Here is a 227,269-nt window from a genome sequence, read left to right on the forward strand (position 1 = left end):
ACCTCCTGCCCCGGCTCCCCCACGACAGTACCGACCGCATCCCAGCCCTCGGCCCGCTCGGCGGGCCACAGGTTCTCGAGAGCGGCGACAACTTCAGAAAGACAAGGCAACGACACGGGAAAAGGCTACCTGGCGCTTCGGGGGGCTGTATCGCGCGGCTGGTTCGGCGGCAGGGGAACCCCGGCCGCAGCCCACCCCGGAAGGACACGAGGCGCAGCCCCAGGGGGCTGGGGCGGAACCCCGGGGGGCTGGGGCGGAACCCCGGGGGGCTAGGGCAGACCCCAGGGGGCTGAGGCCAAAGCCCCAGGGCGGGGGGTCTGGGGCGGAGCCCCAGGGTTGGGTGCCCTCCCAGCCGACCGAGTCGGGCGGGGTGGGTGGGCGCGCCGGGGCGGAGCCCCGGGGTGGTTCGGGGCGGAGCCCGGGGGGTCTGGGGCGGAGCCCCAGGGTGGGGGGCCTTCCAGCCGACCGAGTCGGGCGGGTGGGTGGGCGAGAACGCCTAGACAACACCCAGCACACCCACCCCAACCGCCGGAGGCGAATCGCTTCTGCACCACTCATTAGAGCGAAGCCCCCCACCCCCCGACCCCCACCCCCGCGCCCGAAAACTAGCTTCGTCGCCGGAGGTGACCGAAAAATGACGGCCTGTGCGACCGAACCCACCGCGGAGGACGAGGACGACGACGACCGTACGCCGCACGCGGACTGCGTGATCACGGCGGACGGCGCCTACGCGGCCCGCCTCGCCCGCGACGCCGGGTCCGCGTGCTGGTTCCCCGAGCGCTGGACGCTGGACGGCCACGAGCCGTACGCCGTCCCGCTGCCCGGCGACCAGCCGGAGGAGCCCGGCACGGAGGTGCAGCCGCTCGCCGACGGACGCGTCCTCATCCACCGCGTCGCCCGGGGACGGCACGCCTTCTCCCTGCTGTACCCGACCGGCCCCGGCACGGGCGAACTCCCGCTGGGCGCGGTGGAGTGCCCGGACGACGGCGTCCGGCTGCGCCTGCTGCCGCCGGCGCCGTGCGGCGGACGCGCGTACGCCCTCGCCGTCGGCCCGCGTTCGACCGCGCTGTGGCTGGTGGCGGGCGGCGCCTTCGGCCCGGAGCACGTCGCCGAGATCGCCGGCCGCTGCTCGGGCGGGGTCTGGCTGGACCGGACGGGCCGCATGCTGGCGCTGGACCGGAGGATCGGCGGCCGTACGAAGGCGATCGTGGTGGACCTGGAGCGCGGCGGCGAGGTGTCTCCGCTGCTCCAGATCGCCGCCGACAGCGACGACCGCGTCCTGCTCGCGGCCCCCGACAGCGGGCTGCTGCTCGTCAGCTCGGACGCGCCCTCGCCCGGCGCGGCCCGCCTCGGCTGGGGGGTGCTGGGCAGCATGCTCCCGGTGCGTTTCCCGGAGTCGCTGCGGCTGCCGGACTGCACGGTGACGCCGTTCGCGATCCAGCCGGGCCAGGTCCTGACGCCGGAGAGCTGTGCGGTGGCGCTGCGGATGGAGGGACCGTTCGGCAGCTGGGTCGGGGTGTGGCGGCCCGCCGAACGACGGCTCCATCAGCTCGCGCCGCCGGCCGGCTGGCTGGCGGGCGCCGGCCTGTGGACGGAGGACGGCGTGCTGCGCCTGCCGTACGCGACGGAGACGGAGCCCTGCGGGGTGGCGCTACTGACCCCGCCGCCCCCCAGCGCGCCCTCGCTCCCCGCACCCCCCGCACTCGACCCGCACCCCGAATCCCCCTCACTCGACCCGCTCACTTCACCCCCTTCACTCCTCTCCCCCACCAGCCCCCTCGCCCCCCGCCCGGTGCCCCTTCAACAGGCCCCGCTCGACCGGCTTGTAACGAAGTAGCAGCGGTTCGCGTGGCCGCCTGGATCCGCCCGGAGGGGTGCTGGATAAACTCACCCGGCTGTAAAAGATCATGTTGACGGGGTGAACTCTTCCGATGAGCGACGCAAGCACCACGCAGCCGCGGCAGCCGCAGGAGCAGCCGCTGTCCGCCGACTCCTCCGAGTCCGCCGGTCACGGCCGGCACCGGGGCCCGGTCTCGTCCCACGAGAGCGGGTCCACTCCCAGCGGCCGGCACCGCAAGCCGGCCGCGGAGAGGGCCGACGCGACTGTCTGACACGCGCGCCTGACATGCCTGTCCGACGGCACGCCGAGGGGCTCCGTCCGTCCACCCGACGGCCGGAGCCCCTCCGCACATCCACCGCCGACCGCACCTCCGCCTATCCACCGCCGAGCGCCCGGCCCTGCGGCCCGCTACTGCCCTCCCCGCCGCAGCCCCAGCACCTCCGCCGCCCCGAACGTCTCCCCCTCCGGCCGCTCCCCGTAGTGCGCGCCGAGGACGGAGTCCAACTCCTCGTAGGTGAAGGCCTCCTGCTTGCTGTCGAACTTCGCCCGCACCCGCGGCCGTTCGACGACGGCGACCATCCCGCCGTGCACGACGAGCAGCTGTCCGTTGATCCCGCCGGCGGCCGGTGAGGCCAAGTAGCCGACGAGTGGGGCGACATGCTCGGGGGCGAGCGGGTCGAGCCCCTCCTCGGGGCGGACGAGTCCGGCGAAGACGTCCTCGGTCATCCGGGTGCGGGCGCGCGGGCAGATGACGTTCGCGGTGACGCCGTACTTGGCGAGGGCGAGCGCGGTGGACGTCGTCAGGCCGACGATCCCGCCCTTCGCCGCCGCGTAGTTGGGCTGTCCGGCGGAGCCCGCGAGGAACGCCTCCGACGAGGTGTTCACGATCCGCCCGTACACCGGCCCGCCCGCCGCCTTGGACCGTGCGCGCCAGTGCTCGGCGGCGAATCGGGTGGTGTTGAAGTGTCCCTTGAGGTGGACCCGGATCACCGAGTCCCATTCCTCCTCCGTCATGGAGAAGACCATCCGGTCGCGCAGGATGCCCGCGTTGTTGACGACGATGTCCAGCTTCCCGTACTCGCCGATCGCCGACTCGACCAGTTCCCGCGCGGCTCGGAAGTCGGAGACGTCCCCGGTTTGCGCGAGCGCGACGCCGCCGGCCGAGCGGATCTCGGCCGCCACCTCCTCGGCGGGGCCGGCCGACGCCTCGCCGGAGCCGTCGCGGCCGGGCCGGCCGTAGTCGTTGACGACGACGGCCGCGCCCAGCCGGGCCAGTTCGAGCGCCTCGGCCCGGCCGAGTCCGCGTCCGGCGCCGGTGACGATCGCGGAGAGCCCTTCGAGCGGAAGAGACATGATCCGCCCCGCTCTCAGATCTCGATGCAGGTGCGCAGGGCGGTCCCGGTGCGCATCTGGTCGAGCGCCTCGTTGATCTCCGCGAGCGGCACCCGGTGCGTGATCAGGCCCGCGAGGTCGAGACGGCCGGCCCGCCACAGGGCGATGGTCCGCTCGTAGGAGCGCAGCACGTCGCCGCCGCCGTACATCGAGGGCAGGATGCGCTTCTCGTCGAAGAACAGCTCGAACATGTTGAGTTGGAGGTGGTCGTCCATGGCCCCGGCACCGACGACGACGAGGGTGCCGCCGCGCCGGGTGGCCTCGTAGGCGGTGCGGGCGGTGGCGGAGCGGCCGACGACCTCGAAGACGTAGTCGAATCCCTCGCCCGCGGTGACCTGTTGCTTGGCGTCGCCCAGCTCCTCGGGCGAAACGGCGCGCGTGGCACCGAACTTGAGCGCCGCCTCCCGGCGTGAGGCGACCGGGTCGACGGCGACGATCTCGGCGGCGCCCTTCAGCCGCGCGCCCTGGATCGCGGACACCCCCACCCCTCCGCAGCCGATGACGGCGACGGACGAACCGGCTTCCACGTCGGCCGTGTTGAGCGCGGCGCCCAGGCCGGTCGTCACCCCGCACCCGATGAGCGCGGCGATGTCGAAGGGCACGTCGTCGGGGATGGGGACGGCGCAGCCGGCGTCGACCACGACCTCCTCGGCGAAGGTGCCGGTCCCGGCGAACCCGAAGACGTCCGAACCGCCTTCGGCGCGACGGAAGTTGGGGGTGCCCGCGTTCATGAACCCGGCCAGGCACAGTTCGGTCTGCCCGCGCTTGCAGGCGGGGCAGGCGCCGCAGGCCGGCAGCCAGCACACCACCACCCGGTCGCCGGGCTTGACCCGGGTGACGCCTTCCCCGACCTCCAGGATCTCGCCCGCGCCCTCGTGGCCGGGCACGAACGGCGCGGGCTGCGGCAGCACACCGCCCATCGCGGACAGGTCGGAGTGGCACAGCCCCGTGGCGCGCACCCTGATCCTGACCCTGCCGGGGCCGAAGCCCACCGCCTCGACGTCGTCGAGGACCTCCAGCTTGTCCTGGCCGATCTCGTGCAGTACCGCTGCGCGCATGGTGCGGCTCCCCTCGACGGTTCGAAGCAGTCGGGCTCAGGTGTGTTCGACGACGGTGTCGGCGAGGACGGGCGCGTCGTCCCGTTCGACGGCGCTCACCGCGACCCGGACGGACCCGACGTCCTGCGCCGTCCCGCGCCACATCCGCACGCGCAGGGTCTCGCCGGGGTAGACGACTCCGGCGAAGCGCGTGGTGTACGCCCGGACCCGGGTCACGTCCCCGTCGAGCAGCGTGTCGACGACCGCCTTCAGGGTGATCCCGTAGGTGCACAGCCCGTGCAGGATGGGCCGCTCGAAGCCGGCGAGCTTTGCGAACTCGGGGTCGGCGTGCAGGGGGTTCCAGTCGCCGGAGAGGCGGTAGAGCAGGGCCTGGTCCTCACGCAGCCGTCGTTCGACGGTCTTGTCGGGTTCACCGGCGGGCGGGTCGAGCCGGGCAGAGGGGCCACGGTCGCCGCCCCAGCCACCCTCGCCGCGGACGAAGATCTGGGAGTCGTTGGTCCACAACGGGCCCTCGGAATCGGCGACTTCGGTGCGCATGATGAGGACGGCGGCCTTGCCCTTGTCGTACACGGCGGCGATCCGGGCGGTGGTGGTCGCGGAGCCCTCGGCGGGGAGGGGCCGGTGCAGGGTGAGGGTCTGGCCGCCGTGCAGGACGCGGGAGAGGTCGACGTCGATGCCGGGCAGGGACAGTCCGCTGATCACGCCGGGCGCGCCGGAGCCCGCGACGGTGGCGAAGCTCGGCAGGACATGCAGCCTGGACTCCAGGGTGTACCGCAGTTCGTCGGGGTCGGTGGCGGGGACGCCCGCGCCGATGCCGAGGTGGTAGAGCAGGACGTCCTTGCGGTCCCAGGAGATCTCGCCGGGCCGGGGTTCGGCGGCGAGCGCCTTGGCTGCGTCGATGGGCATGGCACTCCTGACGGTGACGGCGGCGAGCGGCGGCGCTACGGTGCGATGCGGCGTTGGGTCGGCGGGGTAAGACCCCGATACGGCCGTCCGCACCGTCGGCCGCACCGAGGTCGTCACAGGGCCGCGGAACCTCGCCCGTTCTAGAACGCGTTCCAGTGCGGCGTCCTCTGTATAGCCCAGGCCCCGATACTTGTGAAGACTCCTGACGGCGAGTCAGATCGTGCGCCGAAGGCCCGGCGTCCCGTCCCTCCGCACCCCGGTCACCCCGCGGACAGCGAGCCGCCCGCCGTCGCGAGGGCGGTCGTACCGAACCCGGCGGAGCCCGGCCGCGATGTCGGCCACGGTCGCGCCGTCCGCCGACGCCTTGCTCTGAGCTCCGTTGAGCTCCCGTGAGTCCCGTCGAGTTCCGCCGCCCGCTTTAGACGTCGGCGACGAGCCCCGCCAACCGGTAGCCGGCGCCGTAGCGGACGAGGCCGCGGAGCATGTCGAGCGGGTCGCAGGGGTGGGCCTGGCGTCGGTGGGGCTGGTGGGTGAAGGGGATGCCGGACCAGGGGTTGTCGGCGTGGTGGTGGCTGCCGCGCGGGGCGTCGGGCTCGATCGCCCAGTGGACCCAAGTGCTGTCGTGGTGCAGGCAGATGACTTGTCCCAGGTACCAGACGGCACCCTGGAGGAACGGGCCCTCTCGGTCCGCGTCGAAGTCGGCGAGGGTGCGGTACCGCTCGCGCACCTGTCGTTCCAGCGCGTCGAGGCTGTCCGGGGAGAAGTCCCATTCCCGGGCCTCCCCGGCCCCGGCCATGGACACGGCCCCGACCCCGGACAGCCGCCGTGCCCAGTCGGGGTGGGCGGCCTGCCGGTCGGCCAGCCACCCCTGGAGCCATTCGTCCACGGGCTGGGGGCCGATCGGGTCCAGGGGGGAGCGTTCCTTGACCGGCTCCCGGCCGGGCGCGCTCCGGCGCAGACCGGCCACGGCGTCGGCGAGCTGTTCGAGCTCGCGGGTGAACACTTCGCCGGAGCGTTCGGCGAGAGCGACGTCGATGAGGACGGCGACGGACAGCGGGGGCAGACCGAGGGCGGGGTCGGGGCGGACGAACGGTTCGCCGTCCTCGCCTCCCGTGTCGGGGTCGACGTCCCACCGGCCGCCGCAGATGTCCATGAGGACCTCCCCGGCGTAGACGGTCGCGGCCCGGCGGAAGGCGTCGTCCGGCTCCTCGTCGAGCAGCGCCTCTTCCAGCGCGGCCAGCGAGGCAGGCGTGTAGTCGAAGGGGAAGTCGCCCGGGAGATGCACCTGTTGGAGCCGTGCGGCCAGCACCTGGAGATCGTCCAGCCAGCGTTCGAGGAGCTGCTCATGGGCGGGCCGGTGCGCGTTGGCGGTCATGGCCCGCAAGGGTAGGCCGCGGACCTGCGACGGGGCCAAGTGCCGTTCGCGAAGGTGTGGTTGTTGTGCGGCACGCCTGTGTAACTCCTGTGTTCGACGGGTCGACAGACGCTAGGGTGCCGGGCAGGCGGTGGCATCAACGGGGGCCATGCACCGCCCGGTTGTCCTTCCTCGCCCTGCGCACAGGGGTTCAGCTCCGCCCCCACGAGGGACTCACACATGCATTCTGCGATACGCGTACGCGGCTGGTTCAGGCTGCGGGCGGCGCTCGTCGCGATCGGTGCGACCGTGCTGGTGGCCGGTCCGCTGCCCGGCGTCCACGACAGCGCCGACGCCGCGCCGCCGAAGCCGATGCTGGGCCGCTGCATGGACAAGTACGGCACGAGCGCGACCCCGCCGCCGGCGCACAGACTGCCCGGCTACAAACCCGCCGGTGCGAACCAGTGGAAGACCCCGAACGCCGAGGACCGCTTCTACGGCTACGACCACCTCGCCAAGGGCTTCGAGGCGCTCGCCGACCCGGCTCTGATCGCCCTGCCGGACGGGAACGACCCGAAGAAGTACGCGTGGGGCACGCCGGAGAACGCGGTCACGACCTGGCGGCAGAACCAGGCCGGCGCCAAGCCCTACGCGGGCACCTTCAACGAGTGGCTGAACAACGTCTACTCCCGCAACGAGGGCAACAACAAGCGCGGCAACGCCTTCGAGTCCGAGGTCGTGAAGTACTTCGACCTCGGCGGCGTGGACTGGATCTGCCAGAAGAACCTCCGCGACCTCAACCCGAACCTCTACAAGGAACTCGAGCGGACCCTCGGCAAGGACGTGATGAGGGACGGCCGGGTCTTCGACGCGGTCAACCAGCGCACCCGAACCGTCTACGAGATCAAGTCCGGAATCGGCTACGACGCACGGCAGTTGAAGATCGACGCCGAGCTCGTCCGCCGGGGCTGGAGGGTCGTCTACATCAACGGGCAGGAGCCCGACGCGAAGACGATCGAGAAGTACCGGGCCGCCGGTGTGCAGCACTACCGGCACGCGGCCACGCCGAATCCGCGGTTCGCCGTCGGCAAGTACACGCCCAACAGCAACCAGTTGATGACGCCGGACCCGAACCGGCCCTCCTTCGGCTCGGGCGGCGAGATGGCCCGCCGGTCCGCGGCCACGCCCGAGGACGCCCGCCGTCAGATCGAGCGGGCGCGGGGCCTGGTCCAGCAGCCCGGCAACAGCCTCCGCAGTCCGGGCGGCGTCGACTTCTCCACCCTCGACATCTCCTACATCGGGCAGACGAAGACCGGGAACCTCTCCTACTCCTTCAGCGCGAAGAACGCCGACGAGGAGACCGCACCGGGCTACGGCGGCGCGGAGAAGGCCCAGCTCATCTCGGACGCCTTCTTCACCTGGCTCGCGCTGACGCCCGAGCACTTCTGGGTCAACCTCAACCCGGACGACCCGGGCACGATCATGAAGGCGCCGTTCGACAAGACCGACGCCGGTCGCGTCCTCCTCGAGGCCGACATGGAGATGAAGCGGGACTTCGGCCGCGCCGAGGATCCGAAGACCGACGCCGGCAAACGGTTCTGGGACGGGATCGCCAAGGTCGACGGCAAGCCCTGCATGGGCTCGACCCGCAACTGGATCGTCCCGAAGAAGGCCGAGGTCCGCATCGAGGACGACGGCGCGTACATCCTCAGCGCCCCGCTCGAGGTGAAGACCGTCGCCCAGGACTACAACACCCCCGGCCCCGGCGGCGGGATGCCCTGCACCCTGACCAAGGAGCAGACCGCCCACAACATGGAGGTCTACGGGCGGACGATCCTGCCGGTGGTCCAGAAGCAGGTCAACGAGGACGCCAAGTACGCCGACCTGCGCCGCGTCTACAAGGCCCGGATCGCCGCCGAGTACGTCCGTGAGACCGTCGCCCGGGACAAGAAGGCCTTCGGCGGCTCCTTCGCCGGCATCATCGACAGCAACCAGGTGAAGCGCTGGCCGCTGCGCGGCAAGAACGCCGACTGGGACAAGATGACCGTCTGGAAGGAGATGAAACGCTCCTACACCGAGGGGGACTTCAAGTACGAGATCCCCGTCGGCGGCGAGGTCTGGATCTACACGGTCGGCGGCGTCGACCTGACCCAGCAGCCCCAGGAGAAGGTCACCAAGGCCCGTTTCCAGGCGGAGAAGCCCAACCTGCCCTCCGTCACGAAGGGTTCGCGTCAGGAGGCCCTCGGCTACCAGGAGACCGGCACCACGGTGATGGGCGGCGACAACAGCGGCCGGCCCGACGGCGGCACGCCGGGCCCCGGCCCGTCGCCCAGCCCGAGCGGGAAGCCCACCGGCAAGCCGACCGGCACGCCCACCGGATCGCCGGCCCCCTCCCACACCCCGGCGCCGGCTCCGTCCGGCAACGGCGGCCAGACGCCCCTGCCGACCGGAGGGACCGGAGGAGGTGACACGGGCGGCGGCGGCCTGGCCGACACCGGCGCCCAGGTCCTGACGATCGCCGGGATCGCCGCGGCTCTCCTGGCCGCGGGTGCGGCCCTCGTCTGGATCAAGCGCAGGCGTGGCACCGGCGGTTAGGCCCGGTCCGACACCGCGCGCGTGAACGCGAACGGCCCCCGCATTTTCGTACCACCGGGATGCGGGGGCCTTCGCGTACGCCTACGCCTACGCCTACGGAGACGCGTACGCCGTCGCGTGCTCGGTCAGATCCCGGCGCCCGTGCGCCGCAGCACCCGCAGCGAACCGGTGTCGGAGACCTCCGTGAAGGCGCCGGACTCCAGGGCGCGCAGATAGACGCGGTAGGGGGCCTGGCCGGTGAACTCGTCCTCGGGGTGCGGGAAGACGTCGTGGACGACGAGGAGGCCGCCGTCGGCGACCCGGGGCGCCCAGCCCTCGTAGTCGGCGTTCGCGTGCTCGTCGGTGTGGCCGCCGTCGACGAAGACGAGGCCCAGGGGCGAGTTCCAGAGCGCGGCGATCTGCGGCGAGCGGCCGACCAGCGCCACGACGTGATCCTCCAGGCCGGCCCGGTGCAGGGTGCGGCGGAAGGACGGCAGCGTGTCCATCAGGCCGAGTTCGGGGTCGACGGTCTGCGGGTCGTGGTAGTCCCAGCCTGGCTGCTGCTCCTCGCTGCCCCGGTGGTGGTCGACGGTGAGCGCGGTGACCCCGGCCCGGCGGGCGGCGCCGGCGAGCAGGATCGTGGAGCGCCCGCAGTAGGTGCCGACCTCGAGCAACGGCAGCCCGAGCCCACCCGCCGCCACAGCAGCCGCGTACAGCGCCAGCCCCTCGTCGAGGGGCATGAACCCCTTGGCACCTTCGAACGCGGCGAGGATCTCGGGCTCGGGCGTCGCGCTCATGGGGGGTTCCTTTTCGATCGCACGTACGTCTGAGCCCCCATGCTGCCGCACCCCCGACCAGCACTTCGACCGGGGGCGCGGAGAGCGCCCCTAAGGGGCCGTGGAAATGCTCTCAGGGGCGCGGCAACGCCCTGAGGGGCGCGGGGCTGTATTCATTTGCGGCTCCGCCGCGTGGGCGCGACCAGCCACAACGCTGCCGCACCCGCCGAACGCCCCCAGCGAGGCACCCCCCTGGGCGCTAAGCAGTCACCGTCTCGCCGGGAAGAGACAGATCCAGGTCCACCGCCCCCTCATCCCCCGCGTGCGTCACCGCAGAGGCAAGCGGCCCATGACCGGACGCCTTCGCGGCAAGGACGTACGCCCCCTGCGCCGGGACCGCGAGGACGTACCCACCGTCGTCACCGGACAGCGTCGCCCCGGCCCGCCGACCGCGCGGGTCGATGAGGGTGACCCGGGCACGGGCGACGGGAGCACCACCGGCATCCAGCACCCGCCCACGGAACCCGCGCAGCGCCTCCTCGGCGCGCTCCAGGTTGGCGTCCTCCTCGCTGCTGGCGCGCAGCTGCGGCTTCGCCGCCGGGGTGCGGCCGGGCAGGAAGAGGGCGAGGACCAGGCCGACGGCGACCGCGGCGGTGGCGATGATGAAGGACACGCGGAAGCCGTGCAGCGTGGGGATCTCGACGCCGCCCACGGTGTTCGCGGTGTTGGCCAGCACCATGCCGACGACGGCGCTCGACACCGACGTGCCGATGGACCGCATCAGCGTGTTGAGGCCGTTGGCCGCGCCGGTCTCGGAGGCGGGGACCGCGCCGACGATCAGCGCGGGCAGCGAGGAGTAGGCGAGGCCGATTCCCGCGCCGAGGACGACCGCGATGACGAGGCTCTGCCAGGCGGCGCTCATCAGGCCGAGGCCGGCGCCGTAGCCGATCGCGATGATCAGCATGCCGAGGATCAGGGTGACCTTGGGGCCGTACTTGGCGGAGAGACGGGCGTAGACGGGCGCGGTGAACATCATCGTCAGGCCGAGCGGCGCGACCAGCAGGCCGGCGACGACCATCGACTGGCCGAGGCCGTAGCCGGTGCTCTTCGGCAGCTGGAGCAGCTGCGGCAGGACGAGGGAGACGACGTAGAAGCTGACGCCGACCATGATCGAGGCGAGGTTGGTGAAGAGCACGGCGGGCCGGGCGGTGGTGCGCAGGTCCACCAGCGGGGCGGCGAGCCGCAGTTCCATCACGCCCCACAGGACGAGGACGACGGCGGAGGCGGCGAACAGGCCGAGCGTGGTGGCGGAGGTCCAGCCCCAGTCGCTGCCCTTGGTGATGGGCAGCAGGAAGAGGACGAGTCCGGCGGAGAGGCCGAGCGCGCCGGGCAGGTCGAAGGAGCCGGCGGCGCGGGTCGGGGACTCGGGGACGACGAGCAGGGTGAGGGCGATGGCGAGGACGCCGAGGCCGGCCGCGCCGTAGAAGAGGGCGTGCCAGTCGGCGTGCTGGGCGACGAGGGCCGCGGCGGGCAGGGCGAGGCCGCCGCCGACGCCGATGGAGGAGCTCATCAGGGCCATGGCCGAGCCGAGCCGCTCGCGGGGCAGCATGTCGCGCATGAGGCCGATGCCGAGCGGGATCGCGCCCATCGCGAAGCCCTGGAGGGTGCGGCCGACGATCATCGTGAGCAGATCGCTGGTGAGGGCGCTGACCAGCGCGCCGACGACCATGACGGCGAGGCTGAGGACGAGCATGCGGCGCTTGCCGTACAGGTCGCCGAGGCGGCCCATGATCGGGGTGGCGACGGCGCCGGACAGAAGGGTCGAGGTGAGGACCCAGGTGGCGTTGCTCGGTTCGGTGTCCAGCAGTTGCGGCAGGTCCTTGATGACCGGGACGAGCAGGGTCTGCATCACCGCGACGACGATGCCCGCGAAGGCGAGCACCGGCACGAGGGCGCCGCTCGCTGCGCGTGGGGGCCGGTCGGTCGGTGTGTGCGTCATGGAGCGGGGCCTCCGGGCCTTGGGGGTGTGCGGCGGATGCGGTACCCGCGTGCGGCGGGCGTGCGGCTGATGGGGCTGCGGGTCTGCGGGTCTGCGGGTCTGCGGCGGATACGTGCAGGGTGAACCCCGTATGCGCGGGCAACTATTCCGATGCTTCGACACACTAACGAAAACTTGACCTTCTCTTGACGGAGAGGGGTGCCGGTTGGGCCTGTCCGGCGAATCAGGTCGCAGGAAACCGACGGTGGCTCCTCAGCACCGGTGAGCGGGGCTTGGTGCGTTCGACGGGCGTGCCAGGCCCCGCGTCTGCGGCATGATCCGCCGGGCAGGCCCTAGGGTGTCAGGCGTGTCTTACGCAGGCTCGGACCTCGATTCCCCGCACCCCCGTCGTTCTCCCCGGCGCAGGGCGCTGACCGTGGCGCTCGCCGTGGTCGTGCCCGGTGCGCTGCTGGGGTGGGCGGCGTACGAGACGCTGGGCGGGACGGGGGACGGCGGGCCCGACCGGGTGGAGGGCGCGGCGTCGAGCGGCTCCTCCTCGGCGGGCGCGGGCGGCGGCGACCAGAAGGCGAGCGGCACCCCCTCGGCGAGCGCCGGCATCAGCGCTGGCACCGGCACCGGCACCGGCACCGGCACCGGCCCGGGTTCGGACTCCACCTCCCTCAAGGGCAAGGTCGTCGTCATCGACCCCGGTCACAACCCCTCCAACTTCCAGCACACCGCGGAGATCAACCGCAAGGTGGACATCGGCACCAACCGCAAGGAGTGCGACACCACCGGCACCTCCACCAACTCCGGTTACAGCGAGGCCGCGTTCACGCTCGACGTGGCGCACCGGCTGCGCACCCTGCTCCAACAGCGCGGCGTGACGGTGAAGCTGACGCAGGACGCGGACCGCCCGTACGGGCCGTGCGTGGACGAGCGGGCCCGGATCGGGAACGCGGCGCACGCCGACGCGGTCGTCTCCCTCCACGCCGACGGCTCCGGGAGCGGCAACCGCGGCTACCACGTGATCCTGCCGGGCGAGGTGCGGGCGGGCGACGCCGACACCCGCGCCATCGTGGCCCCTTCACGCGAACTCGGCCGGCTCGTGGCCGACGACTTCGGCCGGGCGACCGGCACCGCGCCCTCCAACTACGTCGGCGGCGGCAGCGGCATCGTCACGCGTAAGGACCTGGGCGGTCTCAATCTGTCAACAGTTCCCAAGGTGTTCATCGAGTGCGGCAACATGCGCGATACCAAGGACGCGGCGCTGCTGACCAGCGGCGTCTGGCGGCAGAAAGCGGCGCAGGGCATCTCCGAGGGAATCGTGAGCTTCCTGCGCGGGTAGTGGTCAGCGGACTGATCCCTGCGGACAGTCCGATCGTGCGGACGATAGTGTCGTCCCCACGATGAGGGGCCACCCCCGCGCTTCCCACGAGAACCTGACGGCGACATGGTGACAGCGACGCCTCTACCGGGCCAGTATCGATGACGAGACGACTGACGAAGGACCTGAAGTGAATATCCGCTCCCTCACTAGAGGCGACGGCGTGGTGATCGGAGCAGCGGTATTGCTGTTCATCGCGTCTTTCCTCGACAACTACTCGTACGACGACGTACCAGACAGCGTCGACCTGCCGAACCTCTGGTCGAGCGGACCGGTCCTCCTCAGTGTCGTCCTGGCGGGCCTCATCGGCGCCGCCCTCGTCGTCGTCGCCCGAGGCCTGCCGCAGCCCCGCAAGGTCGCCGGTCTGGAACTCGGCCCGTTCGGCGTCGCCTTCGCGGTGTTCGCCGCGTGGAGCGCCCTCGGCAACGTCATCGACCCGGTCGGCGGCCTCGACAACATCGGCAACGGCTCCAGCTCGGGCGCGCCCGACGCGGGCACCGGCCTGATCATCGCCCTCGTCGCCACGCTGCTGATGGCCGGCGCGGCCATCGCCACGCCGCTCGTCCCCGCCCTCCAGGCCGGTCTGATCCCGGCCCCGAAGCCGCCGGCCCCGCAGCCCTACGGCGCGCAGCCGCCCGGCGGTTACGGCTACCCGGGTGCGCAGCAGTCGCCGTTCGGCGGTCAGCCGCCGCAGCAGGGCCAGCAGCCGGCCCAGTCGCCGTTCGGCGGCCAGCCGGGTCCGGCGCAGCCGCCGGCGGCGGAGTTCTCGCCGTTCTGGTTCGCCGTGCCGGTGCCGCGTCCGCTGTACGCGGAGGACGGCGCGCAGACGCCGATCGCCGAACTCGCGCCGGGCACCTGGTACCTGGCCGTCGAGCAGGGCTCGCAGGGCCTGGTCGCGCAGACCCAGGACGGCCGCCGCGGCGTGCTGCGGGACACCTCGGGCATCCAGCGCGGCTGACCGCGGCCGACGCCCGCGCACCGCGTTCCACGGCCCCTCGCCCTTCCGGGCGGGGGGCCGTTGCCGTACAGTCGCCCTCTCCCCCGTCGTCTGACGGTTCGTCAGGAGGCAGTGATGCGGCTCGGCCTGGCGCTCGGCTACTGGGGGCGCGGCCCCTCCCCCGGCCATGTGGAGCTGGCGCTGGAGGCGGAGCGGCTCGGCTACGCCTCCGTGTGGACGGCCGAGTCGTGGGGGTCGGACGCCTTCACCCCGCTCACCTGGATCGCGGCCCGCACGTCAAGGATCGGGCTGGGTACGGCCGTTGCGCAGATGGCGGCCCGTTCGCCGACGACGACGGCGATGCACGCGCTCACCCTGGACCACCTCTCCGGCGGACGGATGCTGCTCGGGCTCGGCCTGTCCGGCCCGCAGGTCGTCGAGGGCTGGTACGGCCGCCCGTTCCCGAGGTCGCCGCTGACCGCGACCCGGGAGTACGTCGACGTCGTACGGCAGGTCCTCGCGCGGGAGGGGCCGGTGGAGGTGGCCGGGCGGTTCCACTCCCACCCCTACCGGGGCCCGGACGGGACCGGGCTGGGCAAGCCACTGAAGCCCATCACCCACCCGCTGCGCGCCGATCTGCCCGTGCTGCTGGGCGCGGAGGGGCCGAAGAACGTGGCCCAGACGATCCGGATCGCCGACGGCTGGCTGCCGCTGTACTGGTCGCCGAACCGCCCCGACGCGTACGGGCCCGCGCTGGCGGAGCTGCCGGCGGGTTTCCGGGTCGCGCCCCTGGCCCAGGCACGGGTCTGCGACGACGTCGCCGAGGGGCTGCTGCCCGTCAAGGCGATGCTCGGCTTCTACATCGGCGGCATGGGGCACGCCACCCGCAACTTCCACGCCGACCTGATGGCCCGCATGGGCTACGGGGAAGAGGCCCGGCGCATCCAGGAGTTGTTCCTCGCCGGACGCCGGGAGGAGGCCGTCCTGACCGTCCCGGACTCCTTCGCCGACGAGATCTCCCTGATCGGCTCGCGCGAACGGATCGCCGAGCGGCTGGACCTGTGGCGCAAGGGCCCGGTGACGGACCTGCTGGTGGTGACGCCGGACCCGCACACGCTGAGGGTGCTGGCCGAACTCAATTCCTAGGCCGCTGGTTTCATGCCGATGCGGGCGGCAAACCGGAGTACATGTCCCCTCGATATCGCAACGGCGCCAACCAGGCCAGCACGGTCATCGCCGTCGTGGCCGACGTGATGGCCCTCATCCTGGGCCTGTGGATCCTCATGTACCTGCTGGGGGCCAACCAGGGCAACGAGTTCGTGCAGTTCGTGCACGACGTGGCCCGCTGGCTGGCGGGCTGGTCCCATGACCTGTTCACCTTCGACGAGGCGTGGGCGCGGGTGGTGGCGGGCTACGGCCTGGCAGCGGTCGTGTACCTGTTCGTGGGCCACGCGATAGCCAACCGGGTCCAGCGCCACTGAGGACGGCCGGCGGCTATCCGCAGCAGTCGGGATCCAGCCCCGCCGGCAGGCGCTCCCCGCCGAACACCGCGCAGGTGGCCTCGTGGCCGCCCAGCGCGGCGACCGCCAGCAGCAGCGATCCCGCCGTCCACGTGGTCAGCTCCTGAGGCCAGACGGCCCGGTCCTCGAAGACGAGCCCGGTCCAGTACAGCCCCGACTCCGCGTCGCGCAGATGCTGGATCGACTGGAGGATCTCCAGCGCCCGGTCGGACTCGCCCATTGCCCAGAGCGCGAGGGCGAGTTCGGCCGACTCGCCGCCCGTCACCCACGGGTTGGGCACGACGCAGCGCACGCCGAGTCCGGGCACGACGAACCTGTCCCAGTCCGCCTCGATACGGGACTTGGCCTCCGCGCCGGTCAACGCGCCGCCCAGCACCGGGTAGTACCAGTCCATCGAATAACGGCCCTTGTCCAGGAACCGTTCCGGGTGCCGCCGGATGGCATGCCGCAGCGCGCCCGCCGCCAACTCCCAGTCGGGCTGCGGCTCTTCGCGCTGCTCGGCGATGGCGAGCGCACAGCGCAGCGCGTGGTGGATCGACGACGACCCGGTCAGCAGGGCGTCGGCGACGGGAGTGCCGTCGTCGTCGCGCCGCCAGCCGATCTGTCCGCCCGGCTGCTGGAGCCGCAGCACGTACTCGACGGCCGCGTAGACGGCCGGCCACATGCGGTCCAGGAACGTGTCGTCGCCGGTGGACAGGTAGTGGTGCCACACCCCGACGGCTATGTAGGCGACGAAGTTCGTCTCCCGGCCGCGGTCGGTGACGTCGGCGAAGTCGCCGTCGGCGTAGGCGGCGTACCAGGAGCCGTCCTCGTTCTGGTGCCGGGCGAGCCAGTCGTAGGCCCGCTCGGCGGCCTCGTGCTCACCGGCGGCGTCGAGGGCCATCGCGGCCTCGGTGTGGTCCCAGGGGTCGAGGTGGTGGCCCCGGAACCACGGGATCGCGCCGTCCTCCCGCTGCTCCGCGAGGATGCCGCGGACGGTCGCGGCGGCCTGCTCGGCGGTGAGGACCCCGGGCAGGACCAGGTGTTCCGTCCGGGGAGTGGTCACCGCGCGTCCACCGCGGGGAGGTGGGGCTTGGTGGCGTAGGCCACGAAGCTCTTGCCGATGAGCGGGTTCAGCGCCTGCTCGGCGACCCGGGTGGCCAGCGGTTTCTTCATGATGTCCCAGACCAGCAGCTTGTGGTACGCGCGCACCGGCAGCGCCTTGTCGTTGTCGACGCCGAACGCGCACTTCAGCCACCAGTACGGGGAGTGCAGCGCGTGCGCGTGGTGGGTGCCGTACGGCGTGAGTCCCGCCTCGCGGATCTTGGCGAGCAGTTCGTCGGCCTTGTAGATGCGGATGTGGCCGCCCTCGACCTCGTGGTAGGCGTCGGACAGCGTCCAGCAGACCTTCTCGGGGCCGTAGCGCGGGACGGTGATCGCGATCCGGCCGCCGGGCTTGAGGACCCGGACCATCTCGGCGAGGACACCCTTGTCGTCGGGGATGTGCTCCATCACCTCGGAGATGATGACGACGTCGAAGGACTCGTCCGGGAACGGCAGCGCGAGCGCGTCGCCCTCCATGGCGGTGGCGGTGGCCCCCTCGGGGGCCTCACCCGCCTCCTTCATCGCCGCGAACCACTTGGCGACCTCGCGGATCTCGTCGGCGTTCTGGTCCAGGGCCACGACCTGCGCGCCGCGCCGGTAGCACTCGAAGGCGTGCCGGCCGGCCCCGCAGCCGAGGTCCAGGACACGGTCGCCCGGGGCGAGCGGGAACCGGGAGAAGTCGACGGTCAGCACGTGGCCCTGCTTTCGCGATCGGATACATCGGATACAACGTCGTCGCCGGGGACTTGGGGCTTCGCGGGGGCGGCAGGGGTCGCGGTGGCCGAGGGCTCCGCTGAGGCCGGGGCGGCGCCCTGGACGGAGACCCGTCCGCCGTTCGCCCGTCGGCTGCCCGCCGGTCCGCCGCCCGCCCGTCCGCTCCCCGCCCGTTCGATGGCCTCGCGGTAGCGGGACACGGTGCCCTCGGCCGCGCGGGCCCAGGTGAACCGTTCCAGCACGCGTGCGCGGCCGGCCACGCCGAGGCGGGCGCGCAGCGCGGCGTCGCCGAGGAGGCGGCTCAGGGCGGCGGCCAGCGCGCCGGAGTCGCCCGGCGCGACCGCCAGGCAGGTCTCCCCGTCGCGTCCGGCGACCTCGGGGATCGCGCCGCCGGTGGTGGCGACGAGCGGCGTCCCGGTCGCCATGGCCTCGGCGGCCGGCAGCGAGAAGCCCTCGTACAGCGACGGCACGCAGGCGACCTCCGCCGAGCGGACCAGGTCGACGAGCTCCGCGTCGGAGATGCCCTTGACGAACTCGACGGCCCCTTCGAGGCCGTAGCGCTCCACGGCCTGGGCGACCGGCCCCTCCTGCGGGCGCTTGCCCACGACGACGAGATGGGCGCCGGGGTGCTCGGCGCGGATCTTCGCCAGCGCCTCGACGAGGAAGACCAGGCCCTTGAGCGGCACGTCCGCGCTGGAGGTGGTCACGATCCGGCCGGGGACGACGGGCACCGAGGCGTCGGGGGAGAACAGGTCGGTGTCGGCGCCGATGTGGACGACGTGGATGCGGTCGTCGCGGACGCCGAGGTGGTCGGCTATCTCCTGGCGGGAGGTGCCGGAGACGGTGAGCACGGACGGCAGCCGGCGCGCGACGCGCTTCTGCATCCGGGTGAACGCGTACCAGCGGCGCACGGACAGCCGCCGCTGCAAGCCCTCGGCGGCGTCGAGCTCCAACTGCCGGTCGACGGTGATGGGATGGTGGATCGTCGTGACGAGCGGCGCGCCGACGTCGCCCAACAGCCCGTATCCGAGGGTCTGGTTGTCGTGCACGACGTCGAACTCGCCGCGCCGGGCCCGCAGATGGCGGCGGGCGCGCAGCGAGAAGGTCAGCGGCTCGGGGAAGCCGCCGGTCCACATGGTGGCGACCTCCAGCGCGTCGATCCAGTCGCGGTACTCGTCGCGCTTCGGGGTGCGGAAGGGGTCGGGCTGGCGGTAGAGGTCGAGGCTCGGCAGCTCGGTCAGGGAGAGCCGGCCGGCGTGCTCCTCGCCGAGGACGTCGAGGGCGTCGAGCACGGGGTAGGGCTGGGAGCCGATGACCTCGACGCGGTGGCCGAGGCGGACCAGTTCGCGCGAGAGGTGGCGGACGTAGACCCCCTGACCGCCGCAGAACGGGTTCCCTTTATAGGTGAGGAGCGCGATGTCGAGCGGTCGCCCGCCGTCCGCGGCGAGGGCCGGTCCGGGCCCCGCCTGACTGGCCTCAGCGGTCACTCCGGGGCCCCCTTCTGCCTGCATTGTCCCGCGAGACTACGACGGGACGCTAATCTAGAACAAGTTTCAGACTTGATCGTTCGGGAGGCTCTGAATCTACCGGCAGGTAAGGACACTGGGAGCAGTGGATCGGGTGATTCACACCACGACCGGAGGCCCTGGTTCTGCTGTGTGATCACAGCCCTCACCGACTGTCACGGAACGGGACCAGCACCCATGCCCGCGGAAGCCAGCACCCGACGCACCTCCCCCGCCCCCGCCCCCGGCTCCGCTCGCCCGGCCGAGCCCCCCTCCCCGCCGCTCACCGAACGGCAGGAGGCCCGCCGTCGCCGCATCCTGCACGCGAGCGCGCAACTGGCCAGCCGGGGCGGGTTCGACGCGGTGCAGATGCGGGAGGTCGCCGAGTCGTCCCAGGTCGCCCTGGGCACCCTCTACCGCTACTTCCCCTCCAAGGTGCACCTGCTGGTCGCCACCATGCAGGACCAGCTGGAGCGCATGCACGGCACCCTGCGCAAGAAGCCCCCGTCGGGCGACACCCCGGCCGAACGGGTCGCGGAGACCCTGATGCGCGCCTTCCGCGCGCTCCAGCGCGAACCCCACCTGGCCGACGCGATGGTCCGCGCCCTCACCTTCGCCGACCGCAGCGTCTCCCCCGAGGTCGACCAGGTCTCCCGCCAGACGACGGCGATCATCCTCGACGCGATGGGCCTCGCGGACCCCGCCCCCGAACAGCTCTCCGCGGTCCGCGTCATCGAACACACCTGGCACTCGGCCCTGATCACCTGGCTCTCGGGCCGCGCCTCCATCGCCCAGGTACGGATCGACATCGAAACGGTGTGCCGCCTGATCGACGCGCCGAGCGCGGAGCGCGCATAACAGCGCGCGGACACAGAGAGAACCTACGAGACGGGTTCCCTTCGCCGGTATTGCCCGGATCAGGTGTTGGGGGTCGCCGTCCGGCCCAGTCGCTGCCCTTCGGCCTCTCAGCCCGACCGTCGATGTCGGCCCCAGCGGATGCCGAAGCGTCTCGCCAAAGTCGGCTACTCCGGTCGGACTCCCTCACTCGTCCCGTAGGCCAATAACAGAATAGAACGCCCAGGGGAATATGAAACCCCCCAAATGGGATTTTTTACTCTTCGGGCGGGAACACCGCCTCCCCGCTCCCCACCAGCGTGATCGCGATGGCCTCCACCGGGCAGCTCTCCGCCGCCTCCAGCACCCGTTCGTTCGCGTCGGTGTCCGGATCGACGGGGTGGGACTGCCGGGCGGTGTCCAGGCGGAAGCCGCCCGGCGCGTGGTGGAGGCACTGCGCGGAGCCGATGCACAGGGCGCGGTCGACCTCGACGTGCCAGCGATCCCCCATGGCGGGCCTCAGCCCTCCCAGCCGGCCGGCAGATGGATCATCTTGTGCTCCAGGTACTCGCCGTACCCCTCGGGCCCGAACTCCCGGCCCAGCCCGGAGTTCTTGTAGCCGCCGAACGGGCCGAGCATGTCCAGGCTGAAGGTGTTCACCGAGTAGGTGCCGGTGCGGACCTGGCGCGCGACCTCGACGCCGTGGGCGACGTCCGCCGTCCACACGCTGCCGCTGAGGCCGTAGTCGGAGTCGTTGGCGATCTTCAGGGCCTCGGACTCGTCCCCGTAGGGGAGGAGGCAGATCACCGGGCCGAAGATCTCCTCGCGGGCGATCCGCATCGAGTTGTCGACGTCGCCGAAGAGGGTGGGCTCGACGTACCAGCCGCGGTCCAGGCCGGGCGGGCGTCCGCCGCCGGTGAGGATCTTCGCGCCCTCCTCCTGGCCGATGCGGATGTAGTCGAGGTTGCGCTGCTGCTGGCGGCGCGCGACCAGCGGGCCGACCTGGGTCGCCGGGTCGAGCGGGTCGCCGACGACGAGGGCGCTCGCGGCCGAGGCGAAGGCGTCCGCGAACTCGTCGTAGCGCGAGCGCGGGAGGAGGATGCGGGTCTGGGCGACGCAGGCCTGCCCGTTGTTCATCCAGGCGGCCGAGACGATCCCGGGGACGGCGGCGCCGAGGTCCGCGTCGGGCAGGACGACCGCCGCCGACTTCCCGCCCAGCTCCAGCGTCACACGCGTGAGATTCCTGGACGCCACCTCCATCACGCGCCGGCCGGCCGCCACGGATCCAGTGAAGGAGACCTTGTCGACGCCGGGGTGCCCGACCAGGTACTCGCTCACCTCGCGGTCCGCCGGGAGGATCGACAGCACGCCCTCCGGCAGCCCGGCCTCCCGCGTGATCTCCGCCAGCAGATAGGCGTCCAGCGGCGATTCGGGCGACGGCTTCAGCACCGCCGTGCAGCCGGCGAGCAGCGCGGGCGCGAGCTTGGCGGCGGCCACGAACTGCGGGACGTTCCAGGGGGCGACGGCCGCGACGACCCCCACCGGCTCCCGCCGCACGAGGATCTTCCCCAGCACGCCGTCGCGCCGCTCCTCGTACGGGAAGTCCCGGGCGACGGTGATCGCCGCGTCCCACACCATCATCGCGCCGAGGGCCTGCGCGAGGACGCTCCAGGAGTACGGGGAGCCGTTCTCGGAGGAGATCATGCGGGCCATCTCGTCGTGGCGGGCCGCGATCCCGTCCTTGACGCGGGTGACGACCGCGATCCGCTCGTCGAGGGACATCCGGGGCCAGGGCCCCTCGTCGAAGGCCTGGCGCGCCGCCGCGACCGCCCGGTCCACGTCGGCCCGCGAGGCATGCGGGACACGCCCGATGACCTCCTCCGTGTGCGGCGAGATCACCTCGATGACGTCCTTGCCGAGGGGGTCGGTCAACTCCCCGCCGATGAACAGCTGTCGGTGTTCCAGGAACTCGGCCATGGCGACTGCCTTCGTTTCTGACGGTGTTTCAGAAACTGATACCAGTTCTAGTTATAGTGGGCAATGGCCGTGGGACGGAGGGCGCATGAGCAGCAGCCAGGACGGTCGGGGCCGGGGGGCGGCGCGCGGTGCCGTGCCGGGGGTGCGCGATCACGGCGGGGGTGTGCGTTCCCTTCAAGTGCCCATTCCTGACAACCCGTTGGGGCACACCCTCGTGTACGTCGTCGACACCGACCGGGGGCCGGTGCTGGTCGACACCGGCTGGGACGATCCGGCCTCCTGGGACGCGCTCGCCGCCGGTCTCGCCTCCTGCGGCACCTCCGTCGGCGAGCTGTACGGCGTCGTCATCACCCACCATCACCCCGACCACCACGGTCTGTCCGGGCGGGTGCGGGAGGCCTCCGGGGCGTGGGTGGCGATGCATGCCGCGGACGCCTCCATCGTGCGCCGGACCCGTTCGACCCGCCCCGAGCGCTGGTTCACGTACATGACGGAGAAGCTGGTCGCCGCCGGGGCGCCCGAAGAGCACGTGACGCCCCTGCGCACGGCCCGCCGGCGCACCCTGCCCGGCCTCTCCCCCGCGCTGCCCGACCGGGAGATCGTCCCCGGCGAACTCCTCGACCTGCCCGGCCGCCGCCTGCGCGCGATCTGGACGCCGGGCCACACCCCCGGCCATGTCTGCCTGCACCTGGAGGAGGAGCACCCGGCACAACTCCCGGGCCGCGGGCGGCTGTTCTCCGGCGATCACCTGCTCCCCGAGATCACCCCGCACATCGGCCTGTACGAGGACCCCGACGACGCCACCGTCACCGATCCCCTCGGCGACTACCTCGCCTCCCTCGAACGCGTCGGCCGCCTCGCCCCCGCCGAGATCCTCCCCGCCCACCAGCACGCCTTCACCGACGCGCCCTCCCGCGTACGGGAGTTGCTGACCCACCACGGGGACCGCCTCACCGGCCTGCTGACCCTCCTCGCCGAACCCCTCACCCCCTGGCAGCTCGCCGAGCGCATGGAGTGGAACCGGCCCTGGGAGCAGATCCCCTACGGATCACGGAACATCGCCGTCTCGGAGGCCGAGGCCCATCTGCGGAGGCTGGTGAAGCAGGGACGGGCGGAGGCGGTCACCGGCAGCGATCCGGTGACCTACGTGGCAGTGTGAGGGGAGCCCCAGGAGACGCCAGGGGACACCTAAGGGACACCCAGGGAACACCTCAAAGACGCCGGGGGCACCTAAGGGACGCCCGCAGGAAGCCCGCACCCGGGCCGACGCCCCCCGCCCGCACAGCCAGCCCTCAGGCGCGTTGTTACGGGCGAGTACAGTAGCCGGGTCGCCATCACACCCGTACGGGGTAAAGCCGGTGCGAATCCGGCGCTGACCCGCAACCGTGAGCTGCCCCGCGGGGCAGGTGAGCCGGACTGTCCCGGCGGGAGAGTGGGGCTCGCGTGCGCCGGCAGCCCGCCGTCGCACGGCACCGTCGAGGTTCACGGGGCCGAGCCGCCGGGGGGTCCCGCGCTGCCCGGCTCCCCGCAGGGAGAGGCACCCGCCGATCATGAACGTCCGCCGCAGCGCCGCGGTCCTGACCGCCACCGCCGCCACCGCACTGATCGGCGCCGCCACGCCCGCCGTCGCCGCGTCCCCCTCGCCGTCCCCGACGGCGGTGATCCCGGCCGGCCTGTACGGCACCGCCGACCCGACCTACGACGGCGTCTGGCGTCAGTCGCTCGCGCTGCTCGCCCAGGACACGGTGGGCGTGCGGCCCGCTGACCAGGCCGTGAAGTGGCTGACCGGCCAGCAGTGCGCCACCGGCGCCTTCGCCGCGTTCCGCGCGGACCCCGCCAAACCCTGCGACGCCAAGCTCATGGTCGACAGCAACAGCACGGCCGCCGCCGTCCAGGCCCTCGCAGCGCTCGGCGGTCAGCGTGCGGCGACGGACAAGGCCGTCGGCTGGCTGAAGTCGGTGCAGAACGCCGACGGCGGCTGGGGGTACGCCCCCGGCGGCGCCAGCGACGCCAACTCCACCTCCGTCGTCATCGGCGCGCTGACCGCGGCCGGCGCGAAGCCGGACCAGGTCCTCAAGGGCGGCAAGTCCCCGTACGACGCCCTGGTCGAGCTCGCGCTCCCCTGCGACGCGGGCGGCGCCTTCGCCTACCAGCCCGACAAGCAGGGCAAGCTGGCCGCCAACGCGGACGCGACGGCCGCGGGCGTCCTCGGCGCACTCGGCCTGGGCCTGGCCCCCGAAGCCGGCAAGAAGGCGGACGCCGTCTGCGCCGGAACCGGCAGCCCGACCCCGCAGCAGGCCGCCGCGAACGGGGCCGCCTACCTGGCGAAGGCCGTCGCCAAGGACAGCCACCTGATGTCCGTACTGCCCGGCGCGGAGAACCAGCCGGACTACGGCAACACCGCCGACGCCGTGGTCGCCCTCGCCGCGCAGGGCGGCGCCGAGCAGGCCGAGAAGCCCCTCGGCTGGCTCGAGAAGAACGCCGGCGCCTGGGCGAAGCAGGGCGGCCCCGCCGCCTACGCCCAGCTGATCTTCGCCGCCCACGCCACGGGCTCGGACCCGCGCGCCTTCGGCGGCACGGACCTCGTCGCCGCCCTCAACGCGACCGGTCCGACACCGCAGGCGAGCGGGGAAGCAGCCACGGAGAAGCCGGGCGATGAGGACACGAGGGACGACAAGGACGAAAAGGACAACAAGGGCGACTCCGATGACGGCTTCGGCGTCTGGTGGACCGTCGGCGTCTTCCTCGTCGCCGGCATCGGCATCGGCTTCCTGATCAGCGGACGCCGGAAGCAGCAGCCGTGACCCACCGCCGCCGCGCCGGGCTCGTCCTCACCGCGCTGCTCCTGGTCCTGGCCGGTTCCGGCGGCCAGGCCCAGGCGGCCGGCTACCGCTACTGGTCCTTCTGGGACCGCGCGGGCGACCGCTGGACGTACGCCACCCAGGGCCCCTCCACCGCCCGTCCCGCCGACGGCGACGTCCAGGGCTTCCGCTTCGCCGTCAGCGCGGACTCCGCGGACGCGTCCCAGCCGCGCGGGACGACGTCGTTCGCGGCGATCTGCGCGAAGACGCCCGCGCAGGACGGCAGGAAGCGGATCGCCTTGGTGATCGACTTCGGCACGGCGGCGGACGCCCCCTCCGGGGAAACCCCGCCGACACCCCGGACGGCCTGCGCCCGCGTCCCCGAGGACGCGACGACGGCGGAGGCCCTCGCGGCGGTCGCCAAGCCCCTCCGCTACGACACCAACGCCCTCCTCTGCGCGATCGCCGGCTACCCGAGAACGGGCTGCGGCGAGCAGGTCGCCACGGACGGGACCCCGGACAGAACCACGGGCGACACCCCCACGACCACCGAGCCCGCCCCCGAGGAAGACCAGGGCCCGTCCCTGAGCCTCTACGCAGGGGGAGCCCTGATCGCGGCCCTGGCGGGAGCAGCGATCTGGCAGGCCCGACGGCGCAGGCATGACAGGCATGACTAGAAGCAAGACCGAGCCCGCCCCCACCCCCCGATACCGGCCCGCCCCCCGACACCGGCCCCCCGCGCGACTCCATCCCGGCGCGTGGTGGCTCTGGGCCCTGGCCCTGGGCACCGCCGCCACCCGCACCACCAACCCTCTCCTCCTCGCGCTCCTCCTCACCACCTCCGCCTACGTCGTCCTCACCTGCCGCCCGGACACCCCCTGGTCCCGCAGCTACTCGGCGTTCCTCCACCTCGCCCTCGCCGTCCTCCTCATCCGCCTCCTCTTCGTCGTCGCCCTCGGCTCCCCCGTCCCCGGCACGCACGTGATCCTCACCCTCCCCGAAGTCCCCCTCCCCGACTGGGCCCAGGGCATCCGCCTCGGCGGCAAGGTCACCGCCGAGGGCGTCCTCTTCGCGCTCTACGACGGTCTCCGCCTCGCTACCCTCCTCGTCTGCGTGGGCGCGGCGAACGCCCTCGCCAGCCCCTCCCGCCTGCTGAAATCCCTCCCCGGCGCGCTGTACGAGGCCGGGGTCGCCGCCGTCGTGGCGCTGACCTTCGCCCCGCATCTCATCGCCGACGTCCAGCGTCTGCGAGCCGCCCGCCGTCTCCGGGGTCGCCCTGACAGGGGCCTGCGCGGTCTGCTCCAAGTGGCGCTCCCGGTCCTGGAGGGCGCGCTCGAACGCTCCATCGCCCTCGCCGCCGCGATGGACGCCCGCGGCTACGGCCGTACCGCCGACGTCCCCGCCCCCGTCCGCCGTACGACCGCCGCCCTCACCCTGGGCGGGCTGCTCGGCGTGTGCGCGGGAACGTACGGGCTGCTCACCGCCGTGGGCGGGGCGTACGGTCTGCCGGTGCTTCTCGCCGGCCTCGCCGCCGCCCTCGCCGGGCTCCGCCTCGGCGGTCGCCGCTCCCCCCGCACCCGTTACCGCCCCGACCGCTGGACCCCGCGCGCGTGCCTGGTCGCCGGGTCCGGCATCGCCGTCGCCGCGCTCCTCTTCGCGGCGGCCTCCACCGACCCGGCGGCCCTGCGTCCTGGGGTGATCCCGCTGACCGCGCCCACCCTGCCGCTCTGGCCGACGGCGGCGATCCTCGTCGGCCTCCTCCCCGCCTTCCTCGCCCCCGCCTCCCTCGCCCGCGCGGCCCGCCGGAAGGAACCGTCGTGATCCGCTTCGAGAACGTCTCCGTGACGTACGACGCCGCCCCCGAACCCACCCTGCGGGGCGTCGACTTCACCGTCCCCGAGGGTGAACTCGTCCTGCTGGCAGGCCCGTCCGGCGTCGGCAAGTCGACGCTGCTGGGCACGGTCAGCGGCCTGGTCCCGCACTTCACCGGCGGCACCCTGCGCGGCCGGGTCACGGTCGACGGGCGCGACACCCGCACCCACAAGCCACGTGAACTCTCCGACGTCGTAGGGACGGTGGGGCAGGATCCGCTCGCCCACTTCGTGACCGACACCGTCGAGGAGGAACTCGCCTACGGCATGGAGTCGTTGGGCCTGCCGCCGGCCGTGATGCGCCGCCGCGTCGAGGAGACCCTCGACCTCCTCGGCCTGGCCGCCCTGCGCGACCGCCCGCTGGGCACGCTCTCGGGCGGCCAGCAGCAACGCGTCGCGATCGGCTCGGTCCTCACCCCGCACCCGAGCGTCCTCGTCCTGGACGAGCCGACCTCCGCGCTCGACCCGGCCGCCGCCGAGGAGGTCCTCGCCGTCCTCCTGCGCCTCGTCCACGATCTCGGTACGACGGTGCTGCTGGCGGAACACCGCCTGGAACGCGTCCTCCAGTACGCCGACCAGGTCGCCCTGCTGCCCGCTCCCGGCGCGGCCCCGGTCCTGGGCGCGCCGACGGAGATCATGGCCGTGTCCCCGGTGTTCCCGCCGGTGGTGGGCCTGGGCCGGCTGGCGGGGTGGTCCCCGCTCCCCCTCACGGTCCGAGACGCCCGCCGCCGCGCCACCGACCTGCGGGAACGCCTGGCGGACCACGAACCGGGGCACACATCGCCACCCCCTGCCGAGCCGGAACCGACGGTTCCCGAGCCGCCCCGGCCGACTCCGGCACCGACCCAGCCGACTCCGGTGCCGCCCCAGCCGGCTCCCGTGCCGCCCCGGTCGGCTCCGGTGCCGCCCCGGTCGGCTCCCGTGCCGTCCCGGCCGACTCCCGTGCCGTCCCGGCCGGCTCCCGTGCCGTCCCGGTCGGCTCCGGCGTCGTCCCGGCCCGCTTCGACTCCGTCCCGCCCCTCCTCGGTGCCGTCCCGTTGGCGCCGACGCCGGTCCACACCCGCAGAACCCGCGGAGCGCCTCGCGGAGCAGTCCGCTGAGCGGCCCGCTGAGGTCACCTCCCTCGCCGTCCGCCGCGCCCGCGTCCAAGCGCTTCGCGGCGTCGACCTCACCATCGCCCCCGGCGAGACCATCGCCCTCATGGGCCGCAACGGGGCCGGCAAGTCCACGTTGCTCAACACCCTCGTCGGGCTGGTCGAGCCGTCCGCCGGGTCGGTCCTGGTCGGCGGGCTGGTCCCGCGTCGGACCGCGCCCCGCGATCTCGTCCGCCGCGTCGGCCTGGTCCCGCAGGAGCCCCGGGACCTCCTCTACGCCGAGACGGTCGCCGCCGAGTGCGCGGCGGCCGACCGGGACGCGCAGGCCGCCCCCGGCACCTGCCGCGCCCTGGTCTCCGGTCTGCTGCCGGACATCGCGGACGACACGCACCCGCGTGACCTCTCCGAGGGCCAGCGCCTCACGCTCGCGCTCGCGGTCGTGCTGACCGCCCGCCCGCCCCTGCTCCTCCTCGACGAGCCGACCCGCGGCCTGGACTACGCGGCCAAGGCCCGCCTGGTCGCCGTACTGCGCGAGCTGGCGGCGGCCGGGCACGCGATCGTCCTGGCCACGCACGACGTGGAACTCGCCGCCGAGCTGGCACACCGGGTGGTGCTGCTGGCGGAGGGCGAGGTGATCGCGGACGGTCCGACCGCGGAGGTGGTCGTCTCCTCGCCGTCGTTCGCCCCGCAGGTGACGAAGGTGCTGGCCCCGCAGCCGTGGCTCACGGTGGCGCAGGTGAGGGAGGCGCTGCGATGACCCGGCAGGCGCGGGCGGTCCGTCTGGGCCCGCGGTCCCTCGCCGCGCTCGTACTCGTCAGCGCCGTGGGCGTCGTCGCCTTCACCTGGCCGTTCCTCGCCCCGCCGCACTCGACGCTGAACGCCCACGCCCAGGACGCCCCCTGGCTGTTCGCGGGTCTGCTGGTGCTGCTGGTGGCGGTGGTGGCGGCGACGATCTCGGAGTCGGGGCTCGGCGCGAAGGCCGTGGCGATGCTGGGCGTGCTGGCGGCGACCGGCGCGGCGCTGCGCCCGATCGGGGCGGGCACCGCGGGGATCGAGCCGATGTTCTTCCTGATGGTGCTGAGCGGCCGGGTCCTCGGGCCGGGCTTCGGGTTCGTCCTCGGCAGTCTGACGATGTTCGCGTCCGCGCTGCTCACGGGCGGGGTGGGGCCGTGGATGCCGTTCCAGATGCTGGCGATGGGCTGGTTCACGATGGGCGCGGGCCTGCTCCCGGGCCAGGACGGGCTGCGGGGCCGCCCGGAGCTCGCGCTGCTCGCCGGTTACGGCTTCCTGGCCGCGTTCGCGTACGGCACGGCGATGAACATGCAGGGCTGGCCGTTCCTGGGCGCGGGCACCACGACGATCGCCTTCGACCCGACGGCCGCCGTCGCCGAGAACCTGGCCTCCTTCGTGGCCTACTGCCTGGCGACGTCCCTCGGCTGGGACCTCGGCCGGGCGGTCGTCACCGTCGTCCTGACGGTCACCCTCGGTCCGGCGGTGCTCAGGGCGCTACGGAGGGCGACCCGGCGGGCGGCGTTCGAGACCGCGGTCACGTTCGAGGACCGCTGACCGGTGAAGCGTCCCACATGACCCACATCACCTACGATCCTCCTTAGTCGGACATTTCGGATGCCATGTTCACGCAGAGACCGCGTCCGACCTGCACCCGAAGGGCCGCACCACACCCGGGATGGTTCACCCACATGCGGCCACAACTAGTAAAAGGGGTCATTGCGGGCACCTTCCGGGCCTGTTTCTCTGGATGACGTCGCACGGCGCCGACGAGCCCCCGGGCCTCGGCGTCGACGCGTGCCGGGCGCCGCTCACCCACGGTCGTGCCGCCCGCCGCGACATCACCGTCCCCGAAGAAAAAGGTTCTCCGTGTCCGTCTCCGTCCTCCGCCGCCTCGCCTCCCCGAAGAAGACCTTCACCGCCGTCGCCGTGGCCGCCGCCACCGCCGGCATGGCCCTGACCGCGGCGCCCGCCCAGGCGGCCCCCTCCGCGGCCTCCGCCTCCGAGGCCAAGGCGATCGCGCAGACGATGATCCCGGACGCCGCGCAGTTCGACGCGTTCAGCAAGATCGTCCAGCACGAGAGCAACTGGGACGTCGACGCGACCAACGCCTCCTCCGGCGCGTACGGCCTCGTCCAGGCGCTGCCCGGCTCCAAGATGGCCTCGGCCGGTTCTGACTGGAAGACCAACGCCAAGACCCAGATCAAGTGGGGTCTGGACTACATGAACTCCCGCTACGGCAGCCCGACCGGCGCCTGGTCCTTCTGGCAGGCCAACGGCTGGTACTGAGCCGGCCCGACGGAGACCGGTGCCGCGGCACCGCGACACCGCGGCACGACCGGAAGCGGTGCGCGCACAGCGCACGCACCTGCGGCTGGCCCGCAGCGCACGCACGGCACGCCTACGGCACCCGCGCGGCGCCTGAACCGCCCTTGAGCGGCCCCTGAGCGGCGGCGGCCCCCTGATCCCCGGGGCCGCCGCCTTCCGCGTCGGATCGCCCTCAGGGGTTTTCGCAGCCCCGCGCCGCCGCTTTCGCCGTTCTGGGCCGCCTCAGCGGTTGAGGTCGAGCACGGGCACACCGCGCCCTTCATACGCCTTCGGATGCACCGTGGCGACGAGCGCGTCCGCGTCCCACTCGGGCAGATGGCCGGCGGCGTGAATCGCCGCCGCGATGCCCGGAGGCACGCCGTCGCGATGCATCCGGGCCACGGCGAGCGCCGCCGAGTAGTCGAGGTCGACGGTGTGCAGAACCTCCAACTGCCCGACGTGCTCAGCGATCCCGAGGTGCTCGCGATCGGCCTCCAGAACCGACAGCGTCGGCACCCACAGGCGGGACTCGGTCTCGAAGTAGGCCCGGTGGACCAACGCCGACACCTGTCGGTTACCGGACAGCGCCACCAACGTCGGCGTGTCCAGGATCAGATGGTGAAGGATCACGCGGCGTCGCCCTGCTGCCGGGCGAAGGCCTCCCGGAGCTTGCGCCCCATCGCGGCGCTCTCTTCGTCGGTCACCTCGACCCCGAAATGCTCGGCCAGATACGCACGGGCCCGCTCTGCCCGCTCACGCCGCTCCTCCTCTGTCAACGTCGACTCCGCGAAGTCCTGCACCAAGGACCGAATCGATGTCCCCCGCGACTCCGCTATCACCGCCAGGCGGTCCCGAACCTCGGCGGGCACTCGAATCATCGCATCACCCATGAGTGGAGTATACGCCCGCGTATACTCCACCCACCCCTACGCCCGTCACTCCGTAGCGACCCGCAGCTCCTTCACCCCGTTGATCCACGCGGATCGCAGTCGTCGTGGGTCTCCGACCAGCCGTAACCCCGGCATGGCGTCGGCGATGGCGTTGAAGATCAGGTCGATCTCCAGCACGGCGAGCGACTTGCCCAGGCAGAAGTGCGGGCCGCCCCCGCCGAAGCCGAGGTGGGGATTGGGATCCCGGGTGACGACGAACTCGTCGGGCCGGTCGAACACGTCGGGGTCGTGGTTGGCGGAGGCGTAGAAGAGCCCCACCCGGTCCCCCTTCTTGATCAACTGCCCGCCGAGTTCGGTGTCCTGGGTGGCGGTGCGCTGGAAGGCGAAGACGGGCGTCGCCCACCGCACGATCTCCTCGGCGGCGGTCGAGGGCCGCTCCCGCTTGTACAGCTCCCACTGCTCGGGGTGCGTGAGGAACGCGTGCATCCCGTGCGTGATCGCGTTGCGCGTGGTCTCGTTGCCGGCGACGGCGAGCATCAGCACGAAGAAGCCGAACTCGTCGGAGTTGAGGTTGCCCTCGTTCTCGGCGGCCACCAGGGTGCTGACGATGTCCCGTGCCGGGCACTGCTTGCGCTCGGCGGCCATGTTCATCGCGTACGCGATGAGTTCGGCGGCGGACTGCGCGCCGACCTCCGCGGTGATGGCGTACTCGGGGTCGTCGTAGGCGATCATCTTGTTGGACCAGTCGAAGATCTTGATCCGGTCGTCCTGGGGGATGCCGATCAGCTCCGCGATGGCCTGGAGGGGCAGTTCGCAGGCGACGGAGGCGACGAAGTCGAAGGGCCCGTCGAGTTCACGCGCCTCGGAGACGATGGCGGTCGCCCGGTCCCGCAGCCGCTCCTCCAGCGCGCGGATCGACCGCGGGGTGAACCCGCGCTGCACGATCTGCCGCACCCGCGTGTGCTCGGGCGGGTCCATGTTCAGCAGGATCAGCCGCTGCGCGTCGATGGAGTCACGTTCGATGTGCTCGTTGAAACGGATGATGGCGGTGTTGACGGTGGAGGAGAACAGCTCAGGGTGGGTGGAGACGTACCTGACGTCGGCATGGCGGGTCACCGCCCAGTAGCCCTCGTCCTGGAAGCCGGCCACGTTCCCCGACTGGGGGATCCAGCGGACCGGTTCGACCCGGCGCAGCTCGGCCAATTCAGGCAGGGGCACACGGTGTTGCAGCAGGTCGGGGTCGGTGAAGTCGAACCCCTCGGGAAGCGCTGGACAGTGCATGGGCAGCTCCAGCCATCGGACTTTCCGTCTGACGGTTCATCAGAAACAGGGTGCGGTGAAGGTAGTTCAGGGCCCTGAAGCTTGCAAGACCCTTGCGGTGACGCACGTCACGTCCGCAGACTGCACACAGCAGAACAGAACTAGAACACGTACTAGTTCCTGGAGGATCCGCACCCATGGCTGCCGAACCCGTGATCGTGGAAGCCGTCCGCACCCCCATCGGCAAGCGCGGCGGCGCGCTCGCCAACCTGCACCCCGCCTACCTCCTCGGCGAGACCTACCGCGAACTCCTCGGCCGCACCGGCATCCCCGCCGACGCCGTGGAGCAGATCGTCGGCGGCACCGTGACCCACGCCGGCGAGCAGTCCATGAACCCGGCCCGCACGGCCTGGCTGACCATGGGCCTGCCCTACGAGACGGCCGCGACGACGGTCGACTGCCAGTGCGGCTCCTCGCAGCAGGCCTCGCACATGACCGCCAACATGATCGCGGCGGGCGTCATCGACGTCGGCATCTCCTGCGGCGTGGAGGCGATGTCCCGCGTGCCGCTCGGCTCGGGCTCGAAGCACGGTCCGGGCAAACCGTTCCCGGACGAGTGGAACGTCGACCTGCCGAACCAGTTCGAGGCGGCGGAACGCATCGCCCGGCACCGGGGGTTGAGCCGCGAGGACGTCGACGCCCTGGGCCTGCTCTCCCAGACGCGAGCCGCGAACGCCTGGTCGGAGGAGCGCTTCAAGCGCGAGACCTTCTCGGTCCAGGTCCCCACGACGGAGGAGGAACAGGCCGCAGGCCAGGGCATGTGGCGCCTCGTCGACCGCGACGAGGGCCTGCGCGACACCTCGCCCGAGGCCCTGGCCCGGCTGAAGCCGATCATGCCGACGGCGGTGCACACGGCCGGCAACTCCTCGCAGATCTCCGACGGCGCGGCGGCGATCATGTGGGCGTCGAAACGGATGGCCCGCGCCCTGAAACTGAAGCCCAGGGCGCGGATCGTCGCCCAGGCGCTGGTCGGCGCGGACCCTCACTTCCACCTGGACGGCCCCGTCGACGCCACCCGGGCGGTCCTCGGCAAGGCCGGCATGTCCCTCAAGGACATCGACGTCGTCGAGATCAACGAGGCTTTCGCATCGGTGGTGTTGAGCTGGACGAAGGTCTTCGACCAGGACCTGTCGAAGGTCAACGTCAACGGCGGCGCAATAGCCCTCGGCCACCCCGTCGGATCGACGGGCGCCCGCCTCATCATCACCGCCCTCCACGAACTGGAGCGCGCGGACAAGGAGTTCGCGCTCATCACGATGTGCGCGGGGGGCGGCCTGGCCACCGGGACGATCATCCAGCGGCTGTAGCCCCGCCCCCACTCCAGGAAACGAACGCGGCGAACGCGGCGGGCCGAAGCGTGAGGGTTGGGCCCGCCGGGTGCTTGGAGTCGCGTACGGATACGGCGACGGGCATCTCGGCGACCTCGACGCACTCTCCACCCTGGTCGCCGCTGTAGCTGGACTTACGCCACTGGATCCCCGCCGGAAGGTTCTTCTCCATAGCGTTCCTCCATCACTCGCCGGATCAGCTCCGCCGAATCCTTGAGGGAGAGAGCGGCGGCCCGGAGATGATCGTAACGGAGCGAACAGTCCGCGACCGTGTCCGGGTTCGCGGTCGGATGCCCGCTGCCGTACCCCTCTGTGTAGACGATGGCTGGGTCACTCTCGAAGCGGAAGAGGGTGAACGAGCCTTGCGATCCGGCGTGCGCTCCGGCGGTGAACGGCAGCACCTGGACGTTGATGCGCGGGTTACGCTCGAAGGACAACAAGTGGGCCAGTTGGCCCCGCATGACGGCCGGGCCGCCGATCTCCTGATGGAGCGCGGCCTCGCTGATGATCACCCAGAGGATCGGCGGCTCGTCCTTCTCGAAGATGCGCTGGCGTGCGAGTCGGACGGCGGTGCGATCGTCGAGGTCGGTCTCGTCCAGCACGCCGAGCACGGAGCTGACGTAGGCCGGGGTTTGCAGCAGGCCGTGGACCATGTGGGTCTGGAAGGTGCAGATCTCGGTGGCCCTGGCCTCCAGCTCGGCGACCTCCCTGAACCACGACGGCAGTTGGCTGCGAAGCACGAGGCCCACCAGTCGCGACAGCAGACCGCCCGTCACCAGAGCCGCATCCGCCCGCTCGCTGAACTCGACCGTCGGGACCTTCCTCGCGGTCTCGATCTGGCCGACCAACGACCCGGTGTAGTTGAGGATGTCGCCGAGTTGCCGCTGTGTGAGCCCGGCGGCCTCCCTCAGTCTGCGCAGCTCGAAGCCGTAGTAGTCGAGCGGCGAGGCACCCGGATCCAGGACATTGACGTGGGTCACGCACAACCCCTCTCGCACACGCTGAACACGCCCCGCCCACAGCGGAACGCGTTGTATTCACGATGTAGCCCAGAGTAGTCGCGACACGTCACGCTCGTCCTGTGAACGGATACCTTCCCTCGCTTCTCGCGGCCCCCACGGCCCCCCAGTACCGCATGACGCTCAGGGTGGGCGAACACTCGGCGCACCACATCCGCAACATCGCCCGCTCATGCCTGGAGGAGTGGGAGATGGCGGAGCTGTCGGACGCGGTGGAGCTGGCGGTGACGGAACTGGTCGCGAACGTACTGCGCCACGTCCCGGACCGCCGCTGCACGCTGTTCTTCCTGAAGCAACGGGATGGAATCCGAACGGAGGTGAGAGACACCTCCGACGAACTCCCGTCCCCGACAACGACCTTGAACCCGGAGTCGGAGACCGGCCGGGGCCTCTTCCTCCTGGCCGCGGTGGTGGACAGGTGGGGAGTGACGCCGGTGTCAGGGGGCGGGAAGACGGTGTGGTTCGAGTGCCTCACTGGCTGCCGAGCGCCTTGTCGCGCTCCTTCTTGACCTGCGCGGTGAGGTCACCGGTGTCGGCAGCGGGTGGCGCCGTGATCGTCTTGGTGGCACCGAACTTCAGGAAGTCCACGGTGGTGGTCATGCCGCCGCCGCCCTGCTTCAGGCGCACGGGCAGGTCTTCGCCGTCCACCCAGATGTCGAACGTGATCTTCCCGCCGCCCGCGGACACGGCCCTCAGGGCGGCCTTCTTCTCGGCGTCGGTGAGCTTCGAGTTGTTGATCGCCTCCGGGCCTACGCTGCCCTGATAGTGGGTCGCCTTCTTACCGAGGACTGTCTCCTCGCCGAGGTCCTGCACCTTCGCGGAGGCGCCGATGTAGCGCAGGCCTGCCGTGGGGTCGGCGTTGTCCGCGATGCTGGCCGCCCCTGCCTCTCCGGCCACGGCGGAGACGTCGATGCGCATCCAGTGCTTGCCCTTGAGGGGGCCGCTCGGCTGGGGGTCGATTTCGTAGTAGTAGGCGCCGTCGACCATCTTGAGCTGGGTCGTGGGGTCATCCTGGAGGCTGCTCAACTGGGCCGCGGAGGTGTCCATCTCGACGTCCATGGCGGCCCCGTCACCCCAGGAGTACGTGCCGCTCATGGATATCGGCCGGCCTCCGGCGGCATCCACCACAGTCGTCGTCTCGACCTCGGCGGAGCTGAGCTCCCGCGTCCTGTCCGACGCACGCGTCAGCGCCGCCCGGGCCTGCTGCGTGCTGTCGGCCACCTTGGTGGCCTTCTTCGCAGCGTCCGCCACCGGATCCTCGCTGCACGCTGTCATACCCGCCATCGCCAACGCCGTGCAAGCCACCCAGGCAGCGGTGTACCGCAACCTCATCCGTCCCCACCCCTTGCTGTCCTTGCTGTTGATCGTGACAGGATGCCACGCGGCGCGCCGGCCCCCTACGAATCATCAGTTGATCGCAGATACCGGAGACGGTCGTTCCGCGCGGCGCGATCTGGGTCACAGCGCGAACGGAACCGGCGCCCCGGCCGTACCGTCGTAGCGACCACCGGTGGCGACCTGACCAGTGACGGGACCAGTGACGGAGGGCTTCGGGGTATGGCGCTGCGGCGAGTGCGGTTCTTCGAGGTGTCGGGGTTGCCTCGGTTACGGACGCTGTCGCGGGCCTCGCGGGCCTTCGGTCGGCGGCGCGGGCGGCTCGCGGTGCTTCTGCTCGCGCTGCTGGCGCTCCAGCTCGGGTCGCTCGTCGCCCCGGCGCACGCCTGCGGCTGCGGCGCGCTCGTCGCCGGCGATCAGCGGCGGGTCGCGGTCGGGCGGGAGGTGTCCGTCGTGCGCTGGGACGGCGCGCGGGAGCAGATCGTGATGAGCCTGACGGTGGACGGCGACGCCGACCGGGCCGCCTGGATCATGCCGGTGCCGAGCCGGGCGACCGTCGACCTCGGCGACCCGGAGCTCTTCGACCGACTGGCCGACGTCACGGCCCCCGTGCAGCGCACCCGCCATCACTTCTGGCCCCGGGACGGCGACTGGCCGCTGACCACCGGGGGCGGCCTGGCGGGCGGCCCGCCCGGACCTCCCGGGGCGGGGGCCGGCGTGGACGTCGTCGGGCGGGAGCGGCTCGGGCCGTTCGATGTCGCCCGGCTCACCGCCACCGACCCGGCCGCGCTGGGCGGCTGGCTCGACGACAACGGGTTCGCGCTGCCGTCCCGGCTGGAGGCGGCGCTCCAGCCGTACGTCGCCGACCGCTGGGAGTACGTGGCGGTACGGCTGACCCCGGAGACCCCCGGCGCCCCACTGCGCGGCGAGCTCGAACCGCTCCGCCTCACCTTCGCCAGCGACACCCTCGTCTACCCGATGCGGCTGTCACGGCTCGCGACCCTTCCGCAGTCGCTCGGCCTGTACGTCCTGGCCGAGCACCGCATGGAACCGGTCTCCCCGATCGGCGGGGAACGGCCCCGGGTCACCTTCGCGGGGCGGCTTGACGACGCGACGGGCGCGCTGGGGCGACTGGCGGCCGGAACGCCCTTCCTGACGGCCGTCGCCCAGGAGTTCCCGACCCCCTCGTCGATCTCGGCGGACCACGAACTGCGCCGCGCGGCGCGGGACACCCCGTTCCAACAGGTGATCTACGAGGACCGGCTCCTCACGCTGGCGGGCGTCCCCCTGTGGCTGCTCACCCTCCTGACCACCGCCGCCGCGCTGGCGACGGGGGCGGTGGCACTGGGCGTACGCCGCGCCTCCGGCCGACCGCCGGTACCGACTCCGCTTCCGCTTCCGCCTCCGCCATCTGCACCGCCTGTAGCGTTCGCACCGCCTGCACCGCCTGCACCGCCGGCACCGCCCGCACCGCCAGCTCCCCCGGCCCCACCCCGCTCTCCCGCTCCCCCTGCTCCTCCCACTCCTCCCGTTCCTCCCGCCTCAGCGCCGCAGGCCGATGCGGCTTCGGGGGCGCGGCCGAACGGCTGAATTCCGTCGGTCGGGGGTGCGGGCGCGGGGAACTCCGTTGCGGTGTGGGGCGTTGACGTGGGTAGTTAGTGTTCCTAACTAGATGTGCCGGGCCCACACGAGAGCACGACAGCACGAGAGGCAGAGCAGCGCATGAGCGAGTCGCAGGTATGGGACGCCGTCGACGCCTACTTCACCGCCCACCTCGCCCCGGACGACGAGGTGACCGCCGCCGCGCTGCGTGACAGCGACGCCGCCGAGCTTCCTCCGATCAGCGTCACGGCCGCGCAGGGCAAGCTGCTCCAGCTGCTCGCCGAGGTCCAGGGGGCCCGCGCGATCCTGGAGATCGGCACCCTCGGCGGGTACAGCACGATCTGGCTGGCCCGCGCGCTCCCGGCGGACGGCCGGCTGATCTCCCTGGAGTACAGCCCGAAGCACGCCGAGGTCGCCACCCGCAACATCGCCCGCGCGGGCCTCGACAAGCAGGTCGAGGTGCGGGTGGGCGCGGCCCTGGAGTCGCTGCCCCTGCTCGCCGACGAGAACCCGCCCCCGTTCGACCTGGTCTTCATCGACGCCGACAAGGTCAACAACCCTCACTACCTCGAGTGGGCGCTGAAGTTGACGCGCGCGGGCAGCCTGATCGTCCTCGACAACGTCGTGCGCGGCGGCCGGGTCGTCGACGCGGACAGCGACGCGGACGACGTCCGGGGGACCCGCGCCGCGATCGAACTCATCGGCTCGCACCCGCGGTTGAGCGGCACGGCGGTGCAGACGGTGGGGGCGAAGGGCTACGACGGGTTCGCGCTGGCACGCGTGCTCGCGTAGCCCTGCCGAGGGCGCCGCCGAAGGCGCTGCCGATGCCCGCTACCGAAGGCTCGCTACCGAAGGGCTCGCTACGCCTCGTGGTAGAAGCCGACGTTGACGCTGCGCGGCCCGGTGCGGTCCACGACCACGATCTCGCCGGCGCCGCCCCGCGGCAGCTGCACGGTGCCGCCGTAGGCGATGGTCTGGGCGTACTCGCCGACCACCAGCCGGACTTCGGAGGAGGGGTCCGGCTGGGAGCCGCGCAGCCAGCTGACCTGCCAGACGCCCTCGGGGCCGCACAGGAACTCCAGATGGACGCGGGAGACGAACAGCCAGTCCTCGGGCGTCACGAGGCGGCAGACGGACTTGTCCCGGCCCACCCGCAGCACGGCCCCCGGCTCGCTGGGCGCGTCGGCCATGAGCATGCCGGCCGTGGCACCCTCTTCCGTCCCCGAGACGGTGGCCATGGTGAGTTCGAGCACGTGCGCTCCTCGTGAGGTGTCCGACAGTGGCTTGAGATGACCTTGTGCAGCGGGCGCATACTAAATCGCCCGGCCCCGCCGCGTCCGGCACAATGGACGCATGACCGAGCGAAAGCCACCCGGTGTTCCGTTCGACTCCTGGATCGACAAGCAGATCCGGGACGCGCAACTGCGGGGTGAGTTCGATCAACTCCCGGGCGCGGGAAAGCCGTTGGATGCCGGCGCCGACACATCGTACGACGAGCTGTGGTGGATCCGGCGCAAGATGGCGCGCGAGGGGCTCTCGGTGCTCCCGCCCACGCTCGCACTGCGCAAGGAGGCGGAGGACGCCCTCATGGCGGCCTACGCGGCCCCGTCGGAGCGGATCGTCCGGAAGATCATCACGGACGTCAACGTCAAGCTCCGGGACATGATGTTCAAGCCGCCGCCCGGCCCCCCGCTCGGGATGAAGCCCTACGACGTCGAAGCGGTCGTCAGGGAGTGGCGGGAGCGCCGGGCGGCGACAGAGAACAGTTGACGCACCTGTACGTGCGTTGACGCACCTATACGTGCAGCAGCCGCTCTGTGAGTTCGCGGTAGTCGCGCAGGGCCAGGCGGAGCTGCTCGGTGTCGGCGGTCGTGGCGGTGTCGCCCTTCCTGCCCTCCGCCTTGCCCTCCGCGGCCTGCCACGCGCCGCGCAGGGTGCGGCGGCGGGTGTTCACGGCGTCGGTGAAGCGGGCGGCCAGCTCCTCCAGGACGTGGTCCGCCTCCTCGACGGCGTCCCGCGGCCGGTCGACGAACCCGGCGACCGCGTGCTGCATGCGCGAGGCGAGCTGGTCGCACTCGTCGTTGGGCAGCAGCGGGGAGCCCTGCGGGCGGCCGACCCCGTTGGAACCGTTGGACCCGTTGGACCCGACGTGCGTCCCACCGGCCGACGGGGCGGTGCGCGGGTCCGCGGAGGTACCCGCAAGGGGTTCATCCCTACGGAGTTCCTCCCTACGGGGTTCCTCCGTACGGGATTCCGTACCGGCGCCCTCACCCTTACGGGTGCCGATCCCCGTGCCCGGGAGGGTGTCCCGGCCGCTCTTGGGTTCGGCGGGGCGCGCGGGCGCGCCCGTGGCGGCCGTGTCGGGGGTCGTGTCCTTGTGGACGGGGTCCACGGGGCTCACGGGATTCGCGGGGTTCACCCGGGTCTCGTGAGCCTGCTCCGGCATCGTCCGCCGGTTCCTGTCCTCGCCGCTCGATGTCACGTCTGGCATTCCTCTCAGCCCTCCTTCGTCTGGTGCCGGTGGAAGCCTCGCGGCAGGTGGAGGCCGGAGCGGCCCTCGCCTCGGGCGTGGGTGTCCCGGCCCTGCGTCGCCCCGGTCACCGCGCGGTGACGACCGGACTCGTGCCGGCCCTCCTTCACGAGGTCGTCGAAGAGGGCGCGGGCCTCGACCATGGCGGACCGCAGGTCCTCGGTGCCGGGGGCCTGGCCGTTGCGCGCGCCGCCGTCGGTGTGGAAGCGCGCGGCGTGGTGCACGTGCCGGTAGCCGTTCACATGCCGCGCGTGGTGCACGGAGAGCGCGGCGACCTGTTCGTCGTACTGCGAGCCGTCCGGGAAGCCCCGGGCGCCGGCCACCTCGGCGACCAGCCGGTCGGCCTCGGCGACCGCCTCGCGGGGCGAGTCGACGAACCGCTCCTGCGCGGCCGTCCAGCGGGCCTCGAACCGCTCGCGCTCGGCGGGCTCCAGCGGACGTTCGTTCAGTCCGCCGTGCCGCTCCACGAGCGCGCCGAGTTCCCGCTCGGCCGCCTTGACGTCTCCGTCGTGCCGGGCCACGGCACGGTCGTACTCGGGCCCGAAGCGCTGCTTCAGGCTGCGTCCCCCGTGCGGCCCTCGGGACCGCACGGCCAGGACGGCCGCGACGGCGATGACGGCCGCCACGATCACGATCAGAGCGATGATCACGCCTGTGGACATGGTTGCCTTCCGATGTGTCGGCCCCGCGGGCCGGTTCACGATCCGGGTTGCCCGGAAGCCGTCGTACAAACAGCAAGCAAACCCGGCAGCCAGAGGGCACGAGGCCCCGGCCGTCCGCGCGCGGTACGCCAGGGCGAAGCTCTCGGCCCCCTCCAGGCAGACCTCGACCTCCGCACCGGCACGTGCTCGTCACCACCCCGGACAGACCTCTCGGCCGACCGACCCTGGACACGCAAACCACACCAGCAGAAAACGCTGCCGGATGCGGCCAGATACCGATCTCGACGGAGTGGGCGAGGCTCGCATCCAGCCGCGATGTAACGACGGCACCTCCGCGGACTTCTCGACCGGGCCGGGATACGCCGCATCCGCTGGGCGGGCTGGAAGGACGCCGATCTCGTCTTCACAACAACGGCGGGAGGCCCCACCGAACAGCCAATTCGGTGGGGCCTCCATATGCCGAACAGGGGCCGCTCGGCTCGCCTCTGTCAAGTTCGCCGGGCCTTGACGTGAATCTAATCGTCTACCTCATCGAGAAGTTCAGAAGCGTCAGTGCCCAGCTCTTCCACATGTCACGGACCCGCATCATCCGAATCTGCGAACGCCAGGGCGTCCCGATCGTCGCCGACCGCACCTACATCGGCGCCGCTCCTGGACGCCCAGGCCCGCGCTCCTGTCGAACGAGGCGTCGCCCGCCTGAAGTCCTGGCGGATCTTCCGTCGGAGCCGCTGCAGCCCGAACCGCATGACTGGCATCGCCGCCCCGGTCCTCCCTGGAGAGGCAACGCTGAGAAGGCTCATTGACCGCTCGGATCCCCGCGGCAGTGATCGCGATCAGCTCCTTGTCGAGCAGCGCCCAGAACACGATCCGCTACCCGAGGCAGGACATCCGAGCTACTGTGGATGTCATGACGACGGCCTACGAGGAAGTGCCCTTCAGCGAGCTGCTCCACCACCCCGCTGCCACCGCCCGGCGTCTGGACGCGGTCCGCGCACTGCGCCTGCGCCGACGCGACGCGGGCGACCTGGCGCTCATTCGTGCCGACCAGCTGGAGCAGGACTCCACCGTGGTCGACTTCACCGCGCGCCTGCTCGCAGGGCTGGTCCGCACCGAGAACACCGCCGCACTGCGCCAGGCCCTGCCTGATGCCCTGCCCTGGTCGGTCTTCCTCCCGGAGGACGACGTCGAGGCGATGCTCGGCGAGCTCGTGGACACTGCCCGCGGGGCTGCTGCGCTGGAGAACTTGACTCCCATCGCGCTGCTGCTGGCCCAGTGGCGGCACAGTGCCGAGATCTACGCTGACCCAGCCCTGTATGCCTTCCTCACCCGCGAGCCCGACGGCGACCTCGGCACTGTCCCCGTACCCGAGGGCGAGACCGCCGAGTGAGCCCCAAGCGCGGTGACCGCGCGGCCCCACCCCCGATCGGCGACGAATTCGACCTGCGCTTCGCCAACAGCGAGGCGGCCAACGGCTGGGACCACCTCTCCCGCCACGCCGCAGGCAACCTCCGTCGCGCCTTCGACAAGATCCGATCCGCCCCGCGGGCCGCCGATGACCCCGAGCGCCACCACCGCCTCAAGGGCAAGCTCGGCTCTACGGTCTGGAAGGGGCAGACGCTGGAGCGCTGGCAGTACGAGGTCACCGGCGGCGGCCGTATCTGGTACCTGGTCGACGACGCCGACCGCACCGCCTGGATCACCTACGCAGGCACCGGACACCCCAAACCCACCGACTGATCGCCCTTCACCTCCTGTCCACCTGCCGCAGCCGCGATTCCCGTGAGCATTGGTGCCGCCTTGGGCCGGTGGCCTGCCCGACCTCGGACCCCGACCCGGGCAGATGGGCGGTCCGGGGGCACTCAGCGGCTCGGCGCTCACATACCGGGGTGGCCCTCGGGGTGGCGTCGCATGTAGATGTTGCAGTCGGCCACGGTCGCCATGTACGTCCACGTCCGACTCCGCCTCCGGCGTGACGCCATCGACACCCTCAGCTCCGCACTTGGCGGCCCGGCCACCCCAGGAACGACCAACTGCGACGGCGACGAACCACCACCCTGCGCTGCCTTCGTCCGCTGACGCAGGTTCGAGAACCCGCAGCGCTCCTGGTACGCGGAGCCGGGCACATGGTGACGGCACAGGGGTAACGCACCAGCACGCCGGTGACAGACAGCCGCCGGGCACCCGCTCACGGGTGCCCGGCGGTCGCACATCCGGCTTATTCGGTTGCGGCCCCCGCACGTCCGCTTCCGACAATGCACGGCATGAACACCGTGGACAACATGAACCCCGTGAGCACCTTGAACGGCTGGAAGATCGCTCAGGAACCCGTGGGCTCCCCCGTCGCCGCGGCCCTGTGGCGGGCCTACTACACGGAGGTCAGCGACCGGTGGTATCTGCTGCACGAGGGGCGGCGGACCGATCCCGTCGAGTTGGAGCGGGAGATCGCCGCCGGGGCGGAGGCCCTACTGGCTCCGCCGGAGGGGCGGCTGCTGGTCGCCCGGTACGAGGGTGCGCCGGTCGGCAGCGCGGGGGTTCGGCTGCTGGACCCGGCGACGGCCGAGCTGAAGCGGGTGTTCCTGCTACCGGAGGCACGGGGCAGGGGCGGCGCGGCGCTGCTCGTCGCCGCCGCCGAGGACGCCGCCCGCGCGCTCGGCGCGGCCCGGATGGTCCTGGACACCCGCGGCGACCTGATCGAGGCCCGCACCCTGTACGCCCGCCTCGGCTACACGGAGACCGCCCCGCACAACGACGCCCCGTACGCCGACCACTGGTTCGCGAAGGACCTCGGCTGAGCCGGCCGCGGGTCCCGTCTCACGGCCGCCGCGTCACCGGGCGTTCGTCGTGCGGCTGTTCGCGGTTCGAGCCGCAGAGTTCGTCGTTGAGCTCCCGCACCAGGTGGGCCAGGTCGGTGGGGCGGTCCGGGCCCCACCAGTCGCCGAGCAGTTCCGCGAGGGACTCCTCGCGGGCCTGGGCCAGCCGGGCGGCGACCTCGCGGCCCTCGGGGGTGAGCACCAGGTCGAGGCCCTCGCGCAGCACCAGCCGGCGTTCCTCGATCTGGCGGGCCCCGTCGAGGATCACGGCGAGCGGGACGGCGCTGCGCTCGGCCAGCACCGCCGGTTCGACGGTGCCGTACCGCCGGACGCGCAGCAGCATCCAGCTGGCGACCGGGAGGAGGTCGTAGCCGGCGCGGGCGGTGATCGTGCGGTAGATCTCGCGGCGGCCCTCCCGGGTGCCGAGCACGGACAGCGCCCGGCAGACCTCGTCGTAGGACGACCGTTCGACCGGGTTGCTGGCGAGGGTCTCCGTCACGTCCGGGGCGGTGACCGAGCCGCGCAGCGGGTCCTCCCGCAGGAACCAGGCTAGGACGAAGCCGAGGAGCGCGACGGGCGCCGCGTACAGGAAGACGTCCGTGATGGAGGACGCGTACGCGTGCAGGACGGGCGGGCGCAGGGCGGCCGGCAGTTCGGCGATGACCCGGGGGTCGGCCTCCAGCGTGTCGGCGGAGACGCCGGCCGGGAGGTCGACGCCCCGGAAGGCGTCGGCGAGCTTGTCGCCGAGGCGGCCCGCGAACACCGTGCCGAAGATGGCCACGCCGAAGGACGCGCCGATGGACCGGAAGAAGGTCGCGCCGGAGGTGGCGACGCCGAGATCCTCGTAGGAGACCGCGTTCTGCACGATGAGGACGAGGACCTGCATCACCAGGCCGAGACCGAGGCCGAAGACGAAGAAGTAGGCGCTCATCTCGGCCGTGGGGCTGTTCTCGTCCAGCTGGTGGAGGAGGAGCAGGCCGAGGGTGGTGACGGCGGTGCCCGCAACCGGGAACACCTTCCACCGGCCGGTGCGGCTGACGATCTGGCCGGACGCCGTCGAGGCCAGCAGCATGCCGACCACCATGGGCAGCATGTGCACGCCGGACAGGGTGGGCGAGACGCCCTGGACTACCTGGAGGAAGGTCGGCAGGTACGTCATCGCCCCGAACATGGCGAAGCCGACGATGAAGCTGATCACCGCGGAGAGGGTGAAGGTGCGGATGCGGAACAGCTTGAGGGGGAGGACGGGTTCGGCGGCCCGCCGCTCCACGGCCACGAACGCGACGGCGAGCAGGACGCCCAGCACGGCGAGCCCGACGATCTGCGGCGAGCCCCAGCTCCAGGTGGTGCCGCCGAGGGAGGCCACGAGGACCAGGCAGGTGGCGACGGCGGCGATGAGGAAGGTGCCGAGGTAGTCGATGACGTGCTTCGTCGCCTTGCGCGGGATGCGCAGCACGCCCGCGATGACGGCGAGGGCGACGACGCCGACGGGCAGGTTGACGTAGAAGACCCAGCGCCAGCTGAGGTGTTCGGTGAACAGTCCACCGAGGAGCGGGCCGAGGACGCTGGTGGCGCCGAAGACCGCGCCGAACAGCCCCTGGTAGCGGCCGCGGTCCCGGGGCGCGACGATGTCGCCGACGATCGCCATCGACAGCACCATCAGCCCGCCGCCGCCGAGTCCCTGGAGCGCGCGGAAGCCGATGAGCTGGGCCATGTCCTGCGCCATCCCGCACAGCGCCGAGCCCACCAGGAAGATCACGATCGCGATCTGGAACAGCCGCTTGCGGCCGTACTGGTCGCCCAGCTTGCCCCAGAGCGGGGTCGCGGCCGTCGACGCCAGGAGGTACGCCGTGACCACCCAGGACAGGTGCTCCATGCCGCCGAGGTCGCTGACGATGGTGGGCAGCGCGGTCGACACGATCGTCTGGTCGAGGGCGGCGAGCAGCATGCCGAGCAGCAGGGCGCCGATCGAGACGAGGACGCCGCCGGGAACGTGCTCCTGCCGCGGGTCGCCCGTCCTGGCGTGTGCGTCCAGGGCCATGGATGCCTCCCGGGGCTCTCGTGAACACCTTCCATCGTGATCGGTGTGTCCCGTTATGGCCTCTTGAGTCCTTTCCAGTCCCGGGCTCGGTGGCGTTCATAGGGTTTTCCCGGGGGTGTCGGGCGGGTGGCCGTGTGGAGGTTCTGGGTAGTCTCTGGAGTTCACATGGGGAGGGACGAACAGGTGAACGAACCGACGGGGCGGCAGGGTCGACCGGGACAGCACGGACTGCCGTGCCCCGAGTGCGGTGCGCTCCGCGCGGCGGACAACACCCCGTCCTGCGCCTGCGCCCAGCGCGCGTCCGAAGCCCTGCGCGACACGCGCGAGGCGGAGGCGGCCGCGGCGGAGGACTTCGATCCGCTGCGCATACGGCCGTACGTGGAGCTGGATCCGGACGGGATGCCCGCTCCGACGCACGGGGCGTCCTCCCAGGCGCACGAGGCGTCCTCCGCGGCCGACGTGACCATGCCGCTGCGCGCAGTTCCCCCGTCGGATCCGGACGCGCACACGACAGCGCTCCCCGTCACGGCCGCCCCCGCCTCCTCCTCTCCTCCTCTCTACGGCGACGACGACGACGAGCCGCGCGGCCGGCGCCGGCGCCCCCTGCTGATCGCGGGCGCCGCGGCGGCCGTGGCCGTCGTCGCGGCGGTCGGCTTCGCCGGCGGGCTGTTCACCTATGAGAAGCCGACCCGGGACAGCGCCGCCGCCGAGGACGTCCGGGCGGCCGTGCCGGACACCTCGCCCAGCGTGGCGTCCGAGACGCCGTCGGCGACGCGCTCGGCGTCCCCGTCGGCCTCCCCGAGCTCCTCGCCGTCGCCCTCGGAGAGCGAGAGCCCGTCCCCGTCCGCCTCGGCGTCGAGCGCGTCGCCGTCGGCCTCCCGTTCGGCGGTGACGAGTCCGTCGCCCACCGTGGAGGACTCCACCCCGCCCCTCGCCCCGGGGAACGGGGCCGACGGCGCGGACCAGAGCAGCCCCGTGGCGACGGTCCTGCGCCCCGGCGACCGGGGGGCCGAGGTGACGGAACTCCAGCTGCGTCTGGGGCAGTTGTTGCTCTATAACGACGAGGCGAACGGCGTCTTCACCAGCCGGGTGGAAGAGGCGCTGCGCAACTACCAGTGGTCGCGGGGCATCCAGGACGACGAGGAACTCGGCGTGTACGGGCAGACGACGCGGACGCGCCTGGAGTCGGAGACGAAAGAGCCCTGAGTCGCCACTCGGAGTGACGACTTTCGCCGTACTTCACTGAACGTTCCACGAGGTGGCGTGCGTCGCGCCGGCCGGGCAGCCGCATGAGCGCTCGCTTCGGCGTCACCCGCGGGAAGGTTCTCGCGGTCACGGCAGTGGCCGCGATCGCCGCCTCGGTACTCACCGGACCGGTGTCCGCCGTCGCGGACGGAGACCGGTCGCAGCCGGACCGCTGGGGCGTGATCACCCGCAACCCGGCACCCGGCCCGGCCGGAAAACCCGCACCTCACCCCACGTGCAGCCGCACACCCTCCGCGAAGACCTCCACCCGCACCCGCCGCAGGTCCGGCACCACCACGTCCGGGCCGTGCGCCGCCGCCCGCGCGCCGACGCCCACGACCCGCATCCCGGCCGCCCGCCCCGCGGCGATCCCCGCCCCGGAGTCCTCGAAGACCACGCACTCCGCCGGAGCGACGCCCAGCTCCGCCGCCCCCTTCAGGAAGCCCTCGGGGTCCGGCTTGCTCGCGCCCACCGACTCCGCGGTGACGCGCACCTCCGGCAGCTCCAGTCCCGCCGCCGCCATCCGCGCCGTGGACAGCGGGGCGTCCGCCGAGGTGACCAGCGCGTGCGGCACGCCCCGCAGCGAGGCGAGGAACTCCGGCGCACCCGGGACGGGGACGACGCCGTCCATGTCGGCGGTCTCCTCGGCCAGCATCCGCGCGTTGTCCGCGTGGTTGAGCTCCATCGGCCGGTCGGGCAGCAGCACGGCCATGGAAGCGTGGCCCTGACGGCCGTGGACGACCTTCATGACCTCGTCGCCGTCGAGTCCGTGCTGTTCGGCCCAGCGCCGCCAGACCCGTTCCACGACGGCGTCGGAGTTGACCAGGGTGCCGTCCATGTCGAGCAGGAGGGCGCGGGCGGTCAGGACGGTGGTGGCGGACACGGCGGCCGGCATCGGCGACTCCCAGCACAGTCGAAGAAACAAGGCGGCCCCGCCCGCCGGTCAGGGAAAACGAGCGGGAGCCACTTTGTTTCCTCACGGTACAAAACAAACGGGGGCACACGCCACCCCGGGCGGAAAGCGTTCACCTTCCCTTCAGCCCACCGCCCGCGCGGCCCGCCTCACCCGGCGACCGCCTCCCACAGGCTCCACACGCCCAGCGCCAGCATCAGCACCGCCGCGACCTGCGTGATCAGCCGCAGCGGCACCCGCTTCATCAGGGCCTTCCCGCCGACGATGCCGAGCCCGGCCACCGCCCACAGGGCCAGCACCGCGCCGAGGCCGACGGAGAGCGGATCGTCGTAGCGGGCGGCGAGGTTCGCCGTCATGATCTGGGTCAGATCGCCGAACTCGGCGACGAGGATCAGCATGAAGCCGGCCCCGGAGACCTTCCAGAAGGACTGGTCCTCGGGCCTGCGGACCTCCGCGTCGCCGTCGGCTCCGCCCTTCGACAGCAGCAGCACGGCCGCGCCGCCGAGGAAGAGCACGCCGGTGAGCGCGTGCACGATCTGCTGCGGCAGCAGCGTCAGCACGCTGCCCGCCGCGACGGCGAGCACGACGTGCACCGCGAAGGCCGCGGCGACCCCGGCGAAGACGTACGAGGCGCGGTAGCGGGTGCCGAGGACGAGGCCGGCTAGGGCGGTCTTGTCGGGCAGTTCGGCGAGGAAGACGACGCCGAAGACGAGCGCCGTCACGGTAACGCTGATCAAGGTTCCTCAATCGGTCGGGCTGCCCCACCGAGAACGGGGCCTGTCGGCCCTGCGAAGACGCCTCGGCACGGCAGCGCACACGGCGCCCGTGCCGGAGGGCACGGGCGTGCACTGCTTGCCGAAGGTCTCGCTGGCGGATCCGCGTGGCGGATCGGCCTCCGGGCGCCGGCCCGGGATCCGTCACGAGGACGGGCCCGAGCAGTGTGTCGACGGTCCGGCGAAGAGCTACTCCCCTTCTGCGCCGTCCATGGTACGTGACGGCTACACCCGTCTCACGCCGGCCCGGGACCGCCCGTCCCGCGACCCGCCCGGCCGCCCCGTCGCGCGAAACCTTCACACCGAATGGCTTGTCGTGTCATGCGCACGTCATTAGCTTCTTACCGCGCGCACACCTCCCCGCAACGCGGCCCCGCGAGCATTCCCTCGCTCGCACCGCAACGCCCCCACCCCTCAAGGGAGTTCGCATGTCCAGCAGCTCTAGGTTCTACGCGCGTCAACGGGTCAGCATACTCGCGGCGCTCACCGGACTGATAGCCTCCGTCGCCCTCTTCAACGGCCCGACGGCGTCCGCCGCCCTCCCCACCCCGGTCAGCGCGGCCACCGCCCGTACCTATCTCGCCTCGCTCACCGTGGCCGCCGAGGACCGCACCGGCTACGACCGCGACCTGTTCAACCACTGGATCACCATCAGCGGCGCGTGCAACACCCGCGAGACGGTCCTCAAGCGCGACGGCTCCAACGTCGTCGTCAACTCCGCCTGCACCGCCACCAGCGGCAGCTGGTACTCCCCCTACGACGGCGCCACCTGGACCGCCGCCTCCGACCTGGACATCGACCACCTCGTGCCGCTCGCCGAGGCCTGGGACTCCGGCGCGGACGGCTGGACCAGCGCCAAGCGCCAGAACTTCGCCAACGACCTGACCCGCCCGCAGCTCATCGCCGTCACCGACAACGTCAACCAGGCCAAGGGCGACCAGGACCCGGCCACCTGGATGCCGTCGGTCTCCTCCTACCGCTGCACCTACGTCCGCGCCTGGGTCCAGGTGAAGTACTACTACGGCCTGTCGGTCGACTCCGCCGAGAAGAGCGCCCTGACGAGCTACCTCTCCGGCTGCTGACGGCCGCGTCCGGGCCCGGTTCACCCGGGCACGCGGGAACCGGCCGCGGATTCCTGGCGCGGAACCTCCCCACCGCGCCCCGTCGCTGCGTACCGTACAGGCGACGGAGGAGGCGATCACGTGGCCGGACTGCGGCTGGGACCCCTGCTGAGATACGCCGACAGCACGTCCGCGACCGTATGGGTCGAGGCGAGCCGTCCGTGCGACGCCGAAGTGCGCTGCCCGGACGGCTCCGGCGGCGCCGCCCGCACCTTCCAGGTGGCCGGCCACCACTATGCGCTGATCCCGGTGACCGGCCTCACCCCGGGCGCCTCCACGCCGTACGAGGTGTTCCTCGACGGCGCGCGCGTGTGGCCGCTGCCCGCCGCGCCCTTCTCGGCGTTCCCGCCCTCCGTCATCCACAGCCCTGCCGGGGAGGACGACGCCGTGCGGGTGGCGTTCGGCTCCTGCCGGTGGGCGGCGCCCGCGGCCGACGCCCACGACCCGGTCGGCCCCGACGCCCTCGACAGCCTCGCCGCGCGCATCGCGGGCGATCCCGAGGGCGAGCGGCCCGACGTCCTGCTGCTGCTCGGCGACCAGGTCTACGCCGACGAGACCTCCGACGCGACGCAGCGCTGGCTGGCCGCCCGCCGCGACCTGCGGGAGCCGCCGGGCACCGGGGTCGCGGACTACGAGGAGTACACCCACCTCTACTACGAGTCCTGGCTCGACCCGGAGATCCGCTGGCTGCTGTCCACCGTGCCCAGCTGCATGATCTTCGACGACCACGACGTCATCGACGACTGGAACACCTCGGCCTCCTGGCTGGCCGACATGCGGACCACCCACTGGTGGCGCGAGCGGCTGCTGAGCGGGCTGATGTCGTACTGGGTGTACCAGCACCTGGGCAACCTCTCCCCCGCCGAGCTGGCCGCCGACCCGCTCTACGCGGCCGTGCGCGCCACGCCCGACGGCACCGACGTGCTGCGCGAGTTCGCGTGCCGCGCCGACGCCGACTCGGCGTCCGTGCGCTGGAGTTACCGGCGCGACTTCGGCCGGGTGCGGCTGGTGATGGTGGACTCGCGGGCCGCGCGGGTGCTGGAGGAGGGCGCGCGCTCGATGCTCGACCCGGGCGAGGCCGAGTGGCTGCGCGCCCAGGTGCTGGACGCGCCCGGCTCGTACGACCATCTCCTGGTCGGCACCTCCCTGCCCTGGCTGCTGCCGCATCTGGTGCACGACGTGGAGGGCTGGAGCTCGGCCCTGTGCCGGGGCGAACGGGGCGCGCGCTGGGCGAAGTTCGGGGAGCGGCTGCGGCGCGGGGCGGACCTGGAGCACTGGGCGGCGTTCCCGTCGTCCTTCGCCGGACTGGCCGACCTGTTCGCGGAGGTCGGCACGGGGCCGCAGGCGCCGGCGACGGTGCTCGTGCTCTCCGGGGACGTGCACCACGCGTACGTGGCCGAGCCGCGGTGGCGGGACGGCGGGCCCGACACGCGCGTGCTGCAACTGACGTGCTCGCCCGTCCACAACTCGGTGCCGAGGTCGATCCGGGTGGGGTTCCGGTTCGGGTGGAGCGCGGTGGCGCGGGCGCTCGGCCGCCGCTTCCGCCGGCACGGGCGCTGCGCGCGACCGGCCGTCAGCTGGCGCAAGAAGGGCGGGCCCTGGTTCGGCAACCAGCTCATGACGCTGACGCTGCAAGGGCGTTCGGCCCGGCTGCGGCTGGAACGGGCGCGGGCGGCGCGGCAGGGCGGGCGCTCCCGCCTGGAGACGGTGACGGAGTCGTCGCTGAGCGGCTCCTGAGGCGGACGGTGGGTGTGGATTCGGTCACGCCGCCGGGATCGCGCGCCGGGACGGAAAGCGCTTGACGTGCTGGGGTAACACATCGGAAATCCCCAGCGGACGCAAAGCCGTGGCCAAATGTTGAACTTGCAAGCATCGTTGAGGTCCCCCTAACGTGGGTCGCTGATTCGGTACCGCCGCCCCCACCGCCGGTCCGTCCCCAGGACCGGTCGCATGACCGACACCGAAGGAGCACCCCCCACATGTCCGCTCGTCTCGACAGCGCACAGCCGTACGCGATCGGCCTGTTCCGCATCGTCGTAGGCCTGCTCTTCGCCTGCCACGGCGCCGCCTCGCTCTTCGGTGTCCTCGGCGGAGCCGTCGGCACCGACGGGGGCACCGTCGACGCCGGCGCCTGGCCCGGCTGGTACGCGGCCGTGATCCAGCTGGTCGGCGGCAGCCTCGTGCTGCTCGGCCTGGGCACGCGCGCCGCCGCGTTCATCGCCTCGGGTTCCATGGCGTACGCCTACTTCAAGGTCCACCAGCCGGAGGCGCTGTGGCCGATGGAGAACGGCGGCGAGGCCTCGGCGATGTTCTGCTGGGCCTTCCTGCTGCTGATCTTCACGGGGTCCGGCGCGTTCGGGCTGGACCAGCTGTTCGGCAAGCGCACGGCGCGTGAGCGGGCGCAGGAGCCGACGTCGCGCAAGGCGACCGTCTCGGCCTGACCCCGCGACTTCGAGGCGCCCTTCCCGTCCGTACGGGGAGGGCGCTTTCCGTCGCGTACGGGGAGCGCGCTCTCCGTTCCTGCGGGGAGGGCGCTTTCCGTCGCCCGGCGCTCGACGGTCATCCACGGCTCCGCGCAAGGCTCTTGGCGCGGGCCGGGCGTATATACGTTGCCGAACACACGAGCACCCTGTGACCCTTCTGTCACATCATCGGCGTACGCTGTATGGCTGACATGGCCGCACCTGCCGCTCCCCCGCGACACCGCGGCGAGGCCGGCCGCGACGGGGGAGACACGGGGAGTCCGGGGTGTTCGAGAGTGTGGGGGCGTGGGCGTTGATCGGCGCCCCGTGGATCTATGCGCTGGTGGCGCTGTCGGTCCTGCTCGACGTGTTTCTGCCGGTGCTGCCGAGCGGGGTGCTCGTCATCGCCGCGGCGACGGCGGCCGCCGCCGGCTCGGGCGCGGCGACCGGCCGGCTGCCGCACGAGGTGCCGGACATCCTGGCGCTGATCCTGTGCGCCGCGACCGCCTCGGTCCTGGGCGACCTGGCCGCGTACCGTCTCGCCCGGCGCGGGGGCGCGCGGCTGGACCGCGCGATCTCCCGCTCACGGCGGCTCACCACCGCGCGGGAACGTCTCGGCGGGGCGCTCGCGCGGGGCGGCGGGGCGCTGTTCGTCCTGGCCCGGTTCGCGCCCGCCGGCCGCTCGGTCGTCTCCCTCGTCGCCGGCTCCGCGCACCGGCGCGCCCGCGACTTCCTGCCCTGGTCGGCCCTGGCGGGCCTGTCCTGGGCGGTCTACAGCGTCGCGCTCGGGTACTTCGGCGCGCAGTGGCTGGGAGCGACGTGGCTGGCGACGGCGGTGTCGGTGCTGGCGTTGTTCGGGGCGGGGGCGGGGGCCGCGTTCGTCATGCGGCGACAGCCGGCGTGACGAACGCCGCCTGGGGGCTGCCGCCCCAGGCCCCCGCTTCGGCCCTTGAGGGGCCTCGTCCTCAATCGCCGGACGGGCTGGTTCTACTTCGGTGAGTCATGGAGCCGCGTACCTCCAAACCGTCCAGCAGGTCCGCTGTCGCCTGGGTGATCGTGTCCACCGCTCTGTCGAACACCTCCTGGTTGTGCGCCGCCGGTGCGCGGAAGCCGGACACCTTGCGCACGTACTGGAGGGCCGCAGCCCTGATCTCGTCCTCCGTGGCCTCCTCGGGCAGCACGGGCGGACGCAGAGTCTTGATGCTTCGGCACATGTCCCCAGTGTCACCGTTCGCCGTCGAGGTCGACGTACCAGTCGTTGGACGTGATCCAGTGGCCCTTCGGATACTCGAAGTCGGCCTGACCGAGCAGCGTGAAGCCCGCCTTGCGGCACACCCCGTTGGACGCGGCGTGCCCGACGCCGGGAAAGGCGTGCAGGGCCGCGTGGCCGCCGCCGGCGCGCCGCAGGGAGCGCACGGTCTCGACGAGCGCCTGTGCCGCGCTCGCGGCGAGGCCTCTGCCCTGGAACTCGGGGAGGATCGCCCACCCCGTCTCCCACACCGTCCCGCCCCGCCACTCGCGCTCCCAGTAGCCGATCGACCCGACGGTCTCCCCGCTCCGCGCCGACACGACCCGGAACATGCGCCCGGTCGTCAGCTCGACGTACCGCCGATGCCGCTCCGCGAGCTTGTCCTCCGGCTCCGGCCCGCCCAGGTGGGCCGTCATCTCCGGCGAGTTGGCCCGCCGCAGCAGCCAGAAGTCGCCCTCCGCCCAGGGCGTCAGCCGCACCGGTTCCACGCCGGTCCCCTCGGCGCCCTCCGCCGCGCCCGCCTCCATCGCGCCCACCCCCTCCTGCGCACCCGTCCCGTCCATGCCGCCACGGTAGGACACGGCACTGACAGTCCCGTGAGCGAGCGATCGGCCCGTCCGTCCAACTTCTATCAACTCGGCGGACCGGCAAGCCAGTTGGCGTCACGGCGGTCGGCCCTGAGTGGAAGCGCCCCTTTCGCGGGTGTTAGATGGAAGGCGTCACGACCGTGGAGACGTGCCCGCGACGACGGGCGGCCGGCGGTCCGCGATCCCCCGGCCCGTGTCCGCCCCGGCCAAGTCCATGCCGAAGCCTCGCGTGAGGAGTACTGCCATGCCCGCTGCCAGCCAGGTCGTCCTCGAGCCCGCGGCACGAGACGTCGCCGAGGGGTTCTCGAATCCGCCGTTCCTGTACGAGATGGCGCCGGCCGACGCCCGGCAGGTCCTCGCGGACGCGCAGGCCGCCCCCGTCGGCAAGCTCCCGGTCGACGAGGAGTGGATCACCGTTCCCGCCCAGGTGGGGGACGTCCGCGTGCGCATCGTCAAGCCGCGGGGCGCCACCGGCATGCTGCCGGTCATCGTGTACATGCACGGGGGCGGCTGGATCCTCGGCGACGCCGCGACCCACGACCGGCTCGTGCGCGAACTCGCCGTCGGGGCCGGCGCGGCGCTCGCGTTCGTGGAGTACGCGAACTCGCCGGAAGCCCACTACCCGACCGCGATCGAGCAGGGCTACGCCACCGCCCAGTGGATCACCCGGCACGGGGCGTCCAAGGGCCTCGACGCCTCCCGGATGGCGGTGGCCGGCGAGTCGGTGGGCGGCAACATGACGGCCGCGCTGGCGCTGATGGCCAAGGAACGCGGCGACGTCACCTTCGTCCAGCAGTCGATGTACTACCCGGTCACCGACGCGGCGATGGACACCGAGTCGTACGACAGGTTCGCCACCGGCTACTACCTCACCCGCCAGGCGATGGAATGGTTCTGGGACGCCTACACCACCGACCCGGCACAGCGCGCCGAGATCACGGCGTCGCCGAACCGCGCGAGCACCGAGCAGGTCGCCGGCCTGCCGCCCGCGTACATGTGCGTCGACGAGGCCGATGTGCTGCGCGACGAGGGAGAGGCCTACGCCGCCAAGCTCCGCTCGGCCGGCGTCCCCGTGACGACCGTGCGCTACGACGGCACCATCCACGACTTCATGCTGCTCAACGCGCTCAGCGAGACCCGCGCCACGCGAGCCGCCATCGACCAGGCCACCGCCTTCCTGCGCACCGGGCTCGGCACCGACTGACGCACCCCGCCGCCACGATTCTCATCGTTCGAACACATGAACCACCCGAGAGAACTCGCCACCCAAAATCGAACAGGCGTACCATTGCCGTGTGGCGAGTTCCTTTGACTTCCCCAGCGATCTGCGCGCCGGTCAGGAGGAGCTGCATCAAGTGCGGGCCGAGCTGTCGGTCCTGCTGAAGCGGCTCCCCTGGTCGGTCGAGCCGCTGGACGGTTTCAGCGACGTCGGCGGCTGGCGCAAGGTGGAGCGCCCCGCCTCTCCCGGCTGGACGGCCGACGAACAGGCCGAGGTGGAGAAGCTCCGGCAGCGGGAGCACGAACTCGCCGTGTTCGTCAGCTGCCACCGGTTCTGGGCCGAGGTCGCCGCCGGGGAGCGCGTGGACGCCCGTATGCGGCTCAAGCACGCGCACGGGGCCCCGCCGGAGCAGGAGGACCCCGCCGAGGGGTCCTAGGAACACGCGAGAGGGCCCCCGGAACTCTCCGGGGGCCCTCTCGCATCTCCTGGTGGGCGCGGACGGTTTCGAACCGCCGACATCCTGCTTGTAAGGCAGGCGCTCTACCCCTGAGCTACGCACCCAGGACGAGTCGACAGCCTACATGGCCGGGGGCACTGCCCCGCAAACGTGTATCGCGTCGCCCACGCGGGCCGCCCACGCGGGCCGACCACGCGAGGGAGGGGGATAACCCCACCTTCGATCCGGGAGCGCACCGGATCGTCCGGCCGGGCCCGGCTCCCTAGTGTCGGAGACGTCAAGAACAGCGACGTCGACGCGGGCCGGGGCCCGCCCAGGGGGAACCACCATGAGCCGCACCGCCCGCACCGCCCGCGCCCTCCTCCTCACCGGTCTGGTCGCCGTCCTCGCCGCGACCGGCACCGCCTGTTCCTCCGCCTCGGACGACGCGGACCCGGAGCAGCGGTCGTTCGCGCTCCAGGGCCGCACCCTCACCGTCGACTCCGACGACTCCACGCTGGAGATCGTCGCCTCGGACGCGCACAAGGCGGGCAGCGTCCAGGTCACCCGCTGGTTCGACGCGTCGGTGGTGTTCGGCGACGAGCCGGAGGTGACCTGGTCGATGAAGGACGACCGGCTGACGCTGCGGACGAAGTGCTCCGGCGTGGTCGCCGACTGCTCGGCCAAGCACCGCATCGAGGTGCCGCGCGGCATCGCCGTCAAGGTCGACGAGGACGACGGCAGCGTCCGCGCGCGGGGGTTCGCGGACGCCCTCAGCATCCACACGAAGGACGGGTCCGTGCACGTCACCGACTCCAGCGGGCCGCTGGAGCTGAGCAGCGACGACGGTTCGGTGCGCGCGGAGGTCGCCTCGCGGCGGGTGAGCGCGCGGACCGAGGACGGCTCGGTGCGCATCGACCTGAGCGCCGTACCGGACCGGGTGGAGTCGTTCAGCGACGACGGTTCGGTGAGCATCGTGCTGCCGCCGGCCACGTACCGGGTGACGGCCGAGTCCGACGACGGCGGGCGGAAGATCTCCGTGCCGCAGGACCCGTCCAGCGCGCACGTGGTCTCGGCGCGGACCCGCGACGGTGAAATCACCGTGCGGAACGCGAACTGACCGGCCCGTGTGTTCGTCCTTATCCGGTGGGAGAATGACACCGGGCAGGGCGAATCACAGCACGGGAGAGGGATGTGACGGCGACACCAGCGCAGCCGTACTCGCCGTCGGAGCCGCGCGCACGCCGGCCCGCACACCGGCTCACGCGCCGGTCCGCACACCGCTCAGCGCATCGCTCAGCGCTGCGGGACGCGGTCGTCCTCGCCGCGCTTCCACTCGTCGCCGCGCTCGCGCTGCCGGCCGCGTTCGCGGGCGGCGGCACCCGGCGCTGGTTCGGCGGGCGGGCGGAGGGGCAGCGGGCCGAGGCGCAGGCCGCGAAGGACGCCGCCGCCGCCGCGTTCTACGAACTGGACACCGCCCAGCGGGATCTGCGGATCTCGATCGAGACCATCACCGCCGTGGACGACTCCCCGGCGGCCCGGCGCGCCGTCGCCGACTTCGAGGCGATCGGGCGGCGCGTCGACGAGGCCAGCCGCCAGTACATCCAGGCCGTCGACGCCCATGACCTCGACCGTGACGACCTGGAGGCCTCGGCGGCCACCCGCGCGCGGGGCGAACTGACCCGCGCCAAGGAGGAACTGGGGCGGGTCAAGCAGGAACTGGACCGGTTCACGGACGGGCTGGGGCCGCTGCTGGGGAAGGCCGAGACGCAGTTGGCGCGGCTCGCGCCCGCCGTGGAGCGGGCCCGGCAGGCGCTGCTCGCGGCGTCGAACGCGCTGGACGCCGCGCGGGGCACGGGGCTGCGGGCCGACGACCTGGCGGCCCGGCTGGCGACGCTGGCGCCCGAGCTGACCCGGCTCAACCAGGGCGCCGGGCAGCACGGCGTGCCGCAGACGCTGGAGCGGGCCGAGCGGGTCTCCCGGGAGGCCGAGGCGGTCCGGGCCGAGGCCGAGCGGCTGCCGGAGAAGGCCGCCGAGATCGACCACCGCCTGGTGTCGCTGCGGACCCGCGCGCAGGCGCTGACGACCCGGGCCGGGCAGGTCGAGCCGGTGCTGAGCGAGCTGCGGCGGCGGTTCACGGCGGCCTGCTGGCAGGACCTCCAGCAGGTCCCGCACCAGGCCGTGGAGCACGTACGGCAGGCCGAGGCGAGGCTCGCCGAGGCGCGGGCCGCGCGGGAGGAGCAGCGCTGGCCGGACGCCACCGCGCTGCTGTCGACGGCGCGGGCGCTGCTGAACGCCACCGACGAGGCCGTCTCGGCCGCGGGCGACCGTCTCTCCCGGCTCAACGCCGTGCAGAAGGACCCCCGGCGCGAGATAGAGCGGACCCGGTTCGCGATCCGCGACGCCCAGCGGCTCGCCATGGCCGGCCGCAACACCCCCGACCCGCGCCACGCCCGGCCCCTGGACGAGTCCGTGGCCCGCCTGGACCGGGCGATCACCACGCTGGACGGCCACCACCCCGACTACTGGCACTTCCTGACCGAGACCGAGGCGGTCCGCCACACGGTGTCCGAGGTGGTGGCCCACATCCGCGAGGAGCGCGGCTCCGCGGCCGGCCACTGACCCCGCGCCCCCGTCTCCCCACCCCCGCGCGCGCCTTCGCGCCCGTCCGCCGGCTGCCGTTGCCGCCTGTGTCCGGCGGGCGGATATTGGAGGGGCGTACCGGGTCCGCCGGGGTGTCTACGGTTCGAGGAGGCGGCGATGGCCACTCACGCGATGCGCTCCGAGGGGCGGCGGCGTATTCGGCTCGACGATCATCTGCCCGTCGATCACCGGCTGAACCGGGTCTACCGGATCGGGGCGGGGCTGATGGGGCTCGGGCTGCTGGTGTTCGGGATCTTCGGGATCATGAGCCGGATCGGCTTCTTCGACACCGGCGGGGACACCGTCTGGGCGCTGAACACCAACGGCGCGCTCAGCTGGCTGTCGGTCGCCGTCGGGCTGCTGCTGCTGGCCGGCATGGTGATCGGCGGGAACTTCGCCTCCACGCTGAACCTGACCCTCGGCGTGCTGTTCATCCTGAGCGGCTTTTTGAACATGGCCCTGCTGGAGACCGAGTTCAACTTCCTGGCGTTCGAGATCCAGAACTGCATGCTCAGTTTCGTGATCGGGATCCTGCTGCTGGTCTTCGGGATGTACGGCAGGGTCGGTTCGGCCCTGCCGCACGACAACCCCTACTACCGGGCCCGCCACCCCGACCTGGCGGAAGAGCGGGACCGGAACCGCGAACGCCGGGAGGAGTTCCCGGCCTGATCGGTGCGAGCGGCGCCGGTCAGGTGCGGCGAGCGCTGATCAGGTGCGGTACGCGTAGTAGTTCGCGTTCGGGTACGAGGCGATGATGCTCTGCACCGACCGGCTGTACGTGTTGGTCGAGTGGTACGTCAGGTACGGCACGCCACGGCTCTTCGAGGTGACGATCATCGTGTGGTCCTTCGAGCCGTCGCGGTCGAAGTCCACCTGGAGCACGTCGCCGACGTCCATCTGGTAGACGTTGGCGAGGCTGGTCGTCCGCTTGGAGTTCTGGGCGAACCAGGACCACTCGTTGACGCCGACGAACGAGTGCGACTGGATCTCGGCGTTGCCGAACCACCTGGTGTAGTCGTACACGTAGCCGGGGACGTGCTTCCAGCCGCCCGCCTTCAGGGACTGGCTGACGAAGTTGGTGCAGTCACCGCCCGCGCCCTGGCCGTTGAAGTTGGGGTAGGCCGTGTTGTAGTTCGACCAGTACTTCTTGGCGTACGCGGCCATCGCGTTGTAGTCCAGGCCACTGGCGGTGAAGTTCTTCGCCTTGGCCGGGCCGGGGTACGTGGTGGACGCCTTGGGCGCGGCGGGGGTGGTGCTGGTGGTCTTGGCGACCCGGGGGGCGACGGCGGGCTTGTCCGTCTGGTTCACCGCGACGCCCTCGTCGGTGTCACGGATGCCGGTGAGCTGCCAGTTGCCGCTCTTGTCGGCGGTGAACGTCAGCTCGTGGCGGGCCTGGAAACCGGTGGCCTTCGGCTCGTCGCCGCGGACCTTCGCGTAGGTGAGCGTGGTGGTCTCGGTGACCGCGACCTTGGCCGTGCGGCCCGTCACGCGGGTGGCGTCCAGGGTGACGGTGGTGTTGCCGCCGCTGTACTTCTCGCCGAGCTTGGCGAGCTGGTCCTTGCGCTGGTCCAGCGAGGACAGGGCGGAGTCCTCGGTGCGGGCCAGCCCGGAGGACAGCTTGACCTTCCCGCTGAAGCCGTCGGTCAGCGGCTTCTTGCGGTCGCTCTGCTTGTCGTCGACCAGGGCCTCCGTACGGTCGGTGAAGACCGCGTCCGCCAGCCGCTGGAAGGTCGCCTTGGTCTTCGCGTCCACCTTGGGGTCGTCGACGACAGCGGCGCCGGCGCTCCAGTTGGGGATCAGCGCCACTCCGGCGACGACCGAAGTGGCGGCCGCGCCGAGTATGGTGGCGCGGCGCCGCGTACGGCTCAATTTCCTTGACTTCACTAGTGTTTTCCCCTCTTGCCCCGGCGGGAGGGATGCCGGGACCGGAATCTTCGCACGCCATGTGTATCTGTTGTGAAGAGGGGTACGGCCGGGAAAGCCAGGGAGTTATACGACTGTCACTGGGGCGGCCGCGACACGTGTCAGCGTGCGGCCGCAACGTTACTTCACGACTGTCGACCAGTCGGGGCTCTGCGCCGGATCCAGGGTGCGCAGCCGCTCCAGCGTCGCCGGCTTCTGGACGTCCATCCAGTCGGCGAGCTCCTTGAAGGACACGCACTTGACGTCCTTCTTGGTGCACACGGTCTTGATGACCTCGTCGACGGCGTCCATGTAGATGCCGCCGTTCCACTCCTCGAAGTGGTTGCCGATGAACAGCGGGGCGCGGCTGCCGTAGTAGACGCGGTTGAAGCCGGCCATGTAGGTGCCGACGGTCTCCTGCTCCCACTGCGGGTACTTCGCCGGGTCGCCCTGGGTCTGGCCGTCGGACTGGTTGTAGAGGAAGTTGAAGTCCATGGACAGGCCCTGGTACTTGCCGCCCTCGTAGGGGAGCATCTGGAGCGGGAAGTCCCAGATGCCGTTCTTCTTCGCCGGCCAGATCTGGAAGTCGCCCTTGGAACTGGCGTCGTAGCGCCAGCCGTAGCTCTTGGCGGCCTTCAGCAGGTTCGCCTGGCCCTCCAGGCAGGGGGCGCGGCCGCCGGCGACCTCTTTCTTGAAGTCGAAGGGCAGCGGGTCCATGTCGGTGTAGCCGGTGTTCGTCTTCCACTTCTCGGCGAAGGTGAAGAACTGGTCGATCTCGCTCTTCCACTCCTCGACGCTCCAGTCGTCGCCGCCCTTGGCGCCGCAGAAGTGGCCGTTGAAGTGGGTGCCGATCTCGTTCCCCTCCTCCCACGCCTTGCCGAGCTGCTCGATCGTGGTGCGGATGTGGTCGTCGGTGGGGAAGCTGATCGCCGCCGAGCCCTTGGGGTGCTGCGGCGGGCTGTAGAGGTCCTTCTTGCTCTTCGGCAGCAGATAGATGCCGGTGAGGAAGAAGGTCATGTGGGCGTTGTACTCCTTCGCCATCTCCCGGTAGTGCTCGAAGAGTTCGTCCTCGCCGGCCAGCGCTCCGTCCTAGGAGAAGACGACGAACTGGGGCGGTTTCTCACCGGGCTTGAGCGGCTCGGCCTTCAGGCCGCCCTTCTGCGGGCCGGTGTACGAGGTGGAGCCGTCCCCCAGGACCTTGGTCTTGCCGTCCCATTTCGGCTCCTCGGTGGCCGTCGCGGTCTTCCTCTGTTCCCCCGAGGACGCGGTCGGCGCGGTGTTCGCCGTGCGGTTCAGCACCAGGTACCCCGCCGTCAGGGAGGCGACGACGAGGAAGGCCGCCAGGCTCAGGAAGCCGGGGCGGGCGGCGGGGCGGCGCGGTGCCGGGGCCTTGCGGCGGCGGCCCGACGGTGACTTCATGTGCGGCTCATTCTCCAAGCGGTCGGTGACAGCGGTACCCGTCGGTGGTCAGCCGAGCGGGCTCATGGCCCGGGACCAGATGTCGTAGGGGGCTCCGCCGTCGTCGGTGTCGCCGGCGACGCCCTCCAGCGGCAGTGGTTCGAGGCTCTTGGCCAGGTCGATGCGGTAGACGACGACCGCCGTGGACACGGACTTGTGCGTGCCGACGTACCAGGCGGCGGTGTCGTTCTGGGTGGTCCCGGCCTTCCCGGCCACCTCGGCGCCGGCGGACGCGGCGGAGGGGTGAGCGGTGCGGAAGGAGTCCTCCAGGGCCGAGGTGACCTCTTCGGCCACGTCGGCGCCCACCGCGCGGCGCGGCGCGGGGAGGTCCAGGGCGACCTTGGTGCCGTTGTGGGTGATCTGCCGCACCGAGTAGGGCTCGGTGTGCTTGCCGGCCGCGGCGAAGGTCGAGTAGCCGCTGGCCATGCGGATCGCGCTGGGCGTGGCGCTGCCCATGGACAGCGCGGGCACCTGGGCCCCGATGCTGGAGGAGAGCAGTCCGGAGGCCTCGGCGGTCGCGCGCACCTTGTCCAGGCCGGTGTCCATGCCGAGCTGCATGAACGGCGTGTTCACCGACAGCTCCAGCGCCCGGTGCAGGGAGATCCGCCCGTAGGACCGGTCGCCGTCGTTGCTGGCGGACACCTTCTTGCCGCTGCGGTCCCAGTAGGGGCCCTCGGGGGTGGTCACCGGCACGTCGTCGTCGCCGTCGTAGAGGGAGTCCCCGGTGACCTCCGAGGCCTCGCCGTCGCGGGACTTGAGGACGCCGTGCTCCAGGCCGGCCGCGTACACGAACGGCAGGAACGCCGAACCGGCGGGGACGGTGGTGGCGTTGGACTCGTTGTAGCCCTGCGTACGGTGGTCGGGGCCGCCGTAGACGGCGAGGATCCGGCCGTCGGCGGTCACCGAGGCGGCGCCGTAGTGGGCGTTCTTCGCGCCCTTCGGGTCGTCCTTGAGGGCCTTGGCGCGGGCCTTGGTGACGGCGTCGGTGAGCTGCGCCTCACGCTTCTTGTCGAAGGTCGTGTAGATCTGGTAGCCGCCGAGGTCGAAGTCCTTGTCGGAGATCTTCCCGGCTTTCTTGGCGTACTGGGAGGCGAGTTCGACGAGGTAGTCGCTCTGCTCACCGGTGTCGTACAGCGGGTTGCTCTTCAGCGGGTCGGGGAACTTCGTGTACGTCGCCCGCTCCGCCTTGGACAGTTCGCCGATGTCGACCATCCGGTCGAGGGTCCAGGTCCAGCGCTCCACGGCCCGCGCGCGGTTGGCGGCGCTCAGCGTCGGGTCGTAGAGACCCGCGCCCTTGAGCAGGGAGGCGAGGAACGCGGCCTCGCTGGCGTTGAGTTCGCTGACGTCCTTGCCGTAGTAGGCCTGGGCGGCGCGCTGGATGCCGTAGGTGCCGCGGCCGAACCAGCTGGTGTTGAGGTAGCCCTCCAGGATGTCGTCCTTGCTCATCTGGTTGTCCAGCTTGAGGGAGATCATCGCTTCGGTGAACTTGCGGCGCAGCGTCTGGTTCTGGTTCAGGTAGACGTTCTTGACGTACTGCTGGGTGATCGTGGAGCCGCCCTGGGTGTCGCCCTGGCCGAGGGTGCGGAACAGGGCGCGGCTGATGCCCTTGAAGGAGATGCCGGGGTCGCTGTAGAAACTCGCGTTCTCGGCGGCGAGCACGGCCCAGCGGACGTCCTCGGGGATGTCCTTGAGCGGCATCGCCTGGCGCTGCACCCAGCCGGTGCGGGCCATGGGCGTCCCGTCGGCCCAGAAGTACACGTTGTCCTGCTGGGTGGCGTAGGTGTTGAGGTTCTCCGGGACGTCGGTGACGGCGTAGGCGGTGACCAGGAGGAGGGTGCTCAGGCCCATCGCGCCGAGGAGGCCGCCGAGCCACTGCCGCCAGGAGGGCACCCAGCGGCGCCAGCCCTCACGGCCGGGGCGCGGGTACTGCGGACGCATCCGGCGGACGTAGGGCGTCGCGCGGGCGATCAGCGGGGCGAGGAGGGCGGTCAGCCGGGGGCCGAGCACGGCGGATATTCGGGCGTACAGCCGGGCGAAAAGCGAAGGGCGCGGGGCTTTGCGGCTCTTGCGCCGGTTTCCGGGGTTCGCCGAAGCCGACGGTGTTTCCTGGCCGCCGTCGGGTATCCCCCCTTCCGGCACGCGCAGTTGCATGGTCTCGTCCGCCCGGAAAGAGGCGGGAACCTTCAACTGCATGGTCACGTCCGGCTTCTGGGGCTCCTCCCCCTGCCCCCTCTGGGTCACGCTGTCTCCCTCCGCACTCGGTGTTGCTCGCGTGGGCAGACGTACAGACGTACGAGGGTCTGACATGGTTGCCGTGCGATCGGCTGCAAACCCTGAATCCCCCGACCTCGCGGTTCATCGCGGCGCTCTCAAATTACCAGCGCTCTTCGCAAGTTCTCCACATAAGAAATCGACAGAAGCAAACACAGTCGACAACGCGAGACTTACATCGGAACAGGCCTGGCCAATTCTAGACTTTCGCGCCACTTCGCACGAAGAGGGGGGCGCCGGCGGTCCGGCACCCCCCTTCTATGTCCCGGATGTCCTGCTCTACTTGCGGTAACACTCTGTTCGCGGTGGACGGCCCGCTTCCGGCGGACCGCTTTCGGCGGCCCGAAGCGGGCGGGCCTACCTCAGATAAACGATTCCGTCCGTGACGATCGAGGGGCGCCTCGGGGTGCCCGCCACTTCGATCCTGACCGTGTGCTGTCCGCTGGTCGGCCAGCTCCGCGTCCAGACGGCGTTCCCGTTGACCACCTTGGACAGCCTCAGGTCCATGGTCGCCGCCTTCTCGCCGTCGACGTAGACGTGCGCCTGGCCCGCGACGGCGGACCGCGAGACCACCCAGGCGACCGAGCGGCCGGTGAAGGTCCACGTCAGCGACGCCCCCTTGTCGCGGCCGGCGAGGGACCCGCCGCCCAGGTAGCCCCGGGACGACTTGGCCGTCCAGTTCCCCGTCCGCACGGCCTCGGTCTCCTGGAGGACCACCGGCGCGCCCGTGACCGAGGCCGCGGCGGTGTTCCCGGCCATGTCGTACGCGTTCAGCGACCACGTGGTCGTCGTGCCGAGGCCGGCGGTGAACCGGGCTTCGGTCGCGGACGGCCCGTAGGTCACGGCGGCCGGGGAGGTCTGGCGCACCTCCTTCAGGGCGGCGTCGGCCGCCTTCCAGCGGAGCGCCAGCGGTACGGCGTCGGCGCTCACCGTGCCCACACGCAGGGCCAGGCTCGGCGCGACGGGGAAGGTGGGCGGGGCGGAGTCCGCGACCACGGCGACGGGCTCGGTGACCGAGGTCCGCCCCGACTGGTGGACGGCCCTCACCCGCAGCTGGCGGTCGCCGTCGGTCAGCGTCACCCGCGCGGAGGTCGCGCCGCCGTCGGCGGTGGCCGCCGGCTCCCCGTCGACCAGCACCTCGTACCGGGAGATCAGCGCTGCCGGGGTCGTGGCCGACCAGGTCACCGTGACGGGGCCGTCGGTGTAGGGGGTCGAGCCGACGGCTCCCGTGCCGGTGACGGAGGTGAGCGCGAGTCCGGCGACGGGACCGGCGGCGAGGGCGCGGACGGCGCCGAGGTGCGCGTAGAACGCGTCTCCCGGGCACAGGGTGTTGTAGCCGTCGCGGTGCCCGTGGATCGCCGGGAGGTTCAGCGTCTCGCCCGGTCCCCAGGTCTTCCCGGCGAGGGTGCGGCCGTCGACCGCGGTGGTGAGGGCGACCGTCGAGTCCGGCTCGACGCCGTACTGGCCGAGCTTCCACGCGGCGACCCTGGCCACGGAGACCGTCGCGGCCTGCGAGGGGACGGAGTCGGTGTAGGTGCCGAGGACCGCGATGCCGGTGGTCTGGGAGTTGAAGCCGTAGGCGTGCGCGCCGACGACCGGCTGGTCGACGCCGCCCTTGCGGCCCTCGTACACCGTGCCGCACTTGTCGACGACGAAGTTGTAGCCGAGGTCCTTCCAGCCGAGCGTCCGCACGTCGTACGTGTAGATGGCGTTGATGATGGAGGGGGCCTCGGCGCAGGTGTAGTCGTTGCTCTGGGCGGTGTGGTGCACCACCACGGCCTTGATCCTGCCGCCGGGCAGATAGGCCGGCTCCTCCGGGCTCAGCGACTCGTCCGCGCCCCACCCCGAGCGCGGGGTGATCGGCGGCTGCGGGACGGTGGACGGCGGCGCGGGAGGCGTGGCCGGCGCGGACGGGGACGGGGACGCCGAGCCGGACCCGCTCGGCGAGGCGCTCGCCGAGGGGCTCGGCGTGACGCTCTCCGAGGGCGACGCGGAGGGCGACTCCGACGGGGACTCCGAAGGCGATCCCGACGGGGACTCCGAGGGGGACTCCGTAGGGGACCCTGACTCCGTGGTCGACGGCTCCGTGGGCTGCGGGGCCGTCTCGGTCCCCGGGGCGGTGGGATCGTCGCTGCCCTCGGCGACGAAGGCGGCGGGCTCGATGCCCCCGCCGCCGCCCGAGCCGCCACCCGAGCCGCCGTCAGAGCCGCCGTCAGAGCCGCCGTCAGAGCCGCCGCCGGAGTCCTCCCCGGTGCCGATCATGTCCAGGCGGAGCCCCTGTGGGAGGCGGGCCGCCGCTTGCCCGTTCACCCGCACCTCGACGCCGTCGGACGGCCCCACCCACGCGGGTTCGGTGCCGCCCCGGGCGGCGGTGCCGCTCTCCTCCCGGCCGCCGTCGGCGTCCAGGGTCAGCCAGTGCGACCACGCGCCCGAGCGGGCCGACCGCGTCCGCACCTCGACCGTGCCGGGCGCGGCGGCGGAAGGGTCCCGCCAGGTGACGCCCAGCATGCTGAAGGTCTCGGTGTCCCGCCGGCCCAGCGTGGCCGAGCCCCCGTCACCGCTCACCGTCAGCGCGGCCGTCCGGACCGCGTGGCGGACCGGTCCGCGCTCACCGTCGTCCCCTCCTCCGCTCCCGGCCGGCCCCCCGGTCAGCGTCTGCACCACCAACGTCCCGCACACGCCCGCCGCGACGACCGCGCCCGTCCCCCACCAACGACGCCTCATACAGAACCGCACACCCTTCCCCCGAGTGCCTCCCCCAGGAGGGGGAGCCGCCGCGATGTTTCAAGATGGGATGACTGTACCCGCCATGTTCCGGTCACCCGATTCCGGCCACCCCCTGTCGGCGCCCCGGCTCACGACGGCGCGGGGCGCGCGAAGTTAACCTGTCCGCATGCCTCGCTACGAGTACCGCTGCCGGACGTGCGGCGACACGTTCGAACTGAGCCGCCCGATGGCGGAGTCCTCCGCCCCCGCCGACTGCCCCGCCGGCCACGACGACACGGTCAAGCTGCTGTCCACGGTGGCCGTGGGCGGCACGACGTCCGCCCCCGCGCCCAAGTCGGGCGGCGGGGGCGGCGGTTGCTGCGGCGGAGGGGGCTGCTGCTGACGGCGGCTATCTCTCGCGGGTCCCCTTCAGGAACTCCCGCAGGATCCGCTCCCCCGCCAGGACGCCCCGCTCGGGCAGCGCCGTGATCTGCGGCGCCGTCCAGGCGGCCTCGGCCAGTTCGCCGTGGCCCGGCCGCCAGCCGCGGTCCGCGGCCAGCAGCAGGTCGGCGTCGAGGAGCGAGTCGCCCGCCCCCAGCGTCAGTTCGGCGCCGGTGCGGCGGGCCACCTCGCGCACGGCCGCGCTCTTGGTGAGCGGCTTCGGGACGGCGTAGATCTTGCGGCCCTGGAGGGACACCGTCCAGCCGCGGTTCTCCGCCCAGACCGCCAGCTCCTTCACCCACTCCTCCGGCAGCAGCTCGCGCTCCACGACGAGGTAGGCGAACAGGTCCTCCGCGATGCGCTGCTTGCGCAGCCACAGCGGGTCGGCGAAGGCCGCCAGGTGCGCCTGCACCTCCGCGAGCGGCGCGCACTCGTCGGCCAGCCGCGCGGTCACCACCGCGTGCCAGTCCGGGTCCGACACCCCGTCGACCAGCAGGTGGCCGCCGTTGGCGCAGATCGCGTACTTGGGCGGCGGGCCCGGCAGGTTGATGCGCAGGTACTGCTTGCGCGTCCGGGTGGTCGTCGGCATGAACAGCGCCGCGTCCCCGAGTTCGGTGAGCAGCTGGGCCGACGTCTCCGTCATGAACGACAGCGGTCTGCTCTCGTGCACCTCCACGCAGAGCAGCCGGGGCGCCCGCGCGTCCGGCATGGTCAGCGCGAGGGCCGCCGCGGAGTAGATGAGCGTACGGTCGAGGTCGCTCGCCACCAGCACCGGCATCAGACCGTCACCGCCTTGCCGTCGGCGCCGGTCGCGCCCCGCGTGTACCGCGGGTGGATCAACCCGACACAGGTGTACGGCAGTTCGCCGACCTCCTCCACCGGTACCCCTCTCTGCCCGGCCAGCAGCCGGACGTGCTCCAGATCGGCGCCCGCCCCGGCCCGGGCCAGGATCTTCCAGGGGACCCGGCGCAGCAGCACCCGGGTGGTCTCGCCGACGCCGGGCTTGACCAGGTTCACGTCGTGGATGCCGTACTCCTCGCTGATGCGCTCCACCGCGGCCCAGCCTTCCCAGGTCGGCGTGCGGTCACTCGCGAGCAGTTCCTTCACCGTGCCGTCCACCGCGTCCGCGACCTCGGGGAAGCGGGCGGAGACGGCGTCCAGGAAGGCGTTCGACAGGTCCGCTCCGGCCAGTTCGCGGTAGAACTTCGCGCCGTGGAAGTCGTCCGGGCCGACCAGGTCGGCGCGCAGCACCGTCCGCGATATCAGGCCCGACACCGTGGAGTTGAGGCAGGCGGAGGGGATGAGGAAGTCCTCACGGGTGCCGTACGTGCGCACGCACGAGCCCGGGTCGGCGAGCACCGCGATCTCCGGGTCGAAGCCGGGCGCGCCGCCCTTCGCCTCGAACTCCTCGATCGCCGCGGCCAGTTCACGGGTGATCGCGCCCTTGCCGGTCCAGCCGTCGACGAACACGACGTCCCGCGGGTCGTGGTGCTCGGCCAGCCAGCGCAGCGCGTTGGCGTCGATGCCGCGCCCGCGCACGATGGAGACCGCGTAGTGCGGCAGGTCCAGGCCGTGCCGGAACCGGGCCCAGCGGCGCATCAGGACGCCGACGGGCGTCCCGGCGCGGGCGAGGGAGACCAGGACGGGGCTCGGGGACCGCTCGGCGATCACGATCTCCGTCACCGCGCCGACCGCCCGCGCGAGCCGCGCGGCGGAGGTGTCGAGCGCCGCGTGGAACAGCTCCTGGTACTGCTCGCTGGGCTGGTACTCCACCGGCAGCGACTCGGCGTAGTGCGCGCCGCCGGACTGGATGGCCTCCTCGCGCTCCTCGGTCGGCGCCTCCAGCGTGACGTCCGAGAGGTCCTGGAGCAGCCAGCCGACCTCCTCGGGCGCGTACGAGGAGAAGGCGGGACCACGGAGTGGCTCGGGCAGCATGGCGGTTCCTTCTGCGGGCAGGGCGTCGGCGTACAACGGCTCGGGCACGTACGAGGGGACGACCGCGAGCACCACGTGCGGGGTGTGCGCGGCGAGCTGGGCCAGCAGGCCGTCGGGGGCGTGCAGTTCCTCGGTGTCGGCCACGGAGTCCACGACGGCGACGACGGCGTCGAAGCCCGCGCCGGCGACGTTGTAGGCGTAGCGCTCGCCGGGGCCGTCGGCGGGGTCGTCGTGGGCGGGGAAGACGATACGGCTGCGTATCGCGTAGCCGGGGTCGTCCACGGCGAGGACGGGTGAGCGGGTGGTGGTGGAGTAGCGGACCTCGGCGGTACCGCCGCGCTCCAGCTCGCAGGCCAGTCTGAGGGGGGTGTACATCAGCTCCTCGAAGCCGAGGACGTGCACGCGGCGGGCGTCTTCGGGGAGTGCCTTCGCCAGGCGGGCGGCCATGCCGGGGAGGGCGGCGTCGAGTTGTGCGCGGTGAGCGGGGGTGAAGCCGTGTCGACCCCCGTCGGGGAGGCCGGGGGGCCAGCGCAGGTCTACGCGGGTGATGCGGGGGGCGGTTCGGTTGTCGCCCGACTGCGAGCCGGTGGGGGCTGGTCGCGCAGTTCCCCGCGCCCCTAGGGGGTGGTCGTGCACGTCGGCTGCAATGTGCTGCGCGCGAGCGACCGTCGCTTCCTCGGACTCGGCCACCGCAGCGCCCGCCTTCAGGGGCGCGGGACTGTGTCGATTTGCGGCTCCGCCGCGGGGCGCGACCAGCCCCGACGGCGCCGCAGACGGCACACGACCCCGCGCGGCATTCTCCGCCTCGTACCGCGCAACCAGCTCCCGCCCCTTCTCCAGCACCCCCTCCGGCAGGAGCACCGTGCCCGAGGCCGCCGCCACAAGATCGACGCGCGCCCCGATCTCGCGGGCGAACTCCTCCAGCCGCCCCGCGTCCACCGCCGACCGCATGTCCACCAGCGCCACCACGACATACCTCCGCCGCGGATACCGCGAATGAAGATCCCGAACGGTGTTCAGCACCGTGTTCCCCGTGGAGAACTCGTCGTCGACGAGGACCAGCGGGCCGTCGCCGACCAGCAGCGCCGGGTCCTCCGGCAGCAGCAGGTGGGACGTGGCGTGCGAGTGGGACTCCTCGAAGCCGCCGGCCGCCGCCACACCCGCGACGGGTCGGCGGGTGGAGTGCAGGTAGGGCGCCGAGCCGATGCCGTCGGCGACGGAGTGGCCGAGGCCGGTGGCCGTCTCCGCGTAGCCGAGGACGACCGCGGAAGCGGCCTCCTCGCCCAGCAGCTCCCGCACCCGGCGGCCGAGGGCGAGGCCATGGCCGTGGACCACGGACGGCGACTGCGGGACGTGCTTGCCCAGCACGTTGGAGACGAGCAGATGCGCCCGCTTGGGGTTGCGGCGCAGCGCCAGCCCCAGCAGGTCCTTCAGGCCGTCGTCGCCGACGAGAGCGACCCCGAGCCGCTCGGCGACCCAGGTCCCGGACCAGACCGCGTCGTCCGCCGCGTCGTGCGCCGCGTTGTTCACTGAGTTGTTCATGCGTCCCTATGTCGTGGAGCGAGGGGTGAGGCGGGCTCAGCCGGGGATTCCGGCGGCGAGCAGGTCGACGAAGCTCACGTCCTCGTGGGCGACGCCGAAGACCTCCGCGCGCAGCATGGTCCGCTCGGCCCAGGCGCGGTGCGGCTTCACCTCGTTCATCTTGTTCGTGTACGCCGACCTCAGCACTCCCCCACCGCCGCGCTCCGGCCGCAGGATGTCCGCCGCGTCGCTGTACTCCTCGTGACTGACCACGGACAGCGCGTGCACGGCCGGTACGTGCGAAGGGTGGATGCAGGTCTTGCCGAGCAGGCCGTTGGCGTGGTCGAGCGAGATCTCGCGCAGCAGCCCGTCCATCGCGTGCTCGATCAGCTTCTCACGCAGGTCCACGGCCTGTCCCAACAGGAAGGGGCTGTGCCGCAGCATCGGCTTGAACATGCGCTCCGGGACCCGGAAGTACTCCCACACCGGCCCGGTCACCGTGAAGCCGGTGCCGTCGGCCCGCCCCAGCATGTTCACCACGTCGGCGATGACGGAGGCGACGATCTGGACGTCGTAGGCGGTCATGTCGGGGGAGCGGCGCAGCCCGTAGGAGGAGCAGAAGTCGGTCACGCCGAGGCGCAGGGCGAGGACCCGGCTGCGGTACTTCTCGACGGCGCGGGCGATGCCCTCCAGGGCCTCCACCCGGGACTCGCGGTACATCAGCTCCGGCGTCTCCAGCACCGGCATGGCGAACAGCCGCCGCCCGCTCGACACCTCGGCGCCGGTCAGGGCCTCCAGGAAGGGGATGCCGCGCTCCTCGGTGAACTTCGGGAACACGAACCCGCTGAGCAGCCGCACCGCCGGGCCGAGCCGCCGCACCAGGTCGGGGATCTGCTCGGGGGTGCGGACCCGGATGAACAGCAGCGGCAGATCGCCGCCGGGCCGGGCGGCGAGCTCCGTGAACTGGCGGACGAGGTTCTCCTCGCCCTCCACCACGTCCTCGTCGCCGATGGAATCCTCCAGGCACAGCACCATGGACACCACCCCGCGCCCGGCCTGTTTGACGATGTCGTCGGCCAGCCGGGGACGGGTGGCCGGACTGTAGAGCGTGGCGCCCAGGGCGGCCGAGAGCAGCCGGCCCGGGGAGTCGGCGTCGAACCCGCACGGCTCCCGGTGGAAGAGGCGCTGCCGCACCTCAGGGGCGAGGTGCCCGAAATGACGCATGGATCTCCCCCGTGGAGCAAGGTAGGCCGGTGGATTTCGGCGAAGGGTGGCCGGTAATAGTACGTAGGGGCCGATGTCTGGGGTTCCCACCGGCCATGAATTTCAGGTAACGCGGAACGGCCGAGTACCCCGCGTTGTCGTGAGCAGAACCGAAAGGGCAGGATGACCGCATGACGCACGCCATGCTGAAGGGGTCGAACGTCCCGTTGAAGGCCACCACGGTGCGCGCCGTGCTGCGCTGGTCGCCCGGACGGGGGGTGCCGGCCGTCGACGCCTCCGCGCTGCTCCTCGGCCCCGACGGTCGTGTGCGCTCCGACGAGGACTTCGTCTTCTACAACCAGCCCCGGCACCCCTCCGGGAAGGTGTGGCGGCTCGGCGCCAAGCGGGTCACCGAGGGCCTCACCGATACGATCCAGACGGATCTGGCCGGTGTCGAGTCCGACGTCAGTCAGATTCTCCTGGTCGCTTCGGCGGACGGCGTCACCTTCGACCACGTACGGGCACTCAGCATCCTGCTGTACGACGCGGCCGTCGACGGCGACCCCCTGGCCACGTTCGACATCCGCCCGGAGACGGGCGAGGAGACCGCGCTGATCTGCGGCGAGCTGTACCGCCGCGGGGACGGCTGGAAGTTCCGCGCGCTGGGCGAGGGCTACACCAACGGCCTCAAGGGGCTGGCGACCGACTACGGCATCTCGGTGGACGAGTCGGCGGAGCAGGGTGACTCCCAGGCGGCCCCCGACTCCACTCCGAGCCTGTCCCAGCCGCTCCCCCCGGAACAGCCCACGGTGACCACCCCCCAGCAGCCCCCCGCCACCTACGGCTACCCCCAGAACCTCCCCACCTACGGCTACGGCTACCCGGACGCCCCCCAGCCGGCCCCGGCGGCGGCTCAGACCCAGGAGTTCAGGATGCCGCCGCAGGGGCCCCAGTTCATCGGGCGCTAGGGCGGTCGCGTCACTTCTCTGCCTTGGCCTTGTACCCGCGGCCCCACTGCAATCCCCACCCGTACAGCCGGTCCAGCTCCGCCTGAAAGCCGTAGACGAAGCGCACCTCCCGCCGTACCACCAGCTCGCCCTTCACGTTCTCGATCATCACCACCGCGCACGACCGGGCCTGCGGGTGCCGTTCGTCGAGGCCTATCTCGATGCGCGGGCCGTTGCTCGGGTAGAGCGTGACGATGGCGTGCGTACGGTCGAACGCCGGGGTCTGGTCGTATATGTAGACGAAGACCAGCAGCCGCTTGATGGCGTCGCGGTGGTCGAGGTTGACGTACATCGTCTCCCCGGACCCCGACCCGAACCGGTCGTCGCCGGTGAGCTTCACATAGGGCGGCGCGTTGACGTCCCCGAGCAGTCCGCCGAGGGGCTGTACGACCCCCTTGGAGCCGTCGGCCAGCTCGTAGAGGCAGCCCAGGTCGAGGTCGACGTTGACCATGCTCTGGCTGTGGCCCATGACCTCCGGCGGGCGCAGCGCCTTGAAGGGGTGGCGCAGCAGGCTCTCCCGGTGCGCGCCGCCGATGTCGGAGGTGCGCATGCGCCAGGTGAGGTTGACGCGCAGGTGCCCGGTGGCGGCGTCCTGCTTGGTGAGCGAGACCTGGCTGTGCCGTTTGGTCAGCTCGATCGCGTTGGTCGCCGCGTTGCCCGAGTCGAAGTCGGCGGCCCGGCCGGGCCGCAGTCCGTCGAAGAAGCCCATTCCCGCCCCCAGGTGTACTGAAATAGACCGGCGGGGCGGCCCGAGGACTCGTCCTCGACGGCCGCCCCGCACAGAGCGTTCCTCACGCGGAAGCTGATCACACCCCGGACGAGACCTCGGTCTTCTCGTCCGAGCCGGCGTCGCCCTCGGCCGCCGCAAGCGCGCGGTTGCGGCGGACGGAGGACCAGAAGGACCAGGCGATCAGCACGACGCCGATCAGGCCCGTGATGATCTCGGAGATCTGGTACTGGATGGTGACGAGCAGGATGACGGCCAGGGCGCCGATCGCGTAGTGGGCGCCGTGCTCCAGGTAGACGTAGTCGTCGAGGGTGCCCTGGCGGACCAGGTACACGGTGAGCGACCGGACGTACATGGCGCCGATGCCGAGGCCGAGGGCCATCAGGACGATGTCGTTGGTGATGGCGAAGGCGCCGATCACGCCGTCGAAGGAGAAGGACGCGTCCAGGACCTCGAGGTAGAGGAACATGAAGAAGGCGGCCTTGCCCGCGAGGAGGACGGCGGACTGCTGCTTGCCGCTGCGCTTGGCCTCTTCCTCGGCCTCGTGCTCGCGCTCCTCCTCTTCCTCGAGCTTGTCCTCGAAGTAGCTGGAGAGACCGCCGACGACGAGATACGTGATGAGGCCGGCGACACCGGAGAGCAGGACCGTTTCGGCCTTGTCGGCGTGCCCGGCGTGCAGGTGGGCCTTGGTGGCGAAGGTCATCGAGGTGATCAGCAGGACGATCAGGGCGATGCAGACCGACAGCATGTCGACCTTGCCCAGCTTGGCGAGCGGGCGCTCCAGCCAGCCGAGCCACTTGATGTCCCGGTCCTCGAAGATGAAGTCGAGGAAGATCATCAGCAGGAACATGCCGCCGAAGGCCGCGATGGAGGGGTGCGCGTCGGTGACGAGCTCCTGGTAGCGGTCCTTGTCGGTGAGGGCGAGGTCGACCGCTTCGATCGGCCCGAGCTGGGCGCTGACCGCGACGATGACGACGGGGAAGACGAGCCGCATGCCGAAGACGGCGATGAGGATGCCGATCGTGAGGAAGATGCGCTGCCAGAAGGCGTTCATCTTCTTCAGGATTCCGGCGTTGACGACTGCGTTGTCGAAGGACAGCGAGATCTCGAGGACGGACAGGATCGCCACGACGCCGAAAGCGGTCCACCCCCCGTAGAACACCGCCGCGACGAGGCCGAGCGCGGTCACCGCGAACGACCACCCGAAGGTTTTCAGAACCACTGGCTACCCAATCCTTGTGTACGGGTGTCCCCCGCGCCGTACGCGGTTTTACGAAACATTGACCCCGAAGTCTAGAGCGATGCCCCGCAGCCCTGACGCGTACCCCTGCCCTACCGCCCGGAACTTCCATTCGCCCTGGTAGCGATAGAGCTCGCCGAAGATCATGGCGGTCTCGGTGGAGGCGTCCTCGCTGAGGTCGTAGCGGGCGAGTTCCTGGCCGTCGGCCTGGTTGACGACGCGGATGAAGGCGTTGCTCACCTGGCCGAAGGTCTGGCCGCGCTCGTCGGCCATGTGGATGGAGACGGGGAAGACGATCTTGTCGCACTGGGTCGGCACCTTGCCGAGGTCGACGAGCAGTGACTCGTCGTCCCCGTCGCCCTCGCCGGTGAGGTTGTCGCCGGTGTGCTCCACGGAGCCGTCGGGGCTCTTGAGCTGGTTGTAGAAGACGAACCACTCGTCCCCCATGACCCGTCCGCCGGTGCACAGCAGTGCGCTGGCGTCGAGGTCGAAGGGTGCTCCGGTGGTGGAGCGCGCGTCCCAGCCGAGGCCGACCATCACCTGAGTGAGGTTCGGCGCGACCTTGGACAGGGAGACGTTGCCCCCCTTGGCGAGCGTGACACCCATGCTGGTCCTCCCCTTAGGCCTGTCCGGTCTCGCTTCTTCGGTTGTCCTGTCTTCGGTTGTCCTGCGCGTCCGGCGCCGCCCGTAAACGGTGCGGCGCCGGACGGTGAACGAGTCGGCTCAGACGTTGACGCCGAAGTCCTGCGCGATACCGCGCAGACCCGACGCGTAGCCCTGGCCGATGGCGCGGAACTTCCACTCCGCGCCGTGCCGGTAGAGCTCGCCGAAGACCATCGCGGTCTCCGTCGAGGCGTCCTCCGAGAGGTCGTAGCGGGCGATCTCCGCCTCGCCGGCCTGGTTCACCACGCGGATGAACGCGTTGCGGACCTGGCCGAAGGACTGCTGGCGGTTCTCGGCGTCGTAGATCGAGACCGGGAAGACGATCTTTTCCACCTCGGCGGGCACGGCCGCGAGGTTGACCTTGATCTGCTCGTCGTCGCCCTCGCCCTCACCGGTGATGTTGTCGCCGGTGTGCTCGACCGAGCCGTCGGGGCTCTTGAGGTTGTTGAAGAAGACGAAGTTGGCGTCGCTGGCGACCTTGCCCGAGTTGTTCAGCAGCAGCGCGCTGGCGTCCAGGTCGAAGTCGGTGCCGGTCGTGGTGCGCACGTCCCACCCCAGACCGACGATGACCGCGGTCAGGCCCGGGGCCTCCTTGGTCAGCGAAACGTTGCCGCCCTTGCTGAGGCTGACTCCCACGAGTCCTCCATTGGTGTCCAGGGGCGGGGAGCCCCGTCGTGCGTCGGATATCGGATCAACGAGTCGATCCTAGTGACGGGTTCCCGGCCCTCGCAGGCCCTGGGGCCGAAGAATCACAGGGTGTCGAGGGCCGAGACGTACTGGCCCAGATCGCGGGCGTCGGGCAGCGCGTTGACGACGGACCAGCGCACCACGCCCTCCTTGTCGATGACGAAGGTGCCGCGCACCGCGCAGCCCTTGTCCTCGGCGAACACGCCGTAGGCGCGGGAGACCTCGCCGTGCGGCCAGAAGTCGCTGAGCAGCGGGTATTCCAGGTCCTCCTGCTCGGCGAAGACGCGCAGGGTGTGGATGGAGTCGTTGGAGACGGCGAGCACCTGGGTGTCACGGTCGGCGAACCGCGGCAGGTTGTCGCGCACCTCGCACAGCTCGCCCGTGCACACGCCGGTGAAGGCGAAGGGGTAGAAGATCAGGACGACATTCCTGGCACCGCGGAAGTCGGACAGCCGCACCGTCCTGCCGTGGTTGTCCTTGAGCTCGAAATCGGGGGCCTTGTCGCCGACCTGGATCGCCATCTCGGGGCTGTCCCTTCGTGAGGCTGTCTGAGGCTGTCTGGGCGGCCCCCAGCCTACGCAGCCGGTCACGGGGAGCTGACGGACGGGCTGAGCTCGCTCAGCCCGTCCGCGGCGATGGGACCGGGTTACCTCGTCGAGGTCACTTCTTGGACTTGGCGGCCTTGGGCGTCACCAGCCGGCTGCCGCTCCAGTCCTTGCCCACGCTGACGCTCTTGCTGGCCGACAGACCCGCCGTCGTCGAGGCTTCAGAGATGTCGCTCGGCTCCACGTACCCCGTACGGCCGGTCTTCGGCGTCAGGAGGAGGATCGAGCCGCCTTCTTCGATGTACGTGGTGGCGTCCACCAGCGCATCCGTCAGGTCGCCGTCCTCGTCGCGGAACCACAGCACCACGGCGTCGGCAACGTCGTCGTAGTCCTCGTCCACCAGGTCGCTGCCGATGACTTCCTCGATGGACTCGCGGAGCTCCTGATCGACGTCGTCGTCGTAGCCGATCTCCTGGACCACCTGCTCGGGCTGGAAACCCAGCCTGACGGCAGGGCTCGTCCGCTCCTCCGCGTGGTCCGCGGTCGCGCTCACGGGTTGCCTCCTGATCATGTTTCGGGAATAACTCAGCCACGCGCGTGCGCGAAGCATTGGCCGTAGTCCACACGGGCGGGACGGATCGCGCAAGTACCCGGCGGTTCAGACCGCCGAAACGGTGACGATCCTGGCCGTGTCGCCGCAACTTCAGGCACACCACCCGGGCCTTTCGGTGACACACACCACACCTATCTGCCCTCTTTGCGCGTTTGAGAACCATCCATGGGTACGAGATTCGAACGGGTACTGGTTACCTCTGGGTAGAGATGACGTTTGCGGCCCCGAGGTACACGATGGGGGCGGTGCAGATACTGGAGAACAGCGAGAGTAAGGAACAGCGTGGCTTCCGGATCCGATCGCAACCCGATCATCATTGGCGGCCTTCCGAGTCAGGTTCCTGACTTCGATCCCGAGGAGACCCAGGAGTGGCTCGACTCCCTCGACGCCGCGATCGACGAGCGCGGCCGTGAGCGGGCCCGCTATCTGATGCTGCGCCTGATCGAGCGGGCCCGCGAGAAGCGCGTGGCCGTGCCCGAGATGCGCAGCACGGACTACGTCAACACCATCCCCACGCGGGCCGAGCCGTTCTTCCCGGGCAACGAGGAGATCGAGCGGAAGATCCTCAACGCGACCCGCTGGAACGCGGCCGTGATGGTCTCGCGCGCCCAGCGTCCGGGCATCGGCGTGGGCGGCCACATCGCCACCTTCGCCTCCTCCGCGTCGCTGTACGACGTCGGCTTCAACCACTTCTTCCGCGGCAAGGACGAGGGCGACGGCGGCGACCAGGTCTTCTTCCAGGGGCACGCCTCCCCGGGCATCTACGCGCGCGCGTTCCTGCTCGACCGGCTCAGCGAAGAGAACCTGGACGCGTTCCGCCAGGAGAAGTCGAAGACGCCGCACGGCCTGTCCTCGTACCCGCACCCGCGGCTGATGCCGGACTTCTGGGAGTTCCCGACGGTGTCGATGGGCCTCGGTCCAATCGGCGCGATCTACCAGGCGCGGATGAACCGCTACATGCACGCGCGCGGGATCGCCGACACCTCGAAGTCGCACGTGTGGGCCTTCCTCGGGGACGGCGAGATGGACGAGCCGGAGTCGCTCGGCCAGCTGACCATCGCCGCCCGTGAGGGCCTGGACAACCTGACCTTCGTCGTCAACTGCAACCTCCAGCGGCTCGACGGCCCGGTGCGCGGCAACGGCAAGGTCATCCAGGAGCTGGAGTCGGTGTTCCGCGGCGCCGGCTGGAACGTGATCAAGCTGATCTGGGACCGCACCTGGGACCCGCTGCTCGCCCAGGACCGCGACGGCATCCTCGTCAACAGGATGAACACGACGCCGGACGGCCAGTTCCAGACGTACGCCACCGAGCCCGGCTCGTACATCCGCGAGCACTTCTTCGGCGACGACCAGCGGCTGCGGGCGATGGTCGAGGGCATGACCGACGACCAGATCCTGCACCTGGGGCGCGGCGGCCACGACCACAAGAAGATCTACGCGGCGTTCAAGGCGGCCGTGGAGCACACGGGCCAGCCGACGGTCATCCTCGCCAAGACCGTCAAGGGCTGGACGCTGGGCCCGAACTTCGAGGGCCGCAATGCCACGCACCAGATGAAGAAGCTGACGGTCGCCGATCTCAAGGGCTTCCGCGACCGGCTGCACCTGCCGATCTCCGACAAGGAGCTGGAGGGCGGCGTCCCGCCGTACTACCACCCGGGGCGCGACTCCGAGGAGCTCCAGTACATGCACGACCGGCGCAAGGGGCTCGGCGGGTACGTCCCGACGCGTGTCGTGCGCGCCAAGCCGCTCGCGCTGCCGGACGACAAGACGTACGCGACCGTGAAGAAGGGTTCCGGTCAGCAGTCGATCGCCACGACCATGGCGTTCGTCAGGCTGTTGAAGGACCTCATGCGGGACAAGGAGATCGGCAAGCGGTTCGTGCTGATCGCGCCGGACGAGTACCGCACGTTCGGCATGGACTCGTTCTTCCCGAGTGCGAAGATCTACAACCCGCTGGGGCAGCAGTACGAGTCCGTCGACCGTGAGCTGCTGCTCGCGTACAAGGAGTCGCCGACGGGGCAGATGCTGCACGACGGCATCTCCGAGGCGGGCTGCACGGCCTCCCTGATCGCGGCCGGCTCGGCCTACGCCACGCACGGCGAGCCGCTCGTCCCGGTCTACGTCTTCTACTCGATGTTCGGTTTCCAGCGCACGGGCGACCAGTTCTGGCAGATGGCCGACCAGCTGGCGCGCGGTTTCGTCCTGGGCGCGACCGCCGGGCGCACGACCCTGACCGGTGAGGGCCTCCAGCACGCGGACGGCCACTCGCAGCTGCTCGCCTCCACCAACCCCGGCTGTGTGGCGTACGACCCCGCGTTCGGCTTCGAGATCGCGCACATCGTCAAGGACGGCCTGCGCCGGATGTACGGCGAGACCGCGGACGGCAAGCCGGGCGAGGACGTCTTCTACTACCTCACCGTCTACAACGAGCCCATCCAGCACCCGGCCGAGCCGGAGAACGTGGACGTCGAGGGCATCCTCAAGGGCGTCCACCGCTTCAGCGAGGGCGCCTCGGGCTCGATCCCCGCGCAGATCCTCGCCTCCGGCGTCGCCGTGCCGTGGGCGGTCGAGGCGCAGAAGATCCTCGCCGAGGAGTGGAACGTGAAGGCCGACGTCTGGTCGGCGACCTCCTGGAACGAGCTGCGCCGCGAGGCCGTCGACGTGGAGCGGCACAACCTGCTGCACCCCGAGGAGGAGCAGCGCGTCCCGTACGTGACGCGGAAGCTGTCCGGGGCCGAGGGGCCGTTCGTGGCCGTCTCCGACTGGATGCGCGCGGTGCCGGACCAGATCGCGCGCTGGGTGCCGGGGACGTACCAGTCGCTGGGCGCGGACGGCTTCGGCTTCGCGGACACGCGGGGCGCGGCCCGGCGGTACTTCCACATCGACGCGCAGTCGATCGTGGTGGCGGTGCTGACCGAGCTGGCCAAGGAGGGCAAGGTCGACCGGTCGGCGCTGAAGCAGGCCGTCGACCGGTACCAGCTGCTGGACGTCGCGGCGGCGGACCCGGGCGCGGCGGGCGGCGACGCGTGACGGCGCGCTGAGCGGGTGAGCGGGTGAGCGAAGGGCGGTGAGGTTCGGCCTCGCCGCCCCTTCGCGTATACGCGTTCTTTACGATGCGGGGCATGCGGGAAGAAACGGCGCAGGCGCGGTGGGAAGAGCGGACACAACGGCCCTTGCTGGCCCTCGCCGTGGTGTTCGCCGTGGCGTACGCCCTGCCGATCGTCGACACCTCGGCGGGGAAGTCGCTGACGGTCGCGTGCACGGCGGTCGAGTGGGCGGTGTGGGCGGCGTTCGCCGGGGACTACGGGGTGCGGCTGGCGCTGACCGAGGACCGGCGGGAGTTCGTCCGCACGCGCTGGCTGGACCTGGCGGCGGTCCTGCTGCCGCTGATCCAGCCGCTGAAGCTGCTGCGGCTGGTGTCGACGCTGCTGCTGGTGGGGCAGCGGGCGCGGATGGCCTCGCAGATACGGGTGACGACGTACGTCGCGGGGGCGGTCGTCGGGCTGCTGATGTTCGGGTCGCTCGCCGTGCTGTCGGTCGAGCGGGACTCGCCGGACGGGAACATCCGCACACTGGGTGACGCCCTGTGGTGGTCCTTCACGACGATGACGACCGTGGGATACGGCGACCACGCGCCGACCACGGGGCTCGGGCGGATGATCGCGGTGGGCCTGATGCTGTCCGGGATCGCACTGCTGGGTGTCGTGACCGCGAACATCGCGGCGTGGTTCATCGAGCGGTTCGAGAAGGACGACGTGGAGGAACGCCAGCAGACGGAGGCGATCCTGGCGCTGACGGAGGAGGTACGGGCGCTGCGCGCGGAGGTGGCGGCGTTGCAGTCCCGCACCGGCGGCAGCTGACCCCCTCGGGCGCTCCGCCCCCGAACCCCCGGCCTACGCCCACCCACCACCCGACTCGGTGGGACAAGAGGTCACCCTCTCGCCCCACCGAGTCTCTCGACCTACCGAGTCGGGTGGTGGGTGGGCAAAGGTGGGGGGTCCGGGGGGCGCAGCCCCCGGGGACGGGACGGGTAGGGGCGGCGGGGGCGACGAAAACCCACCCGGTCGACTCACCGCACGGTCCGGCCCGTTCCGTAACCCCTTCCGGCCACGTGAGCGGGGGTACACGCGCGTTCCTTCCAGAACACGGGTACCCCGCCCACAGCAGCTATGCCCGGCCGGACGGCACCGTCAGATGTGACCGACGCCCGCCCCCGCCTCCGCGTTGACCCCCCGCTTGGTGAACAGCGCGACGAACACGGCCACCGCGGCCACCCCCGCCGCGACGAGCGACGCGAGGCTCATCCCGGAGATGAAGGTGTCGTGCGCGACACCGGCGATCTTGGCGGCGACCGCCTCCGGGGTGCCCGGGGCGACCGGCGGCACGCCGACCTGGACCGCCTCGGAGGCCTGGTCCAGCTGGGCCGGGGTGAGCTCGGGCAGACCGGCGTCCTTCCAGTTGGCGGGCAGGTCGCTGTCCACCTTGGAGGCCATCACGGCGCCCAGCACGGCCGTGCCGAGGCTGCCGCCGATCTGCATGGCGGCCTGCTGGAGCCCGCCGGCCACGCCGGACAGCTCCAGCGGGGCGTTGCCGACGATGACCTCGGTCGCGCCGACCATGACGGGCGCGAGCCCGAGGCCGAGCAGGGCGAACCAGAGGGACATCACCCCGCTGCCGGTGTCCGTCTCCAGCGTGGACATGCCGTACATGGCGATCGCGGTGGCCGCCATGCCGCCGGCCAGCGGGATGCGCGGACCCCACTTGGTGATCATCGCGCCGGCGAGCGGCGAGCCGACGATCATCATGCCGGTGAGCGGCAGCAGGTGCAGACCGGCGTCGATGGGGCTCATGCCGTGGACGTTCTGGAGGTAGAACGTCACGAAGAACAGCCCGCCCATGAAGGCGATGGCCATCAGGACCATCAGCACCACGCCCGCGGACAGCGGCACGGAGCGGAACAGCGCCAGCGGGATCAGCGGCTCGCGGACCTTCGTCTCCCAGAAGGCGAAGAGCACGAAGCCCGCCAGCGAGGCGAAAACGAACGCCCAGGTCTTGCCGTCGCCCCAGCCCCACTCGGGGGCCTTGATCAGGGCCCAGACGAGGCAGAACATCGCCGCCGACAGCAGGGCGATGCCGAGCACGTCGAAGGAGCGCGGGGCGTTCTCGGCGCGGTGGTCGCGCAGGATCAGCCCGCCCAGCACGAGGGCGAGGACGCCGACCGGCACGTTGATGAAGAACACCGACTGCCAGTTGACATGCTCGACGAGGACGCCGCCGAGGATGGGACCGCCGGCGGTGGAGGCGCCGATGACCATGCCCCACAGGCCGATGGCCATGTTCAGCTTCTCGGCCGGGAAGGTCGCGCGCAGCAGGCCGAGCGCGGCCGGCATCAGCAGCGCGCCGAACAGCCCCTGGAAGACGCGGAAGGTGACGACCAGCGCGATGCTGTCGGACAGGCCGATCGCGCCGGAGGCGGCGGCGAAGCCGACGACGCCTATCAGGAAGGTCTGGCGGTGACCGAAGCGGTCACCGAGCTTGCCCGCGGTGATCAGGGAGACCGCGAGGGCGAGGAAGTAGGCGTTGGTGATCCACTGCACCTCGGCGAAGGTGGCGCCCAGGTCGCTGGCGATCGCCGGGTTGGCGATGGCGACGATGGTGCCGTCGAGGGCCACCATCATCACGCCGACGGCGACGGTGATGAGCGTGAACCACGGGTGGCCGCGCAGCCCCTTGGCCGGTGGCTGGTCCGACGGGTCGAGGGGCGCCCCGTCCCCCGGTCCCGTCTTGTCGACGGTGGTCTGACTAGTCATGCGTTCGAGGCTAGTGACAGTCGCTGACAATTGACAAACCAATTCACAAGTCGGTAACTGACACATATGGAAACTCTGCGTGAGCGCAAGAAGCAGCGCACCCGGGACGCGCTGCTGCGCTCGGCGCTCGAACTGTTCACCACCCAGGGGTACGAGCGGACGACCGTCGACGAGATCGCCGAGGCGGTCGACGTCTCGCAGCGCACCTTCTTCCGCTACTTCGCCGGCAAGGAGGAGGCAGCCCTCGCGGTCGCGGACATGACGGTGGCCCGTTTCGTGGAGGCGGTGCGCGCGCGCCCGTCGCACGAGACGCCGCTGGAGGCGCTGCGCCAGGCCGTCCTGGACGGCTGGACCTCGCTGCACGAGGTGGTGGAGTGCGTCGTGCCGGTGGAGCTGTATCTGCGCATGTACCGGGTGATCGAGTCGACGCCGGTGCTGCTCGCCGCGCATCTGCGGCACTCGGTCGAGGCCGAGGAGGCGATCGCGCGGGTGCTCGCCGAGCGCGAGGGGCTCGACGTGGAGGCCGATCCCCGGCCGCGGCTCGCGGTGGCGGTCTTCGGCGGTGTGATGCGGCTGACGGAACGGCAGTGGAGCACCGGCGGGGACTTCAGCCTGGAGGGGATGCGCGCGCTCACGTCGCGCTACCTGGATCAGGTGGGGCCGGCGCTCATGGGAGACTGGCGCTCGGCCGGAAGCGCGCACAGGGCCTGAGAGATCTCATGACCATCATCACGGTTATCGAAACGTGATCCCTGTCACTCAGGCCTCCCGAGACCATCCCGTTCTCCTAGTGTGTCCTTCCAGTGACTTCCTTCGACTCCTCCCCGCCACTCAACATGGGGCGATTGCTGCTCGCCCTGGCCGTGGTCTTCGTGATGCTGGCGACCACCGGCTGGACCGCCGTACGCCACCAGCGGGAGAGCACCGCTCTGCGCGCGTCGCTCACCGCCTGGGAAGAGGGCCGCGTCGACGGGCGCAGGCTGCCGGACCCGGACGCCGCCCCGGCCCGGCTGGCCCGGTTCTTCGCCTCCCTCAGCGCAGCCCAGCGCACGGCGCTCGCGCACCGCTACCCGCTCGCCGTCGGCAACATGAACGGCGCTCCGGCCGAGCTGCGCTACCGCGCCAACCGTGTCGCGCTGCGCGAGCAGGTCCGGATCGAGCGGGCGCGGCTGCACGACGGGCGGCTCTCGGCCGCGGGCCAGCACGAGGCGGGCCGTCGGATGCAGCGCTACGAGTCGATGAGCGACGGCCGGCGCCAGATCCTCGCCTTCGATCCGGACGGCGCGGGCCGCGCCGCCGAGGTCTTCGGCGACGTCGACCGGGCCGAGCGGATCTCCGTCGTCGTCCCCGGCGTCGACACCGCGCTGCTGACCTTCCAGCGCACCTACCGCAAGTACTCGGCGCCCGTCGGCATGGCCCAGGCCCTATACGCGGCCGAGCGCGAGGTGAGCCCGAGGACCCGCACCGCCGTGATCGCCTGGGCCGACTACACCTCCCCCGCCGGTCTCGGCATCGACTCGGCGACCGCGATGCGCGCCGGGTACGGGGCCGTCCGGCTGAACGCCCTGGTGCGGGCCCTGCCCGGCAGCGCGCCCGTCTCGCTGTTCTGCCACAGCTACGGCTCCGTGGTGTGCGGGGTCGCCGCGCGCACGCTGCCGGAGCGGGTGACCGACATAGCGGTGGCCGGCAGCCCCGGCATGCGGGTGGAGAAGGCCGCGCAGCTGGGCACCTCCGCCCGGGTGTGGGCGATGCGGGACGCCGACGACTGGGTGCAGGACGTGCCCTATCTGGAGCTCGGCGGCCTCGGCCACGGCGAGGACCCGGTGTCGTCCGCGTTCGGCGCGCGGGTGCTGTCCGCGCGGGAGGCCAGGGGCCACGCCGGCTACTTCGAGCCCGGCACGGACAGCCTGCGCAACTTCGCCGGCATCGGCACCGGCGCGTACGACTCGGTGAGCTGCGCCGTGGACGATGACGGCTGCCGGGAGGATTTGTCCGACACGACGACGGCCGGACGCGCGTAGAGGCGCAGGAATTGCGGCGTGCGCGAGGAGGGGACGGAGAAGCGAGTGCCGCATACGATGAGCCGCATGGGTGACGTACTGGCCGGATTTCATGCCGCCTGGGAGTTCGAGTCCGACTCCGTCCTCATCCGCTACGAACGGGGGATCCGCACTCCCAAGCTGCTGTCGGCGCTCGGTGAGCGCCGGATCCCGCTGGCGGCGATCGAGGGCGTGTCGCTGGAGCCGGGCCGGCGCGGGACCGTGGTGCTGCGGATCGAGCCGCGCGCCGGGGCCGATCCGCTGATCGAGGCGGCGGCGGGACAGCTGAAGGAGGCGTGCGACCCGTACCGGTTGGTGCTGTCGGCGGAGCGGGACGCCCTCGCCGAGTACTACGCCGACGAGCTGCGGGCACGGCTGACGGAGTCCGGACCGGCCCAGCGGTTCCTGGTGGCGGCCCCCGAGGCCCCGCTGTCGTTCAAGGCCTACGACGCGAAGGCGTCCTTCGACGGGCGGACCGTGCGGTTCCGGTGGTTCTGGACGGGCGCGTCGTCGGCGAAGTGGAAGGCGGGCGACCAGAGCTTCCCGGTGTCCGAGCTGAGCGGCGTGGAGTGGCGGTCGCCCGAGGTCCTGGAGGGCTATCTGCGGCTGCGCCGCGGCGCGGCCGAAGCCGGGAACGGTCCGCCCGCGCCGGCGCGGGCGGACCAGGACCCCGGGGCCGTGGTGTTCGGGCTGGGCTACGGGGCAGTGCACGAGTCCCTGCCGCTGGCGGCGGCGGTGCTCGCGGCGGTCCGCTCGCGCGGGGCCGCGACGGCGGTCCCGGCGGCGGTCCCCGCGGTGGCCGCGCCGCGCCGGGCCCCCGCGGACGTGGCCGAACGGATCCGGCATCTCGGGGAGCTGCACCGGGCCGGGCTGGTCACCGACGAGGAGTTCTCCGCGAAGAAGGCCGAGCTGCTGTCCGAGCTCTGACGGGCGCGCGCCCCGCGTCCCGGCGCGGGTTCACTCGCGTCCGGCGGAGGTGAACGTCATGTCCGCGTAGCGGTCGCCCGCCACCTGGGCGGCGATCTCGTCGAGCGTCGCCAGTTCCTCCGCCGACAGCTTGATGCCCACCGCCCGCGCGTTCTCCTCGACCCGGCCCGGCTTGCGGGTGCCCGGGATCGGGACCACCGGCAGTCCGTGAACGACGGCCTGCCGCTGGACCCAGGCCAGGGCGATCTGGGCCGGGGTCGCGCCGTGGGCCTTCGCCACCGCCCGGAGCGGCTCCAGCAGGGCCGCGTTCGCCCGCGCGTTCCCGCCGGTGAAACGGGGCTGCTGGCGGCGGAAGTCGCCGGGGGTGAGGTCCTGGTCGGCGTCGACGAAGGAACCGGTGAGGAAGCCCCGGCCCAGCGGGGAGTACGGCACGAGGGCGACGCCCAGCTCACGGGCGGCCGGGACGACGTGGGCCTCTATGTCGCGGCTGAACAGCGACCACTCCGACTGCACGGCGGCGATGGGATGCACCGCCTGGGCCGTGCGCAGCTCCCCGGCGGTGACCTCGCTCAGGCCCAGCCGCCTCACCTTGCCCTCGCGCACCAGTTCGGCCATGGCCCCGACGGTGTCCTCGATCGGCACGTCCGGGTCGCGCCGGTGCAGGTAGTAGAGGTCGATGACGTCGACGTCCAGCCGCTTCAGGCTGCCCTCGACGGCCTGGCGCAGATACGGGCGGTCGTTGCGGATGACGCGCCGGGTGGGGTCGTCCGGCGGGACGGACAGGGCGAACTTGGTGGCGATGACCACCTCGTCGCGGTGCGCCTTGAGGAACGGCGCGAGGAAGCGCTCGTTCTCGCCGGCGCCGTACGCGTCCGCCGTGTCGTAGAGGGTGACGCCGAGTTCGAGCGCGCGTTCCAGGGTGGCCCGGGACTCGTGCGCGTCGGAGGGGCCGTAGCCGAAGCTCATGCCCATGCAGCCGAGGCCCTGGACGCCGACCTCGGGGCCGCCGTCGCCGAGGCGCGTCGTAGCAAGGGTGCTGTCGTTCATCGGGTTCCCCGGGAGTAGAAGGTGATCTTGCGGTCGAGCACGGCGAGCGTGTCGTTGAGTTCGGCGATCCTGGCCTGGACGTCGTGTCTGGTCTCCTCCAGCAGTTCGCGCCGCTGCTCGTACGTGCTCTCGCCCTCGCGCACCAGCTCGGCGTACCGCACCATGTCGGCGACCGGCATGCCGGTCAGCCGCAGCTTGCCGACGAGGTCGAGCCAGTCCAGATCGCGGTTGCTGTAGCGGCGCTGGCCGGTGTGCGAGCGGTCGACGTGGGCCATCAGCCCGATCCGCTCGTACCAGCGCAGGGTGTGCGCGGTCAGGCCGGTGAAGGCGACCACCTCGCTGATCGTGTAGCGGTCCTGCCCGTCCGGGCGCGGATGGCGCCGAGGCGGTCCTGAGCAGACGTCTGCGGGACTCTGGGTTCGCTCGGTGGTCACGGGCGTGGTCTGCAACACCGTCATGGCCCCACGCTATGACCTTGGAGTGCGCTCCAAGCAAGCGGAAACGGTAAGAAACGGGGAGACGCGGCTTGATCCGGCTCATTAGCCTGCGGGGCATGAGTCCCGTACGCCGTGCCCTGCCCGCGGACGCCGCCGAGGTGTTGAGGCTGCGTCAGGTGATGATCGACTCCCTGGCGGCCCCCGCCCCCTCCCCCGGGTCCGCCGACTGGCACGCCGAGTCGCTGCCCGGCCTGCGGCGGCGGCTGGCCGAGCCGGACGGCGACTTCGGCGCGTTCGTCGTGGACCGCCCGGAGCGGCCGGGGACGCTGGCCGCGCTGGCGGTCGGGACGGTCGAGTACCGGATCGGACGGGCCGGCAACCCGCTCGGGACCGTCGGGTTCGTCTTCAGCGTGGCGACGGACCCGGACGCCCGGCGCCGGGGCCACGCGCGCGCGTGCATGGACGCGCTGCTGGAGTGGTTCCGCGAGCGGGGTGTGCGGCAGGTCCACCTCACGGCGTCCGCCGAGGCCGAGCCCCTGTACGCCTCACTGGGCTTCAGGCCCAAGCCCGACCCCTTGATGGAACTGCTCCTTTGAGCCGCATAGGCTCACCGCATGTCGCTGAAGAGCCTCGCGTTGATCGAGAACTGGCCGGTTCCCTCCGCCGCGGCGGGAGTCGTGCGGGCCGACGGGACCGTCCTGGGGACGCACGGCCCGGCCGGGCGGCGTTTCCCGCTGGCCTCGGTCACCAAGCCGCTCGCCGCGTACGCCGTGCTGGTCGCGTACGAGGAGGGGGCGGTGGAGCTGGACGAGCCGGCCGGTCCGCGGGGGGCGACGGTCCGGCATCTGCTCGCGCACACCTCGGGGCTCGCCTTCGACGAGCACCGGGCGACGGCCGCCCCCGGGGAGCGGCGGCTGTACTCCAACGCCGGCTTCGAGCAGCTCGGTGACCACATCGCCAAGGCGACGGACATCCCGTTCCCGGAGTATCTGCGGCAGGCGGTGCTGGAGCCGCTGGGGATGACGTCCACCTCGCTGGAGGGCTCCCCGGCGAAGGACGGGGTGTCGACGGTGGAGGACCTACTGCGGTTCGCCGCGGAGGTGCAGGCCCCGCGGCTGCTGGATCCGCGCACGGTGTCGGCGGCGATGAGCGTGCAGTACCCGGGGACCAAGGGCGTCCTGCCGGGGTACGGGCACCAGAACCCCAACGACTGGGGGCTGGGCTTCGAGATCCGGGACTCCAAGTCGCCGCACTGGACGGGCTCTTCGTCCTCGCCGCGCACCTTCGGCCACTTCGGGCAGTCGGGCACGTTCCTGTGGATCGACCCGGACGCGGGGGCGGCTGCCGTGGCGCTGACCGACCGCGCCTTCGGACCGTGGGCGGTCGAGGTGTGGCCGGGATTCACGGACGCGGTGCTGACGGAGATCAGGGGCTCGGGCGCGGCCCGCTGACCCGTCTCGGTTAACCTCCCTCTGCACGGAACCCACATGCGCGGATCTCGGGGGAGAGCAATGGCAGGGGCACAACCGGGCGGCCAGTTCCGCCCGTTGGCGAGCGGCGACCCGGACTCGGTGGCGGGATACCGGCTCGTGGCACGGCTCGGTTCCGGCGGGATGGGCACGGTGTACCTGTCGTACACGCCCGGCGGCCATCCGATCGCCCTCAAGACCATCCGGCCGGAGCTGAGCGAGGACCCCGAGTTCCGCCGCCGGTTCCAGCAGGAGGTCAAGGCCGCCCAGCGGGTGCAGGGCCTGCACACCGCGCCGGTCATCGACTACGACACCGAGGGCGCGCAGCCGTGGCTGGCCGTCGCCTTCGTGGCCGGCCCCTCGCTGGCCTCGGCGGTCTCCGAGCACGGGCCGCTGCCGGCGGCGTCGGTGCTGCGGCTGCTCGCGGGGATGGCCGAGGCGCTCTCGGTCATCCACCGGGCGGGCGTCGTGCACCGCGACCTGAAGCCGTCCAACGTGCTGCTCGCCGCCGACGGCCCCCGCGTCATCGACTTCGGTATCGCCCGCGCCGCCGACGCGACCGCCCTCACCGGCACCGGCGTCTCCCTCGGCACGCCGGCCTTCATGTCGCCCGAGCAGGCCGCCGGGAAGCCGGTCACGCCCGCGTCGGACGTGTTCGCGCTGGGCCAGGTCGCGGTGTTCGCGGCGCGCGGCACGGGCGCGTACGGGGACGGGCCCTCGCACGCGGTGCTGTACCGGATCGTCCACGGGGAGCCCGACCTCGCCGGGCTGCCCGAGGAGCTCGGGTTCATCGCCCGCTGCCTGGCCAAGGACCCGGAGGACCGCCCCTCCCCCGCCGAGATCGTCGCCCTGTGCCAGGAGGCGTCCCCCGCGCCGCTGCGCCAGTCCGGGGCCTGGCTGCCCGAGGCGATAGCCGAGCAGATCACCCAGCGGGTGTCCGCGTCGACGGCGCTGGCGGCGGCCCCGACGGCGGCCGCCCCGACGCCCACGGTCCGGGTCGCACAGCCCGCGCCGGCGCCGACACCGCCCGGCCCACCCGCCCCCATCACCCCCATCGCCCCCGTCGGCCCGGCGACCCCGCCGCACGGGCCGGGCCCCGCGGGCTTCGGGCCCGCCCCGCACCCGCAGCCGCACCCCCTGTCGTACGGCCCTCCGGCCATGGCCCCGCCGCCGTACGCCCGGCAGCCGCATCCGCTCCCGCTCCCGCCGAAGAACAGGGCCGGGAAGTGGATCGCGGTCACGGCCGGCGTGGTGATGGGCCTGTTCTGGCTCGGGAGCTGCGCGTCGGCCCTCATGGACCTGGGGGACACGGCGGACACCTCCTCGACGAGCGGGGACTCCGGCAGGAGCGACTCCGCCGACACGGGGAGCAGCAGGCCCCTGCCCGACCCGAGGCCGGTGACCCACAAGGGCATCAACATCCCCGACGGCTACTACGTGCAGTTCGCGGACTCCCCTCCCAAGCCGCGCAGCGGCGACGCCCCGCTCTCCGGCAGCGACCTGTACTACTCCGACGACGAGCTGCGCAGCGGCGGCAAGAAGATCGTCCTGCTGAACAACGCCCAGCAGGGCTCGCTGAAGACGTGCCGTGCGGAGACCCGGTACGCCGAGGGCGTCTCGCTGTCGCAGCTCTCGAAGGGCACCCAGCTCTGCGTGCACACCGGCTCGGGCCATATCGCCCTGGTGACGTTCCGGGGCGGCGCTCCCGAAGGCGACCCGAGCGACTACGTCGCGGTGGACCTCACCCTGTGGCTCGACGCGGAGGAGTCCGACGCCGAGGGGTGAGTCCGCTCACCGCGCCGGCTCCCACCGCGCCATCTCCCAGACCAGCAGCTCGGCCGGTGTCACACCGACCGCTTCCAGGTCCTTCGCGTCCGTGACGCGGGCCGCGTCCCCCGGCCCCAACAGCTCACCGTTCAGGCTCACTTCGCCGCGTACGACGTGCACGTACACGTAGGCCGCGTCCGGCGCCGCCGTGCGCTCCCCGGGAGCCAGCCGCCGTACGTGCAGCATCGCGCCGGCCTCCGGGACGGCGTACGGGGTGGAGTCGGCGATGCCGCGGACGATCTCGTAGGCGGGGTCGCCGCCGGGCTCCAGCGGGGCCAGCCACATCTGCACGAAGGTCAGGGGGACGCCGGCGTCGTTGCGCTCGACGTGCCGGACCCCGCCCGCCGAGCTGAGCCGCTGCACGTCCCCGGGCCGCACGAGCGTCTCGTGGCCCTCGGAGTCACGGTGGGTCAGCTCCCCCTCGACCACCCAGGTCACGATCTCCGTGTGGCTGTGGGGATGCTCGTCGAACCCGGCGCCGGGTTCGAGCCGCTCCTCGTTGCAGGCGATCAGCGCGCCGAAGCGGAGGTTGTCCGGGTCGTAGTGCGCCCCGAAGGAGAAGGCGTGCCGGGTGGCGATCCCGGCCGCGGCGTCCCCGCCGGGGTAGCGCCCGTCGGCGCGCCGTACGTCCATCACGGGGCCCACGCTATCGGGCGGGACCGCCCCCGGCCCCCCACCGGCACGGCCCCCCGTCCCGATAAGGCAGTCTTGTCCCCGTGCCCGAACCCCACCCCGAACCCGAAGCCAGCCACCGCCGTGCGGCAGCGCACCCCCACTCCGCGACCCTGAAGCGGCTGGAGAAGTCCTCCGGCAGTCTCGCCGCGCAGGCGATCGCGCGGATGGACGAGACCCTGTCGTGGTACCGGGCGATGCCCCCGGAGAACCGTTCCTGGATCGGGCTCGTCGCCCAGGCGGGCATCGCCGCCTTCACGGAGTGGTTCCGGCACCCGGACGCCCCGCAGGCGATCTCCACGGACGTGTTCGGGACGGCGCCGCGCGAGCTGACCCGCGCGATCACGCTCCGCCAGACCGTGGAGATGGTGCGCACCACCATCGAGGTCATGGAGTCCGCGATCGACGAGGTCGCCGCGCCCGGCGACGAGAACGTGCTGCGCGAGGCGCTCCTCGTGTACGCCCGTGAGATCGCCTTCGCCACCGCCCAGGTGTACGCGCAGGCCGCCGAGGCACGCGGTGCCTGGGACGCGCGGCTGGAGTCGCTCGTCGTCAACGCCGTGCTCAGCGGGGAGGCCGACGAGGGGGCCGTCAGCCGGGCCGCCGCGCTGGGCTGGAACGCGCCCGAGCATGTGTGCGTCGTGCTGGGGACCGCCCCGGACGGGGACTCCGAGCTGACCGTCGAGGCGATCCGGCGCGCCGCCCGGCACGCCAAGCTCCAGGTGCTCACCGGGGTGCTCGGCTCGCGGCTCGTCGTGATCGCGGGCGGCAGCGACAACCCGCTCGCGGTGGCCAAGTCGCTGATCGGCCCGTACGCGGCGGGCCCGGTGGTGGCGGGGCCGGTGGTGCCGGACCTGCTGGCCGCGACCCGGTCCGCGCAGGCCGCCGCGGCGGGGCTGAAGGCGTGCTCCGCCTGGCAGGACGCCCCGAGGCCGGTGCTGGCGGACGATCTGCTTCCGGAGCGGGCGATAGCGGGCGACCCCGGCGCACGTGAGCAGTTGGTGGAGGAGATCTACAGACCACTGGAGGAGGCGGGCTCGGCGCTGCTGGAGACGCTCTCCGTCTACCTCGAACAGGCGTCCAGTCTGGAGGGCGCGGCCCGGATGCTGTTCGTCCATCCCAACACCGTGCGCTACCGGCTTCGACGTGTGACTGACGTCACCGGCTGGTCGCCCTCGGATGTACGCTCTGCGTTCACCTTGCGCATCGCACTGATCCTGGGGCGTCTGGTCGATGGAGATCCCCAGACCTAGGCTTTTGTCGGGGGCCCACAAAACCCCCTGCCGTTCTTCGTCCTTGTCCCCACGGGCGGCCGTGGCCGCCTCCAAGAGAGAGTGTGAGAGTGCTCGTACTCGTCGCTCCCGGCCAGGGCGCCCAGACGCCCGGCTTCCTGACCCCCTGGCTCGAACTGCCCGGCGCCGCCGCCCGCGTCGCCGCGTGGTCCGACGCCATCGGACTGGACCTCGCCCACTACGGCACGCAGGCCGACGCCGACGCCATCCGCGACACCGCGGTGGCGCAGCCGCTGCTGGTCGCTGCCGGGATCCTGTCCGCCACGGCACTGGGTGCCGTCACCCCGGGCGCCGTCGCGGGCCACAGCGTCGGCGAGTTCACCGCCGCCGCCTTCGCCGGCGTGCTCGACGACACCGCCGCGCTGACCCTCGTACGCAAGCGCGGGCTGGCGATGGCCGAGGCCGCCGCGATCACCGAGACCGGGATGTCGGCGCTGCTCGGCGGCGACCCGGAGGTCTCCGTCGCGCATCTGGAGAAGCTGGGCCTGACCCCGGCGAACATCAACGGCGCCGGGCAGATCGTCGCCGCGGGCACGCTGGAGCAGCTCGCCGCGCTGAACGAGGACAAGCCCGAGGGCGTCCGCAAGGTCGTCGCGCTGAAGGTCGCCGGCGCCTTCCACACACACCACATGGCTCCCGCGGTCGAGACGCTCGCGACCGCCGCCAAGGAGGTCACGCCCGCCGACCCGACGGTCGCCTACGTCTCCAACAGGGACGGGCAGTCCGTGGCGACCGGCGCGGAGATCCTCGACCGGCTCGTGGGCCAGGTCGCCAACCCGGTCCGCTGGGACCTGTGCATGGAGACCTTCAAGGCCCTCGGCGTCACCGCGATCGTCGAGGTGTCCCCCGGCGGCACCCTGGTCGGCCTCGCCAAGCGCGCCCTGCCCGGCGTGCGGACGCTGGCGCTGAAGAGCCCGGACGACCTCGACGCGGCCCGCGCGCTCATCTCCGAGACCGTGACGCCCGCCGCCGACGCGGCCGGCGCATAAGGAGCCCTGATGGCGAAGATCAAGCCCAGCAAGGGCGCCCCGTACGCGCGCATCCTCGGCGTGGGCGGCTACCGGCCCGTCCGTGTGGTGCCCAACGAGGTGATCCTGGAGACGATCGACTCCTCCGACGAGTGGATCCGCTCGCGCTCCGGCATCGAGACCCGGCACTGGGCGAACGACGAGGAGACCGTCGCCGCCATGTCGGTGGAGGCCGCCGGCAAGGCGATCGCCGACGCGGGGATCACCGCCGAGCAGGTCGGCGCCGTGGTCGTCTCGACCGTCTCGCACTTCAAGCAGACCCCGGCCGTCGCCACCGAGATCGCCGACAAGCTGGGCACCGCCAAGGCCGCCGCGTTCGACATCTCGGCGGGCTGCGCGGGCTTCGGCTACGGCCTGACCCTCGCCAAGGGCATGGTCGTCGAGGGCTCCGCGGAGTACGTCCTCGTCATCGGCGTGGAGCGGCTGTCCGACCTGACCGACCTGGAGGACCGGGCCACCGCCTTCCTGTTCGGCGACGGCGCGGGCGCGGTCGTGGTCGGCCCCTCGCAGGAGCCGGCGATCGGCCCGACGGTCTGGGGCTCCGAGGGCGACAAGTCGGAGACCATCAAGCAGACCGTGCCGTGGACGGACTACCGCACCGGCGAGGTCGCGAAGTTCCCGGCCATCACGCAGGAGGGCCAGGCGGTGTTCCGCTGGGCCGTCTTCGAGATGGCCAAGGTCGCCCAGCAGGCGCTGGAAGCGGCCGGGATCGGCTCCGACGAACTGGACGTCTTCATCCCGCACCAGGCGAACGAGCGGATCATCGACTCGATGGTGAAGACCCTCAAGCTGCCGGAGTCCGTCATGGTCGCCCGTGACGTGCGCACCACCGGCAACACCTCGGCCGCCTCGATCCCGCTCGCGATGGAGCGGCTCCTGGCGACCGGCGAGGCGAAGAGCGGGGACACCGCGCTCGTCATCGGATTCGGGGCGGGTCTCGTCTACGCCGCCACGGTCGTTACCCTCCCCTAGGCACTCCGTGCCGGATCATGCGATCCGGTGCGGGAAACGCACCACCTGCCGCTGCCGCGGCGGGCGACACACCCTGAAGAACACCAACGAAGGAGCGCCGACATGGCCGCCACTCAGGAAGAGATCGTCGCCGGTCTCGCGGAGATCGTGAACGAGATCGCCGGGATCCCGGTTGAGGACGTCCAGCTGGACAAGTCCTTCACCGACGACCTGGACGTCGACTCCCTGTCCATGGTCGAGGTCGTCGTCGCCGCCGAAGAGCGCTTCGACGTCAAGATCCCGGACGAGGACGTCAAGAACCTCAAGACCGTCGGCGACGCGACCGAGTACATCCTCAAGCACCAGGCCTGAGCCACTGCTTGGGCCGGACGCTCCGGCCCGCCCCGCCACCCGGCGGTGGCGCCGCTGAATCCTCGCAAACGTTGGAGAAGGAATCCGTGAGCCCGACCAATCGCACCGTGGTCGTCACCGGTATCGGCGCAACCACACCGCTGGGTGGCGACGCAGCCTCTACCTGGGAGGGTCTGATCGCCGGCAAGTCCGGCGTCAAGCCCCTGGAGCAGGAGTGGGCGGCCGACCAGGCCGTCCGTATCGCGGCCCCGGTCGCCGTGGAGCCCACCGAGGTCATCCCGCGGCCGCAGGCCCGCAAGCTGGACCGCTCGGCGCAGTTCGCGCTGATCGCGGCTCAGGAGGCGTGGAAGGACGCCGGTTTCGCGGCCAAGGCCGGCGAGCCCGGTGACGGGGCCACCGTCGACCCCGACCGGCTGGGCGCGGTCATCGCCTCCGGCATCGGCGGTGTGACGACCCTGCTGGACCAGTACGACGTGCTGAGGGACAAGGGCGTGCGCCGGGTCTCTCCGCACACCGTGCCCATGCTGATGCCGAACAGCCCGTCGGCCAACGTGGGTCTGCTCGTGGGCGCTCGCGCCGGCGTGCACACCCCGGTCTCCGCCTGCGCGTCGGGCGCCGAGGCCATCGGCTACGCCATCGAGATGATCCGCACCGGCCGCGCCGACATCGTCGTCGCGGGCGGCACGGAGGCGGCGATCCACCCGCTGCCCATCGCCGCGTTCGGCAACATGATGGCGATGTCCAAGAACAACGACGACCCGCAGGGCGCCTCGCGTCCCTACGACGTGGCCCGCGACGGCTTCGTCATGGGCGAGGGCGCCGGTGTGATCGTCCTGGAGTCGGCCGAGCACGCCGCCGCGCGCGGCGCCCGTGTGTACGCCGAGGCCGTCGGGCAGGGCATCTCCGCCGACAGCCACGACATCGTGCAGCCGGAGCCGGAGGGGCGGGGCATCTCGCACGCCCTCCAGAACCTGCTGGAGCGCACCGACCTGGACCCGGCGGAGATCGTGCACGTCAACGCGCACGCCACGTCGACCCCGGCCGGTGACATCGCGGAGCTGAAGGCGCTGCGCAAGGTCTTCGGCGACGACGCCGACCACATGGCCGTGTCGGCGACCAAGTCGATGACCGGTCATCTGCTGGGCGGCGCGGGCGGCGTGGAGTCGGTGGCGACGGTCCTGGCGCTGTACCACCGGGTGGCTCCGCCGACCATCAACGTCGAGAACCTCGACCCCGAGGCCGAGGCGAACGCGGACGTCGTGCGCGGCGAGGCCCGCAAGCTGCCCGTCGAGGGGCGCATCGCGGCCCTCAACGACTCGTTCGGGTTCGGCGGGCACAACGTGGTGCTGGCGTTCCGCACGGTCTGAGACACGCCGGTGCGCACCTGACGTGCCCGAGGTGAGCGAAGGGCCCCCACCGCCGGTGGGGGCCCTTCGACGTGCCGAACGTGAACTCACACCACCTGGTGCAGCCAGCGGACCGGGGCTCCCTCGCCGGCGTATCTGAACGGCTCCAGTTCGTCGTCCCACGGCTTGCCGAGGAGCTTGGAGAGTTCGGCCTCCAGGTCGGTCTCCTCGCGCTGGCTGCGCAGCAGGGCCGCGCGCAGCCGGTCCTCCGGGATGAGGATGTCGCCGTGGATGCCGGTGACGGCGTGGAAGATGCCCAGGTCGGGGGTGCAGCTGTAGCGCTCGCCCTCGGCGCCGGCGCAGGGCTCGGCGGTGACCTCGAAGCGCAGCAGATGCCAGCCGCGCAGGGCGGAGGCCAGTTTGGAGGCGGTGCCGGCCTGGCCCTGCCAGGAGAACTCCGAGCGCCAGGTGCCGGGCGCGGCGGGCTGCCGGATCCAGTCGAGGTTGACGCGCGTGCCGAGCACCCCGGCGACGGCCCACTCGACGTGCGGGCACATCGCGCGCGGCGCGGAGTGCACGTACAGAACTCCACGTGTCGTCACCGGGACCTCCGGGCAGAGCGGGACAGTCTTGCAGGCCGGCATGGCTGCGCTGGCGGGCAGCCGCGTTGATGGCGAGGCTACCGTGCGGCGGCGCAAGGAGTGTGACGTACCGTCGGTCCCGGTGCCGCGAAACGTGCGCCATTCACCCGGCAGGACGCCTGTGCGGGTTCGATCAGTTGCTTCTTGTCGGAGTCGGGAACTCCCGCGCGTTGTCATGGGGGAGGGACTGTTCGCACGAGCGGCACCAGGAGCGGCACCACGAGCGGTGCGAGGAACGAGGGGATCACCAGGGGATGCGGAAGCGAAACCGGCGCGCGCGGGCGGCGCTCGCGGTCACGACGGCGGCCGTGGTGGGCCTGGCGGGCTGTGACGCCCTGGGCGGGGGCGGCCCCGATTCCCCGGGCGCGCGGGAACGCAAGCCGAAGCCGTCGCCGTCGCCGTCCTTCGTGTGGGACCGCAGCCCGGCCTCGATCGCCGCGGTGGGCGACTCGATCACGCGGGGTTTCGACGCCTGCGCGATCCTGTCGGACTGCCCGGAGGTGTCGTGGGCGACCGGCGGCAGCGCGGAGGTGAACAGTCTGGCCGTGCGGCTGCTGGGCGCGGCGAAGGCGGCGACGCACAGCTGGAACCACGCGGTGACGGGGGCCCGGATGGCGGACCTGCCCGCGCAGATGGCGCTGGCGGCGGCCGACAAGCCGCAGCTGGTGACGGTGATGGTGGGGGCGAACGACGCCTGCCGGGCGACGGCCGCCGCGATGACTCCGGTGGCCGACTTCCGCACGGCGTTCGAGGAGTCGATGCGGACGCTGCGCCGGGCGGCGCCGAGGACGCAGGTGTACGTGGCGAGCGTGCCGAACCTGAAGCGGCTGTGGTCGCAGGGGCGGACCAGCGCGCTGGGCAAGCAGGTGTGGAAGCTGGGGATCTGTCCGTCGATGCTGGGCGACGCGGACGCGCTGGACGCGGCGGCGACGCTGCGGCGGGACACGGTGCAGAAGCGGGTGGAGGACTACAACACGGTGTTGAAGGAGGTCTGCGCGAAGGACCTGCGCTGCCGCTTCGACGGCGGGGCGGTGTATCAGTACCGGTTCGACACCGATCAGTTGAGTCCCTGGGACTGGTTCCATCCGAGCAAGAACGGACAGGCACGGCTCGCCGAGATCGCCTACCGGAAGGTCACCGGCGTGACGGCGTGACTTAGGGTCTCGCCCATGAGCGAACACTTCGGAACACTTTCCGACGGCACCCCGGTGCATCGCTGGACCCTGGAGCGGGCGGGCGTGCGGGTACGGGTCCTGTCGTACGGCGGGATCGTGCAGTCGGCGGAGGTCCCGGACCGGGAGGGGCGGACGGCGGACGTGGTGCTGGGGTTCGCCGGTCTGGACGGGTACCTCGCGCATCCGGAGCCCTATCTGGGCGCGCTGGTCGGCCGCTACGCCAACCGGATCGCACACGCCCGCTTCCCGCTCGACGGGCGGACGTACGCCCTCGCGCCGAACAACGCGCCGAACTCGCTGCACGGCGGCGAGCAGGGCTTCGACAAGCGGGTGTGGGAGGCGGAGCCGGTCGAGCACGGGGTGCGGCTGAGCCGGGTCAGCCCGTCCGGCGAGGAGGGCTTCCCGGGGCGGCTGGAGATCTCGGCGACGTACACGCTCGACGCGTCGGGCGCGCTGCGGATCGCGTACGAGGCGATCACGGACGCGCCGACGGTGGTGAACCTGACCAACCACAGCTACTTCAACCTGGCCGGCTCCGGGAACGCGGGCGGGCACGAACTGCGGCTGGCCGCCTCCCGCTACACGCCGGTGGACGCGGACCTGATCCCGGACGGCGGTCCGGCGGAGGTGGCGGGCACCCGCTTCGACTTCCGCACGACCCGCAAGACGGGCGACGGCTACGACCACAACTTCGTGCTCGACAAGGGCGTCACGGACACTCCGGTGGAGGCGGCCGAGCTGCACGACCCGGCGTCCGGGCGGGTGCTGACGGTGGCGACGACCGAGCCGGGGATCCAGGTGTACACCGCGGATCATCTGGGCGAGCCGTTCGCGCCCGGCGAGGGCATCGCGCTGGAGACCCAGCACTTCCCGGACTCCCCCAACCGCCCGGACTTCCCGAGCACGGTGCTGCGGCCGGGCGGGGTGTACCGGTCGGAGACGGTGTACGGGTTCTCGGCGCGGTAGCCGCGTGCGGGGGGATCTCGGGGCGCGGGGTCTCAGGGCGCGCGGGGTCTTCCGGAACGCCGCAAGCCCCGGTCCAGGGGTCAGGTCCCGGACCGGGGCTGTTCTCGGGGCGAGGAGTCCCGGTTCAGACGTTAGCCGTCGCCGTGATCCCGCGATCCAGGATCGACCTACCCACCTGGATTTCGTACGAACCCTTCACAAAGAGCCGCCGGGCCCCGCGGCGCTCCCCTGCCCCATGGCGTGGACCACACCCGTCACGCGATACTGCCGCCGTCCCGCGCCACGCGCCCCACAGCGACGGAAGGACCACGCCCCCGTGCACTCGACTCCCCCGCGTCCCCCGCGATTTCGCGTCCCGCGCCTGCGCGCCGGCGTCCTCGGCATGGCCCTGGCGGCCTGTCTCGCGGCCCCGGTCCCGGCCGCCGCGACCGCAGCCGACGCCGCGCCAGCGCCCGCACTCGCACCCACCGTCGAAGAGCAGCGGCTCGACCGGGCCGTCCCCCAGGAGATACTCGCGGCCTCCGGGTTCGACACGGCGGCCCCGCGGCTCGCGCGGCTGCTGGCGTCCGCCCGTTCCTACGCGCAGGCCCGCCGGGTCGTCGTGGGCGAGGGCTCGGCGCTGTGGCGGCGGGCGGTGGACCGGGCGCAGGGGCGCGGCCCCGCGGGCGGCGAGCTGAGCCGGGACGACGACCGGCCGCTGTACTGGGCCAGGCTGGGTCTGACGCGCGAACTGCGCACCTGGCAGCCCGGGTTCGGGCTGAGCGAGACGCGACGGGCGGCTCTGCTGGCCGAGTTGGAGCGCGCCTCGCGCGGCCAGGCCGACATCGCCCACCCCCCTGCCCGCAAGGGTCTGAAACGAGTCCTGGTCACCGGCTTCGACCCGTTCACCCTGGACCGTGACATCCGGATCTCCAACCCCTCCGGGGCGAGCGCGCTCGCGCTGGACGGCACGGTGATCGAGACGGCGGACGGGCCGGCCCGGGTGGAGACGGCCGTCTTCCCCGTGCGCTGGCGGGACTTCGCGGACGGCGCCGTGGAGCGCACGCTGCGCCCGCACCTGCGGCACGTGGACCTCTTCGCGACCGTCAGCCAGGGCCGTGTGGGCCGGTTCGACGTGGAGCGCACCAACGGGGCCTGGCGGGGCGGCTTCCCGGACAACGAGAACGTGAGCCGGACCGAGACGGTCCCGGTCGCCGACCCGGCCTCCCAGCCGCAGTGGACGACCACGACGCTGCCGTACGCGCGGATCGTGGCGGCGGGCACCGGGCCCTTCCCGGTCTACGACAACACCGGCGTGACGGAGATCCCGGCCGGCGGCGGCGAGCCCGTCGTACGGCCGGACGGGCCCACGCCGGGGTCGGCCGCGCGGGCCGGGGGCGGCGGGAACTACCTCTCCAACGAGATCGCCTACCGGGCCACCCTGCTGCGCGACCGGCTCGGGCTGCGCGACACCCTGCCGGGCGGCCATGTGCACACGCCCGTGCTCCAGTTCGGGGCCGGCAACACCGACCCGGCGACGGGCACGGTGACCGATCCGACGTTCGTGCGCAACCGGCTGGACATCGTCGCGCAGGTGCGGGCGATCGTGACGGCCGCGCTCGACGGGGCCGCCCGGTGACCGGGCGGTGACCGGGCGGGTCAGATCACAGGGGCTGTGACGCCGCGTCCGTCTCCTCGCGTTCGCCGTCCCCCACGCTCTCCTCGCCCAGCAGGTCCCGCGCCATGAGGGTCGCGCCCGCCACCGCGCCCGGCATCAGGAACACCGCCACGAACGGCACGATGAAGGCCACGCCCAGCGGTGTGCCGAAGCCCCAGACCAGGCGCTTGCGGGCGCGGAGCAGGGCGAGGCGGGCGCGCAGGTCGACGTTCCTGCGCTGGAGGGCGACGGCGGTGAGCTGCTCGGTGAGGAAGAAGCCGGTGACGAAGAAGCCGATCACCGGGACGACCGTCTGCCCGAGGAACGGGACGAACCCGAGGGCGAACAGCAGCACCGCCCACAGCAGCGCCCGCACCAGGATGCGCAGGCTGTCGCGGGCCGAGATCCACAGCTCGCGCCAGAGCGGCAGGCCCGACTCGGGGGCCGTGCCGTCGGGCGAGACGTCACGGTCGACGCGCTCGGAGAGGCTCTCGTAGAAGGGCTCCCCGATGAGCAGCGTGACCGCGGTGAAGGTCAGCACGGACAGGAGCAGGCCGAGGGCGAGCAGCACGACCGTGAGGAACCCGCGGAACAGGCCCCGCCAGGGGCTCGACCAGTCGTCGGCGAACGGTGTGGCCCACGCCGTGAAGTCGTCGCCCCACACCGCGAGCGCCACCAGCGCGCCCAGGTAGAGGACGAGCGTGATCAGCCCCGGCACCAGCCCGAACCCGTACTGCTTGCCGTGCCGGGCCACCCACCGCTGGCCCTCCATGAGGTACTTGAATCCGGCCCCGAGTTCTCGCATGGCCGAACTCTATCGGTCGTGCTCACATCACCCGCTGTAGGCCATCCGAGGTATCGGTGACACCAAGCCCCTCGTCACGCAGTTGAGTCGAACAGGTACACCTCGCCGTACCGATCCACGAAGCACGCGAGTACCCCCAGGTCGGGCAGGCTTTGATCACGATGGCACACGCAAGCAGCGGTCTGGTTGAGGAGAACGGATGACGCAGGAGATCCACGGCACGGTCGCGGACGGTTTCGAGGCGGTACGGGAGGAGTTCGCCACGTTCGTCGCGGAGGAGCGGCCCGGGTACGAGGGCCAGGTGTGTGCGTACGTGCACGGCCGCCGGGTCGTCGACCTGTGGGCCGGGGACGGCGCGGGCGTGGACTCCCTCTACGGCGTGTTCTCGTCCACGAAGGGCGCGGCGCACCTGGTGGCCGCGCTCCTCGTGCAGGACGGCACCCTGGAGCTGGACCGCAAGGTCACCTACTACTGGCCGGAGTTCGCGAGCGAGGGCAAGGGCGCGCTGACGCTGCGCGAACTGCTCGCCCACCGGGCGGGGGTGGTCGGCACGGACACCGGGTTCTCGCCGCAGGAGCTGGCCGACGACCGGCAGCTCGCCGAACGTCTCGCCGACCAGCGGCCGTTCTGGCGTCCGGGCACCGCCTTCGGCTATCACGGGCTGGTCATCGGGGCGCTCGTCGGCGAGGTCGTCCGCCGCGCGACCGGCCGCAGCCTCCAGGAGGTGTACGAGGAGCGGGTGCGCGCGCCGTACGGGCTGGACTTCTTCCTGGGGCTGCCGGCCCGGCACGAGCCGCGGTTCCGCAGCACGCAGCCGATGGCGCCGACGCCGGAGCAGCGGGCCCTCCTCGACCGGCTGGCCGGCGGGCCGCACTCGCTGTCCGCCATCGCCTTCAACCGTCACGCCGCCGAGCCGACCGACCTCGAACTCCTGCCGAACGATCCGCTGATCCGCGCCAAGGGCCCCGCCTCGGTGGGCGGGGTGGCCTCCGCGCGCGGGCTCGCGGGGATGTACGCGGCGGCGATCAGCGAGGTCGACGGGAAGGCGCCGCTGCTGAAGGAGGACACGGCGGCGGAGTTCGCGCAGTTCCACTCGACGGGGTACGACCTGGTGTCGCGGGCGCACAAGTCGTTCGGGCTGGGCTTCCAGGCGACGGCGGACACCTGGTACCCGTTCCTGGGCGTGGGCGCGTTCGGGCACAGCGGCGCGGCCGGCTCCCAGGCGTTCGCGGACCCGCGCAGCGGGCTGGCCTACGGGTACACGCGGCGGCGGTTCGCCTTCCCGGGCGGGGCGGCGCCGGAGAACACCCGGCTGGTGGCGGCGGCGCACCGGGCGGCGCTGGCGCTGGGCTGAGGGATGAACTGACGGCGAAGGCCGCACCCACGTCCAGGGGTGCGGCCTTCCGTCGTGTGCACGCGCGGGTGTGCGCTCGCGCTCGCTTCTGCGTCCGCCTAGAGCTTCACGATCATCTTGCCGGTGTTGTCGCCGCGCAGGACGCCGAGGAACGCCTCCAGGTTGTTCTCGATGCCCTCGACGACCGTCTCGCCGTACTTCAGCTCGCCGGAGCGGATCCAGGCGCCGACCTCCTGGACGAACTGCGGCTGGAGGTCGTAGTGGTCGCCGACGAGGAAGCCCTCGATGCGGCCGCGGGTCTGGATGAGCCGCGCGAGGTTCTTCGGGCCGGGCGCGGGCTCGGTGTTGTTGTAGACGGAGATCATGCCGCAGATCGCGATGCGCCCGCGCTCGTTGAGGGAGCCGATCGCGGCCTCCAGGTGGTCGCCGCCGACGTTGTCGAAGTAGACGTCGATCCCGTCGGGCGCGGCGGCGCGGAGCTGCTCGCCCACGGGGCCGTTCTTGTAGTTGAAGGCGGCGTCGAAGCCGTACTCCTCCACCAGCAGCTTGACCTTCTCGTCGGAGCCGGCCGAGCCGATGACCCGGGAGGCGCCCTTGAGCTTGGCGATCTGCCCGACCTGGCTGCCGACGGCGCCGGCCGCGCCCGACACGAACACCGCGTCGCCCTCCTTGAAGGAGGCGGTGCGCAGCAGTCCGGCGTAGGCGGTGAGGCCCGTCATGCCGAGGACGCCGAGGTAGGTGGAGAGCGGCGCGGTGTCGGGGTCGACCTTGATGGCCTGCTTGGCGTCGATGGTGGCGTACTCGCGCCAGCCGCCGAAGTGCAGGACGTGGTCGCCGACGGAGACGTTCTCGGCCTCGGAGGCGACGACCTCGCCGACGGCGCCGCCCTGCATGGCCTTGCCCAGCTCGAAGGGGGCGACATAGGACTTGGCGGCGCTCATGCGGCCACGCATGTACGGGTCGACGGAGAGGTACTCGTTGCGGACGAGCACCTGACCGGGGCCGGGCCGGCGGATCTCCGCCTCGGCCAGCTCGAAGTCCTCGGGCTTCGGCCAGCCGACGGGGCGGCTGAGCAGTCGCCACTCGCGGCCGGTGGAGGGAAGCGTGGGGGTGTCGGACATGGAGCCCTTCCTTACGTGCTGCGGCTCGATTGCTTCAGTACCTGAAACAACCATGCTCCTGAATATTTCATGGTGTCAAGTAACCGGGTACCCTGGATCGCATGTCCACACCTCAGCAGACCCGCCGACTCGACGCCCTCACCCTGGAGGTCGTCGAGCTGATCGGCGAGGTCGTGGCCCGCTATCACGCGGACTACGAGGAGGCCGCCGCCGTGCACGCCCTCACCGGCGCGCAGGCGAAACTGCTCGGTCTGCTCTCCCTGGAGCCGCTGCCCATGCGGAAGCTGGCCAACCGGCTGAAGTGCGAGCCGTCCAACGTGACCGGCATCGTCGACCGCCTGGAGGCCCGGGGCCTGGCGGAGCGCCGCCCCGACCCGGCCGACCGCCGGGTGAAACTGGCGGCGGCGACGGAGGAGGGACGCCGGGTGGCGAAGAGCCTGCGGGAGTCGCTGCGCTTCGCCAGCGAGCCGCTGGCCGGGCTCGCGGACGAGGAGCGCGAGGTGCTGCGGGTACTGCTGCGGCGCATGCTGGACCAGTGACGTCGTCCTGACGTCCCGAGGCTACGCCGCGCTCAGGTGCACCACCACAGGAACCGGTTGCACGTTTCCGACGGCGACGGGTCCGGGGCCGGCTTCGAGGTCGTCGGCGTGGCCGTCGGGGTCGGCTTGGCGGTGGGCGCCGTCCGGGAGTCGCGGGCGGGGGCGGAGGACGCGCCGGGGGCGGACGGCGCGTCGGAGTCCTCGTCCGTCGGCGTCGCCGTCGGCTCCGACTCGCTGGGCGAGGGCGAAGCGGAGGCCGAGGCGGAGGCGGAGGCGGAGGGGGTGGGCGAGGCCGTGGCGGGGGCGGTGCCGCTCGCCGCGTCCAGGGGGTCGGCCGTGACGTCCGGGGTGGCGGAGTCCTCGGCGATCGGGGTCTCGCCGCCGGCCGCAGCCGGGTTCGACCTGCCGGAGCCGGGGGCGTCGATGCCGAGTTCGGCGAGGCTCAGCGCGCCGGCCGCGAGGGCGAAGCCGGCGGTGATCAGCAGGGTCCTGCGCCGGCGTCTTCGGTGGACGGCGGCCTTGCGATCGCGACGACTCGCCTCGCCGTCGCCGACCGGTCCGCGACCCGCGCTCCGGGCCGTCCGGCCGCCCCGTCCCTGTTCCCGGCGGCGAGCGGCGCGCCCCTGCGAGGCGTCGGCCCCCGAGTCGGCCTCCACGTCGGCCCCATCCGCGGTCTCGACGTGCGGCTGGGACTGCGGCTCGTAAGGCTGCGGCTCGTACGTCTCCGGCGCGTGCGCGCGCGGCGGTTCGGCGGGTGCGCCGCACCCCGGGCAGGCGAGGGCGCCGTTGAGGTGCCGTCGGCACGGGAGGCAGTAGTCCATGACGCGGGAAGATTAAGTTCCCGGAGCGTGGCGTTCCTAGGTCTGCCTGTGAAAGTTGTGTGGTAAACCGAGCGCCCCGGTCGAAACCGTTATGCGTGCGACCCATTGACACCCCCCTCATACCGTCCTTACTGTCACGCCAGCATTTCGAACGTGTGACGAAATCTCGAACAGCTGAGGGGCAACTTCCGTGCGCATCACCGGAATCAGCACACACGTGGTCGGGACGCCCTGGCGCAACCTGACCTACGTCCAGGTGCACACCGACGAGGGCATCACGGGCGTCGGCGAGACCCGCATGCTGGGCCACACCGACGCGCTGATCGGGTATCTGAAGGAGGCCGAACAGAACCACATTCTCGGCTCCGACCCGTTCGCTGTCGAGGACCTCGTGCGCCGGATGAAGTACGGCGACTACGGCCGTGCGGGTGAGATCGTGATGTCCGGCATCGCGGTCGTCGAGATGGCCTGCTGGGACATCAAGGGCAAGGCCCTCGGGGTGCCGGTCTGGCAGCTGCTCGGCGGCAAGGTCACCGACAAGGTCAAGGCCTACGCCAACGGCTGGTACACCACCGAGCGGACCCCGGAGGCCTATCACAAGGCCGCCCAGGGGGTCATGGAGCGCGGGTACAAGGCGCTCAAGATCGACCCCTTCGGCACCGGGCACTTCGAGCTGGACCACCAGCAGAGCCTGTACGCCGTCTCCCTCATCGAGGCCGTGCGGGACGCCATCGGCCCGGACGCCGAGCTGATGCTGGAGATGCACGGCCGCTTCTCCCCCGCCACCGCCGTCCGCCTCGCCAAGGAGCTCGCGCCCTTCAAGCCGGCCTGGCTGGAGGAGCCCTGCCCGCCGGAGAACCTGAAGGCGCTGGAGAAGGTCGCCGCCAAGGTGGACGTCCCGGTGGCGACCGGCGAGCGCATCCACGACCGGATCGAGTTCCGCGAGCTCTTCGAGAGCCAGGCCGTCGACATCATCCAGCCGGACGTCGGCCACATCGGCGGCATCTGGGAGACCCGCAAGCTCGCGGCGACCGCCGAGACGCACTACGTGCTCGTCGCCCCGCACAACGTGGGCGGGCCGGTGCTGACCGCCGCCTCCCTCCAAGTGGGCTTCACCTCCCCCAACTTCAAGATCCTGGAGCACTTCAACGACTTCGCGGACGCGGAGATCAAGAAGGTCGTCAAGGGCGCCCCCGAGGTCGTCGACGGCTACTTCCACCTCTCCGACGCGCCCGGTCTCGGCGTCGAGCTGGACGTGGACGCCGCCGCCGAGTTCCCGCAGCAGCAGGCCCGCTTCGACCTGTGGGCCGAGGGCTGGGAGCAGCGCAAGCCGAAGGGCGACCGGAAGTGAGCACCGCCGTCGTCGTCGAGGCGCCCGGCGAGCACCGGCTCGTCGCGCACACGCCGCGCGAGCCGGGCCCCGGCGAGGCGCTCGTACGGGTCCACGCGGTCGGCATCTGCGGCAGCGACCGCGAGGTGTACCAGGGCAACCGGCCCGAGGGGTACGTCCGTTACCCGCTCACCCCCGGCCACGAGTGGTCGGGGACGGTGCAGGCGGTGGGCGCCGGGGTGCCGGAGTCCCTGGTCGGCCGGAAGGTCGTCGGCGAGGGCTTCCGCAACTGCCAGGTCTGCGACCGCTGCCACGCCGGCGAGACGACGCTGTGCACGGACGGCTACGAGGAGACCGGCTTCACCCAGCCCGGGGCGATGGCCGCCACCCTCACCCTGCCGGCCCGGCTGCTGCATGTGCTGCCGGAGGCCGCCGACCTGACCGCCGCCGCCCTGCTGGAGCCGGCCGCCTGCATCGCGGCCGCCGCCCTCAAGGCGCACGCCCTGCCGGGTGAGAAGGTCGCCGTCGTCGGCACCGGGACGCTGGGCATGTTCGCCGTCCAGTTCCTGCGGGCCGGCTCGCCGGCCGAGCTGCTGGTCGTCGGCACCCGCGGCGACCGCGAGGCGCTCTCGCGGCAGTTCGGGGCCACGGACTTCCGCACCCGGGACCAGGAGCTGCCCGACGACTTCGACGTGGTGATCGAGACCGCGGGGTCCGCCTCCGCCGCGCGCACCGCCGCCTCGCTGCTCAGGCGCGGCGGGCGGCTGGTCCTGACGGGCATCCCCGCGCCGGGCGCCGACGGTCTCGACCCGACGGACCTGGTCGTACGGCAGCTGGAGGTGCACTCCGTCTTCGGGGCGCCGCCGGACGCCTGGTCGCACACCGTGCGGGTGTTCGGGGCCGGGCTGCTGGATCCGCTGCCGCTGGTCACGCACGAGCTGCCGCTCACGGAGTTCCCCGAGGCGATCGAACTCGTGGGCTCCGGCGACCCGAAGGTGGGCAAGGTGCTGCTCCGGCCGTAGGACACCCCCAGCCGCACGCCGGCACGGGGGCGACCTGACGGTCTCCGTGCCGGCGTGCTCACCAGCCCTTCACGCCTTGAGCCGCGAACCTCGTCCGATATCTCGAACACGAAGGACAGCCTTGTGACCACCGACGCTTCCGCCACGGCGGCCCGCCGACCCGGTGAGCGGGCGCTCGCCGCGCTCGGCCTGGACGCGCCCGCCCTCGACCCCGCCGACGCCTCCGCCCACAGCTTCCCGGGCGGCGGCCGCTGGCGCACCGAGATCCCCTCGTGCGAGGGTCCCGAGGCGCTGGCCGTCGTCCTGAAGGAAGCCTCGCGGCTCGATGTGCCGATCCACCGGATCAGCCAGGGCAGCGGCGTGTGGATGCTGACCGACGCCGAGATCACCGAGATGGTCGACGCGACCGCCGAACGCGGCATCGAGCTCTGCCTGTTCACCGGTCCGCGCGGCACCTGGGACATCGGCGGCTCCACCCGGACCGACTCGCGCGGCGCGGGGCTGCGGGCCCGCGGACACGACGCCGTCGCCGGCTGCGTCGAAGACGCCGTGCGGGCGACGGAGTTGGGCGTGCAGTGCCTGCTCGTCGCCGACGAGGGCGTGCTGTGGACGCTGCACCGGGCGCGGGAGGCCGGGATCATCCCGGCCGACACCACGCTCAAGGTGTCGGCGCTGATCGGCCCCGTCAACCCGGCCTCGTACGCGGTGTACGAGCGGCTGGGCGCGGACTCGGTCAACGTGCCCAGCGATCTGACGCTGGATCATCTCACCGAGATCCGGCGGGTGTCGGGCGCTCCCATGGACATGTACATCGAAGCGCCCGACGACCTCGGCGGGTACGTGCGGATGTACGAGGTGGCCGAGCTGATCCGGCGCGGCGCACCGCTCTACCTGAAGTTCGGCCTGTCGAAGACGCCCGGCATCTATCCCTACGGGCAGCACCTGCGGGATCTGACGCTGTCCACCGCCAAGGAGCGGGTGCGGCGCGGACGGCTGGCCCTGGACCTGCTCGCCCGGCACGGAGCCGACGGCGACATGGCTCCGCTGGGCTCGCGGCTCCCCGGTTCGCTGAGACGGTTCGAAACGTCCGCATAACGTTCCGGACACACCGCACACGAAGGCTTCACAGAAGCCGACGCAGCCGAACAGAATCCCACACGCGCATTTCCTCGGCTCCACGGCACCGCATCCGGGCCTCTCCACCCCGCGGAGCCCGCACCCTCACTCACCACATCAAGGATGATGACCATGCGTACTCGCAGAGCCGCCCTCACCGCCATCGCCGGAGCAGCCTCCCTCGCCCTCACCCTCTCCGCCTGCGGCCAGAGCGGCGAGGGCGGCAGCGAGGAGAAGTCGGGCGACACCAAGGGCGCCACCATCGGCATCGCGATGCCGACCAAGTCCTCCGAGCGCTGGATCTCCGACGGCAACAACGTCGTCAAGGAGCTCGAGGCCAAGGGCTACAAGACCAAGCTGGTCTACGGCGAGGACAAGCCCGACCAGCAGGTCTCGCAGATCGAGAACCTGATCGCCCAGGGCGTCAAGGCGCTGATCATCGCGGCGATCGACAACAAGTCGCTCGACAACGTGCTCCAGCAGGCCAAGGACGCGAAGATCCCGGTCATCTCCTACGACCGTCTCATCCTCAACAGCCCGAACGTCGACTACTACGCGTCGTTCGACAACGAGAAGGTCGGCCAGCTCCAGGCCAACTACATCGCCGACAAGCTCGGCCTGAAGTCGGGCAAGGGCCCCTTCAACATCGAGCTGTTCGCCGGCTCCAACGACGACAACAACACCAAGTACTTCTTCAACGGCGCGATGAGCGTGCTCCAGCCGTACATCGACAGCAAGAAGCTCGTCGTCCGGTCCGGGCAGACCCAGCTCACCCAGGTCACCACCCTGCGCTGGGACGGCGCCACCGCCCAGCGCCGCATGGACGACGTCCTGACCAGCTCCTACAAGAGCGAGCGGGTCGACGCGGTCCTCTCGCCCTACGACGGCATCTCCATCGGCATCCTGTCCGCCCTGAAGTCCGACGGCTACGGCACCGCCGCCAAGCCGCTGCCGGTCCTCACCGGCCAGGACGCCGAGCTCGCCTCGGTGAAGTCGATCATCGCGGGCCAGCAGACGCAGACCGTCTTCAAGGACCTCCGCCAGCTCGCCAAGGTCGCCTCGAACATGGTCGACGCGTCCCTGAACAACAAGAAGCCCGAGGTCAACGACACCAAGACCTACGACAACGGCACCAAGGTCGTCCCCGCCTACCTGCTCCAGCCGGTGAGCGTCGACAAGGCCAACTACGAGGAGATCCTGGTCAAGGGCGGCATCTACACCGCCGACAAGCTCAAGTAACCGCCGGCGAACGTCACAACGCCCGTCTAGAAAACGGATTGGAAGGCACGACCATGGCGGGACCCGTCCTGGAAATGCGCTCGATCGTCAAGACCTTTCCCGGCGTCAAAGCGCTGTCGGACGTCACGCTGACCGTCCGTCAGGGCGAGGTCCACGCCATCTGCGGGGAGAACGGCGCCGGCAAGTCCACACTGATGAAGGTGCTCTCCGGCGTCCACCCGCACGGCTCCTACGAGGGCGAGATCCTCTTCGAGGGCGAGCTCTGCGGCTTCAAGGACATCCGGGCCAGCGAGCAGCACGGCATCGTGATCATCCACCAGGAGCTGGCGCTGGTGCCGTACCTCTCCCTCGCGGAGAACATCTTCCTCGGCAACGAGCACGCCAAGCGCGGGCTCATCGACTGGCGGGAGACCCTGCGGCACGCCTCGGAGCTGCTGCGCCGGGTCGGTCTGAACGACCACCCCGAGACCCGCGTCGCCGACATCGGCGTGGGCAAGCAGCAGCTCGTGGAGATCGCCAAGGCGCTGTCGAAGGAGGTGAAGCTGCTCATCCTCGACGAGCCGACCGCGGCTCTGAACGACGAGGACAGCGGCAAACTCCTCGATCTGATCCTGGAGTTGAAGAACCAGGGCATCACCTCGATCATCATCTCCCACAAGCTCAACGAGATCCGCCGGGTCGCCGACTCGGTGACGATCATCCGCGACGGGAAGTCCATCGAGACCCTCGACGTGAAGTCCGAGGAGACCACCGAGGACCGGATCATCTCGGGCATGGTCGGCCGCGACCTCGACCACCGCTTCCCCGAGCGCACCCCGCACGAGCCGGAGGAGGGCGCGGCCCCGGCCCTGGAGATCCGCAACTGGACCGTGAGCCACCCGATCGACCAGCAGCGCAAGGTGGTCGACGACGTGTCGATCCAGGTGCGCCGCGGGGAGATCGTCGGCATCGCGGGCCTGATGGGCGCCGGCCGCACCGAGCTCGCGATGAGCGTCTTCGGGCGGACGTACGGCCGGCACGCGAGCGGCACGGTCCTCAAGGACGGCAAGGAGATCCGCACCAAGTCCGTCGCGGAGGCGATCGGACACGGCATCGCCTATGTCACCGAGGACCGCAAGCACTACGGCCTCAACCTCATCGACACCATCAACCGGAACATCTCGCTGACCGCCCTGGGCAAGGTCGCCAAGCGCGGTGTGGTCGACGAGCACGAGGAGCGGCAGGTCTCCGAGCGCTACCGCAAGTCCATGAACATCAAGGCGCCCACGGTGTTCGAGCCGGTGGGCAAGCTGTCCGGCGGCAACCAGCAGAAGGTCGTCCTCAGCAAGTGGATCTTCGCGGGTCCGGACGTGCTGATCCTGGACGAGCCCACGCGCGGCATCGACGTCGGCGCCAAGTACGAGATCTACACGGTCATCGACAAGCTGGCCGCGGAGGGCAAGGCGGTCGTCTTCATCTCCTCCGAGCTGCCGGAGCTGCTCGGCATGTGCGACCGCATCTACACGATGGCCGCAGGGCGGCTGACCGGTGAGTTCCCGCGTGCCGAGGCCACGCAGGAATCGCTGATGCGTCAGATGACGAAGGACAAAGAGGTAACCCGATGAGCACGGATGTGACCGCCAAGAGCCCGGCCCCCGCGCCGCCCGGCAAGAGCGGGGGCGCGGCGGGCGGGGGCCTGCTCCAGCTGATGCTGGACGGCTTGCGCCGCAACATGCGGCAGTACGGCATGCTGATCGCCCTCGGTCTGATCGTGGCGCTGTTCGCCGTGTGGACCGACGGCGACCTGCTGCTGCCGCGCAACGTGTCCAACCTGGTGCTCCAGAACAGCTACATCCTGATCCTCGCGATCGGCATGATGCTGGTGATCATCGCCGGGCACATCGACCTGTCGGTCGGCTCACTGACGGCGTTCGTCGGGGCCTTCGCGGCCGTGCTGACCGTGCAGCACGACGTCTCCTGGCCGGTCGCCGTGGTGCTCTGCCTGCTGGTGGGCGCGGTGGCGGGGTCGATCCAGGGCTTCTTCATCGCCTATCTCGGCATACCGTCGTTCATCGTCACCCTCGCCGGCATGCTCACCTTCCGCGGCGTCACCGAGATCCTGCTGGAGGGGCAGACCCTCGGCCCGTTCCCCGAGGGCCTCCAGAAGATCGGCAACGGCTTCCTGCCGGAGACCGGCCCGGAGACCAACTACCACAACCTCACGCTGCTGCTGGGCATCGTCCTGATCGTCTTCGTGGTCCTCCAGGAGGTCCGCGACCGCAAGCGGCAGCGGGAGTTCTCGCTGGACGTGCTGCCGAACAACATCTTCGTGCTGAAGCTGGTCGCGATCGTCTCGGCGCTGCTCGTCGTCACCATGCTGCTCGCCAGCTACAAGGGCGCCCCGATCGTCCTGATCATCCTCGGTGTGCTGGTGGTCGGTTACGGCTACATCATGCGCAACTCGATCTTCGGCCGGCACATCTACGCGATCGGCGGCAACCTGCCGGCGGCGAAGCTGTCCGGCGTCAAGGACAAGAAGGTCACCTTCTACGTCTTCCTGAACATGGGCGTGCTCGCGGCCCTGGCGGGTCTGGTGGTCGCCGCCCGCCTCAACGCGGCCTCTCCGAAGGCGGGCCTGAACTACGAACTCGAGGCGATCGCCTCGGCGTTCATCGGCGGCGCGTCCATGAGCGGCGGTGTGGGCACCGTCCTCGGCGCGATCATCGGCGGCCTCGTCCTCGGTGTGCTCAACAACGGCATGAACCTCCTCAGCGTCGGCACCGACTGGCAGCAGGTCATCAAGGGCCTCGCCCTGCTGGCCGCGGTCGGGTTCGACGTGTGGAACAAGCGCAAGTCCGGTTCGTAAGCAAACGCTCCGCTGGGCAGGCCGTACGCAGACTGCGGGCCGCACATGGCCGGCCGCGCAGTTCCCCGCGCCCCCTGGGGGCGCGGGGCCCAGCGGGCGTCTCCAACTCCCCTCTCTGGAGCCGCTAGATGGAACTGAACAGACGCACGGTCATCGCGGGAGCCGCGGCCGCGGGCATAGCCGCCACCGCCCTCGGCGGCACCGCCGAGGCCGCCTCCGGCGGCAGGAAGCCGTCGAAGAAGCTCTTCGGCGAGCTCGCCGACGGCACGAAGGTCCACCTCTGGTCCCTCGCCAACGGCGGGACGAAGCTCAAGGTCCTCGACTACGGCGGCATCGTCCAGTCCCTGGAGATCCCCGACCGGCGCGGCCGGTACGCCAACGTCTCCCTGGGCTTCGACAACATTGAGGACTACGTCGCCAAGTCCCCCTACTTCGGGGCGCTGATCGGCCGCTACGGCAACCGCATCGGCAAGGGGCAGTTCACCCTCGACGGCAAGGCCTACCAGGTCGACGTCAACGACGGCGCGAACAGCCTGCACGGCGGCGCCAAGGGCTTCGACAAGCACGTGTGGAACGTCGAGCCGTTCACCAAGGGCTCCGACGTCGGCCTGTACCTGCGCTACACCAGCGTCGACGGGGAGATGGGCTACCCGGGCACGCTGAAGGTGAAGGTCACCTACACCCTCACCCGGCACGGCGACTGGCGCGTGGACTACGAGGCCACCACCGACAAGGCCACCGTCGTCAACCTCACCAGCCACGTCTACTGGAACCTCGCCGGCGAGTCCAGCGGCACGATCTACGACCACGAGCTGGAGATCGACGCCGCCCGCTACACGCCCGTCGACTCGGGCCTGATCCCCACCGGCGAGCTGGCGAAGGTCGCGGGCACCCCCTTCGACTTCCGCCGCGCCAAGACCGTCGGCGAGGACATCCGCGTCGCCCACCAGCAACTGCTGTACGGCCAGGGCCTCGACCACAACTGGGTCCTCGACAAGGGCATCACCTCCCGGCCGGCCCCGGTGGCGACCCTGCGCGACCCGTCCTCCGGCCGCTCCCTGACGATCTCCACCACCGAGCCCGGACTCCAGTTCTACTCCGGGAACTTCCTCGACGGCACGCTCGTCGGCACCGGTGGGACCGTCTACCGCCAGGGCGACGGCCTGTGCCTGGAGACGCAGCACTACCCGGACTCGCCGAACAAGCCCGGCTTCCCGTCGACGGTGCTGCGGCCCGGTCAGACCTACCGGACGACGACGATCCACTCGTTCGACTCCTGACGCTCTTTCACAGGGGGCGCACAAGTTCACACCGATTCCTCAGTGGTTGAACAGCGCCACCCCAGCCTCCGTATGTATGGGCGGCCCGTGCTCCCCCGCGCGGGCCACCCAGATGACGACGGGCCCGGTCGTCCCCGCCGGGCCCGCCCCATACGGAGGTTCCATGGCCGACAACGTCACCTCGTTGTTCCGCAGCACCGCGGCGCACAGCCCGTCGATGGCGGCGCTGACCCGCGAAGGCGGCGACGGGGGCGGTCCGGTGGACTTCTGTATCCCCTGCAATCCCTACTTCCCCACCCCGCAGATGTTCGACGAGATGTCGAACCGGCTGCGCGACATCATCACGTACTACCCGAGCAGCGCCGACACGATCACCGCCGAACTGTGCAACCTGCTCCAACTCCCGCCGCAGGCCGTCGCGATGGGCAACGGCTCCACCGAGCTCATCACCTGGATCGACCACCTGCTGGTCCGTGAGTCCCTCGCCGTCCCCGTCCCCACGTTCGGACGCTGGACCGACCAGCCGATGGAGACCGGCAAGCGGGTCGACATGTTCCCGCTCCAGGAGTCCAGCGGCTTCGCCCTCGACCTCGCCCAGTACGCCGAGTTCATCCGGGCGCGCGGCACCCGGGTCGCCGTGATCTGCAACCCGAACAACCCCGACGGCGGGTTCCTGCACAAGCACGCGCTGGTGCAGTTCATGGACGCGATGGCCGACCTGGACCTGGTCGTCATCGACGAGTCGTTCCTGGAGTTCGCCGACGCGGAGGTCGAGCCGAGCGTCGTGCAGGAGGCCATGCTGCGGCCCAACGTGGTCGTGCTGCGCAGCCTCGGCAAGAACTTCGGCCTGCACGGCATCCGCTTCGGCTACCTGGTCGCCAACCCGTCGCTGGCCGGGCGCGTGCGCTCGATGCTGCCCAAGTGGAACCTCAACTCCTTCGCCGAGCACGTGGTGTTCATGCTGAAGGAGCACGGCCCCGAGTACGCGCAGAGCCTGATGCAGGTGCGCCGGGACCGTCTGGAGATGGCCAGCCAGCTCTCCGCGCTGCCCGGCCTGACTGTTTACCCCTCGCAGGGGAACTTCCTCTTCGTGCGCCTCCCCGTGGGCGCCGAGGGCACCGTGGTCCGCGACCGGCTGCTCACCGAGCACCGGATCCTGGTCCGCGAGTGCGGCAACAAGATCGGCTCCTCCAGCCGCTTCCTGAGGCTCGTGGTGCGCCCCCAGGTGGACGTGCGTCGCCTGGTGTCCGGCCTGGAACAGGTGCTCTACGGGAACAGGAGGGGAGCCGCCGTGCCCGAGCTGAGCACCGGGACCAGCTACAGCTCGGGCACGGCGGCCGTGGACCGGCTGGTGGGAGCCACCAACGGGGCCGGTATGCCGGGCCTTGCCGCTCAGGCCGTCGGAGCCGGAATGCCGGGGCTGCCCGCAGCCGCGGCGGCCGGTTTCGGCGTCGGCATGTCGGCCCCGACCCCGTCCAACGGGGCGGGGGTGCCGCTGCCGGCGGCGGCCCAGGTCTTCCCCCAGACCGCCGCCCCGGCGCCGGCGCCGGCGCCGGTACCGGCGATGGCGCCCGCGATGTCTCCCATGGCCCCCGCTATGGCGCCGGCCATGGCCCCCGCGATGTCGCCCGTGCCGCCCCAGATGGCACCGGCGGCGATGGCGCCGGCCCCCATGGCACCGCCCCCCGCGCCCGCCCCGGCTGCCGCCGCTTCGATGACGCCCGCCGCCGCGCCGATGGCCCCGGGCCCGACGCCCCCCGGCGTCCCGGCCCGCGGCGGCCTGACCGCCGCCCAGGTCCGGGGCACCAACGGCCTCTCGCCCGCGGCGGCGACGGGCTGGCCGAACGCCCAGAGCTGGCCGAACGCGGCGGGGATGGGCCAGGCGGGCTAGCCGCTCCGCGGGGGAGCGTCCGGGGGGCGGGGGTGAGGCGTCCGCGCCCGGGTGTCGGCCCGTAACCGGGGGCTCCGCCCCCGGACCCCCGAGCCTTTGCCCACCCTGCCACCCGTCTCGGTGGGTCGAGAAGTAGCCGTCTTCACGCTTCACGTCGGGGGATTGACGAAGCTCCCGGCCGACTGGCTGTCGGCCGGGAGCTTCGTGTTCGTCACCTCAGGCGATGTCCAACTCGATGCCGAAGTGGTTCCTGACGTTCTCCGCCATGTCGTCGCCGGCCAGGCCGGGGATTCTGCGGTCCCACCAGGCCGTGCCACCCGGCACCGGGTGTCCGGCGTCGAGGAGCGCCCGGAACTTCGCGTCGATCCGCGCCACGTCGGCGGCGAACCACTCGATCTCCGGTGTGTCCCGGATGACGGGGTCGTCCAGGACACCTTGCAGGAAACGCCTCACCGAGAGCTGGTCCCGGTACTCGTAAAGCGTTCCGTCGTACCCCTCGCGGCAGTCGTCGACAAACGTCTCCCAAAGCTCCAGCACGCCGAACGGAGTGGACACCTGCCGACGTCCCGCTCGCTCGGCCATGTACCGGAACCTGTCGACGAATGCCTTCGTGTCAAGCGTCGGCTCCACTGGCGCATTCCTTCCGCCGAACCGAATTCACATTCATCAGCGGCGGTGGCCCCCGGTGGCGGCGAGAACGGTACGGCGCCCGATACGCACATCCGATGCCTCTGCCATGAACACGGCACCGCAGAAACGGCACCTGTCACTCAGCTGTCGATCCGGTAGGTGACGATTCGTCAAGTCTGTTGTAGACCGCGCGAACGGCTCCCCATTGGAACCCAAAGGGGAGCCGCTGGTGCCACGTTCGCCCAGGAAGGCGGTGGAGCCCGGCTACGTGAGATGCGAGACGAGATCTCGCGCAGCCGTGCGCACTGCGGGGTCAGGATCGTCCAGCAAGCCCTGGAAGACCCCGGCACCGGCCATGACAGCGTCCCGGCTCGCGGTCTCCCAGGCGATCTTCTCCTGGTACCCCTGCGTGTCCTTACTCGGCGCCAGACGTGCCGTGGTCTCCCACTCCCTGGTCGCGCAGATCTTGGAGACGAGCTCCAGGATCTCCGCACGATGGTGGACAGAGGGATCTCCGGCAAGCTCCACCAGGAACGGAACCACGTGGGGCGTCGCTTCCGACACGACGAAACCGAGATGGCACACACGGTCGCCGAGTTCGTCGAGGGCCGCGCTCACGGTCGCTTCGTCCCCCCAGGCCATTCTGGAAAGAAGTGGCGGGATGCCGCGAGCCGATCCGAGCGAGTCACGGAGACTCCCCCACGGAACCTTGGGGACCCTCTTCAGAATGCGCCCCAATGCCTACCCTCCGAACATGTCAGTGTCCTTGTCGACCGTCAGGGTGCGCATAGACCCGCTCCGCGAGGGTTGGCCTGAGGACGGAGCTCTCGTGGCAGAACAGGGACAGCTCCCCCGGAGGCTCTCCGGGGGAGCTGTCGTCTTATTTCGCCCGCCTGGAGCAGGCTGAGGATGATCAGCGCCGTGTACTCACGTCCTTCGACGGAGAACGATCTCATGGCCGCCCCGGGAACCGAATCCGGCCGGCGCCGATCAGGAGATCAGCTTGATCGCCTGCCAGCCGCCCGTGCCGACGACGGTGGGCGTGCCCACCCCGGTCCGCTGGCCCGGGAGCCATTCCAGGCCCGCCGTGGTGTTCGCCGTCGTCGTCCACAGGTCCGCGATGCCGTCGCCGTTCGTGTCGCCGGGGGCGGTGAACAGCGGGCGGGCCGTCGTGGTCCAACCGGTGGCGTGCGCCGTGCGGTTGCCGCCGGCGCCGAGCGAGGCCGGGTCGGTGCCGCCGTCCGGGACGCCGTCGCCGTCCGCGTCACCCGGGCTGCGGCCGTGGTACACCCACAGTCCGCCGCCGACGGTGTCACGGGCGAGCAGGTCGGTGAACCCGTCGCCGTCGACGTCGCCGGGAGAGGCCAGCTGCATCTTGCCCCAGCCGGCGCTGCCGATCATGTAGCCCGACTCGACGGTGCCGTACGCGTAGCCCGGCAGGAACCACAGCTGGTCGCCGATGACCGCGACGAAGTCCGGGTTGGACGACTCGCTGTCCGGTGTGATGTCACCGACCGAGACGATCTGCTTGATCGTCGCCGGGTCGATCGCCACCTCGGTCTCCGGGTCCGGGAAGACGTACACCTCCTGCTTGGTGTCGTCGGTGAACTCGCCCTGCCCGTTGTTCGGGTACAGCCACAGCTTGCCGTCGGGGCGGCGGGCCACCAGGTCCTCGTAGAAGTCCTCGGTCCAGTCGCCGCGGTGGGTCAGCAGGGAACCGCCCCAACCGCCGCCGGACGACAGCGGGATCATCGTCGCCACCTTGCCGGCGCCCGTACCGCCGTACAGGCGCAGGTTGTTGGCGCCGTCGACGGCGAACATGTCCGGCAGACCGTCGCCGTTGACGTCACCGGGCTTGTCCGTCACACCCGGGCTCTTCACATAGAACCGGTACGGGTAGACCGGGCCGGGGTTGCCGCCCGCGTCCACCATGCGCACGTACAGCGTGTGCGGTCCCGGGGTGAGCGGGGTGACGTCCGCCGTCGCCTTGCCGCCCTTGGCCGCGGGCTTCGCCGACACGTTCGGCGGAGTGCGGTCCAGGCCGTACAGGTACTCGGTGGTGTCCGCGACGCCGTTCGCGCCGAACTCGAACACGCCCTTGGTGCGGGACAGCGCGCCCTCGACCGGCTCCATGTCGGCCGTCGTCTCGGGGAACAGGTCGTCCTTGGAGTCGACGACGGGCATCACGGTCGGCGCGTTCGGGTCGAAGCCGAAGCGGCAGCCCGGCGCGCCCTTGGTCGGGGTCCAGTCGGAGGCGAAGTTCGCGTCCGCGGTGTCCTCGGCCTGCGCCTTCCAGCTGAACTGCCCGTTGCTCGCGCCGAGATGCTTCGCCAGCAGGTCCTTGCCCACGACCACGCGGGCCTGAGCGCCCTTGGAGTCACTGGACTTGACGGTGACCTTCACCCTCTTGTCGAAGATGATGCCGGGAGTGGTGTCGTGCTTGCCGGTCGCCCACAGGTGGAACTGGACGTTGACGCCGCCGCCGTCCGGGTCCCAGACCTGCGCGGTCAGCGTCACGTCCGTGTTGCCGAGGGTGACGTAGGACGAGCCGTTGCCGCACTCGGTGGCGCTCACCTTGGAGCTGGGGATGGTGTCCAGCGCCCAGGGGGCCTTCGGCGGACGGTTGTACTCGACGATCAGCTTGGCGTCCGGCTTGAACTTCTTCCAGCTGTACTCGTCCTTGTTGTCCTCCGCGCTCTGCGGGGCGCGCAGGCCGAAGGTGATGTTGGACCACTTGCTGGCCGCCGCCTTGACCGCCGCGTCCTTGGCGGCGAAGTCGACCGCCGCGTTGGCGCAGCCGAAGTCCTCGTTGCCGTGCGCGACGCTGCGGCTGTCCTGGCGCGTCGACCAGGACGGCTGCTTGTTCCAGGTGGTGGACGAACTGATGGAACCGGTCAGATACAGCTCGACCGGCTTCGGGGTGCAGGACCACGAGTGGGTCTCGGTGATCTGGAACTGCGCGTCGATCACCTTCACACCGGCAAGGAACTTGGAGCCGACGCGGAAGAAGGAGCGGGCCGTGCCGCCGGTCGAGGACTCGTAGCCGACGCGCGCCTCGCTCGTCGTGCCGCCGTCCCAGCCGGTGCCGTTCCAGTAACTGCTGTTCGGATGCGGCTTGTAGGCGATGGTCCAGGCCTCGCGCTTGCCGGTCATCCGAGGGTCGATGTAGACCGGGAACTCGGTGTCCGGTGCGTTCAGCAGCTTCTGATCGGGCGTCAGGACGATCTTCTCGTCGGAGACCCGGACGCCGACCTCGCTGCTCTTGGAGGTGAGCGGGGAGGGCTCGGTGTCGGCTTCTTCCGACGCGGTCGCCTTGGCTGAGACCTTGGCTGAGACCTTGGCTGAGGCCTTGGCCGGAGTCGGCGTGCCGGCGGCCGGCTCCTCCTCCGTGCCCGACGAGTCCCACATCCGGGCCGTGGAGGACGCGAACACCGTCTGCCCGGCCGCGTTCACCGCCCTCAGGGTGCCGGTCGCGGTGTCCTTGGTCAGCTCCAGGCCCTTGGTGCTCAACCCGAAGTCGATCTGCGCCAGTTCGTCGTTGTCGGCCGCCTCGGGCGTCTTCACGATCAGCGCCTGGCTGAAGCCGTCCACGCTGGCCTTCACCGCGAGGTCGACGCCCTGGAACACCTCCGGGTAGGTCGCCGTCGCCCCGTCGAGCACGGGCTCGGGCAGGGCCTTCGGCCAGGTCAGGGACAGTTCGCCGCCCTGGTCGGCGAGGGTCACCAGATGGGTGTCGCCGCCCGCGGAGAACGTGACGCGACCGGGCGCCGCCTTGGGCGAGATCCGGCCGGCGGCCTCGGTGAGCGTGGTGTCCACCGGGGTCCAGACGCCCTCGCGCTTCACGCGGACGGGCAGGGTGTGCTGGGTGGTGCGCAGGTTGCCGTTGGGCAGGGCGTGCGTCTCGCTGGTCTCGCTGCGGGCGGACACCACCTCCACGGGCTTGCCGCTCTCGGCCGCCTTCTGGAGTGCGCTCTCCTCGGCGTTCGCGGCCGCCTCGGTCGAGCCGGTGCCGGCCACCGAGGTCGGGTCGGCGTCGGCCGCGCCTGCCGTGAGCGGCATGAGCGGTGTCAGCCCGAGCGTCCCGCCGGCGAGCACCGCGACGAGCGCGGCCCGAACCGAGCGCCTGGTCGGGCGCTGTCTTCGGGATGTTTCTGGCATGGGCGAATCCCCCCGGAGTCGTTGCCGTGCGTACCCCTCGCGGGGTAGCGCTGCGCGCCCTTTCACGCGGGCCGCGAGGCCGAACAGTACACGCCACAAAGGCAATTCTTTGCCTACGCATGAGCAAAGTGGGGATTGTCGCATTGCCTTGGCTTTGCTTGTCAGGGTGATCGCAAGAGCCTACTGTCTGACCGTTCAACACTCGATCACACAGAGTGAGATCACACAGAGTGAGTAAGGGGGAGGTCCTTTAGTGGACCAAGTCATAAGACAGCTACGCTATTTCGGCCACTGGCACAGATCCGTTTCCCTGTTCGTGGGGCTCGTGCTCTTCGTCGGGCTCGTGCCCGACGACGCGAACGCCGCCGACGGAAGCACCCGGATCTCCGACGTGAAACGCGATCGATCCGTTCCCGGAAGCGACTTCGAAAAGAAGCGCCCGGCCACCCGGGACGACGCGCAGGGCGCCTTCAAGCCCGCGGCCGGAAAGATACCGTCCGGCACCTTCACGACACTGGTCACCGACAGTCGCGACAAGCTGCCGAAGCGCGCGCCGCTGACCACCGGCGCCACCACTCCGAGGGACACCACCGCCGTGCAGACCGGCATGGTGAAGGCCCGTCAGACCACCGCGACACCCGCCAAGAAGGCCCTGAACACCCAGGGCCTGGCACCCAGGAAGGCCGTCGCCGACGCCGGCACCGCCCTCCAGGTCCAGGTCAAGGACGAGACCGCCGCCCGCAAGGCCGGCGTCCAGGGCGTGCTGTTCACCGCCGCGCCCGCCACGAACGGCCTGGCTCCCGCCGCGTCCGGCTCCGTCGAACTGGAGCTGGACTACGCGTCGTTCAAGGACACTTACGGCGGTGACTGGGGCTCCCGGCTGCGCCTGTACAAGCTCCCGGCCTGTGCGTTGACCACGCCCGAGCTGGAGCAGTGCCGTACCCGCACCGCCCTGCCCGGCGCCAACGACCCGGCGGCGAAGACCGTTCGCGGCATGGCCGACCTGGCCGCCGCGCCCACCGTGTTCGCGGCGGCGGCCGAGGCCTCCGGGCCCGGCGGCAGCCACGCGGCCACCTCGCTGGCCCCGTCCGGTTCCTGGATGGCCGGCTCGTCCTCCGGCGGCTTCTCGTGGGCCTACCCGATCGAGGCGCCCGAGGTGCCCGGCGGCCCGCAGCCCGAGGTCGAACTGTCCTACTCCTCGCAGGCGGTGGACGGCCGCACCGCGTCCACCAACGCGCAGTCCTCCTGGATCGCCGAGGGCTGGGACTACGAACCGGGCTTCATCGAGCGCAAGTTCCGCTCCTGCTCGGACGACAAGGCCGCGATCGACGGGAAGAAGCCCAACAACACCGCCGACAGCGGCGACCTGTGCTGGGGCTCCGACCACGTCGTGATGTCGCTGGGCGGCAACACCACCGAACTCGTCAAGAAGGACGGCACCGACGAGTGGCGTCCCGCCGACGACGACGGCTCGCGCCTCCAGCGCAAGACCGGCGCGGTCAACGGCGCCAAGGACGGCGAGCACTGGGTCCTGACCACCACCGACGGCACCCAGTACCACTTCGGCCTGAACAAGCTGCCCGGCGCGCCGGACGGCACGGTCACCAACTCGGCGCTCACCGTGCCGGTGTTCGGCAACCACCCCGACGAGCCCTGCCACGCCACGGCGTTCATGGACTCCGACTGCGCCCAGGCCTACCGCTGGAACCTGGACTACGTGGTCGACCCGCTGGGTGACGCCATGACCCTGTGGTGGACCAAGTTCACCAACTACTACGGCCAGAACATGAAGGCCGACCAGCAGGCCCGCTACGACCGCAACGCGCAGCTCGCGCGCATCGACTACGGCCTGCGCTCCGACAAGCTGTTCGGCGTCCTGCCGGCCGGCCGCGTCGCCTTCACGCTGTCCGAACGGTGCATCCCGAGCACGGCGTTCGACTGCGCCGAGGCCAAGCGGACCACGGCCAACGCCAAGCACTGGCCGGACACCCCGCTGGACCAGGAGTGCGCGTCGGGCGCCAAGTGCACCGACAAGTTCTCCCCGACGTTCTGGACGACCAAGCGCCTGACGAAGATCAGCACCAGCGTGCTCGTCGGCGCCGCCCTGAAGCCGGTCGACTCCTGGACGCTGGACCAGTCCTACCCGCCCACCGGCGACGCCACCTCCCCGGCCCTGTGGCTGGAGTCGATCGCCCGCACCGGGCACGGCGCCGGCGGCACGGCGGACATGCCGAAGGTCACCTTCGCCGGCACCCAGCTGGACAACCGCGTCGACGGCGTTGAGGGCCTGCCGCCCTTCTCCCGCTACCGCGTCCACGCCATCGACACCGAGACCGGCGGCCGGATCGGCGTCACCTACTCGGCCAAGGACTGCCAGGCCCTGGAGCCGAAGCGGATGCCGGCCTCGCCGGAGTCCAACTCCATGCGCTGCTTCCCGCAGTTCTGGACGCCCAAGGGCGCGACGGCGCAGGTCAAGGACTGGTTCCACAAGTACGTCGTCACCCAGGTCAGCGAAGAGGACCTGGTCACCGACAGCCCCGCCAAGGTCACCTCGTACGAGTTCCTCGGCGGCGCGGCCTGGGGCTACGACGACAGCGAGTTCACCGAGAACAAGTACCGCACCTGGTCGCAGTACCGCGGCTACGAGCGGGTCCGCACCCGCCAGGGCGCGGGCGGTGACGTCAAGCAGCTCACCGAGCACCGCTACTTCCGCGGCCTGCACGGCGACAAGCTGCCCTCCGGCACGCGTGCGTCCGTCGTGGAGACCAGTGACGGCGCGAGCCACCAGGATCTGCCGCAGTACCAGGGGCAGTTGCTGGAGCAGATCACCTACGAGTCCGACGGCGGAGCCGTCGACTCGGCGACCGTCACCACCCCCTGGGCGGTGAAGACGGCCACCCGGACCCGGGCCGGAACCACGCCACTCGAGGCGTGGATGACCCGCCCGGAGACCGTCCGCAGCCGCGAGCGGGTCAAGGGCGAGACGTGGCGCACCACCACCGAGACCACCAAGTACGACGGCTACGGCCTGCCGTACCAGGTCGAGGAGAAGACGACCGGCGGCAAGGTCCGCTGTTCGACGGTGAGTTACGCCCGCAACACCACGGCGCACCTCATCGAGCTGGAGTCCCGCGAGAAGACCGCGCTCGGGGCCTGCGGCACCACGGGCGGCGAGGTCGTCGAGGACACCCGCACGCTCTACGACAACCTGGCCTTCGGCGCGGCCCCCACCAAGGGTCTGCCCACCGAGGTCCAGGAGATGAACGCGACCGGCGACGGTTACGTCACCATCGACAAGACCGAGTACGACATCCACGGCCGTGAGACCGCGACGTACGACGCGGACAACCGCAAGACGTGGATGGAGTACACGCCGGCCACCGTCGCGCGGCCGACCAAGCAGGTCTCGCACGACCCGCTCGGCTTCACCGAGACCACGGAGTTCGACGAGGTCCGCGGTCTGCCGAAGAAGGAGACCGACGCCAACGGCAAGTCGGCGACCATGGAGTACGACCCGCTGGGCCGGCTCCTGAAGGTCTGGGAGATCGACCGCGACCCGGCGACCCAGACGCCGACCGCCACGTACGACTACGCCGTCCGCCGCGACGGCCCGACGGTCGTCACCTCGCGGACGCTGAAGGACAACGGCCAGTACGCCGTGTCGTACGAGATCCTCGACGGCCTGCTGCGCGAGCGGCAGACGCAGGACGAGGCGGTCGGCGCGGGCCGGATCGTCAACGACACCTTCTACGACAGCGTCGGCCGGGTCTGGAAGGAGAACGACGGCTACTACAACTCCTCGGAGCCCGAGGCGAAGCTGCTCCAGGTCGGCGACCAGGACGTCCCGTCCCAGAACCGCACGACCTTCGACGGCCAGGGCCAGCCCACCGCGGAGATCACGTACTACCGCGGCACGGAGAAGCTCCGCACGACGACCGAACGCGACGGCGACGTCTCCACGACGATCCCGCCGAAGGGCGACACGGTCACGGCGGTCTTCGAGGACGCCGAGGGGCGTACGGAGCGGCTGCGGGAGTACACCAACGCCGAGCGTACGAAGTGGCGGGACACCGTCTACGAGTACGACGACCTCGACAACCTGCGGAAGGTGACCGCGCCGGGCGGCGCCGCCACCACGTTCGAGTACGACAAGCGCGGTCGCCAGACCGCGGTCACGGACCCCGACGGCGGGCGTGCCGAGACTCGGTACGACAACGCGGACAACGTGGTCGAGAGCATCGACCCGATGAAGCGGTCCCTGTTCACCACGTATGACGCGGGCGGCCGTCCGACCTCCCTGCGCGAGGGCAGCACCAGTGGCCCGAAGCGTGTGGAGTGGACGTACGACACCCTCGGCAAGGGGTTGCCCACGGCGCAGATCCGCTACGAGAACGGCCTCGAGTACCGGGAGGAGATCACCGAGTACGACAACGCCTACCGGGTGAAGTCGACGAAGACGGTGATCCCCGCCGAGGAGACCGGGCTGGGCGGTTCGTACGAGTACAAGTACGAGTACACCCCCACCGGCAAGCTGGCCTGGGTCGAGGTGCCGGGCCTGGGCGGGCTGGTGAACGAGAAGGTCGTCTTCCGTTACAACTCCGACGACCTGCCGATCTTCATGGGAGGCGCGTCCACGTACCTCGCGGGCGTCGACTACTCGGCCTTCGGCGAGGTCCTGAGCACGGACGCCGGCCCCGCCGGCAAGCAGGTCCACGGCTCTTACGTCTACGACGAGTTCACCCGCCGGCTCCAGACGGCCACCTTCGACCGCTCGGTCAACCCGGGCCGCATCAGCGAGACGCGGTACGGGTACGACGAGGCCGGCAACGTCACCAAGATCACCGACGTGCCCGGCAGCGCGGCTCCCGACGCGGGCAAGACGGACACGCAGTGCTTCGTCTACGACCAGCTCAGGCAGATGACCTCGGCCTGGACGTCGAAGGCGGCGGAGGACTGCACGGCGGCCCCGTCGAAGGACACGGTCGGCGGTCCGGACGCCTACTGGCAGTCGTTCGAGTACGACGAGGCGGGCAACCGCAAGAAGCTCGTCGAGCACGACCCGACGGGCGACACCGCGAAGGACGTGACCCGCACCTACCTGTACGGAAAGGAGGGCGTGGGCGGCCCGAACGCGCTGGCCGAGATCAAGTCGGTCGGTCCGCAGGGCGAGCGCCTGAACACCTTCTCCTACGACAAGGCCGGCAACACCGTCGGACGCCAGCACGGCGGCGCCAACCAGACGCTCGAGTACGACGTCGAGGGCAAGCTGCGCAAGGTGACCCAGCCGGTCGAGGGCGGCGGCACCAAGGCCACGTCGTACCTGTACGGCGCGGACGGCGACCGCCTCATCCGTACCGGCGCGGACGGCAGCCGCACGCTGTTCCTGGCCGACGCGGAGCTGACCGTCAACGCGGCCAACACGAGCGCGAAGGCGGAACGGTTCTACGGGAACCCTGACGGCTCGACGACGGTCCGTGCGACCGGCGGCGTCCGTCAGCTGATGATCGCCGACCACCACGGCACGTCCCACACGGTCGTGAACATGGCGGACCCGGCGATGGGTGTCACGCGGCGCAAGGCGATGCCGTTCGGCGAGGCGCGCGGGCAGCAGCCCACCGCCTGGCCGGGAGAGCGGGGCTTCGTCGGGGGCACGGTCGACAAGGACACGGGACTGACCCGCCTGGGCGTCCGTGACTACGACCCGGTGACGGGCCGGTTCATCCAGGTCGACCCCATGGTCGATTTCAGCAACCCGGCCACGATGAACCCGTACGGCTACAGCAACAACGCGCCGGCCACCTTCTCCGACCCGTCCGGAGCCTTCTTCCCGATCCTGATCGGTATCGCGGCCCGTATCGCCATCCAGGCGGCGATCCGCGCGGCGGCCCGTCGTGCGGCGATCATCGCGGCCCGCAAGGCGGCTCAGGCGGCGGCTCGTCGTGCCGCGGCCCTCGCTCGCAAGCGTGCGCTCGAGGCCGCGAAGCGTGCGGCGGCCAAGGCCCGCCGTGAGGCGGCGCGGAAGGCGGCGGCGGCCAAGCGCGCGGCGGCCAAGCGGGCTGCGGCCCGTGCGGCGGCCAAGCGGGCGGCGGCACGTCGCGCGGCGGCTCAGGCCCGTGCCCGCGCGGCACGTGCGGCGGCGAAGAAGGCGGCGGCGCGCCGGGCTGCGGCCCGCAAGGCGGCGGCCCGTCCGAAGCCGCGTGCCAAGCCCCGTTCCCAGCCGAAGCCGAGGCCGAAGCCGTCGCAGGTGAAGCGGGCGGTGAAGAAGGTCGCGAAGGAGGTCAAGGAGACCGTCAAGGAAGAGGTCCAGGGAGCGGCCTGCGAGTCCAACAGCTTCAAGCCCGGCACCCGGGTGCTGATGGCCGACGGGTCGACCAAGCCGATCGAGAAGGTCAAGGTCGGCGACAAGGTGGTCGCCACCGACCCGAGGACGGGCAAGACCTCGGTCCAGACGGCCACGGCGACGATCATCGGCAAGGGCACCAAGCGGCTGGTGAAGGTCACGCTGTCGGTCCACGAGGGCTCAGCCGAGCCGTCGCGGAACATGACGTTCACCGCCACCGCCGGTCACCCCTTCTGGGTTCCGTCCCTGAAGAAGTGGATCGACGTCGGTGAACTGAAGCCGGGCCAGTGGCTCCAGACGTCCTCGGGCACCTGGATCCAGGTCGGCGCGGTCGAGGCGTGGACGGCGAAGAAGGCGACGGTTCACAACCTGACCGTCACGGACGTCCACACGTACTACGTGCTGGCCGGGTCCACGCCGGTCCTCGCCCACAACTGCGGCCTGGCCGACGCGACGGATCTCGACCTGAGCGCTGCGGCCCTTCGGCCCATCCCGCCCAAGAAGGGCAAGCAGTGGCAGTACGACTTCCACCTGACCGAGGCGGGAAGGTCCCTGCAGAAGCACACCGACCCGACCTCGCGCACCCCTGGTCATATCGCCAAGTACGCTCCGTTCCTTCGGGGGGCCAACCGTCAGAACGACAAGCGGGCCCTGAACGACGGGGGCAGGGATCTGCTGGGCGAACTGCTGGGCAACCCGAACGCGACCCGAACCATCAGCCCGTCGACCGCGCACTACGGCAACGAGGTGCTCGAGATCACGGATGATGTGACGAAACGCGGTGCTCGATGGAGCATGCGCGGCGGTCGGGTCCAGTTCGAAGGTTGGCTATGAGGTCCTTCTCGGTCCAGGGGCATGAGTACATGGCCCTGATCATTCTCAGCGACCACAACGACTTCGAGTCGATGGAGGTCGTCGAGTGGATCGACGGCAGGCGAGGTGAACTCCTGCTGGAGTTCCGCCTTGACGACAGCTCGGCCCGGCTGAGCTACATCCGGCCGGAGATCGACATTCCTCTGCTGAGGGCTTCCCTGGATGTGTTCCGGGAGGAGTTCCTCGAGCCGAGGAAGGCCAGCGGCCTGCCATGTCCTCCCTGGTGACAGGGGGGTGACCCACAGGTCCGCCCGCCCCACGCGGGCACAGTGAGACGACAGCTCCCCCGGAGGCCTCTCCGGGGGAGCTGTCCCATGTGGGGGTACGGGAAGACCCGTCCGGCAAACGACTTGACGGCCCGTCACTTTGCCGAACCGACAGCTGAGTGACAGGCACCGTTTCTACGGTGCCGTGTTCATGACAGAGACATCGGATCTGCGTATCGGTCGCCGTACCGTTCTCGCCGCCACCGGCGCCACCGCCGCGGCGCTGGCCGTGGGCGGGGCGGTTCCCGCGACAAAGGAGCCGGAGGCCGCGGTTCCCGTGGCCGCCGCAGCCGTGTGCACGCTCACGAAGGAGATGACCGAAGGGCCCTACTACCTCGACGGACAGTACGTCCGCTCCGACGTCAGCGAGGGGAAGACCGGGTTCCCGCTGAAGCTGACCCTCACCGTCGTCGACGACGACACCTGTGTCCCGCTCCCCAACGCCCTCGTCGAGATCTGGCACGCCGACGCGCTCGGCGAGTACTCCGGGTTCGTCGGCAACAACGGGCACGACGAACCCGACAACGGCACCTTCCTGCGCGGCGGGGTGCTGACCGACTCCACCGGAGTCGCGGCGATCACGTCCGTCTACCCGGGCTGGTACCGGGGCCGCTGCGTCCACATCCACATCAAGGTGCACACCAACGTCACCCTCACCTCGGACGGCTCCTTCACCGGCGGCCGGGAGATCCACACCGGGCAGCTCTTCTTCAACGAGACGATCACGGCCCGCGTCGCCACCCTCTCGCCGTACTCCGCCAACACCGTCACCCGCACCACCCTCGCCCAGGACTCGATCTACGACGAGGGCGGCGCGGCGTCCGGGCTGCTCACCCTGACCGCGTTGGGGAGTTCGACGTCCGCCGGGTACGCGGGGACCTTGACCCTCGGGGTCGAGAGCAGCTGAGCGCAACCCACCGGAATGTCTGACTGAACGTCACCATATGTGCGGTGGCGTCCAGTCGGCCGGCCCGAGGGGGCCACCCCGTCCCGCTGTCAGACGGTGAAGAGACGCAACTTGACGCCGATGGAGTCGGCGAGGCGGGTCAGGTCCCCGGGGTCACTGGTGACCACCGCGGCCTGGTACTGCACCGCCGTGGCGACGACGATCGCGTCAACGACGTCAACGGTCCCGGAGGCCGCGCAGGCGACACCGGCGGCACGACCGGCGCGCTCGCCGTCAGGGCGGATGTCGCATCCCTTCAGCACGCGCGAGATCTGATGCTGCGATCCGCCGCGCCATGCCTGGGCGAGGACCACCACCGGCACGATCGGCCGGACACGTGCCGCGGTCAGTTCGTCGTGCAGGGCGAGGAAGTCCGGGCTGCGCCGTTCGGCGGAGAGAAGGGCACCTGTGTCGTAAACGACCGTACGCACTATCCGGCCGCCCGCCACGGCTCGTCGTCGAGCAGCCCGGCCTCCAGCAGAAACTCGCGGGCGCGCCTCCGGGACTCCTCCGGTAGCGCGCCGCGCTCACTCTCGTACTCGGCCACCAATTCACGAGCAGCGGTGCGTCCAGCCGCATGGAGTGCGGCGATGTGAGCCTTCTCCACAGCAGCCTCGGCCAGCCACGTGGAGACAGCCTTGCCCTCTTCCGCAGCCGCGGCCTTGATCGTTTCCTCGACCTCAGGCGGTACCGAGATCGACAACTTCCGTGCGGTCATGACTCCACCACAGCGCGCGGTAGGAACGCGTTCCTACCGTTCCCGTCGAACCCCTGGCCCGCCGCTCCCGACGACAAGACCGACGGCGCCTCGACCCGGAACGCTCGCATCCCTACTGCGCTTGTAGAGCGAGAGCCAGCCCGGCACGTCCACCTCCACGCGCACCGTCTTCCCCGGCGGCGGCTCCCGGTCCACCACCTCCCAGCGGGCGGCCAGCGCGTCCACCAGCACCAGCCCCCGGCCGTTCTCCTCCAGCGGGCTCGGCACGCGTACGGCACCGGGTCCCGGCGGGCGCGGCGGCTCGGACCGTGTGTCGCTCACCTCGACGCGGACGCTCCCCGCCACGAGCGACAGCCGCAGCTCGAAGTCCCGGCCGGGCACCCGGCCGTGGGTCACCGCGTTCGCCGCCAGCTCGGCGACGATCACGGCAACGGCGTCGGACACCTCCGTGCCGTGCGGGATGCCCCAGGCGTCGAGCTGGTTCAGCGCCAGGTGCCGGGCCAGGCGGGCGCCTCTCGGCGTGGGGCTGAGGCGCTGCGTGAACGCACGTACGGTGACCGGTGGTTGGGGGGTGGGGCGTGCAGTCATGCGGCCAATGTGGCGGGAGCGGGGCCCTTTTCTCCAGCGACAGGCCGTGTACGCCCGCGCAGCGTACACGGTTACGCACTGGACAGTACCCGTGACTCCACGTGACCATGGTGCGCGGGAGGTGGCCGATGGTGGTCGACGGACAGATGGGTACGGGCGGCGGCAGCGGTGAGCCGGAGTCCTCGGACAGTCTGCGGACGTTCGGGGCGGTCGTCCAGGCGTTGCGCGAGTTCGCGGGCCTGAGCAGGGAGGAGTTCGGGAGGCTGGTCGGCTACTCCAAACATACGGTGGCGTCGGTGGAGTTGGGGCGCCGGATGCCGGACGCGGACTTCATCGAGGCGGCGGAGGCGGCTACTGGCAACACGGGGGCCTTGAGGAAGGCAGCAGTTCATCTCGTACGACAGGTGGGGCTGGCGGCGTGGTTCCGCGAGTGGGCCCGGCTGGAGAAGACCGCGATCAGTCTGTACACGTACGAGTGCCGCATGATTCCAGGTCTGTTGCAGACGGAGGCGTACGCGCGGACGCTGTTCACCGAGCAGCTCCCGCCCATGAACGACGAGCAGATCGAGGTGCAATGGGAGGCCCGAGCCGCTCGGCAGGAGCTGCTGCGGAACCGACCCAACACAGCGTTCAGCTTCATCCTGGAGGAGCACCTGCTGCGACGGCGCACGGGCGGGGTGGAGGTCACCCGGGGGCTCATCGACCATCTCCTGAGCATCGGAGATCTGCGCAACGTCGAGATGCAGATCATGCCGACGGTCCGGGCGTCGCACGCGGGACTCGCCGGACCCATCCAGTTGCTGGAGACCCCGGCGAACAAGTGGTTCGCCTATTGCGAAGGACAGCGAGGTGGCCTGCTCGTTTCCGACCCGAAAGAGGTCAGCATCTTGCACATGCGCTATGCCAGGATGCGTTCACAGGCTCTCACCCCGGAAGACTCCAGGAGCCTGTTGCGGCAGATGCGAGGAGACCTATGAGCGCGTCCGAACTGGCCTGGTTCAAGAGCAGCTACAGCAGCGGCGGCGACGGCGACTGCGTCGAAGTCGCGCTCACCTGGCGCAAGTCCAGCTACAGCAGCAGCGGCGACGGTGACTGCGTCGAGGTAGCCACCCCTCCCGATCACGTCCACGTCCGTGACAGCAAGGCCAAGGACGGCCCCCAGCTCGCCCTCTCCCCCACCACCTGGGCCGACTTCGTCACGTACGCCGCGCGGTGACCGTCGGGGCCGCCCGCGCCGGGAAGCGGCGGGCGGCCCCTCGTGTCACTTGCCGGGGCACTCCTTCCACGCCATGTGGTACACGGTGCTGATGTCGCCGTCCGTCGAGTCCATCGTCATGAAGCTGACCTTGGCCGGCGAGGAGGTGCCCGCGTTGACGCGCAGCTCGGTGTTGATGTTGAAGTTGCGCTGTACTCCGCAGGGGGCCCAGACGAGTTGGGCCCAGTCCGTGGTGTCGGTGGCCTGCCAGTTGTCGTTGTAGGCGCCGTTGAGCGGGTGGTTCTTGAACACCGTGCTGGACGAGCCCTGGAAGTAGTACGAGGCGCGCTGGACGGCCGTCGCGCCGGGCTGGAGCGAGGCGAAGCCACGGTAGTCCGCGCTGGCGATGGCGTACGTGAAGCCCGACGGGACGTGGACCTTCAGGTTGAGCTGGCAGTTCTTGCGGAACGCCGTCGGGTCGGAGTTGCCGCCGACCTGGGCGAGGTACGCGCTGTAGGTGACGGTGAAGGCGGTGTTGTCGTCGGAGACGGCGACCGCGGCGGTGCCCGCGGGGCAGCCGGAGCCGTTCACCGTGGCGATGTTGATCACGATCTTGTCCGGCGGCGGGTCCTCGAACCCGGAGGGGTTGTGCGCCGGCACGGCGGCGGAGACGAGAGCGGCTATCGCGCCGCCCAGGAGCAGGCCACTTGCCATGGTCTCTCCCTTTCGTTCGGATCGGTGGGGGGTGGATGCGCCGGGCCCCGAGACACAGCCGAACTCTGTGAAGAATGAATGAAGTTGCTGTGAAGAGGCGAGGCGATCGCATCGTAGGGAGCCGGATGGGGCGCGCCCAGTCCGAACTCCGGCCATTCACCCCGACCGGTTCACACGCCCTCGGTTCACACGCCCTCGGTCCGCCCGCTACGGGTTCTCCCAGGCCGCCGGTTCCGCCGCCAACTCCCGTACGGGGTCCGGGAGGGCGTCCGCCGCGATGTCGGCGACCGTGACGCCCTCCAGGATCTTGCGAACGTTGGCCCGGAGCGCGATCCACAGGGGCAGCAGGGGCTGGGCGGTGCCCGTGTAGGTCAGGCCGGTCGGGCGTTCGCCGCGGACGGAGACGATCGGGCCGTCGACCGCCCTGATCACGTCCGCGACGGTGATGCCGTCCGGCTCGCGCGCCAGCCGGTAGCCGCCGCCCCCGCCCCGCCGGCTGTCGACGATCCCGCCGCGCCTGAGGTCGCCGAGGATCCCCTCCAGGAACTTGTGCGGGATGCCCTGCGCGTCGGAGATGGTCTCCGCCTTCACCGGGTCGCCGCCCTGCCGTACGGCCAGCTCCAGTACCGCCCGTACCGCGTAGTCAGCCCGTGCCGAGATCCTCATACGGACATTGTCACTCCAAGCGGATCACGTTCCACGACAGCGGCTCCAGCGTCGCCCGCAGCGTCCCGTCCGACAGCGCGGTGCCCTCGGCGGCGTGCGGGGCGACCCGCTCCGGGTCGGCGAGGGTGTTGCGGGCGTCCGGGTCGGCGTCCGCGAGCACGCTGTGCTCGACGAGCCGCGTCACGCCGAGGCCGTGCAGCGCCACCTCCAGCGGCAGCGCCTCCGTACGGCCGCGGTTGACCGCGAAGACGGTGACCGAGCCGTCCTCCGCGCGCACGGCGGTGGCGTGCAGCAGGTCCGTCTCGCCGAACTTCCTCGTCTCGTACGTCGGGGAGTCCACGCGGACGTCGAGGACCTCGCCGCGGCCGTGCCGGGACGCCTGGGCGAAGGGGAAGAACGTCGTCTGCCGCCAGGCCGGGCCGCCCGGCTCGGTCATGATCGGGGCGATGACGTTGACGAGCTGGGCGAGGCAGGCGACCGTCACCCGGTCGGCGTGCCGCAGCAGGGCGATGAGGAGCGAGCCGAAGACGACCGCGTCCATGACGCTGTAGTTGTCCTCCAGGAGGCGGGGGGCCTCCGGCCAGTCCCGCTGCTCGATGCCCTTGGCGTGCTCCTCCCAGCGGGGCAGGTACCAGACGTTCCACTCGTCGAACGAGAGGTTGATCCGCTTCTTCGACTTGAGCTTCGCGCCGACGTGGTCGGCGGTCGCGACCACGTTGTCGATGAAGGACTCCATGTCGACGGCGGAGGCGAGGAAGGAGTCGAGGTCGCCGTCCTCCGGCCAGTAGTAGGCGTGCAGGGAGATGTAGTCGACGAGGTCGTACGTCTCCGTCAGGACGGTCGCCTCCCACTCGGCGAAGGTCGGCATGCCCTGGCTGGAGGAGCCGCAGGCGACCAGCTGCACGGACGGGTCGATCTGGCGCATCGCGCGGGCCGTCTCGGCGGCGACGCGGCCGTACTCCTCGGCCGTCTTGTGGCCGGTCTGCCACGGGCCGTCCATCTCGTTGCCGAGACACCACAGTCTGATCCCGAAGGGGTCCTTGTCGCCGTGGGAGACGCGCAGGTCGGACAGGGCGGTGCCCTCGGCGTGGTTGGCGTACTCCTGGAGTTCCAGGGCCTCGGAGACGCCCCGGGTGCCGAGGTTGACGGCCATCATGGGCTCGGCCTGGGGGCCGATCTTGCGGAGGAAGGCGATGTACTCGGACAGGCCGAAGCGGTTGGTCTCCGTCGAGTGCCAGGCGAGATCGAGGCGGCGGGGGCGGTCCTCCACGGGGCCCACCGAGTCCTCCCACTTGTAGCCGGAGACGAAGTTCCCTCCGGGGTAGCGGACGGCGGTGACGCCCAGTTCGCGGACCAGGTCGAGGACGTCGGCGCGGACGCCGTCCTCGTCGGCCGTGGGGTGGCCCGGCTCGTGGATGCCGGTGTAGACGCAGCGGCCGAGGTGCTCGACGAAGGAGCCGAAGAGGCGGGGGTCGACCTTGCCGACGGTGAAGGCGGGATCGAGGGTGAGGCGGGCGGTTCTCATGGGCGCCTTTCGGGGTGCGTAGGTCTGGACGGCGCGGTTGCTCCGTGGCTCGCGTTCGGTATTTCGGAGGGTGCTCGTGGCTTCGAACGGGAACGTAAGATCGGAGCGGTTCGTGCGTCAATGGGGCGGTGGGGGTCGGGGGGATCGGCGAGAGGACCGGCGAGAGGATCATCGGGGGATCTTCGACAGGTCTTCGACGGGTCTTCCGAAGAGGCTTGACGGCGTACAGTTCCGGCCGCGTAGCCTCGAACCGGTCGTCGCAGGGCGGCCAGGAGGGGGACGCGATGGACATCGCGGGCGCGCGTGCCAGGGTGACTGCGATCGCCTCGGCGCTGCGACGCGCGCGGAACGGCCCGGCCATGCGCGATCTGGCCGGCGACCTCTCCGCCGCGCTGCGGGCCCGGCCCCGCCCTCCGGCCGGCGCGGCCGAGGTGTCCCGGGCGCTGTGCGAGGAGATGACCGCGCTGCGCGGCGGACGGCCCGTGGAGCTGCGCTTCGAGCGGTTCCCCGACGAGTTCCAAGTCACCGGGCTGTGGCTGGAGTTCCACGACTTCGACCTGGTCATCGTCGAGCAGCGGGCCGAAGCTGTCCAGCAACTGGTCATCCTCGGCCACGAGTTGTGGCATCTGCACGCCGGGCATCGGCATCACCACCACGGCGTGGGCACCGCCGCCGCGCACGCCCTCGCCGGGCGGCCCGGCTGGGACGACGTCGCCCTGACCGTCGCGGCCCGCAACGGCTCCCGACGCCAGGACGAGTCGGAGGCCGACGAGTTCGGGCACCGGCTCGCGGCGGCCCTGCGGCCGTACCTGTCCGGACGGGGCGGCGGCGCCACGTCCCTCACTCCCGTGCAGCGGTCCATGGGATACCGGGGACGCAGAGGGACGGCACGGTGACGCACGGACGCCCGGCGGACGTTCTCGCCGCGGACCACTTCCTCAGCGGGCTGTACGTCTCCTACTGGCTGCCGACCGTCGTCCTCACCGCCGCCCTGGCGATCAAACTGCCCAGCATCCTCAAGCTGTGGCGGGACCCGCTGCTGCGCGCCGTCGGCGGTCTGCTGGTGTTCGCCTGCGCGGTGTTCGTCTTCGCCGCCCCGAGCACGATCGCCTGGACCAACCGGGTCACCGGCGTGCCGAACATCGCCGCGCCGTGGGTGTACTCGCTGCTGACCGCGCTCTCCGCGTCCTGGCTGCTGCTGATCATCGCCTGGCGCAATGGCCGTACCGAGCGCTCGGCGCAGACCCGGCGCGCGACGCGGTGGGTCGTCTCCGTGTACGCGGGGGTCGTCGTCGCGCTGTGGGTGCTGTTCGCGCTCGCCGACGTGCCCGTGGAGCAGATCCGGGACCTGGACACCTACTACGCCAACACGCCGTTCATGCGCGAGGAGATCCTGCTCTACCTCACCGCGCACACCGTGGCCTGCTCGGTCACGGCCCGGCTCATCTGGAACTGGATCCGCACCGACGGCCTCGACGCCTGGCTGCGCTGGGGACTGCGGTTCCTGGGCGTCGGCTACGCGACGAACCTGCTGTTCAGCGCCGCCAAGTTCACCGCCGTCGCGGCCCGTTGGACCGGGCACGACCTGGACTGGCTCAACACGAACGTGGCTCCGTCGGCCGCGTGCATCGCCGCCACGTTCGTCGCGGTCGGCTTCATCGTCCCGCACGCCGGCCAGTACCTCCAGGAGCGCTGGCTGGTCCGCCGGCGGCACCGGAACCTGCGTCCGCTGTCCCGTCTGATGCGGGACGCCACCGGCAACCGCGAGCCGTTCGCCCTGCGGGCCACACCGGAACTCCGGCTGATCCGCCGCGAGACGTTCATCCGCGACGCGCTGCTCCCGCTCTCCCGGCACCTCGACGAGGACCTGCGGGGCCGCGCCTACGAGGCGGCCGTCGCCCTCGGCCACGACCGGGGCCGGGCCCAGGCACTGGCCACAGCGGTGGCGCTGCTGGAGTCGGTCGCGGGGCGCGGGGCGGTCGCGGGGGGTGAGGACGCTTCGGGCTCCGCCGGGGAGCGTGTCGCTGGTGAGCTTGGCGCTGGTGAGCGTGTCGCCGGGGAGCGCGCGTCGGCGGAGGGTCGCGTCGGGGCCGCCTCGGGGGCCTCGGGGCCTGACACCACCTACCTTCTGCGTGAGATTCAGGCCGTGGCCTGGGCGTTGCGCAGCTCCGACGACATCAAGGCGGTGCGCGTCCGCGCCGCCGCCCCGGCAGAGAGCGTGTCCGTGCATGACTGAACCGTCCAATCCCGCCAGAACCGCCGTCGTTCTGGGGGGATCCCATACCGGCATGCTCGCGGCGCGGGCCCTCGCCGAGTTCGTCGAACGGGTCGTCGTCGTCGAACGCGACGTGCTGCCCGCAGGGCCCGAGCCGCGCAAGGGGCTGCCGCAGGCGCGGCACGCGCACATGCTGTGGTCGGGCGGGGTGCGGGCCATGGAGGAGCTGCTGCCCGGGGTCACTTCGGCGCTGCGGGAGGCCGGGGCGCGGCGGGCCCCCGTCACCACGGACATGGTCGTCCTGTCGCCGCTGGGCTGGTTCCGGCGGTGGGCCGAGTCGCATCACGTGATCCTCGCCGGGCGGGACCTGCTGGACGCGACGATCCGCGCGCGCGTGCTGGCCGACCCCCGGGTGGAGGTGCTCGGCGGCGCGGAGGCGGTCGGGCTGGAGGGCACGGCGGGCGCGGTCACCGGGGTGCGGGTGCGGACGGCCGACGGGAGTGAGCGGGTCCTCGCGGCGGGCATGGTCGTCGACGCGACGGGGCGCGGCTCACGGGCGTCGCGCTGGCTGTCGGCGCTCGGGCTGCCGGCGGTCGAACGGCGGGAGGTGGACGCGGGGTTGGCGTACGCGAGCCGGCTCTACCTCGCCCCCGAGGACGCGCGGTCCGGGTTCCCCGTCGTCAACGTGCAGCTCGATCCGCGCGCCGCGGGACCGGGGCGGTCGGGGTTCCTGCTGCCCATCGAGGACGGGCGGTGGATCGTCACGCTGACCGGCACCCGGGGCGGCGAACCCTCCGCCTCCGCCGAGGACTTCGTGCGCTTCGCCCGGGAGGAGCTGCGGCATCCGCTCATCGGACGGCTCCTGGAGCGGGCCGAGCCGCTGAGCGAGGTGTCGGCGACGCGGGCGACGGTCAACCGGCGGCACTTCTACGAGCGGATGCCGGCGTGGCCGGACAACTTCACCGTCCTCGGGGACGCGTTGGCCGCGTTCAACCCGGTGTACGGACACGGGCTGGCGGTGGGCGCGCAAAGCGCCCTGCTGTTGCGTGATGTGACGCGCCGTCACGGGTGGGGGTCGGCCGGGCTCGCACGGCGGGTGCAGAAGGCGGCGGCCCGGCCGGTGGGCGCGGCGTGGGATCTCGCGATCGGGCAGGACGTGTTCTACCCGGGCGCGGTGGAGGGCGGGCCCGGTGTGCGGGACCGGCTGGTCGCCGCGTACGTCAACCGCCTGATGTACACGGCGACCGGCAACGGCCGTATCGCCCGCCGCGTGACGGACGTGACGTCGCTGGAGCGGGGGGCGGGGGTGCTGCTGTCGCCGTCGGTGCTGGCGGCAGCAGCGGTGGGACCGCTGCTGCCCCCGCTTTTGGCTCCGCCGTTGACGGGGGACGAGTTGAAGCGAGCGGGGTTGACCGACTGATGGGTCCGTCAGCCCGCGAACGCCGGTTGGGGTACGCCCTTGCCCGCCGACGGCACCACCAGCAGTGAACCTGCCACCGGGTGGGTGGAGTCGAGGCCCACGCGGGCTGTGGTGACGTACAGGTCGGTGAGGTCGGCTCCGCCGAAGGCGCAGGCCGTGACCCGCGGGGTCGGGAGGACGATCACGCGGTCCAACGCCCCCTCCGGGGTGTACCGGCGCACCGCACCCCCGTCCCACAACGCCACCCACACACACCCCTCCGCGTCCACGGTCAGCCCGTCCGGGAACCCGGCCCCGTCCTCGATCTCCACGAAGGGACGGCGACCCGACACCCGCCCGCCCTCCCCGCAGTCGAAGTCGAAGACGTCGACGCGACGGGTCGGCGAGTCGATGTAGTACATGAGACGCCCGTCGGGACTCCAGCCCGTGCCGTTGCTGACCGCCACGTGGTCGAGGACCGTCTCGACGACGCCGTCGCCGGTGAGCCGGGTGAGCGTGCCGCCGCCGGGCGCCTCGTCGTAGCGCATGGTGCCGGCCCAGAGGGAGCCGTCGGGGGCCACGGCGGCGTCGTTGGCGCGGCGGCCGGGGACGGGCTCGTGGTGGAGCCAGCGGAGGTCGCCGCCCTCGTCGAGGAGGGCGACGCCGTCCCGGAGGTTGAGGACCAGGCCGCCGCCCGCGCGCGGCTTGGCGGCTCCGACGTGCTGGTCGGTGACGCGGACCGTGCGGCGGCCGGTCGACGGGTCGTAGGTGTGCAGGCGGGAGCCCAGGATGTCGAGCCAGAGGAGCCGCCCGGCCGCCGGGTCCCAGGTGGGCCCCTCGCCGAGGGTGGCCTGCGCGCGGACGGCGACGTCGTACGCCGTCGTGTACGTCGTCGTCACGCCACGCTCCGGTAGCCGAGGAGCTCGGACAGCTCGGCGGCCCCCTTGGCGGCGAGCTGCTCCAGCTCGGCGCGGCGCTCGTCGCTCCAGCGGATCATGGGGACGGAGATGGAGAGGGCGGCGACGACCTGCCCGGTGCGGTCGCGGACGGGCGCGGCGACGCAGCTGACGTCGGGGTTGGACTCACGGCTCTCGACGGCGATGCCCCGCTCCCGGATCTCCGCGAGCGCCTCGCGCAGCGCGTCCGGCTCGGTGATGCTGTTCGGGGTCATGCGGACGAGGTCGGCGTCGTCGGGGATTCGGGCGCTCAGCTCGGTCTCGGGGAGGGAGGCGAGCAGCATCTTGCCGACGGAGGTGCAGTGGGCGGGCAGGCGGCGTCCGGCGGCGGAGACCATGCGGACGGCGTGCGTGGAGTCGACCTTGGCGATGTAGATGACGTCCGTGCCCTCCAGGATCGCCACGTGGACCGTCTCGTCGCAGGTCTCGGCGACGGTCCGGGCCACCTGCTGGCCCTCGGCCGCGAGGTCGAGCTGCTCGGCGTAGCGGCTCCCGAGCTGGTACGGGCGTACGCCGAGGCGGTAGCGTCCGGGCTGTCCCGGCACTTGAACGATGTACGACCGGGCGGCGAGCGTGGTCACCAGCTCGTGCACGGTGGTGCGCGGCAGCTGGAGCTTGCGCACTATGTCGGGGGCGGAGAGCGTCCCGTCTCCGTCGAGGAAGAGCTCGAGAATGTCGAGAGCCCGGGTCACGGCAGGTACGAGTCGTCCCACGGCCGGCCCCCTCCCTTTGGTCGTCTCAGCGCCTGCGTTCGAAATATCAACAGGCGATCGGCATGGCGAACACAGGCTAGCTACACAGGAAGCCGCCGGGCAATGGCCGGGACGGCGTCCCGGGTCTCGATGCACGACGATGGAGCGCATGCCGCCCGAAAAGCACCCCGCCGGTCCTGCTGGTCCCTTAACTCCCGTGCACTTCCAGCTGGTGCTGCTGCGGCGCATGGCCGATCACAATCCGGGGCTGGTGGAGGACGCCCGTCGTGAGCTGGGGGTCTCGCCGGCCGAGATGCGGGAGGCGAACAAGCGGTGGCAGGCGATGGTCCGCTCGCCGCGCGGGCGGGCGGCCGTCTCCCGCTACCGCTCGGTCCTGGGCGTCCCGGAGTCCCGTTCCGTGCGCCGGATCGGCGATCTCGACTGTGAGGCGCTGCTCTGGCCGCTGCCCCTGTGGCCCGACCTCCGGTTCGAGGTGCTCCTCGCCCCGAACGGCGCGGTCTGGAACGAGTGGCTGGTCCGCGCCCCGGGAGCCGCGCCGCCGCCCCTGCGCACCCTCGACGACCTGACCCCCTGGTCCTGCACGGTCGACGAGGCGGCCCGCGCCTTCGCCCCCGCCCGCCCCCTGGAGGGCTCGGCCCCGACCCGCTGGGGCCTCCTCTTCACCGCGCCGGACGGGGAGGGGGTGCGGCGGGAGGTGGCGGCGGAGTTCACGTGGGGGTTGCTGCAACGGACGGCGGTGCGGGGGCCGGCGGTGGAGGGGCCGACGGTCAGGCCGTAGCCGCCGCGGCCGTGGCCGCCGCCAGGATCGCTGCCGCGACGGTGGGGGTCGAGGTCGGGTGGAGGTGGAGGAAGAGGTTCGGTTCGACGAGTTCCAGTTCCATCACCCGGGGCTCGCCGTCCTCTCCCTCGACCAGGTCGACGCGGGCGTAGAGCAGCTCGGGCGCGCCGGGGACGGCGGCCAACGCGCGCTGGGCGACGTCGAGTTCGGCCGTGGTCGGGGTCCAGGGCTCCAGGCCCGGGTGGGCGACCTTGTCCGCGTCGAAGGCGGTGCCGGGGGCGAGGACGGCGCGCTTGCGGCTGGCGTGCAGGAGGCGGCCGGCGAAGAACTGGAGCGCCCGTTCGCCGCCGGTGTCTATCGCCTTCACGTACGGCTGGACCATCGCCGTCAGCCCCTCCTCGTGCATCCGCGCGAGGTGCCGTACGGCGGTGTCGTGCTGGTCGGGGGTGTAGCGGGCGGCGTAGCGGGCGCCGGCTCCGGAGGTGGGCTTGATGACGTACTCGTGATCGGTGGGGAGGAGGCTTCCGGTGTCGGCGGCCGCTGGGGCGAGGTAGCGGGTCGGGACGACCGGGACGCCCGCCTCGGCCAGGTCGCCTAGGTAGCGCTTGTCGGCGTTCCAGCGCACGACGTCGACCGGGTTCGCGAGCCGCGTCGCCTTGGCGCAGCGCTCCGTCCACGCCGCGAACTCGGCCGCCCGCCAGCTGTAGTCCCAGGTCGAGCGGATGACGGCGAGGTCGTAGGAGGCCCAGTCGACCCCGGCGTCGTCCCAGAACACGAGGTCCGCCTCCACCCCGGCCTCCACCAGCGCCCGCAGCAGAAGGGGCAGGTCCTGATCCTTGCTCGGCTCCGGGCGGGGGTCGTAGGTGACGAGGGCGACTCGGGGCACGACGAAACTCCGTTCTCGTACGACAGACGTCCCGGCAGGCTAACGGGCGGCCACGCAACCGCGGCAACAAGGCGGCGGAGAGGTTCGCCCCGACCTGGTCCCCCGGGGGCTCGAGCCGCGACAGGATCGGGGCATGTCGTTCTCCGGTACCGATTCCTACGCCACCGCCGGCCCTCTCCCGCCGCTCGTCCGGCGAGCCCTCGCCGCCTCCCGTGCTCACGGCTTCCCGTACTCCTGCCGGCCCGAGCAGGGCCGCCTGCTGTACGCCCTGGCGGGCGGGGCTCGCGGTGCCGTCGGGGAGACGGGCTCGGGATGCGGCGTCGGGCTCGCCTGGCTCGCCTCCGGCGCGGGGGACGGCGTACGGCTCGTCAGCGTGGAGCGGGACCCGGAGCGCGCCCGCCTCGCCGCCCAGGTGTTCGCCGACCAGCCGCAGGTCCGGGTGCTCACCGGGGACTGGCGGCGGATCGAGGAGGAGGGACCGTACGACCTGCTCGTGCTGGACGGGGGCGGGCAGGGCAAGACCGAGGGCGACCGGGCGGCCGACGTCGAGCTGCTGCTCACGCCGGGCGGCACGGTCGTCGTCGACGACTTCACCCCGGCGACGACATGGCCGCCCCTGCACGACGGGCGGCCCGACCTGGCTCGGATGTCCTGGCTCGGCCATCCGGCGCTCCGCTCGACCGAGCTGCGCCTCGCTCCCGACCTGAGCACGATCGTGGGGGTGCGCCGGCTGCCGGGCGCGTAGCCGGGGGTTCGGGAAGTTCTTGGCTGGGGGTAGGAACGGTGGTGTCGTAGGTTTCGCGTCCGCGACGCCGGCCCAGCCGTCGAGACCCCTAGGAGTCACCCCGTGTTCTCCCTCTTTCCGGCCCTGGACGATGGTCCGGGTGAGCGTGTCGCTCTGCGGTTCGGTGGGCGGGGGGTGACGTATGCCGAGCTCGCGGCGGCCGCCTCGGCTGTCGGGGAGCGGGTGCGCGGGGCCGAGCGGGTCGCCGTGTGGGCGGCTCCGACGTTGGAGACCGCCGTCGGCGTGGTGGGCGTTCTGCTCGCCGGGGTCGCCGCCGTGCCGCTCAATCCCAAGTCGGGGGAGAAGGAGCTCGCGCACATCCTGTCCGACAGTGCGCCGTCGCTCCTCCTGGCCGGAGCGGGGGATGAACTTCCGGCCGGTCTGAGGGGCTTGGAGCGCGTCGATGTCGATGTGCTCGGGGGTGGGGGCGGCGTTCCCGACGAGCGGGGCGTGCGTGACGAGGATCCCGCTCTTGTCGTGTATACCTCCGGCACCACCGGCCCGCCCAAGGGCGCGGTCATCCCCCGGCGGGCCCTCTCCGCGACCCTGGACGCCCTCGCGGACGCCTGGCAGTGGACGGCGGACGACGTGCTCGTGCACGGGCTGCCGCTGTTCCATGTGCACGGGCTGGTGCTCGGCGTGCTCGGACCGCTGCGGCGGGGCGGGGAGGTGCGGCATCTGGGGCGGTTCTCCGCCGAGGGGGTCGCCCGGGAGCTGAACGCCGGGGCGACCATGCTGTTCGGGGTGCCGACGATGTACCACCGGCTCGCCGAGGCGCTCCCCGACGACCCCGAGCTGGTCAAGGCGCTGTCCGGGGCGCGGCTGCTGGTCTCAGGCTCCGCCGCGCTGCCCGTGCACGACCACGAGCGGATCGCGGCGGCGACCGGGCGGCGGGTGATCGAGCGGTACGGCATGACGGAGACGCTGATGAACACCAGCGTCCGCGCCGACGGGGAGGCGCGGGCGGGGACCGTGGGCGTGCCGCTGCCCGGCGTGGAGCTGCGGCTCGTGGAGGAGGACGGCACGCCCATCGCCGCGCACGGCACGCCCATCGCCGCGCACGGCACCAGCAACACCGCGCACGGCACGCAGAGCGCCGCGCACGGCACCCGCAACGCCGCCTACGACGGGGAGACCGTCGGGGAGATCCAGGTGCGCGGGCCGAACCTCTTCACCGAGTACCTCAACCGGCCCGACGCCACCGCCGCCGCCTTCACTCCCGACGGCTGGTTCCGCACCGGGGACATGGCGGTGCGCGATCCCGACGGCTACGTACGGATCGTGGGGCGCAAGGCCACCGACCTGATCAAGAGCGGCGGTTACAAGATCGGGGCCGGTGAGATCGAGAACGCGCTGCTGGAGCACCCGGGGGTGCGCGAGGCCGCCGTCACCGGGGAGCCGGACCCGGATCTCGGGGAGCGCATCGTGGCGTGGGTGGTGCCGGTAGATCCGCGGCAACCGCCGCCCGAAGACGAGTTGGCCGACCATGTCGCCTCCCGGCTCGCGCCCCACAAGCGGCCCCGCGTCGTGCGCTATCTCGACGCGCTCCCCCGCAACGACATGGGGAAGATCATGAAGCGGGCGCTGCCGTCATGACGGCCGACGACCACCGTCCCGGCGCACGGGAGATACTCGCGCTCGTCGGCGACGACTTCCGCGAACTCGACTACCCCCAGCGGGAGTCGCGGCCCGACGGCCCGCTCGGCTGGCCCGGCTACGACGCCTCCCGCGCCCGCGCCGCCGAGCGGACCGGCGAGACGGAGTCCGTCGTCTGCGGGACGGCGAGCGTCGAGGGCGTACGGGCCGTGCTGATCGCGTTCGAGTTCGGCTACCTGGGCGGCTCGTTGGGCGAGCGGACCGGCGACCGGCTGGAGGCGGCGTACACCTACGCGCGGCAACACCGGCTCCCCGTAGTCCCGTTGATCGCCACCGGCGGCAGCCGCATGCAGGAGGGCATGCTCGCCCTCACCCAACTCCAGCGTGTGGCACAGCAGTCGGCGCTCACCCGGGCGGCCGGGCTGCCGCAGGTCGCCGTACTGCGGGACCCGACGACCGGCGGCGGCTGGGCCACCCTCGGCGCGGGCGCGGACGTCGTCCTCGCGCTGCCGGGCGCCCAGGTCGGCTTCGCGGGCTCGCGGGTACGGCCGCCGGACGCCGACCCGGCCGCCTACACGGCGGAGGCGCAGGTCGCGGCCGGGGCGGCGGACGCCGTCGTCACTCCGGAACGGCTGCGGGAGACGCTGGGGCGGTGGCTGCGCCTGCTGACCACGCCCTCGGGCGACCCCGCGCCGGCCCCCAGGGCCCTCGGCGCCTCCGACCTCCCCGACACCGGCTGGGACGCGGTCCGGCGCGCCCGTTCTCCCCGACGGCCGCGCGCCGAAAGCTACTTGGACGACTACTTCACCCACCGCGTCACCGTCAGCGGCGACCGCTGCGGCGGTGCGGACCCCGACGGCATGCTGTGCGGCTTCGGCGAGCGCGAGGGCCGTACCGTCGCCTACGCCGCCCAGACCGGGGCGGCGACCCGCCCCGCCGGCTACCGCACCGCCACCCGGCTGATCCGGCTCGCGGAACGGCTCGGCATCCCGGTCCTGACCCTGGTGGACACCCCGGGCGCGGCCAACGACGCCGAGGCGGAACGGCAGGGCCAGGGCGCGGCGATCGCGGAGCTGTTCGGCGCGGTCGCCACCGCCCGGACGCCGGTCACCACGCTGGTGATCGGCGAAGGCGGCTCCGGCGGCGCGCTCGCGCCGGCCGCGCCCGGCCGCACCTGGGCCACGCCGGACAGCTACTTCTCCGTCATCGCGCCGGAGCAGGCCGCCCGGATCCTCAAGCGGCCCCCGACCGAGAGCGAGACGGAACGGACGGCCAATCAACTCCGCATCAGGCCGCAGGATTTGGCGGAGCTGGGCGTGATCCGTACGGATTACGGCGACGGAGGGCGGGACGAACCCAAGCACCGTCCGTAACAGTTACGCTGCGCAGAGCGGCAGTACGCAGTGAGACGGCGACTTGAGCGAGAGGACGACGGGGGAGCCATGACGGGAGTAGTGGAGTTCAAGACGGACGACGGCTCCGTGGTCGCCGTGGAGGCGGTCGCCGAACAGCGGCCCGGCTCCCGGCTGGTGGCCCGCGGCGACGGCACGGTCCAGGCGGCCCGCACCTTCGAAGGGGCCCTGGAGGGCGTGCGCTCCGCCGCGGAGTCCGCGCTGCGGGTCTTCCGCGACGGCGCGCTGCGGCCCGACGGGGTGGAGATCGAGTTCGGGGTGAAACTGGCCGCCGAGACGGGCGCGATCATCGCCAAGGGCACGGCGGAGGGCCACCTCGTGGTGAGACTGACATGGTCGCCGGCCGGCACCGACGCCGGCAGCAACGCCGACACCGGCGCCAGCACCGACTCCGGTGCCCCGGCGGTGCCTCCCGCCTCCTCGTGAAGCTCATGGACAGCCCCGAGTGGCACGCCCGGATCGAGTGCGCCGGCCAGGTCGTCGGGGCCGGCTTCCTGGTCACCCCGCGACTGGTCCTGACCTGCGCGCACGTCGTGCACCAAGGCCCGGCGGACGCCCTGGCGGTGACCTTCACCGAGCGGCCCGGCTCCGCGCCCGTACCGGTTCGGGTCCTCGCCGAGGGCGGCTGGGCCGGCGGCACGACCGACCTCGGCGACCTCGCCGTCCTCGAACTGGAGCGGGAGGTCCCGATCGCCCCGGCCGCGCTCGCGCCCGTCGACGCGGCGCACGGCCGGCAGCCCCGCAAACTCGTCGTGTACGGCTTCCCGGCCGGCTTCGACGAGGGCACCCTCGCCGAATACCGCATCACCGCACCGCAGTTGCTCAACCGGGAGTGGATGCAGCTGGAGGCCTGGCAGTCGGACGGCCAGCCGCTCGCGCCCGGCTTCAGCGGCGCGGCCGTCACCCTCGTCGACACCGGCGAGGTCGTCGGCATGGTCACCGCCGCCGCCGGGGACCAGGGGGTGCGCAACGGGCGGATGATGCCGACCGAGGTCATGGCCCGCTACTGGCCCGACCTGGCGAGCCTCGTCCCCACCTCCGACCACCGCGGCGCCGACCGCGCCCGGCTGCGCGAACTCGTCGAGCGGGCCGTACGCACCGGCCTGGACTGCGATCCCGTCCGGCTGGCGCGGCTCTACCGGGCCGCCGCCGGGCCGCTCGACCCGGATCCGCCCGAGGAGGGCTTCGACTCGCTGCGCGCGGCGGCCCTGTTCGTGCTGTGCGAGATAGACGGCGAGGACGCGGCCGGCACCGTGGCCCGCTTCGCCGACCAGGTGGAGGCCCTGTTCCGGGCCCCGGCCGAGACGCCCGCCGTCCCGCGCTGGGCGCCCATCCTGGTCGACCTCCAGCACAGCGGCGCGGGCGACGGTCGGGTCCGCGTCGAGGTGTCCGCGTACAGCGGCGGACGCCGGCATCCGGTCGGCTCCGACACCGTGCCGCGGGCCGGGCTGCCCGCCTACGTACGGGACCGCATCGAGGCCGCCTTCCCCTATCTGACCGCCGGCACCGACGAGTTGATCGCGTTCGCGCTGCCCCGTGACTGGATCGACCTGCCCGTCGACCGCTGGGCGAGCGCGCCCGACGACGACACCCCGCTGGGCTGCGTGTACCCGCTCGTCGTCACCGACCAGGCGCGGCGCAGGGCCGGCGCCCGGCACCAGCTGACCCGGGCCTGGAACCGGCTCGACTCCGTGCCCGGCGCGCGGCTGCACCGGGTCGAGTGCGGCGTCCCCGAGGAGCCCCGCCGGCTGCGGGTGCGGCTGCGGCAGGCCGACGCCTGCCTCGCCGGCTTCGCCCCCGCACCGGCCTCGGCCCGCACCCGGCCCCACTTCGACACCTCGCTGACCGCGCCCGCGCCGGTGGTCGTCTGGTCCCGGGGCGGCTGCGACAGCGGGCCGGACGAGCCGTGCGCGGGCGGCGACGGGTGCGCGGGCAAGACGTTCCTGGACGAGCTCGACGCCTGCGTGTCCGCCGTCCCGCCCGCCGAACTCCCGCGCCGTATCCTGGAGTTGCGGGAGGAGGCGGACGCGGAGGACGACCACTGGGCGCGGGACATCCAACTCGTGTGGGACGACCCGCGCGTCTTCACCGACCCGCACGGAGAGGCGGGGGCGCACGTCCGCTCACCCGTGTCCCCGGTATTCCCCGCGTCCTCCACGTCCCCGGTGTCCCCCGTGTCCTCCGTGGACTGACCCCCTGGACCGACCTCGTCGAAGAAGCGACCCAGAAGGAGACCGAAGACCCCCCATGCCCCACTGGTCCGTCTACACCGGGAACAGCGAACCGCACGACGGCGTCGACCGGCTGCCCGCGCCGCCGCCCTGGCGCGCCTTCGACGGTGAGCCCGTCCTGCCCACGCCCCGGGACACCGACGACGAGGCGGCCGTCTCCCCCGACCGCGTGCACCGCGCCCGCGCCTACGTCGCCACCCCGGAGAGCGTCCAGCTCGTCAACGCCGCGCTCGTGCTGCGCCGCCCGCTGCTGGTCACCGGACCGCCCGGCACCGGCAAGTCCTCCCTCGCCTACGCGGTCGCCCGCGAGCTGCGGCTCGGCCCGGTCCTGCGCTGGAACATCACCAGCCGCAGCACCCTGTCCGACGGCCTCTACCAGTACGACGCCCTGTCCCGCCTGTACGCGGCGCGGCAGGCGGCTTGGCGGGCGGGGGGTGACGGGGGCACTGGGGGCGGCGTCCGTGGCGGCGACGGTGGGATCGGCGTCGGTGGCGGCGGCGGTGGCCCAATCGGCAGTGGCCTGGTCGGCGGCGGGGCGGTCGGCAGCGGGGCGGTCGGCGGCGGGGCGGTCGGCGGCGGGGCGGTCGGCGGCGGCGACATCGAGGACCACCTGCGTCTCGGCCCCCTCGGCACCGCCCTGCTCCCCTACGGCCGACCCCGTGTCCTCCTCGTCGACGAGATCGACAAGAGCGACCTCGACCTGCCCAACGACCTCCTGAACGTCCTGGAGGAGGGCCAGTACGAGATCCCCGAACTGATGCGCGCCGCCCGCCACTCGGCCGACGGCCTCACCGCCGAGGTCCTCGCCGACGGCACGGACACGCCGGTGCCCGTCACTCGCGGCCGGGTCCGCTGCCGCGCCTTCCCCTTCGTGGTGCTGACCAGCAACGGCGAGCGCGAGTTCCCGCCCGCCTTCCTGCGCCGCTGCGTCCGGCTGAAGTTGCGCCGCCCCGACCGGGAGCAGCTCACCGAGATCGTCCGCGCCCATCTGGCGACCCCGCCGGGCGAGGCCGACCACCTCATCACCCGTTTCCTGGCCCGCGCCGCCGACGGCGAACTGGCCACCGACCAGCTCCTGAACGCGCTCTACCTCACCGGCGTCGCCGGCCTCGACCCGGCCTCCCGCGACGCCCTGGCCGACGAGCTCATGCCCTATCTGAGCACCACGGCGGACGACGATGGCTTCTGAGCCAGGGCAGGGCGGGACGGCGGAGAAGGGCGACGACGAGCGGGGGCACCCCGACGACGCGAAGGCAACGGGCCGGGCCGGCGCGGAGGGGGCACGCCGGGCCGACGCAGAGGCGGCAAACCGATCCGGCGCGGAGACAGCACCACCCTCCGACACGGAGGCAGTAAGCCGATCCGGCGCGGAGACAGCACAGCGGTCCGACGCGGAGGCGGCGCGGCACCGGGACGCCTCCGCCGTCGCCCGGCTGGCCGCCGTCCTCACGGCGGTCACCGGCGGTTCCTCGCCCGAGACCGCGCCGACGCCCCGCGAGCTGGCCGAAGTGCTGTGGCTGGCGCGGCAGTTGGAGGGCGACCGGCGAGACACGGCGGAAACGCCCGCACCCGCACCCACGACCGAGGCCGACGACCAGCACCGCCCTCCCCCCGACCCCCGTGACGGCACGACGCCGGCCGCCCCCTCCCCGACGCCTCCAGCCGCCCCCGCCCCCGCCCCACCGGAAGACCGCGTCCCCCTCCACCTCCCCGCACCGCTCCCCCGCACCCCCTCCCACCTGGGCGAACCCGGCCCCGGCGGCGGCACCCCCCTCCTCGCCCCCGCGCCCCCGATGCTGCCCCGCCCCCTGGCCCTCCAGCGCGCCCTGCGCCCGCTGAAGCGGACGGTGCCGTCGGCGCGGGTGCGGCTGCTGGACGAGCGGGCCACCGCCGACCGCATCGCCCGGCTCGGCGCGCACCCCGACGTCTGGTTGCCCGTGCTGCGCCCGGCACGGGACCGCTGGCTGCGCCTCGACCTCGTGCACGACACCGGCCCGACGATGCCGGTATGGCGACCCCTCGTACGCGAACTGCACACCGTCCTGGCCCAGTCGGGCGTCTTCCGGACGGTCACCCTGCACCCGGCCGGCCCCGACGGCCGCGCCCGGCACGTCCCGGCCCCCGGCGACGGCCGGACCGTCACCCTGATCGTCAGCGACTGCATGGGCCCGCAATGGCGCCCCGGCCCCGCGGGCGACCGCTGGTACGGCACCCTGCGCCGCTGGGCGGCCCGGATGCCGCTGGCCGTCGTCCAGCCGCTGCCGGAGCACCTGTGGGCGACGACGGCACTGCCCGCCGAACCGGGCGTCCTCTCCGCCCTCGGCGCGGCGGCCCCGCCCACCACCCTGACCTTCACCCCCTACGACCCTGACGCCCCGCCCCCGCACCCCGCCGCCGTCCCGCTCCCCGTCCTGGAACCGGGCGTCCCCTGGCTCGCCCACTGGGCGGCGCTGCTGGCCGCCCCCGGCGGCGGTCGCACCCCGGGCGCGGCGGCCTGGCTCCCCCCACGGCCGACCGCCCCCACCCCGACCACCCCCGATGCGGCCACCCCTGATCCGGCCGCCCCGGACCCCGCTGCCCTCTCCCCGCAGGACCTCGTCCTCCGTTTCCGCGCGACCGCCTCCCCGGAGGCCTTCCGCCTCGCCGGCCATCTGGCCCTGGCCCTGCCCTCGATACCGGTGATGCGGCTGGTCCAGCGCGCGGTGGAGCGTGATCCACGCCCCCAGCACCTGGCCGAGGTGATCCTCAGCGGCATGCTCACCGCCGTCCCCGGCCCGCCCGGCTCCTACGACTTCCGCCCCGGCGTACGCGATCTGCTGCTGCGGACGTTGCCCCGCACGGCACGCGGCCGGGCGCGTGAACTCCTCGACCGCGTAGGGGGGTTGATCGACGAACGGGCGGGACTGACGGCGGGCGAGTTCCGCGCCGAGACGGGCGCGGCAAGCGCCGCCACGGACGGCTCGACGGGTGACTCGACGGACGGTTCGTCGGGCCGCGGCCCCGCGTTCGCGACGGTGAGCGCGGAGACGGTACGACGACTGGGCGCGGACGGCGGCCCCGCCCCCCTCACCGCCCCCACGCCCACCCGCCGTACCCTGCGCTTCGAGACCGACGTCGATCTCGGGGTTCGCCCCGAGGCCCGTATCTCCCTGGAGTACGCGGTCCACCAGGTCCTCGACCGCGGCGATCTCGCCCCCCACCAGTACGAGGTACGGGTACTCCCCGACGGCTACGACGTCGGCGTCGCCCCCGACGCGTATCTCCTCCCCGTCCTGGCGGCGGCCCTGCGCTGGCTGCCCGGCCCCCTCGCCGAACTGCCTCAACCGCCGCGCCTGCGGGTGACGTTCGGGGAAGAGCCCGCATCCCCCGGGCCCCCGGTCCCCGAAGCCCTTCCCCCCGGGCCCCTACTCCCCGTACCCCCGCAGGGGGACTCCCCCGTCCTGGTCCTCGTCCCACCCGAGCTCTACGAGTCCTTCGCCGACAGCTCCGCCGCCTTCGGCCCGCACCGGTTCCGCCCGCTGTACGGCGAGGGCGTCGACGCGCCGCCGCTCGCCTGGTACTGCCCGCTGCCCGCGCCCCGCGCCGACGGCGAGGAGGGGAGCCGGGACCTCGTGCGCGGGCCCTTCGTCACCCCGGACCTGCGGCACCTGGGCGTACCGGCGCCCGGCCGCACCGCCGTCGTCCACACCCAGGTCGGCGGCCCGCTCACCCTCCTCGACCCGGCCCGCCCGCACGGCGCCCGCCCGCCCAGGGTGACGACGTACTACGAGGTCGACCTCACCCCGCAGCACGCCGTCCACCGCCTCCGTCTGCCCAGCTCCAGCAAAGGCGACTTCGCGGCCACCGCCGAGCTGTCCTGGCGGGTCGCCGATCCGGTGGCGTTCGTCCGGGCGGAGGTGACGCGCGTGTCGGACCGGCTGCTGGCCCATCTGACGGAGGCCGCGTCACGAATCACCCGTCACCACTCCCTGCGCCGCGCGGTCGGCGCGCAGCGCGCGGTCAACTCGGGCCTGGGCAGATGGCCGGTGCCGGGGCTGACGGTGACGTGCGAGGTACGGCTCGCACCGGAGTGGGCACCCGACCCCTCGCCGCCACGGACCGTCACCCCGCCGCGCCCCTCGGAGGGGCGGGACGGAGAGGGGCGCGGGGAGCGGCAGGGCGGGGCGCGGGGCGAGGCGACGCCCGCCGGGCTCCTCGCCCAGGCAGAGACCGTACTGCTCGGCTTCGACGGCCCCCTCACCCGCCTGTTCACGGCGACGACCGCCCGCCGGGCCGCGCTGGACCTGCTGAGCCTCGCCGCCGAACACCCCGACCCCGAGCACCCCGGCGCTGATGTCAGGGGCACCGGCCCCCGTGACCCCGCGCTCGCACACCCGCTCGACGTCCTGCGCGTCTTCGCCCGCGACCCGCTGGGCCCCCTCCTCCGGGACCGTCTGGACATCCTGGAACTGGAGGCCGTGCCGGACGCGCCTACCACCCACAACTCCGTAGCGCTGGTACGGGCGTTGCACGGGGCGGGGCGGCGGGTGGCGGTGGTGACGGACGTCTGCGAGCAGGCCGTACGGCAGTACGTGGAGCCGTACCGGCTGCCGCTGCTCGGGATCCACGGCCGGGACCCGGACCTGACGCTCCTCACCCCGCACCCGGACTCCCTGCTGCGCGCCCTGCACACCACGAACGGCACCCAGCACCCGAATCCGCAGACACAGACACAGACACAGACACAGACACAGACACAGACCACGAGCCTCCTCATCGGAACCACCGTGGCGGAGCTGACCGCCGCTCAGCGGATCGGCCTGCGTTTCCTGGGCCTCGCCCGCAATCCGACCGTCGAGCAGGAACTCAGGGGCGCGGGCTGCGAGGTGACCGTGCGCTCGCTCGCGCCGGTGCTCGACGCGGCGCGCGCACTTTAGCGTCCACGCCGCCCGTTTTCTGACCCCCACTCAGATCGCGGGGCCCGCGAGCGGCACATTTACCCCGTTCGGCCGCTCCCCGCCCGGACCCCTCCAGCGGGCGCGGGCCCTCCCGTACCCGCACGATGCGAAGGAGGGCCACCGCCCGGCGGTCCTCGCACGAAGGCCCGCCGGCCAGGCGGCCGCCACGGTCTGCGCTCTCGGGAGGACCTGCCATGACCGCCAGTCTGGAGCAGCTGCGCCGCTGCCACTTCGCCGTCGACCTGGGCGCCGCCCGCACCCGGGTGTATGTGAAGGGTGCCGGGCTCGTCGTCGACCAGCCGTCCGCCGCCGCCGTGAACACCCGGACCGGCGCGCTGATCGCCGTCGGCGAGTTCGCCGAGAAGATGACGGGCCGCACTCCGCACTACATCCGCGTCGTCCGCCCGGTCTCCGGCGGCACGGTCGTCGACATCGAGATGGCGCAGCGCATGCTGCGGCATCTGATCGGCGACAAGCTCCGCCGCCAGCTGCGCCGCAGGCCCTTCCTGCGCGCCGCGGCCTGCACCCCGCACGACGCCGGCCCGCTCGCCCAGCGCGCGACCGTCGAGACGCTCGTCGGCCTCGGCGCGCGCCGGGTGGAGCTGGTGGACACGCTCATCGCCGCCGCCGTGGGCTGCGGACTGCCCGTGGAGCAGCCCGAAGCCACCATGATCATGGTGTGCGGGGCGGCAGCCACGCAGATCGCCGTCCTCTCCCTCGGTGCCCTCGTGACGGCCGAACGGATCCCGGTGGGCGGCGAGGCCGTGGACCACGCGATCGTCCAACACCTGCGCCACGCGCATGAGTTGATGCTGCCGAGCCAGTCCGTACGGCCGCTCCAGCTCGCCCTGTCCGGCAACGGCCTCACCGCGCAGGGCCCGGCCCGGACGGAGATCCACGGCAGGGACGTCGCCACCGGTCTCGCCCGTTCCGTCCAGGTCGACACCGCGGCCGTACGGGACGCGATCGAGACGCCGCTGACGGCGGTGCTCGACGGCATCGGCCGGGTGCTGCGGGTCTGCCCGCCGGACCTGGTCGCCGACCTCGTGGACCGCGGCATCATGATGGTCGGCGGCTCGGCGCTGCTCCCCGGCTTCGACCAGATGCTCCGCCAGGCCACCGGCATGCCGGTGAACATCGCGGAACGCCCCGACATCTGCGCGGCCCAGGGCCTGGGCGCGATGCTGGAGGGCAAGATCGAGCCCCTGACCCTGGCCCCGGTGGCGACGAGCGAGCCGCGGGAGCCCGCCCCGTCCTGATCGGTTACGAGCAGGACGACGCCCGCCGGACGAGGATGTCCGGCGGGCGTCGAGGTCCCGTTCCCTCGGCCTTGGCCGCCTTCAGAGGCGGGTCGTCGCCGTCAGCGCCGGTGCGCCGACCCGGCCGGAGCCGCCTCGGCCGTGTTCGCCGTGTTCGCCGTGTTCGCCGCGTGCTCCGCGTGCTCCGCGTGCTCCGCGTGCTCCGCGTCCCGGCTCTCGCCGTTCCCGGGCTCGCCGGTGCCCTCACCGGCCCTTTCGCTCGCGACCTGCGTCGGGCTGTGCTCCGCCGTGCCGCGCCGGCCGGGCAGTACGGCCAGGACGATCATCGTTCCGGCGGCCATGATGAGGCCGCCGATCAGGCTGGTCTGGGCGACGCCGTGGGCGAAGGCCTGGTGGACGGCGTCCAGGAGGGCCTGCGCCTGCTGGGGGCCGCCCGCCGGGTCCTGGGCGATGCGCTGGGCGACCGCGAGGCCGCCGCCCACCGAGTCCTCGGCCGCCCCCATCGCCGCCGCCGGCAGCCGGTCGCCGACCAGGTCGGTCAGCTCGTCCCGGTAGGCCGTCCCCAGCAGCGAGCCGAGCACGGCGATGCCGAGGGAGCCGCCGAGTTCCAGCGCGGTGTCGTTCGCGCCGCCGCCGACGCCCAGCTCGCTCTCCGGGAAGGAGCCCATGATCGTGTCCGTCGCCGGGGACACGCTCAGCCCGATCGCGAAGCCCAGCAGCAGCATGGGCGCCAGGAAGTCGGCGTACGTGGAGCCGGTGTCGATCCGCGTCAGCAGCAGCACGCCGACGGTGCCGAGGACCATGCCGGAGACGACCATCGCCTTCATGCCCAGCTTCGGCGTGAGCCGCCCGGTGGCCGCCGCGCCCGCGAAGACCGCGCCGGCCAGCGGCAGCAGTCGCACGCCGGTCTCCAGGGCGTCGTAGCCCAGGACGAACTGGAGGAACTGGGTGGAGTAGTAGATCGCGCCGAACGTGCCGAAGAAGAAGAACAGCACCGCGAGCATCGAGCCGCTGAAGGGCCGCTGGGCGAACCTGCGCACGTCCAGCATGGGGTGCGGGTGGCGCAACTCCCAGGCCACGAAGGCCGCGAGGCCCACGCCCGCGACGACCGCGGCGGTGACCGGGCCGACGCCCCAGCCGAAGTGCGGGCCCTCGATGGTCGCGTAGACGAGGGAGCCGACGGAGACGATCGACAGCAGGCCGCCGACGTAGTCGATCCGGCCCATGCCGGCCGCCTTGGACGGCGGGACCAGCGCGAGCGCGCCGAACACGGCGACGACCGCGATGGGCACGTTGATCAGGAAGGTCGAGCCCCAGGCGTGGTCCACCAGCAGCCGGCCGGCGACCAGCGGCCCCACGGCGATGGCGAGACCGGAGGTGGCGGTCCAGGCGGTGATGGCCTTGGCGCGCTCCCCCCTCGGGAAGATCGCCACGAGCAGGGACAGCGTGGCCGGCATCACCACGGCCGCGCCGACGCCCATGATCGCGCGGGCGGCTATGACCAGCTCCGTCCGGTCGACGAGGCTGCCCATCACCGACCCGCCGGCGAAGACCACCAGGCCCGTGACGAGCGCGCCGCGACGGCTGTACTTGTCGCCGATCGAGCCCAGCACCAGCATCAGCGCGGCGTACGGGACGGTGTAGCCGTCGATGACCCATTGCAGATCGCTGCTGCTCAGGCCCAGGTCGGTGGTCATGTCGGGCGCGGCCACGATCAGCGAGGTGTTCGCCATGACCACGATCAACAGGCTCAGGCAGAGCACGAGCAGGGCCCACCAGCGGCGGGAGTACGGGCCGGTCATCTTCTCGACGGGGGTGGTGGCGAGGAAGGGCATGGGGGCTCCTAGCGAACGAGTTAATTGCCCATCGATGTGCAGGCTAGTTTCTTGCTCACCGATGTGCAAATATCGCTGGTGGCCCGGCCCCGGTCGGCCTTGGCCTGCCGCCCCCGGTCTCCGCCCGCCTCCGCCTACCTCCGCCTGACCGTGTCTCGCTTCAGCGAGGCCTGCCTCACACCCCGAGGAGCACCCGCTCATGCGCCACCGCGACCAGCACCCCGCCCCCCGTAGTCGCCGTCGCCTCCTCGCCCTCGCCGGTGCCGCCCTGCTCACGTCGGCCCTCCTCGCGTTCGCGGTCGACCGCGTGGTGGCCGCGCGCGTCGAGTCACGGACGGCGGAGGCCTTCCAGGAGGGCATGGGCACACCCCGGCCGCCGGAGGTCCGTGTGCACGGGTTCCCCGTCCTGACCCAGACAGCCGCCGGAACCCTGCGGCATGTGGACATCACCGCCCACGGCATCCCCGCCCGCGGGACCGCCCGACCCCTCCCGGTGACGGAGCTGTCCCTCTCGCTGGACGGCCTGCGGAAGTCCGACGACGACAGCGAGGCCACGGCCCGCACCGCGAGCGCGACGGCGTTCCTGTCCTACCCGGACGTGTCCGACGCGCTCGGCGTCGAGATCTCCCGGGGCAGCCGCCCGGGGCAGGTCGGCGCAGTCGTCCGACTGCCGTTCGCGGCCGAGGCCACCGCGACGGCGACCGTCTCGGCCCGGCCCGGGAACCGGATCGCCTTCACCGACTTCCGGCTCTCCGGCGCCCCGCTGCCGACGATCGCCCAGGCCGCGCTGAACAAGCTCTTCGAACGCCCCATCCCCCTACGAAACATGCCCGACGGCCTGACCCTGCGCACGATCACCACCACGCCGACCGGCATCGAGGCCCGCTTCACGGGCGAGTCGGTCACGTTCCGCCCGGACGAGCCGACGGAAGCCGATCCGACGGAAGCCGACCCGACCGGAGAGCCGGCGTCGCTCCGGGCCGCCGCCTGAGCCCCGAAGCCGCCGGCGCGACGCGGGAACCGCCCGCAGGCCAACCGGCCTCTCCCCATGAGGAGTTCCTGGGATACCGTCCTGGGACGCGAGGCAGGGGGAACCGGTGTCGTCCCAGGACGAGGTGGAGGAGTTCGCGGCGCTGCTGCGGCGTCTGAAGGACCGCACGGACCGCAGCTACGCGGCGCTCGCGCGGCGTCTGGACATGAACTCCTCGACGCTGCACCGGTATTGCACGGGCGACGCCGTGCCGCTCGGCTTCGCACCCGTGGAACGGTTCGCCGCGCTGTGCCAGGCCAGCCCGGCCGAACGCACCGAGCTGCACCGGCGCTGGGTCCTCGCGGTGGCGGCACGGCAGCGGTTCCGCACGGCGGCCGGGTCCGCACCGGAAGCCGCCCGAACCCTCTCGACCGAGGACGAGGGCCCCGCGGCCGACGCGGCCGACGCAGCCGACGCGGTCGACGCGGTCGACGCGGTCGACGCGGTCGACGCGGTCGACGTGGCGGACAGGGCCGCCAGGGCCGACGTGGCGGCTGAAGCGCCTGCGGAAAGCCTCCCCGGTGGCCCGTCGCACCCCGCCCCGCGAAAGCCGTGGTCACGAAGGCCCTGGTCAGGTGGACCCCGCTCAGGTATGCCCTGGTCAGGAAAACCCTGGTACCGACACCGCGTCGCGGTCACCGCCGCTGCCGTGACCGCGCTGATCGCCGTCGCGGGCGGCCTGTCCGTCCTGCCGTCCGGCCGCTCCTCGGCCGCCCCCGACCACCGGGTGTCCGGCTCCGCCAAGGCCTCTCCCGCCGTCCCGCCCCTCACCTGGACCGTCAACTCCCAGCTGTGGGGGTCCGGTTGCGATCACGACTACATCATCGACAGGGCGCCCCAGCAGGTGCCGCCTCCCCCGGCCCCGCAGGACGCCACCCCGTGGGCGCGGACGCAGGGCGCGGTGCACGGCGGCCAGACCCTCGTGGACATCTCCGTGCAGGGGCGCACGGACGCGGCCGTCGTCCTGGAGGCGCTGCGGGTCCGCGTCGTGGGGCGGGCCGCCCCGGTGAAGGGCACCGTCTACTCCACGGGCCAGGGCTGCGGCGGCGACCTGGACCCCCGCTCGTTCGCCGTGGACCTGGACAAGAAGCGGCCGATCGCCCGCTCCGTCAAGGGCGTCGAGGACGGGACGAGCGCCCCGGCGGTGCGCATGCCCTACCGGGTGTCCGCGAAGGATCCCGAGGTGCTGACGGTCGACGCCCGGACCGTCGGCTGCGACTGCCGCTGGTATCTGGAGCTCGAATGGTCCTCGCAGGGCCGCACCGGCACCGAGCGCATCGACGACCACGGCCTCCCGTTCCGCACCAGCGGCACCAAGGGCCTGCCCCACTACTGGTACGGACGCCAGGGCTGGACCCTCGTCGAGAGCTGAGCGGACCGCCCGCCCCCCGCCGCTCCCCCGTCACCCCCCGACACCCGCCGTCACTCCGCCGCCGCGGAGACGACCTCCCCGACCACCGTCGTCGCCCGCCCCTCCGGCACCCCCGCCGCGACCAGCGTGGCGACGGCGACCCGGCTGCCGTCGTCCTGCCAGGCGCCGTCGTTGACCTGTTCCAGCAGGGCGACCGTCATCGCCTCCAGGCCCGCGCTCAGGACGGGCGGCGGCAGGTGGGCGGGGAAGACGCCGTCACGCCGGCCGCGGGTCAGGACGGCGGTGACCTCGTCGCGGGCGACCGCGAGGATCTCCGCCACGCGCTCCGCGCCCAGGTCGCGGCGGGCCAGCGCCAGCAGCATGCGGTAGCGGTCGCCCACCGGCCAGATCGAGTACGCGAAGTGCGCCAGCGCCCGGTCGGCGGGCTCCGACGGCCTCGACGCGGCGGCCACCGTGCCCCGCAGGGTCTCGGCGGCCTCCTCCGCGAGGGCCTCCAGCAGCGCGGCCCGCCCCGGGAAGTGACCGAACAGCGTCCGCCGTACGACCCCGGCGGCCTTGGCCAGCTCCTCCAGGGTGATGTCGGGGTTGCGTCCCAGCTCCTGCCGGGCGGTGGCCAGGATGCGCGCCCGGTTGGACCTGGCGTTGCTCCGCAACGGCTCGCGGGCCACGGACTTCGACACGGGGAGAACCTCGGTGGACGGGGTCGGGCGGTGTGGGGTGGGGGCGGAGGCGGGGGCAGGGGTGGGCTCCGGTCCGGTGCGCGGGCCGGCGGAACCCATTCTGGCACCTGATGGCGGAGCACCGCCCGAGAGCCTCCCGGCAGCCGCCCGGGACGGATGTTACGTGTGGGAAACCTTGACGATCACTACGGCGAGTGCCACGATTCCGGCGCCGCGATGTTTACGTAAACATCCGGCCGTCGCATCGCAATGTTTACGCAAACATGACGGACCCCCGGCTACAGCTCAACCGGCTCCAGCTCCCGAAAGGCCAAGCTGATGCGCACTCCCCCCGCTTCCCCCACCACCCCCGCCGCCGCCTCTTCCACCGCCGCCTCCCCCACCGCCTCGGCCCCCGGCCGCTCCCCCCGCGTGAGAGCCGCCCTCGTCGCGGTCGCCGTGGCCGCGGTCAGCGGGAGCACCCTCGTCGGCAGCCCCGCGTCGGCGTCGGCCTCCGCATCCGCGTCGGGCTCCGCGTCCGCCCGACCGGCCAAGGACACCACCCAGTTCAAGGGCGTCAACTGGGCGGACCCGCGGGACAACTTCGCCGACGACCTGCTCCAGCTCTCCGGCCTCTCGACGACCGACACCTACCGGCAGACCTACGCCAAGGCGACCCGCGTCATCGCCGCGTTCCGCGCCAACCTCGGGGCCAACACCGTCCGGCTGCCCATCAACCCGTACACGGTGAACGGCGCGTACTGGAAGTCGTACCGCGGGGTCATCGACGCGGCGTCCGACCAGGGCTTCAAGGTGATCGTGTCCTACTGGGAGGGCACCGGTCCGCGCAAGGACGGCTTCATCGACGACGAGTCGACGTACTGGCCGATGTGGAACACCGTGGTCAAGGCCTACAAGAACGACAAGCGCGTCTACTTCGAGCCGATGAACGAGCCGCACGGCTACACCGACACCGAGTGGGCCGACATCGCCGCGAAGTGGCTCGACACCTACAAGTCCGTACCCCGCAACCAGGTGTTCGTCAGCGGCGCCGGCTACAACGACCACGTCACCACCGTCTGCGCCGACCCGCGGCTGAAGGGCACCTACCTGTCGCTGCACCACTACGGCTTCTGGAAGGAGTACGCCACCTACGACCAGTGGGTGGCCGACCTCAAGGTGCGCATCGGCGACTGCGCGAACCGCACCGTCGCGGACGAGTTCGGCGCCCCGATGACCACCGGCCTCGACTACAACAAGGCGACGCCGGACGACAATTACGTCAACTTCATCCAGGCCGTCACCGACACCTTCCGCGAGCTGAAGATGGGCTCCGTGTACTGGCCGGGCCTGCGCACCGACGACACGTACTCCCTCCAGAAGCTGGTCGGTCCGCCGTCCCGCCCCTGGCTGGCGACGACCAACCAGTCCGGCGCCGACCGGCTCGCCTGGGCGTGGGGGCGCGGCAAGCCCGTGAAGAAGTAGAGCCCGCCCCGGTCACCCGAGTGCCCCCCAGCGGCCCCGGCCGGTCAACTCTCCCCCAGCCCCGCCTGTCTGGCCCGCACGATGGCCTCCGCCCTGGTGGTCGCCTGGAGTTTGGCGAGGATGTTGGAGAGGTGATTGCGGACCGTCTTGGGGCTGAGGAACAGCCGGCGGGAGATGGCGAGGTTGTCCAGGCCGCGGGCCACCAGGTCCAGCACCTCCCGCTCCCGCGCGGTCAGTTCGGGCAGGGCGACCGGCGGCGCGCCCGCCGGGCGCAGCCCGGTCAGATAGGCGACGGCGCGGGAGGCGACGGCGGGACCGAGGATCACCTCGCCGTTCGCCACCGCCCGCACCGCCCGCTCGATCTCGGCGGGCGCCGCGCCCTTGAGGAGGTAGCCGCGGGCCCCGGCGCGCATCGAGGCGAAGACGGAGTCGTCGTCGTCCAGCATGGTCACCACCAGGACGGCGGTGCCGGGGCGCAGCCGTACGACCTCCCGGGTGGCCCGCACGCCCGACGGCGTGCGGTCGCCGTCACCGAGGTGGAGGTCCATGACGACGACGTCGGGGCCGTGCTCGCGCACCGCCGCGACGGCCGACTCCAGGTCCTCGGCCTCGGCCGCCACCGTCAGTCCGGGCAGCGATCCGAGCAGCGCGGTCATGCCCATACGGAACACGGGGTGGTCGTCCACGACGACGATCCGCACTGCCGCGACACCGTCACCACCGCCGAAGCCACCGCGTCCGGCCTCGCTTCCGCCGCCGCTCTCACCCCGGCTTCCGCCCTCGTCACCGCGCACGACCGCCCACCTCCTCTTCCGCCTCCTCGGCCCCCTCGTCCTCGTGCTCACCGTCCCGCGTGAGCGGCACGTCGAGGACCACGCGGGTGCCCCGGCCGCCCTCCCCGGGCTGCCAGGCGACCGTGCCGCCGAGGGTCTCGGCGCGTTCGCGCAGCGACTGGGTGCCGACCCCGGCGCGGGCCGACGCCGGTATGCCGCGCCCGTCGTCCTCGACGGTCACCGTCAGCCGCGCTCCCGCCCCGGGCGCGAGGCCCGTCAGGGTCACCGCGCAGGTGCGGGCCCCGGCATGCCGGGAGACGTTGCGCAGGGCCTCGGCGACGACGGCGTAGACGGCGCCGGCGACCTCCCGGGGCACGCCCGCCGTGTCGCTGTCGGCGTGCACGGTGACATGGAGGCCGTCGGCCTCGTAGCGCATGACGAGTTCGCGCAGGGCCGGGACGAGCCCCAGCTCGGCCAGCACCGGCGGGACCAACCCCCGTGCCAGGACGCGGACTTCGTCGACACGGGCGTCGACCTCCGTGCGCAGCCGGGTGAGCAGCGGGCCGGCGGGCGAGTCCTCGGTCAGGAGGTTGCGGGCCGCGGCGAGGCCGAGGCCGACGCCGGCCAGCGCGGGGCCCAACCGGTCGTGCAGTTCGCGGCGCAGGGCGCGGCGTTCGTCGTCGCGGGCCGCGGCGAGCCGACCGCGGGACTCTCTCAACTCGCGCGTTATGGAGTTGAGTTGGACGGCAGTGGCCACGACGGGGGCGACCTCGTCGAGGGCGGTGCGGGCGCGCCGGTCGAGTCGTTCGCCGGGCCGCGCGGTCACCACGAGCGCGCCGGCGGGGCGTCGGCGTACGACGAGCGGGACGATCACCGGCTGCGCGCCGGCCGGGTCGCCGACGCCGGCCAGGGGTTCGCCGTCGGCGTCCAGGACGCGGACCGAGCCGAGGTTGAAGGAGGCGGCGACGCTCTCCGCCATGCCGGTGAGCGCCTCCTGCGGTCCGGGCGCGCTGCCCAGGTGCCGGCCGGCGCGGCTGAGGGCCCCGGCCGTCGGCTCCCCGTGCACGAGCCGGTCCACGCGTCGCTGGAGCCAGCCGCGGGCGGGCTGGATCCCGGCGGCGGGTGCGGCGGTGGCCAGCACCCGTCCGAGCGTCCCCTCGCCGGGCAGCAGCAGCCCGAGCACGGCGACCGTCAGGAAGTATCCGGCGACCAGCAGCCCGGTGAGCAGCCACCACACCAGGGCGCGGCTGACGACGAGGTCGATGCCCCACAGCCGCTGGCGCAGCACGGCGACGAGCACGGCCGCCGGGAAGAACGCCTGCGAGGCGAGGTGCGTCAACGGCGTGAAGAGCCGCAGCGCGTGCGGGCCGCCGTCCGCCCACACCACCAGCGGCAGGAAGGTCGCCGCGACGAGCGCCGTGCCGATCGCGAGCCAGCCGAGCCCCCGCGCGGCGGGATCCCGCCACCGCCGCCACGCCGCGTGCCCCGCGGCGCCCAGCCCCAGCGCCATGACCAGCCCGAGCAGCGCCCGCTGCGCCGGCTCGACCAGCCGCGCCCAGTCGGCGTCCCGCACGGGCAGCGGCGCGGACGACGCGGCCGCCGCGGGCCAGGGCCACGGATCGGTGAGCCGGACGGCGAGCAGCGCGACGACGAGGAGGACCCCGGCGCCGATCGCGGCGCGCGCCGGCCGGGACACGGCACGGCCCGACACCAGGTACGGCACCACCAGCACGAGCGCCAGCGTCCCCGGCATCCAGGCGGTGCCCTGGAGGATCGACCAGGCCGGCGGCATCGCGCCCGGAGCGGCGTCCCGCTGCCACACCGCGACGAGCTGGGCCGTGACCGCGGCGACGCCCCCGCCGACGGCGGTCAGCGCCACCAGCCAGGCCACCGGATGCCGTCGCCGGCTCAGCACGACGGCCGCGACCAGCCCGTACACCAGCGCGTCGGCCGTGTCGACGACGAAGTACCACTGGGTCTCGTCCCACGGCGCGTCCGCGACGGCCATCAGCGCCAGGGCCGCCGCCGCGAGTCCCCAGGCGGCCACGAGCACGCCGACGGCGGGGACCAGGCGGCCCCCGCCGTCCGAGCCCCCGCCGGCCGTCACGCTCGTTCCCCCACGGGATCCAGCCTCGCAGCGGGCGTGGCCGGTTGTCAGCGCCGCGCGGTTCCCCGTGCGCCGCCGCTACGCCGAGCGGTGGCCGCGACCCCCGCGCAAACGTCGTACGCCGGTCAGCCGAGCGCGGGCCGGCGGCCGAAGGCGAACGCCGCGCCGAGCACCAGCAGATACGGCACCCCCACGAACAACGCCATGTACTGGAACGGCAGCAGCTGTGTGACCAGCGCCAGGAAGCCGAAGATCGCGCTGACGACCCCGATCCAGCGGCTCACCGCGCCCTGCCGGAACGCCGCGACGACGAGCGCCGCCGAGGTGAGCACCAGCCCCGACCACAGCCAGCCGTAGGTGCCGAGTTGGGCGAGCTCGCCGATGACGGTGTCCGCGTCGGCCTTGTCGGCGTTGCGCAGCCCGTGGAACACCTCGGTGCCCATCCCCGCGCCGACCAGGCTCATCACGCCGACGAGCAGCATGCCGAGGTACGCCGTCGTCGGCACGAGGCTGCCCGCCGGGCACTGCCGCTCCAGCCGCCGCCGCAGCCCGGCGCCGAAGAGCACGGTGGTCAACGCGACCGTGGTGAAGGCGAGTTGAGTGACGAACACCCAGGTCTGGGCGGATCCCCCGTCGAGCCGCTCCAGCATCAGCGCGTTGTCGCGCATGTCGGCCTCCTCGTACGGCCACAGCGGCCCGGAGGCGATGAACACGGTGAGGCCGCCGAGCGCGGCGGCGACGCCGGCCCAGGCCCAGCCCCGCCCCTCGCCCGCGGCGGCGCGCGGCGGTTCGGGGACGGCGTGGCGGCCGGCTGCGGTCGGGTCGGACAGCGGAACGGACATGGTTGCCCCCGGAGTTCGATGGTGCGGCAGCGCTCGCGGAAGCGGCGCTTTCGGTGAACGGGGCAACCATGGCGCGGCCGGTGTCCCGAGCGGATGGGGACGGTGTCCCGTTCCGCCGGGCGGGACGGCCGGGAGCCGTCCGTCGGGGCGGCGAATGCGCCCTTGTCCGGCAGCGCGTTGACATGGTGCGGCAACGAAGGGGCATTCGGAAGGTCAGCGAACGACAAAGAGAGCGCGGCCGGCTCGGGCCGCGCGACAACGTCAACCAGGAGTATGCAATGACGAGCTATGGCAGTTCTTCCACCGCGTCCTCCGGCTCGCGCACCAATGGCATGGCGATCGCGAGCCTGTGCTGCGGCATCGTCGGCCTCTTCCTCCTGAACATCGTCCTCGGCCCGCTGGCCATCGTCTTCGGCGCCGTCTCCCTGCGGGGGGCCGGGGCCAGGAACGGGGCCGGCATGGCGAAGGCGGGCATCGTCCTCGGCATCGTCGACATCGTCCTGTGGCTGGTGATGCTGACCGTGGCCACCAGCGGCGGCGGTGGCTGGTACGTGGGCGGCTGACCCGCGCCGTACGTCCGATCGCGCACCCACCGGTGCGTGCAACGTCTCCAACCTACGAAGGAGCCGACTCATGGTGATCGCCGCCGTCATCGGCGTCTGTGTGGTCCTGGCCGTCCTGGCCTTCCTCGTCCCGCGCCTCTCGCGCCACCCCCAGCGGGGCACGCAGCGCTCGCTCGGCCTCGGCGCGCGGGCCGGCGGCAAGGCGCCGGGCGTGCTGGGCAGGCTGTTCAGCAAGCCGTTCCACAGCAGTTCCCGCGCCGTGGGCCGCAGCGGCTCGGCCGGCCGCCGCGCGCGTGGCCGCATGCCGTTCTAGCCGTTCGACCGTACGGGGGCCGCATGGGAACCGTTGTCCATGTCCCGCAGACGCGGGACATGATCGGGGAGGAGCTCTCCGGCGACGAGGCGCTCACCGCCCTCCGCCGCTACGGCGGCCGCCGGCTCCTCCTCGACGCCTTCTCGCGGTTCCGCTACGCCGACGGCTTCAGCAGCTCCCGCTCGCTGGCCTTCCAAGTCGTCCTGGGCATGGTGCCGTTCACCATCGCCCTGGTCGGCGTGGCCACCGCCGCGCACACCGAGAGCGTGGGGCGCGTCGTCGAACTCACCCTCGGCGGGATCGTCCCGGGCGACAGTTCGCAGCTGGTCGAGGAGGCGCTCGCCGCCGCCTCCCGCAGCGCCGGCTCCGGGGCGGGCAGCGCGGTCGCGATGTGGCTGGGGCTGGCCTTCGCCCTGCTCAACCTGGCCTCCGCGATGGGGCAGGTCGAGCGGGGCGCCAACCGTATCTACGGCATCGAGCGCGACCGGCCGTTCCTCGCCAAGTACGGCCGGTCGCTGCTGCTTTCACTGGCCGCGGGCATGCCGATGGTCCTGGGGTTCCTGGTGCTCGTCGCGGGAGACGCCGTCGGGGAGGCGGTGGTCGAGGCCCTCGGCCTGTCCCGTTCCCACCTCGACTGGTGGGGGCCCCTGCGGGTGCCGCTGGGCGTACTGCTCGCCTGGGTCGGCTCGGCGGTGATCTTCCGCTGGGCGCCGCGCCGGGACCAACCCGGTTACACCTGGCTGGCGTTCGGCTCGGCGGTCCATCTGGTGCTGTGGGTCACGGCCACCTGGCTGCTGGCGCTCTACGTCGCCGAGAGCGGGGCGTTCGGCGCGGTGTACGGACCGCTGACGGCCTTCGTCGCCCTCCTGCTGTGGTCCAACCTGACAGGCGTGGCCCTGTTCCTCGGCATAGCCTTCGCCGCCCAACTGGAGGCGGCCCGCGCAGGAATCACGAAGGCGGTGCGGGAGGATCCGGGGGCGGGGGGTTGAGGGGGGAGCGGGGGGGTGGGTGTGAGCTGGGGGCTGTGAGCTGGGGGCTGTGAGCTGGGGGGGTGAGCTGGAGCCTGGGGCTTGTGAGCCGGGGAGTGTGAGCTGGGGGCTGTGAGTGTGGGGCGGGCGGGGCTGTGAGTTGGGGGACGGGGGAACGCCGGAGAGTGCGCGCCGGCGTGGCTGTCATCGCCGCGCGCCCGGCAGCACCACCGGCGTCACCGGATCGCCGCGCGCCCGGCACCACCGGCGTCACCGGCAGGTGGGCGTCGTCGTCCCCTGCCCTCGGGGTCGCCGTCACCGCCGCGCAGGCGTCACAGTGCCCGCTCGCCAACGTCCGTCGTCGTCGCCGTCCGGCCGGCGTGGTGGTCGTCACCAGCAGGTGGCCGTCGTCGTCCCCTGCCCTCGGGCGTCGTCGCCACCGCCGCGCAGGCGTCGCAGTGCCCGCTCGCCAACGTCCGTCGTCGTCGCCGTCCGGCCGGCGTGGTCGTCGGCACCGGGAGGTGGCCGTCGCCGCCACCGCCGCGCAGGCGTCGCAATCACCGCCGCGCAGGCCTCGCAGTCACCGCCCGCCAACGTCCGTCGTCGTCGACGCCGTCCGGCCGGCGTGGTCGTCATCGCCCTGGCAGAGTCACCGGCATCGACCGGGCCACGTCGCTGTCACCGCACCGCACCGCACCGCACCGCACCGCACCGCACCGCACCGGCAGCGTCCCGGCGGTGCCGAACCACCAGCGGTCGGCCTCACCGTCCCGCCCCGTCCCGCGTCTCCGTCCAGTGGTCGTAGAGCGCCCACGCCGTCACCGCCACCACGGCGGTGAGGCCGGCCGCGGCGACCCGTAGGAAGCCGCTGGTCGTGTAGGCGACCAGGCCGGTGAGCAGGCCGCCGCCCAGCATGAGCAGGCGGCTGACGACGCGGTGCCGCGGGGACTGCGGCTCCTCGCGGTCCTTGAGGTCGTGCAGCGCCTCCCGCGCCGGATGCCGGGAGCCGCGCCGGGCCCGCGCCCGGTAGTCCAGGCCGTAGCTGATCAGCGCGTACAGCGCGATGGCGCCCAGCCCCCACAACCAGGCGTCGTTGCCGCCGCCCGATCCGCCTGCCAGATTCACGAGACCTCCTCATCCGCGAACCGTCTACCCGGCCCCGGCCACCGCAGGCCTCGCACGTATGACAGGCACGACAAACACGGCAGCAGCACTACACAGGCACGGCAAGCACCGCATCCGGGGCGCCCCGGAAACCGTTCCGAATCCGCTTTCAACCTCTCGTGCCCGGCAGCGCTCTGAAGAGGGGTGACAGGACAGGGGCCCCGGCGACAGGACGGGGCCCGGAGAGGAGAGCAGATACCGGACAACGGCCGGGGCTCCGAAGCACCGCAGGGCCCCAGGCGCCCGTGAGCTTCGAGACCTTCGCCCGGGCGAGCCAGAGACGGCTGTACCGGACCGCCTACCTGCTGTGCGGGGACGCGGACACGGCCCGGGATCTGACGCAGACGACGCTGGCCAAGCTGTTCCAGCACTGGCGGCGGGCGAGCGCCGCCGACCACCTCGACGCCTACGCCAGGACCGTGCTGACCCGCACCTACCTGGCCGAACGGCGCCGCCGGCTGCGTGACCTGCTGGCACACTCCCGCCCCGATCCCCGGCCCGCGCCCGACCACGCCGATCTGCGGCTGACGTTGCTGTCGGCGCTGGCCGGGCTGCCGCCGAGGGCGCGGGCGATGGTCGTGCTGCGGTACTGGGAGGACCAGAGCGTGGAATCCGTCGCCCAGCTGCTGCGGTGCAGCGAGTCCACGGTCAAGAGCCAGTGCTCACGCTCACTGGCCAAGCTGCGCGCCCAGCTGGGCGAGGCCCACCTCTACTCGACGGGAAGCTGAGGAACCGCCGTGCAGAACAGCATGGAGCACTGGGAGAACGGGGAGAACAGCGTGCCCGAGGCGGACCGCCATGACGCGTTGCTGGTCAGGGACGTGATGGAGCACACGGTGGCCGAGCTGGCGCCGGTCGGCGACCTGGTGCGGGACGCGGTGGTCCAGGGCAGACGCCGCAGGGCGCGCAGGCGGTTCGCGACCGCCGCGGGGGTCGTCTGCGCGGCGGGGGCCGTGGTGTTCGCCTCGGTGACGCTGCCTGGCGGGGGCGACGGCGGCGAACGGGTCGGTCCCGCCGCGAGCGGCGCGCCCTCGCCGGGCGAGTCGCTCGTCCCGGACGAGGAGCCGGCGCCGTACCGGACGCCGGTGCACATCAAACCCACGGACGACGAGGAATCGACCATGGCCGATCTGCCGGCCGCCGAGCGGTCCCGGCAGGAGGACTTCCAGCAGCAGGCGGCCGTCCTCCTCGACGAGCTGCTGCCGAACGGGGTCGGCCTGATCCGCCCGGTGGACCTCTCCGTACGCCGCTACCAGGGCGAGACCGAGGACGGCAAGGTCTTCCCCGTGATCTTCTCGGTACGGCCGTCCGCCGAGGACTCCGGCCCGAACCCCTGCCCCGCCCCCGGCACCCTCAACGGCGGCACCTGCGAACAGGCCACACTGCCCGGCGGTTTGAAGGCGACCGCGTACCGCATCCTCTCCGACTCCCCGACGACCACGGCCACCCTGGTCCACTTCGCCTACGGCTCCAGCGAGGTCGAGCTCACGGTCAACCCCGACCCGGAACACCGGACCTCCGCCCCGGTCACCACCGAGCAACTCCTCTCAGCCGCCGCCGACTCCCGCCTCCTCAACCTCGTGCGCTACGCCGACGAGCACCCGATGCAGGAAGAACAGCGCAACGTGAACGGCGGCTGAGCCGGAGAGCCGGTCCGCCGGCGGAGCCGGTGCGCGGCGCTGGGCTGAGGTGCATCCTGAGAGATGGTCCTTCAGCGCTCTTCTCGAACGAAGGAGCAGGTCATGCCATCCCTGCATTTTCACGTGAACTCCTCGATGAGCCCGTCCGAGGTCATGGGGGTACTGACCGATTTCAGCCCCGCCCGCGTCGAGGAGTGGCCCTCCATCGACGCCCAGCACTTCCAGGTCCACGAGCGCGGAGACACCTGGGCCGAGGTCACCGAGGGAAACGAGAAATCGTGGGAGCGCGCACGCTACGAATGGGACCCGGCGGCGAACCACGTCACCGTGACCACGCGCGACTCGAAGCCCTTCGGCTCGGGCGGCTGGGAGTTCCAGCTGACTCCCACGGCTGAGGGCACCCGCATCGACGTCGATCTCGAACGGCATCCCACCTCGCTCAAGGCGAAGCTGCTGTCTCCGATCATCCCCTTCGCCGGGCCGGTGTTCCGCAAGGCCTTCAGGGAACCCCTGCACACCACGTAACCGGGCGATTCGGGGATTCCCCCTCGAACGCCAAGTGATTGCAACAGGCACGGCAGTGGATGCGTTTCGGCACCGTGACGGGGTGGGCACGGTGTGCGTGGAGCGCGTGGAGCGCGTACGCAGCCGAGAGGGAGTCCATGGGTAGAAGATCGTTACTGCGGTGCATAGTGGTGGCCGCGACAGTGGGTTCCGCGGTGACCCTGGCCGCGGGGCCGGCGAGCGCGGCCACGGGTGTGTCGGTGGTCGGGGGCGATGTGGTCGTGAACGCAGGGACCGGCGTCGCGAACAACATCACGATCTCCCTGTCGGGGAGCTTCGTCGTCGTGCAGGACACAGCCGCCACCCTGACGGCCGGCACCGGCTGTTCGGCCCAGATCAACGGCTCGGTGGCCTGCCAGGTCAGCCTCAGCAGCGCCACGGTCGTGGTCAACGCCGGCAACCTCGACGACCGGATCACCAAGACCGGCAACGTCCGGGGAAACCTGAAGGGGGAGTCAGGCAGTGACATCATCAACGGCGGTCCCAGCCCGGGCAGCAACACCCTCGACGGCGGGGCGGGCAACGACACCCTGAACGGTGGCGCCACGTTCGACCTCCTCATCGGCGGCGCCGGCGCCGACCGGCTGAGCGGCGGAGGCGGCACCAGCGACATCGCCAGCTACTTCGAGAGCGGCTCGGGCGTGGTCGTCGACATCGACAACGCCGCGGACGACGGCGCGGGCGGTGAGGGGGACAACGTCCTCACCGACGTGGAGATCGTCTACGGCAGCGAGTTCGGCGACACGATCACCGGAAGCGCGCTGAACGACAACTTCCTCGGTTTCGGCGGAAACGACCGACTGGTCGGCGGCGGGGGCAACGACACCCTCACCGGGGACCTCGTCCCGTCGAACTCCGGCCTGGTCGGCGCGGACACCCTGATCGGCGGCGCGGGGAACGACACCCTCAACGGCGTCGACAACATCCGCGGCAACGACACCCTCGACGGGGGCGCCAACACCGACACCTGCACGGCCGACATCAGCGACGCCAAGAGCCTCTGCGAGGCGTGACGGTCCGTCTCCGCAGCCGATGAGGCAGGGCCGCACGGGGCCGCTCTCGCGCTCACACGCGACGAAACTCGTGCGGCCTGACCGACGCGATCACCGCGATCTCGTCGGCTCCGCGCAGGCGGGATGGCTGCGCGTTCTGTCGCCGGTGCAGTGGAAGGACCGCTGATGCGCCCCGGAGACGCGGTGTCTGTCATTTCCAGGGTGCTGGGCGTGTCCTCTTCCAAGGTGCCTGCATGGGTCCCAGGTCCGCGCAAAGCGGCCGTGTTCGGCTACCGGTCGAGGGTCCGGTGCACCGCCGCCGGCGCTGGTCAGCCGCCGGTGGAGTCGAGCCATCTCCGCGCAGCCGCCTTCTCCTGCCTCGGCGTTGTCGGATAGTCCGCCGTCCATTCCGCCATTTTCCGAAGATCCGCGAGATCCGAGAATCCGGTCGCCAGGACGGTACCGACCGCGGAACTGTGCGAATAGCAGAAGGCGACGACGTCTCCGGTCAGGGACAGAGCGGTGAACTCCGGTTCGCCGAAGCCGCTGCCGAGCCCGGCGGCGGAACCGGCCCCCACCAGGTCCCAGGAATCGGCCAGCCTGACGCACGCCCACCACAGGTCGTTCCCGCCCTCCTGGAGCGGGGCGGTGACCAGGAATTCCCGGTCGTCCCCGAAGAGGCCGCCTTCGCGGGAGAGCTCGAACCAGCCTTCGTTCGCCTTGGTGACGAAATCCGGGGTGTCACGGCCGACGACCGAACGCGGCCATTCCCCGGACGGCGGTTTGTATCCCGTGGCCATGTTGGCGAGCGGCGGCGGGATAAGGGGGAGTTCCAGGTCCATCAGTCCCAGGAAGACCAGTCCGGCGGGGGCGAGTCGCCCAGCGTGGTCCATGGCTTCAACCTTTCTGCACTGAAGCAGTGCACGGCACCCCATGAGGGATGCCGTGCACTGCTTGCTTTCTAAGCTATTACCAGCGGTAGATGCGCGGCGACCCGTAGTTATGGACGCCGTTCCTGTTCAGGGGGAAGTAGGCGATCTGGCCGTTCGTCGGATGGACCATGATCCTGATCTGGCTGCCCTGGCGACGGCCAGGGCCCACGGACTTCCGCGACTTCCGCGACGCCGAGGGCACCGTCTTCCTCCTGGGCAAGGACTCGGAGGTGAACAGCGTCGCTCCGCTGACCACGGCGATCACCGAGGACCTGCTGGACCTCGTCGAGGCCCACGCCATCGCGTCCCCCACGGGACGGCTCGAACCACCGCTCCTGGCCGCCCTGGACGAGGCACCGAACATCGCCCCGATCCCCTCCCTCCGCCAACGCGTCGCCGACGGCCGCGGTCGGGGCATCACCGTGATCTACGGCCTTCAGGGCTGGGCGTCCGCCCGCGCCCGCTTCGGCGAGGACACCGCGAACGAGCTGGCCTCGTTCACCGACCACGTCGTGGTCTTCGGCGGAGCGAAGGACCCGGTCTTCCTCAAGGACATGTCCGACGTGTGCGGTCAGGTCGAGCGAGAGCGCACCACGGCACGAAGACCGTCCGACGCGCTTCCAGCTCGCGTCCTGGCCCCCACAGGCAGCCGATGGAGCCGAAGAATCACAGGCCACGAGGCTTAGCGGGGAGAAGGTGCCATGGTGACCCGCCCCGGTATGGTCTTCTCAGCAGACCCGCACTCGTCCCGCCGGATGACGTGCCGAAGGGCGAAGCCCGTGTGAAGGCCGTGGAGAACTGCACCTGCATGGACACCGCACGTCTGGGACTCAACGCGACACTGCTGAGCAAGCCTAGGGATCCGCGAGAGCAAGCGTGCAGGCTGGGTACACCCACGACGGCTCACTTCATCAGCGTCCGCACGAAGCGTCGGGCTGCCCGAGATCTTGCGCAGACAAAGATTTTGGTGTCTTGAGCTGCTGCGTGTGATGCAGTTCTTCGGGTACTGCGTTGGAATGGGCGCGATTTCTGGCTGGCCTTGGGTTTACTGAAAGTGATGTGTTCGTGACCGACCTCGGTAGCTCCGACGACGGCCAGGCGAAGGGAGCCGGTGATGGCGCGGAGGCCGTCGCCTCGGAGATCGCTGATGCGGTGGAGATCCTCACGGATTTGTGGTCGCTCGCCGCGCAGGACTCCTCGTTGCGGCTGTCCCTGCACCAGCTTCGGGCTCTGCGTACGTTGGAGACCACACCGGAGCTGAACCTCACGGCTCTGGCGGAACGGCTGGACACAGGAATGCCCACGGCAAGCCGGCTGTGTGACCGTTTGGAAGCGGCCGGCCTGCTTGAGCGTGGGCTGCACCCGCATAAGAGGCGTGAGGTGCAGTTGCGTCTCACTTCGCACGGTCGGCGTGTGCTCGGTGACGTGGCGGAGCGGCGCACGCGTGCTCTCGCCGAGGCGCTGCGGTCCATGGACGCGGAGGGTCGGGCGCAGCTCAGGCGCGGCATGAAGGCGTTCCTCGCTGCTCAGGACGGTGGGCTGCCGCGGGATGACAGGACTGGCCGCCGGTAGCGGCGGGCGTCAGTGTGAGCGTGCGGCCTGCGCGGCGTCGATTGTGCGGCCCTTCCAGTCCAGGCAGACGACGGCGGCGTCGGCGGTGAGGTCCTTGCTGCCGAAGTGTTCGATCAGGGCGGCGACGACGGCGCGGGCGGTTTCGTGCGGGGGCATGGAGCTGGTCGCGCTCAAGGTCTGGCGCAGTGCGCGTTCCCCGAAGAGCCCTCCGTCGGAGGAGCGGGTGCCGTGGACTCCGGTGCTGACCGCGATGAGCCGGTCGCCAGGTTCGACCTGGAAGATCTGCTCGTCGTACGGGGTCTCTTCGAACATGCCGAGCGGGAGTTGCGCTTCCAGCTCGATCAGTTCGAGCGTGTCGCCCCGTCGGCGGTAGAGCTGGGGGGAACCCGCGTCGACGGCGTGCACGGTGCCGGTGTCGAGGTCGAAGCTGAGCAGCAGGGTGGAGGCGTATGCCTTGCCGCCGTACTGGGCGAAGAGTGCCTGGTCGGCGAGGCAGGCCTGGTCGGCGAGGCCGATGCCGGCGCGGCGTGCGTTGCGCAGGGCGCCGACGGCGAGGCTGGTCAGGAGGGAGGCGTCGATGCCCTGGCCCATGCCGTCGGTGACGGTGAGAGTGAGGTGGTCGGTGCTGGTCGACCAGTCGAAGTTGTCGCCGCCGATGGCGTAGGCGGGTTCCAGGTGGGCGCCGATGACGTACTCGGCGCGGGCGCAGCCGCGGCCCGGCAGGAGCTGCCACTGCATCTCGGCGGCGAGGGTGAGGCGCCGGGTGCGCCGTGCTTGCAGGTACAGGTCGGTGTCGCGGCCGGCCGTGGCGACCTCGTGGCCGAGGGCGGTGGCGAACTCGGCGAGCTGGAGCACGGCGTCGGGGTCGATCGCGCTGCTGGGCAGGCGGACGGTCAGCACACCGAGCCGGTCGCCGCGGACGGTGATCGGTAGGTGCACCAGTTCGGTCGTCGTCAGCGGACTGGTGACTTCGATGACCGGGCTCTGGGTGACGAAGGCCTGACCTGCGGGCCCGTCATGGGCGGGGACCGGGTCGCCGGTGTGCGGAAGGTGGGTGACCGGTTGCAGGACACTCAGCGCGTAGTCGGCCAGGAGCAGGGTCACCTCCTGGGCCGCGAAGCGGTCGGCCAGGATGCGGTACGCGGTGGCGACGAGCGCGTGAGGCGGGGCGGCACGCAGCTGACTCTCCGCTGACGGGACCGGCAGCTCAGGCGTGTTCACGACGTTCACCTTCTCCCCTTGTGACCTCCACGCTATCGCGCCGTCGGCCGTGGCCGGGACGGCTGGCGGGATCGGTGTTCGGTGCCCGTCGAGGCCGTTGAGGTGTCCGCTTTCGAGGGAGCCGTGATGCCGGTGCGGCACAACAGAAGGCAGACGTCGTCGTCCCGTTCCGATCCGTGAAGCAGGGGCTCGAGCAGTGCTTCGGAGCAGCCGTCGAGATCGTGTTCCAGTTGCGTCGTGCTGAGCACGCTCAGGGCGTGGGCCAGTCGCTGGATGCCCGGATCGATGCCGAGCGCGCGGCGTTCCACCAGCCCGTCGGTGTACAGAGCGAGGGTCGAGCCGGCCGGGAGCAGGAGCGTGTGGTCCTGGTAGTCGTACGAGACTGGGACTCCCAGCATGATTCCCGGCCTGGTGTCCATGACGTGCACCGCGCCGTCGGGCTCCCGCAGCACGGGTGGTGGGTGGCCGGCGGCCGCCCAGACGACGGCGGGATCGCCGGGGCGGAAGCGAACGATGACGGCGGTCGCGTAGAGGTCGGGCTGCTGGTGGCGGACCAGGTGGTGCAGCCGGGTCAGGATCCGGCCGGGGCTGTCGCCCTCCACGGCGTATGCCCTCAGCGCGGTGCGCAGCTGTCCCATGATGACGGCGGCGCGCAGACCGTGTCCGGTCACGTCCCCCACGACGACGAGCAGGCTGCCGTCCGGCTGGCTGAAGGCGTCGTACCAGTCGCCGCCGATGTTGAGGCCGTGGGTGGCCGGCAGGTAGCGGGCCGCGAGGAACAGGCCGTCCTGAGTGGGCAGGTCGGTGAGCTGGGCGCGCTGGAGGGCTTCGGCGATGTCGCGGTGCTGTTCGTAGCGGCGGGCGTTGTCAAGGGCGATGCCGACGCGGCGGGCCAGCTCGACCAGCATGACGGAGGTGTCCAGGTCGAAGCGCGCGCCGTGTGCTGTCAAGGTCAGGACACCCAGGGGGCGATGGGCGGCGAGCGGGATGCACAGCAGCGGACGGTCGGGCGCGAGGGCGGAGGGCGGATGGTCGTCGATGCCGGGCAGCCCGCCGGGGTGGGCCGCCGCATGCTGCGGGCGGCCGGAGCGGGCGGCGACGACCGCGGCGGCCGGGCGGGGGATGGTGCGCGGGCCCGGGTCGTCGTCGAAGAGCCAGATATCGACCTGGTCGGCGTACGCCGGGACGAGGAGGCCGGGCAGGCGGTGCAGGATGTCCTCGTGATCGAGCGAGGCGCTCAGGGCGGCGCTGGCATCGGTCAGGAAGGTCAGCAGGCGGCGTGCGCTCTCCGCCTCGGCGCGGGCGGACTGTTCGGCCCGGAGCAAATCGCGCTGGAGGAACGCGGCGGCGTCGAGCTCGGCATGGAGCGCCAGAACCCCCTGGTTGGTCTGGTACAGCTCCTCGCGGTGAAAGCGGACGAGGTCCTCTTGCTCCCGCAGTCCCCCCAGGACTGCCGCGGTGTCCTCGTCCGCGGCCAGGAGTGCCTCGGCGAGTGCCGTGTCGTCCGTGCCCGCCGGGCGGAGGTCGCAGAGCAGGCTGAGTGAGAGGGGGCAGGGTGAGGGACGGGCGACTTGGAGCTGCCAGGGAGGGGGGCCGTGCGGCAAGGAGGCGGCTGGACGCACGGTGACCTCAAGCCTGCCGGCCCCGTCGAGGGCGGCCTGCGGCGCATCGAGGAGCAGTTCCCATACCCCGCCCTCGCTGAGGCACTGGCGAAGCTGCGCCGTCACAGCCGTCAGAAAGCGCAGACGGGCGACGAGTGGGAGATCAGCTGCCCTGGTCAGGCGGGCTAGGGCGGTCCGCACGTGGGCCGCGTCGGCGGCCGAGCTGATCTTGAAGGCTTCAGCACGATGGGTCATGGGCGTACCGTCCGACGGTCGGGGGCCAGGACGGCCACGCTGGTGTCGTCCCGGGCGGGGCGGGCGGCGCTGCTGGCGTCCCGCAGGATGGCCGCGGCCACGACCGCGGCGTGGTGGCCGCGGAGTTCGGCGATGTCGGGGGGTGTCCAGCGGCTGGGCAGCCCGTCGCTGTGCAGGACGAGCAGGCTGTCCTCGCGCCAACGGGCCTGCTGGACAGGGACGGTGGCGGGGAAGGCGGCACCGACGGTGCCGGGGTGGGAGATGAGCGGTTCCCAGGCGCCGGCGGTGAACAGGCGCGCGCCGACGTTGCCGACACCCGCGAACCGGAGTCGGTGGGTTTCCAGGTCCAGCTGGGCCAGGGCGACGGCCGCTCCCCTCGTGGGGCGCAGGGCGGTGTGGAGGTGGGCGAGGATGTCGGGCGGCGGCAGATGCGCCTGTCGCCGCAGTTCCTCCACCGCGGCCGTGGAGGCCCGCGCAGCCCCGACACCGTGTCCGAGGCCGTCTGCGAGCAGCAGAGTCAGGTGCGAGCCGACGCGTACGTGGGCCCAGTCGTCTCCTGAGTGCTCGGCTTGTGCCAGGGCCATGTTGATGCCCCCGGCGCAGGGGCCGCTCACCGCTGTGTGCGGGGCAGGCAGGGATGGGGGGAGGTGATCGATGCGGGCCACCGCGACCGTTCCCCGTCCGTGCCGGCTGGTCAGGTCGAACACGTTGGCCAGGCGCCGGCAGGTGCCCAGCCCGGCGCCCAACGAGGCGTGGGCGGTGGTGTAGCCGTCGCGCAGGGCCATGGCGATGTCACCGATGCCCGGTCCGGTGTCCACGGCAGTGAGCTGTACCGATGGTCCGGGGCCGTCGCCGGAGCCGACGAGGTTGATCAGGATGCGACCGCCGCCGGCGTGCTTGAGGAGATTGGTCGTCAGTTCCGTGGCCACTAAAGCGGCTACGGCGGTGCGGTGAGTGTCGAGCCCTGCGTGGGCCGCAGCCTCCTCCGTGGCCACGCGGACATCCCGGACCCGGGTCGAGTCCTGCACCGGGACGTCCCAGACCCTGCTCATCTCGGCTCCGCGCGAGGCGAGGGCACACCCGACACCCAGGCGACGACGGTCACGGTCGTGCCTCGGTCCGGACGGCTGTCGATGGCGAACTCGTGCACCAGCCGTTTCGCCCCGCTCAGCCCGAGGCCCATGCCGTTGCCGGTGGTGTATCCGTCGGTCATCGCGCGCTCGATGTCTCGGATGCCCGGTCCGGCGTCCACGAAGGACAGCCGCAACCCGGCCGCCGGCCCGCCGCCCAGGACCGTGATCTCCATATGGCCGCCCCCGCCGTGGACGAGGGTGTTGCGGGCCAGCTCGCTCGCTGCGGTGACCAGCTTGGTCTGCTGGACGAGGCTGAACCCGAGCTCTGCGGCGATCTGCCGCACCTCGTGCCTCGTCCACCCCAGATCCACGTCTGAGCCGATCGGCAGGATCCTCGTGGCGGCGTCGGGGAAGGCCTGCATTTAAGTACCCCCCTCCGCCGGGGTGGCCGATCTGAGCAGGTCCATCGCACGGTCGACGTCAAGGGCCGTGACCAGCCCGGGCAGATCGAGCCCCAGCTCGACCAGTGTGATCGCCACCGCGGGTCTCATCCCGGCCACCACCGTCCGCGCGGCCAGCAAGCGGGAGGTGGAGGCGATCTCCGCCAGGACCCGGCCGAGAAACGAATCAACGATGTCGACCCCGGAGATGTCGATCACCACGTCGGCAGCGGTGCTGCCCGCGATACGTGCGGCGATGTCGTGACGCAGCTGCTCCGCCGTGGCATCGTGCAACTCGCCCTGAAGGGTGACCAGCAGGACGTCCCCCAGTACCAGGACCGGTACAGGTGTCGAACGGCCGAGGGCCGGGCTGGTCATCGCAAGGCCGAGCTGGGCGGTGTCCGGGCGGATATCTCGACACCCTGCTGTCCCAGGGCATAAGCAAGCGCGTCGGCCAGAGCGGCATGGGTGCGCACGGACCCGAGTTCGATGCCGAGGTGAACGATGGTCTGCGCGATCGCGGGGCGTATACCGGAAACCAGGCATTCGGCGCCCATGAGCCGCGCAGCGGCCACCGTCTTCATCAGATGCTGGGCCACCAGCGTGTCCACGGTGGGCACGCCGGTGATGTCGAGGATGGCGTACTGGGCGCGTTCCGCGACGACCGCGTCCAGAAGGCTCTCCATGACGACCTGGCTGCGCGCACTGTCCAGAGTGCCGATCAGTGGGACGGCGACGACACCCTCCCACAACTTGATCACCGGAGTGGCCACTTCCAGGAGCTGTAGCTGCTGACGCTGAATCAGTTCTTCGCCCGCGCTCAGCGTCGTCTCCATCACCACCGTGCGCAGCGTTCCCATCAACACCGTAAGAACCAGTACGCACTCGTGCGCCTGCGCTCCCGCAGGATCGGGGAACTCGCCGCGCAGCAGCTCGGTCACGGGTGAGCGAAGGGCGGAGACCTCATCGGCGACCTGGGCCGGAGTGAAACCTCTGCGGACCCGGGAGGCGGCCATCCGCCCCAACTGCTCGCGCACCGACCCGAAACCGGGGGCCACGATGTCCTCCAGCCGGCCGGAGGCGGCCACCGCGGACAGGGCGTCCACCACCGCCTTGCATGCCTCCACCGCCTCGTCCCGGGAGACGGTGAACACCGTGCGGAACAGCGCGGCATCCGCCCACCTCTGGGCCACCTGCTCCCGGCGCCTGTCCAAGAAGGCGCTCACCAGTTGTGCTGCGGAGTCGCCGGCCGCTTCCTGACTCACCTGCATGCTCTCCCTATGGTCAGGGCCGACTGGCCGCCGGTCGACGTCCGGTGCCCAACTGTTGCCCTGCGACAAACATTAGCGTCGGCGGTGCTGAGCAAACAACACGCGCCCGGTGAATCTTGTCCGGCCGGCGTGAACGCACCGCCCCGGTCCGGTTACCGGCCGTGCCAGTCCAGGCAGACGACGAGGGCGTCGTCGGCGGGAAGCTGTTGGCCGCGGTGGCCGGTCAGCTCACGCAGGATGGCGCGCGGGACCTCCGCGGCGGGCAGTAGCCGGGTGGCCATGATCGCCCGGGCCAGCGCGGCCTCTCCGTAGGCCTCTCCGAGCGGAGAGGCGACCGCATGAACGCCGTCGCTGACGAAGATGAGCCGGTCTCCGGGTTCTACCTTGAACTCCTGCGTCACGTAGTCGGTCTCCTCGAACATGCCCAGCGGCAGCTGGGCGTCGAAGGTGATCCGTTCCACCGCACCGCCCCGCAGCCGCAGTGTCTGGGGGGAGCCGGCGTCCACCACCCGGGCGTGCCCGGTGGCCAGATCGAAGTCGAACATGAGGACGGACAGGTAACAGCGGCCCTGGTAATGGGCGTAGACGGCCTGGTCAGCCAGGGCCGCCTGGTCGGCGAGCGGGATGTCGGCCCGCCGCGCGTTGCGCAGGGCGTTGATGGCCAGGTTCGTCAGCAGGGAGGCCTCGATGCCCTCGCCCATGCCGTTGGTCACGTACAACATGAGCCGGTCGGCGGTCGCGGACCAGTCGAAGTTGTCGCCGAAGATCGCGTACGCGGGCTCCAGTTGGGCGCCCAGCTCGTACTCGGGGCGAGCGCAAGCGCGGCCCGGGAGCAGCTGCCACTGCATCTCAGCGGCCAGGGTGAGCCGGTCCTTGCGCCGCGCTTGCAGGTACAGGTCCGTGTCCCGCTCAGCCACGATCACCTCGTGCCCCAGGACCTCGGCGACCTCGGCCAGCGCAGTCACGCAGCCGTCGGCGCTCTCCGCGCTCGGCAAGGTGACCGAGAGCACACCGAGCCGGTCCCCGCGCACACTGACGGGCAGGTGCACGCGTACCTCGCGGCCTGCGAGACGCTCCACGAAGGGCTGCTGGGACCCGAAGGCCCGGCCGGCCGGGCTGTTGTGCACCGACACCGGCTCCAGGGTGTGCGGCAGCACGGACACCGGCTGTAGCACCGTCAGGCCGTAGTCGGCCATGAACAGCTCGACGACTGTCGCCGCGTACTGCTCGCAGAGCGCGCGACGGACGGCGTCGAGCAACTCATGGGGCGCCGCTGTGCGCAGAGCGCGCTCAACGGCCACGAATCTGTTCACGATGGTAAATCACCAATCCTTCACCGGATGCTGACATGGCCCGCACATGGTGCGGTCGCTTCTGCCGACGGAGTCGGCCCGTCCATCCACCTGTTACCGGTTCGGACACCTAGTACGCTGACGGGCATCCCAGTGCCTGCGAGAGTGTGACTGTGACTTCCTTCAGCCCCCGCCCAGAGCCACGTGAGATCGCCCGTGTGACCTCCACGGCCGGGGAGTTGCTGGAAGTGCTGTGGGGTCAGGCCGCGACCGCACCCGCCTCCGCGTCCCAACTGCGTGTGCTGCTCGTCCTCGAGCACAACGAAGGCATCAACCTGCGCACCCTCGCCGACCGCCTCGCCTCCACCCCTCCGTCGACAAGCCGCCTGTGCGACCGACTGCAGGCCGCCGGCTTCGTCGAGCGCGTCATCAGTCCGGCCGACAGACGCGAAGTGCGCCTCCACCTCAGCAGCCGGGGTCACGCCTTCCTGGCCGACCTGCGCGCGAGGCGGGAGAAAGTGCTGCAAACAGTCCTCGCCCACATGCCCGCCGTCAAGCGGGCCGCGCTGCTGGAAGGACTGGAAGCCTTCTGCGAAGCAGCCGCGACGCAGATGCACGACGAGGCCGAGCAGCCCGACAGCAGGTCCGCCTGAACGGACCTACGCGGTGCCGACCCCTCGCCCAAACCCGGCTCCAAGGGCTCAATGCACGGCGTGGCCCGGGCCCACCGGAACATTCCCAGTCCTCTCCGCGCACATCTGACACGGTTTACTTTGTTGCCCTCCGGCCATAGTTGTCAAATGGCAACTGTTGGCGGTTGATGCCGCGAGCCCCTTCGCCCCCCCGTAGTCACCTGCGCGAAGGTGTCGAGCACGCCTCGGCTCTGGGCGTCCCCGGGCGTCGTACGCAGAGCGGAGGGCACGCGCTTTCTCGGTCCGGGCAATCGCCCCCCGGGCAGCACGGACGGAAGACCCGAGCGGCACGGTGGGACAGCGCTTCCGCCGCCGCTCTGTTCTGCCGCGGCCTCGTCTTCGGCGTCGGCACCGCGCTGGGCAGCCGCCTGGCGCACCTCACCCTGGACACCGTCACTCGGCCGCGCACCTGATCCGCAGGCAGAACACCGCGGATCACACCGGCCTCCGGTCCGTCGGCGCCCAGCGCCCATCAGCACGCTGCACCGCCAGACCGTGGTCCGACAGCCCACCCAGGTGCTTGACGATCGTCCGCTCGGTGTAGCCCACCGTTTCGCACAACTCCTGCACGGTGTGCGCTCCATGCTCCATCAGCCGGATGTACGTCCGCGCGGCATGATGACCGAGACGCTCCCGCCGTGGCCGCCGCTGGGCTGCCCCACTCTGCACGGGGGCCGTGGCTACGGCGCTCGGTGCTGTGGACGGGCCGCGGCGAGGTGTCCGGTTCACGGACCGGTGCTTGCGTTCTGCTTCTTACTCATCTGCCACCTTTTTCGGCCGGTTGTCGGTGTTCACCGTGAACAACGACCCGGTCCCGCCGAAGAACCCGCCCCCCTGGGCACGCACCCGGTCGCACAACGGCCCCCTCACCCGCCGACTCCGCTCCGCCGGAGGAGTCATCGTGACCTCCAGGACCGCTCTGGTCACCGGCGCTTCGTCAGGAATCGGCGAAGCGACAGCGGTCAAGCTGCACGAACTCGGCTACAACGTCTATGGCGCCGCGAGGCGCGCCCGCAGCCTCGACGACGCAGCCGCGGCGGGCGTCATCCCGCTGGCGATGGACGTCTCGCGCGACGAGTCGATCCGGGCCGGCGTCGGCCAGGTCATCGCCGAAACAGGCCGTATCGACGTTCTGGTCGACAGCGCCGGCTACGGCTCCTACGGTGCGGTGGAGGACGTCTCTATGGACGAGGTCCGTCGCCAGGCCGAAGTCAACGTGTTCGGGGCGGGAGGCGCTGAGCGACTGCCTGCGCCTGGAGACCAAGCCCTTCGGCATCGACGTCGTCATCGTCGAACCCGGCAACATCCGGACCGCGGGCAACACCGTCACGGCCGCCGAACTCCAGGAAGCCTCCGGGGCGGGCCCTTGCGCCGCCCAGGCCGCGGCCGTCCTGGCCGCGTTGAACTCGGAGGCGAACGCCCGGCGCGAGTCCCCGCCGTCCGTCATCGCGGACGCGATCGCCGAGGCCGTCACCGCACGCACGCCCAAGACCCGCTACGCCGCAGGGTTCGGCGCCCGCCCCCTGATCACCCTGCGCGGCATGGTCTCGGACCGCATGTTCGACTCCCTGATGAACCGGGCCATCGGCATCCGCAGGCAGCCTCAAGCCTGATCAGCCCTCTACGTCCGGTGACACTCTCGCACGTGCCGACCGGCGACGGCCTCAGTCCTCTTCGGCTCCAGATCGACCGCATGGGAGAGGATCGACGCCTTGCTGATGGGGTTGGTGGTCGGCGTCGAGGGATGCCAGAACCATCCGTCGCTGATCGCCTGCCCCTGTATAGCGGCGTGCGTGTTCCCCTCCGGCGTGCCCAACGGCTCCTCGAAGTAGATCGCATCACCGAGGAACGGCACCGAGCGTAGGTCGGGAACTGCTCGGCCGGCGACAGCGAGGGCTCCGACGCTTCGACGAACCCTTTGCCCTTGACCCACCCCGGCGGCCATTGCTGTCCGTGACCGTTCACCAGGTCCCGGAAGCGTTGCGCCGGGTCGAGATCGTCGAAGGTCTCGGTGCACCAAGCCCCGGTACGACCACCGCCGGCCCGCTACTCGACCGTGTGCGAGATCCCTCCGGACCTCAGCTTCTTCGTCTTGATGTAGGCCATGCGAACCAGCGTACGAGGGCTCGGTGCGGTGTCCGTGCGGTACCGGGCTCGCCCACGGGTATACCGAACGGGCGTTTCCACAAGTCAGGGCGTTACAACTGTGGTGGGGCGGGTGGGACTCGAACCCACGGCCGGCGGATTATGAGTCCGCTGCTCTAACCGGCTGAGCTACCGCCCCATAGCGGCGTGTCGCGTACATGTGTGCGCGCCGTCTGCCGCAGCATAGCCGCTCATACGATCTCACGCTTCGGCTGGTCCGCCCTTGTGCGGCCCGGAGGACCGCGCCGCGACCTGCGCCGTTCCCGCCGGCGGGAGACCGACATGAAAAAGGACCCCTACGGGGTCCTCGATCACGATGCTCCCCCGACTGGACTCGAACCAGTAACCTGCCGGTTAACAGCCGGCTGCTCTGCCAATTGAGCTACGGAGGACCGAGCTCCCCCGACTGGACTCGAACCAGTAACCTGCCGGTTAACAGCCGGCTGCTCTGCCAATTGAGCTACGGAGGAATGCCTCGTTGCATCGAACGTACCGACCTGGGTATTCGCCAGGGGGCGGGCGCTCGCTGCGACACATACATTAGCGCAAGCAGGGGGGTGCTCCGCCAATCGGTTCCCTCCCGGCGCCGATGCCGCACCAGATGCCTACAGAGGGAAGGGTGGCCGCCATGCGCTACCGGCTCACGTTCGTCGTCGGACTCGCCCTGGGGTACGTGCTGGGCACGCGAGCCGGACGCGAGCGGTACGAACAGCTCAAGAAGTCCGCCCGGCAGGTCGCGCAGAACCCCGCCGTCCGCAACACCGCGGAGACGGCGGCTCAGCAGGGCCGCCAGTTCGCCGGGCGGGCCTACCACGTGGTGAGCGACAAGGTCGGGGACCGGATGCCCGACTCGGTCGCGGACCGTGTGCGGTCGCTGCGCGAGCGGTCCGTGCACAGCAATGGTTCGGACGACTGGGGCACCAGCAACACGTAGTGGCGTACGGGCCGACACGGTCACCCCCCGCGGTGCGGCAGAATTTTCGCCATGGGGATAGTCGCCGGGTTGGACAGTGCACCCGATTTCACTCGCATCGTCGTCTGCGACGCGGACACCGGAGCCGTGCTCCGGCAGGGGTATGCGCCGCATCCGCTGGAGGGTGCCGAGGGTGGCGGCCGTCCCTCCGACGTCGATCCGCAGGCCTGGCTGCTCTCCCTCGGGGAGGCGGCCGGCGGCGGACTCCTCGAAGGCGTGCAGGCCATCGGCGTGTCCGCGCAGCAGAACGCGGTCGTGCCGCTGGACTCGCAGGGCAACACCGTGCGGCCCGCGATGGTCGGCGGCGACAAGCGGGCGCAGGTCGCGGCGGCCGATCTGATCGACGCGCTCGGCGGCCGTCAGGCGTGGGCGCAGGCAGTCGGGTCCGTGCCGCAGGCCGCGCAGCCCGTCACCAAGCTGCGCTGGCTCGCGAAGAACGAGCCGGACGCCGCCCTGCGCTCCGCCGTTCTGATGCAGGCCCACGACTGGCTGGTGTGGCAGTTGCTCGGGCGGCCCGTGCGCAGGACCACGGACCGGGGCGGCGCGTCCGGCACCGGCTACTGGTCGGCCGCGACCGGCGGCTACCGAGCCGACCTCGTCGAGCTGGCGCTCGGCCACCAGGCCATGCTGCCCGAGGTGATCGGGCCCGCCGAGGCGGCCGGTACGACCCCGGAGGGGCTGCTGATCTCCGCCGGCACCGGCGAGACCATGGCCGCCGCGTTCGGGCTCGGCATCGGGCTCGGCGACGCCGTCGTGTCGCTGGGCGCATCCGGCTCCGTGATGGCGGTGCATCCCGAGGCGCTCGTCGACCAGAGCGGGATGATCACCTCCCTGGCGGACGCGACGGGCATGCACCTGCCCGTCGTCACCACCCTGAACGCCGTACGGACCCTGCGCGGGGCCGTCGAGCTGCTCGGGGCGCCGGATCTGGAGAGCCTGTCCGACCTGGCGATGAAGTCGACGCCGGGGTCGCACGGGCTGGTGCTGCTCCCCTATCTGGAGGGTGAGCGCACGCCGAATCTTCCGCACACGGCGGGCACGTTGACCGGGCTGCGCCGCGAGTCGATGAAGCCCGAGCACTTCGCGCGGGCCGCCTTCGAGGGCATGCTGTGCGGCCTCGCGGACGCGCTCGACGTGCTGCGCGGACGGGGCGTGGAGGTGCGGCGCATCTTCCTGCTGGGCGCGGCGGCCGAACTGCCCGCGGTGCAGGCGGCCGCGCCCGCGCTGTTCGGAGCCCAGGTCGTCGTGCCGCAGCCCGCCGACTACGCGGCGATCGGCGCCGCCCGCCAGGCCGCCTGGGCCCTCGGCGTCTCCCAGGGCACCCTGGACCCCCGCAACCCCCCACCCTGGAACGGCGCAGCAGCCCAGGTACTGGACCCGGGCGACGACCTGGCAGTGGGCCAGGCAATACGCCAGCAGTACGTCTCGGTGAGAGAACAGACCCACCCCGGGGCGTTCCGGTAGCCAGGAGTGGCGGATGGGGTGAGCGGGGCAGCCGGGCGAGCGGGCCGCACGGGGCGTACGGCCGACCGCGCGGCAGAAACCGGGCTGCGGGATGCGGCCCACGGAGGGGACCTGCCGGGGAGTGCCCCGGGGGGCTGGGCGCCGGGGAGTGCCGCCCGTGGAGCGTGCGGCCCCGCACACGGCAGGCGGCTGCCGCCGGACGCGTCGGCGTAGGACGTCTCACCGCTCGACGCGGCACACGCCGGGGGTGCGGCCGGGCAGTGCCCCGGGAGGCACCGGGAAGTGCCGCCCGTGGAGCGTGCGGCCCCGCAGGGTGTCTCGCCGCTCGACACGGCACGACCGACGCCCGCCGGGGCACGGCCCACAGCCCGCACCCGTTGTGAGGTGCTGTCTGGAGCCCGCATCCGCCCGAGGTCCGACCCACAGCCGGCGCTGCCCACGGGTGCAGCCCGCCGGCCAGCGCCCTCCACGGAGCGCGGCACACGGCTGGCCCCCGCCCCCTCCGCGGGGCGCGACAACCCCGCCGGCGCCTCCACGCGGCGCACCGCAAAAGCCGTCCCCGCCCGCGGCACCCCGCCGACCCTCACCCCCGCTACAGCTCACCCCCGTCCAGCCCCCCGCAGGGCCATAGCACGGCTGTCGCCCGTTAATCAGTTGAGGTAACGCCGGTGGAGTGTTTGACGATAGGGGCCACGGGCTATCGAATGCCCTCTTCGGCGACTCCGAGAGACGTAGCGTGCTCATACGACTTCTGCGGACCTATCTCAGGCCGTACAAGAAACCCATCGCCCTGCTGGTGGCGCTTCAGTTCCTTCAGACCTGTGCCACCCTCTACCTGCCCACCCTGAACGCCGACATCATCGACGACGGTGTCGTCGACGGGGACACCGGAGCGATCCTGTCCTTCGGCGGGCTGATGATCGGCATCTCGCTGGTGCAGGTCGTGTGCAACATCGGCGCCGTGTACTACGGCGCGAGAACGGCGGCGGCGCTCGGCCGGGACGTGCGGGCGGCCGTCTTCGACCGGGTGCAGTCCTTCTCCGCCCGCGAGCTCGGCCAGTTCGGCGCGCCCTCGCTGATCACGCGGACGACGAACGACGTCCAGCAGATCCAGATGCTCGCCCTGATGACGTTCACGCTGATGGTGTCGGCGCCGATCATGTGCGTGGGCGGCATCGTGCTGGCGCTCGGCCTGGACGTGCCGCTGTCCGCGGTCCTCGTGGCCGTCGTACCGGTGCTCGGCATCTGCGTGACGCTGATCGTGCTGCGGCTGCGCCCCCTGTTCCGGTCCATGCAGGAGCGGCTGGACACGGTGAACCGGGTGCTGCGCGAGCAGATCACCGGCAACCGCGTCATCCGCGCCTTCGTCCGCGACGAGTACGAGGAGCAGCGCTTCCGGAAGGCCAACGCCGACCTCACCGACATCTCGCTGCGGGCCGGCAACCTCCTCGCCCTGATGTTCCCGGTGGTCATGACCACGGTGAACCTGTCGTCGATCGCGGTGGTGTGGTTCGGCGCCCACCGGATCGGCAGCGGCGGGATGCAGATCGGCGACCTGACCGCGTTCCTCGCCTACCTCATGCAGATCGTGATGTCCGTGATGATGGCCACCTTCATGTTCATGATGGTGCCGCGCGCGGAGGTGTGCGCCGAGCGCATCCAGGAGGTCCTGGACACGGAGTCGAGCGTCGTGCCGCCGGCCGCGCCGGTGCGCGAGCTGCGTCGGCACGGGCATCTGGAGCTGCGCGGGGCGGGCTTCCGCTACCCGGGCGCCGAGGAGCCGGTGCTCAGGTCGATCGACCTGGAGGCACGGCCGGGCGAGGTGACCGCCGTGATCGGCTCGACCGGCAGCGGCAAGTCGACCCTGCTCGGGCTGGTCCCCCGGCTGTTCGACGCCACCGACGGCGAGGTGCTCGTCGACGGGACGCCTGTCGCCGACCTCGAGCCGGAGCTGCTCGCGCGCACCGTCGGACTCGTGCCGCAGCGGCCGTACCTCTTCGCGGGCACCGTCGCCACCAACCTGCGCTACGGCAACCCCGACGCGACCGACGAGGAGCTGTGGCACGCGCTGGAGGTGGCGCAGGCCAGGGAGTTCGTCGAGCGGCTGGAGAACGGGCTCGACTCCCCCGTCGCCCAGGGCGGCACCAACGTCTCCGGCGGCCAGCGGCAGCGGCTCGCCATCGCCCGCACGCTCGTGCAGCGCCCGGAGATCTACCTCTTCGACGACTCCTTCTCCGCCCTCGACTACGCCACCGACGCGGCGCTGCGCGCGGCGCTCGGACGGGAGACCGCCGAGGCGACCGTCGTGATCGTCGCCCAGCGCGTGGCGACCATCCGGGACGCGGACCGGATCGTCGTCCTCGACGAGGGCCGGGTCGTCGGCGCGGGCACGCACACCGAGCTGATGGCGGACAACGAGACCTACCGGGAGATCGTGCTCTCCCAGCTGACGGAAGCGGAGGCTGCCTGATGGCCGGGCCCATGGGGCGCATGATGGCCGGGACCGGACCGGAGAACCGCTCGCTGGACTTCAAGGTGTCCGGTCGGCGGCTCCTCGCCCAGTTCAGGGCGGAACGGCTCACCCTGTACGCGATGCTGTTCTGCGTCGTCGTGAGCGTGGGCCTGAACGTCGTCGGGCCGAAGATCCTCGGCAAGGCCACCGACCTCGTCTTCGCCGGCATCGTCGGACGCGAGATGCCGGCCGGGTCCGACAAGGAGCAGGTCCTCGACTCGATGCGGCAGCGCGGCGAGGGCGAGGTCGCCGACATGCTCCGCAGCACCGACTTCACCCCCGGCAAGGGCATCGACTTCGACGCGGTCGGCCGGGTGCTGCTGATCGCGCTCGCGGTGTTCCTCGTCGCCGGTCTGCTGATGGCGGTGGCGACACGGCTGGTCAACGCGGCCGTCAACCGCACGATGTTCCGGATGCGCGAGGACGTCCAGACGAAGCTGTCGCGGCTGCCGCTGTCGTACTTCGACAAGCGGCAGCGCGGCGAGGTGCTGTCCCGGGCGACGAACGACATCGACAACATCGGGCAGACCCTCCAGCAGTCGCTGGGCCAGCTCATCAACTCGCTGCTCACCATCGTCGGCGTGCTGGCGATGATGTTCTGGGTGTCGTGGCTCCTCGCGCTGGTCGCGCTGGTCACCGTGCCGCTGTCGGCGGTCGTCGCGGCGCGGGTCGGCAAGCGGTCGCAGCCGCACTTCGTGCAGCAGTGGCGCTCCACCGGCAAGCTGAACGCGCACATCGAGGAGATGTACACCGGGCACACCCTGGTGAAGGTGTTCGGCCGGCAGGAGGAGTCGGCGCGGCAGTTCGCCGAGCAGAACGAGGCGCTGTACGAGGCCGGGTTCAGGGCGCAGTTCAACAGCGGGGTGATGCAGCCGCTGATGTTCTTCGTGTCGAACATCAACTACGTGCTGGTGGCGGTGGTGGGCGGGCTGCGGGTCGCCTCCGGCTCCCTCTCCATCGGCGATGTGCAGGCCTTCATCCAGTACTCGCGGCAGTTCTCGATGCCGCTGACGCAGGTCGCGTCCATGGCGAACCTGGTGCAGTCGGGCGTCGCCTCCGCCGAGCGGATCTTCGAGCTGCTGGACGCGGAGGAGCAGACGCCGGACCCGGTGGCGGGCGTGCGGCCGGCCGAGCTGCGCGGGCGGGTGGCGCTGGAGGGCGTGTCCTTCCGGTACGACCCCGACAAGCCGCTGATCGAGGACCTGTCGCTGGTCGTCGAGCCGGGGCACACGGTCGCGATCGTCGGCCCGACCGGCGCGGGCAAGACCACGCTGGTCAACCTGCTCATGCGGTTCTACGACGTCTCCGGCGGGCGCATCACCCTCGACGGCGTCGACGTCGCCGCGATGTCCCGGGACGAGCTGCGCGCCGGGATCGGCATGGTGCTCCAGGACACCTGGCTGTTCGGCGGCACCATCGCGGAGAACATCGCGTACGGGGCGTCGCGGGAGGTCACGCGGGGCGAGATCGAGGAGGCGGCGCGGGCGGCCCACGCGGACCGGTTCGTACGGACGCTGCCCGACGGGTACGACACCGTGATCGACGACGAGGGGAGCGGGGTGAGCGCGGGTGAGAAGCAGCTGATCACCATCGCTCGGGCGTTCCTGTCGGACCCGGTGATCCTCGTGCTCGACGAGGCGACGTCCTCGGTCGACACCCGTACGGAGGTGCTGATCCAGAAGGCGATGGCGAAGCTGGCGCACGGGCGGACGTCGTTCGTGATCGCGCACCGGCTGTCCACGATCCGGGACGCGGACACGATCCTGGTGATGGAGAACGGCGCGATCGTGGAGCAGGGCGCGCATGCGGAGCTGCTCGCCTCCGGCGGGGTGTACGCGCGGTTGTACGAGGCCCAGTTCGCCCAGGCGGCGACTGAACTCGACTGATCCCGCCGCTCTCTGGCCCCCTGGGATCCCGACCGGCCCTGGGGGCTCCGCCCCCGGGCCCCCGGGCCTATGCCCACCCACCACCCGACTCGGTGGGGAAAAGGGGGGTCCGGGGGCGGCAGCCCCCGGGGGTGGGACGGGTAGGGGCGGCGGGGCGAGGAAGCCTCAGTCGAGGTAGCCCCTCAGCTGGTCCGCGAAAGCGTGGTCGCGGAGTTTGTTCAGGGTCTTCGACTCGATCTGGCGTATGCGCTCCCGCGTGACGCCGAAGATCCGCCCGATCTCCTCCAGCGTGCGCGGACGCCCGTCCGCCAAGCCGTACCGGAGCTGAACCACCTTGCGTTCGCGCTCGCCGAGCGTGGAGAGCACCGCCTCCAGGTGTTCGCGCAGCAGCAGGAACGCCGCCGACTCCACCGGACTCGCCGCGTCGCCGTCCTCGATGAGGTCGCCGAGCGCCACGTCGTCCTCCTCGCCCACCGGCGCGTGCAGCGACACCGGCTCCTGGGCCAGCCGCAGCACTTCGCCGACCCGTTCCGGCGCGAGGTCGAGATGCGCGGCGACCTCGTCGGCCGTCGGCTCACAGCCCCGCTCCTGGAGCATGCGGCGCTGCACCCGCACGACCCGGTTGATCAGCTCCACCACGTGCACGGGGACCCGTATCGTGCGGGCCTGGTCCGCGAGGGCACGGGACATGGCCTGCCGGATCCACCAGGTGGCGTACGTCGAGAACTTGTAGCCGCGCGCGTAGTCGAACTTCTCGACCGCCCGGATCAGCCCGAGGTTGCCCTCCTGGACCAGGTCGAGCATGGTCAGACCGCGCCCGACGTACCGTTTCGCCACCGACACGACGAGGCGCAGGTTGGCCTCGATCAGCCGCCGCTTGGCCATCCGGCCCATGACGACCAACCGATCCAGATCCAGGGCGAGTTCGCTGTCCAGGTCGCGTGCGGTGCCCAGCTTCTCCTCGGCGAAGAGGCCGGCCTCGACGCGGCGGGCGAGTTCGACCTCCTCGGCGGCGGTGAGCAGCGGGATCCGGCCGATCTCGCGCAGGTACTGGCGGAACAGGTCGGAGGAGGGGCCGGCGGTGTCGGCGGCGCGAGGAGCGGGCGCCTCGGCGGGCTCTGGGGCGTCGACGGCCTCGGATGCCTCGGGGGCGCCCTCCAGGGCATCGGCGGGCGGGCCGTCCGGTTCCCCGCCGGCGCCCGCGTCCGTCTCCGCGTCCGTCTCCGTCTCCGCGTCCGCGTCCGTCTCCGCCTCCGGGTGCAGCGCGGCCCGGTTCTGCGGCGGGACCGCGTCCAGGACGTCCGCCTCGGCGTCCGGTTCCGTGCCGTCGGTACGGGCTTCGGTGTGGGTGAGGGTCTGGGTCTGCACGGGGGCGACCTCCAGGATTTTCGCTGCCGGAATGCGCGGCAGCGCTGCTTCGAGGGCGGAGTCGGCGGCCTCGCCGCTGTCCGTCCCGTACGCGACGAGCGGAACCGCGGGGGTGTGGGACCCGTGGGGGACGGACCGGCCGCGCTCCGAGGACTCAGGCACCGCACCCCAGTGTGGGGTACGACACATCGCCGCCACGAGGGGCGTGCCATGACTTTTTGCGTCCGTGCCGTGACGGCGTGCTCAGAGAGCCGCGGCTCCGTGCTCGCGCAGGGCCTGGTCGTACTGCTGGAGGATCCACAGTTCGTTCTGGACGGCGGCCAGTTGGGCGGGGTCGCCGCCGGCGGCATGCCGGGCCAGCTGGGACTGGACGTCGCGGATGCGCCGCTCCACGGCACGGCGGCGGACGGTGACCAGCTGGGCGCCGGCGTACACGTCGTCGACCGTCTTGCGCATGATCGCCTCGACCGCCAGCTCCGTCACCATCGCGCGGACGACGTCGTCGGGGGCCGCCTCGCGGACACGGACGAGGTAGTCCTGCGGGTCCTGCGTGCCGTACTCGGCGCCGCCCGCGTCCAGGACGGCCTGGCGTACGGCGGCGTAGGGGGCGGCGGTGAACTCGTCGACGCCGTACGCGTCGAAGGCCGGGGAGACCAACTCGGGGCGTTGCAGGGCGAGTTTGAGCAGCTCGCGTTCGGTGGCGAAGACGGGGTTGCGCAGGGTGAGCGCGGGGCCCGAGGAGGTGGGGCGGGGGGCGGCCTCGTACGACCGGGCGTCGCCGCCGCGGGCCGGCCCGGGGCCGCGCCCACCGCCGCCGCCACCGCTGCCGCCGCGCTCGCGGGCCCAACGGGCCAGCTGCGCCACGCGTTTGACGACGAACTGGGTGTCGAGGATGCCGAGCATGCCGGCGAGCTGGACGGCGACCTCGTGCTGGGCGCCGCTGTTCTTGATGCGGGCGACGATCGGCGCGGCCTCGTCGAGCGCGGCGGCGCGGCCCGCCGGGGTGTCGAGGTCGTAGCGGACCACGATCTGGCGGAGCGCGAACTCGAAGAGCGGGGTGCGGGGTTCGACCAGGTCGGCGACGGCCTCGTCGCCCTTGGCCAGGCGCAGGTCGCAGGGGTCCATGCCGTCGGGGGCGATGGCGATGTAGGTCTCGGCGGCGAACTTCTGGTCGTCCTCGAAGGCCCGCAGGGCGGCCTTCTGGCCGGCGGCGTCGCCGTCGAAGGTGAAGATGACGCGGGCGCTGCCGTTGTCCATGAGGAGCCGGCGCAGGATCTTGATGTGGTCGCCGCCGAAGGCGGTGCCGCAGGTCGCGATGGCCGTCGTCACCCCGGCGAGGTGGCAGGCCATGACGTCGGTGTAGCCCTCGACGACGACCGCGCGGGACGACTTGGCGATCTCCTTCTTCGCGAGGTCGATGCCGTAGAGGACGTTCGACTTCTTGTAGATCGCCGTCTCGGGCGTGTTGAGGTACTTGGGCCCGTTGTCCGCCTCGTACAGCTTGCGGGCGCCGAAGCCGACGACGTCGCCGCCGATGTCGCGGATCGGCCACATCAGCCGGCCCCGGAAGCGGTCGATGGGGCCGCGGCGGCCCTCCTGGGCGAGCCCGGAGAGGATCAGCTCCTTGTCGCTGAAGCCCTTGCCGCGCAGGAAGCGGGTGAGGTGGTCCCAGCCCTGGGGGCTGTAGCCGACGCCGAAGTGGACGGCGGCGGCCTGGTCGAACCCGCGTTCGGCGAGGAAGATCCGGCCGGTGTCGGCCTCGGGGCTGACGGCGAGCTGCTCCGCGTACCAGTCGGCGGCGATCTTGTGGGCCTCTACCAGGCGGATCCGCTCGCCGCGCTGGTGGGAGGGGTTGTAGCCGCCCTCCTCGTAGCGCAGGGTGATGCCGGCCTGGGCGGCGAGCCGCTCGACCGCCTCGGAGAAGGTGAGGTGGTCGACCTTCATCACGAACGTGATGGTGTCGCCGCCCTCCTGGCAGCCGAAGCAGTGGAAGAGACCCTTGCTGGGGCTGACCTGGAAGGACGGCGACTTCTCGTCGTGGAACGGGCACAGGCCCTTGAGGTTGCCGCCGCCCGCGTTGCGCAGCTGGAGGTACTCGGACACGACGGCGTCGATCGGGACCGCGTCCCGAACAGCCTTCACATCCTCGTCATTGATCCGTCCTGCCACGCGTGAATTCTACGGGGCCGGCCCGACACCTCTGGGGCGCGTCGCCTCCCGGCTGGGGGTCCGGGGGGCGCCCCCCGGGAATCACAGCACGGGGCCGGCCCGACACCTCTGGGGCGCGTCGCCTCCCGGCTGGGGGTCCCGACACCTCTGGGGCGCGGTGACGCTCAGGACGCGAGGCTTTCGAGCGGGACGTGCGGGTCCGCCAGGGCCTCCGCGTCCACGGAGACCCCCGCCCGGATCACCTTCTGAATCGCCTCTGTGACGTCCCACACGTTCACGTTCATCCCCGCCAGCACCCTCCCCTCCCGCAGCCAGAACGCGATGAACTCCCGCTTGCCCGCGTCGCCCCGGATGACCACCTCGTCGTAGGTCCCCGGCGGCGCCCATCCGCTGTACTCCATGCCCAGGTCGTACTGGTCGGTGAAGAAATAAGGCACCCGGTCGTAGGCGACGTCCTTGCCGAGCATCGCGCGGGCGGCGACCGGGCCGCTGTTGAGGGCGTTGGCCCAGTGCTCGACGCGCAGGGTGGTGTCGAAGAGCCCGAGCGGGAAGGACGCGACGTCGCCGGCGGCGTAGATGTCGGGGTCGGAGGTGCGCAGGCTCGCGTCGACGGCGACGCCGCCGCCGTCGGCCCGGTCGGCCAGCCGCAGTCCGGCGGCCTCCGCCAGGCTCGTGCGGGGGGCCGCGCCGATCGCGGCGAGCACGTCGTGCGCGGGGTGCTCCTCCCCGTCGTCGGTGCGGGCGGCGAGCACCATGCCGTCCTGGCCGACGATCTCGGTCAGCCGGACGCCGAACCGGAAGCGGACGCCGCGCTCGCGGTGCAGCTCGGCGAAGACGTTGCCCAGCTCCGGGCCGAGGACGCTGTGCAGCGGGGTCGGCTCCGGCTCGACGACGGTGACCTCCGCGCCGTACTCGCGGGCCGCCGCCGCGATCTCCAGGCCGATCCAGCCCGCGCCGGCGATCACGATGTGGCCGTTGTCGCGGCCGAGGGCGGCCAGGACGCCCTTGAGGCGCTCGGCGTGCGCGAGACGGCGCAGGTGGTGGACGCCGGCGAGGTCGGTGCCGGGGATGTCCAGACGGCGCGGTTCGGCGCCGGTGGCCAGGAGCAGCTTGTCGTAGTGGACGAGCGTGCCGTCGTCGCCGAAGCGGACCGTCTTCGCCGTGCGGTCGATGGCGTCGACGGTCTGGCCGAGGTGGAGCTCGACGTCGTTCTGCGCGTACCAGGCGGGTTCGTGCACGAAGACGCTCTCGCGGGGCTCCTTGCCGAGGAGGTAGCCCTTGGACAGGGGTGGGCGCTCGTAGGGGTGGTCGCGTTCGTCGCAGATCAGTATCACGCGGCCGGTGAAGCCCTCCGCCCTGAGCGTCTCGGCCGCCTTGGCGCCGGCCAGGCCTCCTCCGACGATGACGAATGTCTGATCCGCGTCGACCACGTGATGCCTCCTACGGGGGTCCGGGGGGTGGCCCTCCAGTGAACACTGCTCGTTCCGCCACACGAGCGTCCCGCACGGAGCGTGAGGGGGGAAGAGGGAGTGGCCCGATCAGGCCACGGAGGGTCACTTATGAGTCACATACGCCTCTTCAGGAGCGTGTCGTCAGGCGCGCGTGCAAGGACCGGGCCGAGGCGTCGGTGAGGGAGGCGATCTGGTCGACGATCACGCGCTTGCGGGCCCGGTCGTCGGGCGCCTGGTCGAACAGGGCGCGGAACTGGGGGTCGAGATCGTAGGGGGCGCGCGCGGTGAGCGCCTCGGCGATCTCGGTGATGACGACCCGCTGGTCGGCGCGGAGCAGTTCCTGCTCGGCGCGCTGCATCACGTACCGGTCGGCGACGGCCTTGAGGACCGCGCACTCCAGGCGCGTCCCGCGCGGTACGACGAGTTCGGCGCCGTAGCGGGTGAGGCGGCCGGAGCCGTGCCGGGCGCGGGTGGCGGCTTCGGCGGCGAGGCAGAAGCGGCCGATGAGCTGGCTGGTGGCGTCCTTCAGCCGGGCCTGGGCGGCGGCGGTGCCGTCGTAGCCGTGCGGCCACCACTCCTGGTCCTGGAGGCGGTCGAGGGCGGCGGCGAGTTCGGCCGGGTCGGTGTCCGCGGGGACGTAACGGCCGACCGCGACGCGGAAGACCTCCTGGCGTTCCGGCTCGGCGTGCAGGCAGCCGGGGTCGATGTGGCCGGCGTGCAGTCCGTCCTCCACGTCGTGCACCGAGTAGGCGACGTCGTCGGCCCAGTCCATGACCTGGGCCTCGAAGCAGGTGCGGGTGCCGGGGGCCTGCTCGCGGACCCAGTCGAAGACGGGCCGGTCGTCGTCGTAGACGCCGAACTTCGGGGACGCGGGGTCGGCGGGGTGGGCGCCGCGCGGCCAGGGGTACTTGGTGGCGGCGTCGAGGGTGGCGCGGGTGAGGTTGAGGCCGACGGAGCCCTCGGGCTCGAACCGCTTGGGCTCGATGCGGGTGAGGAGCCGCAGGGACTGGGCGTTGCCCTCGAAGCCGCCGCAGTCGTGGGCGAAGTCGTTCAGGGCCTGTTCGCCGTTGTGGCCGAACGGGGGGTGGCCGAGGTCGTGGGAGAGACAGGCCGCTTCGACGAGGTCGGGGTCGCAGCCGAGGGCCGCGCCCAGCTCACGGCCGACCTGGGCGCACTCCAGGGAGTGGGTGAGGCGGGTGCGCGGCGTGGCGTCCCAGGCCGGGCTGCCGGCTCCCGGCGTGACGACCTGGGTCTTGCCGGCGAGCCTCCTGAGCGCGGAGGAGTGCAGGATGCGGGCGCGGTCCCGCTGGAAGGCGGTACGGCCTGGGCGTTTGTCGGGCTCGGGGGCCCAGCGGGCCACTGACGTGGGGTCATAGGGGGTGGGGGATGCGGTGCCTTCCATGCCTTGAACACTAAGCGCACGCGGTGACAATCGAAGGCTGCGGGGTCGGCACCGGCGAGGTCGCGCGCGCCCGGTCGTAGCGGTGCAGGATCAGGTGGGCCATCGACTCGTGGGTGCCCAGGGGGGCCGAGACCAGCCAGGGGGCGGCCGCCGCGGACTCCGTGGCGAAGCGGCCGGGGGCGGTGAAGCAGGAGGCGACGGCCACGCGGTGGCGGCCCCGGGCGGTCAGCGCCTGGATCGCCTCGGGCACGGTCGGGGCCGAGGTGGTGGCGTAGGCGGGGACGACCGGGACGCCGAGGCGGGCGGAGAGCAGTCGGGCGGTGCGGCCGGTGTCGACGGCCGAGTCGGGGTCCCGGGAGCCGGCCGCCGCGAGGACCACCGCGCTCGTGCGGCGCTCGTCCTCGGTCCGCGGGTCGCGCCAGCCGGCCTCGGTCAGCCGGGCGTGCAGGGCGTCCACGAGGAGGGGGTGCGGGCCGAGCGGCGCAGCCACACGCGTGCGTACGCGGGCCGCCGCGGCCGTCTCGGGGATGTCCCGCTTGACGTGGTAGCCGCGGCTGAGCAGCAGGGGGACGAGGACGGCGTCGGACGTGCCGGCGGTGTCGAGGTGCGCGAGCGTGTCGCTCAGCAGGGGCTCGTTGAGCTCGATGTGCCCGAGGTGCACGGGCAGGCCGGGCCGCAGCGCGCGGACGCGGTCGAGGAGCGCGCGGACGGTGCTCAGGGCGCGTGGGTCACGGCTGCCGTGCGCGACCACCACGAGCGCGGGCGGCCCCGGGCGACGGCGGCCGTCGAGCCGGACGAAGCTGAGCTGACTGGCGAGCTGGGAGCTGATCCGGTTCATCATGTGCGCCGTACTGTCGAGGTGGACGCCACCGGGCAGCGGGCTGCCGGGGCGCTGGTCGGACTCGTCGTACTGAGGGGGCGACGCCGTCATGCACCGATCGTGACGGGGGGAGGTTGCACCCCCGTTGCGTGACCGTCACGAGTATTTTCCGGGGGTTCACGGCGGGGGCGGGGGCGCTGTGAGGGGCGGGGGCGGGGCGGCTGTGCGGCGGGCGGGAGTGAACCGGACGGCGGTGCGGCGCGTCTTTCCAGGTCGGAAGCGGGATGTGGGGACGCGGGGACGCGGGGACGCCGGCGAGGATTCGGGGGGACGGGTGGGGATGGGGATGAAGGTACGGGGGTTCCGGCTCCGGCTGCCGCGCACGCGTGCGGGTCGGCGGCGGCTGGTGCAGGCGGTGATGGCCGGATGCGTGCTCGGGCTGCTGCCGGCGACCTGGCTGCACGTGTCGACGGGCGACCGGCTGCGGACGACGGCCGACGCGCCGCACGCCGAGGTCGCGGTGGTGTTCGGCGCGGGCCTGTGGGGCGGGGAGCCGTCGCCGTATCTGGCGCACCGGCTGGACGCGGCGGCCGAGCTGTACCGGGCGGGCCGGGTGAAGGTGGTGCTGGTCACGGGCGACAACAGCCGCGAGGACTACGACGAGCCCGACGCGATGCGGACGTATCTGACGAGGCACGGCGTCCCGGACGCCCGCGTCGTCAGCGATTACGCCGGGTTCGACACCTGGGACTCCTGCGTGCGCGCCAAGAAGATCTTCGGCGTGGACCGGGCGGTCCTCGTCAGCCAGGACTTCCACATCCGCCGTGCGATCGCCCTGTGCCGGGCGGCGGGCGTGGACGCGTACGGCGTCGGCGTGCCCGAGTGGCACAACGTCACCTGGTACTACGGCGGCGCCCGCGAGCTCTTCGCAGCGGGCAAGGCGGCACTGGACGCGGTCTTCGAACCGGACCCCCGGTTCCTCGGACCGGAAGAACCGGGGGTGGAACGGGCGTTGGCGTCGGCCGGGTAGCCGGGCGGGGCGGGGCGCTGCGCGGCGGGCGGGGCTTGGAGGGACGGGACCTGACCAGGCGGGGCGGGGCCTGACCGGACGGGACGAGCCCTGGCCTGGCCGAACGGGGCGGGACCTGGCGGGCGCTGCACGGCGGGGCGGTGCCTGGCCTGGCCGAACGGGGCGGGACGAGGCCTGGCCTGGCGGGGCCGGGCCTGGCCTGGCCTGGCGGGGCGGGGCGGGGCGGGACCGGCCGGACGAGGCCTGGCCAGACGGGGCGGGCCCTGACCGGACGGTGCCTGGCCTGACCGGACAGGGACGGGACCTGACCGGCGCGGCCTGGCCGAACGGACGGGACGAGCCCTGGCCTGGCCTGGCCGGACGGGAACGGGCGGCGGGGCGGGAGCGGCGGTGGGGCCGCTCCCGCTTCAGCTGTCCGCCGTCCGTTCCCTTCGGCCGCCGCCCGATTCCTTCGGCCGCCGTTCGTTCGCTTCGGCCGCCGCCCGTTCGCCGCCGTCCGTACCCTGTCGGCCGGCGTCCGTTTCCTTTCGTTCGGTGTTCGTCACCGGCCCCGGAAGTTCGGGGGGCGTTTCTCCAGGAACGCGGTCATGCCCTCCTTCTGGTCCTCGGTGGCGAACAGGGCGTGGAAGACGCGGCGTTCGTAGCGGAGGCCGTCGCGCAGGCCGGTCTCCAGGGCGCGGTCGACGCACTCGCGGGCGGCGCGGACCGCCGTGCGGCCGTACGAGGCGATCGTCTCGGCCGCCGCGAGCGCCTCCGGCAGGACCCGGTCGTCCGGGACGACCCGGGAGACCAGGCCGTACTCTCCCGCCTCCCGGGCGCTCATCGTGCGGCCGGTGAGGATCAGGTCCATCGCCCTGGCGCGGCCGATGAGCCGGGTCAGGCGCTGGGTGCCGCCGATGCCGGGGATCACGCCGAGCTTGATCTCCGGCTGGCCGAAGACCGCGGACTCCCCCGCGATCACCAGGTCGCACATCATCGCCAGTTCGCAACCGCCGCCCAGCGCGAGGCCGTTGACCGCCGCGATCTTCGGGACGCGCAGGTCGGCGAACTCCTCCCAGGCGGCGAAGTAGTCCTCCGCCGCCATCTCGACGGCCGACTTCCCCGCCATCTCCCTGATGTCGGCGCCGGCCGCGAAGGCCCGCTCGGAGCCGGTCACGACCAGGCAGCCGACAGCGGGGTCATGTTCCAACGGGCGCACCGCGTCGAGGAGTTCGCCGAGCAGTGCGCTGCTGAGCGCGTTGTGGACGTGCGGCCGGTGCAGACGGACGGTGACAACGGCACCGGAGCGTTCGAGCTTGAGGTGGTTCACGTCGGTCTCCCTAGGGTCGAGGCGGTTCTACGAGTCCCAGATCGCGCCGTACGCCGGGATCCCCCGCCGTTCCAGGCCGTGCACGACCTGCCAGGTCAGCTTCTTGTTGGAGATGCAGATGACCGCCTCCGCGCCGAAGTCCCGGTAGGCGGCGTACGCGAGGCGCACCATGTCCGGCTTGCCGTGCCGGGAGGTGTCCCAGACGACGGCGTCCGGCTGGACCGCGAGGATCTCGTCGACGAGGGCGTCGCCGTAGGTGGCGCGGGGGTCGCGGGTCGCCCAGACCAGGCGGGCGGGGACTTCGGCGGCCAGGAGGTGGGGCAGGCAGGGGCCGATGCCGCTGCCGGTCGCCACGTAGACGACCTTCTTGAACAGGACCTCGATGTTGGCGACCCCGGCGGTGGTGATGCCCTTCACCCAGACCCTGGCCGGCAGGTCGTCGATGAACGCGCCCGTCCAGTCGCCGGCCCGGGAGACGGTGAGCCGGAAACCGGTGCGGCCGGGCTCGGGGACGTTGGCGAAGGAGTGCCATTCCTTCAAGGGGCTGCGGCTGATCGCCGTCGAGGAGCCGGCGAAGGGAGTCTCGCCGTGGTCGAAGCGGGCCAGCGCCACATGGGCGGAGGGGCGTTCGACATGGACGTCGACCTTGCGCAGCCGCAGCCAGGGCAGGGCGACGCTGAAGGTGACGACCGCCAGGACGGTCACCGGCACCGGGCCGGGGCCGGAGAGCAGGGTGTGGGCCCAGAAGAGGGCGAGGGCGCTCCAGCCGCCGAAGCGGTGGACCTTCTCGAAGCGGTCGTGGCGGCGGGCGCGGTAGGACGGCAGGGCGGTGGCGACGATGACGGCGAGGAGGGCGACCAGGGCCCAGCCCACGTAGTCCGCGGGCGCGAGGGAGCCGTCGGCGCTCGACCTGATCGTCAGGGCCAGGAACCAGACCGTCCCGGCGAGCGCCCCGCCGACGTGCAGTCCGCCGAAGTGGTAGACCTTGCCGAGCGTCCAGCGCAGCCGCAGCGGCCACGTCGTGGGGGCCGAGGTCGCCAGCCGGAAGAGCAGGTTGACGACGTACTGCTGGCGGACGAGGACGGCGAGCGCGAGGTCGGCGAGGGCCGCGTGGGCGAGGGCGGGGTCGGAGAGGGGCCAGGCGGCCCACGCGAAGGCCGCATTGGCGAGGAGGACCAGGGCCGCCAGGCGGTTGTAGTGCATCAGGCGGGGATGCTTCAGCAGACGTCGCACCGCGGAGGTGGGCGGCGGGAGGGTGACGGTCTGCATCCGGTCGGGGGTGGTGGTCATCGGGCCACCGCCGTGCGCTCCCGGGCCAGCCGCAGCAGCGACTGCTTGTCGATCTTGCCTCGGTCGGTCTCCGGCAGGAATGGCATGGACATGACATCCTCGGGCACGCAGTAGTAGGGCAGCGCCTCGGCGACCGCGCGGCGGGCCGTGTCGGGGTCGACGTCGGCCGGGCAGACGAAGGAGACGAGGCTGCGGTCGTCGCGTTTGAGCGTCACCGCGCGGACGCAGCCGGGCACGCGCTCCAGCACGGCGGAGACGGAGTCGAGTTCGACGCGGAAACCGCGCACCTTGACCTGGTCGTCGGTGCGGCCGAGGTGCTCCAGCCGGCCGTCGGGGGTCCAGCGGCCGAGGTCGCGGGTGCGGAACATCCGGCGGTCGCCGCCGAGGAAGGGGTCGGGGGCGTAGCGCTCGGCGTTGAGCGCGTCGTCGTCGAGATAGCCGGCCGAGACGCAGTCGCCGCCCGCCCACATCTCGCCGGTCTCGCCGATGGGCAGGGGCCGGCGGTCGGCGTCGAGGACGTAGACCGTGTTGTTGGGGGTGGGGCGGCCGATCGTCAGGAGCGGGTCGGACGGGGTGTGCCGGCTCATCGTGTTGACGATGGTCGTCTCCGTCGGGCCGCAGCAGTTGTGGAAGGCGGTCCGGCGCGCCCAGGCGTCCGCGAGCGGGTGCGGGCAGGGCTCCCCGGCGACGGCCACCGCGCGCACCCGGGGGCAGGCCGCCGGGTCGATGCCGGACAGGACCGTCGGGGTGGCGATGAGGACGGTGGCCGTGCGCGCGGCGGCGGCGATGTCCTTGCCGCGGACGATCAGCGTGCCGCCGTGGGTGAGGCAGCCGAGGATCTCCCAGGCCGCCATGTCGAAGGCGATGTTGAGGAGTTGGGCCACCCTGTCGCCGGGGCGGACGCCGAGCGCGCCCGGCTCGGTGAGCAGGATGTTGGCGACGTTGCGGTGGGTGACCTTCACGCCGTTGGGGCGGCCGGTGGTGCCGGAGGTGAACAGGACGTAGCAGCCGTCGTCCGGCGCGGGGGCCTGAACCGGAAGCGGTCGGTACGGTCCGTGAGGTCCGGGAGGTCCGTCCGGTCCGTGATGTCCGTCGGGTCCGTCCGGCAGCGGCTCGTCGAGGGCGATCACGCGCGGGCCCCTCGGCACCCGGAGGGCGTACTCGGCCTGGGTGAGGACGATCCGGGTGGCCGCGGTGCGGACGACGTGGGCGAGCTGGGTGGCGGGCGCCAGGCCGATGTCCTGGGGGACGTAGGCGGCGCCGGCCTTGAGGACGCCGAGCAGGCCGACCAGCATCGGCAGGGAGCGGCGGACGAAGAGCCCGACGTGGTCGCCGGGGCGGACGCCCTCGCGGGCGAGCCGGGCGGCGAGGGCGTCGGCCCGCCGGTCGAGTTCGCCGTAGGTGAGGATCTCGCCCTGGTGCTCGGCGGCGACGGCGTGCGGCATGGCCCTGGCGTGCCGTTCGACGGCGCGGTGGACCAGCGGGTCCGGGACGGGCACGGTCGGGCCGTGGCCGTAGCGGCGGAAGAGCCGCCGGTCGTGGGGGGTGAGATGGCGCAGAGGCATGGGTCGGAGACCTCCAGGCTGCTTCGAGAGTCGGTGACATGGCCGGGGGACGGCGGCATGCCCGGGTTTTCGAAAGCCGTGCGAGTGTCTGGCGCCGAACGACTGTAGTGGCGTCGATTCAACTCTCAACTAGACGCTACCGGCCAATTTCGCGACGAAATGAGCCACTTGTGTCGTCTTTCGCACCAGAGGCAACTCGTGACCTGTCCGGCGGCGACCCACAGGTGGGCCGCTCCACGCCTCACGCCGGACGAACGGTGTCAGGGAGGGCACCACCACACCGCCGTAACAGGACGCCGCACGGCGCGTAACACGGCGGAAGCACGCTGAGGCGTATGGAGACCACCTCGACGCCCACCCACTGCCCGTACTGCGCCTTGCAGTGCGGGATGGCCCTGTCGCCCCTGCCCACGGGGGGCGTCGAGGTGATCGAGCGCGCCGACTTCCCGGTGAACCGGGGAGCGCTGTGCGGCAAGGGCCGTACGGCGCCGGCGGTGCTGTCGTCCCGGGTGCGGCTGACCACCCCGCTGGTGCGTTCCGGCGGCAGGCTGGTGCCGGCCGGCTGGGACGAGGCGCTCGACCGGATCGCGGGCGAGCTGGGCAGGATCCGCACCGAGCACGGACCCGACGCGCTCGGGGTGTTCGGCGGGGGCGGGCTGACGAACGAGAAGGCCTACACGCTCGGCAAGTTCGCCCGGGTCGCGCTCGGCACCTCGCAGATCGACTACAACGGGCGTTTCTGCATGTCGTCCGCGGCGGCCGGGGGCATCAAGGCCTTCGGCCTGGACCGGGGGCTGCCGTTCCCGCTGGAGGACGTCCCGAGGACGGGGTGCGTGATCCTCGTCGGGTCCAATCCCGCCGAGACCATGCCGCCGTCGCTGCGGTTCTTCAACGAACTGCGCGAGAACGGCGGCACGTTGATCGTCGTCGACCCGCGCCGCACGAAGACCGCCGAGCAGGCCGACCTGCATCTGATGCCCCGGCCGGGGACCGATCTCGCGCTGGCGCTCGGGCTGTTGCACCTGGTCGTCGCCGAGGGGCGGGTCGACGAGGAGTACGTCCGTGAGCGGACGGCCGGCTGGGAGGACGCGCGGGCCGCCGCGATGGCCCACTGGCCGGAGTACGTGGAACGGATCACGGGGGTGTCCGTTCCCCAACTCCGCGAGACCGTGCGGATGTTCTGCGAGCCGGAGGCGGCGATGGTGCTGACCGCCCGCGGGCCCGAGCAGCAGGCCAAGGGCACCGACACGGTCGGCGCGTGGATCAACCTGTGCCTGGCCACCGGGCGCGCGGGCCGCCCGCTGTCCGGGTACGGCTGTCTGACCGGGCAGGGCAACGGGCAGGGCGGGCGCGAACACGGCCAGAAGGCCGACCAGTTGCCCGGCTATCGCAAACTGGACGATCCGGCGGCGCGGCGGCACGTGGCCGAGGTGTGGGGCGTGGACCCGTCCTCGCTGCCCGGTCCCGGACGCAGCGCGTACGAACTCCTGGACGCGCTGGGGCGGGACGTGCGGTCACTGCTGCTGATGGGGTCGAACCCGGTGGTGTCCGCACCGCGCGCGGCGCACGTCGAGGAGCGGCTGAAGTCGCTCGACTTCCTCGCCGTCTGCGACGTCGTGCTGTCGGAGACGGCCGCCCTCGCCGACGTGGTCCTGCCCGTCACGCAGTGGGCGGAGGAGACCGGCACCACGACCAACCTGGAGGGCAGGGTGCTGCTGCGACGGCAGGCGATCACCCCGCCGGAGGGCGTGCGCAGCGACCTGGAGGTCATGCACGAACTGGCGGCGCGGCTCGGGGTGGAGAAGGGCTTCCCGACCGACCCCGAGGAGGTCTTCGAGGAACTGCGCCGGGCCAGCGCGGGCGGTGCCGCGGACTACTCCGGGATCACCTACCGGCGACTGGCGCGGGAGAACGGCGTGTTCTGGCCGTGCCCGGCGGACGCCGACGCCGACCCCGAGACCCCGCCGACGCACCCCGGCACGCCCCGTCTCTTCCTCGACCGGTTCGCCACTCCCGACGGGCGGGCACGGTTCGTGCCCGTGTCGCACCGGGCGTCGGCGGAGGAGACCGACGCCGAGTACCCGGTGCTGCTGACCACGGGACGGGTCGTGGCGCAGTACCAGTCCGGGGCCCAGACCCGGCGCGTGGACGAGCTGAACGCCGCCGCGCCCGGCCCCTTCGTCGAGCTGCACCCCCGGCTGGCGGCACGGCTCGGGGCGGCCGAGGGCGACCAGGTCGCCGTCGTCTCACGGCGGGGCCGGGCGGTCGCGCCGGCCCGGATCACCGCCGGCATCCGCCCCGACACCGTCTTCATGCCCTTCCACTGGCCGGGCGAGGGCCGCGCCAACACCCTCACCAACCCGGCGCTGGACCCGACCTCGCGGATGCCGGAGTTCAAGGTGTGCGCGGTGCGGGTGGAGGCCGTGAAGCCTCCGGCGGCCGTGAAGCCTCCGGGGGCCGTGAAGTCTCTGGGGGCCGTGAAGTCGTAGCGCTGTCCGCCGTGTCCGGTCGCCTCCGTCAACGCGGCAGCCGCAGCGCGAGCCCGTCGAGGACGACCTCCAGGCCGTAGGCGAACTTCGCGTCGCGCAGGGCGGCCGGGTCGGCGATGGCGGGGGCGGTGTCGGCGTAGGACGCGGCGAGGTGGTCGTGGCCGGCCGCGGCCTCCTGGGCGGCGGGCATGAGGCGGGCGATGAACCCGGCCTCGGTCTCCCCGGAGCGGGCCACCGTGATCAGCCAGGCGCCCTCGGTGGTGCTCATGCCGATGACGTACGACAGGACCGTGTCGATCGCGCCGTTCGGCTCGGGGAACCCCGCGTCGGTGAACAGGGCGGCGAGGCGCTCGGAGTAGGCCATGAGGTTGGGGCCCAGGTAGGCCAGGCCCGCCTGGCCGAGGACCGTGGACAGCCAGGGGTGGCGCAGGGCGGTGGCCCGGAAGGAGGACGCCGCCCCGGTGACCGCGGCACGCCAGTCCGACCCGGCCGGCGGTACGTGGATCTCGGCGGCGACCGCGTCCACGGCCAGCTCCATCAGCTCGTCCTTGGTGGCGACGTGCCGGTAGAGGGAGGTCGCGCCGGCGTTCAGACGGGCGCCCAGTTTGCGCATGCTCAGGGCCTCCACACCGTCGGAGTCCAGCATCGCGATCGCCTCCCGCACGATCGCGTCCCGGCTCAGCGCGGGCTGGTCGGGCTCGCGGCGCTGCCGCGCCCATACGGACGGGATGGGGTTCGTCTTCCCGCTCGCCTTCCCACTCGCCTTCCCGCTCACCTTTTCGTTCGACTTCTCGTTCGTCTTCTCGTTCGCCTTGGCCGCCATGGCGTCGACTCCTCGCGCTCGTCTCGTTGCGTACATCGTTCGCATCCAGCGTACATAGTTCAAGGGTTGCGCACACCGTTCCGGTCTGCGTACAGTGTTCGCAACGAAGGAACGGCGTTCGCAACGCCGGTCAGGGAGCGAAGGGAAGACTCATGGAAACCCGCAATCCACGCCGCTGGTGGATCCTCGTCGTGCTGTGCCTGAGCACGCTGGTGCTGATCGTCGACAGCATGGCGCTGACGGTCGCGGTGCCGTCCATGACCGAGGAGCTGGGGGCGAGCGCCCAGGACACCCAGTGGATCCTGGACTCCTACATCCTGGTCTTCGCGGGCCTGCTGCTGACCTCCGGCAGCCTCGGCGACCGGTTCGGACGCCGCAAGGTGATGCTGATAGGGCTGCTGCTCTTCGGAGCCGCCTCACTGGCGGCGACCCTCTGCACCACACCGGGCGAGGTCATCGTCTCCCGGGTCGCGATGGGCGTCGGCGGAGCGCTGATCATGCCGTCCACGCTCTCCATCCTCATCACGGTCTTCGACGAGGACGAGCGCGGCAAGGCGATGGCGGCGTGGGGCTCGGTGTCGATGCTCGGCCTGGTCGGCAGCCCGGTGCTCGGCGGCGTCCTGATCGACCACTTCTCCTGGCAGTCGATCTTCCTGATCAACGTCCCGGTCGTCGCCCTGGCCCTGGTCGCCGGCGTCACCCTCATGCCGGAGTCGAAGGCGCCGTACCAGAAGGCGGACCCGCTGGGCGCGCTGCTGTCCGCGGCCGGCATGACCGCGCTGGTCTGGTGGATCATCGAGATTCCGCAGCACGGCGCGTTCGACGGCCGCGGCGTCATCACCCTCGCGGTGGCCGTCGTCTCCCTGGTGGGCTTCGTGATCTGGGAGAACGTCACGAAGTCGCCGATGGTCCCGCTGGTCCTGTTCAAGCAGCGCAACTTCAGCGGCGGTTCGATCTCGCTGGCCCTGGTGCAGATCGGCAACGGCGGTCTGCTGCTCGTCCTCACCCAGTACCTCCAGTTCGTCCTCGGCTACTCCGCCATCAAGGCCGGCCTCGCCTTCCTGCCCCTCGCCGTCGCCGCGCTCCTCGGCAACGGCGTCGGCGTCAAGCTCGCCGCGAAGATCGGCAACCGCTTCGTGATCCTCGCCGGCATGCTGGTGATGGCGGCCTCCTTCGCCCTGCTCACGACGGTGACGGCGGACAGCGGCTTCACGGTCCCGGCGGTGGGCCTGGGCCTGCTCGGCCTCGGCGCCGGTCTGGCCATGCCGGCGGCGGTCGCCGCCCTGATGGGCACCATCCCCGAGGACAAGGCGGGCGTCGGCTCGGCCCTGAACGACACCATCCAGCAGGCCGGCACCGCCCTCGGCATCGCGATCCTCGGCTCCCTGCTCACCAACGGCTACCGGGCCGAGATGCCGGCCGACGCCCCCGAGCAGGCCCGCCAGTCCATCGCCGGCGCCCTGGCGGTGGCGGGTGAGGACGCGAGCCTGGCGCAGGCGGCCCGGGAGGCCTTCACCTCCTCGATGGCGACGACGTTCACGGTCAGCGCGGTGGGCGTGCTGGCGGCGGCGATCCTGGCGACGCTGGTGATGCGCGACAAGCGCGACGAGCAGGGGCAGGCGGCCCCGGCGGGCGAGCAGCCGCAGAGCGCGCCGAAGGACGCCGAGCTGGTCGGCTGACGGCCTCGCTCCCGCCCCGCCCCGCTCAGCTTCGACTCCCTTCCTGAACACAGAAGGCCGGCTCCCCGAGAGGGGGCCGGCCTTCTGGCGTGGGTGAGCGGTAAGAGGCGTGAGCCGTCAGAGGCGGGAGGCGTGCGCCGTCAGAGAGCGGGCGTCCACCCCGGGATCGTGGGCAGAACCGTTTCCGCGACGCGCAGCAGCGTCGCGTCGTCGGGCGGTACGGAGTCCTGACGCCAGACGGCGATCTCGTAGGAGCCGCCGCCGTCCTTCGGGTCCCGCGCGATCACCAGGCTGCGGGCCGGGTGGCTGGGGACGCTCTCGGCCTTGTCGCCGTCGCCGCCGAAGCTGAAGCCCATGGTCCCGGTCGAATAGAGGACCGCCGGGCGGCCGAGGACGGTCCGCTCCTGGGCGGTGGCGCCCAGCAGGCCGGCCAGCCCGGTGACCGGCTCGTCGTCGTACGCCGCCGAGAGCTGCACGGTGTACGTGCTCAGCCGGACGTCCGCCTTGGGGCTCGGCGCGTCGCCGCCGCCGAGGGAGAAGCCGTCGTCGGCGCTCCCGAGCGACTTCGCCTCCTCCCCGGGCGTGCCGAGCAGCGTCGGCAGGTCGGGGCGGTTCAGCGCGGTGCAGAGCTCGTATCCGGAGAGGTAATCAACGGTCTTCGCGGTCTTCTTGCCCCCGGTGGCGGACGCGGACGGGGTGGGATCGGACTTCGAGCAGGTGAGCGCGGTCGGGCCGCTCTCCCCGGACGACTTCTGAAGCGCCCACAGCCCGCCGCCCAGCGCCCCCACCACCACGAACGCCGCGATGGCCTGGCCCCACGCGTTCGGTGGCCTCCCGGACACCGCGGGTCTCTCCGAAACGTCCGCCATTACCGCCGGTACCCCCTGGTCGTTGCCGGTCACGCCCGCTCCCCCGGCGCGCGTCGATCGCGCGCGCCGGGGGAGCCTAACGGGTCAGGGGGGTACGGGGAAGCGGGTTTGCCCGCCCGGGAGGCGGATCGCCCGCCGTACGACGGTCAGTTGACGTTCACCGCGCTCCAGGCCGCCGCCACCGCGCTGTGCTCCGTGCTGCCGGAGCCGTAGAGGTCGCGGGCGGCGTTCAGGGTCGCCGTGCGCGCTCCCGCGTAGTTCGTGGAGGAAGTCATGTAAACGGTCAGGGCGCGGTACCAGATCTTGCCGAGCTTGTCCCGGCCGATGCCCGTCACCGTGGAGCCGTTGGACGTCGGGGAGTTGTAGGTGACGCCGTTGATCGTCTTGGTGCCGCTGCCCTCCGCGAGGAGGTAGGCGAAGTGGTTGGCGACGCCCGAGGAGTAGTGGACGTCGAGGCCGCCCACCGAACTGCTCCAGTAGTCGGCGGAGTTGCCGTCCTTGCTGGGCTTGTCCATGTAGCGCAGGGCGTCCCGGCCGAACCCGGAGCGGACGATCTTCTCGCCGATCAGGTAGTCGCCGGCGTCGGAGGAGTTCCCCGCGTGGAACTCCACGAGGGCGCCGAAGATGTCGGAGGTCGCCTCGTTGAGGCCGCCGGACTCGCCCGAGTAGGTCAGGTTGGCGGTCTTCGAGGTCACGCCGTGGCTCATCTCGTGGCCGGCGACGTCCAGGGAGACCAGCGGGCCGAGCAGGGTGCCGTCACCGTCGCCGTAGGTCATGCAGAAGCAACTGTCGTCCCAGAAGGCGTTGTTGTACCGGTTGCCGTAGTGGACGCGGTTGTAGGAGCCCTTGCCGTCGTTCGCGATGCCGTTGCGGCCGTGGACGTTCTTGTAGTAGTCCCAGGTCACGTCGGTGCCGTACTGGGCGTCCACGGCGGCCGTGGCGCGGTCGGCGGTCGCGCCGGTGCCCCAGTGGTTGTCGGCGTCGGTGAAGACCGTCGAGGGGGCGCGGCTGATGCAGATGCCGAAGATGCACAGGTCGGTCTTGTTGGCCGCGTCGCCGGTGTAGGTGTTGCCGCGGGTGGGGTCCTTGAGCTGGTACGTCGAGCCCGAGAGGGTCGTCTCCACCGGGACGGTGCCGCCGTAGAGGGACTTGCCGTCGCCGGTCGCGGTCTCCAGGGTGTCCCAGGCGTCGATCTGGGCGCCGGTGCGGGCGTCGGTCAGGACGGCGCGGGCGACGGGGTTGCCCTGGGCGTCCAGGGCGGCGACGTTCGTCTGCCAGGCCAGCCTCGGCGCGCCGTGCAGCGCGTCGACGACCAGCCGCGGCTTCGCGGTGACCTTCTTCAGGGACTCGCCGAGGTGCGCGGCCCGCAGGGCGTTCGCCGCGGTGTCGGCGGCCTTCGGGGCGGTCAGCGTGGGGGTGATGCCGGGCAGCGAGATCTCGCTCCTCGTCGCACGGTCCGCTCCGCGGTAGGCGCCGTCGGGGGCCAGGTGGACCACGAAGTCACCGCCTAGCACGGGGAGTTGGCGGTAGGTGCGGTCGTAGCGGACATGCTGGGCGCCGTCCTTGTCGACGATCACGTCCCGGACGGCGGTGCCCTGGGCGGCGGTCAGGCCCAGGCTCGCGGCGTGGTCGGCGAGCGCGGTGGCCGCGTTGTCCAGCGCGGCGGCCCGGGTGGGGCGGTCGGCCGCGTCGGCGGCCGGGGTGAGTACGGCGGCCATGATGGTGGCCGTGGTCGCGGCGATGCCGGCGGTGGCCAGTCGGGAGCCTCGGGCGTGCTGCCGTATCCGACGCATCTGTCTCCTCGGTGTCCTCGGGAACGCGCGCACGGGGGCGCGTTCGGGAAGGCGTGCTGCGCCGTGAGGCGCGTGGGGGTGGCGCTGAGGTCGTCCTGAGATTTAAGAGGGCATGACATGTCATGTCCATAGCGCCGCGTGCGGGAGCGGTGCGGGTGCCGTGAGGGGAGAGAGGGGGGAGAGAATCGTTTCCGTGACCACCCCGGAACTCCCCTTCTTCGTCTACGGCACCCTGCGTCCCGGCGAGCCCAACCACGCCCTCTTCCTGCGCGGCCGCACCCACGCCGAGGAGCCGGCCCGGCTGAGCGACGCGGTGCTGTACGACGGGCCCGGCTATCCGTACGCGGTGGAGGAGCCCGGCGGAACGGTGTCCGGCGACCTCGTCACCGCGCTCCCCCAGGCCTACGGCCCCCTGCTCGCCGAACTGGACCGCCTGGAGGACCACCGCCCCGGCGACCCCCGCAACCTGTACGAACGCGTGGCCCGCGAGGTGATCCGGGGCGCCGACGGCCGGCCGGTGCGGGCGTGGGTGTACGTCGCCGCCGAGCCGGTCGCGGCGAGGCTGCGGACCCGGGGCAGGCGCATCGACTCCGGCGACTGGCGCGACCGGGGCCGATGAGGGCGGGCGGTCACCCGTTCACACGCTCTTCGCGGGCTTTTCCGCGCGAACGCCCCCGCGCGGCCGTGACCGGCCCTGACCTGCACAAACAGACCTTTCGGTGGGCTTCCGGGCAGCCCACCTGACACCCGTTCATCCCATTTCTGACGTTTTCTCAGGAAGCGCGGTCGCGGCGCTGGGATTTTCCTCGGAGGAGCAGGGCACGACCGACGCAGCGGCACATGGGGGTGCCGCGGGTCGTGGTCCTGGACGAGTTCGAGGAGCACCGATGCGACGAACGGCCGCCCGCCTGCTGACCGGTGGAGCGCTCGCGCTCGCCGCCGCGGGCACGGTCACCGGGCCCGCGTACGGCACCGGCGGCGGCCGTCTGGAGGTGTCCCCCGCCACCGCCGTCCCCGGCGGCGACGTCACCGTGACCACCACGGCGTGCGGCGGACGCGGGGCGGCGGCGGGCGACGCGGGCGCGGTCGGCGCGGGTCGCTTCACGGTCGCGCCCGGCACGGAAGGGGGCGAGGCGGCCGGCCGGTTCCGGGTGCCGCCGAGCGCGCATCCGGGGACGTACGAGATCGTCGCGGAGTGCGCGACCGACGGGCGGCGGATCACCGGGGACCTGGTGGTGACGCTGAGTTCCGTGCGGCAGCAGGTGTACCCGCGCGGAATTGTGAAGACGGGGGTCGGCGGCGCTCTGGGCCCCGACCCCGTACAGACCGCGGCCGGCGTGGCGGCTCTCGCCGTCGCCGCCGCGGGCGGTACCTGGCTCCTGCATCGCCGGGCGAGAGGCGACAGGATCTGACGGACACCCTCCGCTGTCCGTCCGCCGGTACCGCATGTCCCTCCCCCTCCGGGTCCGACGCCCCTCGCGGCCCGGAGGGGGGTATGGGGCCCCGTTCCACCGAGAGGGGATCGCCGGATGCGCAAGATACTCGGAAGGCGCACAGCACTCGCAGCGCGCAGAACACGCAGGTCGCTCGGAATGCGCAGGGCGCTCGTACATCGCAGATCACTCGGACATCGCGGGTCACTCGGAATGCGCAGGTCGCTCAGGTCACTCAGGTCACTCAAGACGCCCAGGCCGCTCAGGTCGCTCAGGTCGCGGCGGGTCGGGAACACCGCGATAGCCGCCGTCACCGCGGTCTCCCTCTGCTCGGGCGTGTGGCTGCTGCTCGGCGACGCCGACACGCACGCCCCGCCGCCCCAGCCCTCCGCCGCCGAGGCCCGCCCCGGCGGCGCCGACACCCGCTCCGCGCCCGCGCTCCCGCCCTCCCCGCCCGACCGCGTCCGCATACCCTCCATCCACGTGGACGCCCCCCTGACGGGCCTGGGCCTGACGGAGTCCGGCAGCCTCGACGCGCCGCCCGCCGAGCGGAAGAACCTGGCCGGCTGGTACGAGGCCGGCGCGACCCCCGGCGAGACGGGGACCGCGATCGTCGCCGGCCATGTCGACGACGCCGACGGCCCCGCCGTCTTCTACGACCTGGGCGCGCTGAAGAAGGGCGCCGTGATCGAGGTGGACCGGCGCGACGGCGGGGTCGCGGTGTTCACCGTGGACCGCATCGAGGTGTACGAGGCGCGCCGCTTCCCCGACGAGAAGGTGTACGGGGCGGCCCGGCGGCCCGAGCTGCGGGTGATCACCTGCGGCGGCGGATACTCGCGGGCGACCGGCTACCAGGGGAACCTGGTCGTGTTCGCGCACCTGACCGGCAGCCGCTGAGCCCGCTGGGGCGGACACGCAGGGGCCGGCGGGCGGAGCCGCCTCACAGCCCGGTGCGCCCCGGCGTCCGTAACCCTCACACCCGTCCCCCTGCCCCGCTGAGGGCAGCGTTCCTCGCGGGAAACAACCGTGATGCGGTCGGGTAACCTCCGCACCGCACGCTCGACGGCATGACCTCGAATTCGCGTGTGGTGGTGATCGGCGCCGGCCTCGCGGGCGTACGACTCGCCCGCCGGCTCGGCGAGCTGGGCACGCCCGCACTGCTCGTCGGCGAGGAGGAGCACGCCCCGTACAACCGGGTCCTGCTCGCCGAGGTGCTGGCCGGCCGGTACGCCCCCGAGGTGATCGCGCTGCCCGCGCCCGCCCGGACGGTCCGTGCCCGGGTCACCGGCATCGACCGCGAGCGGCGGACGGTGGTCTGCGCGGACGGCGCGGAGGTCGCATACGACACGCTGGTCCTCGCCACCGGCTCCAACCCCGTGCTGCCGCCGCTGCGCGGTCTGTTCACCCCGGACCACGTCCTGCCCGAGGGCGTCCACGCCTTCCGGACCATGGACGACTGCCTGGGTCTGTCCAAGGCCGTCCGGCCGGGCGTGCGGGCCGTCGTCATCGGCGGCGGGCTGCTCGGCGTCTCCGCCGCCCGCGCGCTCGCCGTGCGCGGCGCGCAGGTCGTCCTCGCCCAGCAGGCCGAGCGGCTCATGGAACGTCAACTCGACCCGGCGGCGTCCGAGTTGGTGCGCCGGCACCTCGTCGGCCTCGGCGTGGAGATCCACACCGAGTGCCGGGTGCGGGACGTGCGCTGCGTCGGCGGCGCGGTCCGCTCCGTCGAGATGGCCGACGGGTACGCCCTCGACGCCGATCTGGTGGTGCTGGCCTGCGGGGTCTCCCCGCGCGCCGGACTCGCCAAGGCCGCGGGGCTCGCCGTCCGCAAGGGGATCGTCGTCGACGACGGACTCCGCACCTCGGACCCGCGCATCCACGCGATCGGCGACTGCGCGCAACACGACGGGACCGTGTACGGGTTGGCGGCCCCCGCGCTCGAACAGGCGGAAGCGCTGGCCGGGTTGCTCGCCGGTGACGCCGACTCCCGTTACACCGGCACCCGTTCCCTCACCCGGCTCACCCTCTCCGGGCACGGCCCGTTCGACCTCGCCGCGTTCGGCGAGACCGAGCCTCGCCCCGGCGACGACGTCGTGCAGCTCGCCGACGCCACCCGCGGCACCTACCGCAAGGTCGTCGTCCGCGACGACCGCCTGGTCGGCGGGGTGCTCGTCGGCGAACTCGGCACCGTCGGCGCGCTCGCCCGCGCCTGGGAGGGAGCAGAGCCGCTCCCGGACGACGGCCCCCTGCTCCACCTGCTCACCAACGATGGAGGCTTCTGATGACGGCCACCCCGGGGGCGAACCCCACGATCGTGCTCGTCGGCCATGGCATGGTCGGCCAGCGCTTCCTCGAAGCGCTCGCCGAGCGCGGCCTGACCGCCACGCACCGCGTGGTCGTGCTCTGCGAGGAGCCGCGCCCGGCCTACGACCGCGTCGCCCTCACGTCGTACTTCTCGGGGAAGACCCCCGAGGACCTCTCCATGACCGACATGGAGTTCATCGCCGCGCACGGCATCGAGCTGTACGTGGGCGACCCGGCGGAGACCGTGGACCGCGAGGCCCGCAAGGTGACCGCGCGGTCCGGGCAGGTCTTCGACTACGACGTCCTCGTCCTGGCCACCGGCTCCTACCCGTTCGTGCCGCCGGTCCCGAACAAGGACGCCGAGGGCTGCTTCGTCTACCGCACGATCGAGGACCTCCTCGCCATCGAGGAGTACGCGCGGACCAAGGCCCGGGTGGGCGCCGTGGTCGGCGGCGGACTGCTCGGCCTGGAGGCCGCGGGCGCGCTGAAGGGCCTCGGACTCACCAGCCACATCGTGGAGTTCGCGCCGCGCCTGATGCCGGTGCAGGTGGACGACGGCGGCGGCGCCGCGCTGCTGCGCACCATCGAGGACATGGGCCTGACCGTCCACACCGGTGTGGGCACGCAGGAGATCGTCGTCGACGACTCCGGCGCGGTCACCGGCATGAAGCTGTCCGACGGCTCCGAACTCGCCGCCGACATGGTGGTGTTCAGCGCCGGCGTCCGCCCCCGCGACCAGCTCGCCCGCGACTGCGGACTGACGGTCGGCGAGCGCGGCGGCATCACGGTCGACGAGCAGTGCCGCACGGTGAACGACCCGCATGTCTTCGCGATCGGCGAGTGCGCGCTGGCCGTCGACGGCCGGGTGTACGGCCTGGTGGCCCCCGGTTACGAGCAGGCCGAGACGGCGGCGGCGACCATCGCCTCGGACGAGGCGTCCTTCGTCGGCGCCGACCTGTCCACCAAGCTGAAGCTGCTCGGCGTGGACGTGGCGTCCTTCGGCGACGCGCACGGCACCGCCGAGGACTGCCTCGACGTCGTCTACTCCGACTCCCGCTCCGGCCTGTACAAGAAGCTGGTCATCGGCCGGGACGGCACACTGCTCGGCGGCATCCTGGTCGGCGACGCCGACGCGTACGGCACGCTGAAGGCGTTCACCGGTTCCGTCCCGCCCGTCTCGCCCGAGTCGCTGGTCCTGCCCGCCGGTTCGGGGGGCGGCGCACAGCTCGGCCCGTCCGCGCTGCCGGACGAGGCGATCGTCTGCTCCTGCCACAACGTGTCCAAGGGCGCGATCCGCGGCGCGGTCACCGAGCACAGGTGCACCACCGTGCCCGAGGTGAAGAAGTGCACCAAGGCCGGTACGGGCTGCGGCAGTTGCGTCAAGGTGCTCGGACAGCTCGTCACCGCCGAGCTGGAGGCGAGCGGCGTCGAGGTCGACAAGGGCCTGTGCGGCTGCTTCGCGCAGACCCGCGAGGAGCTGTACGAGATCGTCCTAGCCCTGCGCGTCAACACCTTCCAGGACCTGCTGGACCGCTACGGCCGCGACGGCGCCCGGGGCGGCGACGGCTGCGAGGTCTGCAAGCCGGCGGTCGGCTCGATCATCGCCTCCCTCGCCCCGACGATCGGCGCGAGCGGCTACGTCCTCGACGGCGAGCAGGCCGCCCTCCAGGACAGCAACGACCACTTCCTCGCCAACCTCCAGAAGAACGGCTCGTATTCGGTGGTGCCGCGCATCCCCGGCGGTGAGATCACCCCCGAGGGCCTGATCGTGATCGGCGAGATCGCCCGGGACTTCGGCCTCTACACGAAGATCACCGGCGGCCAGCGCATCGACATGTTCGGCGCGCGGGTCGAGCAACTGCCGCTGATCTGGACCCGGTTGGTGGACGCCGGCTTCGAGTCCGGGCACGCCTACGGCAAGTCGCTGCGCACCGTGAAGTCCTGTGTGGGCCAGACCTGGTGCCGCTACGGCGTCCAGGACTCCGTCCGCATGGCGATCGACCTGGAGCTGCGCTACCGGGGCCTGCGCTCCCCGCACAAGCTGAAGTCGGCGGTCTCGGGCTGCGCCCGCGAGTGCGCCGAGGCCCAGTCGAAGGACTTCGGCGTCATCGCCACCTCCAACGGATGGAACCTGTACGTCGGCGGCAACGGCGGCGCGACCCCGCGCCACGCCGACCTGCTCGCGCAGGACCTGTCCGACGCCGAACTGGTGCGCCTCATCGACCGGTTCCTGATGTTCTACATCCGCACCGCCGACCGGCTGGAGCGCACCTCGACCTGGCTGGAGCGGATCCCGGGCGGTCTCGACCATGTGCGGGACGTGGTGGTGGAGGACTCCCTCGGCATCTGCGAGGAGCTGGAGTCCCTGATGACGGCCCATGTGGCGCACTACGCCGACGAGTGGGCGACCACCATCAACGACCCCGAGAAGCTGGCCCGGTTCGTGTCCTTCGTGAACGCGCCGGACACCCCCGACCCGGTCGTCGGCTTCGTCCCCGAGCGCGAGCAGATCAAGCCCGACCTGCCGCTGCTGACCATCGGCCACCGTCCCCTGGAAGGGAGCGCCCAGCGATGACCCTGGCACCCGAGACGACCGAGCTCAAGATCCAACTGCGGCTGGGAGAGGAGACGGACGGCTGGTTCACGGTCTGCGACCTCAGCCGCCTGGTACCCGGCCGCGGCGTGGCCGCCCTGCTGCCGGACGGCCGCCAGGTCGCCCTGTTCCGCGACCGCGCCGGCGCCCTGTACGCGATCGACAACCGCGACCCCTTCGGCGGCGCGGCGGTCCTCTCCCGCGGCCTCACCGGCACCCACCAGGGCCGCCCGTTCGTCGCCTCCCCCCTGCTGAAGCAGCGCTTCGACCTCGTGTCGGGCCAGTGCCTGGACGACGAGACGGTACGCGTGGCGACATACGAGATACGCACCACCTGACAGCGCTCCTGGTTCCCAGCCCGTCTGGGGGTCCCCCCTCTGGGGGAGCTTGAGGACGAGGCCCTTTCAGGGCCGAAGCGGGGGTCTGGGGGCGGCAGCCCCCAGGGACGGGAAGGGAAGGGGCGGCGGGGGCGAAGACATGGCGGTCACCGCCCCGGCGCCACCTCCTGCAACGGCCTGGCCGGCCGGGCCACCCCCGCAACACCCCCACCCCGCCCCACCGCCGGGAGGCGGATCACCGCGTCCAGGCCGCCGCTCGGGGCGCGACGCAACACCGCCTCACCCCCACTCGCATGGGCAAGCCGCTGCACCAGCGCAAGCCCCAGCCCCGTACCGCCCTTGGGCGCATCGGGCGCCCGCCAGAAACGATCGAAGGCGCGCCGACGCTGCTCCTCGGTCATCCCGGGCCCCTCGTCCATGACGTGCAGCTCGACCCACGAGGGCCCGTTCGCACGATGCGGAAACCGGCGTTCGTGGGGCGTGTGCCGACGCGGGTCGACGGACACCGTGCTGCCGGGCGGCGACACCCGCAGGGCGTTGGAGAGCAGGTTGTCGAGGATCTGCTCCACCGCCCCGGGCACCGCCATCACCTCGCCCGGGTAGTCCCCCGCCAGCGCCAGCCACACCCCGTGCCGCTCGTACAGCGGGGCCCAGGCCCGCCGCCGCTCCTCGCACACCCGCCCCAGCTCGACCCGCTCCCGCTCGGCGGCGCTCTCGTCGAGGCGGGCCATCGCGAGCAGCCCCTCCACCATCCGGGCCAGCCGGTCGGTCTCGGTCAGCGCCGCGGTGAGGCCGCCCCGGGCGTTCAGGGCGATGTCGTTCTCCAGGTTCTCCAGCCGCAGCCGCAGCGCCGCCAGCGGTGTCTTCAGCTGGTGCGAGGCCTCCCCGGCGAAGGCGCGCTGGGAGGCCAGGAGGTGTTCCAGGCGGGCGGCGGTGCGGTTGAAGGTCGCGGCGAGACTGCGCACCTCCGGCGGCCCCTTGGTGATCGCCACCGGGACGACGGTCCCGCCGACCGCCAACTCGTGCGTGGCACGCTCCAGTTCACGGATGGGCCGACCCGTCCAGCGGGCGATGGCGAAGCCCACGACGGCGACGGCGATCAGGGCCGCGAGTCCGCCGAGCGCCAGCAACAGCCAGACGTGGTGCACCCGTTCGTGCACCATCCGGGTCGGCACGGTGATCCGGACGGCCCCCTGCCCTTCGTCGCCCTGGAGCACCGGGGTCGCGACCGCCAGGTACTCCACCCCGCCGATGGTGGAGGTGCGCACGTCCGCCGTGGCCGTCCCGCGCAGTGCGGCGGCGATGCCGGGCCAGGAGGCGAGCCTGCTCTCCTCGACCGCGGTCAGCGGATGCGAACTGGCCAGCAGACCGCCCGACTTGTCGACGATCAGCACCTTGCCGCCGATCCGTTCGGCGCAGTGCGCGGCCCGCTCGGGCAGGTCCTGCGCGGCCCGCCCCTCCGCGATGGACAGCGAGGCGAACGCCGACACCGACTCCGCCTCGTCCTTCGCCATGCTGGTCACCCGCTCGCGCTCCCCCCGCGAGTACACGAACCCCAGCGGGATCTCCAGGCAGAGCAGGAGCAGCGCGGCGAGCGTGAGGTAGCTGAGCAGCAGGCGCCGGGTCATCGAGAGGCCGCCGACCACTGCTGCGAGGAGAACGACTCTCCGTACCCCGGCGGATCGTACGTCGGCGGCGACGCACCCGGCGGCGCCGACTGCACCGCCAGCCGGAACCCCACCCCGCGCAGCGTCTGGATCCACGCCGGGTTGCCCAACTTGCGCCGCAGGGTGGCGATATGGACGTCGAGGGTCTTCGTCGGGCCCTCGTAGTGCGGGTCCCAGACCCGGTCGAGGATCTGCTGCCGCGAGTAGACCGCGCCCGGGTCCTCGGTGAGCAGCGCGAGCAGCTCGAACTCCTTGGGCGTGAGCGCCACGGCCCCCTCCCCGACCCACACCTGCCGCGTCCGCCGGTCGACGACCAGCGGGCCGACGGCGCCGCCGGCGACCTCGGCGGGAGGCGGGACGGGGTCGAAGGGGGCGGCGGGCGGGGGAATCGGTGCGGGGGCGAAGGCTGTGGAGGCTGCGGGGGCCGGGGGAGCGGCCGGTGCAGGGGGAGTTGCAGGGGCAGAGGAAGCAGCGCGGGTAGTGGGGACCGTGGAAGCGGCGGGGGCGGTCGGCGCGGCGAACCCGCCGCCGCCGAAGGAGTCCCCACTGAAGGACTCCCCGCCGAAGGACTCTCCGCCGAACGGTTCCGCCCGGTCGCCGGCGACTCCGAACCCAGGGGCGGGCGCGGCACCGGAACGACCGCCGGCCTGCTCCGCGCCACCGAACTCCGAGCCGCCGAACTCCGCTCCCACCAGGCCCCGTTGGGTCCGCCGGGTCACGGCCCGCACCCGGGCCACCAGCTCCCGCATGCTGAAAGGTTTCGCCAGATAGTCGTCGGCGCCCAGTTCCAGGCCCAGCACCCGGTCGGCCTCCTCGCCCCGCGCGCTGAGGATGATGACGGGAACGTCGGAGGTCCGCCGGATGCCGCGACAGACGTCGATGCCGTCGATGTCGGGCAACCCCAGGTCGAGCAGGACGACATCGCCGTACGGGCCTCTCAACCCCTCGCCCCCGGTGCGCACATGGTGCACCGTCAGTCCGAAGTGCCCGAGACCCTCGATCAGCGGTTCGGCGATCGTCTGGTCGTCCTCGATGAGCAGGACTCGTACGCCCATGCGTTCCGTCTCTCCCGTGAACCGAATTCGCGTGTTCCGTGGACCCGTCACGCTACAAGAGCGGTCAGGAATACGTCGATCGAATCCAGGGCAGTGTGATCAGCGGCTCAGCGTCGGACAAAATATGTCCCAGTCCTGTCAGCGGTTTAGTGTTCCTCTAACCTTCGCCTGGCAATCGCTCCTCTACGGTGAGGTCAGGCCTGGTCGGTCTCCCCCCTCCGACCAGGCCTGACCTGCTCGTTCATACCCCACCGGGAGGAACCGTGAAGGCATTGCTGGACCGCGCGCGCTCGTTCAAGCGGCGGGTCGACTTCGAAAGCGGCGAATACCGGAGGCTGGCCGAGGGCCAATATCCCGAGGCATTGTTCATCACCTGCTCCGACTCGCGGGTGATACCCGCACTCATCACGGGCGCGCGCCCCGGAGAGATATTCGAGCTGCGAAACGCGGGCAATATCGTTCCACCGCACGGCCGGCCGGGCGCCTCGGGTGAGGCCGCCACCATCGAGTACGCACTGGAGGTGCTCGGCGTTCAGGACATCGTCGTGTGCGGCCACTCCCACTGCGGTGCGATGGGCGCGCTCAAGTCGGGCGACGACCTCTCCGCGCTGCCCGGCGTGGACGCCTGGCTGCAACTGGCCCGCCCCAGGCTGGCGTCCGTCCTGGACGGTGACCTGGAGGATCCGTCGCTGCCCGACATCGCCCAGCTGAACGTCGTCAACCAGCTGGCCGTACTGCGGAGTTACCCGGCGGCCCGTCGGCGGATCGACGAGGGCCGACTGCGTCTGCACGGCTGGTACTACGAGGTGGACACCGGCCAGGTGCACGAACTGGACGAGGACGGCCTGTTCCGGGTGCACGCGGCATGAGCGGCGCACACGCCCGGCACGGCCGGGGCCGGGGCGGCGCGGAACCGACCGGCACGGGACGCACCTTCCGGATGGACGGCGGGATCCCCGAGTCCCCTCCCCCGCCCTCCTCGCCCCCCACCGGCCATGGCGCACCGCCCGCCCCCGCGGCCTCCGGCCCCTACGACCCGTCCAACTCCTTCGACTCCTTCGGCTCCTTCGGCCCCGGGCCCTCCGCCGGCCCGGCCCCCGAGAGCGGCAACCCCTACGCCGAACCGGCCCCCTACGCCGGACCGGCTTCCTTCAGCGAACCGGCCTCCTTCGGCGAACCGGCTTCCTTCAGCGAACCGGCCTCCTTCGGCGAACCGGCTTCCTTCGGCGGCCCGGCCGCCCACGCCGACTCGGCCTCCCTCGCGAGCGGCTCCGCGTACGACGTGGGCGCGGACTTCGATCGCGGCGCCGCCTTCGACCGGGCGGCGGACGCCTTCGCCCGCGCCGCCTCCTCCGCCGCCCCCGCTCCCTCCGAGCGCGCCGTTCCCCTCGGCCGCAGGACCTACGCCTCGGACGGCAGCGATCCCTTCGACCGCAGCGACCTCTTCGCCTCCGACGGGCCCGGGGACGCGGCCCCGCGGAAGCGCTTCGGCGGCGCTTCCCTCGCCGAAAAGGCCTTCGCCGGGAAGGCGTTCGGGGGCAAGGGGTTCGGGGGCAAGGGGTTCGGCGGGAAGGCGTTCGGCGGTGAGTCCTCCGATGCTCAGTCGCCTGGCGGGCAGTCACCTGACGGCAAGTCCCCTGGCGGGAAGCCCTCCGCCGGGCCGAAGGGCGACCTGGCCACCGAGATCACCGCGTCCCTCGTCGTCTTCCTGGTCGCGCTCCCCCTGTGCATCGGCGTGGCCGTCGCCTCCGGCGTCCCCGCCGAGCTGGGCATCATCTCGGGTGTCATCGGCGGTCTGGTGGTGGGCATGGCCCGCGGCAGCACCCTCCAGGTCAGCGGCCCGGCCGCCGGTCTCGCCGCGCTGGTCGCGGAGACGGTGATGGAGCACGGCGTGGCCATGCTCGGCGTGATCGTGCTCTTCTCCGGCCTGCTTCAGATCGTCCTCGGACTGGTGAAGCTCGGCCGGTTCTTCCAGGCGATCTCCCTGGCCGTCGTCCAGGGCATGCTCGCGGGCATCGGGCTGCCGCTGATGTTCAGCCAGGCGTACCCGGCGGCCGACGCGAAGGCGCCCGGCACGCCGATCGAGAACATGGCCGGCATCCCCGGCCTGCTCGCGGACACCGTCAGCAACCCGCAGACGATGATCGCGGCCGGCCTCGGCATCGCCACGGTCGTCCTGAGCTTCCTGTGGAAGAAGGCGCCGGGCCCGGTCAGCAAGGTCCCGGCCGCGCTGGTCGCCGTCGGCATCGGCATCGCGATCGCCGCGCTGCCCGGCGTCGAGGTGAAGACCCTCCAGGTGGGCAATCTGCTCGCCGCCGTCGACGTGCCCGGCGGTGAGCAGTTCGCCGGTCTGGCGGACGTCGGCATCATCACCGCGATCCTGACCTTCACCGTGATCGCGTCCGCCGAGTCGCTGTTCACCGCCGCCGCGGTGGACCGTATGCACGACGGTCCGCGCACCCGCTACAACCCCGAGCTGATCGCCCAGGGCGCCGGCAACACGGTCGCCGGCCTCCTCGGCGCGCTGCCCATCACCGCGGTGGTGGCCCGCAGTTCGGCGAACGTCCAGGCGGGCGCCAAGACCCGCATGTCCCGCACCCTGCACGGCCTGTGGCTGCTCGCCTTCGCCCTGCTGCTCCCCCAAGTGCTGGCGCTGATCCCGATCTCGGTCCTCGCGGGCGTGCTGATCCACAGCGGCTGGAAGCTGTTCGCCCCCGCGGAGTTCCCGAAGATGTGGCGGCAGGACCGCGGCGAGTTCGCGGTCATGACCCTCACCACGCTGGTCATCGTGGCGACGGCGCTGCTGGAGGGCGTGCTGTTCGGCCTCGCGGCGGGCATCGTGCTGGCCGCGGTGCGGATGTCGCAGACGGTGATCAAGCAGCACTTCGAGGACGACACCGCGAAAGTGGTGATGGCCGGGAACGCGACGTTCCTGCGCCTGCCCCAGGTCATCGAGGCGCTGGAGGCCGCCGCCGAGTCCGGCAAGCCCCGGATCCGCCTCGACCTCACCGGCGTGACCCACCTAGACCACGCCTGCCGCAGCCAGGTGGAAGAGTTCACCGCCCAGCAGCGCGGCAAGGGCCTGCGGGTGGAACTGCTGATGCCGGGCCCGGCGAAACGACCGGTGGCGGAGGGGGCCGCAACGGGTCCCACGGCGGGTTCCTCGACGGAGACCGCGACGGGATCGACGGCCGCCGGCTTCGGAACCGGCACCGGGGCCGGCTTCGGAACCGGGGCCGGGGTTGGCTTCAGAACCGGTTCCGGTTTCGGCACCGGGGCCGGGACCGGCTTCGGATCGGCGGACCCGACGGCCGACCTCCGGAACGGAGTCCCGTCCAGCCACCCGTCCGGCCGTCCGCCCCGCCGCCCGACCGGCTACCCGGAGACGGCCGCCGCTTCCTCCGACACCGGGGACTTCCCCGGGACGGCCGCCGCCCCCGGCCCGACCGCCGAGTGGTTCTACCTGGACACCCGCCCCATGCCGGAGGACTTCGCGGAGCGGTACGCGCAGGAGTACGCCCCCGGGTACGCGCAGGGCTAGCCCCTCCCTGGAGCCGCACTCTCGTAAGCCGCGCCCTCCGAAGCCGCCCCCGCTGGAGCCGCCCCCCGTCCGCTAGCCCTTCAGCCCCTCGTACGTCACCCCCGTCAGCCGCTCCGACTCCGTCCACAGCCGTTCGCTCGCCCGGTCCTCGAGGGTCCAGGAGGCGCGCCTCGACGGCGCGGGCCCTCCGCGCCACATCGCGCGGGACGGGCCGGTGAAGGAGTCGGGGCGCACGTCGGGGGCGGTAGCGGCGTACAGGGTGGGCAGCGCGCCCCCCTCGGCGGACTGGGCGAAGACGCGGTTGCCGAGCTCCGCGATCCGTTCGACGCCCCGGCGTCCCTCCAGACGGGGGCCCGCGGTCTGGAGGTTGGTCGACGCGTACCCGGGGTGCGCGGCGGCCACGACCAGGCCGGCGCCCGCCGCCTCCAGCCGTCGGGCCAGCTCGTGCGTGAAGAGCAGGTTGGCGGTCTTGGAACGTCCGTAGGCGATCCAACGGCGGTAGCGGCGCTCGCTGTTGAGATCGCGCGGGTCGATGTTCGACAGCAGGTGGGCCATGCTGGAGACGTTGACCACGCGGGCTTCGGGCGTGGCGAGCAGCCTGGGCAGCAGCAGTCCGGTGAGGGCGAAGTGCCCGAGGTGGTTCACCCCGAACTGCGTCTCGAACCCGTCGGCGGTGGTGCCGTAGGGCAGCGCCATCACGCCCGCGTTGTTGACGAGCAGGTCGAGCCGCTCGTACGGCAGGCGCGCCGCGAACTCCCGCACGGAGGCGAGGTCGCCGAGGTCCAGCGACCGCAACTCCACGTCGGCGTCCGGCACTTCACCGGTGAGCCGCTCGACGGCCTCGCGCCCCCGGGTCTCGCTGCGGCAGGCCAGCACCACGCGAGCTCCGGCGCGGGCGAGTTCCCGCGCGGCGATGTATCCGATTCCGCTGTTGGCGCCGGTGACGACGGCCGTGCGGCCGGTCTGGTCGGGGATGTCGCGCGTGCTCCAGGCGACGGCCATGAAGGGCTCCTTCCGCTACGGCCCCCAGCGTAGGCACACGCACCGGACGCATCCGGGCAGCCTCGCCCAGGTGTCCTCATCCGGGGCACTCTCCCGTTACGACATGTCCACGACACGGCTACCCTGCGCTCCTAGCGTCCCTCACCGCACGACCTCGCCGCCGACCGGTGGCGGGCCGGTCACGACACACCCTTGGAGCAAGCGTGGAACGTCGTACCCTCCTGCGTGCAGCGGTGCTGGGCGGGTCCTCCGCCGCGCTCGGCGGAACCCTGTGGCGCGGCGCCGCGTACGCCGCGCCGGCCCAGCCCGGCGCGGGCCCGTACGGGGCGCTCGGCGCACCGGACGCCAACGGCATCCGGCTGCCGAGCGGTTTCACCAGCCGGGTGATCGCCCGCTCCGGGCAGACGGTCCCCGGCACCTCGTACACCTGGCACAACGCCCCTGACGGCGGGGCCTGTTACACCGACGGCAGTGGCTGGATCTATGTCTCCAACTCGGAGATCAACCCGTCGGGCGGCGCGAGCGCGGTGAAGTTCTCGGCGACGGGGACGGTCACGTCGGCGTACCGCATCCTCTCCGGCACCCGCACCAACTGCGCGGGCGGGAAGACCCCTTGGAACACCTGGCTGTCCTGCGAGGAGGTCGACCGGGGGTACGTGTACGAGACCGATCCGTGGGGCGTGAACGCGGCGGTGCAGCGGCCCGCGATGGGCCGTTTCAAGCACGAGGCCGCCGCCGCCGACCCGGTGCGCAGGGCGATCTATCTGACCGAGGACGAGACGAACGGCCGCTTCTACCGCTTCCTGCCCACGACTTGGGGAAACCTGTCCTCCGGCACCCTCCAGGTCATGGTCGCCGGCAGCGCCACCTCGGGCTCGTTCACCTGGACGAACGTCCCCGACCCGGACGGCTCCCCCACCAGCACCCGCACCCAGGTGTCGGGCTCGAAGTCCTTCAACGGCGGCGAGGGCTGCCACTACGCCGACGACACGGTCTGGTTCACCACGAAGGGCGACAACCGCGTCTGGCAGCTCAACCTCACCGCCAACACATACGAGTTGGCGTACGACGACTCCCTCGTCTCCTCCGGCACGGCCCCGCTCACCGGGGTCGACAACATCACCGGCTCGGCCTCCGGCGACCTGTTCGTGGCGGAGGACGGCGGGACCATGGAGATCTGCGTGATCACCCCGAACGACGTCGTCGCCCCCTTCCTCCGCGTCGACGGCCAGTCGGCCTCGGAGATCACGGGTCCGGCCTTCTCCCCCGACGGGACCCGGCTGTACTTCTCCAGCCAGCGCGGCACGTCGGGGAGTTCGTCGGGCGGGATCACGTACGAGGTGCGGGGCCCGTTCCGGACGTGAGCCGGAGCGCGCAAGAGGTTGGGCGCGGGCGAGATTGAAAGGAACCTGACAGGAGCGAGGAGGAACCGGGCCGGGCGGCGACTCGTTCGAGCGAACGAAGTTCACAGCGGAAGCAGAGCCGCACCCCCGTGCGGTCACAGCCCAGGGCGCCGCGCATCGCCGCCCGCACCCCCGACTTCCCGGAGGACCGACCATGACTCCCGACCCGTCCCGCCGCACCGTCCTCGGCGGAGCCGCCCTCGCCGCCCTCACCCTGGCGGCCACGACGACCCCGGCCGAGGCCAAGTCCCGTACTCCTCAGCACACTTGGCCGACGGTGTTCCCCCTCCCCAATGGCTGGCTCCCCGAGGGCATCGCCATCGGCAGCAGGCCGTTCGCCTACATGGGCTCCCGCGCCAACGGCGGGATCTACCGCACCGACCTGCGCACCGGCGAGGGCGAGATCCTCCACCCCGGCGGCCCCGGCGAGCTGTCCATCGGCCTGAAGCTGGACCGCGACGGGCTGCTCTACGTCGCCGGCAACACCGGGGTGGCCCGGGTCATCGACTCCCGCACCGCGGAAGTCCTGGCCACCCACCGCCTCACCGACCCCACCGGCCACTTCATCAACGACGTCGCCCTCCTCGGCGACCGTGCCTGGTTCACCGACTCCCGGGACGCGGTGCTGTACGGCGTCCCGCGAGGCCGCCCCGGCGCGATCCGCGCCCTCCCGCTCACCGGCGACTGGGTCCAACTCCCCGGCGTCAACAACGCCAACGGCATCGTCGGCGCGCCGGACGGCCGCAGCCTGATCGTCGTGAAGAGCACGCCGGGCGAGCTGTACAACGTCGACCTCAGGACGGGCCACGCCACGAGGATCACCCTGACCGGCGCGGCCGACGTCGTCAACGGCGACGGTCTCTACCGCATCGGCCGCACCCTGTACGTCGTCCAGAACCGCCTCAACCTGATCAGCGTCTGGTCCCTGGACCGCAGGGCCACCACCGCGACCCTGACCCGCACGATCACCTCCCCCCACTTCGACGTCCCCACCACGGCGGCCCGCTACGGCAACCGCCTCTACCTGGTCAACGCCCGCTTCACCAGCCCCCAGACCCCGGAAACGACGTTCACGGCGGTAGCCGTACCCCTGTAACTTCCCCCGCTGTTCACAGAACCATCACAACTAGGCCACACGTACTTCACTTCACCCGTTGCCGTCATACCGTCGTCCCCTCAAGCACCAGCCCTGGGGGGACGACGCTCATGACCAACCCGTACACCTACACACCCACCGCACCCCGCTGGGCCCGCAAGCGCTACGTCCTGCCGGCCCTGGCGCTGTCCCTGCTCATCGGCGTGGGCATCGGCAACAGCGAGGACCCGAAGACGACGGAGGCGAAGCCGCTCTCCGCCACCCCGCAGCCGACGGTGACCGTCACGACGACGGCGACACAACAGCCGGCGCCGGCCCCGACGGTGACAGCAACGGAAACGGTGAAGGTCCAGGTAACCGAAACGGTCACCGCACCGGCGGCAGCGGCAAACGAGGACACCACGTCAGACACCTACACCGACCCCTCGGACGACTCCGCCGACGTCTACTACGCCAACTGCAGCGCGGCCCGAGCCGCAGGAGCGGCCCCCCTCCACACCGGAGACCCCGGCTACGCCCCCCACCTCGACCGAGACGGCGACGGCTCAGCCTGCGAGTGACCTTGCCAAGCTGATGGCCCGACAACTCAGGCCACCAGTGCGCTGCCGTCTTCGGTGAAGTAGAATAGGAAGGTCCAGGGCCTATCGGCAGAATCGATCAGACCTCCGCGCACCGGCCGGCCATGCTCGCGGAGGAGTTGCACCATTCGTTCCAGCCCGAGGAGTTCCACTCCGTGCATCCGCATGCGCCGGAGTCGGCGCGCAAAGACCCCGGCATGTTGCTCTGCGGGATGCGCTGTGTCCCACACTTGGTAGGTGGCACCGCTGCGGAGGGCGGCCAGAGCAGCCGCGGACAACTCGTCGCCACCGGCGGCCAACAGCTTCTCCAGCACAGGTCTTTCCATGGTCACCCCCACCGGGATCCTGCGGTACGGCAGCCAGGAACCGCAACCACGGCAATCGCCCTGGGCCACAGCTGACATCAACGGCACCGGACGCCGGCGCACATCAGCGACTCCGTCCGGCCGTCGCACCGGTCGTCGCCCGCAGTCCGAATAGGCGCACGCCAGTGAGACGCCGTTCAGCCCGGTCAGCGGCCTCAGATTGAGAGGCGCCGCCGAGGAAACGCCAGAGGGCGACACCCCCGCACAGGGTGTCGCCCTCCTCTTGCGTGCCGGAGCCGTCCCGATCGGTGCTGAGGGTCGGGGACCGAGGCGGCTCCGGGGTTCGGTGGGGTCGGTGGCCCCGCGAGGTCAGGGACCGGTGAGGTCCTGAAACCGTGTCAGCGGTGGTCGCTGCCCGTTGACTGGGTCGCCGCTCGGCCCGCTTCCAGGCGGGCCACCG

The 227,269-nt window shown here is 71.9% G+C and carries 199 protein-coding genes, 4 tRNA genes, 2 pseudogenes and 2 riboswitches (2 of these 207 running past the window's edge); of the genes and pseudogenes, 111 read left to right on the plus strand and 94 right to left on the minus strand.

Annotation, left to right across the window (positions count from 1 at the left end; genetic code table 11):
* Window positions 1-110 carry the 5' portion of a Nif3-like dinuclear metal center hexameric protein gene (locus tag ACFYX4_RS02595; RefSeq protein ID WP_389326695.1) on the minus strand. 751 nt of this gene lie to the left of the window's left edge, so only the first 110 of its 861 coding nucleotides appear in the window; the start codon lies at window positions 108-110; its stop codon lies off the left edge, out of view.
* Window positions 111-634: 524 nt separating this feature from the next.
* Between ACFYX4_RS02595 and ACFYX4_RS02600 the strand changes: the two genes are divergently transcribed.
* Together ACFYX4_RS02600 and ACFYX4_RS02605 are read left to right on the plus strand one after the other, a co-directional pair.
* Entirely contained in the window at window positions 635-1,837 is a 1,203-nt protein-coding gene (locus ACFYX4_RS02600; protein ID WP_389324574.1) for a hypothetical protein, read from the plus strand.
* Window positions 1,838-1,931: 94 nt separating this feature from the next.
* Window positions 1,932-2,111, plus strand: coding sequence for a hypothetical protein (locus ACFYX4_RS02605; protein ID WP_389324577.1), 180 nt, complete (start codon window positions 1,932-1,934; stop codon window positions 2,109-2,111).
* A 137-nt stretch (window positions 2,112-2,248) separates the two neighbouring features.
* Here ACFYX4_RS02605 and ACFYX4_RS02610 read toward each other — a convergent pair whose 3' ends face one another.
* From ACFYX4_RS02610 to ACFYX4_RS02625, 4 genes are all read right to left on the minus strand, one after another.
* The gene (locus ACFYX4_RS02610; RefSeq protein WP_389324580.1) at window positions 2,249-3,193 is read right to left on the minus strand and encodes a 3-oxoacyl-ACP reductase; all 945 of its coding nucleotides are present in this window, start codon (window positions 3,191-3,193) and stop codon (window positions 2,249-2,251) included.
* Between the two features lie 14 nt (window positions 3,194-3,207).
* Window positions 3,208-4,290, minus strand: a complete 1,083-nt coding sequence (locus ACFYX4_RS02615) for a Zn-dependent alcohol dehydrogenase (RefSeq protein ID WP_389324583.1) — start codon at window positions 4,288-4,290, stop codon at window positions 3,208-3,210.
* A 36-nt stretch (window positions 4,291-4,326) separates the two neighbouring features.
* Entirely contained in the window at window positions 4,327-5,196 is an 870-nt protein-coding gene (locus tag ACFYX4_RS02620) for a MaoC/PaaZ C-terminal domain-containing protein (protein WP_389324586.1), read from the minus strand.
* A 418-nt stretch (window positions 5,197-5,614) separates the two neighbouring features.
* The gene (locus ACFYX4_RS02625; RefSeq protein WP_389324589.1) at window positions 5,615-6,571 is read right to left on the minus strand and encodes a hypothetical protein; all 957 of its coding nucleotides are present in this window, start codon (window positions 6,569-6,571) and stop codon (window positions 5,615-5,617) included.
* Window positions 6,572-6,790: 219 nt separating this feature from the next.
* On the opposite strand from ACFYX4_RS02625, the gene ACFYX4_RS02630 reads away from it, so the two are divergent.
* Window positions 6,791-9,145, plus strand: a complete 2,355-nt coding sequence (locus ACFYX4_RS02630; protein ID WP_389324592.1) for a hypothetical protein — start codon at window positions 6,791-6,793, stop codon at window positions 9,143-9,145.
* 125 nt (window positions 9,146-9,270) lie between these two features.
* Here the strand turns inward: ACFYX4_RS02630 and ACFYX4_RS02635 are convergent, their stop codons facing one another.
* Window positions 9,271-9,921, minus strand: coding sequence for a class I SAM-dependent methyltransferase (locus ACFYX4_RS02635; RefSeq protein ID WP_389324595.1), 651 nt, complete (start codon window positions 9,919-9,921; stop codon window positions 9,271-9,273).
* A 238-nt stretch (window positions 9,922-10,159) separates the two neighbouring features.
* Window positions 10,160-11,899, minus strand: a complete 1,740-nt coding sequence (locus ACFYX4_RS02640; RefSeq protein WP_389324597.1) for an MFS transporter — start codon at window positions 11,897-11,899, stop codon at window positions 10,160-10,162.
* A gap of 346 nt (window positions 11,900-12,245) precedes the next feature.
* Here ACFYX4_RS02640 and ACFYX4_RS02645 point away from each other — a divergent pair, with 346 nt between their 5' ends.
* The 4 genes from ACFYX4_RS02645 to ACFYX4_RS02660 all read left to right on the plus strand — a co-directional run bounded on the left by ACFYX4_RS02645 (window position 12,246) and on the right by ACFYX4_RS02660 (window position 15,683).
* Window positions 12,246-13,226 carry an N-acetylmuramoyl-L-alanine amidase gene (locus ACFYX4_RS02645; RefSeq protein WP_389324600.1) on the plus strand — a complete coding sequence of 327 codons (981 nt, stop codon included), beginning with the start codon at window positions 12,246-12,248 and terminating at the stop codon, window positions 13,224-13,226.
* Window positions 13,227-13,395: 169 nt separating this feature from the next.
* On the plus strand, window positions 13,396-14,223 hold the full coding sequence (locus tag ACFYX4_RS02650) for a DUF5336 domain-containing protein (protein WP_389324602.1): 828 nt from the start codon (window positions 13,396-13,398) through the stop codon (window positions 14,221-14,223).
* A 114-nt stretch (window positions 14,224-14,337) separates the two neighbouring features.
* Window positions 14,338-15,348 (plus strand): LLM class F420-dependent oxidoreductase, encoded by a 1,011-nt coding sequence (locus ACFYX4_RS02655; protein ID WP_389324604.1) that lies wholly within the window; start codon window positions 14,338-14,340, stop codon window positions 15,346-15,348.
* A 41-nt stretch (window positions 15,349-15,389) separates the two neighbouring features.
* Window positions 15,390-15,683 (plus strand): hypothetical protein, encoded by a 294-nt coding sequence (locus tag ACFYX4_RS02660; RefSeq protein WP_389324606.1) that lies wholly within the window; start codon window positions 15,390-15,392, stop codon window positions 15,681-15,683.
* Window positions 15,684-15,696: 13 nt separating this feature from the next.
* Here ACFYX4_RS02660 and ACFYX4_RS02665 read toward each other — a convergent pair whose 3' ends face one another.
* Genes ACFYX4_RS02665 through ACFYX4_RS02675 form a run of 3 tightly spaced genes read right to left on the minus strand, consistent with a single transcriptional unit; the run spans window position 15,697 to window position 19,006 of the window.
* Window positions 15,697-16,767, minus strand: coding sequence for a prenyltransferase/squalene oxidase repeat-containing protein (locus tag ACFYX4_RS02665; RefSeq protein ID WP_389324609.1), 1,071 nt, complete (start codon window positions 16,765-16,767; stop codon window positions 15,697-15,699).
* Window positions 16,764-17,498: a class I SAM-dependent methyltransferase gene (locus ACFYX4_RS02670; protein WP_389324612.1), complete on the minus strand. Its 735-nt coding sequence runs from the start codon at window positions 17,496-17,498 to the stop codon at window positions 16,764-16,766. The genes ACFYX4_RS02665 and ACFYX4_RS02670 overlap by 4 nt, the downstream gene beginning before the upstream one ends.
* Window positions 17,492-19,006, minus strand: coding sequence for a glycosyltransferase family 4 protein (locus ACFYX4_RS02675; protein ID WP_389324615.1), 1,515 nt, complete (start codon window positions 19,004-19,006; stop codon window positions 17,492-17,494). Before ACFYX4_RS02675 ends, ACFYX4_RS02670 begins: the two co-directional genes overlap by 7 nt.
* Window positions 19,007-19,222: 216 nt before the next feature.
* On the opposite strand from ACFYX4_RS02675, the gene ACFYX4_RS02680 reads away from it, so the two are divergent.
* Complete coding sequence (locus ACFYX4_RS02680; RefSeq protein ID WP_389324618.1) at window positions 19,223-19,882, plus strand: TetR family transcriptional regulator; 660 nt, start codon at window positions 19,223-19,225, stop codon at window positions 19,880-19,882.
* 19 nt (window positions 19,883-19,901) lie between these two features.
* Window positions 19,902-20,077: riboswitch (TPP riboswitch) on the minus strand.
* A 58-nt stretch (window positions 20,078-20,135) separates the two neighbouring features.
* On the opposite strand, the gene ACFYX4_RS02685 is transcribed toward ACFYX4_RS02680, so the two are convergent.
* Both ACFYX4_RS02685 and ACFYX4_RS02690 read right to left on the minus strand, forming a co-directional pair.
* The gene (locus tag ACFYX4_RS02685) at window positions 20,136-20,369 is read right to left on the minus strand and encodes a ferredoxin (protein ID WP_389324621.1); all 234 of its coding nucleotides are present in this window, start codon (window positions 20,367-20,369) and stop codon (window positions 20,136-20,138) included.
* Window positions 20,370-20,377: 8 nt separating this feature from the next.
* Window positions 20,378-21,835, minus strand: coding sequence for an aldehyde dehydrogenase (locus ACFYX4_RS02690; protein WP_389324624.1), 1,458 nt, complete (start codon window positions 21,833-21,835; stop codon window positions 20,378-20,380).
* Between the two features lie 85 nt (window positions 21,836-21,920).
* Between ACFYX4_RS02690 and ACFYX4_RS02695 the strand changes: the two genes are divergently transcribed.
* The 7 genes from ACFYX4_RS02695 to ACFYX4_RS02725 all read left to right on the plus strand — a co-directional run bounded on the left by ACFYX4_RS02695 (window position 21,921) and on the right by ACFYX4_RS02725 (window position 29,899).
* Entirely contained in the window at window positions 21,921-22,994 is a 1,074-nt protein-coding gene (locus ACFYX4_RS02695; protein WP_389324627.1) for an MBL fold metallo-hydrolase, read from the plus strand.
* A gap of 195 nt (window positions 22,995-23,189) precedes the next feature.
* A riboswitch (cobalamin riboswitch) is annotated at window positions 23,190-23,251 on the plus strand.
* A gap of 134 nt (window positions 23,252-23,385) precedes the next feature.
* Complete coding sequence (locus ACFYX4_RS02700) at window positions 23,386-24,639, plus strand: prenyltransferase/squalene oxidase repeat-containing protein (RefSeq protein ID WP_389324630.1); 1,254 nt, start codon at window positions 23,386-23,388, stop codon at window positions 24,637-24,639.
* Window positions 24,636-25,313: an SCO2322 family protein gene (locus tag ACFYX4_RS02705; protein ID WP_389324633.1), complete on the plus strand. Its 678-nt coding sequence runs from the start codon at window positions 24,636-24,638 to the stop codon at window positions 25,311-25,313. Before ACFYX4_RS02700 ends, ACFYX4_RS02705 begins: the two co-directional genes overlap by 4 nt.
* On the plus strand, window positions 25,306-26,457 hold the full coding sequence (locus tag ACFYX4_RS02710; RefSeq protein ID WP_389324636.1) for an energy-coupling factor transporter transmembrane component T: 1,152 nt from the start codon (window positions 25,306-25,308) through the stop codon (window positions 26,455-26,457). Before ACFYX4_RS02705 ends, ACFYX4_RS02710 begins: the two co-directional genes overlap by 8 nt.
* Window positions 26,454-28,358 carry an ABC transporter ATP-binding protein gene (locus ACFYX4_RS02715; protein ID WP_389324639.1) on the plus strand — a complete coding sequence of 635 codons (1,905 nt, stop codon included), beginning with the start codon at window positions 26,454-26,456 and terminating at the stop codon, window positions 28,356-28,358. Before ACFYX4_RS02710 ends, ACFYX4_RS02715 begins: the two co-directional genes overlap by 4 nt.
* A complete protein-coding gene (locus ACFYX4_RS02720; protein WP_389324641.1) occupies window positions 28,355-29,167 on the plus strand; it encodes an ECF transporter S component in 813 nt (270 codons plus the stop codon). Before ACFYX4_RS02715 ends, ACFYX4_RS02720 begins: the two co-directional genes overlap by 4 nt.
* Before the next feature lie 312 nt (window positions 29,168-29,479).
* Complete coding sequence (locus tag ACFYX4_RS02725; protein WP_389324643.1) at window positions 29,480-29,899, plus strand: transglycosylase SLT domain-containing protein; 420 nt, start codon at window positions 29,480-29,482, stop codon at window positions 29,897-29,899.
* A 261-nt stretch (window positions 29,900-30,160) separates the two neighbouring features.
* Here ACFYX4_RS02725 and ACFYX4_RS02730 read toward each other — a convergent pair whose 3' ends face one another.
* The 3 genes from ACFYX4_RS02730 to ACFYX4_RS02740 are packed head-to-tail and all read right to left on the minus strand — an operon-like array spanning window position 30,161 to window position 32,088.
* Window positions 30,161-30,547, minus strand: coding sequence for a hypothetical protein (locus ACFYX4_RS02730; RefSeq protein ID WP_389324646.1), 387 nt, complete (start codon window positions 30,545-30,547; stop codon window positions 30,161-30,163).
* Window positions 30,544-30,807, minus strand: coding sequence for a hypothetical protein (locus tag ACFYX4_RS02735; RefSeq protein ID WP_389324649.1), 264 nt, complete (start codon window positions 30,805-30,807; stop codon window positions 30,544-30,546). The genes ACFYX4_RS02730 and ACFYX4_RS02735 overlap by 4 nt, the downstream gene beginning before the upstream one ends.
* A gap of 45 nt (window positions 30,808-30,852) precedes the next feature.
* Window positions 30,853-32,088 (minus strand): cytochrome P450, encoded by a 1,236-nt coding sequence (locus ACFYX4_RS02740; RefSeq protein WP_389324652.1) that lies wholly within the window; start codon window positions 32,086-32,088, stop codon window positions 30,853-30,855.
* Window positions 32,089-32,264: 176 nt separating this feature from the next.
* Here ACFYX4_RS02740 and ACFYX4_RS02745 point away from each other — a divergent pair, with 176 nt between their 5' ends.
* Window positions 32,265-33,434 carry a steroid 3-ketoacyl-CoA thiolase gene (locus ACFYX4_RS02745; protein ID WP_389324655.1) on the plus strand — a complete coding sequence of 390 codons (1,170 nt, stop codon included), beginning with the start codon at window positions 32,265-32,267 and terminating at the stop codon, window positions 33,432-33,434.
* Here ACFYX4_RS02745 and ACFYX4_RS02750 read toward each other — a convergent pair.
* The gene (locus ACFYX4_RS02750; protein WP_389324658.1) at window positions 33,418-33,627 is read right to left on the minus strand and encodes a DUF397 domain-containing protein; all 210 of its coding nucleotides are present in this window, start codon (window positions 33,625-33,627) and stop codon (window positions 33,418-33,420) included. The two genes, ACFYX4_RS02745 and ACFYX4_RS02750, sit on opposite strands and share 17 nt — an antisense overlap.
* Complete coding sequence (locus tag ACFYX4_RS02755; protein ID WP_389324661.1) at window positions 33,590-34,435, minus strand: helix-turn-helix domain-containing protein; 846 nt, start codon at window positions 34,433-34,435, stop codon at window positions 33,590-33,592. The genes ACFYX4_RS02750 and ACFYX4_RS02755 overlap by 38 nt, the downstream gene beginning before the upstream one ends.
* A 101-nt stretch (window positions 34,436-34,536) precedes the next feature.
* On the opposite strand from ACFYX4_RS02755, the gene ACFYX4_RS02760 reads away from it, so the two are divergent.
* Entirely contained in the window at window positions 34,537-34,983 is a 447-nt protein-coding gene (locus tag ACFYX4_RS02760) for an ATP-binding protein (protein WP_389324664.1), read from the plus strand.
* Here ACFYX4_RS02760 and ACFYX4_RS02765 read toward each other — a convergent pair.
* Window positions 34,946-35,758: a hypothetical protein gene (locus ACFYX4_RS02765; RefSeq protein ID WP_389324667.1), complete on the minus strand. Its 813-nt coding sequence runs from the start codon at window positions 35,756-35,758 to the stop codon at window positions 34,946-34,948. The two genes, ACFYX4_RS02760 and ACFYX4_RS02765, sit on opposite strands and share 38 nt — an antisense overlap.
* 273 nt (window positions 35,759-36,031) lie before the next feature.
* Here ACFYX4_RS02765 and ACFYX4_RS02770 point away from each other — a divergent pair, with 273 nt between their 5' ends.
* Window positions 36,032-37,399, plus strand: a complete 1,368-nt coding sequence (locus tag ACFYX4_RS02770) for a DUF2330 domain-containing protein (RefSeq protein WP_389324671.1) — start codon at window positions 36,032-36,034, stop codon at window positions 37,397-37,399.
* A 132-nt stretch (window positions 37,400-37,531) separates the two neighbouring features.
* Window positions 37,532-38,203, plus strand: coding sequence for an O-methyltransferase (locus ACFYX4_RS02775; protein WP_389324674.1), 672 nt, complete (start codon window positions 37,532-37,534; stop codon window positions 38,201-38,203).
* A 68-nt stretch (window positions 38,204-38,271) separates the two neighbouring features.
* Here ACFYX4_RS02775 and ACFYX4_RS02780 read toward each other — a convergent pair whose 3' ends face one another.
* Complete coding sequence (locus tag ACFYX4_RS02780) at window positions 38,272-38,664, minus strand: hypothetical protein (protein ID WP_389324677.1); 393 nt, start codon at window positions 38,662-38,664, stop codon at window positions 38,272-38,274.
* A 100-nt stretch (window positions 38,665-38,764) separates the two neighbouring features.
* Between ACFYX4_RS02780 and ACFYX4_RS02785 the strand changes: the two genes are divergently transcribed.
* Window positions 38,765-39,181 carry a DUF1992 domain-containing protein gene (locus tag ACFYX4_RS02785; protein ID WP_389324680.1) on the plus strand — a complete coding sequence of 139 codons (417 nt, stop codon included), beginning with the start codon at window positions 38,765-38,767 and terminating at the stop codon, window positions 39,179-39,181.
* A 25-nt stretch (window positions 39,182-39,206) separates the two neighbouring features.
* Here the strand turns inward: ACFYX4_RS02785 and ACFYX4_RS02790 are convergent, their stop codons facing one another.
* Both ACFYX4_RS02790 and ACFYX4_RS02795 read right to left on the minus strand, forming a co-directional pair.
* Window positions 39,207-39,902: a hypothetical protein gene (locus tag ACFYX4_RS02790; protein ID WP_389324683.1), complete on the minus strand. Its 696-nt coding sequence runs from the start codon at window positions 39,900-39,902 to the stop codon at window positions 39,207-39,209.
* Window positions 39,903-39,907: 5 nt separating this feature from the next.
* Window positions 39,908-40,603: a hypothetical protein gene (locus ACFYX4_RS02795; RefSeq protein WP_389324686.1), complete on the minus strand. Its 696-nt coding sequence runs from the start codon at window positions 40,601-40,603 to the stop codon at window positions 39,908-39,910.
* Window positions 40,604-41,184: 581 nt separating this feature from the next.
* On the opposite strand from ACFYX4_RS02795, the pseudogene ACFYX4_RS02800 reads away from it, so the two are divergent.
* The 4 genes and pseudogenes from ACFYX4_RS02800 to ACFYX4_RS02815 form a co-directional block, all read left to right on the plus strand.
* Window positions 41,185-41,393, plus strand: a pseudogene (locus ACFYX4_RS02800) (IS5/IS1182 family transposase); the annotation flags it as partial.
* Window positions 41,394-41,510: 117 nt separating this feature from the next.
* Window positions 41,511-41,990: a hypothetical protein gene (locus ACFYX4_RS02805; RefSeq protein ID WP_389324689.1), complete on the plus strand. Its 480-nt coding sequence runs from the start codon at window positions 41,511-41,513 to the stop codon at window positions 41,988-41,990.
* On the plus strand, window positions 41,987-42,340 hold the full coding sequence (locus ACFYX4_RS02810) for a hypothetical protein (RefSeq protein WP_389324692.1): 354 nt from the start codon (window positions 41,987-41,989) through the stop codon (window positions 42,338-42,340). Before ACFYX4_RS02805 ends, ACFYX4_RS02810 begins: the two co-directional genes overlap by 4 nt.
* Window positions 42,341-42,864: 524 nt before the next feature.
* Complete coding sequence (locus ACFYX4_RS02815; RefSeq protein ID WP_389324695.1) at window positions 42,865-43,395, plus strand: GNAT family N-acetyltransferase; 531 nt, start codon at window positions 42,865-42,867, stop codon at window positions 43,393-43,395.
* A 19-nt stretch (window positions 43,396-43,414) separates the two neighbouring features.
* Here ACFYX4_RS02815 and ACFYX4_RS02820 read toward each other — a convergent pair whose 3' ends face one another.
* Window positions 43,415-45,454, minus strand: a complete 2,040-nt coding sequence (locus tag ACFYX4_RS02820) for a DHA2 family efflux MFS transporter permease subunit (RefSeq protein ID WP_389324698.1) — start codon at window positions 45,452-45,454, stop codon at window positions 43,415-43,417.
* 183 nt (window positions 45,455-45,637) lie between these two features.
* On the opposite strand from ACFYX4_RS02820, the gene ACFYX4_RS02825 reads away from it, so the two are divergent.
* The gene (locus tag ACFYX4_RS02825) at window positions 45,638-46,660 is read left to right on the plus strand and encodes a peptidoglycan-binding protein (RefSeq protein WP_389324701.1); all 1,023 of its coding nucleotides are present in this window, start codon (window positions 45,638-45,640) and stop codon (window positions 46,658-46,660) included.
* Window positions 46,661-46,925: 265 nt separating this feature from the next.
* On the opposite strand, the gene ACFYX4_RS02830 is transcribed toward ACFYX4_RS02825, so the two are convergent.
* Window positions 46,926-47,594 carry an HAD-IA family hydrolase gene (locus ACFYX4_RS02830; RefSeq protein ID WP_389324703.1) on the minus strand — a complete coding sequence of 223 codons (669 nt, stop codon included), beginning with the start codon at window positions 47,592-47,594 and terminating at the stop codon, window positions 46,926-46,928.
* Between the two features lie 167 nt (window positions 47,595-47,761).
* On the minus strand, window positions 47,762-48,349 hold the full coding sequence (locus ACFYX4_RS02835; protein WP_389324706.1) for a TMEM165/GDT1 family protein: 588 nt from the start codon (window positions 48,347-48,349) through the stop codon (window positions 47,762-47,764).
* Between the two features lie 464 nt (window positions 48,350-48,813).
* Here ACFYX4_RS02835 and ACFYX4_RS02840 point away from each other — a divergent pair, with 464 nt between their 5' ends.
* The 4 genes from ACFYX4_RS02840 to ACFYX4_RS02855 all read left to right on the plus strand — a co-directional run bounded on the left by ACFYX4_RS02840 (window position 48,814) and on the right by ACFYX4_RS02855 (window position 52,872).
* On the plus strand, window positions 48,814-49,467 hold the full coding sequence (locus ACFYX4_RS02840; protein WP_389324709.1) for an HNH endonuclease family protein: 654 nt from the start codon (window positions 48,814-48,816) through the stop codon (window positions 49,465-49,467).
* Window positions 49,468-49,587: 120 nt separating this feature from the next.
* Complete coding sequence (locus tag ACFYX4_RS02845; RefSeq protein WP_389324713.1) at window positions 49,588-51,243, plus strand: alkaline phosphatase D family protein; 1,656 nt, start codon at window positions 49,588-49,590, stop codon at window positions 51,241-51,243.
* A 242-nt stretch (window positions 51,244-51,485) separates the two neighbouring features.
* Window positions 51,486-51,947, plus strand: coding sequence for a DoxX family protein (locus ACFYX4_RS02850; protein WP_389324716.1), 462 nt, complete (start codon window positions 51,486-51,488; stop codon window positions 51,945-51,947).
* A 307-nt stretch (window positions 51,948-52,254) separates the two neighbouring features.
* Window positions 52,255-52,872: a DedA family protein gene (locus ACFYX4_RS02855; RefSeq protein ID WP_389324719.1), complete on the plus strand. Its 618-nt coding sequence runs from the start codon at window positions 52,255-52,257 to the stop codon at window positions 52,870-52,872.
* A 61-nt stretch (window positions 52,873-52,933) separates the two neighbouring features.
* Here the strand turns inward: ACFYX4_RS02855 and ACFYX4_RS02860 are convergent, their stop codons facing one another.
* The gene (locus ACFYX4_RS02860) at window positions 52,934-53,182 is read right to left on the minus strand and encodes a DUF2277 domain-containing protein (protein ID WP_389324722.1); all 249 of its coding nucleotides are present in this window, start codon (window positions 53,180-53,182) and stop codon (window positions 52,934-52,936) included.
* Between the two features lie 10 nt (window positions 53,183-53,192).
* On the minus strand, window positions 53,193-53,744 hold the full coding sequence (locus ACFYX4_RS02865) for a GNAT family N-acetyltransferase (RefSeq protein ID WP_389326699.1): 552 nt from the start codon (window positions 53,742-53,744) through the stop codon (window positions 53,193-53,195).
* A gap of 304 nt (window positions 53,745-54,048) precedes the next feature.
* Between ACFYX4_RS02865 and ACFYX4_RS02870 the strand changes: the two genes are divergently transcribed.
* Window positions 54,049-55,008, plus strand: a complete 960-nt coding sequence (locus tag ACFYX4_RS02870) for an alpha/beta hydrolase (protein ID WP_389324725.1) — start codon at window positions 54,049-54,051, stop codon at window positions 55,006-55,008.
* 91 nt (window positions 55,009-55,099) lie between these two features.
* Complete coding sequence (locus ACFYX4_RS02875; RefSeq protein ID WP_389324728.1) at window positions 55,100-55,459, plus strand: hypothetical protein; 360 nt, start codon at window positions 55,100-55,102, stop codon at window positions 55,457-55,459.
* A gap of 50 nt (window positions 55,460-55,509) precedes the next feature.
* Here the strand turns inward: ACFYX4_RS02875 and ACFYX4_RS02880 are convergent.
* Window positions 55,510-55,584: transfer RNA gene (locus ACFYX4_RS02880), tRNA-Val, on the minus strand.
* Window positions 55,585-55,808: 224 nt separating this feature from the next.
* Between ACFYX4_RS02880 and ACFYX4_RS02885 the strand changes: the two genes are divergently transcribed.
* The 3 genes from ACFYX4_RS02885 to ACFYX4_RS02895 all read left to right on the plus strand — a co-directional run bounded on the left by ACFYX4_RS02885 (window position 55,809) and on the right by ACFYX4_RS02895 (window position 58,771).
* Window positions 55,809-56,579: a DUF4097 family beta strand repeat-containing protein gene (locus tag ACFYX4_RS02885; protein ID WP_389324731.1), complete on the plus strand. Its 771-nt coding sequence runs from the start codon at window positions 55,809-55,811 to the stop codon at window positions 56,577-56,579.
* A 74-nt stretch (window positions 56,580-56,653) separates the two neighbouring features.
* Window positions 56,654-58,081 carry a hypothetical protein gene (locus ACFYX4_RS02890; protein WP_389324734.1) on the plus strand — a complete coding sequence of 476 codons (1,428 nt, stop codon included), beginning with the start codon at window positions 56,654-56,656 and terminating at the stop codon, window positions 58,079-58,081.
* Window positions 58,082-58,219: 138 nt separating this feature from the next.
* Window positions 58,220-58,771: a DUF4383 domain-containing protein gene (locus tag ACFYX4_RS02895; protein WP_389324738.1), complete on the plus strand. Its 552-nt coding sequence runs from the start codon at window positions 58,220-58,222 to the stop codon at window positions 58,769-58,771.
* A gap of 39 nt (window positions 58,772-58,810) precedes the next feature.
* Here the strand turns inward: ACFYX4_RS02895 and ACFYX4_RS02900 are convergent, their stop codons facing one another.
* The 4 genes and pseudogenes from ACFYX4_RS02900 to ACFYX4_RS02915 all read right to left on the minus strand — a co-directional run bounded on the left by ACFYX4_RS02900 (window position 58,811) and on the right by ACFYX4_RS02915 (window position 66,457).
* Entirely contained in the window at window positions 58,811-59,971 is a 1,161-nt protein-coding gene (locus ACFYX4_RS02900) for an amidase domain-containing protein (protein WP_389324741.1), read from the minus strand.
* Between the two features lie 174 nt (window positions 59,972-60,145).
* Window positions 60,146-61,423, minus strand: a pseudogene (locus ACFYX4_RS02905) (hypothetical protein).
* A 48-nt stretch (window positions 61,424-61,471) separates the two neighbouring features.
* Window positions 61,472-63,655, minus strand: a complete 2,184-nt coding sequence (locus ACFYX4_RS02910; protein WP_389326703.1) for a transglycosylase domain-containing protein — start codon at window positions 63,653-63,655, stop codon at window positions 61,472-61,474.
* A 435-nt stretch (window positions 63,656-64,090) separates the two neighbouring features.
* Window positions 64,091-66,457, minus strand: coding sequence for an N-acetylmuramoyl-L-alanine amidase (locus ACFYX4_RS02915; RefSeq protein WP_389324744.1), 2,367 nt, complete (start codon window positions 66,455-66,457; stop codon window positions 64,091-64,093).
* A 169-nt stretch (window positions 66,458-66,626) separates the two neighbouring features.
* On the opposite strand from ACFYX4_RS02915, the gene ACFYX4_RS02920 reads away from it, so the two are divergent.
* A complete protein-coding gene (locus ACFYX4_RS02920; protein WP_389324747.1) occupies window positions 66,627-66,842 on the plus strand; it encodes a zinc ribbon domain-containing protein in 216 nt (71 codons plus the stop codon).
* Between the two features lie 6 nt (window positions 66,843-66,848).
* On the opposite strand, the gene ACFYX4_RS02925 is transcribed toward ACFYX4_RS02920, so the two are convergent.
* From ACFYX4_RS02925 to ACFYX4_RS02935, 3 genes are read right to left on the minus strand one after another with little or no spacing between them, the layout of a single operon-like run.
* The gene (locus ACFYX4_RS02925) at window positions 66,849-67,658 is read right to left on the minus strand and encodes an HAD family hydrolase (RefSeq protein WP_389324750.1); all 810 of its coding nucleotides are present in this window, start codon (window positions 67,656-67,658) and stop codon (window positions 66,849-66,851) included.
* Window positions 67,658-70,357, minus strand: coding sequence for a phosphoribosyltransferase (locus tag ACFYX4_RS02930; protein WP_389324753.1), 2,700 nt, complete (start codon window positions 70,355-70,357; stop codon window positions 67,658-67,660). Before ACFYX4_RS02930 ends, ACFYX4_RS02925 begins: the two co-directional genes overlap by 1 nt.
* A gap of 36 nt (window positions 70,358-70,393) precedes the next feature.
* Complete coding sequence (locus ACFYX4_RS02935; RefSeq protein WP_389324756.1) at window positions 70,394-71,560, minus strand: HpcH/HpaI aldolase/citrate lyase family protein; 1,167 nt, start codon at window positions 71,558-71,560, stop codon at window positions 70,394-70,396.
* 170 nt (window positions 71,561-71,730) lie between these two features.
* Between ACFYX4_RS02935 and ACFYX4_RS02940 the strand changes: the two genes are divergently transcribed.
* A complete protein-coding gene (locus ACFYX4_RS02940) occupies window positions 71,731-72,507 on the plus strand; it encodes a TerD family protein (RefSeq protein ID WP_389324759.1) in 777 nt (258 codons plus the stop codon).
* Window positions 72,508-72,517: 10 nt separating this feature from the next.
* On the opposite strand, the gene ACFYX4_RS02945 is transcribed toward ACFYX4_RS02940, so the two are convergent.
* The 6 genes from ACFYX4_RS02945 to ACFYX4_RS02970 form a co-directional block, all read right to left on the minus strand.
* Window positions 72,518-73,255, minus strand: coding sequence for a Tellurium resistance (locus tag ACFYX4_RS02945; RefSeq protein WP_389324762.1), 738 nt, complete (start codon window positions 73,253-73,255; stop codon window positions 72,518-72,520).
* 97 nt (window positions 73,256-73,352) lie between these two features.
* Window positions 73,353-74,495: a DUF475 domain-containing protein gene (locus tag ACFYX4_RS02950; RefSeq protein WP_389324765.1), complete on the minus strand. Its 1,143-nt coding sequence runs from the start codon at window positions 74,493-74,495 to the stop codon at window positions 73,353-73,355.
* Window positions 74,496-74,543: 48 nt separating this feature from the next.
* Window positions 74,544-75,119 (minus strand): TerD family protein, encoded by a 576-nt coding sequence (locus ACFYX4_RS02955; protein WP_389324768.1) that lies wholly within the window; start codon window positions 75,117-75,119, stop codon window positions 74,544-74,546.
* A 117-nt stretch (window positions 75,120-75,236) separates the two neighbouring features.
* Window positions 75,237-75,812, minus strand: coding sequence for a calcium homeostasis/redox stress adaptation protein (locus ACFYX4_RS02960; RefSeq protein ID WP_389324771.1), 576 nt, complete (start codon window positions 75,810-75,812; stop codon window positions 75,237-75,239).
* A 113-nt stretch (window positions 75,813-75,925) separates the two neighbouring features.
* Window positions 75,926-76,384 (minus strand): peroxiredoxin, encoded by a 459-nt coding sequence (locus ACFYX4_RS02965; protein WP_389324774.1) that lies wholly within the window; start codon window positions 76,382-76,384, stop codon window positions 75,926-75,928.
* Between the two features lie 139 nt (window positions 76,385-76,523).
* On the minus strand, window positions 76,524-76,961 hold the full coding sequence (locus ACFYX4_RS02970; RefSeq protein WP_266396452.1) for a DUF3052 domain-containing protein: 438 nt from the start codon (window positions 76,959-76,961) through the stop codon (window positions 76,524-76,526).
* A 342-nt stretch (window positions 76,962-77,303) separates the two neighbouring features.
* On the opposite strand from ACFYX4_RS02970, the gene aceE reads away from it, so the two are divergent.
* A complete protein-coding gene (aceE, locus tag ACFYX4_RS02975; RefSeq protein WP_389324777.1) occupies window positions 77,304-80,051 on the plus strand; it encodes a pyruvate dehydrogenase (acetyl-transferring), homodimeric type in 2,748 nt (915 codons plus the stop codon).
* Window positions 80,052-80,143: 92 nt separating this feature from the next.
* Window positions 80,144-80,881, plus strand: a complete 738-nt coding sequence (locus ACFYX4_RS02980; protein ID WP_389324780.1) for a potassium channel family protein — start codon at window positions 80,144-80,146, stop codon at window positions 80,879-80,881.
* Between the two features lie 330 nt (window positions 80,882-81,211).
* Here ACFYX4_RS02980 and ACFYX4_RS02985 read toward each other — a convergent pair whose 3' ends face one another.
* The gene (locus ACFYX4_RS02985) at window positions 81,212-82,831 is read right to left on the minus strand and encodes an MFS transporter (RefSeq protein ID WP_389324783.1); all 1,620 of its coding nucleotides are present in this window, start codon (window positions 82,829-82,831) and stop codon (window positions 81,212-81,214) included.
* Window positions 82,832-82,897: 66 nt separating this feature from the next.
* On the opposite strand from ACFYX4_RS02985, the gene ACFYX4_RS02990 reads away from it, so the two are divergent.
* The 3 genes from ACFYX4_RS02990 (at window position 82,898) to ACFYX4_RS03000 (ending at window position 85,797) form a co-directional block, all read left to right on the plus strand.
* Window positions 82,898-83,542: a TetR family transcriptional regulator gene (locus ACFYX4_RS02990; protein WP_389324786.1), complete on the plus strand. Its 645-nt coding sequence runs from the start codon at window positions 82,898-82,900 to the stop codon at window positions 83,540-83,542.
* 92 nt (window positions 83,543-83,634) lie between these two features.
* Window positions 83,635-84,852 (plus strand): alpha/beta hydrolase, encoded by a 1,218-nt coding sequence (locus tag ACFYX4_RS02995; RefSeq protein WP_389324789.1) that lies wholly within the window; start codon window positions 83,635-83,637, stop codon window positions 84,850-84,852.
* 57 nt (window positions 84,853-84,909) lie between these two features.
* Window positions 84,910-85,797 (plus strand): DUF4429 domain-containing protein, encoded by an 888-nt coding sequence (locus ACFYX4_RS03000; RefSeq protein WP_389324792.1) that lies wholly within the window; start codon window positions 84,910-84,912, stop codon window positions 85,795-85,797.
* 30 nt (window positions 85,798-85,827) lie between these two features.
* Here the strand turns inward: ACFYX4_RS03000 and ACFYX4_RS03005 are convergent, their stop codons facing one another.
* Entirely contained in the window at window positions 85,828-86,844 is a 1,017-nt protein-coding gene (locus ACFYX4_RS03005) for an aldo/keto reductase (RefSeq protein WP_389324795.1), read from the minus strand.
* The gene (locus ACFYX4_RS03010; RefSeq protein ID WP_389324798.1) at window positions 86,841-87,302 is read right to left on the minus strand and encodes a MerR family transcriptional regulator; all 462 of its coding nucleotides are present in this window, start codon (window positions 87,300-87,302) and stop codon (window positions 86,841-86,843) included. The genes ACFYX4_RS03005 and ACFYX4_RS03010 overlap by 4 nt, the downstream gene beginning before the upstream one ends.
* Window positions 87,303-87,397: 95 nt before the next feature.
* On the opposite strand from ACFYX4_RS03010, the gene ACFYX4_RS03015 reads away from it, so the two are divergent.
* The 3 genes from ACFYX4_RS03015 to ACFYX4_RS03025 are packed head-to-tail and all read left to right on the plus strand — an operon-like array spanning window position 87,398 to window position 90,535.
* The gene (locus ACFYX4_RS03015) at window positions 87,398-87,877 is read left to right on the plus strand and encodes a GNAT family N-acetyltransferase (RefSeq protein WP_389324801.1); all 480 of its coding nucleotides are present in this window, start codon (window positions 87,398-87,400) and stop codon (window positions 87,875-87,877) included.
* An 18-nt stretch (window positions 87,878-87,895) separates the two neighbouring features.
* Entirely contained in the window at window positions 87,896-88,732 is an 837-nt protein-coding gene (locus tag ACFYX4_RS03020) for a serine hydrolase domain-containing protein (RefSeq protein ID WP_389324804.1), read from the plus strand.
* Between the two features lie 60 nt (window positions 88,733-88,792).
* Window positions 88,793-90,535 carry a serine/threonine-protein kinase gene (locus ACFYX4_RS03025; RefSeq protein WP_389324807.1) on the plus strand — a complete coding sequence of 581 codons (1,743 nt, stop codon included), beginning with the start codon at window positions 88,793-88,795 and terminating at the stop codon, window positions 90,533-90,535.
* A 6-nt stretch (window positions 90,536-90,541) separates the two neighbouring features.
* Here the strand turns inward: ACFYX4_RS03025 and ACFYX4_RS03030 are convergent, their stop codons facing one another.
* Window positions 90,542-91,210, minus strand: coding sequence for a pirin family protein (locus tag ACFYX4_RS03030; RefSeq protein WP_389326706.1), 669 nt, complete (start codon window positions 91,208-91,210; stop codon window positions 90,542-90,544).
* An 83-nt stretch (window positions 91,211-91,293) separates the two neighbouring features.
* Between ACFYX4_RS03030 and ACFYX4_RS03035 the strand changes: the two genes are divergently transcribed.
* The 5 genes from ACFYX4_RS03035 (at window position 91,294) to ACFYX4_RS03055 (ending at window position 96,259) form a co-directional block, all read left to right on the plus strand.
* Window positions 91,294-92,502: a PucR family transcriptional regulator gene (locus ACFYX4_RS03035; protein ID WP_389324811.1), complete on the plus strand. Its 1,209-nt coding sequence runs from the start codon at window positions 91,294-91,296 to the stop codon at window positions 92,500-92,502.
* Between the two features lie 89 nt (window positions 92,503-92,591).
* A complete protein-coding gene (locus ACFYX4_RS03040; protein WP_389324814.1) occupies window positions 92,592-93,530 on the plus strand; it encodes an ACP S-malonyltransferase in 939 nt (312 codons plus the stop codon).
* A 9-nt stretch (window positions 93,531-93,539) separates the two neighbouring features.
* Window positions 93,540-94,541, plus strand: a complete 1,002-nt coding sequence (locus ACFYX4_RS03045) for a ketoacyl-ACP synthase III (RefSeq protein ID WP_389324817.1) — start codon at window positions 93,540-93,542, stop codon at window positions 94,539-94,541.
* Window positions 94,542-94,643: 102 nt separating this feature from the next.
* Window positions 94,644-94,892: an acyl carrier protein gene (locus ACFYX4_RS03050; protein ID WP_029384719.1), complete on the plus strand. Its 249-nt coding sequence runs from the start codon at window positions 94,644-94,646 to the stop codon at window positions 94,890-94,892.
* An 86-nt stretch (window positions 94,893-94,978) separates the two neighbouring features.
* Complete coding sequence (locus ACFYX4_RS03055) at window positions 94,979-96,259, plus strand: beta-ketoacyl-[acyl-carrier-protein] synthase family protein (protein ID WP_389324820.1); 1,281 nt, start codon at window positions 94,979-94,981, stop codon at window positions 96,257-96,259.
* A gap of 86 nt (window positions 96,260-96,345) precedes the next feature.
* Here ACFYX4_RS03055 and ACFYX4_RS03060 read toward each other — a convergent pair whose 3' ends face one another.
* Entirely contained in the window at window positions 96,346-96,840 is a 495-nt protein-coding gene (locus tag ACFYX4_RS03060; RefSeq protein ID WP_389324823.1) for a DUF3145 domain-containing protein, read from the minus strand.
* Window positions 96,841-97,133: 293 nt separating this feature from the next.
* Here ACFYX4_RS03060 and ACFYX4_RS03065 point away from each other — a divergent pair, with 293 nt between their 5' ends.
* From ACFYX4_RS03065 to ACFYX4_RS03075, 3 genes are all read left to right on the plus strand, one after another.
* Complete coding sequence (locus ACFYX4_RS03065; RefSeq protein WP_389324826.1) at window positions 97,134-98,033, plus strand: SGNH/GDSL hydrolase family protein; 900 nt, start codon at window positions 97,134-97,136, stop codon at window positions 98,031-98,033.
* A gap of 15 nt (window positions 98,034-98,048) precedes the next feature.
* Entirely contained in the window at window positions 98,049-99,020 is a 972-nt protein-coding gene (locus tag ACFYX4_RS03070) for an aldose epimerase family protein (protein ID WP_389324829.1), read from the plus strand.
* A gap of 382 nt (window positions 99,021-99,402) precedes the next feature.
* On the plus strand, window positions 99,403-100,638 hold the full coding sequence (locus tag ACFYX4_RS03075) for a pyroglutamyl peptidase (protein ID WP_389326709.1): 1,236 nt from the start codon (window positions 99,403-99,405) through the stop codon (window positions 100,636-100,638).
* 25 nt (window positions 100,639-100,663) lie between these two features.
* Here the strand turns inward: ACFYX4_RS03075 and ACFYX4_RS03080 are convergent, their stop codons facing one another.
* Complete coding sequence (locus tag ACFYX4_RS03080; RefSeq protein WP_389324832.1) at window positions 100,664-101,461, minus strand: EI24 domain-containing protein; 798 nt, start codon at window positions 101,459-101,461, stop codon at window positions 100,664-100,666.
* A gap of 199 nt (window positions 101,462-101,660) precedes the next feature.
* On the opposite strand from ACFYX4_RS03080, the gene ACFYX4_RS03085 reads away from it, so the two are divergent.
* Window positions 101,661-102,815, plus strand: coding sequence for a serine hydrolase domain-containing protein (locus ACFYX4_RS03085; protein ID WP_389324836.1), 1,155 nt, complete (start codon window positions 101,661-101,663; stop codon window positions 102,813-102,815).
* Between the two features lie 98 nt (window positions 102,816-102,913).
* Here the strand turns inward: ACFYX4_RS03085 and ACFYX4_RS03090 are convergent, their stop codons facing one another.
* Window positions 102,914-103,936 (minus strand): NADP-dependent oxidoreductase, encoded by a 1,023-nt coding sequence (locus tag ACFYX4_RS03090; protein WP_389324839.1) that lies wholly within the window; start codon window positions 103,934-103,936, stop codon window positions 102,914-102,916.
* Window positions 103,937-104,037: 101 nt separating this feature from the next.
* On the opposite strand from ACFYX4_RS03090, the gene ACFYX4_RS03095 reads away from it, so the two are divergent.
* Window positions 104,038-104,475 carry a MarR family winged helix-turn-helix transcriptional regulator gene (locus ACFYX4_RS03095; protein ID WP_389324842.1) on the plus strand — a complete coding sequence of 146 codons (438 nt, stop codon included), beginning with the start codon at window positions 104,038-104,040 and terminating at the stop codon, window positions 104,473-104,475.
* A 32-nt stretch (window positions 104,476-104,507) separates the two neighbouring features.
* Here ACFYX4_RS03095 and ACFYX4_RS03100 read toward each other — a convergent pair whose 3' ends face one another.
* Complete coding sequence (locus ACFYX4_RS03100) at window positions 104,508-105,296, minus strand: hypothetical protein (protein ID WP_389324846.1); 789 nt, start codon at window positions 105,294-105,296, stop codon at window positions 104,508-104,510.
* A 190-nt stretch (window positions 105,297-105,486) separates the two neighbouring features.
* Here ACFYX4_RS03100 and ACFYX4_RS03105 point away from each other — a divergent pair, with 190 nt between their 5' ends.
* The 8 genes from ACFYX4_RS03105 to ACFYX4_RS03140 all read left to right on the plus strand — a co-directional run bounded on the left by ACFYX4_RS03105 (window position 105,487) and on the right by ACFYX4_RS03140 (window position 116,019).
* Complete coding sequence (locus ACFYX4_RS03105) at window positions 105,487-106,647, plus strand: mandelate racemase/muconate lactonizing enzyme family protein (protein WP_389324849.1); 1,161 nt, start codon at window positions 105,487-105,489, stop codon at window positions 106,645-106,647.
* Complete coding sequence (locus ACFYX4_RS03110; protein WP_389324852.1) at window positions 106,644-107,648, plus strand: zinc-binding dehydrogenase; 1,005 nt, start codon at window positions 106,644-106,646, stop codon at window positions 107,646-107,648. The genes ACFYX4_RS03105 and ACFYX4_RS03110 overlap by 4 nt, the downstream gene beginning before the upstream one ends.
* A 123-nt stretch (window positions 107,649-107,771) precedes the next feature.
* A complete protein-coding gene (locus tag ACFYX4_RS03115) occupies window positions 107,772-108,743 on the plus strand; it encodes a hypothetical protein (protein WP_389324855.1) in 972 nt (323 codons plus the stop codon).
* A gap of 153 nt (window positions 108,744-108,896) precedes the next feature.
* Window positions 108,897-110,003, plus strand: a complete 1,107-nt coding sequence (gene chvE, locus ACFYX4_RS03120) for a multiple monosaccharide ABC transporter substrate-binding protein (RefSeq protein WP_389324858.1) — start codon at window positions 108,897-108,899, stop codon at window positions 110,001-110,003.
* A 53-nt stretch (window positions 110,004-110,056) separates the two neighbouring features.
* Window positions 110,057-111,607, plus strand: coding sequence for a multiple monosaccharide ABC transporter ATP-binding protein (gene mmsA / locus ACFYX4_RS03125; RefSeq protein WP_389324861.1), 1,551 nt, complete (start codon window positions 110,057-110,059; stop codon window positions 111,605-111,607).
* Window positions 111,604-112,848, plus strand: a complete 1,245-nt coding sequence (mmsB, locus tag ACFYX4_RS03130) for a multiple monosaccharide ABC transporter permease (RefSeq protein ID WP_389324864.1) — start codon at window positions 111,604-111,606, stop codon at window positions 112,846-112,848. The genes mmsA and mmsB overlap by 4 nt, the downstream gene beginning before the upstream one ends.
* Window positions 112,849-112,976: 128 nt before the next feature.
* Entirely contained in the window at window positions 112,977-114,128 is a 1,152-nt protein-coding gene (locus tag ACFYX4_RS03135; RefSeq protein WP_389324867.1) for an aldose epimerase family protein, read from the plus strand.
* Between the two features lie 163 nt (window positions 114,129-114,291).
* Window positions 114,292-116,019, plus strand: a complete 1,728-nt coding sequence (locus ACFYX4_RS03140) for a pyridoxal phosphate-dependent aminotransferase (protein ID WP_389324870.1) — start codon at window positions 114,292-114,294, stop codon at window positions 116,017-116,019.
* Between the two features lie 216 nt (window positions 116,020-116,235).
* On the opposite strand, the gene ACFYX4_RS03145 is transcribed toward ACFYX4_RS03140, so the two are convergent.
* The 3 genes from ACFYX4_RS03145 to ACFYX4_RS03155 form a co-directional block, all read right to left on the minus strand.
* Window positions 116,236-116,601, minus strand: coding sequence for a hypothetical protein (locus ACFYX4_RS03145; protein ID WP_389324873.1), 366 nt, complete (start codon window positions 116,599-116,601; stop codon window positions 116,236-116,238).
* A 312-nt stretch (window positions 116,602-116,913) separates the two neighbouring features.
* The gene (locus ACFYX4_RS03150) at window positions 116,914-117,267 is read right to left on the minus strand and encodes a hypothetical protein (protein WP_389324876.1); all 354 of its coding nucleotides are present in this window, start codon (window positions 117,265-117,267) and stop codon (window positions 116,914-116,916) included.
* A gap of 372 nt (window positions 117,268-117,639) precedes the next feature.
* The gene (locus ACFYX4_RS03155; RefSeq protein ID WP_389324879.1) at window positions 117,640-120,807 is read right to left on the minus strand and encodes a VCBS repeat-containing protein; all 3,168 of its coding nucleotides are present in this window, start codon (window positions 120,805-120,807) and stop codon (window positions 117,640-117,642) included.
* Between the two features lie 316 nt (window positions 120,808-121,123).
* On the opposite strand from ACFYX4_RS03155, the gene ACFYX4_RS03160 reads away from it, so the two are divergent.
* The 3 genes from ACFYX4_RS03160 to ACFYX4_RS03170 all read left to right on the plus strand — a co-directional run bounded on the left by ACFYX4_RS03160 (window position 121,124) and on the right by ACFYX4_RS03170 (window position 129,193).
* Window positions 121,124-127,981, plus strand: coding sequence for a polymorphic toxin-type HINT domain-containing protein (locus tag ACFYX4_RS03160; RefSeq protein ID WP_389324882.1), 6,858 nt, complete (start codon window positions 121,124-121,126; stop codon window positions 127,979-127,981).
* Between the two features lie 29 nt (window positions 127,982-128,010).
* Window positions 128,011-128,247 (plus strand): hypothetical protein, encoded by a 237-nt coding sequence (locus ACFYX4_RS03165; protein WP_389324884.1) that lies wholly within the window; start codon window positions 128,011-128,013, stop codon window positions 128,245-128,247.
* Window positions 128,248-128,437: 190 nt separating this feature from the next.
* Window positions 128,438-129,193 carry an intradiol ring-cleavage dioxygenase gene (locus tag ACFYX4_RS03170; protein WP_389324887.1) on the plus strand — a complete coding sequence of 252 codons (756 nt, stop codon included), beginning with the start codon at window positions 128,438-128,440 and terminating at the stop codon, window positions 129,191-129,193.
* Window positions 129,194-129,282: 89 nt separating this feature from the next.
* Here the strand turns inward: ACFYX4_RS03170 and ACFYX4_RS03175 are convergent, their stop codons facing one another.
* From ACFYX4_RS03175 to ACFYX4_RS03185, 3 genes are read right to left on the minus strand one after another with little or no spacing between them, the layout of a single operon-like run.
* Entirely contained in the window at window positions 129,283-129,663 is a 381-nt protein-coding gene (locus tag ACFYX4_RS03175; protein WP_389324890.1) for a PIN domain-containing protein, read from the minus strand.
* The gene (locus ACFYX4_RS03180; RefSeq protein WP_389324893.1) at window positions 129,663-129,950 is read right to left on the minus strand and encodes a hypothetical protein; all 288 of its coding nucleotides are present in this window, start codon (window positions 129,948-129,950) and stop codon (window positions 129,663-129,665) included. Before ACFYX4_RS03180 ends, ACFYX4_RS03175 begins: the two co-directional genes overlap by 1 nt.
* Window positions 129,951-129,983: 33 nt before the next feature.
* Window positions 129,984-130,538 (minus strand): ATP-binding protein, encoded by a 555-nt coding sequence (locus ACFYX4_RS03185; RefSeq protein WP_389324896.1) that lies wholly within the window; start codon window positions 130,536-130,538, stop codon window positions 129,984-129,986.
* A gap of 128 nt (window positions 130,539-130,666) precedes the next feature.
* Between ACFYX4_RS03185 and ACFYX4_RS03190 the strand changes: the two genes are divergently transcribed.
* Together ACFYX4_RS03190 and ACFYX4_RS03195 are read left to right on the plus strand one after the other, a co-directional pair.
* Window positions 130,667-131,515: a Scr1 family TA system antitoxin-like transcriptional regulator gene (locus tag ACFYX4_RS03190; protein WP_389324899.1), complete on the plus strand. Its 849-nt coding sequence runs from the start codon at window positions 130,667-130,669 to the stop codon at window positions 131,513-131,515.
* Window positions 131,512-131,754 (plus strand): DUF397 domain-containing protein, encoded by a 243-nt coding sequence (locus ACFYX4_RS03195; protein WP_389324902.1) that lies wholly within the window; start codon window positions 131,512-131,514, stop codon window positions 131,752-131,754. The genes ACFYX4_RS03190 and ACFYX4_RS03195 overlap by 4 nt, the downstream gene beginning before the upstream one ends.
* Window positions 131,755-131,799: 45 nt before the next feature.
* Here the strand turns inward: ACFYX4_RS03195 and ACFYX4_RS03200 are convergent, their stop codons facing one another.
* The 3 genes from ACFYX4_RS03200 to ACFYX4_RS03210 form a co-directional block, all read right to left on the minus strand.
* Window positions 131,800-132,447, minus strand: a complete 648-nt coding sequence (locus ACFYX4_RS03200) for a DUF4360 domain-containing protein (protein WP_389324905.1) — start codon at window positions 132,445-132,447, stop codon at window positions 131,800-131,802.
* 207 nt (window positions 132,448-132,654) lie between these two features.
* Window positions 132,655-133,113, minus strand: coding sequence for an RrF2 family transcriptional regulator (locus tag ACFYX4_RS03205; protein WP_389324908.1), 459 nt, complete (start codon window positions 133,111-133,113; stop codon window positions 132,655-132,657).
* Between the two features lie 10 nt (window positions 133,114-133,123).
* Entirely contained in the window at window positions 133,124-134,638 is a 1,515-nt protein-coding gene (locus tag ACFYX4_RS03210) for an alpha-N-arabinofuranosidase (RefSeq protein ID WP_389324911.1), read from the minus strand.
* A gap of 284 nt (window positions 134,639-134,922) precedes the next feature.
* On the opposite strand from ACFYX4_RS03210, the gene ACFYX4_RS03215 reads away from it, so the two are divergent.
* The 3 genes from ACFYX4_RS03215 to ACFYX4_RS03225 are packed head-to-tail and all read left to right on the plus strand — an operon-like array spanning window position 134,923 to window position 138,273.
* Window positions 134,923-135,534 (plus strand): toxin-antitoxin system, toxin component family protein, encoded by a 612-nt coding sequence (locus ACFYX4_RS03215; protein ID WP_389324914.1) that lies wholly within the window; start codon window positions 134,923-134,925, stop codon window positions 135,532-135,534.
* A complete protein-coding gene (locus ACFYX4_RS03220) occupies window positions 135,531-136,874 on the plus strand; it encodes an MAB_1171c family putative transporter (protein ID WP_389324917.1) in 1,344 nt (447 codons plus the stop codon). The genes ACFYX4_RS03215 and ACFYX4_RS03220 overlap by 4 nt, the downstream gene beginning before the upstream one ends.
* 52 nt (window positions 136,875-136,926) lie before the next feature.
* Window positions 136,927-138,273: an NAD(P)/FAD-dependent oxidoreductase gene (locus tag ACFYX4_RS03225; protein WP_389324920.1), complete on the plus strand. Its 1,347-nt coding sequence runs from the start codon at window positions 136,927-136,929 to the stop codon at window positions 138,271-138,273.
* Window positions 138,274-138,281: 8 nt separating this feature from the next.
* On the opposite strand, the gene ACFYX4_RS03230 is transcribed toward ACFYX4_RS03225, so the two are convergent.
* Both ACFYX4_RS03230 and ACFYX4_RS03235 read right to left on the minus strand, forming a co-directional pair.
* Window positions 138,282-139,151, minus strand: a complete 870-nt coding sequence (locus ACFYX4_RS03230) for an SMP-30/gluconolactonase/LRE family protein (protein ID WP_389324923.1) — start codon at window positions 139,149-139,151, stop codon at window positions 138,282-138,284.
* Window positions 139,148-139,921, minus strand: coding sequence for an IclR family transcriptional regulator (locus tag ACFYX4_RS03235; RefSeq protein WP_389324926.1), 774 nt, complete (start codon window positions 139,919-139,921; stop codon window positions 139,148-139,150). The genes ACFYX4_RS03230 and ACFYX4_RS03235 overlap by 4 nt, the downstream gene beginning before the upstream one ends.
* A gap of 139 nt (window positions 139,922-140,060) precedes the next feature.
* On the opposite strand from ACFYX4_RS03235, the gene ACFYX4_RS03240 reads away from it, so the two are divergent.
* Window positions 140,061-140,699 (plus strand): hypothetical protein, encoded by a 639-nt coding sequence (locus tag ACFYX4_RS03240; protein WP_389324929.1) that lies wholly within the window; start codon window positions 140,061-140,063, stop codon window positions 140,697-140,699.
* On the opposite strand, the gene ACFYX4_RS03245 is transcribed toward ACFYX4_RS03240, so the two are convergent.
* Complete coding sequence (locus ACFYX4_RS03245; protein WP_389324932.1) at window positions 140,689-141,585, minus strand: RimK family alpha-L-glutamate ligase; 897 nt, start codon at window positions 141,583-141,585, stop codon at window positions 140,689-140,691. The genes ACFYX4_RS03240 and ACFYX4_RS03245 overlap by 11 nt on opposite strands.
* A gap of 133 nt (window positions 141,586-141,718) precedes the next feature.
* Here ACFYX4_RS03245 and ACFYX4_RS03250 point away from each other — a divergent pair, with 133 nt between their 5' ends.
* From ACFYX4_RS03250 to ACFYX4_RS03285, 8 genes are all read left to right on the plus strand, one after another.
* The gene (locus ACFYX4_RS03250; protein WP_389324935.1) at window positions 141,719-142,330 is read left to right on the plus strand and encodes an O-methyltransferase; all 612 of its coding nucleotides are present in this window, start codon (window positions 141,719-141,721) and stop codon (window positions 142,328-142,330) included.
* Between the two features lie 102 nt (window positions 142,331-142,432).
* Window positions 142,433-143,965: an acyl-CoA synthetase gene (locus ACFYX4_RS03255; RefSeq protein ID WP_389324938.1), complete on the plus strand. Its 1,533-nt coding sequence runs from the start codon at window positions 142,433-142,435 to the stop codon at window positions 143,963-143,965.
* Window positions 143,962-145,338: a carboxyl transferase domain-containing protein gene (locus tag ACFYX4_RS03260; protein WP_389324941.1), complete on the plus strand. Its 1,377-nt coding sequence runs from the start codon at window positions 143,962-143,964 to the stop codon at window positions 145,336-145,338. The genes ACFYX4_RS03255 and ACFYX4_RS03260 overlap by 4 nt, the downstream gene beginning before the upstream one ends.
* A 69-nt stretch (window positions 145,339-145,407) precedes the next feature.
* On the plus strand, window positions 145,408-145,803 hold the full coding sequence (locus ACFYX4_RS03265) for a CU044_2847 family protein (RefSeq protein ID WP_389324944.1): 396 nt from the start codon (window positions 145,408-145,410) through the stop codon (window positions 145,801-145,803).
* A gap of 5 nt (window positions 145,804-145,808) precedes the next feature.
* Window positions 145,809-147,569: a trypsin-like peptidase domain-containing protein gene (locus tag ACFYX4_RS03270; protein ID WP_389324947.1), complete on the plus strand. Its 1,761-nt coding sequence runs from the start codon at window positions 145,809-145,811 to the stop codon at window positions 147,567-147,569.
* Window positions 147,570-147,624: 55 nt separating this feature from the next.
* Window positions 147,625-148,797: an AAA family ATPase gene (locus ACFYX4_RS03275; RefSeq protein ID WP_389324950.1), complete on the plus strand. Its 1,173-nt coding sequence runs from the start codon at window positions 147,625-147,627 to the stop codon at window positions 148,795-148,797.
* Window positions 148,787-152,524: an SAV_2336 N-terminal domain-related protein gene (locus ACFYX4_RS03280; RefSeq protein ID WP_389324953.1), complete on the plus strand. Its 3,738-nt coding sequence runs from the start codon at window positions 148,787-148,789 to the stop codon at window positions 152,522-152,524. The genes ACFYX4_RS03275 and ACFYX4_RS03280 overlap by 11 nt, the downstream gene beginning before the upstream one ends.
* Window positions 152,525-152,739: 215 nt before the next feature.
* On the plus strand, window positions 152,740-153,804 hold the full coding sequence (locus tag ACFYX4_RS03285) for a rod shape-determining protein (RefSeq protein WP_389324956.1): 1,065 nt from the start codon (window positions 152,740-152,742) through the stop codon (window positions 153,802-153,804).
* A 101-nt stretch (window positions 153,805-153,905) separates the two neighbouring features.
* Here the strand turns inward: ACFYX4_RS03285 and ACFYX4_RS03290 are convergent, their stop codons facing one another.
* Entirely contained in the window at window positions 153,906-155,639 is a 1,734-nt protein-coding gene (locus tag ACFYX4_RS03290; protein ID WP_389324959.1) for an MFS transporter, read from the minus strand.
* A 199-nt stretch (window positions 155,640-155,838) separates the two neighbouring features.
* On the opposite strand from ACFYX4_RS03290, the gene ACFYX4_RS03295 reads away from it, so the two are divergent.
* Both ACFYX4_RS03295 and ACFYX4_RS03300 read left to right on the plus strand, forming a co-directional pair.
* Entirely contained in the window at window positions 155,839-156,630 is a 792-nt protein-coding gene (locus tag ACFYX4_RS03295; protein ID WP_389324962.1) for a DUF2993 domain-containing protein, read from the plus strand.
* 106 nt (window positions 156,631-156,736) lie between these two features.
* Window positions 156,737-158,041 (plus strand): helix-turn-helix domain-containing protein, encoded by a 1,305-nt coding sequence (locus tag ACFYX4_RS03300; RefSeq protein ID WP_389324965.1) that lies wholly within the window; start codon window positions 156,737-156,739, stop codon window positions 158,039-158,041.
* A 50-nt stretch (window positions 158,042-158,091) separates the two neighbouring features.
* Here the strand turns inward: ACFYX4_RS03300 and ACFYX4_RS03305 are convergent, their stop codons facing one another.
* Entirely contained in the window at window positions 158,092-158,721 is a 630-nt protein-coding gene (locus ACFYX4_RS03305; protein WP_389324968.1) for a TetR/AcrR family transcriptional regulator, read from the minus strand.
* Window positions 158,722-159,039: 318 nt separating this feature from the next.
* Between ACFYX4_RS03305 and ACFYX4_RS03310 the strand changes: the two genes are divergently transcribed.
* Window positions 159,040-160,185, plus strand: a complete 1,146-nt coding sequence (locus ACFYX4_RS03310) for a glycoside hydrolase family 5 protein (RefSeq protein WP_389324971.1) — start codon at window positions 159,040-159,042, stop codon at window positions 160,183-160,185.
* A 44-nt stretch (window positions 160,186-160,229) separates the two neighbouring features.
* Here the strand turns inward: ACFYX4_RS03310 and ACFYX4_RS03315 are convergent, their stop codons facing one another.
* The 3 genes from ACFYX4_RS03315 to ACFYX4_RS03325 all read right to left on the minus strand — a co-directional run bounded on the left by ACFYX4_RS03315 (window position 160,230) and on the right by ACFYX4_RS03325 (window position 163,907).
* Window positions 160,230-160,979 (minus strand): response regulator, encoded by a 750-nt coding sequence (locus tag ACFYX4_RS03315; protein ID WP_389324976.1) that lies wholly within the window; start codon window positions 160,977-160,979, stop codon window positions 160,230-160,232.
* Entirely contained in the window at window positions 160,969-163,065 is a 2,097-nt protein-coding gene (locus ACFYX4_RS03320) for an ATP-binding protein (RefSeq protein WP_389324979.1), read from the minus strand. Before ACFYX4_RS03320 ends, ACFYX4_RS03315 begins: the two co-directional genes overlap by 11 nt.
* A 125-nt stretch (window positions 163,066-163,190) precedes the next feature.
* Window positions 163,191-163,907 carry a hypothetical protein gene (locus tag ACFYX4_RS03325; protein WP_389324982.1) on the minus strand — a complete coding sequence of 239 codons (717 nt, stop codon included), beginning with the start codon at window positions 163,905-163,907 and terminating at the stop codon, window positions 163,191-163,193.
* A 278-nt stretch (window positions 163,908-164,185) separates the two neighbouring features.
* Here ACFYX4_RS03325 and ACFYX4_RS03330 point away from each other — a divergent pair, with 278 nt between their 5' ends.
* The 3 genes from ACFYX4_RS03330 to ACFYX4_RS03340 all read left to right on the plus strand — a co-directional run bounded on the left by ACFYX4_RS03330 (window position 164,186) and on the right by ACFYX4_RS03340 (window position 165,772).
* The gene (locus ACFYX4_RS03330; protein ID WP_389324985.1) at window positions 164,186-164,470 is read left to right on the plus strand and encodes a DUF4190 domain-containing protein; all 285 of its coding nucleotides are present in this window, start codon (window positions 164,186-164,188) and stop codon (window positions 164,468-164,470) included.
* 70 nt (window positions 164,471-164,540) lie between these two features.
* Window positions 164,541-164,783, plus strand: coding sequence for a DUF6411 family protein (locus tag ACFYX4_RS03335; protein WP_389324988.1), 243 nt, complete (start codon window positions 164,541-164,543; stop codon window positions 164,781-164,783).
* A gap of 23 nt (window positions 164,784-164,806) precedes the next feature.
* The gene (locus tag ACFYX4_RS03340) at window positions 164,807-165,772 is read left to right on the plus strand and encodes a YihY/virulence factor BrkB family protein (protein WP_389324991.1); all 966 of its coding nucleotides are present in this window, start codon (window positions 164,807-164,809) and stop codon (window positions 165,770-165,772) included.
* 741 nt (window positions 165,773-166,513) lie between these two features.
* Here the strand turns inward: ACFYX4_RS03340 and ACFYX4_RS03345 are convergent.
* Window positions 166,514-166,876 carry a hypothetical protein gene (locus ACFYX4_RS03345; RefSeq protein WP_389324994.1) on the minus strand — a complete coding sequence of 121 codons (363 nt, stop codon included), beginning with the start codon at window positions 166,874-166,876 and terminating at the stop codon, window positions 166,514-166,516.
* A gap of 284 nt (window positions 166,877-167,160) precedes the next feature.
* Between ACFYX4_RS03345 and ACFYX4_RS03350 the strand changes: the two genes are divergently transcribed.
* The 4 genes from ACFYX4_RS03350 to ACFYX4_RS03365 all read left to right on the plus strand — a co-directional run bounded on the left by ACFYX4_RS03350 (window position 167,161) and on the right by ACFYX4_RS03365 (window position 170,132).
* The gene (locus tag ACFYX4_RS03350; protein WP_389324997.1) at window positions 167,161-167,643 is read left to right on the plus strand and encodes a SigE family RNA polymerase sigma factor; all 483 of its coding nucleotides are present in this window, start codon (window positions 167,161-167,163) and stop codon (window positions 167,641-167,643) included.
* Window positions 167,644-167,652: 9 nt separating this feature from the next.
* Complete coding sequence (locus tag ACFYX4_RS03355) at window positions 167,653-168,555, plus strand: hypothetical protein (RefSeq protein ID WP_389325000.1); 903 nt, start codon at window positions 167,653-167,655, stop codon at window positions 168,553-168,555.
* 102 nt (window positions 168,556-168,657) lie between these two features.
* Complete coding sequence (locus tag ACFYX4_RS03360; RefSeq protein WP_389325003.1) at window positions 168,658-169,080, plus strand: SRPBCC family protein; 423 nt, start codon at window positions 168,658-168,660, stop codon at window positions 169,078-169,080.
* Window positions 169,081-169,340: 260 nt separating this feature from the next.
* Window positions 169,341-170,132: a calcium-binding protein gene (locus tag ACFYX4_RS03365; protein ID WP_389325006.1), complete on the plus strand. Its 792-nt coding sequence runs from the start codon at window positions 169,341-169,343 to the stop codon at window positions 170,130-170,132.
* A 308-nt stretch (window positions 170,133-170,440) separates the two neighbouring features.
* On the opposite strand, the gene ACFYX4_RS03370 is transcribed toward ACFYX4_RS03365, so the two are convergent.
* The gene (locus tag ACFYX4_RS03370) at window positions 170,441-171,004 is read right to left on the minus strand and encodes a hypothetical protein (protein WP_389325009.1); all 564 of its coding nucleotides are present in this window, start codon (window positions 171,002-171,004) and stop codon (window positions 170,441-170,443) included.
* Window positions 171,005-171,171: 167 nt separating this feature from the next.
* Between ACFYX4_RS03370 and ACFYX4_RS03375 the strand changes: the two genes are divergently transcribed.
* The gene (locus ACFYX4_RS03375) at window positions 171,172-171,729 is read left to right on the plus strand and encodes a type IV secretory system conjugative DNA transfer family protein (RefSeq protein ID WP_389325012.1); all 558 of its coding nucleotides are present in this window, start codon (window positions 171,172-171,174) and stop codon (window positions 171,727-171,729) included.
* 379 nt (window positions 171,730-172,108) lie between these two features.
* Window positions 172,109-172,615, plus strand: coding sequence for a MarR family winged helix-turn-helix transcriptional regulator (locus ACFYX4_RS03380; RefSeq protein ID WP_389325015.1), 507 nt, complete (start codon window positions 172,109-172,111; stop codon window positions 172,613-172,615).
* Between the two features lie 9 nt (window positions 172,616-172,624).
* On the opposite strand, the gene ACFYX4_RS03385 is transcribed toward ACFYX4_RS03380, so the two are convergent.
* The 7 genes from ACFYX4_RS03385 to ACFYX4_RS03415 all read right to left on the minus strand — a co-directional run bounded on the left by ACFYX4_RS03385 (window position 172,625) and on the right by ACFYX4_RS03415 (window position 179,789).
* On the minus strand, window positions 172,625-173,845 hold the full coding sequence (locus ACFYX4_RS03385; protein ID WP_389325018.1) for a PP2C family protein-serine/threonine phosphatase: 1,221 nt from the start codon (window positions 173,843-173,845) through the stop codon (window positions 172,625-172,627).
* 23 nt (window positions 173,846-173,868) lie between these two features.
* A complete protein-coding gene (locus ACFYX4_RS03390) occupies window positions 173,869-175,692 on the minus strand; it encodes a PP2C family protein-serine/threonine phosphatase (RefSeq protein WP_389325021.1) in 1,824 nt (607 codons plus the stop codon).
* Window positions 175,689-176,744 (minus strand): ATP-binding SpoIIE family protein phosphatase, encoded by a 1,056-nt coding sequence (locus tag ACFYX4_RS03395; RefSeq protein ID WP_389325024.1) that lies wholly within the window; start codon window positions 176,742-176,744, stop codon window positions 175,689-175,691. Before ACFYX4_RS03395 ends, ACFYX4_RS03390 begins: the two co-directional genes overlap by 4 nt.
* Entirely contained in the window at window positions 176,741-177,187 is a 447-nt protein-coding gene (locus ACFYX4_RS03400; RefSeq protein WP_389325027.1) for an anti-sigma regulatory factor, read from the minus strand. The genes ACFYX4_RS03395 and ACFYX4_RS03400 overlap by 4 nt, the downstream gene beginning before the upstream one ends.
* A complete protein-coding gene (locus ACFYX4_RS03405; protein WP_389325030.1) occupies window positions 177,188-177,583 on the minus strand; it encodes an STAS domain-containing protein in 396 nt (131 codons plus the stop codon).
* On the minus strand, window positions 177,580-178,476 hold the full coding sequence (locus tag ACFYX4_RS03410; RefSeq protein WP_389325033.1) for an STAS domain-containing protein: 897 nt from the start codon (window positions 178,474-178,476) through the stop codon (window positions 177,580-177,582). Before ACFYX4_RS03410 ends, ACFYX4_RS03405 begins: the two co-directional genes overlap by 4 nt.
* Before the next feature lie 152 nt (window positions 178,477-178,628).
* Window positions 178,629-179,789, minus strand: a complete 1,161-nt coding sequence (locus tag ACFYX4_RS03415) for a PP2C family protein-serine/threonine phosphatase (protein ID WP_389325036.1) — start codon at window positions 179,787-179,789, stop codon at window positions 178,629-178,631.
* A 146-nt stretch (window positions 179,790-179,935) separates the two neighbouring features.
* Here ACFYX4_RS03415 and ACFYX4_RS03420 point away from each other — a divergent pair, with 146 nt between their 5' ends.
* On the plus strand, window positions 179,936-180,421 hold the full coding sequence (locus tag ACFYX4_RS03420; protein WP_389325040.1) for a MarR family winged helix-turn-helix transcriptional regulator: 486 nt from the start codon (window positions 179,936-179,938) through the stop codon (window positions 180,419-180,421).
* Between the two features lie 474 nt (window positions 180,422-180,895).
* Here the strand turns inward: ACFYX4_RS03420 and ACFYX4_RS03425 are convergent, their stop codons facing one another.
* The gene (locus ACFYX4_RS03425) at window positions 180,896-181,051 is read right to left on the minus strand and encodes a hypothetical protein (RefSeq protein WP_389325043.1); all 156 of its coding nucleotides are present in this window, start codon (window positions 181,049-181,051) and stop codon (window positions 180,896-180,898) included.
* Between the two features lie 310 nt (window positions 181,052-181,361).
* On the opposite strand from ACFYX4_RS03425, the gene ACFYX4_RS03430 reads away from it, so the two are divergent.
* A complete protein-coding gene (locus ACFYX4_RS03430; protein WP_389325046.1) occupies window positions 181,362-182,324 on the plus strand; it encodes an SDR family NAD(P)-dependent oxidoreductase in 963 nt (320 codons plus the stop codon).
* A 343-nt stretch (window positions 182,325-182,667) separates the two neighbouring features.
* On the opposite strand, the gene ACFYX4_RS03435 is transcribed toward ACFYX4_RS03430, so the two are convergent.
* The 3 genes from ACFYX4_RS03435 to ACFYX4_RS03445 all read right to left on the minus strand — a co-directional run bounded on the left by ACFYX4_RS03435 (window position 182,668) and on the right by ACFYX4_RS03445 (window position 183,075).
* Window positions 182,668-182,744 (minus strand) — tRNA-Ile (locus ACFYX4_RS03435).
* A 180-nt stretch (window positions 182,745-182,924) separates the two neighbouring features.
* A tRNA-Asn gene (locus tag ACFYX4_RS03440) sits at window positions 182,925-182,997 on the minus strand.
* Between the two features lie 5 nt (window positions 182,998-183,002).
* Window positions 183,003-183,075: transfer RNA gene (locus tag ACFYX4_RS03445), tRNA-Asn, on the minus strand.
* Window positions 183,076-183,233: 158 nt separating this feature from the next.
* Here ACFYX4_RS03445 and ACFYX4_RS03450 point away from each other — a divergent pair.
* From ACFYX4_RS03450 to ACFYX4_RS03465, 4 genes are all read left to right on the plus strand, one after another.
* Entirely contained in the window at window positions 183,234-183,539 is a 306-nt protein-coding gene (locus ACFYX4_RS03450) for a YtxH domain-containing protein (RefSeq protein ID WP_389325049.1), read from the plus strand.
* A 51-nt stretch (window positions 183,540-183,590) separates the two neighbouring features.
* Window positions 183,591-185,042 (plus strand): FGGY family carbohydrate kinase, encoded by a 1,452-nt coding sequence (locus tag ACFYX4_RS03455; protein ID WP_389325052.1) that lies wholly within the window; start codon window positions 183,591-183,593, stop codon window positions 185,040-185,042.
* A gap of 736 nt (window positions 185,043-185,778) precedes the next feature.
* Window positions 185,779-187,512 (plus strand): ABC transporter ATP-binding protein, encoded by a 1,734-nt coding sequence (locus ACFYX4_RS03460; RefSeq protein ID WP_389325055.1) that lies wholly within the window; start codon window positions 185,779-185,781, stop codon window positions 187,510-187,512.
* Window positions 187,512-189,440: an ABC transporter ATP-binding protein gene (locus tag ACFYX4_RS03465; protein ID WP_389325058.1), complete on the plus strand. Its 1,929-nt coding sequence runs from the start codon at window positions 187,512-187,514 to the stop codon at window positions 189,438-189,440. Before ACFYX4_RS03460 ends, ACFYX4_RS03465 begins: the two co-directional genes overlap by 1 nt.
* A 165-nt stretch (window positions 189,441-189,605) precedes the next feature.
* Here the strand turns inward: ACFYX4_RS03465 and ACFYX4_RS03470 are convergent, their stop codons facing one another.
* The 5 genes from ACFYX4_RS03470 to ACFYX4_RS03490 form a co-directional block, all read right to left on the minus strand.
* Window positions 189,606-190,970, minus strand: a complete 1,365-nt coding sequence (locus ACFYX4_RS03470; RefSeq protein WP_389325061.1) for an RNA polymerase sigma factor — start codon at window positions 190,968-190,970, stop codon at window positions 189,606-189,608.
* 81 nt (window positions 190,971-191,051) lie between these two features.
* On the minus strand, window positions 191,052-192,977 hold the full coding sequence (dnaG, locus tag ACFYX4_RS03475) for a DNA primase (RefSeq protein WP_389325064.1): 1,926 nt from the start codon (window positions 192,975-192,977) through the stop codon (window positions 191,052-191,054).
* 164 nt (window positions 192,978-193,141) lie between these two features.
* Window positions 193,142-194,407 (minus strand): NAD(P)/FAD-dependent oxidoreductase, encoded by a 1,266-nt coding sequence (locus tag ACFYX4_RS03480; protein WP_389325067.1) that lies wholly within the window; start codon window positions 194,405-194,407, stop codon window positions 193,142-193,144.
* A gap of 148 nt (window positions 194,408-194,555) precedes the next feature.
* The gene (locus ACFYX4_RS03485) at window positions 194,556-195,830 is read right to left on the minus strand and encodes a deoxyguanosinetriphosphate triphosphohydrolase (RefSeq protein ID WP_389325069.1); all 1,275 of its coding nucleotides are present in this window, start codon (window positions 195,828-195,830) and stop codon (window positions 194,556-194,558) included.
* 10 nt (window positions 195,831-195,840) lie between these two features.
* Window positions 195,841-196,761 carry a sirohydrochlorin chelatase gene (locus ACFYX4_RS03490; RefSeq protein ID WP_389325072.1) on the minus strand — a complete coding sequence of 307 codons (921 nt, stop codon included), beginning with the start codon at window positions 196,759-196,761 and terminating at the stop codon, window positions 195,841-195,843.
* 229 nt (window positions 196,762-196,990) lie between these two features.
* Between ACFYX4_RS03490 and ACFYX4_RS03495 the strand changes: the two genes are divergently transcribed.
* Window positions 196,991-197,680 (plus strand): vancomycin high temperature exclusion protein, encoded by a 690-nt coding sequence (locus ACFYX4_RS03495; protein ID WP_389325075.1) that lies wholly within the window; start codon window positions 196,991-196,993, stop codon window positions 197,678-197,680.
* Between the two features lie 541 nt (window positions 197,681-198,221).
* On the opposite strand, the gene ACFYX4_RS03500 is transcribed toward ACFYX4_RS03495, so the two are convergent.
* The 3 genes from ACFYX4_RS03500 to ACFYX4_RS03510 are packed head-to-tail and all read right to left on the minus strand — an operon-like array spanning window position 198,222 to window position 201,844.
* Complete coding sequence (locus ACFYX4_RS03500) at window positions 198,222-198,989, minus strand: enoyl-CoA hydratase-related protein (protein ID WP_389325078.1); 768 nt, start codon at window positions 198,987-198,989, stop codon at window positions 198,222-198,224.
* Window positions 198,990-199,016: 27 nt separating this feature from the next.
* Window positions 199,017-200,279, minus strand: coding sequence for a hypothetical protein (locus ACFYX4_RS03505; protein ID WP_389325081.1), 1,263 nt, complete (start codon window positions 200,277-200,279; stop codon window positions 199,017-199,019).
* A complete protein-coding gene (locus ACFYX4_RS03510; protein ID WP_389325084.1) occupies window positions 200,276-201,844 on the minus strand; it encodes an amino acid adenylation domain-containing protein in 1,569 nt (522 codons plus the stop codon). The genes ACFYX4_RS03505 and ACFYX4_RS03510 overlap by 4 nt, the downstream gene beginning before the upstream one ends.
* Before the next feature lie 335 nt (window positions 201,845-202,179).
* On the opposite strand from ACFYX4_RS03510, the gene ACFYX4_RS03515 reads away from it, so the two are divergent.
* A complete protein-coding gene (locus ACFYX4_RS03515) occupies window positions 202,180-204,333 on the plus strand; it encodes a molybdopterin oxidoreductase family protein (RefSeq protein ID WP_389325087.1) in 2,154 nt (717 codons plus the stop codon).
* Between the two features lie 28 nt (window positions 204,334-204,361).
* Here the strand turns inward: ACFYX4_RS03515 and ACFYX4_RS03520 are convergent, their stop codons facing one another.
* Window positions 204,362-205,156 carry a TetR/AcrR family transcriptional regulator gene (locus tag ACFYX4_RS03520; protein WP_389325090.1) on the minus strand — a complete coding sequence of 265 codons (795 nt, stop codon included), beginning with the start codon at window positions 205,154-205,156 and terminating at the stop codon, window positions 204,362-204,364.
* 152 nt (window positions 205,157-205,308) lie between these two features.
* Here ACFYX4_RS03520 and ACFYX4_RS03525 point away from each other — a divergent pair, with 152 nt between their 5' ends.
* On the plus strand, window positions 205,309-206,835 hold the full coding sequence (locus ACFYX4_RS03525) for an MFS transporter (RefSeq protein ID WP_389325093.1): 1,527 nt from the start codon (window positions 205,309-205,311) through the stop codon (window positions 206,833-206,835).
* 140 nt (window positions 206,836-206,975) lie between these two features.
* On the opposite strand, the gene ACFYX4_RS03530 is transcribed toward ACFYX4_RS03525, so the two are convergent.
* Together ACFYX4_RS03530 and ACFYX4_RS03535 are read right to left on the minus strand one after the other, a co-directional pair.
* Window positions 206,976-207,677, minus strand: coding sequence for a DUF6215 domain-containing protein (locus ACFYX4_RS03530; RefSeq protein ID WP_389325096.1), 702 nt, complete (start codon window positions 207,675-207,677; stop codon window positions 206,976-206,978).
* Window positions 207,678-207,850: 173 nt separating this feature from the next.
* On the minus strand, window positions 207,851-209,497 hold the full coding sequence (locus ACFYX4_RS03535) for a M4 family metallopeptidase (protein WP_389325099.1): 1,647 nt from the start codon (window positions 209,495-209,497) through the stop codon (window positions 207,851-207,853).
* Between the two features lie 193 nt (window positions 209,498-209,690).
* Between ACFYX4_RS03535 and ACFYX4_RS03540 the strand changes: the two genes are divergently transcribed.
* The 6 genes from ACFYX4_RS03540 (at window position 209,691) to nirD (ending at window position 216,162) form a co-directional block, all read left to right on the plus strand.
* Complete coding sequence (locus ACFYX4_RS03540) at window positions 209,691-210,116, plus strand: gamma-glutamylcyclotransferase family protein (RefSeq protein WP_389325102.1); 426 nt, start codon at window positions 209,691-209,693, stop codon at window positions 210,114-210,116.
* A gap of 268 nt (window positions 210,117-210,384) precedes the next feature.
* Window positions 210,385-210,909 carry a hypothetical protein gene (locus ACFYX4_RS03545; RefSeq protein WP_389325105.1) on the plus strand — a complete coding sequence of 175 codons (525 nt, stop codon included), beginning with the start codon at window positions 210,385-210,387 and terminating at the stop codon, window positions 210,907-210,909.
* Window positions 210,910-211,143: 234 nt separating this feature from the next.
* Window positions 211,144-211,827, plus strand: coding sequence for a class F sortase (locus ACFYX4_RS03550; protein WP_389325108.1), 684 nt, complete (start codon window positions 211,144-211,146; stop codon window positions 211,825-211,827).
* A 170-nt stretch (window positions 211,828-211,997) separates the two neighbouring features.
* A complete protein-coding gene (locus ACFYX4_RS03555) occupies window positions 211,998-213,209 on the plus strand; it encodes an NAD(P)/FAD-dependent oxidoreductase (RefSeq protein ID WP_389325111.1) in 1,212 nt (403 codons plus the stop codon).
* Window positions 213,209-215,806 carry a nitrite reductase large subunit NirB gene (gene nirB, locus ACFYX4_RS03560; RefSeq protein ID WP_389325114.1) on the plus strand — a complete coding sequence of 866 codons (2,598 nt, stop codon included), beginning with the start codon at window positions 213,209-213,211 and terminating at the stop codon, window positions 215,804-215,806. Before ACFYX4_RS03555 ends, nirB begins: the two co-directional genes overlap by 1 nt.
* Window positions 215,803-216,162, plus strand: a complete 360-nt coding sequence (gene nirD, locus ACFYX4_RS03565) for a nitrite reductase small subunit NirD (RefSeq protein ID WP_389325117.1) — start codon at window positions 215,803-215,805, stop codon at window positions 216,160-216,162. Before nirB ends, nirD begins: the two co-directional genes overlap by 4 nt.
* A 146-nt stretch (window positions 216,163-216,308) precedes the next feature.
* On the opposite strand, the gene ACFYX4_RS03570 is transcribed toward nirD, so the two are convergent.
* Both ACFYX4_RS03570 and ACFYX4_RS03575 read right to left on the minus strand, forming a co-directional pair.
* Complete coding sequence (locus tag ACFYX4_RS03570) at window positions 216,309-217,790, minus strand: ATP-binding protein (protein WP_389325120.1); 1,482 nt, start codon at window positions 217,788-217,790, stop codon at window positions 216,309-216,311.
* Window positions 217,787-218,884: a response regulator transcription factor gene (locus ACFYX4_RS03575; protein ID WP_389325123.1), complete on the minus strand. Its 1,098-nt coding sequence runs from the start codon at window positions 218,882-218,884 to the stop codon at window positions 217,787-217,789. Before ACFYX4_RS03575 ends, ACFYX4_RS03570 begins: the two co-directional genes overlap by 4 nt.
* Before the next feature lie 263 nt (window positions 218,885-219,147).
* Between ACFYX4_RS03575 and ACFYX4_RS03580 the strand changes: the two genes are divergently transcribed.
* Both ACFYX4_RS03580 and ACFYX4_RS03585 read left to right on the plus strand, forming a co-directional pair.
* Window positions 219,148-219,753: a carbonic anhydrase gene (locus ACFYX4_RS03580; RefSeq protein ID WP_389325126.1), complete on the plus strand. Its 606-nt coding sequence runs from the start codon at window positions 219,148-219,150 to the stop codon at window positions 219,751-219,753.
* Complete coding sequence (locus ACFYX4_RS03585; RefSeq protein WP_389325129.1) at window positions 219,750-222,425, plus strand: SulP family inorganic anion transporter; 2,676 nt, start codon at window positions 219,750-219,752, stop codon at window positions 222,423-222,425. The genes ACFYX4_RS03580 and ACFYX4_RS03585 overlap by 4 nt, the downstream gene beginning before the upstream one ends.
* A gap of 72 nt (window positions 222,426-222,497) precedes the next feature.
* Here the strand turns inward: ACFYX4_RS03585 and ACFYX4_RS03590 are convergent, their stop codons facing one another.
* Window positions 222,498-223,427, minus strand: a complete 930-nt coding sequence (locus ACFYX4_RS03590) for an oxidoreductase (RefSeq protein ID WP_389325132.1) — start codon at window positions 223,425-223,427, stop codon at window positions 222,498-222,500.
* Window positions 223,428-223,630: 203 nt separating this feature from the next.
* Between ACFYX4_RS03590 and ACFYX4_RS03595 the strand changes: the two genes are divergently transcribed.
* From ACFYX4_RS03595 to ACFYX4_RS03605, 3 genes are all read left to right on the plus strand, one after another.
* A complete protein-coding gene (locus ACFYX4_RS03595; RefSeq protein WP_389325135.1) occupies window positions 223,631-224,791 on the plus strand; it encodes an alkaline phosphatase PhoX in 1,161 nt (386 codons plus the stop codon).
* Between the two features lie 193 nt (window positions 224,792-224,984).
* Window positions 224,985-225,926, plus strand: a complete 942-nt coding sequence (locus tag ACFYX4_RS03600) for an SMP-30/gluconolactonase/LRE family protein (RefSeq protein ID WP_389325138.1) — start codon at window positions 224,985-224,987, stop codon at window positions 225,924-225,926.
* A gap of 110 nt (window positions 225,927-226,036) precedes the next feature.
* Window positions 226,037-226,486 (plus strand): excalibur calcium-binding domain-containing protein, encoded by a 450-nt coding sequence (locus ACFYX4_RS03605; RefSeq protein ID WP_389325141.1) that lies wholly within the window; start codon window positions 226,037-226,039, stop codon window positions 226,484-226,486.
* A 26-nt stretch (window positions 226,487-226,512) separates the two neighbouring features.
* Here the strand turns inward: ACFYX4_RS03605 and ACFYX4_RS03610 are convergent, their stop codons facing one another.
* Together ACFYX4_RS03610 and ppdK are read right to left on the minus strand one after the other, a co-directional pair.
* Complete coding sequence (locus ACFYX4_RS03610) at window positions 226,513-226,818, minus strand: hypothetical protein (protein ID WP_389325144.1); 306 nt, start codon at window positions 226,816-226,818, stop codon at window positions 226,513-226,515.
* 389 nt (window positions 226,819-227,207) lie between these two features.
* Window positions 227,208-227,269 carry the 3' end of a pyruvate, phosphate dikinase gene (gene ppdK, locus ACFYX4_RS03615; RefSeq protein WP_389325147.1) on the minus strand. The gene runs 2,686 nt beyond the window's last position, so 62 of the gene's 2,748 nt are visible here — the last part of the coding sequence; its start codon lies off the right edge, out of view — the gene reads right to left on this strand; it ends in the stop codon at window positions 227,208-227,210.

The sequence above is a fragment of the Streptomyces sp. NPDC002328 genome, from assembly GCF_042890065.1.
GTDB lineage: Bacteria > Actinomycetota > Actinomycetes > Streptomycetales > Streptomycetaceae > Streptomyces.

Coding starts and splice junctions, on each gene's coding strand:
- ACFYX4_RS03405 (WP_389325030.1), bottom strand. CDS start 177,583: ATGACCAGCCCGGCCCTCGGCCGTTCGACACCTGTACCGGTCCTGGTA.
- ACFYX4_RS02700 (WP_389324630.1), top strand. CDS start 23,386: ATGAACGTCCGCCGCAGCGCCGCGGTCCTGACCGCCACCGCCGCCACC.
- ACFYX4_RS02860 (WP_389324722.1), bottom strand. CDS start 53,182: ATGTGCCGAAGCATCAAGACTCTGCGTCCGCCCGTGCTGCCCGAGGAG.
- ACFYX4_RS03340 (WP_389324991.1), top strand. CDS start 164,807: ATGGGAACCGTTGTCCATGTCCCGCAGACGCGGGACATGATCGGGGAG.
- ACFYX4_RS02685 (WP_389324621.1), bottom strand. CDS start 20,369: ATGGGGGATCGCTGGCACGTCGAGGTCGACCGCGCCCTGTGCATCGGC.
- ACFYX4_RS02615 (WP_389324583.1), bottom strand. CDS start 4,290: ATGCGCGCAGCGGTACTGCACGAGATCGGCCAGGACAAGCTGGAGGTC.
- ACFYX4_RS02840 (WP_389324709.1), top strand. CDS start 48,814: ATGTCCAGCAGCTCTAGGTTCTACGCGCGTCAACGGGTCAGCATACTC.
- ACFYX4_RS03520 (WP_389325090.1), bottom strand. CDS start 205,156: ATGGCGGCCAAGGCGAACGAGAAGACGAACGAGAAGTCGAACGAAAAG.
- ACFYX4_RS03290 (WP_389324959.1), bottom strand. CDS start 155,639: ATGCCCTTCCTCGCCACCACCCCCGTCGAGAAGATGACCGGCCCGTAC.
- ACFYX4_RS02775 (WP_389324674.1), top strand. CDS start 37,532: ATGAGCGAGTCGCAGGTATGGGACGCCGTCGACGCCTACTTCACCGCC.
- ACFYX4_RS03590 (WP_389325132.1), bottom strand. CDS start 223,427: ATGGCCGTCGCCTGGAGCACGCGCGACATCCCCGACCAGACCGGCCGC.
- ACFYX4_RS03575 (WP_389325123.1), bottom strand. CDS start 218,884: ATGGGCGTACGAGTCCTGCTCATCGAGGACGACCAGACGATCGCCGAA.
- ACFYX4_RS03370 (WP_389325009.1), bottom strand. CDS start 171,004: ATGGACCACGCTGGGCGACTCGCCCCCGCCGGACTGGTCTTCCTGGGA.
- ACFYX4_RS03515 (WP_389325087.1), top strand. CDS start 202,180: ATGGAGACCACCTCGACGCCCACCCACTGCCCGTACTGCGCCTTGCAG.
- chvE (WP_389324858.1), top strand. CDS start 108,897: ATGCGTACTCGCAGAGCCGCCCTCACCGCCATCGCCGGAGCAGCCTCC.
- ACFYX4_RS02865 (WP_389326699.1), bottom strand. CDS start 53,744: ATGGAGGCGGGCGCGGCGGAGGGCGCCGAGGGGACCGGCGTGGAACCG.
- ACFYX4_RS03170 (WP_389324887.1), top strand. CDS start 128,438: ATGACAGAGACATCGGATCTGCGTATCGGTCGCCGTACCGTTCTCGCC.
- ACFYX4_RS03215 (WP_389324914.1), top strand. CDS start 134,923: ATGGACATCGCGGGCGCGCGTGCCAGGGTGACTGCGATCGCCTCGGCG.
- ACFYX4_RS02805 (WP_389324689.1), top strand. CDS start 41,511: ATGACGACGGCCTACGAGGAAGTGCCCTTCAGCGAGCTGCTCCACCAC.
- ACFYX4_RS03205 (WP_389324908.1), bottom strand. CDS start 133,113: ATGAGGATCTCGGCACGGGCTGACTACGCGGTACGGGCGGTACTGGAG.
- ACFYX4_RS03330 (WP_389324985.1), top strand. CDS start 164,186: ATGACGAGCTATGGCAGTTCTTCCACCGCGTCCTCCGGCTCGCGCACC.
- ACFYX4_RS03360 (WP_389325003.1), top strand. CDS start 168,658: ATGCCATCCCTGCATTTTCACGTGAACTCCTCGATGAGCCCGTCCGAG.
- ACFYX4_RS02765 (WP_389324667.1), bottom strand. CDS start 35,758: ATGGCGGGTATGACAGCGTGCAGCGAGGATCCGGTGGCGGACGCTGCG.
- ACFYX4_RS03265 (WP_389324944.1), top strand. CDS start 145,408: ATGACGGGAGTAGTGGAGTTCAAGACGGACGACGGCTCCGTGGTCGCC.
- ACFYX4_RS03465 (WP_389325058.1), top strand. CDS start 187,512: ATGGCCGGGCCCATGGGGCGCATGATGGCCGGGACCGGACCGGAGAAC.
- ACFYX4_RS02655 (WP_389324604.1), top strand. CDS start 14,338: ATGCGGCTCGGCCTGGCGCTCGGCTACTGGGGGCGCGGCCCCTCCCCC.
- ACFYX4_RS03450 (WP_389325049.1), top strand. CDS start 183,234: ATGCGCTACCGGCTCACGTTCGTCGTCGGACTCGCCCTGGGGTACGTG.
- ACFYX4_RS03045 (WP_389324817.1), top strand. CDS start 93,540: ATGGCGAAGATCAAGCCCAGCAAGGGCGCCCCGTACGCGCGCATCCTC.
- ACFYX4_RS03200 (WP_389324905.1), bottom strand. CDS start 132,447: ATGGCAAGTGGCCTGCTCCTGGGCGGCGCGATAGCCGCTCTCGTCTCC.
- ACFYX4_RS02625 (WP_389324589.1), bottom strand. CDS start 6,571: ATGACCGCCAACGCGCACCGGCCCGCCCATGAGCAGCTCCTCGAACGC.
- ACFYX4_RS03190 (WP_389324899.1), top strand. CDS start 130,667: ATGGTGGTCGACGGACAGATGGGTACGGGCGGCGGCAGCGGTGAGCCG.
- ACFYX4_RS02870 (WP_389324725.1), top strand. CDS start 54,049: ATGCCCGCTGCCAGCCAGGTCGTCCTCGAGCCCGCGGCACGAGACGTC.
- ACFYX4_RS02770 (WP_389324671.1), top strand. CDS start 36,032: ATGGCGCTGCGGCGAGTGCGGTTCTTCGAGGTGTCGGGGTTGCCTCGG.
- ACFYX4_RS03155 (WP_389324879.1), bottom strand. CDS start 120,807: ATGCCAGAAACATCCCGAAGACAGCGCCCGACCAGGCGCTCGGTTCGG.
- ACFYX4_RS02735 (WP_389324649.1), bottom strand. CDS start 30,807: ATGGGTGATGCGATGATTCGAGTGCCCGCCGAGGTTCGGGACCGCCTG.
- ACFYX4_RS02915 (WP_389324744.1), bottom strand. CDS start 66,457: ATGAGGCGTCGTTGGTGGGGGACGGGCGCGGTCGTCGCGGCGGGCGTG.
- ACFYX4_RS03525 (WP_389325093.1), top strand. CDS start 205,309: ATGGAAACCCGCAATCCACGCCGCTGGTGGATCCTCGTCGTGCTGTGC.
- ACFYX4_RS03180 (WP_389324893.1), bottom strand. CDS start 129,950: ATGACCGCACGGAAGTTGTCGATCTCGGTACCGCCTGAGGTCGAGGAA.
- nirD (WP_389325117.1), top strand. CDS start 215,803: ATGACCCTGGCACCCGAGACGACCGAGCTCAAGATCCAACTGCGGCTG.
- ACFYX4_RS03165 (WP_389324884.1), top strand. CDS start 128,011: ATGGCCCTGATCATTCTCAGCGACCACAACGACTTCGAGTCGATGGAG.
- ACFYX4_RS02680 (WP_389324618.1), top strand. CDS start 19,223: ATGCCCGCGGAAGCCAGCACCCGACGCACCTCCCCCGCCCCCGCCCCC.
- ACFYX4_RS02965 (WP_389324774.1), bottom strand. CDS start 76,384: ATGGCGATCCAGGTCGGCGACAAGGCCCCCGATTTCGAGCTCAAGGAC.
- ACFYX4_RS03600 (WP_389325138.1), top strand. CDS start 224,985: ATGACTCCCGACCCGTCCCGCCGCACCGTCCTCGGCGGAGCCGCCCTC.
- ACFYX4_RS03000 (WP_389324792.1), top strand. CDS start 84,910: ATGAGCCGCATGGGTGACGTACTGGCCGGATTTCATGCCGCCTGGGAG.
- ACFYX4_RS02740 (WP_389324652.1), bottom strand. CDS start 32,088: ATGCACTGTCCAGCGCTTCCCGAGGGGTTCGACTTCACCGACCCCGAC.
- ACFYX4_RS03195 (WP_389324902.1), top strand. CDS start 131,512: ATGAGCGCGTCCGAACTGGCCTGGTTCAAGAGCAGCTACAGCAGCGGC.
- ACFYX4_RS03225 (WP_389324920.1), top strand. CDS start 136,927: ATGCTCGCGGCGCGGGCCCTCGCCGAGTTCGTCGAACGGGTCGTCGTC.
- ACFYX4_RS03585 (WP_389325129.1), top strand. CDS start 219,750: ATGAGCGGCGCACACGCCCGGCACGGCCGGGGCCGGGGCGGCGCGGAA.
- ACFYX4_RS03545 (WP_389325105.1), top strand. CDS start 210,385: ATGCGACGAACGGCCGCCCGCCTGCTGACCGGTGGAGCGCTCGCGCTC.
- nirB (WP_389325114.1), top strand. CDS start 213,209: ATGACGGCCACCCCGGGGGCGAACCCCACGATCGTGCTCGTCGGCCAT.
- ACFYX4_RS03310 (WP_389324971.1), top strand. CDS start 159,040: ATGCGCACTCCCCCCGCTTCCCCCACCACCCCCGCCGCCGCCTCTTCC.
- ACFYX4_RS02895 (WP_389324738.1), top strand. CDS start 58,220: ATGGCCACTCACGCGATGCGCTCCGAGGGGCGGCGGCGTATTCGGCTC.
- ACFYX4_RS03015 (WP_389324801.1), top strand. CDS start 87,398: ATGAGTCCCGTACGCCGTGCCCTGCCCGCGGACGCCGCCGAGGTGTTG.
- ACFYX4_RS03275 (WP_389324950.1), top strand. CDS start 147,625: ATGCCCCACTGGTCCGTCTACACCGGGAACAGCGAACCGCACGACGGC.
- ACFYX4_RS02745 (WP_389324655.1), top strand. CDS start 32,265: ATGGCTGCCGAACCCGTGATCGTGGAAGCCGTCCGCACCCCCATCGGC.
- ACFYX4_RS02945 (WP_389324762.1), bottom strand. CDS start 73,255: ATGGGCTTCTTCGACGGACTGCGGCCCGGCCGGGCCGCCGACTTCGAC.
- ACFYX4_RS03210 (WP_389324911.1), bottom strand. CDS start 134,638: ATGAGAACCGCCCGCCTCACCCTCGATCCCGCCTTCACCGTCGGCAAG.
- ACFYX4_RS03270 (WP_389324947.1), top strand. CDS start 145,809: ATGGACAGCCCCGAGTGGCACGCCCGGATCGAGTGCGCCGGCCAGGTC.
- ACFYX4_RS03395 (WP_389325024.1), bottom strand. CDS start 176,744: ATGAGCAGGGTCTGGGACGTCCCGGTGCAGGACTCGACCCGGGTCCGG.
- ACFYX4_RS03495 (WP_389325075.1), top strand. CDS start 196,991: ATGGGGATGAAGGTACGGGGGTTCCGGCTCCGGCTGCCGCGCACGCGT.
- ACFYX4_RS02930 (WP_389324753.1), bottom strand. CDS start 70,357: ATGAACAACTCAGTGAACAACGCGGCGCACGACGCGGCGGACGACGCG.
- ACFYX4_RS02940 (WP_389324759.1), top strand. CDS start 71,731: ATGACGCACGCCATGCTGAAGGGGTCGAACGTCCCGTTGAAGGCCACC.
- ACFYX4_RS03260 (WP_389324941.1), top strand. CDS start 143,962: ATGACGGCCGACGACCACCGTCCCGGCGCACGGGAGATACTCGCGCTC.
- ACFYX4_RS02990 (WP_389324786.1), top strand. CDS start 82,898: ATGGAAACTCTGCGTGAGCGCAAGAAGCAGCGCACCCGGGACGCGCTG.
- ACFYX4_RS02935 (WP_389324756.1), bottom strand. CDS start 71,560: ATGCGTCATTTCGGGCACCTCGCCCCTGAGGTGCGGCAGCGCCTCTTC.
- ACFYX4_RS02630 (WP_389324592.1), top strand. CDS start 6,791: ATGCATTCTGCGATACGCGTACGCGGCTGGTTCAGGCTGCGGGCGGCG.
- ACFYX4_RS03510 (WP_389325084.1), bottom strand. CDS start 201,844: ATGCCTCTGCGCCATCTCACCCCCCACGACCGGCGGCTCTTCCGCCGC.
- ACFYX4_RS02790 (WP_389324683.1), bottom strand. CDS start 39,902: ATGCCAGACGTGACATCGAGCGGCGAGGACAGGAACCGGCGGACGATG.
- ACFYX4_RS03535 (WP_389325099.1), bottom strand. CDS start 209,497: ATGCGTCGGATACGGCAGCACGCCCGAGGCTCCCGACTGGCCACCGCC.
- ACFYX4_RS02660 (WP_389324606.1), top strand. CDS start 15,390: ATGTCCCCTCGATATCGCAACGGCGCCAACCAGGCCAGCACGGTCATC.
- ACFYX4_RS03240 (WP_389324929.1), top strand. CDS start 140,061: ATGGAGCGCATGCCGCCCGAAAAGCACCCCGCCGGTCCTGCTGGTCCC.
- ACFYX4_RS03505 (WP_389325081.1), bottom strand. CDS start 200,279: ATGACCACCACCCCCGACCGGATGCAGACCGTCACCCTCCCGCCGCCC.
- ACFYX4_RS02610 (WP_389324580.1), bottom strand. CDS start 3,193: ATGTCTCTTCCGCTCGAAGGGCTCTCCGCGATCGTCACCGGCGCCGGA.
- ACFYX4_RS03550 (WP_389325108.1), top strand. CDS start 211,144: ATGCGCAGGTCGCTCAGGTCACTCAGGTCACTCAAGACGCCCAGGCCG.
- ACFYX4_RS03280 (WP_389324953.1), top strand. CDS start 148,787: ATGGCTTCTGAGCCAGGGCAGGGCGGGACGGCGGAGAAGGGCGACGAC.
- ACFYX4_RS03425 (WP_389325043.1), bottom strand. CDS start 181,051: ATGGAGCATGGAGCGCACACCGTGCAGGAGTTGTGCGAAACGGTGGGC.
- ACFYX4_RS02620 (WP_389324586.1), bottom strand. CDS start 5,196: ATGCCCATCGACGCAGCCAAGGCGCTCGCCGCCGAACCCCGGCCCGGC.
- ACFYX4_RS03080 (WP_389324832.1), bottom strand. CDS start 101,461: ATGCGAGAACTCGGGGCCGGATTCAAGTACCTCATGGAGGGCCAGCGG.
- ACFYX4_RS03185 (WP_389324896.1), bottom strand. CDS start 130,538: ATGACTGCACGCCCCACCCCCCAACCACCGGTCACCGTACGTGCGTTC.
- ACFYX4_RS03020 (WP_389324804.1), top strand. CDS start 87,896: ATGTCGCTGAAGAGCCTCGCGTTGATCGAGAACTGGCCGGTTCCCTCC.
- ACFYX4_RS03285 (WP_389324956.1), top strand. CDS start 152,740: ATGACCGCCAGTCTGGAGCAGCTGCGCCGCTGCCACTTCGCCGTCGAC.
- ACFYX4_RS03135 (WP_389324867.1), top strand. CDS start 112,977: ATGGAACTGAACAGACGCACGGTCATCGCGGGAGCCGCGGCCGCGGGC.
- ACFYX4_RS03390 (WP_389325021.1), bottom strand. CDS start 175,692: ATGACCCATCGTGCTGAAGCCTTCAAGATCAGCTCGGCCGCCGACGCG.
- ACFYX4_RS03485 (WP_389325069.1), bottom strand. CDS start 195,830: ATGGAAGGCACCGCATCCCCCACCCCCTATGACCCCACGTCAGTGGCC.
- ACFYX4_RS03490 (WP_389325072.1), bottom strand. CDS start 196,761: ATGACGGCGTCGCCCCCTCAGTACGACGAGTCCGACCAGCGCCCCGGC.
- mmsA (WP_389324861.1), top strand. CDS start 110,057: ATGGCGGGACCCGTCCTGGAAATGCGCTCGATCGTCAAGACCTTTCCC.
- ACFYX4_RS03090 (WP_389324839.1), bottom strand. CDS start 103,936: ATGTCCGACACCCCCACGCTTCCCTCCACCGGCCGCGAGTGGCGACTG.
- ACFYX4_RS02920 (WP_389324747.1), top strand. CDS start 66,627: ATGCCTCGCTACGAGTACCGCTGCCGGACGTGCGGCGACACGTTCGAA.
- ACFYX4_RS02885 (WP_389324731.1), top strand. CDS start 55,809: ATGAGCCGCACCGCCCGCACCGCCCGCGCCCTCCTCCTCACCGGTCTG.
- ACFYX4_RS02925 (WP_389324750.1), bottom strand. CDS start 67,658: ATGCCGGTGCTGGTGGCGAGCGACCTCGACCGTACGCTCATCTACTCC.
- ACFYX4_RS03025 (WP_389324807.1), top strand. CDS start 88,793: ATGGCAGGGGCACAACCGGGCGGCCAGTTCCGCCCGTTGGCGAGCGGC.
- ACFYX4_RS03145 (WP_389324873.1), bottom strand. CDS start 116,601: ATGGCCGAGCGAGCGGGACGTCGGCAGGTGTCCACTCCGTTCGGCGTG.
- ACFYX4_RS02830 (WP_389324703.1), bottom strand. CDS start 47,594: ATGCCGGCCGCCGTGTCCGCCACCACCGTCCTGACCGCCCGCGCCCTC.
- ACFYX4_RS03325 (WP_389324982.1), bottom strand. CDS start 163,907: ATGTCCGTTCCGCTGTCCGACCCGACCGCAGCCGGCCGCCACGCCGTC.
- ACFYX4_RS03400 (WP_389325027.1), bottom strand. CDS start 177,187: ATGCAGGCCTTCCCCGACGCCGCCACGAGGATCCTGCCGATCGGCTCA.
- ACFYX4_RS03070 (WP_389324829.1), top strand. CDS start 98,049: ATGAGCGAACACTTCGGAACACTTTCCGACGGCACCCCGGTGCATCGC.
- ACFYX4_RS03010 (WP_389324798.1), bottom strand. CDS start 87,302: ATGACGGTGTTGCAGACCACGCCCGTGACCACCGAGCGAACCCAGAGT.
- ACFYX4_RS03605 (WP_389325141.1), top strand. CDS start 226,037: ATGACCAACCCGTACACCTACACACCCACCGCACCCCGCTGGGCCCGC.
- ACFYX4_RS03075 (WP_389326709.1), top strand. CDS start 99,403: ATGGCCCTGGCGGCCTGTCTCGCGGCCCCGGTCCCGGCCGCCGCGACC.
- ACFYX4_RS02910 (WP_389326703.1), bottom strand. CDS start 63,655: ATGCAGTTGAAGGTTCCCGCCTCTTTCCGGGCGGACGAGACCATGCAA.
- ACFYX4_RS03455 (WP_389325052.1), top strand. CDS start 183,591: ATGGGGATAGTCGCCGGGTTGGACAGTGCACCCGATTTCACTCGCATC.
- ACFYX4_RS03295 (WP_389324962.1), top strand. CDS start 155,839: ATGCGCCACCGCGACCAGCACCCCGCCCCCCGTAGTCGCCGTCGCCTC.
- ACFYX4_RS02710 (WP_389324636.1), top strand. CDS start 25,306: ATGACTAGAAGCAAGACCGAGCCCGCCCCCACCCCCCGATACCGGCCC.
- ACFYX4_RS02695 (WP_389324627.1), top strand. CDS start 21,921: ATGAGCAGCAGCCAGGACGGTCGGGGCCGGGGGGCGGCGCGCGGTGCC.
- ACFYX4_RS03005 (WP_389324795.1), bottom strand. CDS start 86,844: ATGAACGACAGCACCCTTGCTACGACGCGCCTCGGCGACGGCGGCCCC.
- ACFYX4_RS03085 (WP_389324836.1), top strand. CDS start 101,661: ATGACGCAGGAGATCCACGGCACGGTCGCGGACGGTTTCGAGGCGGTA.
- ACFYX4_RS02785 (WP_389324680.1), top strand. CDS start 38,765: ATGACCGAGCGAAAGCCACCCGGTGTTCCGTTCGACTCCTGGATCGAC.
- ACFYX4_RS02635 (WP_389324595.1), bottom strand. CDS start 9,921: ATGAGCGCGACGCCCGAGCCCGAGATCCTCGCCGCGTTCGAAGGTGCC.
- ACFYX4_RS03140 (WP_389324870.1), top strand. CDS start 114,292: ATGGCCGACAACGTCACCTCGTTGTTCCGCAGCACCGCGGCGCACAGC.
- ACFYX4_RS02820 (WP_389324698.1), bottom strand. CDS start 45,454: ATGGCCCTGGACGCACACGCCAGGACGGGCGACCCGCGGCAGGAGCAC.
- ACFYX4_RS03570 (WP_389325120.1), bottom strand. CDS start 217,790: ATGACCCGGCGCCTGCTGCTCAGCTACCTCACGCTCGCCGCGCTGCTC.
- ACFYX4_RS03335 (WP_389324988.1), top strand. CDS start 164,541: ATGGTGATCGCCGCCGTCATCGGCGTCTGTGTGGTCCTGGCCGTCCTG.
- ACFYX4_RS02640 (WP_389324597.1), bottom strand. CDS start 11,899: ATGACGCACACACCGACCGACCGGCCCCCACGCGCAGCGAGCGGCGCC.
- ACFYX4_RS02605 (WP_389324577.1), top strand. CDS start 1,932: ATGAGCGACGCAAGCACCACGCAGCCGCGGCAGCCGCAGGAGCAGCCG.
- ACFYX4_RS02600 (WP_389324574.1), top strand. CDS start 635: ATGACGGCCTGTGCGACCGAACCCACCGCGGAGGACGAGGACGACGAC.
- ACFYX4_RS02980 (WP_389324780.1), top strand. CDS start 80,144: ATGCGGGAAGAAACGGCGCAGGCGCGGTGGGAAGAGCGGACACAACGG.
- ACFYX4_RS02955 (WP_389324768.1), bottom strand. CDS start 75,119: ATGGGTGTCACGCTCGCCAAGGGGGGCAACGTCTCCCTGTCCAAGGTC.
- ACFYX4_RS03100 (WP_389324846.1), bottom strand. CDS start 105,296: ATGGACTACTGCCTCCCGTGCCGACGGCACCTCAACGGCGCCCTCGCC.
- ACFYX4_RS02690 (WP_389324624.1), bottom strand. CDS start 21,835: ATGGCCGAGTTCCTGGAACACCGACAGCTGTTCATCGGCGGGGAGTTG.
- mmsB (WP_389324864.1), top strand. CDS start 111,604: ATGAGCACGGATGTGACCGCCAAGAGCCCGGCCCCCGCGCCGCCCGGC.
- ACFYX4_RS02795 (WP_389324686.1), bottom strand. CDS start 40,603: ATGTCCACAGGCGTGATCATCGCTCTGATCGTGATCGTGGCGGCCGTC.
- ACFYX4_RS02985 (WP_389324783.1), bottom strand. CDS start 82,831: ATGACTAGTCAGACCACCGTCGACAAGACGGGACCGGGGGACGGGGCG.
- ACFYX4_RS03065 (WP_389324826.1), top strand. CDS start 97,134: ATGCGGAAGCGAAACCGGCGCGCGCGGGCGGCGCTCGCGGTCACGACG.
- ACFYX4_RS03095 (WP_389324842.1), top strand. CDS start 104,038: ATGTCCACACCTCAGCAGACCCGCCGACTCGACGCCCTCACCCTGGAG.
- ACFYX4_RS03250 (WP_389324935.1), top strand. CDS start 141,719: ATGTCGTTCTCCGGTACCGATTCCTACGCCACCGCCGGCCCTCTCCCG.
- ACFYX4_RS02750 (WP_389324658.1), bottom strand. CDS start 33,627: ATGGAGAAGAACCTTCCGGCGGGGATCCAGTGGCGTAAGTCCAGCTAC.
- ACFYX4_RS03375 (WP_389325012.1), top strand. CDS start 171,172: ATGATCCTGATCTGGCTGCCCTGGCGACGGCCAGGGCCCACGGACTTC.
- ACFYX4_RS03555 (WP_389325111.1), top strand. CDS start 211,998: ATGACCTCGAATTCGCGTGTGGTGGTGATCGGCGCCGGCCTCGCGGGC.
- ACFYX4_RS03050 (WP_029384719.1), top strand. CDS start 94,644: ATGGCCGCCACTCAGGAAGAGATCGTCGCCGGTCTCGCGGAGATCGTG.
- ACFYX4_RS02850 (WP_389324716.1), top strand. CDS start 51,486: ATGTCCGCTCGTCTCGACAGCGCACAGCCGTACGCGATCGGCCTGTTC.
- ACFYX4_RS02815 (WP_389324695.1), top strand. CDS start 42,865: ATGAACACCGTGGACAACATGAACCCCGTGAGCACCTTGAACGGCTGG.
- ACFYX4_RS03030 (WP_389326706.1), bottom strand. CDS start 91,210: ATGGACGTACGGCGCGCCGACGGGCGCTACCCCGGCGGGGACGCCGCG.
- ACFYX4_RS03410 (WP_389325033.1), bottom strand. CDS start 178,476: ATGCAGGTGAGTCAGGAAGCGGCCGGCGACTCCGCAGCACAACTGGTG.
- ACFYX4_RS02720 (WP_389324641.1), top strand. CDS start 28,355: ATGACCCGGCAGGCGCGGGCGGTCCGTCTGGGCCCGCGGTCCCTCGCC.